The organism is Streptomyces sp. TLI_185 (assembly GCF_003814765.1).
Classification (GTDB): Bacteria; Actinomycetota; Actinomycetes; order Streptomycetales; family Streptomycetaceae; genus Streptomyces.
In genome coordinates this window covers 3,203,121-3,428,276 of sequence record NZ_RKRB01000001.1, presented here as the reverse complement: position 1 = coordinate 3,428,276, position 225,156 = coordinate 3,203,121, and the positions used below count along the sequence as shown (strand labels likewise).

Annotated in this window: 208 protein-coding genes, 1 tRNA gene, 1 other RNA gene, 7 pseudogenes and 2 riboswitches (1 of these 219 cut by a window edge); of the genes and pseudogenes, 108 read left to right on the top strand and 109 right to left on the bottom strand. The window is 70.2% G+C overall.

Annotated features, from left to right (window positions below; translation table 11 throughout):
* Positions 1–98, bottom strand: partial view of a helix-turn-helix transcriptional regulator gene (locus EDD92_RS15650; protein WP_260327304.1) — the beginning only. The gene continues 688 nt to the left of window position 1, outside the view; only the first 98 of its 786 coding nucleotides appear in the window; the start codon lies at positions 96–98; its stop codon lies beyond the left edge, outside the window.
* A gap of 169 nt (positions 99–267) precedes the next feature.
* Between EDD92_RS15650 and EDD92_RS15645 the strand changes: the two genes are divergently transcribed.
* Positions 268–747: an ATP-binding protein gene (locus EDD92_RS15645; RefSeq protein ID WP_123964886.1), complete on the top strand. Its 480-nt coding sequence runs from the start codon at positions 268–270 to the stop codon at positions 745–747.
* Between the two features lie 89 nt (positions 748–836).
* The gene (locus tag EDD92_RS15640; RefSeq protein WP_123964885.1) at positions 837–1,823 is read left to right on the top strand and encodes an arabinan endo-1,5-alpha-L-arabinosidase; all 987 of its coding nucleotides are present in this window, start codon (positions 837–839) and stop codon (positions 1,821–1,823) included.
* Between the two features lie 96 nt (positions 1,824–1,919).
* Here the strand turns inward: EDD92_RS15640 and EDD92_RS15635 are convergent, their stop codons facing one another.
* The 8 genes from EDD92_RS15635 to EDD92_RS15600 form a co-directional block, all read right to left on the bottom strand.
* Positions 1,920–3,518 (bottom strand): histidinol-phosphate transaminase, encoded by a 1,599-nt coding sequence (locus EDD92_RS15635; RefSeq protein WP_123964884.1) that lies wholly within the window; start codon positions 3,516–3,518, stop codon positions 1,920–1,922.
* A 281-nt stretch (positions 3,519–3,799) separates the two neighbouring features.
* On the bottom strand, positions 3,800–4,900 hold the full coding sequence (locus EDD92_RS15630) for an aldose epimerase family protein (protein ID WP_123970406.1): 1,101 nt from the start codon (positions 4,898–4,900) through the stop codon (positions 3,800–3,802).
* Between the two features lie 14 nt (positions 4,901–4,914).
* On the bottom strand, positions 4,915–6,162 hold the full coding sequence (gene mmsB / locus EDD92_RS15625; protein WP_123964883.1) for a multiple monosaccharide ABC transporter permease: 1,248 nt from the start codon (positions 6,160–6,162) through the stop codon (positions 4,915–4,917).
* Complete coding sequence (mmsA, locus tag EDD92_RS15620) at positions 6,159–7,709, bottom strand: multiple monosaccharide ABC transporter ATP-binding protein (protein WP_123964882.1); 1,551 nt, start codon at positions 7,707–7,709, stop codon at positions 6,159–6,161. Before mmsA ends, mmsB begins: the two co-directional genes overlap by 4 nt.
* An 85-nt stretch (positions 7,710–7,794) precedes the next feature.
* Complete coding sequence (gene chvE / locus EDD92_RS15615) at positions 7,795–8,901, bottom strand: multiple monosaccharide ABC transporter substrate-binding protein (RefSeq protein WP_123964881.1); 1,107 nt, start codon at positions 8,899–8,901, stop codon at positions 7,795–7,797.
* Between the two features lie 139 nt (positions 8,902–9,040).
* Positions 9,041–10,009 (bottom strand): hypothetical protein, encoded by a 969-nt coding sequence (locus tag EDD92_RS15610; protein WP_123964880.1) that lies wholly within the window; start codon positions 10,007–10,009, stop codon positions 9,041–9,043.
* 113 nt (positions 10,010–10,122) lie between these two features.
* Positions 10,123–11,130 (bottom strand): zinc-binding dehydrogenase, encoded by a 1,008-nt coding sequence (locus EDD92_RS15605; protein WP_123964879.1) that lies wholly within the window; start codon positions 11,128–11,130, stop codon positions 10,123–10,125.
* Entirely contained in the window at positions 11,127–12,290 is a 1,164-nt protein-coding gene (locus EDD92_RS15600; RefSeq protein ID WP_123964878.1) for a mandelate racemase/muconate lactonizing enzyme family protein, read from the bottom strand. The genes EDD92_RS15605 and EDD92_RS15600 overlap by 4 nt, the downstream gene beginning before the upstream one ends.
* Before the next feature lie 256 nt (positions 12,291–12,546).
* Between EDD92_RS15600 and EDD92_RS15590 the strand changes: the two genes are divergently transcribed.
* The 6 genes from EDD92_RS15590 (at position 12,547) to yjfF (ending at position 20,290) form a co-directional block, all read left to right on the top strand.
* Positions 12,547–13,344 carry a hypothetical protein gene (locus EDD92_RS15590; RefSeq protein WP_185124027.1) on the top strand — a complete coding sequence of 266 codons (798 nt, stop codon included), beginning with the start codon at positions 12,547–12,549 and terminating at the stop codon, positions 13,342–13,344.
* Positions 13,345–14,341: 997 nt separating this feature from the next.
* The gene (locus EDD92_RS15585) at positions 14,342–15,388 is read left to right on the top strand and encodes a LacI family DNA-binding transcriptional regulator (protein WP_123964875.1); all 1,047 of its coding nucleotides are present in this window, start codon (positions 14,342–14,344) and stop codon (positions 15,386–15,388) included.
* Between the two features lie 133 nt (positions 15,389–15,521).
* Complete coding sequence (locus EDD92_RS15580) at positions 15,522–16,526, top strand: ABC transporter substrate-binding protein (protein WP_123964874.1); 1,005 nt, start codon at positions 15,522–15,524, stop codon at positions 16,524–16,526.
* Between the two features lie 97 nt (positions 16,527–16,623).
* The gene (locus EDD92_RS15575; RefSeq protein WP_123964873.1) at positions 16,624–18,162 is read left to right on the top strand and encodes a sugar ABC transporter ATP-binding protein; all 1,539 of its coding nucleotides are present in this window, start codon (positions 16,624–16,626) and stop codon (positions 18,160–18,162) included.
* A complete protein-coding gene (locus EDD92_RS15570; protein ID WP_123964872.1) occupies positions 18,159–19,268 on the top strand; it encodes an ABC transporter permease in 1,110 nt (369 codons plus the stop codon). Before EDD92_RS15575 ends, EDD92_RS15570 begins: the two co-directional genes overlap by 4 nt.
* Entirely contained in the window at positions 19,268–20,290 is a 1,023-nt protein-coding gene (gene yjfF, locus EDD92_RS15565; protein WP_123964871.1) for a galactofuranose ABC transporter, permease protein YjfF, read from the top strand. The genes EDD92_RS15570 and yjfF overlap by 1 nt, the downstream gene beginning before the upstream one ends.
* A gap of 104 nt (positions 20,291–20,394) precedes the next feature.
* On the opposite strand, the gene EDD92_RS15560 is transcribed toward yjfF, so the two are convergent.
* Positions 20,395–20,841, bottom strand: coding sequence for a MarR family winged helix-turn-helix transcriptional regulator (locus EDD92_RS15560; RefSeq protein ID WP_030931760.1), 447 nt, complete (start codon positions 20,839–20,841; stop codon positions 20,395–20,397).
* A gap of 98 nt (positions 20,842–20,939) precedes the next feature.
* Between EDD92_RS15560 and EDD92_RS15555 the strand changes: the two genes are divergently transcribed.
* Together EDD92_RS15555 and EDD92_RS15550 are read left to right on the top strand one after the other, a co-directional pair.
* Positions 20,940–21,938 (top strand): NADP-dependent oxidoreductase, encoded by a 999-nt coding sequence (locus EDD92_RS15555; RefSeq protein WP_123964870.1) that lies wholly within the window; start codon positions 20,940–20,942, stop codon positions 21,936–21,938.
* Between the two features lie 96 nt (positions 21,939–22,034).
* On the top strand, positions 22,035–22,454 hold the full coding sequence (locus EDD92_RS15550; RefSeq protein ID WP_123964869.1) for an organic hydroperoxide resistance protein: 420 nt from the start codon (positions 22,035–22,037) through the stop codon (positions 22,452–22,454).
* A gap of 152 nt (positions 22,455–22,606) precedes the next feature.
* Here the strand turns inward: EDD92_RS15550 and EDD92_RS15545 are convergent, their stop codons facing one another.
* Positions 22,607–23,761 (bottom strand): serine hydrolase domain-containing protein, encoded by a 1,155-nt coding sequence (locus tag EDD92_RS15545; RefSeq protein ID WP_123964868.1) that lies wholly within the window; start codon positions 23,759–23,761, stop codon positions 22,607–22,609.
* Positions 23,762–24,035: 274 nt separating this feature from the next.
* Here EDD92_RS15545 and EDD92_RS15540 point away from each other — a divergent pair, with 274 nt between their 5' ends.
* Together EDD92_RS15540 and EDD92_RS15535 are read left to right on the top strand one after the other, a co-directional pair.
* Complete coding sequence (locus EDD92_RS15540; protein WP_123964867.1) at positions 24,036–24,899, top strand: hypothetical protein; 864 nt, start codon at positions 24,036–24,038, stop codon at positions 24,897–24,899.
* A gap of 140 nt (positions 24,900–25,039) precedes the next feature.
* A complete protein-coding gene (locus EDD92_RS15535) occupies positions 25,040–25,855 on the top strand; it encodes an EI24 domain-containing protein (protein WP_123964866.1) in 816 nt (271 codons plus the stop codon).
* Here EDD92_RS15535 and EDD92_RS15530 read toward each other — a convergent pair.
* Both EDD92_RS15530 and EDD92_RS52115 read right to left on the bottom strand, forming a co-directional pair.
* On the bottom strand, positions 25,833–27,107 hold the full coding sequence (locus tag EDD92_RS15530; RefSeq protein ID WP_123964865.1) for a pyroglutamyl peptidase: 1,275 nt from the start codon (positions 27,105–27,107) through the stop codon (positions 25,833–25,835). The genes EDD92_RS15535 and EDD92_RS15530 overlap by 23 nt on opposite strands.
* 95 nt (positions 27,108–27,202) lie before the next feature.
* Positions 27,203–28,160, bottom strand: a pseudogene (locus tag EDD92_RS52115) (LysR family transcriptional regulator).
* A gap of 49 nt (positions 28,161–28,209) precedes the next feature.
* Here EDD92_RS52115 and EDD92_RS15520 point away from each other — a divergent pair.
* The 3 genes from EDD92_RS15520 to EDD92_RS15510 are packed head-to-tail and all read left to right on the top strand — an operon-like array spanning position 28,210 to position 29,827.
* Positions 28,210–29,064 carry an NAD(P)-dependent oxidoreductase gene (locus tag EDD92_RS15520; RefSeq protein WP_123964864.1) on the top strand — a complete coding sequence of 285 codons (855 nt, stop codon included), beginning with the start codon at positions 28,210–28,212 and terminating at the stop codon, positions 29,062–29,064.
* Between the two features lie 9 nt (positions 29,065–29,073).
* Positions 29,074–29,463 carry a RidA family protein gene (locus tag EDD92_RS15515; protein ID WP_123964863.1) on the top strand — a complete coding sequence of 130 codons (390 nt, stop codon included), beginning with the start codon at positions 29,074–29,076 and terminating at the stop codon, positions 29,461–29,463.
* 25 nt (positions 29,464–29,488) lie between these two features.
* On the top strand, positions 29,489–29,827 hold the full coding sequence (locus EDD92_RS15510; protein ID WP_123964862.1) for a YrdB family protein: 339 nt from the start codon (positions 29,489–29,491) through the stop codon (positions 29,825–29,827).
* A 9-nt stretch (positions 29,828–29,836) separates the two neighbouring features.
* Here the strand turns inward: EDD92_RS15510 and EDD92_RS15505 are convergent, their stop codons facing one another.
* Complete coding sequence (locus EDD92_RS15505) at positions 29,837–30,415, bottom strand: TetR/AcrR family transcriptional regulator (protein ID WP_123964861.1); 579 nt, start codon at positions 30,413–30,415, stop codon at positions 29,837–29,839.
* Positions 30,416–30,518: 103 nt separating this feature from the next.
* Here EDD92_RS15505 and EDD92_RS15500 point away from each other — a divergent pair, with 103 nt between their 5' ends.
* Complete coding sequence (locus EDD92_RS15500) at positions 30,519–32,963, top strand: beta-glucosidase (RefSeq protein WP_123964860.1); 2,445 nt, start codon at positions 30,519–30,521, stop codon at positions 32,961–32,963.
* Positions 32,964–33,039: 76 nt separating this feature from the next.
* Here the strand turns inward: EDD92_RS15500 and EDD92_RS15495 are convergent, their stop codons facing one another.
* Entirely contained in the window at positions 33,040–34,014 is a 975-nt protein-coding gene (locus EDD92_RS15495; RefSeq protein ID WP_123964859.1) for an aldose epimerase family protein, read from the bottom strand.
* A gap of 46 nt (positions 34,015–34,060) precedes the next feature.
* Positions 34,061–34,948, bottom strand: coding sequence for an SGNH/GDSL hydrolase family protein (locus EDD92_RS15490; protein ID WP_123964858.1), 888 nt, complete (start codon positions 34,946–34,948; stop codon positions 34,061–34,063).
* A gap of 266 nt (positions 34,949–35,214) precedes the next feature.
* On the opposite strand from EDD92_RS15490, the gene EDD92_RS15485 reads away from it, so the two are divergent.
* Complete coding sequence (locus EDD92_RS15485; RefSeq protein WP_123964857.1) at positions 35,215–35,709, top strand: DUF3145 domain-containing protein; 495 nt, start codon at positions 35,215–35,217, stop codon at positions 35,707–35,709.
* A gap of 154 nt (positions 35,710–35,863) precedes the next feature.
* Here the strand turns inward: EDD92_RS15485 and fabF are convergent, their stop codons facing one another.
* The 5 genes from fabF to fasR form a co-directional block, all read right to left on the bottom strand.
* Entirely contained in the window at positions 35,864–37,135 is a 1,272-nt protein-coding gene (fabF, locus tag EDD92_RS15480; RefSeq protein WP_099928643.1) for a beta-ketoacyl-ACP synthase II, read from the bottom strand.
* Positions 37,136–37,214: 79 nt separating this feature from the next.
* On the bottom strand, positions 37,215–37,463 hold the full coding sequence (locus EDD92_RS15475) for an acyl carrier protein (RefSeq protein ID WP_030931809.1): 249 nt from the start codon (positions 37,461–37,463) through the stop codon (positions 37,215–37,217).
* A 108-nt stretch (positions 37,464–37,571) separates the two neighbouring features.
* On the bottom strand, positions 37,572–38,573 hold the full coding sequence (locus tag EDD92_RS15470) for a ketoacyl-ACP synthase III (protein WP_123964856.1): 1,002 nt from the start codon (positions 38,571–38,573) through the stop codon (positions 37,572–37,574).
* 21 nt (positions 38,574–38,594) lie between these two features.
* Positions 38,595–39,512, bottom strand: a complete 918-nt coding sequence (locus EDD92_RS15465) for an ACP S-malonyltransferase (protein WP_123964855.1) — start codon at positions 39,510–39,512, stop codon at positions 38,595–38,597.
* Between the two features lie 89 nt (positions 39,513–39,601).
* On the bottom strand, positions 39,602–40,807 hold the full coding sequence (fasR, locus tag EDD92_RS15460) for a fatty acid biosynthesis transcriptional regulator FasR (protein WP_123964854.1): 1,206 nt from the start codon (positions 40,805–40,807) through the stop codon (positions 39,602–39,604).
* A 74-nt stretch (positions 40,808–40,881) separates the two neighbouring features.
* Here fasR and EDD92_RS15455 point away from each other — a divergent pair, with 74 nt between their 5' ends.
* Positions 40,882–41,541 (top strand): pirin family protein, encoded by a 660-nt coding sequence (locus tag EDD92_RS15455; RefSeq protein WP_123964853.1) that lies wholly within the window; start codon positions 40,882–40,884, stop codon positions 41,539–41,541.
* A gap of 9 nt (positions 41,542–41,550) precedes the next feature.
* On the opposite strand, the gene EDD92_RS15450 is transcribed toward EDD92_RS15455, so the two are convergent.
* From EDD92_RS15450 to EDD92_RS15430, 5 genes are all read right to left on the bottom strand, one after another.
* The gene (locus EDD92_RS15450; protein ID WP_123964852.1) at positions 41,551–42,786 is read right to left on the bottom strand and encodes a hypothetical protein; all 1,236 of its coding nucleotides are present in this window, start codon (positions 42,784–42,786) and stop codon (positions 41,551–41,553) included.
* Complete coding sequence (locus EDD92_RS15445; RefSeq protein ID WP_123964851.1) at positions 42,783–45,770, bottom strand: DEAD/DEAH box helicase; 2,988 nt, start codon at positions 45,768–45,770, stop codon at positions 42,783–42,785. Before EDD92_RS15445 ends, EDD92_RS15450 begins: the two co-directional genes overlap by 4 nt.
* A complete protein-coding gene (locus EDD92_RS15440) occupies positions 45,767–47,446 on the bottom strand; it encodes a 5'-methylthioadenosine/S-adenosylhomocysteine nucleosidase (protein WP_185124026.1) in 1,680 nt (559 codons plus the stop codon). Before EDD92_RS15440 ends, EDD92_RS15445 begins: the two co-directional genes overlap by 4 nt.
* Positions 47,447–47,535: 89 nt before the next feature.
* Positions 47,536–48,351, bottom strand: coding sequence for a serine hydrolase (locus EDD92_RS15435; RefSeq protein WP_123964849.1), 816 nt, complete (start codon positions 48,349–48,351; stop codon positions 47,536–47,538).
* Positions 48,352–48,369: 18 nt separating this feature from the next.
* Positions 48,370–48,840, bottom strand: a complete 471-nt coding sequence (locus EDD92_RS15430; RefSeq protein ID WP_123964848.1) for a GNAT family N-acetyltransferase — start codon at positions 48,838–48,840, stop codon at positions 48,370–48,372.
* Between the two features lie 112 nt (positions 48,841–48,952).
* Here EDD92_RS15430 and EDD92_RS15425 point away from each other — a divergent pair, with 112 nt between their 5' ends.
* Entirely contained in the window at positions 48,953–49,420 is a 468-nt protein-coding gene (locus tag EDD92_RS15425) for a MerR family transcriptional regulator (protein WP_030931829.1), read from the top strand.
* Complete coding sequence (locus EDD92_RS15420) at positions 49,420–50,436, top strand: aldo/keto reductase (protein ID WP_123964847.1); 1,017 nt, start codon at positions 49,420–49,422, stop codon at positions 50,434–50,436. The genes EDD92_RS15425 and EDD92_RS15420 overlap by 1 nt, the downstream gene beginning before the upstream one ends.
* A 103-nt stretch (positions 50,437–50,539) precedes the next feature.
* Here EDD92_RS15420 and EDD92_RS15415 read toward each other — a convergent pair whose 3' ends face one another.
* From EDD92_RS15415 to EDD92_RS15405, 3 genes are all read right to left on the bottom strand, one after another.
* Positions 50,540–51,409, bottom strand: coding sequence for a DUF4429 domain-containing protein (locus tag EDD92_RS15415; RefSeq protein WP_123970405.1), 870 nt, complete (start codon positions 51,407–51,409; stop codon positions 50,540–50,542).
* 57 nt (positions 51,410–51,466) lie between these two features.
* Positions 51,467–52,684, bottom strand: coding sequence for an alpha/beta hydrolase (locus tag EDD92_RS15410; protein WP_123964846.1), 1,218 nt, complete (start codon positions 52,682–52,684; stop codon positions 51,467–51,469).
* A 113-nt stretch (positions 52,685–52,797) separates the two neighbouring features.
* On the bottom strand, positions 52,798–53,424 hold the full coding sequence (locus EDD92_RS15405) for a TetR family transcriptional regulator (RefSeq protein ID WP_123964845.1): 627 nt from the start codon (positions 53,422–53,424) through the stop codon (positions 52,798–52,800).
* Positions 53,425–53,490: 66 nt separating this feature from the next.
* Here EDD92_RS15405 and EDD92_RS15400 point away from each other — a divergent pair, with 66 nt between their 5' ends.
* Both EDD92_RS15400 and EDD92_RS15395 read left to right on the top strand, forming a co-directional pair.
* On the top strand, positions 53,491–55,110 hold the full coding sequence (locus EDD92_RS15400; protein ID WP_123964844.1) for an MFS transporter: 1,620 nt from the start codon (positions 53,491–53,493) through the stop codon (positions 55,108–55,110).
* A gap of 276 nt (positions 55,111–55,386) precedes the next feature.
* On the top strand, positions 55,387–55,695 hold the full coding sequence (locus EDD92_RS15395; RefSeq protein WP_123970404.1) for a small hydrophobic protein: 309 nt from the start codon (positions 55,387–55,389) through the stop codon (positions 55,693–55,695).
* A 115-nt stretch (positions 55,696–55,810) separates the two neighbouring features.
* Here EDD92_RS15395 and EDD92_RS15390 read toward each other — a convergent pair whose 3' ends face one another.
* Positions 55,811–56,548: a potassium channel family protein gene (locus EDD92_RS15390; RefSeq protein WP_123964843.1), complete on the bottom strand. Its 738-nt coding sequence runs from the start codon at positions 56,546–56,548 to the stop codon at positions 55,811–55,813.
* A gap of 72 nt (positions 56,549–56,620) precedes the next feature.
* A complete protein-coding gene (aceE, locus tag EDD92_RS15385) occupies positions 56,621–59,368 on the bottom strand; it encodes a pyruvate dehydrogenase (acetyl-transferring), homodimeric type (protein WP_123964842.1) in 2,748 nt (915 codons plus the stop codon).
* Between the two features lie 353 nt (positions 59,369–59,721).
* Between aceE and EDD92_RS15375 the strand changes: the two genes are divergently transcribed.
* The 6 genes from EDD92_RS15375 (at position 59,722) to EDD92_RS15350 (ending at position 64,213) form a co-directional block, all read left to right on the top strand.
* Complete coding sequence (locus EDD92_RS15375; RefSeq protein WP_030931848.1) at positions 59,722–60,153, top strand: DUF3052 domain-containing protein; 432 nt, start codon at positions 59,722–59,724, stop codon at positions 60,151–60,153.
* Positions 60,154–60,331: 178 nt separating this feature from the next.
* Positions 60,332–60,790 carry a peroxiredoxin gene (locus EDD92_RS15370; protein WP_123964840.1) on the top strand — a complete coding sequence of 153 codons (459 nt, stop codon included), beginning with the start codon at positions 60,332–60,334 and terminating at the stop codon, positions 60,788–60,790.
* Positions 60,791–60,903: 113 nt separating this feature from the next.
* Positions 60,904–61,479 carry a calcium homeostasis/redox stress adaptation protein gene (locus tag EDD92_RS15365; protein WP_030931856.1) on the top strand — a complete coding sequence of 192 codons (576 nt, stop codon included), beginning with the start codon at positions 60,904–60,906 and terminating at the stop codon, positions 61,477–61,479.
* Between the two features lie 103 nt (positions 61,480–61,582).
* Positions 61,583–62,161, top strand: a complete 579-nt coding sequence (locus tag EDD92_RS15360) for a TerD family protein (protein ID WP_030931861.1) — start codon at positions 61,583–61,585, stop codon at positions 62,159–62,161.
* A 52-nt stretch (positions 62,162–62,213) separates the two neighbouring features.
* Complete coding sequence (locus EDD92_RS15355) at positions 62,214–63,362, top strand: DUF475 domain-containing protein (protein ID WP_123964839.1); 1,149 nt, start codon at positions 62,214–62,216, stop codon at positions 63,360–63,362.
* Positions 63,363–63,475: 113 nt separating this feature from the next.
* Positions 63,476–64,213, top strand: coding sequence for a Tellurium resistance (locus EDD92_RS15350; RefSeq protein WP_123964838.1), 738 nt, complete (start codon positions 63,476–63,478; stop codon positions 64,211–64,213).
* 124 nt (positions 64,214–64,337) lie between these two features.
* Here the strand turns inward: EDD92_RS15350 and EDD92_RS15345 are convergent, their stop codons facing one another.
* Positions 64,338–65,123 carry a TerD family protein gene (locus EDD92_RS15345; protein ID WP_123964837.1) on the bottom strand — a complete coding sequence of 262 codons (786 nt, stop codon included), beginning with the start codon at positions 65,121–65,123 and terminating at the stop codon, positions 64,338–64,340.
* A gap of 208 nt (positions 65,124–65,331) precedes the next feature.
* On the opposite strand from EDD92_RS15345, the gene EDD92_RS15340 reads away from it, so the two are divergent.
* The 3 genes from EDD92_RS15340 to EDD92_RS15330 are packed head-to-tail and all read left to right on the top strand — an operon-like array spanning position 65,332 to position 69,945.
* Positions 65,332–66,498 (top strand): HpcH/HpaI aldolase/citrate lyase family protein, encoded by a 1,167-nt coding sequence (locus EDD92_RS15340; RefSeq protein ID WP_123964836.1) that lies wholly within the window; start codon positions 65,332–65,334, stop codon positions 66,496–66,498.
* A 28-nt stretch (positions 66,499–66,526) separates the two neighbouring features.
* A complete protein-coding gene (locus EDD92_RS15335) occupies positions 66,527–69,127 on the top strand; it encodes a phosphoribosyltransferase (protein ID WP_123964835.1) in 2,601 nt (866 codons plus the stop codon).
* Positions 69,127–69,945: an HAD family hydrolase gene (locus EDD92_RS15330; protein ID WP_123964834.1), complete on the top strand. Its 819-nt coding sequence runs from the start codon at positions 69,127–69,129 to the stop codon at positions 69,943–69,945. Before EDD92_RS15335 ends, EDD92_RS15330 begins: the two co-directional genes overlap by 1 nt.
* Positions 69,946–70,055: 110 nt before the next feature.
* On the opposite strand, the gene EDD92_RS15325 is transcribed toward EDD92_RS15330, so the two are convergent.
* Complete coding sequence (locus EDD92_RS15325; RefSeq protein WP_123964833.1) at positions 70,056–70,271, bottom strand: zinc ribbon domain-containing protein; 216 nt, start codon at positions 70,269–70,271, stop codon at positions 70,056–70,058.
* Between the two features lie 293 nt (positions 70,272–70,564).
* Here EDD92_RS15325 and EDD92_RS15320 point away from each other — a divergent pair, with 293 nt between their 5' ends.
* Both EDD92_RS15320 and EDD92_RS15315 read left to right on the top strand, forming a co-directional pair.
* Complete coding sequence (locus EDD92_RS15320) at positions 70,565–70,969, top strand: hypothetical protein (RefSeq protein WP_123964832.1); 405 nt, start codon at positions 70,565–70,567, stop codon at positions 70,967–70,969.
* A gap of 78 nt (positions 70,970–71,047) precedes the next feature.
* Positions 71,048–72,325 (top strand): hypothetical protein, encoded by a 1,278-nt coding sequence (locus EDD92_RS15315; protein ID WP_123970403.1) that lies wholly within the window; start codon positions 71,048–71,050, stop codon positions 72,323–72,325.
* A 269-nt stretch (positions 72,326–72,594) separates the two neighbouring features.
* Here the strand turns inward: EDD92_RS15315 and EDD92_RS15305 are convergent, their stop codons facing one another.
* On the bottom strand, positions 72,595–73,968 hold the full coding sequence (locus tag EDD92_RS15305) for a hypothetical protein (protein ID WP_123964830.1): 1,374 nt from the start codon (positions 73,966–73,968) through the stop codon (positions 72,595–72,597).
* Between the two features lie 81 nt (positions 73,969–74,049).
* Positions 74,050–74,832 carry a DUF4097 family beta strand repeat-containing protein gene (locus EDD92_RS15300; protein ID WP_123964829.1) on the bottom strand — a complete coding sequence of 261 codons (783 nt, stop codon included), beginning with the start codon at positions 74,830–74,832 and terminating at the stop codon, positions 74,050–74,052.
* A gap of 173 nt (positions 74,833–75,005) precedes the next feature.
* Between EDD92_RS15300 and EDD92_RS15295 the strand changes: the two genes are divergently transcribed.
* Positions 75,006–75,077, top strand: a tRNA-Val gene (locus EDD92_RS15295).
* Between the two features lie 54 nt (positions 75,078–75,131).
* On the opposite strand, the gene EDD92_RS15290 is transcribed toward EDD92_RS15295, so the two are convergent.
* On the bottom strand, positions 75,132–75,458 hold the full coding sequence (locus EDD92_RS15290) for a hypothetical protein (RefSeq protein WP_123964828.1): 327 nt from the start codon (positions 75,456–75,458) through the stop codon (positions 75,132–75,134).
* Between the two features lie 92 nt (positions 75,459–75,550).
* On the opposite strand from EDD92_RS15290, the pseudogene EDD92_RS51110 reads away from it, so the two are divergent.
* The 4 genes and pseudogenes from EDD92_RS51110 to EDD92_RS15275 all read left to right on the top strand — a co-directional run.
* A pseudogene (locus EDD92_RS51110) lies at positions 75,551–75,628 on the top strand (TetR family transcriptional regulator); the annotation flags it as partial.
* Positions 75,629–75,692: 64 nt separating this feature from the next.
* Entirely contained in the window at positions 75,693–75,929 is a 237-nt protein-coding gene (locus EDD92_RS51105) for a hypothetical protein (protein WP_260327399.1), read from the top strand.
* The gene (locus EDD92_RS51100; RefSeq protein WP_311736766.1) at positions 75,862–76,026 is read left to right on the top strand and encodes a hypothetical protein; all 165 of its coding nucleotides are present in this window, start codon (positions 75,862–75,864) and stop codon (positions 76,024–76,026) included. Before EDD92_RS51105 ends, EDD92_RS51100 begins: the two co-directional genes overlap by 68 nt.
* An 88-nt stretch (positions 76,027–76,114) precedes the next feature.
* Positions 76,115–76,639: a GNAT family N-acetyltransferase gene (locus tag EDD92_RS15275; RefSeq protein WP_123964827.1), complete on the top strand. Its 525-nt coding sequence runs from the start codon at positions 76,115–76,117 to the stop codon at positions 76,637–76,639.
* Positions 76,640–76,670: 31 nt separating this feature from the next.
* On the opposite strand, the gene EDD92_RS15270 is transcribed toward EDD92_RS15275, so the two are convergent.
* The gene (locus EDD92_RS15270) at positions 76,671–77,570 is read right to left on the bottom strand and encodes a ketopantoate reductase family protein (RefSeq protein ID WP_123964826.1); all 900 of its coding nucleotides are present in this window, start codon (positions 77,568–77,570) and stop codon (positions 76,671–76,673) included.
* 94 nt (positions 77,571–77,664) lie between these two features.
* Between EDD92_RS15270 and EDD92_RS15265 the strand changes: the two genes are divergently transcribed.
* Complete coding sequence (locus EDD92_RS15265) at positions 77,665–77,889, top strand: DUF2277 domain-containing protein (protein ID WP_030931896.1); 225 nt, start codon at positions 77,665–77,667, stop codon at positions 77,887–77,889.
* Between the two features lie 183 nt (positions 77,890–78,072).
* On the opposite strand, the gene EDD92_RS15255 is transcribed toward EDD92_RS15265, so the two are convergent.
* The 5 genes from EDD92_RS15255 to EDD92_RS15235 all read right to left on the bottom strand — a co-directional run bounded on the left by EDD92_RS15255 (position 78,073) and on the right by EDD92_RS15235 (position 83,986).
* Complete coding sequence (locus tag EDD92_RS15255) at positions 78,073–78,684, bottom strand: DedA family protein (protein WP_185124025.1); 612 nt, start codon at positions 78,682–78,684, stop codon at positions 78,073–78,075.
* A 256-nt stretch (positions 78,685–78,940) separates the two neighbouring features.
* Positions 78,941–79,396 carry a DoxX family protein gene (locus EDD92_RS15250; protein ID WP_123964824.1) on the bottom strand — a complete coding sequence of 152 codons (456 nt, stop codon included), beginning with the start codon at positions 79,394–79,396 and terminating at the stop codon, positions 78,941–78,943.
* 83 nt (positions 79,397–79,479) lie between these two features.
* Positions 79,480–81,369, bottom strand: coding sequence for an FAD/NAD(P)-binding domain-containing protein (locus EDD92_RS15245; protein WP_123964823.1), 1,890 nt, complete (start codon positions 81,367–81,369; stop codon positions 79,480–79,482).
* A 200-nt stretch (positions 81,370–81,569) separates the two neighbouring features.
* Entirely contained in the window at positions 81,570–83,213 is a 1,644-nt protein-coding gene (locus EDD92_RS15240) for an alkaline phosphatase D family protein (RefSeq protein WP_123964822.1), read from the bottom strand.
* A gap of 128 nt (positions 83,214–83,341) precedes the next feature.
* Entirely contained in the window at positions 83,342–83,986 is a 645-nt protein-coding gene (locus EDD92_RS15235; protein WP_123964821.1) for an HNH endonuclease family protein, read from the bottom strand.
* Between the two features lie 379 nt (positions 83,987–84,365).
* On the opposite strand from EDD92_RS15235, the gene EDD92_RS15230 reads away from it, so the two are divergent.
* Both EDD92_RS15230 and EDD92_RS15225 read left to right on the top strand, forming a co-directional pair.
* Positions 84,366–84,947, top strand: a complete 582-nt coding sequence (locus tag EDD92_RS15230; protein ID WP_123964820.1) for a TMEM165/GDT1 family protein — start codon at positions 84,366–84,368, stop codon at positions 84,945–84,947.
* A gap of 146 nt (positions 84,948–85,093) precedes the next feature.
* Entirely contained in the window at positions 85,094–85,762 is a 669-nt protein-coding gene (locus tag EDD92_RS15225) for an HAD family hydrolase (RefSeq protein WP_123964819.1), read from the top strand.
* Between the two features lie 128 nt (positions 85,763–85,890).
* On the opposite strand, the gene EDD92_RS15220 is transcribed toward EDD92_RS15225, so the two are convergent.
* A complete protein-coding gene (locus EDD92_RS15220) occupies positions 85,891–86,838 on the bottom strand; it encodes a peptidoglycan-binding domain-containing protein (protein WP_123964818.1) in 948 nt (315 codons plus the stop codon).
* 168 nt (positions 86,839–87,006) lie between these two features.
* On the opposite strand from EDD92_RS15220, the gene EDD92_RS15215 reads away from it, so the two are divergent.
* Positions 87,007–89,088 (top strand): MDR family MFS transporter, encoded by a 2,082-nt coding sequence (locus tag EDD92_RS15215; protein WP_123964817.1) that lies wholly within the window; start codon positions 87,007–87,009, stop codon positions 89,086–89,088.
* Here EDD92_RS15215 and EDD92_RS15210 read toward each other — a convergent pair.
* Positions 89,081–89,596 carry a GNAT family N-acetyltransferase gene (locus tag EDD92_RS15210; RefSeq protein ID WP_123964816.1) on the bottom strand — a complete coding sequence of 172 codons (516 nt, stop codon included), beginning with the start codon at positions 89,594–89,596 and terminating at the stop codon, positions 89,081–89,083. The two genes, EDD92_RS15215 and EDD92_RS15210, sit on opposite strands and share 8 nt — an antisense overlap.
* Positions 89,593–90,264: a dihydrofolate reductase family protein gene (locus EDD92_RS15205; protein WP_260326536.1), complete on the bottom strand. Its 672-nt coding sequence runs from the start codon at positions 90,262–90,264 to the stop codon at positions 89,593–89,595. Before EDD92_RS15205 ends, EDD92_RS15210 begins: the two co-directional genes overlap by 4 nt.
* An 800-nt stretch (positions 90,265–91,064) precedes the next feature.
* Between EDD92_RS15205 and EDD92_RS15195 the strand changes: the two genes are divergently transcribed.
* Together EDD92_RS15195 and EDD92_RS15190 are read left to right on the top strand one after the other, a co-directional pair.
* Complete coding sequence (locus EDD92_RS15195) at positions 91,065–91,736, top strand: hypothetical protein (RefSeq protein WP_123964814.1); 672 nt, start codon at positions 91,065–91,067, stop codon at positions 91,734–91,736.
* Between the two features lie 5 nt (positions 91,737–91,741).
* Complete coding sequence (locus tag EDD92_RS15190; RefSeq protein ID WP_123964813.1) at positions 91,742–92,200, top strand: hypothetical protein; 459 nt, start codon at positions 91,742–91,744, stop codon at positions 92,198–92,200.
* Here the strand turns inward: EDD92_RS15190 and EDD92_RS15185 are convergent.
* Positions 92,189–92,641: a DUF1992 domain-containing protein gene (locus EDD92_RS15185; RefSeq protein WP_123964812.1), complete on the bottom strand. Its 453-nt coding sequence runs from the start codon at positions 92,639–92,641 to the stop codon at positions 92,189–92,191. The genes EDD92_RS15190 and EDD92_RS15185 overlap by 12 nt on opposite strands.
* Positions 92,642–92,722: 81 nt before the next feature.
* Here EDD92_RS15185 and EDD92_RS15180 point away from each other — a divergent pair, with 81 nt between their 5' ends.
* Complete coding sequence (locus tag EDD92_RS15180; protein WP_123964811.1) at positions 92,723–93,115, top strand: FHA domain-containing protein; 393 nt, start codon at positions 92,723–92,725, stop codon at positions 93,113–93,115.
* 179 nt (positions 93,116–93,294) lie between these two features.
* On the opposite strand, the gene EDD92_RS15175 is transcribed toward EDD92_RS15180, so the two are convergent.
* The gene (locus tag EDD92_RS15175) at positions 93,295–93,963 is read right to left on the bottom strand and encodes an O-methyltransferase (RefSeq protein WP_123964810.1); all 669 of its coding nucleotides are present in this window, start codon (positions 93,961–93,963) and stop codon (positions 93,295–93,297) included.
* A gap of 101 nt (positions 93,964–94,064) precedes the next feature.
* The gene (locus EDD92_RS15170) at positions 94,065–95,198 is read right to left on the bottom strand and encodes a DUF2330 domain-containing protein (RefSeq protein WP_123964809.1); all 1,134 of its coding nucleotides are present in this window, start codon (positions 95,196–95,198) and stop codon (positions 94,065–94,067) included.
* A gap of 212 nt (positions 95,199–95,410) precedes the next feature.
* Here EDD92_RS15170 and EDD92_RS15165 point away from each other — a divergent pair, with 212 nt between their 5' ends.
* A complete protein-coding gene (locus EDD92_RS15165) occupies positions 95,411–97,462 on the top strand; it encodes a bifunctional glycosyltransferase 87/phosphatase PAP2 family protein (protein WP_123964808.1) in 2,052 nt (683 codons plus the stop codon).
* Positions 97,463–97,534: 72 nt separating this feature from the next.
* Here EDD92_RS15165 and EDD92_RS15160 read toward each other — a convergent pair whose 3' ends face one another.
* Complete coding sequence (locus tag EDD92_RS15160; protein WP_123964807.1) at positions 97,535–98,770, bottom strand: cytochrome P450; 1,236 nt, start codon at positions 98,768–98,770, stop codon at positions 97,535–97,537.
* Positions 98,771–99,019: 249 nt separating this feature from the next.
* Between EDD92_RS15160 and EDD92_RS15155 the strand changes: the two genes are divergently transcribed.
* The 5 genes from EDD92_RS15155 (at position 99,020) to EDD92_RS15130 (ending at position 103,535) form a co-directional block, all read left to right on the top strand.
* Entirely contained in the window at positions 99,020–100,189 is a 1,170-nt protein-coding gene (locus EDD92_RS15155) for a steroid 3-ketoacyl-CoA thiolase (RefSeq protein WP_123964806.1), read from the top strand.
* A gap of 100 nt (positions 100,190–100,289) precedes the next feature.
* The gene (locus EDD92_RS15150) at positions 100,290–100,862 is read left to right on the top strand and encodes a GNAT family N-acetyltransferase (RefSeq protein WP_123964805.1); all 573 of its coding nucleotides are present in this window, start codon (positions 100,290–100,292) and stop codon (positions 100,860–100,862) included.
* Positions 100,863–100,921: 59 nt separating this feature from the next.
* A complete protein-coding gene (locus EDD92_RS15145; RefSeq protein ID WP_123964804.1) occupies positions 100,922–101,380 on the top strand; it encodes a hypothetical protein in 459 nt (152 codons plus the stop codon).
* Complete coding sequence (locus EDD92_RS15140) at positions 101,377–101,841, top strand: pyridoxamine 5'-phosphate oxidase family protein (protein ID WP_123964803.1); 465 nt, start codon at positions 101,377–101,379, stop codon at positions 101,839–101,841. The genes EDD92_RS15145 and EDD92_RS15140 overlap by 4 nt, the downstream gene beginning before the upstream one ends.
* 437 nt (positions 101,842–102,278) lie before the next feature.
* Complete coding sequence (locus EDD92_RS15130; RefSeq protein WP_123964802.1) at positions 102,279–103,535, top strand: alpha/beta hydrolase; 1,257 nt, start codon at positions 102,279–102,281, stop codon at positions 103,533–103,535.
* Positions 103,536–103,550: 15 nt separating this feature from the next.
* Here EDD92_RS15130 and EDD92_RS15125 read toward each other — a convergent pair whose 3' ends face one another.
* From EDD92_RS15125 to EDD92_RS15100, 6 genes are all read right to left on the bottom strand, one after another.
* The gene (locus EDD92_RS15125) at positions 103,551–103,970 is read right to left on the bottom strand and encodes a transglycosylase SLT domain-containing protein (protein ID WP_123964801.1); all 420 of its coding nucleotides are present in this window, start codon (positions 103,968–103,970) and stop codon (positions 103,551–103,553) included.
* Between the two features lie 320 nt (positions 103,971–104,290).
* Positions 104,291–105,103 (bottom strand): ECF transporter S component, encoded by an 813-nt coding sequence (locus EDD92_RS15120; protein WP_123964800.1) that lies wholly within the window; start codon positions 105,101–105,103, stop codon positions 104,291–104,293.
* The gene (locus tag EDD92_RS15115) at positions 105,100–106,866 is read right to left on the bottom strand and encodes an ABC transporter ATP-binding protein (RefSeq protein ID WP_123964799.1); all 1,767 of its coding nucleotides are present in this window, start codon (positions 106,864–106,866) and stop codon (positions 105,100–105,102) included. The genes EDD92_RS15120 and EDD92_RS15115 overlap by 4 nt, the downstream gene beginning before the upstream one ends.
* Positions 106,863–107,933 carry an energy-coupling factor transporter transmembrane component T gene (locus EDD92_RS15110; RefSeq protein WP_260326535.1) on the bottom strand — a complete coding sequence of 357 codons (1,071 nt, stop codon included), beginning with the start codon at positions 107,931–107,933 and terminating at the stop codon, positions 106,863–106,865. The genes EDD92_RS15115 and EDD92_RS15110 overlap by 4 nt, the downstream gene beginning before the upstream one ends.
* 55 nt (positions 107,934–107,988) lie before the next feature.
* On the bottom strand, positions 107,989–108,624 hold the full coding sequence (locus tag EDD92_RS15105) for an SCO2322 family protein (protein WP_123964797.1): 636 nt from the start codon (positions 108,622–108,624) through the stop codon (positions 107,989–107,991).
* Positions 108,621–109,841 carry a prenyltransferase/squalene oxidase repeat-containing protein gene (locus EDD92_RS15100; protein ID WP_123964796.1) on the bottom strand — a complete coding sequence of 407 codons (1,221 nt, stop codon included), beginning with the start codon at positions 109,839–109,841 and terminating at the stop codon, positions 108,621–108,623. Before EDD92_RS15100 ends, EDD92_RS15105 begins: the two co-directional genes overlap by 4 nt.
* A gap of 128 nt (positions 109,842–109,969) precedes the next feature.
* Positions 109,970–110,043: riboswitch (cobalamin riboswitch) on the bottom strand.
* Positions 110,044–110,154: 111 nt separating this feature from the next.
* Here EDD92_RS15100 and EDD92_RS15095 point away from each other — a divergent pair.
* Positions 110,155–110,814 carry a phosphotransferase gene (locus EDD92_RS15095; protein WP_123964795.1) on the top strand — a complete coding sequence of 220 codons (660 nt, stop codon included), beginning with the start codon at positions 110,155–110,157 and terminating at the stop codon, positions 110,812–110,814.
* A 10-nt stretch (positions 110,815–110,824) separates the two neighbouring features.
* On the opposite strand, the gene EDD92_RS15090 is transcribed toward EDD92_RS15095, so the two are convergent.
* From EDD92_RS15090 to EDD92_RS15080, 4 genes and pseudogenes are all read right to left on the bottom strand, one after another.
* Entirely contained in the window at positions 110,825–111,160 is a 336-nt protein-coding gene (locus EDD92_RS15090; RefSeq protein WP_260327301.1) for a RidA family protein, read from the bottom strand.
* A gap of 72 nt (positions 111,161–111,232) precedes the next feature.
* Positions 111,233–111,679, bottom strand: a pseudogene (locus EDD92_RS51085) (nuclear transport factor 2 family protein); the annotation flags it as partial.
* Between the two features lie 42 nt (positions 111,680–111,721).
* A complete protein-coding gene (locus EDD92_RS15085) occupies positions 111,722–112,750 on the bottom strand; it encodes an MBL fold metallo-hydrolase (RefSeq protein WP_123964794.1) in 1,029 nt (342 codons plus the stop codon).
* 74 nt (positions 112,751–112,824) lie between these two features.
* A complete protein-coding gene (locus EDD92_RS15080) occupies positions 112,825–113,088 on the bottom strand; it encodes a hypothetical protein (RefSeq protein ID WP_123964793.1) in 264 nt (87 codons plus the stop codon).
* A 152-nt stretch (positions 113,089–113,240) separates the two neighbouring features.
* On the opposite strand from EDD92_RS15080, the gene EDD92_RS15075 reads away from it, so the two are divergent.
* From EDD92_RS15075 to EDD92_RS15065, 3 genes are all read left to right on the top strand, one after another.
* Positions 113,241–114,698, top strand: coding sequence for an aldehyde dehydrogenase (locus EDD92_RS15075; protein ID WP_123964792.1), 1,458 nt, complete (start codon positions 113,241–113,243; stop codon positions 114,696–114,698).
* Between the two features lie 4 nt (positions 114,699–114,702).
* Complete coding sequence (locus EDD92_RS15070; protein ID WP_123964791.1) at positions 114,703–114,975, top strand: ferredoxin; 273 nt, start codon at positions 114,703–114,705, stop codon at positions 114,973–114,975.
* A gap of 67 nt (positions 114,976–115,042) precedes the next feature.
* A riboswitch (TPP riboswitch) is annotated at positions 115,043–115,230 on the top strand.
* A 58-nt stretch (positions 115,231–115,288) separates the two neighbouring features.
* A complete protein-coding gene (locus EDD92_RS15065) occupies positions 115,289–116,152 on the top strand; it encodes a tetratricopeptide repeat protein (RefSeq protein WP_123964790.1) in 864 nt (287 codons plus the stop codon).
* A gap of 194 nt (positions 116,153–116,346) precedes the next feature.
* Here the strand turns inward: EDD92_RS15065 and EDD92_RS15060 are convergent, their stop codons facing one another.
* Complete coding sequence (locus EDD92_RS15060; RefSeq protein WP_123964789.1) at positions 116,347–116,997, bottom strand: TetR family transcriptional regulator; 651 nt, start codon at positions 116,995–116,997, stop codon at positions 116,347–116,349.
* Positions 116,998–117,216: 219 nt separating this feature from the next.
* Here EDD92_RS15060 and EDD92_RS15055 point away from each other — a divergent pair, with 219 nt between their 5' ends.
* Genes EDD92_RS15055 through EDD92_RS15045 form a run of 3 tightly spaced genes read left to right on the top strand, consistent with a single transcriptional unit; the run spans position 117,217 to position 120,418 of the window.
* Positions 117,217–118,623 carry a glycosyltransferase family 4 protein gene (locus EDD92_RS15055; protein WP_123964788.1) on the top strand — a complete coding sequence of 469 codons (1,407 nt, stop codon included), beginning with the start codon at positions 117,217–117,219 and terminating at the stop codon, positions 118,621–118,623.
* The gene (locus tag EDD92_RS15050) at positions 118,617–119,351 is read left to right on the top strand and encodes a class I SAM-dependent methyltransferase (protein WP_115908450.1); all 735 of its coding nucleotides are present in this window, start codon (positions 118,617–118,619) and stop codon (positions 119,349–119,351) included. The genes EDD92_RS15055 and EDD92_RS15050 overlap by 7 nt, the downstream gene beginning before the upstream one ends.
* Positions 119,348–120,418: a prenyltransferase/squalene oxidase repeat-containing protein gene (locus EDD92_RS15045; protein WP_123964787.1), complete on the top strand. Its 1,071-nt coding sequence runs from the start codon at positions 119,348–119,350 to the stop codon at positions 120,416–120,418. Before EDD92_RS15050 ends, EDD92_RS15045 begins: the two co-directional genes overlap by 4 nt.
* A 4-nt stretch (positions 120,419–120,422) precedes the next feature.
* Here the strand turns inward: EDD92_RS15045 and EDD92_RS15040 are convergent, their stop codons facing one another.
* The 4 genes from EDD92_RS15040 to EDD92_RS15025 form a co-directional block, all read right to left on the bottom strand.
* A complete protein-coding gene (locus EDD92_RS15040; protein ID WP_030932055.1) occupies positions 120,423–120,710 on the bottom strand; it encodes a hypothetical protein in 288 nt (95 codons plus the stop codon).
* 48 nt (positions 120,711–120,758) lie between these two features.
* A complete protein-coding gene (locus EDD92_RS15035) occupies positions 120,759–121,769 on the bottom strand; it encodes an LLM class F420-dependent oxidoreductase (RefSeq protein ID WP_123964786.1) in 1,011 nt (336 codons plus the stop codon).
* Positions 121,770–121,886: 117 nt separating this feature from the next.
* The gene (locus EDD92_RS15030) at positions 121,887–122,678 is read right to left on the bottom strand and encodes a DUF5336 domain-containing protein (protein ID WP_185124024.1); all 792 of its coding nucleotides are present in this window, start codon (positions 122,676–122,678) and stop codon (positions 121,887–121,889) included.
* A gap of 86 nt (positions 122,679–122,764) precedes the next feature.
* Positions 122,765–123,748, bottom strand: a complete 984-nt coding sequence (locus tag EDD92_RS15025) for an N-acetylmuramoyl-L-alanine amidase (protein ID WP_123964785.1) — start codon at positions 123,746–123,748, stop codon at positions 122,765–122,767.
* Between the two features lie 136 nt (positions 123,749–123,884).
* Here EDD92_RS15025 and EDD92_RS15020 point away from each other — a divergent pair, with 136 nt between their 5' ends.
* Together EDD92_RS15020 and EDD92_RS15015 are read left to right on the top strand one after the other, a co-directional pair.
* Positions 123,885–124,160: a type II toxin-antitoxin system Phd/YefM family antitoxin gene (locus EDD92_RS15020; RefSeq protein WP_123964784.1), complete on the top strand. Its 276-nt coding sequence runs from the start codon at positions 123,885–123,887 to the stop codon at positions 124,158–124,160.
* Positions 124,157–124,417 carry a Txe/YoeB family addiction module toxin gene (locus tag EDD92_RS15015; RefSeq protein ID WP_123964783.1) on the top strand — a complete coding sequence of 87 codons (261 nt, stop codon included), beginning with the start codon at positions 124,157–124,159 and terminating at the stop codon, positions 124,415–124,417. Before EDD92_RS15020 ends, EDD92_RS15015 begins: the two co-directional genes overlap by 4 nt.
* Here EDD92_RS15015 and EDD92_RS15010 read toward each other — a convergent pair.
* Together EDD92_RS15010 and EDD92_RS15005 are read right to left on the bottom strand one after the other, a co-directional pair.
* A complete protein-coding gene (locus EDD92_RS15010) occupies positions 124,392–125,081 on the bottom strand; it encodes a class I SAM-dependent methyltransferase (RefSeq protein WP_123964782.1) in 690 nt (229 codons plus the stop codon). The genes EDD92_RS15015 and EDD92_RS15010 overlap by 26 nt on opposite strands.
* A 174-nt stretch (positions 125,082–125,255) precedes the next feature.
* Entirely contained in the window at positions 125,256–126,992 is a 1,737-nt protein-coding gene (locus tag EDD92_RS15005) for an MFS transporter (protein WP_123964781.1), read from the bottom strand.
* Between the two features lie 183 nt (positions 126,993–127,175).
* Between EDD92_RS15005 and EDD92_RS15000 the strand changes: the two genes are divergently transcribed.
* The 4 genes from EDD92_RS15000 (at position 127,176) to EDD92_RS14985 (ending at position 131,333) form a co-directional block, all read left to right on the top strand.
* Positions 127,176–128,411, top strand: a complete 1,236-nt coding sequence (locus tag EDD92_RS15000) for a thiolase C-terminal domain-containing protein (RefSeq protein WP_123964780.1) — start codon at positions 127,176–127,178, stop codon at positions 128,409–128,411.
* 73 nt (positions 128,412–128,484) lie between these two features.
* The gene (locus EDD92_RS14995; protein ID WP_185124023.1) at positions 128,485–129,915 is read left to right on the top strand and encodes an MFS transporter; all 1,431 of its coding nucleotides are present in this window, start codon (positions 128,485–128,487) and stop codon (positions 129,913–129,915) included.
* A gap of 51 nt (positions 129,916–129,966) precedes the next feature.
* Positions 129,967–130,509 carry a SigE family RNA polymerase sigma factor gene (locus tag EDD92_RS14990; RefSeq protein WP_123964778.1) on the top strand — a complete coding sequence of 181 codons (543 nt, stop codon included), beginning with the start codon at positions 129,967–129,969 and terminating at the stop codon, positions 130,507–130,509.
* Entirely contained in the window at positions 130,509–131,333 is an 825-nt protein-coding gene (locus EDD92_RS14985) for a hypothetical protein (protein WP_185124022.1), read from the top strand. Before EDD92_RS14990 ends, EDD92_RS14985 begins: the two co-directional genes overlap by 1 nt.
* A 36-nt stretch (positions 131,334–131,369) precedes the next feature.
* Here the strand turns inward: EDD92_RS14985 and EDD92_RS14980 are convergent, their stop codons facing one another.
* Positions 131,370–132,002 carry a response regulator transcription factor gene (locus EDD92_RS14980; RefSeq protein ID WP_123970399.1) on the bottom strand — a complete coding sequence of 211 codons (633 nt, stop codon included), beginning with the start codon at positions 132,000–132,002 and terminating at the stop codon, positions 131,370–131,372.
* A 261-nt stretch (positions 132,003–132,263) separates the two neighbouring features.
* On the opposite strand from EDD92_RS14980, the gene EDD92_RS14975 reads away from it, so the two are divergent.
* Positions 132,264–133,811 carry an alpha-L-arabinofuranosidase B gene (locus EDD92_RS14975; protein WP_123964776.1) on the top strand — a complete coding sequence of 516 codons (1,548 nt, stop codon included), beginning with the start codon at positions 132,264–132,266 and terminating at the stop codon, positions 133,809–133,811.
* On the opposite strand, the gene EDD92_RS14970 is transcribed toward EDD92_RS14975, so the two are convergent.
* Genes EDD92_RS14970 through EDD92_RS14960 form a run of 3 tightly spaced genes read right to left on the bottom strand, consistent with a single transcriptional unit; the run spans position 133,789 to position 136,736 of the window.
* The gene (locus EDD92_RS14970; RefSeq protein WP_123964775.1) at positions 133,789–135,069 is read right to left on the bottom strand and encodes a sensor histidine kinase; all 1,281 of its coding nucleotides are present in this window, start codon (positions 135,067–135,069) and stop codon (positions 133,789–133,791) included. The genes EDD92_RS14975 and EDD92_RS14970 overlap by 23 nt on opposite strands.
* Positions 135,070–135,084: 15 nt before the next feature.
* Entirely contained in the window at positions 135,085–135,801 is a 717-nt protein-coding gene (locus EDD92_RS14965) for an ABC transporter permease (protein WP_123964774.1), read from the bottom strand.
* Entirely contained in the window at positions 135,801–136,736 is a 936-nt protein-coding gene (locus EDD92_RS14960; protein ID WP_123964773.1) for an ABC transporter ATP-binding protein, read from the bottom strand. Before EDD92_RS14960 ends, EDD92_RS14965 begins: the two co-directional genes overlap by 1 nt.
* Positions 136,737–136,991: 255 nt before the next feature.
* On the opposite strand from EDD92_RS14960, the gene EDD92_RS14955 reads away from it, so the two are divergent.
* From EDD92_RS14955 to EDD92_RS14945, 3 genes are read left to right on the top strand one after another with little or no spacing between them, the layout of a single operon-like run.
* Complete coding sequence (locus tag EDD92_RS14955) at positions 136,992–137,849, top strand: MaoC/PaaZ C-terminal domain-containing protein (RefSeq protein WP_123964772.1); 858 nt, start codon at positions 136,992–136,994, stop codon at positions 137,847–137,849.
* 43 nt (positions 137,850–137,892) lie between these two features.
* Entirely contained in the window at positions 137,893–138,969 is a 1,077-nt protein-coding gene (locus tag EDD92_RS14950; protein WP_123964771.1) for a Zn-dependent alcohol dehydrogenase, read from the top strand.
* A 35-nt stretch (positions 138,970–139,004) separates the two neighbouring features.
* Entirely contained in the window at positions 139,005–139,943 is a 939-nt protein-coding gene (locus EDD92_RS14945) for a 3-oxoacyl-ACP reductase (protein ID WP_123970398.1), read from the top strand.
* A 118-nt stretch (positions 139,944–140,061) separates the two neighbouring features.
* On the opposite strand, the gene EDD92_RS49830 is transcribed toward EDD92_RS14945, so the two are convergent.
* Together EDD92_RS49830 and EDD92_RS14940 are read right to left on the bottom strand one after the other, a co-directional pair.
* A complete protein-coding gene (locus EDD92_RS49830) occupies positions 140,062–140,217 on the bottom strand; it encodes a hypothetical protein (protein ID WP_185124021.1) in 156 nt (51 codons plus the stop codon).
* A 95-nt stretch (positions 140,218–140,312) separates the two neighbouring features.
* Positions 140,313–141,542: a hypothetical protein gene (locus EDD92_RS14940; protein ID WP_123964770.1), complete on the bottom strand. Its 1,230-nt coding sequence runs from the start codon at positions 141,540–141,542 to the stop codon at positions 140,313–140,315.
* Between the two features lie 220 nt (positions 141,543–141,762).
* Here EDD92_RS14940 and EDD92_RS14935 point away from each other — a divergent pair, with 220 nt between their 5' ends.
* The 3 genes from EDD92_RS14935 to EDD92_RS14925 are packed head-to-tail and all read left to right on the top strand — an operon-like array spanning position 141,763 to position 144,664.
* On the top strand, positions 141,763–142,614 hold the full coding sequence (locus EDD92_RS14935; protein ID WP_123964769.1) for a Nif3-like dinuclear metal center hexameric protein: 852 nt from the start codon (positions 141,763–141,765) through the stop codon (positions 142,612–142,614).
* Positions 142,611–143,354 (top strand): zinc ribbon domain-containing protein, encoded by a 744-nt coding sequence (locus tag EDD92_RS14930; RefSeq protein WP_078912440.1) that lies wholly within the window; start codon positions 142,611–142,613, stop codon positions 143,352–143,354. The genes EDD92_RS14935 and EDD92_RS14930 overlap by 4 nt, the downstream gene beginning before the upstream one ends.
* An 11-nt stretch (positions 143,355–143,365) precedes the next feature.
* Entirely contained in the window at positions 143,366–144,664 is a 1,299-nt protein-coding gene (locus EDD92_RS14925; RefSeq protein WP_123964768.1) for a bifunctional RNase H/acid phosphatase, read from the top strand.
* A gap of 45 nt (positions 144,665–144,709) precedes the next feature.
* Here EDD92_RS14925 and EDD92_RS14920 read toward each other — a convergent pair whose 3' ends face one another.
* Together EDD92_RS14920 and yaaA are read right to left on the bottom strand one after the other, a co-directional pair.
* Positions 144,710–145,336, bottom strand: coding sequence for a bifunctional 4-hydroxy-2-oxoglutarate aldolase/2-dehydro-3-deoxy-phosphogluconate aldolase (locus tag EDD92_RS14920; RefSeq protein WP_123964767.1), 627 nt, complete (start codon positions 145,334–145,336; stop codon positions 144,710–144,712).
* Between the two features lie 112 nt (positions 145,337–145,448).
* Positions 145,449–146,231 carry a peroxide stress protein YaaA gene (gene yaaA, locus EDD92_RS14915; protein WP_123964766.1) on the bottom strand — a complete coding sequence of 261 codons (783 nt, stop codon included), beginning with the start codon at positions 146,229–146,231 and terminating at the stop codon, positions 145,449–145,451.
* A gap of 65 nt (positions 146,232–146,296) precedes the next feature.
* Between yaaA and EDD92_RS14910 the strand changes: the two genes are divergently transcribed.
* Positions 146,297–147,733 (top strand): RNB domain-containing ribonuclease, encoded by a 1,437-nt coding sequence (locus EDD92_RS14910; RefSeq protein ID WP_123964765.1) that lies wholly within the window; start codon positions 146,297–146,299, stop codon positions 147,731–147,733.
* Here the strand turns inward: EDD92_RS14910 and EDD92_RS14905 are convergent.
* Both EDD92_RS14905 and EDD92_RS14900 read right to left on the bottom strand, forming a co-directional pair.
* Positions 147,684–148,241, bottom strand: a complete 558-nt coding sequence (locus tag EDD92_RS14905) for a hypothetical protein (RefSeq protein WP_399185409.1) — start codon at positions 148,239–148,241, stop codon at positions 147,684–147,686. The two genes, EDD92_RS14910 and EDD92_RS14905, sit on opposite strands and share 50 nt — an antisense overlap.
* Positions 148,242–148,297: 56 nt before the next feature.
* The gene (locus tag EDD92_RS14900) at positions 148,298–149,053 is read right to left on the bottom strand and encodes a MerR family transcriptional regulator (RefSeq protein ID WP_123964763.1); all 756 of its coding nucleotides are present in this window, start codon (positions 149,051–149,053) and stop codon (positions 148,298–148,300) included.
* A 162-nt stretch (positions 149,054–149,215) separates the two neighbouring features.
* Between EDD92_RS14900 and EDD92_RS14895 the strand changes: the two genes are divergently transcribed.
* The 4 genes and pseudogenes from EDD92_RS14895 to rnpB all read left to right on the top strand — a co-directional run bounded on the left by EDD92_RS14895 (position 149,216) and on the right by rnpB (position 151,985).
* Positions 149,216–149,794, top strand: a complete 579-nt coding sequence (locus EDD92_RS14895) for a Uma2 family endonuclease (RefSeq protein ID WP_185124020.1) — start codon at positions 149,216–149,218, stop codon at positions 149,792–149,794.
* A 46-nt stretch (positions 149,795–149,840) separates the two neighbouring features.
* Positions 149,841–150,659 carry an AraC family transcriptional regulator gene (locus tag EDD92_RS14890; RefSeq protein ID WP_123964761.1) on the top strand — a complete coding sequence of 273 codons (819 nt, stop codon included), beginning with the start codon at positions 149,841–149,843 and terminating at the stop codon, positions 150,657–150,659.
* 22 nt (positions 150,660–150,681) lie between these two features.
* Positions 150,682–151,464 (top strand): annotated as a pseudogene (locus EDD92_RS52415) (DMT family transporter); the annotation flags it as partial.
* A gap of 118 nt (positions 151,465–151,582) precedes the next feature.
* Positions 151,583–151,985: RNase P RNA component class A (gene rnpB / locus EDD92_RS14880), an RNA gene on the top strand.
* Between the two features lie 53 nt (positions 151,986–152,038).
* On the opposite strand, the gene EDD92_RS14875 is transcribed toward rnpB, so the two are convergent.
* The 3 genes from EDD92_RS14875 to EDD92_RS14865 are packed head-to-tail and all read right to left on the bottom strand — an operon-like array spanning position 152,039 to position 153,613.
* The gene (locus EDD92_RS14875) at positions 152,039–152,425 is read right to left on the bottom strand and encodes a toxin-antitoxin system, toxin component, PIN family protein (RefSeq protein WP_123964760.1); all 387 of its coding nucleotides are present in this window, start codon (positions 152,423–152,425) and stop codon (positions 152,039–152,041) included.
* Positions 152,415–153,071 (bottom strand): DUF433 domain-containing protein, encoded by a 657-nt coding sequence (locus EDD92_RS14870; protein ID WP_123964759.1) that lies wholly within the window; start codon positions 153,069–153,071, stop codon positions 152,415–152,417. The genes EDD92_RS14875 and EDD92_RS14870 overlap by 11 nt, the downstream gene beginning before the upstream one ends.
* 47 nt (positions 153,072–153,118) lie before the next feature.
* The gene (locus EDD92_RS14865; RefSeq protein WP_123964758.1) at positions 153,119–153,613 is read right to left on the bottom strand and encodes an ATP-binding protein; all 495 of its coding nucleotides are present in this window, start codon (positions 153,611–153,613) and stop codon (positions 153,119–153,121) included.
* 142 nt (positions 153,614–153,755) lie between these two features.
* Between EDD92_RS14865 and EDD92_RS14860 the strand changes: the two genes are divergently transcribed.
* Both EDD92_RS14860 and EDD92_RS14855 read left to right on the top strand, forming a co-directional pair.
* Positions 153,756–154,613: a helix-turn-helix transcriptional regulator gene (locus EDD92_RS14860; protein WP_123964757.1), complete on the top strand. Its 858-nt coding sequence runs from the start codon at positions 153,756–153,758 to the stop codon at positions 154,611–154,613.
* The gene (locus EDD92_RS14855) at positions 154,610–154,804 is read left to right on the top strand and encodes a DUF397 domain-containing protein (protein WP_123964756.1); all 195 of its coding nucleotides are present in this window, start codon (positions 154,610–154,612) and stop codon (positions 154,802–154,804) included. Before EDD92_RS14860 ends, EDD92_RS14855 begins: the two co-directional genes overlap by 4 nt.
* A 271-nt stretch (positions 154,805–155,075) precedes the next feature.
* Here EDD92_RS14855 and EDD92_RS14850 read toward each other — a convergent pair whose 3' ends face one another.
* Positions 155,076–157,016: a DUF2075 domain-containing protein gene (locus EDD92_RS14850; RefSeq protein WP_260326534.1), complete on the bottom strand. Its 1,941-nt coding sequence runs from the start codon at positions 157,014–157,016 to the stop codon at positions 155,076–155,078.
* Between the two features lie 560 nt (positions 157,017–157,576).
* Between EDD92_RS14850 and EDD92_RS14845 the strand changes: the two genes are divergently transcribed.
* A complete protein-coding gene (locus EDD92_RS14845; RefSeq protein ID WP_123964755.1) occupies positions 157,577–158,611 on the top strand; it encodes a sulfotransferase in 1,035 nt (344 codons plus the stop codon).
* A gap of 296 nt (positions 158,612–158,907) precedes the next feature.
* Here the strand turns inward: EDD92_RS14845 and EDD92_RS14840 are convergent, their stop codons facing one another.
* Entirely contained in the window at positions 158,908–160,365 is a 1,458-nt protein-coding gene (locus EDD92_RS14840; protein WP_260326533.1) for an arabinofuranosidase catalytic domain-containing protein, read from the bottom strand.
* Positions 160,366–161,098: 733 nt separating this feature from the next.
* Here EDD92_RS14840 and EDD92_RS14835 point away from each other — a divergent pair.
* From EDD92_RS14835 to fxsT, 4 genes are all read left to right on the top strand, one after another.
* On the top strand, positions 161,099–162,112 hold the full coding sequence (locus EDD92_RS14835; RefSeq protein ID WP_123970395.1) for a substrate-binding domain-containing protein: 1,014 nt from the start codon (positions 161,099–161,101) through the stop codon (positions 162,110–162,112).
* A gap of 432 nt (positions 162,113–162,544) precedes the next feature.
* Positions 162,545–162,853 carry a trypco2 family protein gene (locus EDD92_RS14830; RefSeq protein ID WP_123964754.1) on the top strand — a complete coding sequence of 103 codons (309 nt, stop codon included), beginning with the start codon at positions 162,545–162,547 and terminating at the stop codon, positions 162,851–162,853.
* Positions 162,854–162,931: 78 nt separating this feature from the next.
* A complete protein-coding gene (locus EDD92_RS14825; protein WP_123964753.1) occupies positions 162,932–164,443 on the top strand; it encodes an effector-associated domain 2-containing protein in 1,512 nt (503 codons plus the stop codon).
* A 257-nt stretch (positions 164,444–164,700) separates the two neighbouring features.
* On the top strand, positions 164,701–168,549 hold the full coding sequence (fxsT, locus tag EDD92_RS14820; protein WP_185124019.1) for an FxSxx-COOH system tetratricopeptide repeat protein: 3,849 nt from the start codon (positions 164,701–164,703) through the stop codon (positions 168,547–168,549).
* Between the two features lie 51 nt (positions 168,550–168,600).
* Here fxsT and EDD92_RS14815 read toward each other — a convergent pair whose 3' ends face one another.
* From EDD92_RS14815 to EDD92_RS14800, 4 genes are all read right to left on the bottom strand, one after another.
* Positions 168,601–170,472 (bottom strand): HEXXH motif domain-containing protein, encoded by a 1,872-nt coding sequence (locus tag EDD92_RS14815; protein ID WP_185124018.1) that lies wholly within the window; start codon positions 170,470–170,472, stop codon positions 168,601–168,603.
* A 338-nt stretch (positions 170,473–170,810) separates the two neighbouring features.
* Positions 170,811–171,866 carry an effector-associated domain 2-containing protein gene (locus EDD92_RS14810; RefSeq protein WP_185124017.1) on the bottom strand — a complete coding sequence of 352 codons (1,056 nt, stop codon included), beginning with the start codon at positions 171,864–171,866 and terminating at the stop codon, positions 170,811–170,813.
* Positions 171,867–172,092: 226 nt separating this feature from the next.
* Positions 172,093–173,538, bottom strand: a complete 1,446-nt coding sequence (locus tag EDD92_RS14805) for a DUF234 domain-containing protein (protein ID WP_123964748.1) — start codon at positions 173,536–173,538, stop codon at positions 172,093–172,095.
* 124 nt (positions 173,539–173,662) lie between these two features.
* Positions 173,663–174,253 carry a TetR/AcrR family transcriptional regulator gene (locus EDD92_RS14800; protein WP_123964746.1) on the bottom strand — a complete coding sequence of 197 codons (591 nt, stop codon included), beginning with the start codon at positions 174,251–174,253 and terminating at the stop codon, positions 173,663–173,665.
* 44 nt (positions 174,254–174,297) lie between these two features.
* Here EDD92_RS14800 and EDD92_RS14795 point away from each other — a divergent pair, with 44 nt between their 5' ends.
* On the top strand, positions 174,298–174,702 hold the full coding sequence (locus tag EDD92_RS14795; protein WP_123964745.1) for a DUF2867 domain-containing protein: 405 nt from the start codon (positions 174,298–174,300) through the stop codon (positions 174,700–174,702).
* A 16-nt stretch (positions 174,703–174,718) separates the two neighbouring features.
* Here EDD92_RS14795 and EDD92_RS14790 read toward each other — a convergent pair whose 3' ends face one another.
* The 3 genes from EDD92_RS14790 to EDD92_RS14780 form a co-directional block, all read right to left on the bottom strand.
* The gene (locus EDD92_RS14790) at positions 174,719–176,341 is read right to left on the bottom strand and encodes an AMP-binding protein (RefSeq protein ID WP_123964743.1); all 1,623 of its coding nucleotides are present in this window, start codon (positions 176,339–176,341) and stop codon (positions 174,719–174,721) included.
* Between the two features lie 124 nt (positions 176,342–176,465).
* Complete coding sequence (locus tag EDD92_RS14785) at positions 176,466–176,834, bottom strand: MazG-like family protein (protein ID WP_123964742.1); 369 nt, start codon at positions 176,832–176,834, stop codon at positions 176,466–176,468.
* Between the two features lie 24 nt (positions 176,835–176,858).
* Entirely contained in the window at positions 176,859–177,425 is a 567-nt protein-coding gene (locus tag EDD92_RS14780) for a DoxX family membrane protein (RefSeq protein WP_030932241.1), read from the bottom strand.
* 153 nt (positions 177,426–177,578) lie between these two features.
* Between EDD92_RS14780 and EDD92_RS14775 the strand changes: the two genes are divergently transcribed.
* Both EDD92_RS14775 and EDD92_RS14770 read left to right on the top strand, forming a co-directional pair.
* Positions 177,579–177,905 (top strand): nuclear transport factor 2 family protein, encoded by a 327-nt coding sequence (locus EDD92_RS14775; RefSeq protein WP_123964741.1) that lies wholly within the window; start codon positions 177,579–177,581, stop codon positions 177,903–177,905.
* Between the two features lie 211 nt (positions 177,906–178,116).
* Positions 178,117–179,097, top strand: a complete 981-nt coding sequence (locus EDD92_RS14770; RefSeq protein ID WP_123964740.1) for an aldo/keto reductase — start codon at positions 178,117–178,119, stop codon at positions 179,095–179,097.
* Between the two features lie 12 nt (positions 179,098–179,109).
* On the opposite strand, the pseudogene EDD92_RS14765 reads toward EDD92_RS14770, so the two are convergent.
* Positions 179,110–179,828, bottom strand: a pseudogene (locus tag EDD92_RS14765) (ABC transporter ATP-binding protein).
* A 163-nt stretch (positions 179,829–179,991) separates the two neighbouring features.
* A complete protein-coding gene (locus EDD92_RS14755; RefSeq protein WP_123964739.1) occupies positions 179,992–181,476 on the bottom strand; it encodes an ABC transporter permease in 1,485 nt (494 codons plus the stop codon).
* Positions 181,477–181,676: 200 nt separating this feature from the next.
* Between EDD92_RS14755 and EDD92_RS14750 the strand changes: the two genes are divergently transcribed.
* A complete protein-coding gene (locus tag EDD92_RS14750; protein WP_123964738.1) occupies positions 181,677–182,825 on the top strand; it encodes a D-alanyl-D-alanine carboxypeptidase family protein in 1,149 nt (382 codons plus the stop codon).
* A 248-nt stretch (positions 182,826–183,073) separates the two neighbouring features.
* On the opposite strand, the gene EDD92_RS14745 is transcribed toward EDD92_RS14750, so the two are convergent.
* Positions 183,074–183,850 carry an SDR family oxidoreductase gene (locus EDD92_RS14745; protein WP_399182907.1) on the bottom strand — a complete coding sequence of 259 codons (777 nt, stop codon included), beginning with the start codon at positions 183,848–183,850 and terminating at the stop codon, positions 183,074–183,076.
* Between the two features lie 152 nt (positions 183,851–184,002).
* Here EDD92_RS14745 and EDD92_RS14740 point away from each other — a divergent pair, with 152 nt between their 5' ends.
* The 5 genes from EDD92_RS14740 (at position 184,003) to EDD92_RS14720 (ending at position 189,055) form a co-directional block, all read left to right on the top strand.
* Positions 184,003–185,316 (top strand): multidrug effflux MFS transporter, encoded by a 1,314-nt coding sequence (locus EDD92_RS14740; protein WP_123964736.1) that lies wholly within the window; start codon positions 184,003–184,005, stop codon positions 185,314–185,316.
* Positions 185,268–186,455 carry a serine hydrolase gene (locus tag EDD92_RS14735; protein ID WP_123964735.1) on the top strand — a complete coding sequence of 396 codons (1,188 nt, stop codon included), beginning with the start codon at positions 185,268–185,270 and terminating at the stop codon, positions 186,453–186,455. Before EDD92_RS14740 ends, EDD92_RS14735 begins: the two co-directional genes overlap by 49 nt.
* A 125-nt stretch (positions 186,456–186,580) precedes the next feature.
* Entirely contained in the window at positions 186,581–187,579 is a 999-nt protein-coding gene (locus tag EDD92_RS14730) for a small ribosomal subunit Rsm22 family protein (protein ID WP_123964734.1), read from the top strand.
* Positions 187,580–187,619: 40 nt separating this feature from the next.
* Positions 187,620–188,282 (top strand): TetR/AcrR family transcriptional regulator, encoded by a 663-nt coding sequence (locus EDD92_RS14725; RefSeq protein WP_123964733.1) that lies wholly within the window; start codon positions 187,620–187,622, stop codon positions 188,280–188,282.
* Between the two features lie 38 nt (positions 188,283–188,320).
* Positions 188,321–189,055, top strand: coding sequence for a bifunctional DNA primase/polymerase (locus EDD92_RS14720; RefSeq protein WP_123964732.1), 735 nt, complete (start codon positions 188,321–188,323; stop codon positions 189,053–189,055).
* A gap of 13 nt (positions 189,056–189,068) precedes the next feature.
* On the opposite strand, the gene EDD92_RS14715 is transcribed toward EDD92_RS14720, so the two are convergent.
* From EDD92_RS14715 to efeO, 4 genes are read right to left on the bottom strand one after another with little or no spacing between them, the layout of a single operon-like run.
* On the bottom strand, positions 189,069–190,070 hold the full coding sequence (locus EDD92_RS14715; RefSeq protein ID WP_123964731.1) for a hypothetical protein: 1,002 nt from the start codon (positions 190,068–190,070) through the stop codon (positions 189,069–189,071).
* A complete protein-coding gene (gene efeU, locus EDD92_RS14710) occupies positions 190,030–190,902 on the bottom strand; it encodes an iron uptake transporter permease EfeU (RefSeq protein ID WP_123964730.1) in 873 nt (290 codons plus the stop codon). Before efeU ends, EDD92_RS14715 begins: the two co-directional genes overlap by 41 nt.
* Positions 190,903–190,905: 3 nt before the next feature.
* Positions 190,906–192,180, bottom strand: coding sequence for an iron uptake transporter deferrochelatase/peroxidase subunit (efeB, locus tag EDD92_RS14705; protein ID WP_123964729.1), 1,275 nt, complete (start codon positions 192,178–192,180; stop codon positions 190,906–190,908).
* A 15-nt stretch (positions 192,181–192,195) separates the two neighbouring features.
* On the bottom strand, positions 192,196–193,335 hold the full coding sequence (gene efeO, locus EDD92_RS14700; protein WP_123964728.1) for an iron uptake system protein EfeO: 1,140 nt from the start codon (positions 193,333–193,335) through the stop codon (positions 192,196–192,198).
* Positions 193,336–193,733: 398 nt separating this feature from the next.
* Between efeO and EDD92_RS14695 the strand changes: the two genes are divergently transcribed.
* From EDD92_RS14695 to EDD92_RS14680, 4 genes are all read left to right on the top strand, one after another.
* Positions 193,734–194,267, top strand: coding sequence for a DUF6973 domain-containing protein (locus EDD92_RS14695; RefSeq protein WP_123964727.1), 534 nt, complete (start codon positions 193,734–193,736; stop codon positions 194,265–194,267).
* Between the two features lie 104 nt (positions 194,268–194,371).
* Complete coding sequence (locus tag EDD92_RS14690) at positions 194,372–194,794, top strand: hypothetical protein (RefSeq protein WP_123964726.1); 423 nt, start codon at positions 194,372–194,374, stop codon at positions 194,792–194,794.
* Positions 194,795–194,838: 44 nt separating this feature from the next.
* Positions 194,839–195,825, top strand: a complete 987-nt coding sequence (locus tag EDD92_RS14685; protein ID WP_185124016.1) for an endonuclease/exonuclease/phosphatase family protein — start codon at positions 194,839–194,841, stop codon at positions 195,823–195,825.
* 17 nt (positions 195,826–195,842) lie between these two features.
* A complete protein-coding gene (locus EDD92_RS14680; RefSeq protein ID WP_123964724.1) occupies positions 195,843–196,499 on the top strand; it encodes a PhzF family phenazine biosynthesis protein in 657 nt (218 codons plus the stop codon).
* 110 nt (positions 196,500–196,609) lie between these two features.
* Here EDD92_RS14680 and EDD92_RS14675 read toward each other — a convergent pair whose 3' ends face one another.
* Both EDD92_RS14675 and map read right to left on the bottom strand, forming a co-directional pair.
* Entirely contained in the window at positions 196,610–197,257 is a 648-nt protein-coding gene (locus tag EDD92_RS14675) for a heme oxygenase (biliverdin-producing) (protein ID WP_123964723.1), read from the bottom strand.
* A gap of 160 nt (positions 197,258–197,417) precedes the next feature.
* The gene (map, locus tag EDD92_RS14670) at positions 197,418–198,275 is read right to left on the bottom strand and encodes a type I methionyl aminopeptidase (protein ID WP_123964722.1); all 858 of its coding nucleotides are present in this window, start codon (positions 198,273–198,275) and stop codon (positions 197,418–197,420) included.
* A gap of 58 nt (positions 198,276–198,333) precedes the next feature.
* Between map and EDD92_RS14665 the strand changes: the two genes are divergently transcribed.
* On the top strand, positions 198,334–198,564 hold the full coding sequence (locus tag EDD92_RS14665; protein WP_123964721.1) for a hypothetical protein: 231 nt from the start codon (positions 198,334–198,336) through the stop codon (positions 198,562–198,564).
* Here EDD92_RS14665 and EDD92_RS14660 read toward each other — a convergent pair whose 3' ends face one another.
* Together EDD92_RS14660 and EDD92_RS14655 are read right to left on the bottom strand one after the other, a co-directional pair.
* The gene (locus EDD92_RS14660; protein WP_123964720.1) at positions 198,565–199,875 is read right to left on the bottom strand and encodes an MFS transporter; all 1,311 of its coding nucleotides are present in this window, start codon (positions 199,873–199,875) and stop codon (positions 198,565–198,567) included.
* Positions 199,876–200,169: 294 nt separating this feature from the next.
* A complete protein-coding gene (locus EDD92_RS14655) occupies positions 200,170–200,772 on the bottom strand; it encodes a hypothetical protein (protein WP_123964719.1) in 603 nt (200 codons plus the stop codon).
* A gap of 279 nt (positions 200,773–201,051) precedes the next feature.
* Here EDD92_RS14655 and EDD92_RS14650 point away from each other — a divergent pair.
* The 3 genes and pseudogenes from EDD92_RS14650 to EDD92_RS14640 form a co-directional block, all read left to right on the top strand.
* Positions 201,052–201,453, top strand: a pseudogene (locus tag EDD92_RS14650) (exo-alpha-sialidase); the annotation flags it as partial.
* 37 nt (positions 201,454–201,490) lie between these two features.
* Positions 201,491–202,207, top strand: a complete 717-nt coding sequence (gene npdG, locus EDD92_RS14645; protein ID WP_099928399.1) for an NADPH-dependent F420 reductase — start codon at positions 201,491–201,493, stop codon at positions 202,205–202,207.
* A gap of 62 nt (positions 202,208–202,269) precedes the next feature.
* Complete coding sequence (locus EDD92_RS14640) at positions 202,270–202,455, top strand: hypothetical protein (RefSeq protein WP_123964718.1); 186 nt, start codon at positions 202,270–202,272, stop codon at positions 202,453–202,455.
* Here EDD92_RS14640 and EDD92_RS14635 read toward each other — a convergent pair.
* Positions 202,445–203,245 carry a site-2 protease family protein gene (locus EDD92_RS14635; RefSeq protein WP_123964717.1) on the bottom strand — a complete coding sequence of 267 codons (801 nt, stop codon included), beginning with the start codon at positions 203,243–203,245 and terminating at the stop codon, positions 202,445–202,447. The genes EDD92_RS14640 and EDD92_RS14635 overlap by 11 nt on opposite strands.
* A gap of 264 nt (positions 203,246–203,509) precedes the next feature.
* Here EDD92_RS14635 and EDD92_RS51080 point away from each other — a divergent pair.
* A pseudogene (locus EDD92_RS51080) lies at positions 203,510–204,244 on the top strand (BTAD domain-containing putative transcriptional regulator); the annotation flags it as partial.
* Between the two features lie 404 nt (positions 204,245–204,648).
* Positions 204,649–207,420 (top strand): AAA family ATPase, encoded by a 2,772-nt coding sequence (locus tag EDD92_RS14630; protein ID WP_260326532.1) that lies wholly within the window; start codon positions 204,649–204,651, stop codon positions 207,418–207,420.
* Between the two features lie 28 nt (positions 207,421–207,448).
* On the opposite strand, the gene EDD92_RS14625 is transcribed toward EDD92_RS14630, so the two are convergent.
* The 3 genes from EDD92_RS14625 to panB form a co-directional block, all read right to left on the bottom strand.
* A complete protein-coding gene (locus tag EDD92_RS14625) occupies positions 207,449–208,264 on the bottom strand; it encodes an ABC transporter permease (RefSeq protein ID WP_123964716.1) in 816 nt (271 codons plus the stop codon).
* Positions 208,261–209,286: an ATP-binding cassette domain-containing protein gene (locus EDD92_RS14620; RefSeq protein WP_123964715.1), complete on the bottom strand. Its 1,026-nt coding sequence runs from the start codon at positions 209,284–209,286 to the stop codon at positions 208,261–208,263. Before EDD92_RS14620 ends, EDD92_RS14625 begins: the two co-directional genes overlap by 4 nt.
* 272 nt (positions 209,287–209,558) lie before the next feature.
* Positions 209,559–210,434: a 3-methyl-2-oxobutanoate hydroxymethyltransferase gene (gene panB / locus EDD92_RS14610; RefSeq protein ID WP_030932321.1), complete on the bottom strand. Its 876-nt coding sequence runs from the start codon at positions 210,432–210,434 to the stop codon at positions 209,559–209,561.
* A gap of 191 nt (positions 210,435–210,625) precedes the next feature.
* On the opposite strand from panB, the gene EDD92_RS14605 reads away from it, so the two are divergent.
* The 4 genes from EDD92_RS14605 (at position 210,626) to EDD92_RS14590 (ending at position 215,473) form a co-directional block, all read left to right on the top strand.
* Positions 210,626–212,215 carry an MFS transporter gene (locus EDD92_RS14605; protein WP_123964714.1) on the top strand — a complete coding sequence of 530 codons (1,590 nt, stop codon included), beginning with the start codon at positions 210,626–210,628 and terminating at the stop codon, positions 212,213–212,215.
* Between the two features lie 63 nt (positions 212,216–212,278).
* Positions 212,279–212,920, top strand: coding sequence for a TetR/AcrR family transcriptional regulator (locus EDD92_RS14600; RefSeq protein WP_185124015.1), 642 nt, complete (start codon positions 212,279–212,281; stop codon positions 212,918–212,920).
* Positions 212,921–213,106: 186 nt separating this feature from the next.
* Positions 213,107–214,156, top strand: coding sequence for an endonuclease/exonuclease/phosphatase family protein (locus EDD92_RS14595; protein WP_123964713.1), 1,050 nt, complete (start codon positions 213,107–213,109; stop codon positions 214,154–214,156).
* A 96-nt stretch (positions 214,157–214,252) separates the two neighbouring features.
* Complete coding sequence (locus EDD92_RS14590; protein WP_123964712.1) at positions 214,253–215,473, top strand: MFS transporter; 1,221 nt, start codon at positions 214,253–214,255, stop codon at positions 215,471–215,473.
* A gap of 127 nt (positions 215,474–215,600) precedes the next feature.
* Here EDD92_RS14590 and EDD92_RS14585 read toward each other — a convergent pair whose 3' ends face one another.
* The 6 genes from EDD92_RS14585 to EDD92_RS14560 form a co-directional block, all read right to left on the bottom strand.
* On the bottom strand, positions 215,601–216,287 hold the full coding sequence (locus EDD92_RS14585) for a hypothetical protein (protein ID WP_123964711.1): 687 nt from the start codon (positions 216,285–216,287) through the stop codon (positions 215,601–215,603).
* A gap of 10 nt (positions 216,288–216,297) precedes the next feature.
* Entirely contained in the window at positions 216,298–216,525 is a 228-nt protein-coding gene (locus tag EDD92_RS14580) for a hypothetical protein (protein WP_123964710.1), read from the bottom strand.
* Positions 216,526–216,975: 450 nt separating this feature from the next.
* The gene (locus tag EDD92_RS14575; protein ID WP_260326531.1) at positions 216,976–219,012 is read right to left on the bottom strand and encodes an NAD(+) synthase; all 2,037 of its coding nucleotides are present in this window, start codon (positions 219,010–219,012) and stop codon (positions 216,976–216,978) included.
* 126 nt (positions 219,013–219,138) lie between these two features.
* The gene (locus tag EDD92_RS14570; RefSeq protein WP_123964709.1) at positions 219,139–221,079 is read right to left on the bottom strand and encodes a protease pro-enzyme activation domain-containing protein; all 1,941 of its coding nucleotides are present in this window, start codon (positions 221,077–221,079) and stop codon (positions 219,139–219,141) included.
* A gap of 213 nt (positions 221,080–221,292) precedes the next feature.
* A complete protein-coding gene (locus EDD92_RS14565) occupies positions 221,293–221,925 on the bottom strand; it encodes a DUF305 domain-containing protein (RefSeq protein WP_123964708.1) in 633 nt (210 codons plus the stop codon).
* A gap of 1 nt (position 221,926) precedes the next feature.
* Positions 221,927–222,601, bottom strand: coding sequence for a DUF3105 domain-containing protein (locus EDD92_RS14560; RefSeq protein WP_123964707.1), 675 nt, complete (start codon positions 222,599–222,601; stop codon positions 221,927–221,929).
* 354 nt (positions 222,602–222,955) lie between these two features.
* Here EDD92_RS14560 and EDD92_RS14555 point away from each other — a divergent pair, with 354 nt between their 5' ends.
* Together EDD92_RS14555 and EDD92_RS14550 are read left to right on the top strand one after the other, a co-directional pair.
* Entirely contained in the window at positions 222,956–224,317 is a 1,362-nt protein-coding gene (locus tag EDD92_RS14555) for a glutamine synthetase family protein (protein WP_099934097.1), read from the top strand.
* A 263-nt stretch (positions 224,318–224,580) separates the two neighbouring features.
* Positions 224,581–225,033 (top strand): hypothetical protein, encoded by a 453-nt coding sequence (locus tag EDD92_RS14550; protein WP_123964706.1) that lies wholly within the window; start codon positions 224,581–224,583, stop codon positions 225,031–225,033.
* Positions 225,034–225,156 lie beyond the last annotated feature (123 nt).

Here is a 225,156-nt window from a genome sequence, read left to right as displayed (position 1 = left end):
ACCGTGTGCTTGGAGAACCGCACCCGATCGGCGAACTCCTCCCGGGTCATCCCGGCATGCTCCCGCAGGGCTTGATGCACCGCCCCGAAAGTCCGCATGCTGTCCGACGACTCCGGCTCACCGCCACCATCGACCACAGTCGAGCACCTCCCGCGCCCATGGTCACGGGCTGTGATGTGTACTGTCCAGCCCGTAGCCGCGTACGCTGCCGCAGCGTACGCGCGCCCCACCTGGTGAAGTCCCGTGTCCGCCCGCCAAATTGGGCCCATGACAGCACGGCTCACCCCCCAAACCGCGGTCACCGTACGTGTGTTCGCTCAGCGGCTCAGCCCCACTCCCCGCGGTGCCCGCCTCGCCCGCCACCTCGCGCTGAACCAGATGCACGCCTGGGGCATCGCGCACGGCAGCGACACTTCCGACGCCGTGGCTCTGGTCGTCGCCGAGCTCGCCGCCAACGCCGTCACCCACGGCCGGGTGCCCGGGCGGGACTTCGAGCTGCGGCTGTCGCTCGTCACGGGCAGCGTAAGGATCGAGGTCACCGACACCCGTACCGGAGGGGCGTGTCCGCCCGCGCCCCGCGCCGTACGCATGCCCGGGCCCCTCGAAGACGACGGCCGCGGCCTCGCTCTTGTCGCCGCGCTCGCCGACCGGTGGGAGGTGGTGGACCGTGAGCCGCCACCCGGCAAGACCGTCCGCGTCGAGGTCGACCTGCCGCTGGGGCGCCACTGGGGCTGCGCAGACCATTGACGCGCAAGTTGTTCGATTCTACGGTCCCGTCCGAAGCTCTGATCGGCGATCGGTATCGCGAACGTCCCCCCACCTCAAGGAGCGTCAGCGTGAGCCGCACCTCTCGCACTCCTCGCCGCAGAACCGCCCTCCTCGCCATCCCCGCGGCCGTCCTGCTCGCCCTGATCCCGGGCACAGCCTCGGCGTACCCCAACCCCGGCACGGTCACCGGCTCCACGGTCGTCCACGACCCGACGATGATCCGCACCTCGTCCGGGCAGTACCTGCTCTACGCCACCGGCGGCGGGCTCGCCAACAAGAAGTCCACTGACCGCATCGCCTTCAGCGCGGGCGGCGACGCCTTTTCCAGCAAGCCGAGCTGGTGGAGCAACTACTCCTCGGTGCCGGAAGCCTGGGCCCCCGACATCTCGTACCACGGCGGCAAATACCTGCTGTACTACGCCGTCTCGAAGTTCGGCTCGAACACCTCGGCCATCGGCCTTGCCACCTCCACCACCGGACAGCCGGGCAGCTGGACCGACCAGGGCATCGTCTACACGTCCAGTTCCTCCAGCGACTACAACGCCATCGATCCGAACCTGTTCGTCGACAGCGACGGCAAGTGGTGGCTGTCCTTCGGTAGCTGGTGGACGGGCATCAAGATGATCCAGATCAACCCGTCCACCGGTAAGCAGCTCAGCTCCAGCACCACCCGGTACTCCATCGCCTCCCGCCCCACCGGGACCAAGGCCGTCGAGGCGCCGTACATCGTGAAGCGGAACGGCTACTACTACCTCTTCGCCTCGTACGACGTCTGCTGCCAGGGCACCAGCTCGACGTACAAGGTGAAGGTCGGGCGTGCCACCAGCGTCACCGGCCCGTACTACGACAAGAGCGGCGTCGCGATGACGAACAACGGCGGGACGCCCGTGCTGGAGTCCCACGGCAGCATCCTCGGCCCCGGCGGCCAGTCCATCATGAACGACACCGACGGCGACCTGATCGTCTACCACTACTACGACGGCAACGACAACGGCACGCCCAAGCTGGGCATCAACTTGCTGAGCTGGAGCACGGGTTGGCCGGTCGCATATTGACGCCGGGTCGGGCTACGCCCCTTTAGGGGCGCGGGGAACTGCGCGACAAGCCACGACGAACTCGCACTCGGCTGCCGCGCAGCACCTCTATGGCGATCAGCCGGCTTGGCCCATGCCTGCCGCGTTCGGCCAGCTCTGGGCGTTCGGCCAGCCGGTCGCCGGGGCCGGGGTGAGGCCGGGGCCGGTGGTGCCGCGTACCTGCGCGGCGGTGAGGCCACCACGGGCCGGAACGCCGGGCGGCGTGGGCCCAGGCATCGGCGCCGGCGCCGGAGGAGCAGGCGCGGGCATGGGCGCCGGGGCCGGCTGCATCGCCGCGGGCTGCATCGCTGCAGGCTGCATTGCTGCGGGCTGCATCGGTGCCGGTGCAGGGATCGGCTGCGGGGCCGGGTAGGGGGCCGCCTGAGCCGCCGCCGGCATGGGCATCGGCATCGGCATCCCGCCCCCCGCCACCGAACCGCCGGAGGCCATCGCGGCGAGTGGCATGCCAGCCCCGTTGGTCGCGCTGACCAGGCGGTCCACGGCCGCCGTACCCGAGCTGTAGCTGGTCCCGGTGCTCAGCTCGGGTACGGCGGCTCCCCTCCTGGTCCCGTAGAGCACCTGTTCCAGGCCGGACACCAGGCGACGCACATCCACCTGGGGGCGCACCACGAGTCGCAGGAAGCGGCTGGACGAACCGATCTTGTTGCCGCACTCGCGGACCAGGATCCGGTGCTCGGTGAGCATCCGGTCCCGGACCACGGTGCCTTCGGCGCCCACGGGGAGGCGTACGAAGAGGAAATTGCCCTGGGAGGGGTAGACCGTGAGGCCGGGGAGGGCCGAGAGCTGGCTGGCCATGTCCAGGCGGTCGCGACGCACCTGGTGGAGGCTCTGCGCGTACTCGGTGCCGTGCTCCTTGAGCATGAACACCACGTACTCGGCAAAGGAGTTGAGGTTCCACTTCGGGAGCATGGAGCGGACGCGGCCGGCCAGGGCCGGGTTGGCGACCAGGTAGCCGAAACGTATGCCGTGCAGGCCGAAGTTCTTGCCGAGGCTGCGCAGCACGACGACGTTCGGGCGGATCATCGCCTCCTGGACGACCGACGGTTCGGCCTCGGCGTCCGCGAACTCGAGGAACGACTCGTCGATGACGATCAGGTCCAGGTCGGCCATCGCGTCCATGAACTGCACGAGGGCCTGCTTGTGCAGGAAGCCGCCGTCGGGGTTGTTCGGGTTGCAGATGACGGCGACCCGGGTGCCGCGGGCCCGGATGAACTCGGCGTACTTGGCGAGGTCCAGGGCGAAGCCGCTGGACTCCTGGAGCGGGAACATGTCGACCCGCTTGCCGGTCTCCATCGGCTGGTCGGTCCAGCGGCCGAAGGTGGGGACGGGGATGGCGAGGGACTCGCGGACCATCAGGTGGTCGATCCAGGTGATCAGTTCGGTCGAGCCGTTGCCCATCGCCACGCACTGCGGCGGAAGCTGCAGCAGGTTGCACAGCTCGGCGGTGATCGTGTCGGCGCTGCTCGGGTAGTACGTGACGATGTCGCGCAGCCGGGCGGACATGTCGTCGAACATCGCCGGGGTGGGGAAGTACGGATTGCAGGGGATGCAGAAGTCCACGGGGCCGGTCCCGTCGCCGCCCTGCCGCGTCAACGCCGCCATCGACGGGCTGTGTGCCGCGTTGCTGCGGAACAGCGAGGTGACGTTGTCGGCCATGGAACCTCCGTATGGGGCGGGCCCGGCAGGGACGACCGGGCCCGTCGCGTTTGGGTGGCCCGCGCGGGGGAGCACGGGCCGCCCTTAGATACGGGGTCAGGGGTGGCGTTGTTCAACGCGTGTGAAAGAGGTGTGACTTCGGGAACCAGGCCCGCACTTTCCACGTCCCGGGCGCCGATAGGGCCCCTAAAGGGGCGCGGGGCTGCGGTCGATGTGCGGCTCCGCCGCGTGGGCGCGACCAGCCACAGCGGGCCGCAGTTCCCCACAACCTCATCGGAGCGCTACGCGCTGAACGTATGGACGGTCCGCGTCCGATACGTCTGCCCCGGCCGCAGCACCGTCGACGGGAAGTTCGCGTGGTTCGGCGAGTCCGGGAAGTGCTGGGTCTCCAGGCACAGGGCGTCACCCTGGCGGTAGGTGCGGCCGCCGGTGCCGGTGAGGGTGCCGTCGAGGAAGTTGCCGGAGTAGAACTGCAGGCCCGGCTGGTCGGTGGCGATTTTCAGGGTGCGGCCGGAGTGGGGGTCGCGCAGGGTGGCGACGTGCTCGGGCTTGGACGTGATGCCCTTGTCCAGGACCCAGTTGTGGTCGTAGCCCTTGGCCTGCAGCTGCTGGACGTGGCCGTCGCGGAGGTCGCGGCCGATCGCCTTGGCTCTGCGGAAGTCGAAGGGGGTGCCGGCGACCGTCGCCAGTTCGCCGGTGGGGATCAGGCCCGTGTCGGTGGGCGTGTAGCGGGAGGCCTCGATCGTGAGCTCGTGGTCCTCGATGGTGCCGCTGGCCTCGCCGGCCAGGTTCCAGTAGACGTGGCTGGTGAGGTTGACGACCGTGGCCTTGTCGGTGGTGGCCTCGTAGTCGATGATCCAGTCGCCGTGCCCGGTGAGCGTGTACGTCACCTTCGCCTTGAGGGTGCCGGGGTGGCCCATCTCGCCGTCGATGCTGGTGCGGTGCAGCACCAGGCCGACGTCGGAGCCCTCGGCGAACGGCTCGACGTCCCAGATGTGCTTGTCGAAGCCCTGCTCGCCGCCGTGCAGGCTGTTGACGCCGTCGTTCACGGACAGCTGGTGGGTCTCGCCGTCCAGGGTGAACCGGCCCTCGGCCATGCGGTTGCCGTAGCGGCCGATCAGGGCGCCGAAGTACGGGGTCTTGGCGACGTAGTCGTCGATGTTGTCGAAGCCGAGGCAGACGTTGGCGTAGTGGCCCTTGCGGTCCGGGATCTCCAGGCCCTGGACGACACCGCCCCAGTCGAGGACCTTCAGCCGGGTACCGCCGTTCTCCAGCGACCAGCGGTGGACCTTCGTGCCGTCGGCGAGCTTGCCGAAGAGCGATTTCACCGGTCCTGTCTCTCCCTCCCATGGGAAGGGCCCCGCCTCACGGCGGGGCCCGATCCGGTCACTCCGGTCTACGAGCCGGACTTGCGCTTGTTCCACACGTCGAAGCCGACCGCGGCCAGCAGGGCCAGGCCCTTGATGACCTGCTGCCAGTCGGTGCCGACGCTGAGGAGGTTCATGCCGTTGTTCAGCACACCGAGGACGAGACCACCGATGATCGCGCCGAGGACGGTACCCACACCGCCGCTCATGGACGCGCCACCGATGAACGACGAGGCGATCGCCTCGAGTTCGAAGTTCAGGCCCGCCTTCGGAGAAGCCGCGTTCAGACGGGCGGCGACCACCAGACCCGCCAGGGCCGCGAGCACGCCCATGTTCAGGAAGACAAGGAAGGTGACCTTCTTGTCCTTGACGCCGGACAGCTTCGCCGCCGGCAGGTTGCCGCCGATCGCGTAGATGTGACGGCCGAAGACCGCGTTGCGCATGACGTAGCCGTAGCCGACCACCAGCACACCGAGGACGATCAGGATGATCGGGGCGCCCTGGTAACTGGCGAGAATCATCGTGACCGCGAGGACCGCCGCGGCGATCGCGACCAGCTTCAGCAGGAAGGCGTTGCGCGGCAGCACGTCCAGCGAGAACTCCTGCTGGCGCTTGCGGTCGCGGACCTCCTGGTAGACCACGAAGGCCAGCAGGACGAAGCCCAGCAGCAGCGTGAGGTTGTGGTAGTTGGTGTTCGGGCCGACCGCCGGCAGGAAGCCGTTGCCGAGCTTCTGCAGACCGTTCGGGAACGGGCCGAGGGTCTGGCCCTGCAGGAAGATCTCCGTCAGACCGCGGAAGAGCAGCATGCCCGCGAGGGTCACGATGAACGACGGTATGCCGAGATAGGCGATCAGGAACCCTTGCACGGAGCCCGCGACCGCGCCCACCAGCAGACACAGCACCAGGGCCACCGGCCACGCCACACTGTGCTGCACCGTCAGCACGGCCGCGAACGCGCCCACGAATGCCGTGAGCGAGCCGACCGACAGGTCGATGTGACCCGCGATGATCACCAGCATCATGCCGATCGCGAGGATCAGGATGTAGCTGTTCTGCAGTACCAGGTTGGAGACGTTGCGCGGCAGCAGCAGGTCGCCGCCGGTCCACACCTGGAACAGCACCACGATCAGGCCGAGCGCGATCAGCATGCCGTACTGCCGCATGTTGCGGCGCAGACCGCCCAGCATCAGCTGCAGCAGGTTCTCGCCGGAGGCCGACCCCCCGCTCTTCCCGGGCGGCGCCGACGCCGGGACCTTGTCCGTCACATCCGTGCTCATCGGGTTACCTCTTTGTCCTTCGTCATCTGGCGCATCAGCACTTCCTGCGTGGCCTCGGCCCGCGGGACCTCACCCGTGAGCCGCCCGGCGGCCATGGTGTAGATGCGGTCGCACATACCGAGCAGCTCCGGCAGCTCGGAGGAGATGAAGACGACCGCCTTGCCCTCCGCGGCCAGCTGGTCGATGACCGTGTAGATCTCGTACTTGGCGCCCACGTCGATGCCGCGCGTGGGCTCGTCCAGGATCAGCACCTCGGGACCCGCGAAGATCCACTTGCTGAGGACGACCTTCTGCTGGTTGCCGCCGGAGAGCCGGCCCACCGTCTCGAAGACCGTCGGTGCCTTGATGTTCATGGACTTGCGGAAGCGCTCGGAGACCTTGCGCTCCTCGTGCTCGTCGACCACACCGCGCTTGGCGACCTTGCCCAGGGCGGTCAGCGAGATGTTCCGGTTGATGTTGTCGATGAGGTTGAGGCCGTAGTGCTTGCGGTCCTCGGTGACGTACGCGATGCCGTGCTCGACCGCCTCCGCGACGGTCTTCGTACGGATCTCCTTGCCGTCCTTGAGGACCGTGCCGCCCGCGTGCCGGCCGTAGCTGCGCCCGAAGACGCTCATGGCCAGCTCCGTGCGGCCCGCGCCCATCAGACCCGCGATGCCGACGATCTCCCCGCGCCGCACGTTGATCGACACGTCGTCGACCACCTTGCGCTGCTGGTCGATCGGGTGGTGCACCGTCCAGTTGCGGATCTCCAGCGCGGGTGCCGCGTCCAGCTCGCCCTCGTACGCGGTGCGTTCGGGGAAGCGGTGGTCGAGGTCGCGGCCCACCATGCCGGAGATGATGCGGTCCTCGGTGGTCTCCGCGGACTTCACATCAAGGGTCTCGATGGACCTGCCGTCGCGGATGATCGTCACCGAGTCCGCGACCCGCCGAATCTCGTTCAGCTTGTGGGAGATGATGATCGAGGTGATGCCCTGCTTTTTCAACTCCAGGATGAGATCCAGGAGTTTGCCGCTGTCCTCGTCGTTCAGAGCCGCGGTCGGCTCGTCGAGGATCAGCAGCTTCACCTTCTTGGACAGCGCCTTGGCGATCTCCACCAGCTGCTGCTTGCCCACGCCGATGTCGGCGATCCGGGTCTCCGGGTGGTCGGTCAGACCGACCCGGCGCAGCAGCTCCGTGGCGTGCTTGAGCGTCTCGTTCCAGTTGATGAACCCGCCCGAGGCGTGTTCGTTGCCGAGGAAGATGTTCTCCGCGATCGACAGGAACGGCACCAGGGCCAGCTCCTGATGGATGATCACGATGCCGTGCTGCTCGCTCGCCCGGATGTCCTTGAACTCGCAGGTCTCACCCTCGAAGAGGATGTCGCCCTCGTACGTGCCGTGCGGATGGACGCCGGAGAGCACCTTCATCAAGGTGGACTTCCCGGCGCCGTTCTCACCGCAGATGGCATGGACCTCGCCCTGACGGACGGTCAGCGTGACGTCCGACAGCGCTTTGACCCCGGGAAAGGTCTTGACGATCGAGCGCATTTCCAGGACGGGTCCCGCCATGGTGTGCCCTTTCAATACGTAGGAATGGCCGGTCTGAGTGTCGATATGCGGCTCCGCCGCGCGGCCGACTCCACCGACAGGGGGACTACTTCAGCTCGCCCGCCGTGTAGTAGCCGGTCTCGACCAGTTCCTTCGTGTAGTTGGTCTTGTCGACGCTCACCGGCTGCAGCAGCATGGCGGGGACGACCTTGGTGCCGTTGTCGTACGTCTTGGTGTCGTTGACCTGGGGCTTCTTGCCGTTGAGGACGTCGTCGACCATGCCCGCGGCGACATCGGCGAGCTTGCGCGTGTCCTTGTAGACGGTCTGCGTCTGCTGACCCGCGATGATCGACTTCACCGAGGCGAGCTCGGCGTCCTGGCCGGTGATGACCGGCAGCGGCTTGCTGCCCTTGCCGTAGCCGTCCGACTTCAGGGCGGCGAGGATGCCGATGGAGATGCCGTCGTACGGCGACAGGACCGCGTCCACCTTGGCGCTGCTGTAGGTGGAGGTCAGGATGTCCTCCATGCGCTTCTGGGCGGTGGCGCCGTCCCAGCGCAGCGTGGTGACCTGGGTGAGCTTGGTCTGGCCGGACTTGACGACGAGCTTCTTCTTGTCGATGTACGGCTGCAGCACGCTCATCGCACCGTTGAAGAAGTACTTGGTGTTGTTGTCGTCGTTGGAGCCGGCGAACAGCTCGATGTTGAACGGGCCCTTGCCCTTGTCCAGGCCCAGCTTCTGGACGATGTAGTTGGCCTGCAGCTGACCGACCTTCTCGTTGTCGAAGGACGCGTAGTAGTCGACGTTCTTCGTGCCCAGGATCAGACGGTCGTAGGCGATCACCGGGATCTTGGCGTCCGCGGCCTGCTGCAGCACGTTGTTCAGCGACTTGTTGTCGATGGCCGCCACGATCAGGCCCTTGACGCCCTGAGTGATCAGGTTCTCGATCTGCGAGACCTGCTGGTCGGGGTCGTCCTCGCCGTAGACCAGCTTGGTCTTGTAGCCCTTGGCCTGCAGGTCCTTGACGACGTTCTTGCCGTCGGCGATCCAGCGCTCGGAGGACTTGGTGGGCATCGCGATACCGATGGTGCCGCCCTTGGCGCTGCCCTTGTCCTCCTTGCTGCCGCCCTCGCTGTTCTGGCCGCAGGCGGAAAGGGTCAGGGCGAGGGAAGCGGCGCCGGCTATGGCGGCGAGTGCGGCTCTGCGAGTGCGCATGATCATCATCCTTGATGTGTGTGGGGCAGGCTCGGTCTGGCTGTGCAAGGACGCTTGGACGGCGGTGCGGATGAGACCGAGGGGTGTGTGGGATTCTGTTTGAGCCCGTCTTCTTTTGTGAAGGGGCGTTGTTCGAACGTTATGCGGACGTGTCGAACCGCTTGAGCGTGCCGGGCAGCCGTGATCCGAGGGGGGCCATGTCACCGTCGGCTCCGTGCCGTGCGAGCAGATCGAGGGCCAGCCGGCCGCGCCGGACGCGTTCCTTGGCGGTGGCCAGCGTCAGGTCCCGCATGTGGTTGCCGTACGGGTAGATGCCGGGGGCCTTGGAGAGCCCGAACTTCAGGTACAGCGGTGCGCCGCGCCGGATCAGCTCGGCAACCTCGTACATCCGGACATATCCCCCCAGGTCGTCGGGGGCCTCGATGTACATGTCCATGGGGGCGGCGGAGACCCGCCGGATCTCGGTGAGGTGATCCAGTGTCAGGTCGCTGGGCACGTTGATGGAGTCGCCGCCCAGGTTCTCGTACACCGCGTACGCGGCGGGGTTGACCGGACCGATCAGCGCCGAGACCTTCAGGGTGGTGTCGGCCGGGATGATCCCGGCGACGCGTGCCCGGTGCAGCGTCCAGAGCACGCCCTCGTCGGCGACCAGGAGGCACTTGACGCCCAGCTCCGTCGCGCGGACGGCGTCCTCGACGCACCCGGCGACGGAGTCGTGCCCGCGGGCGCGCAGACCGGCTCCCCGCGAGTCGGTGCGCGTGGAACCGCCGATGTCCCAGGTGCCGCGCGGGCCGGTGAACAGGCAGAGTTCGATGTCACGTTCGCCGGTCGCCTCGACCATCTCGGTGATCTCGGCATCGGTCAGCATCCATATGCCGCTGCCCTGGCTGATCCGGTGGATCGGCACATCGAGCCGCGAGGCTTCCTTCAGGACGACGGCGAGCGCTTCGGGACCCTCGCACGAGGGGATCTCGGTGCGCCAGCGGCCGCCGCCCGGGAAGGTGTGGGGCGAGGCGTCGGCGGGGGAGAGGTCGGGCGCGCCCAGACCGAGGGCGGCGAGCGCCTGCTCGCCGGGTCGACGGGCTGCCGGGGCGGAAGCGTCGGTCACAAGGTGTCCTTAGAGTGTTCGAGATTTCGGACGAAGTTCGCGGCTCAAGTCGTGCGGGGCTTGGGTGTACGCCGGTGCGGGAGTCGTCAGGTCACCCCGGCACCGGCGTACGGCTAGGGGCGAAGGAGGACCTTGCCGACCTTCGGATCACCGGACCCGACGAGCTCGATGGCCTGCGGGAACTCGGCGAGCGGCAGCTCGTGCGTGACCAGCGGCAGCGGATCGAGCAGCCCGGCCCCGAACACCCGCACGGTGTGCGCCCACGCGTCCGGCGGCGCCCCGAAGACGGAGTGCACCTCCAGCTGCCGTACGACGAGTTCCGTGGGGTCGAGCCCGTGCGCACCCGGCGCCGGGATCCCGGTGAGGACCAGGCGCCCGCCACGCCGCAGCAGAGCGGCGGAGGTCCGCGCGGCGTCGGCGGACCCGGCGGTCTCGATGACGACGTCGAAGTCGTCCGGGAGCGGCTCGTCCTTCGTGCGGAAGTCGGTCGCGCCGTACTGCCGCGACAGCGCCTCGCGGTCCCGGCGAGTGCCCACGACCAGCAGCTCCACAGGCGAGACGGCCTTGAGGAACTGCACCGCGAACATCCCGAGGGTGCCGGTGCCGACCACGGCGACCTTCTCGCCCGGCTGCGCGTTCGCCTTGAGAGCGGCGGCCGCGATGCAGGCGGCCGGCTCCAGCAGGGCCGCCGCCGTCAGGTCGGCGTCGTCGGGCAGCGCGTGCAGCAGCCTCGCCGGGAGGGTCAGCGTGGGTGCCATCGCGCCCGGCTGGGTGAACCCGGTCTCCTCGTACCCGGCGCTGCACAGCGTGGTCTCACCCGCGTGGCAGCGGTCGCACACCTGGCAGTTCCGGAAGCCTTCGCCGACGACCTTGCGGCCGACCAGCGCCTCGGTGACCCCGGCGCCGACCCGCTCCACCGTTCCGGACCACTCGTGGCCGGGCGTGAGCGGGTAGCGCACGTACCCCTCGGGCCGGTTGCCCTGGAACACCTCCCGGTCGCTGCCGCAGATCCCGCTCGCGTGCACCCGCACCAGCGCCTCGCCCGGACCGGGGTCGCGGGGTGTGTGCTCGGCGAGGTGGAACGTGCCCGGGGCGTCGACTACGACGGCGGCGGAGCTCACTGGCCGTCCTTCGGGTTCCGCTTCTCCCAGCCCTCGGCCCACAGGTCGAAGTGCGCCCGCTGCTGGGGGAACTCGGCAGCGGCGTCCACGTCCAGCTCCACGCCCAGGCCGGGCGCGTCGGAGAGGTGGAAGCAGCCGTCCTCCGGGTTCACCTGCGGCGCGCCCTTGATCACCTTCTTGATCTCGGCGTCCGCGAAGTCGTTGAAGTGCTCGAGGATCTTGAAGTTCGGGGCGGTGAAGCCGACCTGGAGCGAGGCGGCGGTGAGCACCGGCCCACCCACGTTGTGCGGGGCGACCAGCATGTAGTGGGTCTCGGCGGTCGCGGCGAGCTTGCGCGTCTCCCAGATGCCGCCGATGTGGCCGACGTCCGGCTGGATGATGTCGACGGCCTGGCTCTCGAAGAGCTCCCGGAACTCGATCCGGTCGTGGATGCGCTCACCCGTGGCCACCGGCATGTCCACCTTCGCGGCGACCTTCTCCAGCGCCTTGAGGTTCTCCGGCGGAACCGGCTCCTCCAGCCAGGCGGGCTTGAAGGGTGCGAGCTCCTTGGCCAGCCGGATGGCGGTGGCGGGGGAGAAGCGGCCGTGCATCTCCAGCATCAGCTCGGCGTCGGGGCCGATGGCGTCCCGGACGGCCTCGATCAGCGAGACCGCGTACACGGTCTGCGCATGGTCGAGCTCGAAGTGCCCCGTGCCGAAGGGGTCGATCTTCAGCGCCCTGTAACCGCGCTCCATGACGGCCTGAGCGGCCTTGTGGTACGCCTCGGGCGTCCGCTCGGTGGTGTACCACCCGTTGGCGTAGGCCTTGACCTTGTCGGTGACCTTGCCGCCGAGCAGCTGCCACACCGGTACGCCGAGGGCCTTGCCCTTGATGTCCCAGCAGGCCATCTCGACGACGGCGATGCCGGACATCACGATCTCGCCGGCGCGGCCGTAGTCGCCGTACTTCATGCGGCGGGTCAGGTCCTCGACGGCGAACGGGTCGGAGCCGAGAATGTGGTTCTGCTCGGCCTCTCTCAGGTATCCGATCAGCGCGTCGGTGTGTCCCAGCATGCGGGTCTCGCCGACACCCGTGATGCCTTCGTCGGTGTGCACCAGGACGTAGGTCAGGTTGCGCCACGGCGTACCGACCACGTGCGTGCTGATTCCGGTGATGCGCACGGAAGTTACCCTTCGGCTGTTCGAGATTTCGGCTCATGTTCGAAATGCTGGGCAGACAGTAAGGATGGTGTGAGCGGGGTGTCAATGGGTAGGACGGCTAACGATTTCGCCAGTTTCGACGCCTCTTGCCCAGGTGGCCCCTCCCCGGTGTGTGCCAGTTCACTCCGACGGTCGTGTTGATATGGCTGGTTTCCCACACAACCTTCACAGCCGCGCCTAGGAACGTGACCCTCCGGGAACTTAATCTTCCCGCGTCATGGACTACTGCCACCCGTGCCAACGGCACCTCAACGGCGCCCTCGCCTGTCCGGGGTGCGGGACACGCGTCGAGCAGTTGCGCGCGTACCGGGATGCCTACGAGCCGGAGCCGTACGACGACGCCCTCGCTCCCGTCGATCATGATGCCCCGGTGGCTCACGACGACCATGCCGCCCACCCTGAGGACGACGGTCACGACGGTGACGAAGGCGAGAGCGACGAGCCGCACGGTCGCGCCGCACGCCGCCGCGAGCGGGGCCGGGGTGGCCGACGGGGTCCCGGTGGCGCGGACGGTGCGACGGACGCGAGCCGTCGCGACCGCAAGGCCGCGCTCCACCGTCGGCGCCGCAAGCGCACGCTGCTCATCGCCGCGGGTTTCGTCCTGGCGGCGGGTGGTCTGAGTCTGGCCGAACTCGGCATGGACGCACCGGTGTTCTCCTCGTCCCCCGACCCGTCCGCGGCCGGGGGCGAGTCGTCCGAGGTCGACCGCTCGACGGCGGAGCCGAGCGGGTCCGCAGGGCCCCTGGGCGACGGGACGGACACCCCCGACGCCAAGTCCTCGGCCTCCCCGGACGCCTCCGCCTCGCCGTCGGCGTCCAAGTCCGCCGACGGCAAGGACGACGCGTCCCCGACCCCCGGCAAGCCGACCCGGTCGGCAGCCGTCCCCGGCTCCTCCGGCTCGACGCCCCCGCCCGCCTCGGGTTCGACCCCGACCGCGGATCCGACGAACTCCAATCCGTCCCCGCGGCCGTCGCCGTCGCAGACGTGCACGCGCTTCCTGTGGTGGTGCACGTGACACTGCCGACAGGCGTCAACCTCCCCTGATGCGACGGCGGTTGAGGCACTGTCCGAGTGGCCGCTCGGCCAAGCCTTGCCCGGCTTCATCGGCTCGACGCCTCGCCCGTCTCGTGCTCGACGCCGACCGCCGATCCGGCGACCTCGGATCCGTCCCCGCGGCCGTCTCCATCGACCGTCGGAGGCGTGCGCGGGGTTCCTCTGGTGGTGCGCGTGACGCTGCGGGTCGGCCTCGACTTCCCCTGATGTGACGGCGGTTGAGGCACTGCCTGAGAGAGCGCTCGGCCGGTCCCTCCCCGCCCGTCTCCGGCTCGACGCCGACCGCCGATCCGGCGACCTCGGATCCGTCCCCGCGGCCGTCTCCATCGACCGTCGGAGGCGTGCACGGGGTTCCTGTGGTGGTGCGTGCGGCGCTGGGGGTCGTGGTGGTGCGTGCGGCGCTGGGGGTCGGCGTCAACTTCGTCTGATGTGACGGCGGTTGAGGCACTGTACGAGCGGCCGCTCGGCCAAGCCTTGCCCGGCTTCATCGGCTCGACGCCTCGCTCGCCCCGGGTTCGACTTCGGCCTCCGGCCCGGCGACCTCGGATCCGTCCCTGCGGCCGTCTTCATCGCCGTAGGAGGCGTGCGCGGGCTCCCTGCGGTGGTGCACGTGACACTGCGGGTCGGCGCGACTTCGCCTGATGTGAGCGCTGTTGAGGCACTGTCCGAGTGGCCGCTCGGCCGGGTCGTCCTCGGGCGCGTTATTCAACCGTGACGGCCTTCTGCCTGCAGACCTCTTGACCGCCACGATTTGTTAGCGCTCACAATGACCTCCGCATTCACCGGTCAGCGTCCAACATCAGCGTGGGAGATATGAGCGTCGTGCCCGCAGTGTCCCGACCAGTTGATCCCGCCGGTGCTGTTGGGCCTTCCCGGAGACCTGTGTGAAGCCGCCGGGGCGGGACCGTCCGCCCACAACGCAGGCTTTGCCGGCAGACGAGCGCCAAGGAGGTGCGGCCGTGACCCACGCGCAGCTTCGGCCGCCCACCATGGCGGACGTGGCACGCCTGGCAGGCGTGTCCCATCAGACGGTGTCCCGCGTGCTGGGAAACCACCCCAACGTGCGGGACCAGACACGGGCCAGGGTGCTGCGTGTGATCGAGGAAACGGGCTACCGCCGCAACTCCTCCGCACGGGCCCTGGCGACCCGGCGCACCCGGACGCTGGGGGTGGTGGCCTCCGACACCACCCTCTACGGACCGGCCAGCACCTTGTTCGCGCTGGAGGAGGCCGCGCGGGCCGAGGGATATCTCGTCTCGACGGTCACTTTGCGCAAGCTGACCATGGAGACGCTGTCCGAGGCCCTGGACCACCTCAGTGAGGGCGGGGTGGAAGGAGTGGTCGCGATCGCCCCGCAGCGCTCGGCGGTGGCCGCACTGGCCGAACTGCGCTGTCCCTTCCCGGTGGTGGTCGTGGGCAGCGGGCCGGGCGTGGAGATTCCCAGCGTCAGCGTGGACCAGCACCTCGGAGCCCGGCTGGCCACCGGCCACCTGCTGGCCGCCGGTCACCGCAACGTCTGGCACCTCGCCGGGCCCGAGGACTGGCAGGAGGCGGCCGACCGGGCGGCCGGCTGGCGGGCGACCCTCGAAGCGGCGGGGGTCGAGCCACCCATGCTGCTGCGCGGGGACTGGAGTCCGCTGTCGGGTTACCGCGCCGGCCAGGAACTGGCAGGCTGGGTGGGCCGGGGGCTGACCGCCGTCTTCGTCGCCAACGACCAGATGGCGCTGGGGGCGTTGCGGGCGCTGAGGGAGGCCGGGGTCCGTACTCCCCAGGACGTCGCGGTGGTGGGCTTCGACGACATCCCGGAGTCGGAGTACTTCGCTCCTCCTCTCACCACCGTCCGGCAGGACTTCTCGACAGTGGGAAAGCGGGGCATCGCGATGCTCCTGGAGCTGATCGAGGGGCTGCCACCCGCCACCGCGCGCAGGATCGCCATCGAACCCCAACTCGTCGTCAGAGCCAGTACTTTCCCGCACGCCGTCCAACCGGAGGGTGTACCTCTCTGACGTACCGACCCGCCACACACGCGGTTCCGTGTGGCCGAAATGCCGAACAATGATCGACAGGCTGGACGTAGTACGGCCGGTCCCATCGAGTACCAGCGGTCCATCCCAGGGCCGGCTCTTCAAAGGAGAAGACATGCTCAACAGAAGGAACTTCCTCACCGCGGCGGTCGGCGTGGCAGCCGCGGGCGGACTGGCCGCCTGCGCCAAGAAGGACGACAGCGGCTCCGGCTCCGGCTCCGGCGGCGGCAGCAAGGCGATCTCGCTCGGCTTCTCCCAGGTCGGCGCGGAGAGCGGCTGGCGCGCCGCCAACACCACCTCGGTGAAGTCCGCGGCCAAGGAGGCGGGTGTCAACCTCAAGTTCTCCGACGCCCAGCAGAAGCAGGAGAACCAGATCTCCGCGATCCGCAGCTACATCGCACAGAAGGTGGACGTCATCGCCTTCTCTCCGGTGGTCGTCACCGGCTGGGACGCGGTGCTCAAGGAGGCCAAGGCCGCGAAGATCCCGGTGGTCCTCACCGACCGCTCGGTGGAGACCTCCGACGACTCCCTGTACGTCACGCTGGTCGGCTCCGACTTCACCGACGAGGGCCGGCGCGCGGCCAAGATGCTGGAGAAGGTCATAGCCAAGGCCGGCCTCAAGGGCCCGGTGAAGATCGCCCAGCTCGAGGGCACCACCGGCGCAGCCCCCGCGATCGAGCGCGGCAAGGGCTTCAAGGAGGTCATGGACGCCGAGCACAAGGACTGGAAGATCGTCGTCAGCCAGAGCGGTGACTTCACCCGTGCCGGCGGCAAGCAGGTCATGGCGGCCTTCCTGCAGTCCCACAAGGACATCAACGTGCTCTTCGCGCACAACGACGACATGGCCATCGGCGCCATCCAGTCCATCGAGGCGGCCGGCAAGAAGCCCGGCAAGGACATCCTGATCGTCTCGGTCGACGGCGTCCACGACGGCTTCGTCGCCATGTCCCAGGGCAAGATCAACGGCATCGTCGAGTGCAACCCGCTGCTCGGCCCCCAGCTGATGGAGGTCGTGAAGAAGGTCCACGACGGCCAGAAGGTCGAGCGCTGGATCAAGACCAAGGAGGGCGACTACACGCAGGACCAGGCCAAGGCCGCGCTCCCGACCCGGAAGTACTGACCCACCGCACCCATCGGCAGGGAGCCTCCGGCCGACCGAGCCATCGGTCCGACGGGGCTCCCTGCGGGTGTGAACCAATCCCACAAGGAGCGCTGCCATGGCAGAGCCGCGGCCCGTGCTGGAAATGACGGGCATAGTCAAAGAGTTCCCGGGGGTACGGGCTCTGTCGGACGTCGACTTCCGGCTCTTCCCCGGCGAGATCCACGCCCTCATGGGCGAGAACGGCGCGGGGAAGTCCACCCTGATCAAGGTGCTGACGGGGGTCTACTCCCTGGACGGCGGCACCATCACCCTCGACGGCAAGTCCGTGCGGTTCGGCAGCCCGCTGCAGGCGCAGCAGGCCGGCATCAGCACCGTCTACCAGGAGGTGAACCTCTGCCCCAACCTGTCGGTGGCGGAGAACATCTTCATCGGGCGTGAGCCCACCCGCATGGGGCGCATCCAGTGGAAGCGGATGCGCAAGGAGGCGGCGGAGCTGGTGGACCGGCTCGGCCTCGACATCGACGTCACCGCGCCCCTGTCCTCGTACCCGCTGGCCGTGCAGCAACTGGTCGCCATCGTGCGGTCGGTGGGCACCGGCGACAGCGACGGCCAGGGCTCGGGCACCAAGGTGCTGGTCCTGGACGAGCCGACGTCCAGCCTCGACCGTGACGAGGTCCAGGAGCTGTTCCGCCTGATGCGGCGGCTCAAGGACGAGGGCGTGGCGATCCTGTTCGTCTCGCACTTCCTCGACCAGATCTACGAGATCTGCGACCGGATGACCGTCCTGCGCAACGGCACGCTCGTCGGCGAGCACATGGTCGCCGACCTCGACCAGGTCGGGCTGATCCAGCTGATGATCGGCAAGGCCCTGGACCAGCTGGAGGAGCTGCACGACCAGCAGCTGCACTCCGACGTCGGCGAGACGCTGCTGAAGGCGGAGGGCCTCGGCAGGGCCGGCGGCATCGCCCCCTTCGACCTGGAGATCAAGAAGGGCGAGGTGCTCGGACTCGCCGGTCTGCTGGGATCGGGCCGGACCGAACTCGCCCGGCTGCTCTTCGGCGCCGACCAGCCGGACAGCGGCAAGGTGACCATCGGCGGCAAGCAGGTCTCGATGAGCGCCCCGAACGCCGCGATCGGCGCCGGCGTCGCCTTCTGCTCCGAGAACCGCAAGACCGAGGGCCTGGTGCCCGATCTGACGGTGCGGGAGAACATCATCCTGGCCCTGCAGGCCTCCCGCGGCTGGACGCGGCCCATCCCGGTCGCCCAGCGCGACGAACTCGTCGCCAAGTACATCAAGGCGCTGGACATCCGGCCCGCCAACCCCGAGGCCAGGGTCGGCCAGCTCAGCGGCGGCAACCAGCAGAAGGTGCTGCTGGCCCGCTGGCTGATCACCCAGCCGAAGCTGCTGATCCTGGACGAGCCGACCCGCGGCATCGACGTCGGCGCCAAGGCGGAGATCCAGAAACTCGTGGTCTCGCTCTCCGAGGAGGGCATGTCCGTGCTGTACATCGCGGCCGAGCTGGAGGAGGTACTCCGGCTCAGTCACACCATCGGAGTGCTGCGCGACCGCCGGCTGGTGGCGCAGCTCGCCAACGGGCCGGAGATCACCAGCAGCCGGATCATGGAGACCATCGCGAGCGGAGAACACCAGTGAGCACCAACTCCCGATGGCGAGCACTGACACACCACCACCTGTTCTGGCCGGTCGCGGTCCTTGTCTTCCTGCTGCTCGTCAACGTGCCCTTCACCCCTGACTTCTTCTCGGTCAAGATGACGGACGGCCACCTCTACGGCAGCCTCGTCTCGATCGTGCTGTTCGGATCGCCCCTCATCCTGGTGGCGGTCGGCATGACCGTGGTCATCGCCACCGGCGGCATCGACCTCTCCGTCGGTGCCGTGGTCGCCATCACCGGGGCACTCGCCTGCTCGTACATCAGCCACCAGGCCGACCAGAACGCCCTGTCCGGGGTGCTGCTCGCCATGGGTCTTGGCCTGCTGGCTGCGGTCGTGTGCGGCCTGTGGAACGGCTTCCTGGTCGCCAGGATGGGCATCCAGCCGATCATCGCCACGCTGATCATCATGGTCGCCGGACGCGGTGTCGCCCAGCTGATCACCGACGGCCAGATCATCACCATCGACAGCGACCCGTACAAGCTGATCGGCGGTGGCTACTGGCTGACGCTGCCGTTCTCCATCTTCGTGGTGGCCGTGGTCGTGGCCGCCACCGTGGCGCTGACCCGTCGCACGGCGCTCGGGCTGCTCATCGAGGCGGTCGGCGGCAACGCCGAGGCCAGCCGCCTCGTGGGCATCAGGTCCCGGCGCATCAAGATCATGGTGTACGTGTTCTGCGCGCTGTGCGCCGCCATCGCGGGCCTGATGATCAGTTCCAACACCTCGGCGGCGGACGGCAACAACGCCGGTCTGTGGATCGAACTCGACGCGATCCTCGCGGTGGTGATCGGCGGCACCTCGCTGCTGGGCGGCCGGTTCTCCATCGGCGGCACGGTGGTCGGCGCCCTCGTCATCCAGACCCTGACGACCACCATCTACACCATCGGTGTGCCGACCCAGACCAACCTGGTCTTCAAGGCCGCCGTCGTCATCGTCGTCTGCCTGCTCCAGTCCCCGAAGTTCCGCGCCAAGGTCTTCGGTGCCAAGTTCGGCGCCCGGTTCGGCGCGAAGGGCGGCGCCAAGCCGGCTGCGGCCGAGGCGGACACCGCCGCGGCGACCGACGCCGCTCCGAAGATGGAGGTGTCGTGATGAGCGCGACCACCCAGAGCCCCACGGCCGCGGACAGCCGTACCCCGTCCAAGGCCCAGCGTCTGCTGGGCGACCGGCGTCTGCCCGTCGCGGCGACGGCCGTGCTCTTCCTCGTGATGTACGGGGTGGGCCTGGGCCGGTACCAGTACTACGGGTTCGACGACCCGCAGGTCTTCCTGAACCTGTTCATCGACAACAGCTATCTGCTGGTGGCCGCGGTCGGTGTCACCTTCGTCATCCTGTCCGGCGGCATCGACCTGTCCGTCGGCTCGATGATCGGCTTCACGACCATGTTCACGGCCTGGCTGGTGGAGCGCCAGGGGGTGCCGCTCCTGCTCGTGATCCCCATGGCGCTGGCCGTGGGCGCCTTCGGCGGCTTCCTGATGGGCTATGTGATCCACAACTTCGAGATCCAGCCCTTCATCGTGACCCTCGCCGGCCTCTTCCTCTTCCGCGGCCTGTGCCTGGTCATCAGCAAGGAGTCGATCTCCATCAGTGACTCCACGGTCAGCAGCATGGCCCAGGCGCAGGTGTCGCTGGGGATGGGGTTCCTGTCGCTCGGCGCGATCGTCTCGCTGGTCGTGCTCGCCGTGGCGTTCTACGTCCTGCACTACACCCGTTTCGGGCGGCGCGTGTACGCCATCGGCGGCAACGAGCAGTCGGCCCTGCTGATGGGTCTCCCGCAGGGCGGTACCAAGATCGCCGTGTACACGGTGAGCGGCTTCTGCTCGGCGCTCGCCGGTCTGCTGTTCACCCTCTACATCCAGTCCGGTGACCCGCTGCACGCGACCGGCATGGAGCTGGACGCGATCGCCGCGGTCGTCATCGGCGGCACGCTGCTGACGGGCGGTTCCGGCTATGTGGTGGGCACCCTGTTCGGAGTGCTGGTGCTGGGCCTGATCAAGAGCATCATCCAGTTCGAGGGCACGCTCAGCTCCTGGTGGACGAAGATCGCCACCGGCGTGCTGCTGTGCGCGTTCATCCTGGTCCAGCGCGTCATGACGGCCCGCAAGAAGACATGACGAGCCGTAGCAGGAGCTGAGCCGCCCGGCACGCTCCCTGTTCGATGAGGTCCGGCGCACGCATCCCGTGCGCCGGACCTCTCGTATGTCGGGTGGTGCCGGCCTCAGTCCTCGGTCTGCCGCAGCATCTGCCGCAGCAAGCCCCTCAGCGCCAGCCGTTCCTCCCTGCCGAGCCCTGCCAGCGGTTCGCGCGCGAAGCGCAGGGACTCGCGCAGGTCCTTGGCCACCCGCCGGCCCTCCTGCGTCGCCGCCGCCAGCTTCACCCGCCGGTCGGCCGGGTCGGGGCGGCGTTCCACCAGGCCACGGGACTCCAGGCGGTCGACGATGCCGGTCACGTTGGACGGTTCGCACCTGAGTTTCTGGGCCAGCTTGCGCATGGGCAGCGGTTCCAGGGAGAGCAGACTCAGCAGACGGGCCTGGGCGCCGGTCAGCGAGTGCTCGGCGGCGGCGTCCTCGTAGTCCTCGTGATAGCGGGCCACGATGTCACCGATGAGCTCGACGACCTCCAGGGTCAGTTCATCGGGACGGCGGGTGTTCGGTGGAGTGGCCATGGGTTCAGCGTACCCCGTTACTTGACAACCTGAAATATTCAGGAGCATTGTTGTTTCAGGTACTGAAGTATTTCCCGCACGCTCGAAAGGCACTCGTCATGATCAACCGCGAATGGCACCTGCTCAGCCGCCCCGTCGGCTGGCCGAAGCCCGAGGACTTCGCCCTGGTCGAGACGGAGGTCGCGGCGCCGGGTGAGGGCCAGGTGCTGGTCCGCAACAAGTACCTCTCGGTCGACCCGTACATGCGTGGCCGCATGAGCGACGCGAAGTCGTACGTCGCGCCCTTCGAGCTGGGCAAGGTCATGCAGGGCGGCGCGGTCGGCGAGGTGATCGAGTCCAACGCCGAGGGCATCGCCGTCGGCGATCACCTGCTGCACTTCTTCGGCTGGCGCGAGTACGCCGTCGTGGACGCGAAGACCGCCGTCAAGGTCGACCCGGAGGCCGCGCCGCTGAGCACGTACCTCGGTGTGCTCGGTATGACGGGTCTGACGGCGTACGCGGGCCTGCTGCGGGTCGGTGCGTTCCAGGAAGGTGACGCGGTCTTCGTGTCCGGCGCCGCCGGTGCCGTCGGCAGCCAGGTCGGCCAGATCGCCAAGCTCAAGGGTGCCTCCCGGGTCATCGGCTCCGCCGGCTCCGACGAGAAGGTCAAGCTCCTCGTCGAGGAGTACGGCTTCGACGCCGCGTTCAACTACAAGAACGGCCCGGTCTGGGAGCAGCTCAAGGCCGCCGCCCCGGACGGCATCGACGTCTACTTCGACAACGTCGGCGGCGAGCACCTCGAGGCCGCGATCGGCGCGCTCAACCTCAAGGGCCGGGCCGTGATCTGCGGCATGATCTCGCAGTACAACTCGACCGAGCCGACGCCCGGCCCGCGCAACATGGTCAAGATCCTGCAGAACCGGCTCCGCGTCGAGGGCATCCTCGTCGGCGACCACTACGACCTGCAGCCCGAGTTCGTCCAGGAGGTCGGCCCCTGGGTCGCCTCGGGGCAGCTGAAGTACCGCGAGACGGTCGTCGAGGGCATCGAGAACAACCTGGAGGCGTTCCTCGGGGTCCTGCGCGGCGACAACACCGGAAAGATGATCGTCAAGCTGTAGGCCTTCCACGCTGTTTCCGGCATGCGGTAACTTCTTTCCGAAACCGTCGTCGATCGTGGGCGCGAGTCGCGGCGGACCGAGGAGGAAGACAACCGCATGTCCATCCAGCAGACCGACGTCCTCTACACCGCCGTCGCCACCGCCGAGAACGGTCGCGACGGCCGGGTCGCCACCGACGACGGCAAGCTCGACGTCGTCGTGAACCCGCCCAAGGAGATGGGCGGCAGCGGCGCCGGCACCAACCCGGAGCAGCTGTTCGCGGCCGGCTACAGCGCCTGCTTCCAGGGCGCGCTGGGCGTCGTGGCCCGCCAGGAGAAGGCCGACATCTCCGGCTCGACGGTCACCGCGAAGGTCGGCATCGGCAAGAACGACGACGGCTTCGGGATCATCGTCGAGATCTCGGCCCGGATCCCGGGCGTCGACGCGGAAACGGCCAGGGCCCTCCTGGAGAAGGCCCACCAGGTCTGCCCGTACTCGAAGGCGACCCGCGGCAACATCACCGTGACGCTGGTCTGACCTACTCGTTGCGTACGCGAGAGGCCGCATCCTTGGACGTGGGATGCGGCCTCCTTTTTTGGCTTCGTGCGCCCCCTACGGCTCTCTTCGCGGCCGGTGTCCGGCGGTGCAGTGGGCGTTGGAGGGCCCTTGCCGGTGGTGGTGCTTGGGGCTCAGCTCGTCGTCAGGGCGGCCGTGTGCACCGCTTTGACCAGCCGCTCGTTCTCCGGCGCCGCCCCGCCCGGGAAGGCCATGCGCCGCCGGGTGTAGCCGTAGGCCAGGCCGCTGCGCGGGTCCGCGAACGCCTGGGAGCCGCCCGCTCCGGCGTGCCCGAAGGCCCCGGCGCCCAGGAACAGGTACCAGGCCTCGCCCGTCGCCTGGAAGCCGAGGCCGAAGGCCCGGTGGGCGCGGGTCACCAGGTCGTACCCGACCGAGTGGACCTGCCCGACCTCGGCGACGGTGTCCGGCTTCAGCAGCGGCGGCCGCCCCGCCACCTCGCTGATCGCCGCCGCGTACATCCCGGCGAGCCCGCGCGCCGCGGCGACTCCGCCCGCCGACGCCGGGCCCTTGGCGCGCACGGTACGGGAGTTGGCGTGGCCGACCAGGTCCCCCGGCTCGGGCACATGCGTGTTGAACGCGATCGAGGCGAGCGTGTGCGGCCCGCTCGGCGTCGCGTCCAGGAAGGCCTGCTGCTTCGCCGTCGGGGCCATCGGCTGCACGGACCGGAAGCGGGACTCCAGCGCCTCGGGCAGCCCCAGGAAGAAGTCCAGCCCGTACGGGGCCCGCACCCGCTCCTCGTAGATCTCCTGGAGGGTGTGGCCCGTGGCCCGCCGCACCACCTCTCCGGTGAGCGCGCCGATGACGAACGCGTGGTAGCCGAACGCCGTGCCCGGGCGCCAGAACGGCCGCTGGTCGGCGAGCCGTTCGGCGATCGCGCGGTCGTCGGCCAGCTCGTCCTCGCTGAACCCGGCGTCGAGCCCGATCAGCCCGGCGCGATGGCTGACCAACTCCCGCAGCGTCAGCGCCGCCTTGCCCTCGGTCCCGAACTCCGGCCAGTAGTACGTCACTTTGCGGTCCAGCTCGAGCGTGCCGTCCTGCACGAGGAGTGCGACGACCAGATGGGCGGCACCCTTGGTCGACGAGAAGACGCCGTAGAGGGACTCGGCGTCGTTGCCGTCCCCGGCCCACAGGTCGACGACCTTCCGGCCGTGCACATACGCGCACAACTGGCCTTCGTAGTCGGACAGTTCCCCCGCCACGAACGCGGCGAACTCCTCACGCACGGCCTCGAAGCCGTCCGCGACGGTGCCGTGGATCTGCTGCGTCATCCGTTCTCCTCAAGCTCGGCCGCTGGGCGAGGGGGCGATCAGTGCAGGTCGCGCCAGGACGGTTCGCGTGGTGCCACGTGTACCTCCTCCTGGGCTTCCTGAGATCGATACGGCGAGATGTACCCGTTCGACTCAACCCCAACAAGAGGTAGTTCATGTCACGGATGCCCCGTATGGCGCATCATGGGTGGGCCGGAAGGGGCGACGCGGTCCGTCGGATGGGGGCATGCTGAGGGGCGACCGTCGGCACACAGGCTCCAGCCGAGGAGAGCCCATGGCAACGATCCCCTCGCTCCCCAGCAGGGACGACGTGCTGCGCATGGCACGCAACACCACCGACATCACCGGCCAGCTCCTGGACACGGCCGGGAACATCACCCGGATCGCGATGAACACCTTCGACCCGCGGGACGGCTCGGGCACCGAGGTGCTGCGCGTGCTCCGCGAGACCACCGCGGAACTGGCCGAGGCGAGCGCGTCGCCGCAGGCGCAGGAGGCGTTCTACCGGATCGTCGACACCCTGACCCGGCTGGGCACGAGCGGGGCGCCGCTCGCCGTGCACCCGGTGAGCGAACCGGCGCAGGCACTGCTGACGGCGATCGGCGACAGCCTCCTGCCCGTGCTGGACGCGGTCGAGCCGGCCGTGGAGGAGTTCGCGGACGCCCTCGGCGACCTGGTCGAGGCGACGTCCCCCCTGCTGCCCGCGGCGGCGGGCGTGGCCGCGGGAGCACTTCTCGCGGTGACGCCGGTACTCCGGGCAGCAGCAGACGTCCTGCGCGAATCCTCCCCCGAACTCCGCCGCGTCGCCGACGCGTTGACCGCAGCCCTCGCCCCCCTGATGCCCCTCCAGGTCGTCCTCGCAGAACGCGCCGCAGCCGCCGGAGCAGGCGTCGTCCGAGCAACCCTCCCCCCACTGGCCGACCTCGCGGAAGCAGCAGCGGCAACGACGAAGGCGGCCCGGCCGGTACTGGTGGCAGGAGAGGAGCTGCTGGTGTCGGGCCTGGAACAACTCCAGCCCCTGCTGCTGGCTGCGGCATCCCGGGCGGGCCGGGTGGCACGGGCGGCGGCGGTACGGGTCAGCGCGGCGGTGTCACCGGCGGCGGAGCGAGGAGTGGTGGTCGCAGTCACAACACCGTGAGCTGCAGCGCCGGGTTGGCTTCCAGGGGCGCGGGGCTGTGTCGATGTGCGGCTCCGCCGCGTGGGCGCGACAAGCCACAAACAACCCGCACCCCGCAATCCAGAAAAGCCCCCCACCCCCTTCCCGATAAAATTCCCCACATGCGAGATCTCGGGGCGGGCTTCACCTACCTACTCAAGGGCCAACGATGGGTGGCCGGCCACGGCAGGCAATACGGCTTCGGCCTGCTGCCAGGCATGATCACCCTCGTCCTCTACACGGCCGCGCTGGTCAGTCTGGCCCTTTGGGGCGAAGACTTCGTCACCTGGGCGACTCCCGTCGCAGACAACTGGTCCAGCCCCTGGCAAGGACTCTTCCGCGGCTTCCTCACGGCAGTGCTCTTCGCCCTGGCCCTCCTCCTGGCCGTCCTCACCTTCACGGCCGTAACGCTCCTCATAGGCCAGCCCTTCTACGAGAACCTCTCCGAAAAGGTCGACGCCGACGTCGACCCGGACGGCACCGCCCCCGAGTCCGGCCTCCCCCTCTGGCGCGAGCTGTGGATCTCGGCCCGCGACAGCCTCCGTATCCTCGTGCGCGCACTGCTCTGGGGCGTCCTGCTCTTCGCCCTCGGCTTCCTCCCGCTCGTCGGCCAGACCGTCGTCCCGGTGATCGGCTTCTTCGTCACGGGGTTCTTCCTCACGGAGGAACTCACCGCGGTGGCCCTCCAGCGCCGCGGCGTCGAACTGCGTGCCCGCCTCACCCTGCTCCGCTCCCGCAAGACCCTGGTGTGGGGCTTCGGCACCCCGCTGGGCCTGGCCTTCCTGGTGCCCTTCGTCGCGGTGTTCCTGATGCCGGGCGCGGTCGCGGGCGCGACGCTGCTGGCGCGGGAGCTGCTGGGCGAGGAGACCGACGACGGCGATGACGACACCGCCGCGGACCCCGAGCCGGAAGACGTCACCCAGCGCTCGTGGCGTTGACCGCCACGGTCAGGATCGCCCGTACCTGCGTGATGATGTCCTGCCGGTTCTGCAGGAACTGCGGGTCCGTGACCGTCCCGGTCGCCGGGTCGGTGTTGCCCGTGCCGAACTGCAGCACCGGCGTGTGCACATGGCCGCCCGGCAGGGTGTCGTGCAGCCCGAGACGGTCCCGCAGCAGGGTGGCCCGGTAGGCGATCTCGTTGGAGAGGTAGTTGCCCCCGCCGCCGGCCCGCGCGGTCGAGCCGGGAGTCGGCCCGTCCGGCCGTACCACCGCATCCGTGCCTCCCCCAGAGGGGGCACCCCCAGCCGGGATCTCGGTGACCTCCGTGTGGTCGTACACCGGGAAGCGTCCCGTGTTCGCGGCCACGATCTCCTTGTACGGCAAGGTGGTGGTCGTCCACTGCGGCTGTGAGGCGGGATCGGCGACCGGGACGGTCTCCGTCCGGCTGATGTTGTCGTTGTCGGGGAACCCGCCCCGCCAGGCCCCATTGGTCCGCTCCACGTCGAACCGCCCGACCCGCCCCTGGCTCACGGTCGTGAACAGATCCACCTTCTTCAGATACGGCCGCAGCGTCCGCTCCACGGTCCGGTCCGCGAAGTCCTGCCAGCGCACCGGGAACACGACGGTCTCGACCCGCGCCGGCCCGTCCGCCGTCTCGATCACCGTTCCGTCGAGCGCGAGCGCGGTGGCCCCGGAGGGATTGGAGATCCGGATGTCCCGGTCCAGCGTGAACGGATCGAAGCCGGTGACGAGCACGCGCCTCAGGCCCTTGTCGTGCGGCGGATAGCGCACGTCGGTCTGCCCGCGCGAGGTGCGCTCCAACACATCGATCAGCGCGGCCCGTTGCTGGTCGCACAGCCCGAACTCCGGCTCCCAGGTGCGCACTTCCCGGGTCATCCCGAGCCGCGCCCAGTACAGCGGCCGGTCGTCGTCCCGGGCCAGGTCCCCGCCCGCCGGACCACGCCCCTGCGCCCGGTCCACGGCCCGCCGCCACAGCGCCGACCCCTCGTGTACGAGGATGCGGCGGGCCTGCGCATAGGAACGGGCCCCCTCCAGTGCGCGGCTGAGCCCGGGCGCCACGTCGTCGAAGCCGGACCGTTCGAGGATCTCCTGCGGGACGGCCTTGTCGAGCCGCTGCTCCTCCACGGTGGGGGAGGGGACCGTCCCGGCGGCGGTCGCCGTGGTGGGGGCCGCGAACCCGGTCAGCAGCGCCAGTCCGAGTACACCGATCCGAACACGTATGGAATTCAAGGGAGTTCAGGTCCTTCCGTCGCCGTCGTGGGGGAGCGTGGTGCGGACGGCCGCAGTATCGCGTGACGGAAGTGGTCTACGCCATGGGGTGTGGCTCAAGTGGGCGGGATACGAGCCACCGCCTCCCGCAGCGCCCCGACGAACGCCTCCACGGCCGGCGTCGGTGCGCGCCCCCGCGCCGTCGCCGCGTACACCGCCCGGGCCGGAGCCCCCTCGTCGAGAACGGGCAGCAGCGCGATGTCCGGGCGTACGGACTCGGCGGCGAGGGCGGGGACCAGGGTGACTCCGAGTCCTGCGGCGACGTACCCCTGCTTGGCGGTCCACTCCCCGACGACGTGCGTCACGCGCGGGCGGAACCCCTGGCGCAGGGCCGCGTCCAGGAGGGTGCCCTCGGGGCGGGAGCTGCCGGAGATCCAGTCGGCGTCGGCGAGTCGGCCGAGCCGTACCGGGCCCTCGTGGGCGGCCAGCGGGTGGTCGGCCGGGACGGCGACGTACAGCGACTCGTCGAGGAGGTGGTGGAGTTCGTACGACTCCAAGGGCGCCCGCCCGGTCGTCGAGACGACCGCCAGGTCCAGATGGCCCGCGGCCAGCCGGTCCAGGAGGCCGGGCGTGAGGCCCTCCTCACGGGAGAGCCGGACCCGGGGGTGGCGGGCGCGGAACGCGGCCAGCGCGTGCGGCACCAGCGCCGCGTCGGCCGTCGCGAACGCCCCGAACCGCAGCCGCCCGCCCGCCCGCCACTTCACGCAGGGCCGCCAGCTCGCGCGCGGCGCCGTGCAGCGTCTCGGCGACCGTCTCCGCGTGCGGGACGAGCACCCGGCCGGCCTCCGTGAGCCGTACGCCGCGCGGCAGCCGGTCGAAGAGCGGGGCCCCGCCGAGCGCCGCCTCCAACGAGGAGATCTGCCGTGACACCGCCGACTGCGTCCACCCGAGCGCCCGCGCGGCCACGGTGAACGAACCATGCCGGGCGACCACCAGGAACACCCGCAGCCAGACGGTGGAGAGGTCCGGTACCGGTACACCTGCTGCGGGATGCTGTTTCGGCATGGCAGCCATGCTAGACATTCGCTTGTCGCATCGCGTGGGGCGGCCTAGCGTCGACGGCATGCCGCAGACCGATCAGACAGGGCACACCGATCAGACGGAGCACACCGATCAGATCGCATTCCTGGGCCTGGGACACATGGGTGCCCCCATGGCCCGCCGACTCCTCGCCGCAGGACACCCGTTGACCGTCTGGAACCGCACCGCCGCCAAGGCCGCACCGCTGGTCGCCGAGGGAGCCGTGCTCGCCGCGTCGCCGGCTGACGCCGTGCGGGAGGCCGACGTGGTGATCACGATGCTCGCCGACCCGGCCGCGCTCGACGCGATCGCCGACGAGGTCGTGCCCGCACTGCGCCCCGGCACCCGCTGGATCGAGATGTCGACCGTCGGCCCGGACGCCGTACGCGAACTCGCCGTCAGGGCGGGAGAGTCGGTCACCCTGGTCGACGCCCCCGTCATGGGAAGCACCGACCGGGCCGCAGCCGGTGAGCTCGGCATCCTCGCCGGCGGCGACACGACCGGCGTCGAGCACGTCCTGGCTCGCCTCGGCACCGTCACCCGCACCGGCGGCCCCGGCTCCGCCGCCGCCCTCAAGCTCGTCCTCAACTCGGCCGTCATCGGCGGCGTAGCCCTGGTCGCCGAGGCGCTGCGGCTGGCCGACGCCCTGGGCGTGGACGGCGACACCGCGCGCACCGCCCTCGCGAACAGTCCGCTGGGCGGAGCCGTCGCCCGCGCCTTTGCGGAAGGCGTGCACTTCGGTACCGCCCTCGCGGTCAAGGACCTGGCGCTGGCGACGAAGGCGGCCGAACTGCCCGTCATGGAAGCCGCGTTGGACCACTACCGCCGGGCCGCCGCCGACCCCGCCCTCGCGGACGCGGACCTCTCCCGTGCCGCCACCCGCATCCGAACCGTCTGAAGGAGCCCCGTGAAGGTCACCCTGGACAACCCGGCAGGCGCCCCTCAACCCGCCGGCCCCTACTACTCCCAGGTCGCCCGCGTCGAACACCCCGACGGCAGCGCCCTGTTGTTCGTCTCCGGCCAGATCGCGGAAGGAGCCACCCTCGCCGAGCAGACACGCGGCATCTTCGAGGGGCTCGACGCCCTGCTCCGCGCCCACGGTGCGACCCTGGCCGACGTCATCAACATCCGGTCGTACCTGACCGACATCGGCGAGCTGCAGGAATACGGCTCCGTACGGCGGGAGTTCCTCACCGGGACGCCGCCGACGAGCATGACCTTCGAGGCGTCGCGGCTGTTCCGGCCCGAGGCGCGGATCGAGATCGAGGTCGTCGCCGCCGTGCCCGCCCCGGAGTGATCCCTTCCGGGCGATACTGCCGCCCATGAAGGCAATCAAGGCAGCGAACCTCGGCGTTCTGTTCCTCATCGAACTCGGCGCCCTCGCGGCCGTCTCCTACTGGGGCTTCACCCGGGACGTGGCGACGGCGCTCGCCTGGCTGCTCGGCCTCGGCGCCCCGACCGTACTGATCGTGCTGTGGGCGCTGTTCGGCTCCCAGAAGGCGTCGTACAAGACGCGCGGAGCGGTCCGTGTCGGCTTCGAACTGCTCTGGTTCGGGGCCGGCATGGCCGCGCTGTTCGCCGCCGGAGCCATGGCCTGGGCGCTCGCCTTCGCCGCGGTGTGTGCGGTGAGCAAGACGCTCGCCGTCATCTGGCGCCAGTAGCAGGGGAATTCAGACTTCCTCCCCGAGCAGCGCCAGGAAATCCCGAAACGCCCCCGGCATGTCCACCGACTCCGGGTCCAGCAGCCACTGGTACTGCAGACCGTCCATCACGGCCACCAGCAGCGGAGCCGTCCGCTCCGGCGTCAGCCCGTTCGGCAACCGCTCCCCGTACTCCGCACGCAGCACCGCCGCCATGCTCTCCCGCACCTGCCGGTACCGGTCGGTGAAGTACGCCCGCGCCGGATGCCCCTCCGTCACGCTCTCGCCCAGCAGCGCCGAGAAGGTCTGGATGATGCCGGGCCGCATGGCGTTGTACTCGACCAGCGAGGCCAGCAGATCCACCCGCCACTGCGTGGCCGGTACGGCATCCCACTGGTCCCGGTCCTTCAGGACGGCGACCAGCAGCGCGTCCTTGGTCGGGAAGTAGTGCAGCAGCCCCTGCTGGGTGAGCCCGACGCGCTCCGCGACCGCGGCCAGGGACGCGCCCCGGTACCCGCGCTCGGCGATCACCTCCAGCGCCGCCCGCACGATCTCCGCGCGCCGTTCCTCGCTCCTGACCCTGGCGTTCATGGCGTCACGGTACGACATCCCCGTACAGTCAACATTACGGCACGATAACGAAACCTACCGCGTTACAGGTAGCGGGTGCACGATGGCCCCCGGGACGACATGACTCGACGAGGAGGCCCCGATGGCGGGAACCACTGACACCTCTCCGGCCGACCAGGCGCGCGAGGCCGCCGTCGAGGCGGCGCTGGGCAAGCTGGACCTGGACGCGAAGGCCCGGCTGCTGTCCGGGCAGGACGTGTGGTCGCTGCCCGCGCTGCCCGAGATCGGGCTTAAGTCTCTCGTCATGTCCGACGGCCCGATCGGGGTGCGGGGCGTGCGCTGGACCGCCGACGACCCCTCCATCGCCCTGCCCTCCCCGACCGCCCTCGCCGCCACTTGGGACCCGGGACTGGCCCGTCGCGCCGGCGCGCTGCTCGCCCAGGAGGCCCGGCGCAAGGGCGTGCACGTGCTGCTCGCGCCGACCGTCAATCTCCACCGGTCCCCGCTCGGCGGGCGGCACTTCGAGGCCTACAGCGAGGACCCGTATCTGACGGGACGCATCGGCGCCGGCTATGTGAGCGGCGTCCAGTCCGGCGGCGTCGGCACCACCGTCAAGCACTTCGTCGCCAACGACGCCGAGACCGACCGCTTCACCGTCAACAACCTGGTGAGCGAGCGGGCCCTGCGCGAGCTGTACCTCGCGCCCTTCGAGATCATCGTCGCCGAGGCCCGCCCCTGGGGCGTCATGACCGCCTACAACACGGTCAACGGGACGACGATGACCGAACACGCCCGTCTCGTGAACGGCGTGCTGCGCGGCGAGTGGGGCTTCGACGGCTACAACGTCTCCGACTGGATGGCCGCCCGCTCGACGGTCGCCGCCATCAAGGGCGGCCTGGACGTGGCCATGCCCGGCCCGCAGACCGTCTACGGTCCCGCGCTCGCCCAGGCAGTGCGGGACGGCGAGGTCGAGGAGGCCACGGTCGACGCGGCCGTCCGCAACGTCCTGCGGCTCGCCGCCCGGGTCGGCGCCCTGGAGTCCGCCGAGCCCGCCGTGACCGAACTGCCCGAGACCGTGGACGGCGAGACGCTGGCCCGCGAGATCGCCCGCCGCTCCTTCGTTCTGGTCCGCAACGAGAACGACGCCCTCCCGCTCAGGCCCGGAACCGTCGCACTCATCGGCGCCGCCGCCCGCGACGCCCGTGTCCTGGGCGGTGGTTCGGCCACCGTCTTCCCGGACCGGATCGTCTCCCCGCTCGACGGCCTCACCGCCGCCCTCCCCGAGGGCAGCCTCAGCTACGCCGTCGGCGCCGACCCGAACACCGAACTGGCCGTCGCCGACAAGGGCTTCGAGCTGCGCGCGGTGTGCCGGGACGCGGACGGCGAGGTCATCGGCACCCGCGGCGCCCCCAACGGCCAGATCCAGTGGATGGGCACCGACCTCCCCGAGGGCGTCACCCACGAGAACCTCCACACCGTCGAGCTGACCGGCACGTTCACCCCGCGCGAGACCGGCCTCCACACCTTCGGCGTCAAGGGCACCGGCCCCTTCACCCTCACCGTCGACGGCACCCCGTACTACGACGACGTCCAGCGCCCCGCCGACGACAGCGACCCCTTCGAGGCGTTCTTCGGCGCGCCCGTGCCCCGCGCCGAGGTCGAACTGACCGCGGGTGAACCTGTCGACGTCTCCCTCCACCACGTGATCGCACTCCCCGAGGGGACGCCCTTCAAGGTCGTCGCCTTCGCGCTCGCCCACCAGGAGCCGCAGCGCGACGCCGACGAGCTGATCGCCGAGGCCGTCGAGGCCGCCCGCGCCGCCGACACCGCCGTCGTCGTGGTCGCCACCACCGACCGCGTCGAGTCGGAGGGCTTCGACCGCAAGGACCTCGCCCTCCCCGGCCGCCAGGACGACCTGGTCCGCGCCGTCGCCGCCGCCAACCCGAACACCGTCGTGATCGTCAACTCCGGCTCCCCGGTCGAGCTCCCGTGGCGGGAGGAGGTCGCCGCGGTCCTGCTCAGCTGGTTCCCCGGCCAGGAGGGCGGCGCGGCCCTCGCCGACGTGCTGACCGGGGCGTACGAGCCGGGCGGCCGCCTGCCCACCACCTGGGGCTCCCTGTCCGACGCCCCGGTCACCCGGGTCGTGCCCGAGGGCGGCGAACTCGCGTACACCGAGGACGTCTTCATCGGCTACCGGGCCTGGGAGAAGCAGGGCCGCACCCCCACGTACCCCTTCGGCCACGGCCTCGGCTACACCGACTGGACCTATGAGTCCGTCGAGGTCGACGGCACCACCGCCACGATCCGCGTCCGCAACTCCGGCGAGCGCGCGGGCCGGGAGGTCGTACAGGTCTACCTGGCGCCGACCGAGCCCGGCCCCGACCGCCCGGCACGCCGGCTGGCGGGCTTCGCGGGCGTCGAGGCGGGCCCCGGCGAGACGGTGGAAGCAGTCATCGAGGTCCCCCGCCGCGCCTTCGAGGTCTGGGACGAGGCAACGAACTCATGGCCATTTGTGAAGGGTTCGTACGAGATCCAGGTGAGCCGCTCGATCACCGACCGCCGCCTCACCGCGACGATTAACGTCTGATCCGGGACAAGTCTCCCCACGAACAGCCCCGGCCCGGGACCTGACCCCTGGGCCGGGGTCGTACGTTCTGCCGCGGCTAGCGGGTGGCGAAGCCGTACACCGTCTCCGACCTGAACACCCCGCCCGGACGCAGCACCGTACTCGGGAACTCCGGGCGGTTCGGCGAGTCGGGGAAGTGCTGGGTCTCCAGCGCGATGCCGTCGCCGGGGGCGAAGGGGGCGGACAGGTGGTCCGCCGTGTACAGCTGGAGGCCCGGCTCGGTGGTGGCCACGGTCAGGACCCGGCCGGACGCGGGGTCGTGGAGCTCGGCGACCTCACGGGCGGTCTCGGTCACTCCGCCGTCGAGCACGAAGTTGTGGTCGTATCCGGCGCCGACCTTCCGCGCCTGACGGAAGTCGAAGCGCGTGCCCGTCACGTCGGCGAGCTCGCCGGTCGGGATCAGGTCGGCGTCGACCGGGGTGTAGCGGGAGGCGGCGAGCCGCAGTTCGTGGCCGCCCGCACTGCCCGAGCCGCCGAGGTCGAAGTAGCTGTGGTTCGTCAGGTTCACCACGGTCGGCGCGTCCGTCACCGCCTCGTACGCGATGTGCAGCGCGCCGGACTCGTCGAGCGTGTACGTCGCCGAGACCTCCAGCCGCCCCGGGAAGCCCTCCTCACCATGCGCACTGACCCGGCTCAGGCGTACCCCGTACTCCCCGGCCGGCGTCACGTCCCACACCCGCTTGTCGAAGCCGCGCTCGCCGCCGTGCAGGGAGTTGGGCGGCGTGTTCTGCTCGAGCGCGTACGTCACCCCGTCCAGCGGGAAGCGGCCGCCCGCGATCCGGTTGGCGTACCGGCCGATGAGCGCGCCGAAGTACGGCTCCGGGTGCGTGAGATAGCCGTCCAGGTCCGCGAACCCCAGCACCACGTTCCCGGCCCGCCCGTCCCGGTCCGGGATCTCCAGCGACTGCACGATCCCGCCGTACGACAGGATCCGGAACCGCACGCCGGCCCGCTCCAGGGTCCAGCGGTGAACCGGGGTGCCGTCGGAAAGTGTGCCGAAGAGTTCGTTCATGTGCGGAACTTTAGGTCACGGCCCTGTGGCCCCGGATCACAGCTCCTCACGCCTTCTTCCCCGTGACCTTCCGGTAGGCGATCTCCGCCAGCCGCGCCTGCCCGTTCACACTGGGATGGAACCAGTCCCACTGGCTCAACTGGGCCGTGCCGAACCGGTAGTCGTACACCGCGCCCCCGTCGAACCGGCACCGCCGGTCCTTCGCGCAGACCTCCCTGAGCACCGTGTTGTACGCCTCCACCCGCTTCTGCACGGTGTCCCGCCGCAGCGTCGCCGCCGAGTCCAGCGCGTCCGCGTCGCCCAGCATGGAAGGGCAGATGCCGAGCTTCCACACCTGCTTGCCCAGCGGGTTGGTGCGGCCCTCCGACCACAGCCGCTTCAGGTTCGGCACGCTCGCCACGTACACCTGCGTCTTCGGCAGCGACCTGCGCAAGGTGCCCAGCGCGTCCTCGAAGTCCGCGCGGAAGCTCTCCACCGAGGTCATGGCGGCGGTGCTGGCCCGGCAGGCGTCGTTCGCCCCCGCCATCACCGTCACCAACTGCGGCCTGCGGGTCACCGCCTGCGCCATCTGGCCCGGCAGGTCCGCCATGCGCGCCCCGGTCACCGCGTAGTTCCAGCTGCGCTCGGCGGCCTGCGCCTTCCCCAGCAGCCGTACGGCGAGGCTGTCGACCTTGGCGCTGCTGCCGGTCGCCCAGGACACCTCCGGGCAGTCCGACAGGACCGTGCAGGCGTCGAAGCCGCGCGTGATGGAGTCGCCGACCGCCGCGATCGAACGGGGGCTCACGTCCCACGCCGGCGCGGGCTTCGCGCTGTGCGCCTTGGCGCCCGTCGGCCCGGCGGAGTTGCCACCGACGGCGTCGCAGCCGGCGACACCCAGGACGGCCGCCGCCACGGCGGCGAGAACGGTCCGTGAACGGTGGCTTGGCTTCCGCATACGCCGGTTATCCCCTCGCTGAGTCCGTCTACGTACGGATGTGTCACCCCATAACAACGCGCGAGAGTTCCCGATCCACGCACCATGCAACGGTTCACACCCGTACAAGCGTCCTGCCGGGTGAATGGCGGACGTTTCAGCGCCTCGGGACCGACGGTACGTCACACTCCTTGCGCCGCCGCACGGTAGCCTCGCCATCAACGTGGCCGCCCGGCCACGGCCGTCCGCCAGTTCGCCAGATTGTCCTGCTCTGCCCGGAGGTCCCGGTGACGACACGTGGGGTTCTGTACGTGCACTCCGCGCCGCGCGCGCTGTGCCCGCACGTCGAGTGGGCCGTCGCCGGGGTGCTCGGCACACGCGTCAACCTCGACTGGATCCGGCAGCCCGCCGCACCCGGCACCTGGCGCTCGGAGTTCTCCTGGCAGGGCGAGGTCGGCACGGCGTCCAAGCTCGCCTCGGCGCTGCGCGGCTGGCACCTCCTGCGCTTCGAGGTCACCGCCGAGCCCTGCCCCACCGCGGAGGGCGAACGCTACAGCTGCACCCCCGACCTCGGCATCTTCCACGCCGTCACCGGCATCCACGGCGACATCCTCATCCCCGAGGACCGCCTCCGCGCCGCCCTGGCCCGCTCACAGCAGGGCGAGACGGAACTGGAGTCCGAGATCACCAAACTCCTCGGCAAGCCCTGGGACGACGAGTTGGAGCCGTTCCGGTATGCGGGAGAGGGAGCCCCGGTGCGCTGGCTGCATCAGGTCGTGTGAGCCGCGCTGCTTTTGGCTTTCAGGGGCGCGGGGCTGTATCGATATGCGGCTCCGCCGCGTGGGCGCGACCAGCCCCCACAAACCCGCAGACGACGAACGACGTGTGGCCCGCTCCCCACCCGGGGTGCGGGCCACACGTCGTTCACAGCAATTCTCAGACCGTGCGGAACGCAAGAACCACGTTGTGCCCACCGAACCCGAAGGAGTCGTTGAGGGCCGCAATACGGCCCTCAACGGGCAGCTTGCGGGCCTCCCCGCGGACGATGTCCGCCGCCGCCTCCGCCTCAGGGTCGAGGTTCTCGACATTGATGGTCGGCGGAGCAACGCGGTGGTACAGGGCAAGGATCGTCGCGACGGACTCGACACCGCCCGCACCACCCAGCAGATGACCGGTCATCGACTTGGTCGCGGAGACCGCCATGTGGTCCGCGTCGTCGCCGAACACCTTCCGCAGCGCCTTGAGCTCGGCCACGTCACCGGCCGGCGTCGAGGTGGCGTGCGCGTTGACGTGCACGATCTCCGCCGGGTCCAGGTCGGTGCGCTCCAGCAGGTTCTGCAGGGCGTGCGAGATGCCGCGGCCCTCGGGCTCCGGCTGCACGATGTCGTGGCTGTCGGCGGAGATGCCCTGGCCGACCGCCTCCGCGTACACGCGGGCACCGCGCTTGGCGGCGTGCTCGGCGGACTCCAGGACGAGGACGCCGGCGCCCTCGCCGAGGACGAAGCCGTCACGGGCGACGTCGTAGGGACGCGAGGCGCCCTGCGGGTCGTCGTTGTTCTTGGACATCGCCATCATGTTGCCGAACGCGGCGATGGGGAGCGGGTGGATGGCCGCCTCCGTGCCACCCGCGACGACGACGTCGGCGCGGCCTGTGCGGATCATCTCGATGGCGTAGCCGATGGCCTCGGCGCCCGACGCGCAGGCGGAGACCGGGGTGTGCACGCCCGCACGGGCGCCCACGAGGAGACCCACGTTGGCGGAGGGGCTGTTCGGCATCAGCATGGGGACGGTGTGCGGGGAGACGCGGCGTACGCCCTTCTCCTTGAGCACGTCGTACTGGTCGAGCAGGGTTGTCACCCCGCCGATGCCGGAGGCGATGACGGCGCCGAGACGGTCCGGGTCGATGCTCGCATCGTCACCGGCCTTCTCGGTGAAACCGGCGTCCGCCCAGGCCTCCTTGGCCGCGATCAGCGCGAACTGCGCCGAGCGGTCCAGGCGGCGGGCCTGCGGCCGTGGGATGACCTCGGTGGGCTCCACGGCGACCGGTGCGGCGATACGGACCGCCTGCTCGGCGGCCCACTCCTGCTCCAGGGGCTTCACGCCGGACTTGCCGGCGATCAGGCCCTCCCAGGTAGAGGCTGCGTCGCCACCCAGCGGTGTGGTTGCGCCGATACCGGTGACGACCACGGTGCGATTGGTCGGGCTCACGGGAATTCTTTCTCCAACGGATCGGGATTCAGCGGCGCCACCGCCGGGTGGCGGGGCAATGCAGCCGGGCCTAGAAGGCTCAGGCCTGGTGCTTGAGGATGTAGTTGGTCGCGTCGCCGACCGTCTTGAGGTTCTTGACATCCTCGTCCGGGATCTTGACGTCGAAGCGCTCTTCGGCGGCGACGACGACCTCGACCATGGACAGCGAGTCGACGTCCAGGTCGTCGGTGAAGGACTTGTCCAGCTGGACGTCCTCAACCGGGATGCCGGCGATCTCGTTCACGATGTCGGCGAGACCGGCGACGATCTCTTCCTGAGTGGCGGCCATGTCAGGCGCTCCTTCGTAGTAATCCAGAGGGTGTGGCGCCCGCCGCGTCAGCGGCAGGTGTTGCAGTGCTTTCCGCACCGGATCCGATGATGATCCGGCACGGAGTGCCTAGGGGAGGGTAACGACCGTCGCGGCGTACACGAGACCCGCCCCGAAGCCGATGACGAGCGCGGTGTCGCCGCTCTTCGCCTCACCGGTCGCCAGAAGCCGCTCCATGGCGAGCGGAATCGAGGCGGCCGAGGTGTTGCCGGTGGTGCGTACGTCACGCGCGACCGTGACGTGCTCCGGCAGTTTCAGCGTCTTCACCATCGAGTCGATGATCCGCTCGTTGGCCTGGTGGGGAATGAAGACGTCCAGGTCGTCCGGGGTGATCCCGGCCGCGTCCAGCGCCTGCTGGGCGACCTTCGCCATCTCGAACACGGCCCAGCGGAACACCGCCTGGCCCTCCTGCGTGATCGCAGGGAACTTGGCGACCGAGCCTTCGCGGTAGTCCGTCCACGGCACGGTCTGCTTGATCGTCTCGGACTTGTCGCCCTCGGAGCCCCACACGGTCGGGCCGATCGCCGGCTCCGGGGAGGGTCCGACCACGACCGCGCCCGCGCCGTCGCCGAACAGGAAGGCCGTCGCGCGGTCCTCCAGGTCGGTGAGGTCGGACAGCCGCTCCACGCCGATGACGAGGACGTACTCCGCGCTGCCCTCGACGATCATGCCCTTGGCGAGCGTGAGGCCGTAGCCGAAGCCCGCGCAGCCCGCGGAGATGTCGAACGCGGCGGCCTTGTTGGTGCCGAGTTTGTCGGCGATCTCCGTTGCGACGGCGGGAGTCTGCTTGAAGTGCGAGACGGTCGAGACGATCACGCCGCCGATCTGCTCGGCGGAGATCCCGGCGTCGGCGATCGCCTTGCCGGACGCCTCGATCGACATCGCGGCGACGGTCTCCTCGTCGGAGGCCCAGTGCCGGGTCTCGATGCCGGAGCGCGAACGGATCCACTCGTCGGACGAGTCGATCGTTTCGAGGATCACCTCGTTCGGCACGACCCGGGTCGGGCGGTAGCCGCCCACACCGAGGATGCGCGCGTACGGGGCGCCCTTGCTGGGCTTGATCTTCGACATGTTCGTACGGCTCCTTGGATGTCAGGCGTTGGCGTGCTCAGTGATGAGCTCGCGGGCCGCGTCGAGGTCGTCGGGGGTCTTCAGCGCGAGCGTCTTCACACCCGGCAGCGCGCGCTTGGCCAGGCCCACCAGTGTGCCGCCGGGGGAGACCTCGATGAGGGCGGTCGCGCCGAGCTCCTTGAAGGTCTCCATGCACAGGTCCCAGCGGACCGGGTTGGCGACCTGGCCGACCAGGCGCTGTAGCACCTCGGCGCCGGTCGCGACCGTCTGCCCGTCCTTGTTGGACACGTACGTGAACTTCGGGTCGGCGGGGGCCAGTTCGGCGGCGGCCTTCGCCAGCGCGTCGACGGCGGGCGCCATGTGGTGCGTGTGGAAGGCGCCGGCGACCTTCAGCGGGACGACCTTGCGGACGCCCTCGGGCTTGTCCTCGTTCAGCACGGCGAGCTGCTCCAGCGTGCCCGCGGCGACGATCTGGCCCGCGCCGTTCACGTTCGCCGGGGTCAGACCCAGCCTCTCCAGATGCGCGACCGACACCTCGGGGTCGCCGCCGAGCAGCGCCGACATCCCCGTCTCGGTGATCGCGGCGGCATCGGCCATGGCCAGACCCCGCTTGCGTACGAGGGTGAGCGCGGAGGTGTCGTCGAGGATGCCCGCGAAGGCGGCGGCGGTGATCTCGCCGACGCTGTGGCCCGCGACGGCGCCCGGTGTGACGGCACCGAGTGCCGCGGCGGACAGGAGGCCGGCGGCGACGAGCAGCGGCTGGGCCACGGCGGTGTCGCGGATCTCCTCCGCGTCGGCCTTCGTGCCGTAGTGGGCGAGGTCCAGTCCGATGGCGTCCGACCAGGCGGCGACGCGGTCGGCGGAGCCGGGCAGTTCGAGCCAGGGAGTCAGGAAGCCGGGCGTCTGGGCGCCCTGGCCGGGAGCGACGAGTACGAGCACTCTCACACTCTCTCTTGTGGACGGCCAAGGCCGCCCGTGGGGACAGGGACGAAGAACACGAGGGGGTTTTGTGGACCCCCGACAAAAGGCTAGGCCGGAAGATCTCCATCGGCCAGACGCCCCAGGATCAGCGCGATCCGCAGCGTGAAGGCGGAGCGTACATCGGAAGGCGACCAGCCGGTGACGTCAGTCACACGTCGGAGCCGGTAGCGCACGGTGTTCGGGTGAACGAAGAGCATCCGGGCCGCTCCCTCCAGGCTGCTCGCCTGCTCGAGATAGACGGAGAGCGTCTCCAGAAGCGCCGAGCCGGCCTCCTCCAGCGGTCTGTAGATCTCCTCCACCAGCTGCTCGCGCGCACTGGGGTCACCGGCGATCGCGCGCTCCGGCAGCAGATCGTCCGCCAGCACCGGCCGCGGGGCGTCCTGCCAGGCAGAACACGCCTTCAGCCCGGCTGCCGCGGCCTGCGCGGACCGGGTCGCGGCCAGCAGATCGGCCACCACGGGCCCGGCCACCACGGGCCCGGCCGCATACGGCCCGATCAGCGACTTGGCCACGCCGATCGGGTTGTCGCTGCCACCGGCGATGACGACGAGCCGGTCCCCGAGCACCCCAGTGAGCACCTGCAGCTTGGCGTGCCGGGCGGCCCGCCGGATCGCCTCCACCGTCAGCTCGGAGTCCCCGTCGGGGGCGGTCCCGAGGACGACACACACATGCTCGGGTGCGTTCCACCCCAGGGCGGCGGCCCTGCTGACGGCGCCTTCGTCGGCCTCCCCGCTCAGCACGGCATTGACGACAAGAGACTCCAGCCGCGCGTCCCAGGCACCCCGTGCCTCGGCGGCCTGGGCGTACACCTGGGCGGTGGCGAAGGCGATCTCCCGGGCGTACACGAGCAGCGCCTCGCGCAGCACGTTCTCGTCGCCGGGTGCCGCCACCTCGTCGATGGCGGACTCCATGACCTCGATGGTGGTGCGCACCATCTCCACGGTCTGCCGCAGCGTGATCGCCCTGGTCAGCTCGCGGGGCGCGGTCCCGAACACATCCGTGGAGATGGCCTGCGGGGCGTCAGGATGCCGGAACCACTCGGTGAAGGCGGCGATACCGGCCTGGGCGACCAACCCGATCCAGGAACGGTTCTCCGGGGGCATCGCCCGGTACCACGGCAGCGTCTCGTCCATGCGTGCGATGGCCTGCGCGGCGAGAGAACCGGAGGACTTCTCCAGTCGCTTCAGGGTCGCGGCATGCTGGTGGACGCCGGGCGCGGCGGCTTCGGGCTTGCTCGTTTCGGGTTCGGGCACGGGGACAAGACTGCCTTATCCGGACGGGAGTGTGCGTCGCCGGGTGCAGGCTGAGGGCTACCGTGGAGTTCGTGATGGACGTACGGCGCGCTGCGGAGCGCTATCCAGGCGGCGACCCGGCAGCCGGCATCGAGTCGTGGCACGCCTTCTCCTTCGGCCCGCACTACGACCCGGAAAACCTCCGCTTCGGTGCGGTGATCGCCTGCAACGAGGAGCGTCTCGCTCCCGGCGCCGGCTTCGACGAACACCCGCACAGCCACACCGAGATCGTGACGTGGGTGGTCGAGGGTGAGCTGACCCACCGCGACTCCGCCGGCCACGAGACGACGGTCCGCCCCGGCGACGTCCAGCGGCTGAGCTCGGCGGCGGGCGTACGGCACGTGGAGCGCAACGACGGCGACCGGCCCCTGACCTTCGTCCAGATGTGGCTGGCCCCCCGCGAGCCCGGCGGCGCCCCCGCATACGAGATCGTCCACGGCATCGCCGACTCGACGCCGTACGCGGTCCCGGAGGCGGGCGCGATGCTCCACGTACGGCGCCTGGGCGCGGGGGAGCGCACGGCGGTCCCGGACGGCCGCCATGTCTACGTCCACGTCGTACGCGGTGAACTACGCCTGGAGGGCGAGGAGTTGGGGCCGGGCGACGCGGCGCGTGTCACCGACGCCAAGGACCTGGAGACAACGGCCCTGACCGATGCGGAGCTGCTGGTCTGGGAGATGACGGACAGGGCCTAGGCCGCCCTCTCAGGCCTCGGGGCGGGTCAGGCGCTCCAGTTGGGCGGCCAGAGCCTCGCGGCCCGTGTTCTCCGCGCCCTTGCGCAGCTGCCACAGGTCGGGCACGTCCAGCTCCAGCTGCCGGGCCAGCCGGTCCGCGAGGGCCTCGGCCGCCGCGCGGTCGATGCGTCGCACGGCGCCGAGACGCAGGTCCAGCCGCTCCAGGAGCGCAAGCTTGCGCAGGTTCTCGCTCGAGCACCACACGTGGAAGAAACTGGAGCCGCGCACGGTGTAGGAACCGACCCGGGTGAGCGGGACGCCGTCGTCGCCGAACGCCGACGGCGGGAGCTCCACCGAGTACGTGCCGTCGGAGCGGCGCTGCGCACTGTGGGTGCCCAGTCCGTTGTCCTCCAGCCACTTCTCCGCGGCTCTGCGGCCCGCCTCGCCGCGCTCCGCCTCCCGCTCCTCGGTCTCGATCGCGGTGAACACATGCTCGGCCCGCTCGCAGACGGCCGTGAGGTCCTGGTCGGGTTCGGCGCCCGCCTGGCCGTAGACGAGGAGCCCCGGGCGGCCGTTCGCCCGCAGCCCGCGCACCACCTGGACCGGCAGGAACACCAGCTCCTCGCCGCCCAGGTTCTGTACGTCATCGAGCGCGGCAGGCAGATTGAGCCGGTCGCGCTCCTTGCCGCCGGTGTTCCGGGTGAGCCGGTCCAGCGCCCGGTCGTCGAAGCCGGACGTGGGGTACACCGGCGTGAAGCGCGGGTACTGCCTGCCGTTCACGGCCTGATGCAGAGCGTCGCCCGACAGCATGGTGACCGTGCGTTCGTCGTAGTGGGTCCGGGCCAGCGGGGCGCAGGTGAGGGCCTCGAAGTAGAGCTTGCGACGGTCCTCGCGGGTGACGACGTAGCGCCGGTCGTCCTGGACGGAGCGCAGGCCGAGCGGCGTCAGGGCAAGTCTGCCGGCGCGCTCCTCGATGTGGCCGGTGTTGCTCAGGAAGCGGACGGCCTGGGCGACCAGCGGCTCCTCAAGGGCGAAGAACCCGGCCAGCTCGGCGACGGTGTCCAGACCGCCGTGGGCCAGACCGCGCTCCAGGAAGCGGTCGATGAGATGGAAGTCCTCGCCCTCGGTGACCGTGGCCCGGATCTCGACGCGCCACACCGGCAGCAGCAGGGCGTGCAACCTCGTCGGTTTGAGCCCCCGCTCGACGGCGGCATCCTCCAGGACGCGTTCCGGCGGGAACGGCATCAGCCGCCGTCCGTCGTTCATGCTCCGTCTCCTTCCGGCGCCGGCCGTCCCAGCCGTGCCAGCACGTCGCGGTGGGACCGGATGTCGCCGCAGCTCCTGATGTGCTCGTGCAGGCTCTGGGCGAGCGTGCGGAAGTCCGGGTCGTCGGCGCGCAGCAGGGTGCCGAGGTCGCCGACGAGGACGAGCTGGCGCTGGGCCCGGGTGAAGGCGACGTTGGCGCGGCGCAGTTCCTTCAGGAAGCCTATGCGGCCCTCGGCGTTGCTGCGGGTGAAGCCGTAGAGGATCACCTCGCGCTCGCCGCCCTGGAAGGAATCGACCGTGCCGACCGAGGCCGCGGCGCGCTGGGCGTCCCCGATGAGCCGGGTCACCTCGGCCACCACCGCGGTGACCTGAGCGCGGTAGGGCACGATGACCGTCCAGTCGCCGCCGTGCCGGTGGTAGAAGGCCGCGAGCCGCGCGAGCAGCCGCGCCTCGCAGCGATTGAGGACCCCGGTGCGGCCGAAGGACTCCTGGGCCCGCCGGCCCGAGGACTCCTGCCGTTCACGGGCCGGCAGCTCCCCGGTGTCCACGAAGGCGATCGGGCTGTCGAACAGCGGATCGTGGTGGGTGTGGTCCTTCTCGGTGTGCAGCTGGTTGCCGTAGAAGGCCGACGAGACGAAGCCGGCGATCTCGACGGGCATGCGGCGCTGCACGCTCAGCTGGACGACGTGCGAGGACGGCAGCCCGTCGACCAGCCGTTCCAACGCGCTCTTGGCCATCAGTTCGCGCAGCTCGGCCGAGGCGATGCCCTGGCCCCAGTCGGCCACTTCGGTGTCGAGGAACGGCGGAAGCTGCTTGTGGTCGCCGACGAGCACTCCGCGTCGCGCCCGTACGAGAGGTACGAGGGCGTCGGCGATGCCGATCTGGCCCGCCTCGTCGACGATGGCCAGGTCGAAGTCGATGCCGGACAGTTCGGGCCGCGAGGCCGTGCCGATGCAGGTGGCGCCGACGACATGGGCGTAGCGGATGAACTCGGGGACGAGCTGCTCCGGTTCGGCCGCGATGGCGGCCCGCCATTCGGAGGCGAGCTGCTTCCGGGCGGCGAGAACCGGGAGCCGCCGGCCCAACCAGCTGTTCAGCGCCCGCAGTTCGTCGCGCTCCGGGGCCCCGCCCAGTGGGGGCGGGGTGTCCAGGTGGGCGGCGGCGGAGACCGCCTGCCGGGCAGCGTGGCCCGCGCGTCGGAGGCAGTCCGTACGGTCGTCGGCGGTCTGTCTCCTGACCTGTTCGGCACGGCGCACGGCGGGGTCCTCGCGCGTGAGTCGCTCCAGTTCCCGGCGGGCCTCGGCGATGGCGGTGTCGGCGGCGGCGAGCGCGGCACGCAGATCCGCCTCCCGGGTCCGCAGCGCGTCGAGTCGCTCCTGCCGGCGGCGGGCCAGGCCGCGGAACAGCCCGCCGAGCATCCGGCCCCCCGAACGCTCCTGCGCGCGGCGGTACTTGGCGGCCTCCTGCGTGACGGCGTGTGCCACCTGCTCCCGTTCGCCCCGCTCGGTGTCGCGGCGGGAGGCCAGGGCGTCCAGCCGTTCCTGTGCCGGGCCGCCGGCGGCGCGCCGGGCCGCGTCGAGTTCCGCGGCCGCGGCAGCCTCCGCGGCCGACAGTGCGTCGAGCCGATCCAGTTCCTTCGCCAGTTCGTCGGCCCAGGCACGGGCGATGTCGACCTGGGCGAACCGCTCCTCGCGCAGGGCCATGGCGTTTCCGACGACCCCGGCCAGATCGTTGACCTGGCGGTCCAGCAGATAGGCGCGGCCGTCTTCGTGGACCTTGCCCTCGTTGCCCACGCGGACCACCACCAGGTCGTCGGGCAGCTTTGCCAGGACGTTGTCCACCGCGCGGTTGGTGTGCGAGGTGACCAGGACCCGGCCGCTCGCGTCGTCGTCCGTGCCGCCGGCCCGGCCGGTCGCGCAGGCGTGTGCGATCTGGGTGATGGTGCGGGTCTTGCCGGTGCCGGGCGGGCCGAGGACCACCAGCACGTCGTCTGTGGCGAGGGCCTTGCGGAACGCGGTCAGCTGATCGGCGTCCAGCGTCTCGGCCGGCGCGACGGACGCGGGCCGGATCTCGCGCACCCGGTGCTCCACCAGCGCGGGCAGCAGCCGCGGGTTGCGGCTCTCCCCGTGCCTGAGCAGGGTCACCGCCTCCCGCTGCTTGTCGAAGACGACCGAACTCGGCGTCACGGCGAGCTCACCCTGCTGCGGTATGTCCTTCCAGGACACCGGCTGGTCGAAGCGGACGGTGACAAGACCGCCGTCCGCGCGCGTGACCTGGCCGCGCATCTCGGCCTGCCCGCGCACCTCCACGAAGGCACCCTCGTGTGGCGCGTCGGGAACGGCGAGCCGGAACCCGTACACGGCGCGGCGGCTGTGGCGCTGCCCGCCGGTCGCGGCGACCGAGGCGTACGGGTAGGGGCCGTCGCGCCGTTCCTCCCGGGTGGTGATCCGCTGGGTGGCGTCGACGAGTTGTCCGACGGTGTCGAGGAAGGCGGACTGCGCCGGACTCGGCGCCGCCGTCTCCCGGTGCGCGGCGGGCACGGTGCCCAGCCGCTGCCAGGCCCGGCACAACTCGTCCCAGCCGCCATCGGAGCCGTGCGGTATCTCGCGCAGCTCCAGCACGAGCTGCCACTGCGGCGGCCGCACCAGCAGGCAGGACCTGGTGAGTTCGTTGTGGTCACGCAGCCGCACCGGGTCGATGCCGGCCAGGCGGTAGCCGTCCCTGCGGTTTGTCGGATACAGCCGCAGCCGGTAAGCGGCCGTGTGCACCAGCAGGCTGGCGTCGCGTCCGCCGCCGCCCTCCTGGATCCGGGCGGGCACGCCGTTTTTGAGGGCGCTCAGGTCCTGGGCGATCCGCCCCACGGCGGACGGCAGCCCCGGATGCAGGCGCGCCTTGTCGCGCAGTTGTCTCTCCAGGGAGCTGCCGGGCACCAGCACCACGGGGCGCGCCAGGTCGAGGGTGGCGAAGGGCAAGGGATCTCTCACTGCTCCTCTCGGGCCAGGCCGGCGAGACCGTCGCTCAGGATGCGCAGCGCGGCCGTCAGCCCGCGCAGATCGGGACGGACCCGCGGGTCGGGGGAGAGCGCGGCTTCGACGGTCTCGACGGCGGGCACGGGCAGGGGCTCCCCGGCCCTGCGGAGGGCCGACGGCATCCCTGGCACCGGAGGGGCTCCGCTGAGGAGACGGTGGACGAGCGCGCCGATTCGGTAGACGTCCGTGGCCGCGCCCGCCCCGCCCGCCCGGCCGCGGCGGCCGAGCCCCTGCTCCGGGGCCTGGTACGGGCCGGGTGCCTCGCCCGGCACGGGTGCGGTCGCCGCCAGGCCGAGATCGCGCAGCAGCAGCCGACCGTCGTCGTCCAGCACCAGCGCGGTGGGCTGCAGTGCGCGGTGGGTGAGCCCCTTCTCGTGCAGCCGGCTCAGGATCCCGCAGGCGGAGACCAGGCCCCGCAACGCGTGGTGCGAGCGCCAGGCGTCGAGGGGCTCGGAGCCGTCCCCCATCAGCGCGGCGAGGGTCTCGCAGGGTGTGCCGGAGCGCCGGGACAGCGGCCACTCGAGGGCGAGGGTCGCGGTGCCGCCGCGCCGCCCGTAGTGCACCACGTCCCGCCCGCGGCCCAGCCGCCGCAGCAGGCCGTGCTCGTCCGACAGCGCCCGCAGTGCCGCCTCGGCCTGCGGGCCGTCGTACAACGCCAGGACCTGCCGCAGCCATACGAAGCGGGAGGCGCGGCCGGGTGCGGGCAGCACATGGGCGAGCGCCTGCCGCCGTACGACGGAGTGGTCGGACGAGGCGGTCTCGGCCAGCAGGTCGTCGGGGCCGTCGTGCAGCAAGCACTTCTCCCCGTCCACGGCGACGACGGCCCCGCCGCGCCACTCCGCCGTGTCGTGGGGGCCCTCGGCCGGCGGGGAGGCCACCACGACCGCCGGTGTGTGCGGGGGGTCGGCAGGTTCGGGCCGGGTACGGGGCAGCGGCAGCGTGCGCAGGAGGCGGAGGGCCACGGAGGCCGCGTTCCGGGCGGCCACCGGCTGCGAGCCCTTTGCGTCCGTGACCGCTTTGCCGCCGTCCGCGAAGTCGCTGATGCCGCGCACGGCCAGCACCGGTATGTCGTTGAGGTGCGCGGCCTGTGCCATGCCCGCGCTCTCCATGTCGATGGCGACGGCGTCGTTGTAGCTGCGCTCGATCAGCTCGGCGAGAGGGGACGTCCGGGAGTTCAGTACGACGTCCCCCGCGACGAGGGGCTTGAAGTGCACCCGGGGATCCTCGCGCACGGCCCGGCGCACCCGCTGCTCCACGTCGTGCCGTGGCTCCCAGGCGCGCGGGCGGGCGCGGAAGCCGTCGTCGCCCTCCTTGCCGCCGTGGTGCAGATAGACCTTGCTGGCCACCACCACGTCGCCCAGTGCGATGTCCTCGCGCAGGGAGCCGGCGACTCCGACGAAGAACACCGCGGCGGGCTCGAAGAACGCGATCGCCCGCTCGGTGAGCGCCGCCGCGCCCGTGTTGCCGTCGCCGATCTCGACGAGCGCCACCTGCCAGGCCAGCCCCGGCACCCGGCCCACGTCGAAGAGGGTGCCCTGCGGATGCTCGACCTCGCGGACGTGCGACAGATGGCGGCGTACGGCCTGGAACTCGAGCGACAGTGCCGTCAGCACGACGACCGTGGGCGGCACGTGATCCGTTCCCTCCCTCGACAGGCAAATGGCCTTGCACACAAGGGAGTTAACTTTAGCGAGGGAATCGAGTCAGGGGCGAGGGGTACTCAGATCTCCGCCAGCACCGCGTCCGTGAACACCGGCCACACCTCGACCGCCCACGGCCCGAACGCCCGATCGGTGAGGGCGACGCCCGCCACCCCCGCATCCGGGTCGATCCACAGGAACGTACCCGCCTGCCCGAAGTGCCCGAAGGTCCGCGGAGAGGACGAAGAGCCCGTCCAGTGCGGCGACTTGGAGTCGCGGATCTCGAAGCCGAGACCCCAGTCGTTCGGGTTCTGGTGGCCGTACCCGGGCAGCACGCCCTTCGTGCCCGGGTACTGCACCGTCATTGCCTGCGCCACCGTCCGTGGATCGAGCAGCCGCGGCCCCTGCACCTCGGCCGCGAACCGCAGCAGGTCCTCGACCGTCGAAACGCCGTCCTTGGCGGGGGAACCCTCCAGGGACGTGCCGGTCATCCCCAGCGGCTCCAGCACCGCCTGCCGCAGATACTCCCCGAACGGAATGTCCGTCGCCTTGGCGATGTGGTCGCCGAGCTGCTCGAACCCGGCGTTGGAGTACAGCCGCCGCTCCCCGGGCGGCGCGGTCACCCGGTGCTCGTCGAACGCGAGCCCCGAGGTGTGCGCCAGCAGATGGCGGACCGTCGAGCCGGGCGGACCGGCCGGTTCGTCGAGCTCGATCGCGCCCTCCTCGTACGCGACGAGGGCGGCGTACGCGGTGAGCGGCTTGGTGACCGAGGCGAGCGGGAAGCGGTGGCCTGCCGGGCCGTGGGTGCCGAGGACCGTGCCGTCGCCCCGCACCACACCCGCCGCGGCGGTGGGAACCGGCCAGTTTTCGATCAGCGCAAGGCTCTTCAGCGACATGCCGTCGAGCCTAAGCGCTCACAGCCTGAGCTCCAGCAACGGGTCGGGCTTGGGCTTGAAGCCGAGGGAGACATAGAGCGGCTCGGCATCCGGGGAGGCGGTGAGGTGCACGCGTGCGGCGCCGCGCTCCCGGAACCAGTCCAGCAGCGTGTCCATGCACGCGCGCGCGTACCCGCGACGGCGCGCGTCCGGGTCGGTCGCCACGCTGAAGACGTAGCCGACCCTCCCGTGTGGATCTCCCGCCTTCCCGATCCGGTAGTCGACCGTCCCGGCCACCAGCGCCGCCAGCGCGCCCGGTCGCTCCGGATGGTCGACCACGAACGCGGCGAAGTTCCCCTCCGCCTCGCCCAGCCTCTCCCGCAGCCCCGGCAGTGACTGCTCGTGCCAGTCCGTGGCAGGATCCGACCCCGGCAGCGCGTCGATCATCACCTGGCGGAGCCGCAGCACTTCCCGCGCGTCCTCGGGCACGGCCCGGCGTACAAGACTCATGCCCCGCACGCTAGTCAGCGCCACTGCCCCATGTCCCGCCGATTTCTGCTGTGCTTATTTCTTATGGGTTCCGCTTGCTTGGAGTGCACTCGAAGGTCATAGCGTTGAGGTCATGACGGTGATGGAGACCACGCCCACCAGGACCGACAGCTGCGGTGCCCCGCCCCACCCCCATCGGCGCCCCGAAGGCCAGGACAGTTACACGATCAGCGAGGTCGTCGCGTTCACCGGCCTGACCGCGCACACCCTGCGCTGGTACGAGCGCATCGGCCTGATGCCGCACGTGGACCGCTCGCACACGGGCCAGCGCCGCTACAGCAACCGCGACCTCGACTGGCTGGACCTCGTCGGCAAGCTCCGGCTGACCGGGATGCCGGTCGCCGACATGGTGCGGTACGCGGAGCTGGTGCGCGAGGGCGACCACACGTTCGGCGAGCGCTTCGAGCTGCTCGAGCAGACCCGCCGGGACGTGCTGGCCCGGATCGCCGAGCTGCAGGACACCCTCGCGGTGCTCGACCGGAAGATCAGTTTTTACGCGGACGCCGACCGCGCCCGTGCCTACGAGGCGGAGAAGGTGTGATGACGGACAGCAGGATCCCGACCGTACGACTCGGCGCCGACGGCCCCGAGGTCGGCGTACAGGGCCTCGGCTGCATGGGCATGAGCTGGGCGTACGGCCCCTCCGACGCGGAGGAGTCGCGGGCCACCCTGGAGCGGGCACTGGAGCTGGGCGTCACGCTGTACGACACGGCGGAGGGCTACGGCGACGGCGACAACGAGCGCTTCCTGTCGCCGTTCTTCAAGGCGCACCGGGACGAGGTCGTCATCGCGACCAAGTTCGGCGTTCGCGTCCCGGCGGGCGACCGCACCAAGCGGGTCATCCGCGGCGACGCCCCGTACGTCCGCCAGGCCGTCGAGGGCAGCCTGCGCCGCCTCGACGTCGACGTCATCGACCTCTATTACATGCACCGGCGCGATGTGAACGTCCCGATCGAGGAGACCGTCGGCGCCATGGCCGAGCTGGTCCGCGAGGGCAAGGTCAAGCACCTCGGGCTCAGCGAGGTCACCGCCGACGAACTGCGCGCCGCGCAGGCCGTGCACCCGATCGCCGCCGTGCAGTCGGAGTGGTCCCTGTTCAGCCGGGACATCGAGGCCAACGTGGTGCCGGCCGCCCGCGAACTGGGGGTGGCCCTGGTCCCCTACTCCCCACTGGGCCGCGGCTTCCTCGCCGGCTCCTTCTCCAACGCACAGAAGGACCTGACCGACGGCGACGTCCGCCGCACGATGCCCCGCTTCCAGGGCAACAACGCGGCCACCAACGCGACCCTCCTCGACCCCATCCGCACAGTGGCCGAGGCCCACGACGCCTCCCCGGCCCAGATCGCCCTGGCCTGGGTCCAGCAGCGGGCGGATGTGCATGGTCTGGCGGTCGCCCAGATCCCGGGCACAACCAAGGTCAGGAGGGTGGAGGAGAACGCAGCGGCAACAGCCATTGTCCTGACGGAGGAGCAACTGGCTGCACTGGAGCCGATCGCGTCAAAGGTGGCGGGAACGCGTTACCCGGACATGTCCTTCGCCTCCGCAGGCAGGGAGTAACCCTTTCAACGGGGGACGCGAGAAGCGCCCCAAAGGGGCGCGGGGAACTGCGCGACAAGCCACAACGATCCCGCACCAGCCAACGGACCGAACCCGGCAGACGCTAAAGCTCCGCCAACAACTCAGCCTTCTTGACGGAGAACTCCTCATCCGTCACCAGGCCTGCCTGATGCAGCTCTCCCAGATGACGAATGCGCTCGGCAATGTCGGCCGGATCGCGCCTCGGCGCACCGGCCGACACAGAGGCCGCCGGCCCGGCATCCCGCACCGCAGCCAACACCGCCGCAGCAAACGGCAGTGACTCATGCACGGGCCCATACCCCAGCCCGAACACCACAGCCGCCGGATCCTGATCCACCTGCACGGCCTGCGCAGCCTCCTGCGCGGCATCCCGCCGCAACAGCCGCAGATGCCCCTCGAACACCTCCGGCGACCGCCACTCCACGCCGCTCAGCTCACCGACCGGAAAACTCTGGTCCCCGGCCTTCCACTTCGCCGACGACGCCCCGGTCCAGAACCACCGGAAGTGCACGGTCTTCCCGTCGAAGGACGCCTTCGCGTCATACGCCTTGAACTGCCGGGGCGCCTCGGGCGCGGCCACCAGATACCGCTCGGCGGGCTCCCCGCCCGCGGTCAGCAGCGCCCGCAGCTCGTCGGCGTAGTACTCGGCGAGAGCGTCCCGCTCGGCAGGCAGCACCAGCCGGTACGGATCGCACCCTTCCTTGAGCTGCCCCGCCGCCGCCTCCAGCAGAGGATCGGCCCCGGGGCGCACCTCGGCCCGCAGGACGACGGTGCCGCGCTTCCCGGGGGACAGCGTCACCCCGGAGATCGCCTCCAGCGGCACACGACGTTCCCCCAGCGCCTGGAAGAGCTTGGGTGTTCGAATCCCTCGTTCGTAACGGATGAGCACGGAGTCGGACTCGAACTCCCAGGCAGCATGAAATCCGGCCAGTACGTCACCCATGCGGCTCATCGTATGCATGACCCGGTCCTTCGTCTCCACCCCGCGCAGACCGCAGTTTCTGCGCCTCTACGCGCGTCCGGCCGTGGACGCGCCGGACAAACCCTCCCGGCACACGTTCTCCTCACGTGCGCAGTGCACCGACCGGTACGCGCCAACGCCGATCTCCGCAAAGTTCCGCACGCTCTCCGTGCCCGGCTCGAAATAGCCCGCATGCCCCTTCGCGCCCCGCGCCGACAGCACCCGTGCCCCGAACGCGGCCGACACCGGGTCCGCCCCGTGGCCCAGCCCGCCGAGCTCCAGATACGGCACGTCCTGGACCCAGTCCGTGGCGTCCCGCATCGCCCACACCTGGGCGGTGGTGCGCAGGTGGGAGGCGTTCTCCACGCGCATGCCGGGGCTGGCGGCCACCGCTATGTCGGCCACCCGGCGCGGCAGTTCGTGCGCGGCGATGCCGCACACCACGGAGCCGTAGCTGTGGCAGAACAGCGAGACCGGCGCCTTGCCGGGCAGCCCGCGCAGCATCGCGTTCAGCCGCAGCGAGCCCTCCGCCGCGCGCATCGCCGTCGCCGAGTCGATGCCGAGCCCGGCGGGCGCCGTGTAGTCGGCCCAGGCGATCACGGCGGTACGCGTCGTCGGGCTCGCCGCCTGCTCCGCCGCGTACAGCGACTGGGCCATGCCGAGGGCCGCGGAGTACGGGCGATTGGTCTTCTGGAAGGTGAGCAGGTCGGTGTCGACGCCGGGGACGACGACCGACACCCGCTCGGCCCGCTGCAGGTTCCCGATCACCTCGGCGACCCGCCCAGAGCCCTCGGGGTCGAAGGCGAGGATCTGCCGGCCCTCGTGCAGCAGCGACTCGTAGCGGTGCATACGGCGACCGGCGTCGCGCTGTCCGACGGGGGAGAGTCGGCTGTCGTGCATACGCCCGAGCTCGACCTTGCGCTGCTCGGTGAGCGCCACACGGTTGGCGCGGTAGCGCAGCGCGACGGGAGCACCGTTCATGTTGCCGACCGCGAGGGGATAGCGGTGGGCGAGGTGGGTGCGCTCCTGAGCGGTGAGCGAGGCGAAGAAGCGGGCGAGGCGCGCGGGGGACGCGTCGGGGTCCGGCAGATGGTGCCCGTGGATGCGGCCGTGCTCCCAGGAGGAGAGCGAGGCCTGCAGCGGAGTCACTGCGCGATGGCTGCGCAGGGCCGTCCAACCGGTGGTCGCCAGCATCACGAACACGACGGCCAGTGCGAGCAGCGCGCGCCAGACGTTCAGTTGCGGGGAGGTGTCGAAGGAAGTCACTGGGAGGACACACTAGGAGAACGAGAGGGTCTCGCGTGAGCTGAGTGACGGGTATCACGTTTCGATAAACGTGGCGATGACCTCAGTGTCTGTCAATGTCCTCGCGATGTGCCTCAGCGTGTTCGCCAGCTCTCCGTGAGTGCGGGGCCCACCTGTTCGAGGTACGAAATCGTCAAGGCGCGCATCGCCTCGACGCTGAAGTCCTCGCCGGTGGACCACTGGCGTTCCGTCACCCGCATCACCCCGCCGAAGACCGCCACGGCAAGGCGCGGCCGCGGGTCCGCGTCCACGTCCAGGCCCTCCCGCCCGGCGAGCACCCGCGCGATCGTGTCCTCCGTCTCCTCGTTGCGCCGCAGATGTGCGGCGAGCAGGACGGGCGTCGACTCGATCACCCGGTACATACGCAGATACAGCTCGACCGGTACGACGGCCTCGATGACCTCGTGCAGCGTGTCCCAGCCCTCCAGGACCGCCTGGCGCAGGGCCTGCATCGGCGCCTCGTCCGCCGGCCGTTCGCGTACGGCCTCGACGAACCGCGCCACCGCCAGCTCCTGCAGGGCGAGCGCGGCCTCCTCCTTGCCGGCGAAGTAGCGGAAGAAGGTGCGCTGCGAGACGTCGACGGCCTCGGCGATGTCATCGACGGTCGTCGCCTCGTACCCGCGCGTGGTGAACAGTTCGACGGCGGTCCGCAGCAGCGCGTCCCGGGTGCGCTGTTTCTTGCGTTCGCGGAGTGTTTCCATATGCGTCAGTTACTGACTTGTGAATTGGTTTGTCAATTGTCAGCGGCTGTCACTAGCCTCGAACACATGACTAGTCAGACCACCATCGACACGACGGGGCCGGGGGACAGGGCAGCGGCAGCCCCGTCGGACGTGCCGCAGGCCTCCGGGCTGCGCGGCCACCCGTGGTTCACCCTCATCACCGTCGCCGTCGGGGTCATGATGGTGGCCCTCGACGGCACCATCGTGGCCATCGCCAACCCGGCCATCCAGAAGGACCTCAAGGCGAGCTTCGCCGACGTCCAGTGGATCACCAACGGGTACTTCCTCGCCCTCGCGGTCTCGCTGATCACCGCGGGCAAGCTCGGCGACCGCTTCGGGCACCGCCAGACCTTCCTGATAGGCGTCGTCGGCTTCGCCGCGGCCTCGGGCGCCATCGGTCTGTCCGGCTCCATCGCCTCGGTCGTCACCTTCCGCGTCTTCCAGGGCCTGTTCGGCGCGCTGCTGATGCCGGCCGCGCTCGGCCTCCTGCGCGCGACCTTCCCGGCCGAGAAGCTGAACATGGCCATCGGTATATGGGGCATGGTCATCGGCGCCTCCACCGCGGGCGGCCCGATCCTCGGCGGCGTCCTGGTCGAGCACGTCAACTGGCAGTCGGTGTTCTTCATCAACGTGCCGGTCGGCGCGATCGCCCTGCTCCTGGGCCTGCTGATCCTGCGCGACCACCGCGCAGAGAACGCCCCTCGCTCTTTCGACCTCCTCGGCATCGCCCTGCTCTCCGGCGCGATGTTCTGCCTGGTCTGGGCCCTGATCAAGGCCCCGAGCTGGGGCTGGGGCGACGGCAAGACATGGACGTTCATAGCCGTCTCGGTCGTCGGCTTCGCCCTCTTCTCCTTCTGGGAGACGAAGGTCAAGGAGCCGCTGATCCCGCTCGGCCTGTTCCGCTCGGTCCCGCTGTCCGCGGGTGTCGTGCTGATGGTCCTGATGGCCATCGCGTTCATGGGCGGCCTGTTCTTCGTGACGTTCTACCTGCAGAACGTGCATGGGATGAAGCCGATCGAGGCCGGCGAGCATCTGCTCCCGCTCACCGGCATGATGATCGTCGGCTCCCCGCTCGCGGGTGCGCTGATCACCAAGCTGGGCCCGCGTATCCCGCTGGCCGGCGGCATGGCTGCCACCGCGATCGCCATGTACGGCATGTCGACGCTGGAGGCGGACACCGGCAGCGCCGTCATGTCCCTCTGGTTCGCCCTGCTCGGTCTCGGCCTCGCGCCGGTCATGGTCGGCGCCACGGAGGTCATCGTCGGCAACGCGCCCATGGAGCTCTCCGGCGTTGCCGGCGGCCTCCAGCAGGCGGCGATGCAGATCGGCGGCAGCCTCGGTACGGCCGTCCTCGGCGCCGTGATGGCGTCCAAGGTCGACAGCGACCTCGCCGGCAACTGGAAGGACGCCGGCCTCCCTCCGCTCAACCCGACCCAGCTGGGCCAGGCCTCCGAGGCCGTCCAGGTCGGTGTGGCCCCGGTCGCCAAGGGCACCCCGGAGGCGATCGCTGCGAAGATCGCGGACGTCGCGCACGACACGTTCATCTCCGGCATGAGCCTGGCGTCCCTGGTCGCCTGCGGGGTCGCGGTCGTGGCGGTCTTCGTCGCCCTGCTCACCAAGCGCGGCGAGAACGCGGAGGCGGGTGCGGGCGCGGCCCACATCTGACGCGGGAAGCCCGGCGAACCTGACGAGTTTTCAACGGACTTCGCCTATCAGGGTGAAGAAGCTAAAGATTCCTCGCATCCGGTGCGCGCCGCAGGCCACAGTGGTCACGCCCTCCACACGGCATGTTCCTCGGGCAAGTTCGTACGGCGTGGAGGGCGACCGGTGCTGCGGCGCGCTGCCGGAGGGGGTCAGCGCGCCGACAGCCCGAGGATTAGGAAGCGCACCGTGGGTACCCGCTCGTTGAACCCCGAACAGACCCCGGGGTTCAGGGAGTTGATGATGGCGGGCTTCGGACACGGAACGCGCAGGTACCCCCGCTCACGTGGCCGTACGTGGTCACGGACCGGGCCGGATCGCGCAACGCTCGGAATCATCGGAGTCATCTGCGCTGTCGCGGGATTCTTCGTGCTGGGGATCATCCTCGGCCCCGTGGCGATCGTCTGCGGCTGGCTCGCAATGGGCCGCACCTGGGCACGCTCAGGTCCCATACCGGCCCTGGTCGCCCTCGTTCTGGGCGCCATCGACACGCTCCTGGCGATCGTGTGGCTCGCCGGAGCGGCAACCCCGGGCAACGGTCTCTTCTGACCCGGGGCGTGTGAGGGAAGCCGCTGCGCCCAAGCCGGCACAGCCGTGGCACGTGTGGGCGCAGCGGCACCCCCGCAAGCGCGGGCAGGCGAAGCATCCCCGCGCCGCAACCCCGTCACGGCGTACCCGACGGCTCCCGCAACGCCGCGACCTCGGCCCGAAGCGCCCGCACCTCCTGCGTCAACGCCTCGATCGCCTCCGTCTGCCGCCGCTCCTCCACATCGTCCTTCTCGAACCGCGCGATGAACCACGCGGCGATGTTCGCGGTGACCACACCCAGCAGGGCTATCCCGGCCAGCATCAGACCGACGGCGATCATCCGCCCCAGCCCGGTCGTCGGTGCATGATCCCCGTACCCCACGGTCGTCATCGTGGTGAACGACCACCACACCGCATCACCCAGCGTCCGGATGTTCCCGTTCGGCGACTCCCGCTCCACCGACAGCACGGCCAGCGACCCGAACATCAGCAATCCGATGACGGCTCCCACGACATACGTCGTCAACTGGATCTGCGAGGCCATCCGGGCCCGCCGTCCGACGAGTATCAGCGTCGACACCATCCGCAGCAGCCGCAACGGCTGAAGCATCGGCAGCACGACCGCACACAGGTCGAGCCAGTGCGTCCGTACGAACTCCTTGGGCTGGGGGGCAAGCCCCGCCCGTACCAGGTAGTCCGTGGCGAACGCCCCCCAGACCACCCACTCCACCACCGTGCACGCGGACGTCAGCGAGTGCCCCGCCGAGTGGTCCACGATCGGCACGGCATACGCGACGGCAAAAGCCACCGCGAGCGCCAGCAGGGGCCGTTGGGTGTACTGCTCCCACCGCCCCTGAGCCGTTTGTTGCTTCATGCCCGCATCGTAAAGAACGAGTAAGGGCGGCGAGACCGATCCGGTCCCGCCGCCCTCGAACCGACCTCGGGATTACGCGTCCCCGCCCGCAGCCCCAGGATCCGCCGCCGAAACATCCAGCAACTGATACCGGTCAATGGCCTGCTTGAGCACAGACCGATCGACCTTCCCCTCCTTGGCCAGCTCCGTCAGCACCGCCACCACGATCGACTGCGCGTCGATGTGGAAGAACCGCCGAGCCGCCCCGCGGGTGTCGGCGAAGCCGAACCCATCGGCGCCCAGGGACTGGTAGGACCCCGGCACCCACCGCGCGATCTGGTCCGGCACCGCCCGCATCCAGTCGGAAACGGCCACGAAGGGCCCCTGCGCGGCCGACAGCTTCTGCGTCACGTACGGGACCCGCTGCTCCTCCTCGGGGTGCAGCAGGTTGTGCCGCTCGACGTCCACCGCCTCGCGCCGCAGTTCGTTCCAGGAGGTCGCCGACCAGACGTCGGCCTTGACGTTCCACTCCTCGGCGAGGATCTTCTGCGCCTCGACGGCCCACGGCACCGCGACGCCGGACGCCATGATCTGCGCCGGGATCGACCCCGAAGTGCCCTCGGAGAGCCGGTGGATGCCCTTGAGGATGCCCTCGACGTCCACGTTCTCCGGCTCGGCCGGGTGCTGGATGGGCTCGTTGTAGACGGTGAGGTAGTAGAAGACGTCCTCGCCGTGCGGGTGTTCCGCGTCCCCGCCGTACATCCGCCGCAGACCGTCCTTGACGATGTGCGCGATCTCGTACGAGTACGCCGGGTCGTACGCGACACAGCCCGGGTTGGTCGAGGCGAGCAGCTGCGAGTGGCCGTCGGCGTGCTGCAGACCCTCACCGGTCAGCGTCGTACGGCCGGCGGTCGCGCCCAGGACGAAACCGCGCGCCAGCTGGTCGGACATCTGCCAGAACTGGTCACCGGTGCGCTGGAAACCGAACATCGAGTAGAAGACGTAGACCGGGATCAGCGGCTCGCCGTGCGTGGCGTACGCCGAACCCGCAGCGATCAGCGAGGCCGTGCAGCCCGCCTCCGAGATGCCGTCGTGCAGCATCTGGCCGGTCGGCGACTCCTTGTACGCGAGCAGCAGATCGCGGTCGACCGCCTCGTACTGCTGGCCGAGCGGGTTGTAGATCTTCGCGCTCGGGAAGAAGGAGTCCATGCCGAACGTGCGGTACTCGTCCGGCGCGATCAGCACGAACCGCTTGCCGAGCTCCTTGTCCCGCATGAGGTCCTTGAGGAGACGTACAAAGGCCATCGTGGTCGCGATCGACTGCTGACCCGAGCCTTTCTTCACAGTCGCGTACGTCTTGTCGTCCGGCAGCGCGAGCGGCTTGGAGCGCACGACGCGCGTCGGGACGTACCCGCCGCACTGCTTGCGGTGGTCGTGCATGTACTGGATCTCTTCCGAGTTCCGCCCCGGGTGGTAGTACGGCGGGAGCCCGCCCTCCAGGTCCTTGTCGGAGATCGGCAGGTGCAGCCGGTCGCGGAAGCGCTTGAGGTCGTCGACCGTCAGCTTCTTCATCTGGTGCGTGGCGTTGCGGCCCTCGAAGTTCGGGCCCAGCGTCCAGCCCTTGATCGTCTTGGCCAGGATCACCGTCGGCTGGCCCTTGTGCGCCTTGGCCGCCGAGAACGCCGCGAAGATCTTCTTGTGGTCGTGACCGCCACGGCCCAGGTGCAGGATCTGGTCGTCGGTCATGCCCTCGACCATCGCGCGCAGCCGCTGGTCGTCGCCGAAGAAGTTCTCGCGGATGTAGGCGCCGGACTCGGTGGCGTACGTCTGGAACTGGCCGTCCGGCGTCGTGTTCATCTTGTTGACGAGGATGCCGTCGCGGTCCTGGGCGAGCAGCGGGTCCCAGGAGCGGTCCCAGATCAGCTTGATCACGTTCCAGCCGGCGCCGCGGAAGACCGACTCCAGCTCCTGGATGACCTTGCCGTTGCCGCGCACCGGGCCGTCCAGGCGCTGCAGGTTGCAGTTGACGACGAAGGTCAGGTTGTCCAGGCCCTCACGGGCGGCGATGGTCAGCTGGCCGAGCGACTCCGGCTCGTCCATCTCGCCGTCTCCGAGGAACGCCCACACATGGGACTTGCTCGTGTCGGCGATCCCGCGCGCGTGCATGTAGCGGTTCATCCGGGCCTGGAAGATCGCACCGATCGGGCCGAGGCCCATCGACACGGTCGGGAACTCCCAGAAGTCCGGCATCGAGCGGGGGTGCGGGTACGAGGACAGCCCGTGCGGGGCCTTCGACTTCTCCTGCCTGAAGCCGTCGAGGTTCTCCTCGCTGAGGCGGTCGAGCAGGAAGGCGCGGGCGTAGATGCCCGGAGAGGCGTGGCCCTGGAAGAAGACCTGGTCGCCGCCGTCTCCCTCGTCCTTGCCGCGGAAGAAGTGGTTGAAGCCGACGTCGTAGAGGGACGCGGAGGAGGCGAAGGTGGCGATGTGGCCGCCGACGCCGATGCCGGGGCGCTGGGCGCGTGAGACCATGACCGCTGCGTTCCAGCGGGTGGCGTTCAGGACCTTGCGCTCGATCTCCTCGTTGCCGGGGAAGAACGGCTCGTCCTTGGTCGCGATCGTGTTGACGTAGTCCGTGCTGCGCATCTCGGGCACGGCCACGCGCTTCTCGCGGGCCCGCTCGATCAGCCGCAGCATCAGGTAGCGGGCCCGCTCACGGCCGCGCTCGTCGACGGCGGCGTCCAGGGAGTCGAGCCACTCCTGGGTCTCCTCGGGATCGAAGTCAGGAACCTGACTCGGAAGGCCGCCAATGATGATCGGGTTGCGATCGGATCCGGAAGCCACGCTGTTCCTTACCTGTCAGAGGGCTGCAATGAGCTGCTTTTCGGTACGCCTGCACCGTTCCCCATCGTGTACCTCGGGGAAGCAAACGTCATCTCTACTGAGAGGTAACCGAGACCTACGTCAGCTCGGACTGGTTCCCAATGCCACAAAGGGGGCAGAAAGGTGTGGTGTAGGTCACTTGTGGCGCCGGTCGCATGCCTGGAGTTGGGGTGACACGGCCAGGATCGTCACCGTTTCGGCGGTCTGAACGGCCGGGTACTTGCGCGATCCGCCCCGCCCGTGTGGACTACGGCCAATGCTTCGCGCACGCGCGTGGCTGAGATACTCACCAAGACATGATCAGGAGGCAACCCGTGAGCGCGACCGCGGACCACGCGGAGACGAGCCCTGCCGTCAGGCTGGGGTTCCAGCCCGAGCAGGTGGTCCAGGAGATCGGCTACGACGACGACGTAGACCAGGAACTCCGCGAGGCCATTGAGCAGGTCATCGGCAGCGACCTTGTGGACGAGGACTACGACGACGTCGCCGATGCCGTGGTGCTCTGGTTCCGCGACGAGGACGGCGACCTGACCGATGTGCTGGTGGACGCCACCACGTACATCGAGGAGGGCGGCTCGATCCTGCTGCTGACGCCGAAGACCGGCCGCGACGGCTACGTGGAGCCGAGCGACATCTCCGAAGCCGCGACGACGGCGGGGCTGTCCGCCTCCAAGAGCGTCAGCGTGGGCAAGGACTGGAGCGGCAGCCGGCTGGTGACGCCGAAGGCCGCGAAGTCCAAGAGGTGACGCTCCGCTGGACCCGCCGGATTCTGGGGGCTGCGCCCCCGGACCCCCCTTCGGCCTGAACGGCCTCGTCCTCAAACGCCGGACGGGCTGAGAATGCTCAGCCCGTCCGTCGGCTTTCTGTGATCGCTGCGTAGGGTGGGTGCCACCCGAACAGCCCCACCGAAAGGGACGTATCCCGATGGCGATCCAGGTCGGCGACAAGGCCCCCGACTTCGAGCTCAAGGACAACCACGGCGCCACCGTGAAGCTCTCCGAGTTCCGTGGCAGCAAGAACGTGGTCCTGCTCTTCTACCCCTTCGCCTTCACCGGTGTGTGCACCGGCGAGCTGTGCGAGGTGCGGGACAACCTGCCGCAGTTCTCCGACCGCGACACCCAGGTGCTCGCCGTCTCCAACGACTCCATCCACACCCTGCGCGTCTTCGCCGAGCAGGAGGGCCTGGAGTACCCGCTGCTGAGCGACTTCTGGCCGCACGGCGAGGTCTCCCGCGCCTACGGCGTCTTCGCCGAGGACAAGGGCTGCGCGGTGCGCGGGACCTTCGTCATCGACAAGGAGGGCGTGGTGCGCTGGACCGTCGTCAACGCGTTGCCGGACGCCCGCGACCTGAACGAGTACGTGAAGGCGCTCGACACCCTGTGATTCTTCGGCTCCAAGCCATGCGTGGGGCGGGAACCCGTCACTAGGATCGAGTCGTTGATCCGGTATCAAACGCACGGCGGGGCTCCCCGCCCCTGGACACCAATGGAGGACTCGTGGGAGTCAGCCTCAGCAAGGGCGGCAACGTATCGCTGACCAAGGAGGCCCCGGGCCTGACCGCGGTCATCGTCGGTCTGGGGTGGGACGTCCGCACCACGACCGGTACCGACTTCGACCTGGACGCCAGCGCACTGCTGCTGAACGCCTCGGGCAAGGTCGGCAGCGACGCCAACTTCGTCTTCTTCAACAACCTCAAGAGCCCGGACGGCTCGGTCGAGCACACCGGCGACAACATCACCGGTGAGGGCGAGGGCGACGACGAGCAGATCAAGATCAACCTCGCGGCCGTCCCGGCCGACGTCGAGAAGATCGTGTTCCCGGTCTCCATCTACGACGCCGAGAACCGCCAGCAGTCGTTCGGCCAGGTGCGCAACGCGTTCATCCGCGTGGTGAACCAGGCGGGCGAGGCGGAGATCGCACGCTACGACCTCTCCGAGGACGCCTCGACGGAGACCGCCATGGTCTTCGGCGAGCTGTACCGGCACGGTGCGGAGTGGAAGTTCCGCGCCATCGGCCAGGGCTACGCCTCGGGCCTGCGCGGCATCGCGCAGGACTTCGGCGTGAACGTCTGAGGTCCGTCAACGGGTCTCGAATCGTCCGGCGCTGCACCGTTTGCGTGCGGCGCCGGACGTGCAGGACAACCAAAGAAGCACCATCTCGGGGAGGACCAGCATCATGGGCGTCACGCTCGCCAAGGGGGGCAATGTCTCCCTGTCCAAGGCCGCACCCAACCTGACCCAGGTGATGATCGGGCTCGGCTGGGACGCGCGCTCCACCACCGGAGCCCCGTTCGACCTCGACGCCAGCGCCCTGCTGTGCGGCGCCGGCAACCGGGTCCTGGGGGACGAGTACTTCGTCTTCTACAACCAGCTCAAGAGCCCGGAGGGCTCGGTGGAGCACACGGGCGACAACCTCACCGGTGAGGGCGAGGGCGACGACGAGTCGATCCTGGTCGACCTGGGCCAGGTGCCCGCCCACTGCGAAAAGATCGTCTTTCCCGTCTCGATCCACATGGCCGACGAGCGCGCCCAGACCTTCGGACAGGTGAGCAACGCCTTCATCCGCGTGGTCAACCAGGCCGACGGCCAGGAGCTCGCGCGCTACGACCTCAGCGAGGACGCCTCCACCGAAACCGCGATGATCTTCGGTGAGCTCTACCGCTACCAGGGCGAATGGAAGTTCCGGGCGGTGGGACAGGGGTACGCGTCTGGGCTGCGTGGCATCGCTCTAGACTTCGGAGTCAACGTTTCGTAAAGGCGAGTACGGCGCGGGGGAGAGACCCGTACCGATACGGATTGGGTAGCCAGTGCTTCTGAAAACCTTCGGCTGGTCGTTCGCGATTACCGCGGTCGGCCTGGCCGTCGCCGTCCTCTACGGGGGGTGGGAGGCCTTCGGCATCGTGGCGATCCTCTCCATCCTCGAGATCTCGCTGTCGTTCGACAACGCGGTGGTCAACGCCGGAATCCTGAAGAAGATGAACGCCTTCTGGCAGAAGATCTTCCTCACGGTCGGCGTCCTCATCGCGGTCTTCGGCATGCGGCTGGTCTTCCCGGTCGTCATCGTCGCGGTCACCGCCAAGAAGAGCCCCATCGACGCCGTCAACCTGGCCCTGACCGACAAGGACCAGTACCAGCAGCTCGTCACCGACGCCCACCCGGCGATCGCCGCCTTCGGTGGCATGTTCCTGCTGATGATCTTCCTCGACTTCATCTTCGAGGACCGGGACATCCAGTGGCTGCGCTGGATCGAGCGCCCGCTGGCCAAGCTCGGCAAGGTCGACATGCTGGCAGTGTGCATCGCCCTCATCGTCCTGCTGGTCACCTCGTTCACCTTCGCGGTCCACGCCCACCAGCACGGCGGCGCGCACGTCGACAAGGCGCAGACGGTGCTGATCTCCGGCATCGCGGGCCTGATCACGTACATGGTCGTCGGCGGACTCTCCGGCTACTTCGAGGACAAGCTCGAGGAAGAGGAGGAGCGGGAGCACGAGGAGCAGGAAGAGGCCGCGCGCACCGGCAAGAAGCGCTCGGCTGTCGTCCTCGCCGGCCAGGCCGCGTTCTTCATGTTCCTCTACCTCGAGGTCCTGGACGCGTCCTTCTCCTTCGACGGTGTGATCGGTGCGTTCGCCATCACCAACGACATCGTGCTGATGGCGCTGGGTCTCGGCATCGGCGCCATGTACGTCCGGTCGCTGACCGTGTACCTGGTCCGCCAGGGCACCCTCGACGACTACGTCTACCTGGAGCACGGCGCGCACTACGCGATCGGTGCGCTGGCCGTGATCCTCATGGTCACCATCCAGTACGAGATCAACGAGGTCATCACCGGCCTCGTCGGTGTCGTCCTGATCGCCTGGTCCTTCTGGTCCTCGGTGCGCCGCAACAAGGCGCTCGCGGAAGCCGAGGGAAAAGCGACGGGCTCGGACGAGAAGACTGAGATCTCGTCCGGGGTGTGACGCACCTGCGGGTGAGGGAACGCTCTGGTGCGGGGCGGCCGGTCTCCGGCCGCCCCGCCGGTTTTTCAAGTGAAGCCGGGTCCAGCGGGACCCGGGCGAATCTGGGGGCGGGAATGGGCTTCTTGGACGGACTCTGGCGCGGACGCGAGGGCGACTTCGACTCGGGCAGCGCGGCCACCAACTCCATCGAGCTGACCAAACGGCACCACCAGGTCTCCCTCACCAAGCAGGGCGCGGCCACCGGGCATCTGCGCGTCAATCTGAGCTGGCGGATGCGGACGTCCGACATCGGCGGCTCGCAGCGGGAGTCCCTGTTCCGCCACCCCTTCAAGGTGCTCAAGCCCGCGGAGGTCATGGGGCACGGCCAGAGCATGGTCAACGTCGACCTCGACCTGGCGTGCCTGTACGAGCTCCAGGACGGCACGAAGGGGGTGGTGCAGCCGCTCGGCAACTACCTCGGGGACGTCAATGCGCCACCGTACGTCAAGCTCAGCGGCGACGACCGTTTCGGGTCGGCGTCCGGCGAGACGATGTACGTCAACCTCGACCACCGGGACGAGATCAAGCGGCTGCTGGTGTTCGTGTACATCTACGACCAGACGCCGGCGTTCGACCGTACGCACGCGATAGTCACGCTGTATCCGAGCAATGGGCCCCGGATCGAGATCCATCTTGATGAGCGGCATCCCCAGGCTCGGTCATGTGCGGTGGTGATGATCGAGAACGTGAAGGGGGAGCTGGTGGTGCGGCGTGAGGTGAAGTTCGTGTACGGGTTCCAGGCGGAGCTGGATCGGTTGTACGGGTGGGGGTTGCAGTGGGGGCGTGGGTACAAGTCCACGGTGGAGAAGTAGGCGCCGGTCGCCCAGGAGCTCGGGACGCGTTGTTTGTGGGCGGCCAAGGGTTGTTCGTGGCTGATCGCACCCACGCGGCGGAGCCGCATGTCAATACGGCCCCGCGCCCCTGAAGGCCGCTCCCCTAACGCCCGATGAACTGTGGCCCCTGCGGCGGGAGACGGAAATCCGGGTTCGGGGCCGGGACCGTCACCGCGGGCGGATAGCCGTAGCCGGTGGCTGCTGCCGCGGGCTGGGGGTAGCCGTAGGCGGGTTGAGTCGCGGGGGGCTGCTGGGGGTAGCCGTAGGCCGGCTGCGTGGGGACCGCTGTGGGCTGTTCCGGGGGGAGGGGCTGGGAGACCTCGGGGGCCGGGTCCTCCGCGGCCTCCGACTCGTCCACCGAGATGCCGAACTCCGTGGCCAGGCCCTTCAGACCGTCCGAGTAGCCCTCGCCCAGGGCGCGGAACTTCCAGAGCTCGTCACGGCGGTACAACTCGCCGCAGATCAGGGCGGTCTCCTGGCCCGTCTGGGGCTTGATGTCGAAGAGGATCAGCGGCTCGTCGGCCGCGCTCGTCGCGTCGTACAGCAGGATGCGCAGCCCCTGTACGCGGTCGAAGGTGACGTCGTCCGCCGAAGCGACCAGGAGAATCCGGCTGACGTCGGCCTCGACTCCGGCCAGATCTGTCTGGATCGTGTCCGTGAGGCCGTCGGCGACACGTTTCTTGCCGAGCCACCTCGCCTTCCCGGAGGGGTGCCGGGGCTGGTTGTAGAAGACGAAGTCCTCGTCGGAGCGCACACGACCGTCGGGGCCGAGGAGCAGCGCCGAGGCGTCGACGTCCGGGACCCCCTGCCCGGGCGTCCAGCGCAGCACGGCGCGCACCGTGGTGGCCTCGAGCGGGACGTTCGACCCCTTCAGCATCGCGTGCGTCATGCGGTCATCCTGCCCTCTCGGTCCTGATCACGACAACGCGGGGGTGGGGGACCCGCGGCCGTGCCGACGGCGCGTCGAATCGCCGTCGACATGGCCGAGTTACCAGAAATTCATGCCCTGCGGGAACCTTTGACACGACTCTCTACGTACTATTACCGGCCACCTATTACCGAATCCATAGCCTTACCGGGCGTCACGGGGGAGTTCTATGCGTCATTTCGGGCACCTCGCCCCGGAGGTGCGGCAGCGCCTCTTCCACCAGGAGCCGTGCGAGTTCGACACGGGCTCCCCGGCCCGGGTGCTCTCCGCGGCCCTGGGCGCCACGCTCTACAGTCCGGCCACGCGGCCGCGGCTCGCCGACGACATCGTCAAGCAGGCCGGACTCGGCGTGGTCTCGATGGTGCTGTGCCTGGAGGACTCGATCGACGACGCGGACGTGGTGGCGGGGGAGGAGAACCTCGTCCGCCAGTTCGCCGACCTGGCCGGGCGGGAAGGAACCGAACTGCCGCTGCTGTTCGTCCGGGTCCGCACGCCCGAGCAGATCCCCGACCTCGTTCAGCGACTGGGGGCGAGCGTCCGGCTGCTGTCCGGATTCGTGCTCCCCAAGTTCACCGAGGAGCGCGGGATCCCCTTCCTGGAGGCCCTGGCGAGCGCCGAGGCCGCGAGTGGCCACCGGCTGTTCGCCATGCCGGTGCTGGAGTCGCCCGAGCTGCTCTACCGCGAGTCGCGGGTGGAGAGCCTGGAGGGCATCGCCCGCGCCGTCGACAAGTACCGCGACCGCGTGCTCGCACTGCGCCTGGGCGTCACCGACTTCTGCTCCTCGTACGGCCTGCGCCGGGCCCCCGACATGACGGCGTACGACGTCCATGTCGTCGCCTCCGTGATCTCCGACGTGGTGAACCTGCTGGGGCGGGCCGACGGCACCGGGTTCACGGTGACCGGTCCGGTGTGGGAGTACTTCCGGGTCCCGGAGCGCATGTTCAAGCCGATGCTGCGGACCAGTCCCTTCCTCGAAGGGCAGGCCGTCGAGCTGCGCGAGAAACTGATTGAGCACGCCATGGACGGGCTGCTGCGGGAGATCTCCCTGGACCAGGCCAACGGCCTGCTGGGCAAGACCTGCATCCACCCCTCCCACGTACTGCCCGTACACGCGCTGTCCGTGGTCAGTCACGAAGAGTTCGGCGACGCCGCGGACATCCTGCGGCCCGAGCGGGGCGGTGGGGGTGTACTGAGGTCGGCGTACACCAACAAGATGAACGAGGTGAAGCCGCACCGCGCATGGGCCGAGCGGACCATGCTGCGGGCCGAGGTGTTCGGCGTCGCCCGCGAGGACGTCAGCTTTGTGGATCTGCTCGCCGCGGGCATTCCCGGCTGAGCCGCACTGTCTAGATATCTAGGGACAAGTGATCAACGCAGTGAACAACCCGGTCTGGTCCGGCACGTGGGTCGCCGAGCGGCTCGGTGTCGAACTCGTGGGCGACGACAAGCTGACCGACCTGCTGGGGCTGGCCCTGCGGCGCAATCCCAAGCGGGCGCATCTGCTGGTCTCCAACGTGCTCGGCAAGCATGTGCCGCAGTCGCCGTCCGTGGTGTACGGGTACGGGTTCGCACTCGGCCGCCGGGTGCGGGAGCTCTTGGGCGCGGAGGAGGCCGCCCGGGCGGTCGTCCTCGGGTACGCGGAGACCGCGACGGGGCTTGGCCACTCGGTCGCCGACGGTGTGGGACTCGCCCCGTATCTGCACTCCACGCGGCGCCCGGTCGCCTCGGTCGCCCCGGCGGGCGGCTTCGAGGAGTCGCACTCGCATGCCACGTCTCACTTGTTGCTGCCGGAGGATCCGGGGCTGCTGGTGGGGGACGGGCCGCTGGTCCTGGTCGACGACGAGTTCTCCACCGGGAACACGGTGCTGAACACGATCCGGGATCTTCACGGGCGGTATCCGCGGCGGCGGTACGTGGTGGTGGCTCTGGTCGACATGCGGTCGTCGGCGGATCTGGGGCGACTGGAGGAGTTCGCGCGGGAGATCGGCGCGAGGGTCGACCTGGTGGCGGCCGCTTCCGGGACGGTGCGGTTGCCTCACGGCGTGTTGGAGCGGGGGCAGGAGCTGGTGGCGCGGTACGAGGCAGAGAGTGCCGCGGTGGGTAGTTCGTCGTCTGCGGGTGCGTCGGGGCTGGTCGCGCAGTTCCCCGCGCCCCTCAAGAAGGGCGGTGCCACTGAAGCCGACCTGAGCAGCACCCCCCCAGGGGCGCGGGGAACTGCGCGACAAGCCCCCACTTACCTGCACTCCGAAGACAACCGCAAGCACCCCATAGCCACCCGGGTAGAGCTGTTCTGGCCCCAGGGCCTCCCCGACGGTGGGCGTCACGGCTTCACGCCCCAGCACCGCACCCGCTTGGAAAGCGCGTTGCCCGCCATGGCCGCCCGCCTCGCAGAGGCGCTCCCCGCCGACGCGCGCCGCGTCCTCGTCCTCGGCTTCGAGGAGCTGATGTACGCCCCCCTCCGCCTCGCCCGCGAGCTGGAGCAGGTCGCCGACGCCGAGGTGCGGTACTCCACGACCACCCGCTCACCCGTCCTCGCGGTCGACGACCCCGGTTACGCGATACGCAGCCGCATAGTCTTCCCCGCCCACGACGACCCGGCCGACGGCCCCGGCGAGCGCTACGCCTACAACGTGGCCGGTGCCGGCTTCGACGCGGTGGTCGCCGTGGTCGACTCCGCCGCCGACACCCCCGAACTGCACGGGCCGGACGGCCTGTTGGCCCAGCTGGCCGCCCACGCCCCGCACGTCCTGCTGGCAGTCGTGCCCTCCTACGTGCCAGAGCCCCTGTACGTTCCCGAAAGGCCCTCCATGCTGCCCGAGCCCCTCCGCGGCCCCGCCTTCTCCTCGTACCCGCCCGAGGAGGTCGGCTGGCTGCTGCAGGACCTCTCGGACGTGACGCTGGAGGCGCCGACCGAGGAGCGGGAGGAGGCCATCCAGAGCGGCGGAGCGCACTACGCGGAGTCGCTGCCGGTGGAGTACCAGCCGAGCGAGCAGTACCAGGAGCTGTTCCACGCGGCGCTCGAGGAGTCCGCGGCGCGTCTCGCCCTGGCGGTCGGCGCGGTCACGGAGATCGTGCTCGCCGAGCGGTCCCCGCGGCCGGTGCTCGTCTCGCTCGCCCGCGCCGGTACGCCCGTCGGCGTGCTGATGCGGCGCTGGGCCCAGTTCCGGCACGGCCTCGACCTGCCGCACTACGCCGTCTCGATCGTGCGCGGCCGCGGTATCGACGCCAACGCGCTGCGCTGGCTGGCCGCCCACCACGACCCGTCCGACGTCGTCTTCGTCGACGGCTGGACCGGCAAGGGCGCCATCACCCGCGAACTCGCCGACGCCATCGAGGAGTTCGAGGCGTCCGACGGCATCACCGGCTTCGACCCGGAGATCGCGGTGCTGGCCGACCCGGGCTCGTGCGTGCGGACCTACGGCACCCGGGAGGACTTCCTCATACCCTCCGCCTGCCTCAACTCGACCGTCTCGGGCCTGATTTCGCGGACGGTGCTGCGCGCGGACCTGGTCGGCCCGCACGACTTCCACGGCGCCAAGTTCTACCGCGAACTCGCCGGCACCGATGTCTCGGTGGCCTTCCTGGACGCCGTCGCCGCCCGCTTCCCGGAGGTCGCGGACGCCGTCAGCACGCAGGTCAAGGAACTGCTGTCCGGCGACCGCGAGCCCACCTGGGAGGGCTGGGCGGCCGTCGAGCGGATCAGTGAGGAGTACGGCATCCACGACGTGAACCTCGTCAAGCCCGGCGTCGGCGAGACGACACGTGTGCTGCTGCGCCGGGTGCCCTGGAAGATCCTCGCGAAGGCCGGGGCGGGCGCCGACCTGGACCACGTCCGGCTGCTGGCCGAGCAGAGAGGAGTGCCGGTGGAAGAGGTGGCCGAACTGCCGTACACCTGCGTGGGGTTGATCCACCCCAAGTACACGCGGGGCGCCACGGGCGCCGACGGCAAGGCGGTGGCGGTCTGATGCCGGTGCTGGTGGCGAGCGACCTCGACCGTACGCTCATCTACTCCTCCGCGGCCCTCGCGCTGACCATGCCGGACGCGCGGGCGCCCCGGCTGCTCTGCGTCGAGGTGCACGAGGCCAAGCCGCTGTCGTTCATGACGGAGACCGCAGCCGGCCTGCTGACCGATCTCGGCGACGCGGCGGTCTTCGTACCGACGACGACCCGGACCCGCAAGCAGTACCAGCGCATCAACCTGCCGGGCCCGGCGCCGAAGTACGCGATCTGCGCCAACGGCGGCCATCTGATGGTGGACGGCGTCTCCGACCTCGACTGGCATGCGCAGGTGACGGCACGGCTGGCCGAGCAGTGCGCTCCGCTGGACGAGGTGCGGGAACATCTGCTGGAGACGGCGGACCCGGAGTGGGTGCGCAAGCACCGGGTCGCCGAGGACCTCTTCGCCTATCTCGTCGTCGAGCGGGAACTGCTGCCCGAGGAGTGGGTCAAGGAACTCGCGGTGTGGGCGGAGAACCGCGGCTGGACGGTGTCACTGCAGGGCCGCAAGATCTACGCCGTCCCGAAGCCGCTGACCAAGAGCGCGGCGATGCACGAGGTCGCCCGGCGCACGGGGGCGGACCTGACGCTGGCCGCGGGCGACTCGCTGCTCGACGCCGACCTGCTGCTCGCCGCCGACCGCGGCTGGCGCCCGGGCCACGGGGAGTTGGCCGACGCCGCCTGGACAGCGCCGGCGATCACGGCACTCCCGGAGGGGGGAGTGCTGGCGGGGGAGCGCATCCTCCGGGAGTTCCTGAAGGCGACCCGCACGACAGCGCCCCAATAGGGGCGCGGGGCTGTGTCTGACGTGCGGCTACCGCCGCGTGGGCGCGACCAGCCACGAAGCACCCGCAGCAGACAACGCACGGGCCTGCGCAGCCAAACGCACCGGCCTACCTAGCCGCAGCACCCTCCACCACAACACCCGCCGCCCGCTGCCTTCGGCGCGGCGGCGGGTGCACTCGCCGTACCGCCCACAGCCACGGTCGACAACAACTTCACCGTGTCCCCATGCCCGGCAGGGCACGTCGCCGGGTCGGAGGACTGGGCCATCGGCCGGCTCAGTTCAAACGTGTCGCCGCAACTCCGGCAGCGGTACTCATAGCGAGGCATGCGACCAGGTTAGCGGTGGTGCGCAGCAGCGAGTGTGATCCAAGTCACGCGTCCATCATGTTATCTACGGCTCGGTATGGGATCGTTCCTGTCGGATTCTCATGTGGAGAACTCGCGAAGATCGTTGGTAGTTTCCGGGCGTGATCGGGACAGCACAACGACGTGGCCGGTCGGCTGACCGCCGCCGCCCACGCCGCCGACGCGCGGCACCGAAGCGGTTTCCCCGGGCGGCGTTACGCCGCTTACGCCCCGCCTGCCCACGCCCCGGCCGCACCGGACCCAGCGCCATCCGGATGGCCGGCGGCTACGCCACCTTCGCCACCGCCGGGAAGCACACCGAGCCGCACTCGGTGCGCCGTATCACCCACAACGGCGCTCCGGTCCCGCTGACCACCCCCACCGCGCGCCGCCCGATCGGCGCCGAGGTGGCCGAGCAGGTCTCCCAGGCGCTCACGGACTCCCTGAACGCCGCCCACACCGCCGTCTCCACCGCGACCGCGACCGGCACGTCCGGCACCACCGCGGACGACACCGCCGCCCGGTACGCGGGCACCGCCCAGTCCGTGCCGACCGCCGTCGTCGTCCACCGCATGGACCCGGCCACCTCCCTGGAGCCCCTGCCGCTGAAGGGAATCGCAGGAACGCCCGCCGACAGCGTCCCGTACGCCGTCTGGTCGGGCGCCATGGACCTCGGCTGACCCCCGAGGCCCGCACCACACCCCCCACCCCCCTCGCAGAATGAGCACCGCATGCCCAAGGAACACCGCATGCCCGGCATGAAACCGCCCACCGGCCGACGCCGCCAAGGCCCCGACCGCCGCACCACCCGGCTGGGGTTCACGACCCTCGCCCCCTTCCTCATGGTGGCCTCGCTGGTCGCCGCCTCCCTGATACTGACCCGCCAGGACCAGCCCCAGCCCGCCGCGGACACCGACAAGAGCCCCAAGGCCGCCGCCCACAGCCCCACTCCGTCACCCACCTGGGACGGAAAGACCAAGATCCTCGGCGACGGCTCCACCTCCAACACCGGACCGCAGCAAGGTCAGTTGAAGGCAGAGCCCCTCAAGCCCGGCCAGAGACCACCCCAGTTCGTCGTCTTCTCCTGGGACGGCGCACTGGAGGGCAGCGACCACCTCTTCTCCCACTACCGGGAGCTGGCGAAGAAGTACGACGCCCACATGACGTTCTTCCTCACCGGCATCCACCTGCTGCCCAAGAACAAGGCGAAGCTCTACCACCCGCCCCAGCACCCGGCAGGCTCCGCCGCCATCGGCTACGCCACCGACGGCCACATCCGCACCACGCTGGAACAACTGCGCCTCGCCTACCAGGACGGCAACGAGATCGGCACCCACTTCAACGGCCACTTCTGCGGCAAGAAGGGCGGCGGCGACTGGAGCGCAGACGAGTGGAAGAGCGAGATCGACCAGTTCTACGCGTTCGCCGAGAAGTGGAAGACCAACACCGGCTTCGATGACGTCCCCGCCCTGCCCTTCGACTTCAAGACGGAGGTCACCGGCGGCCGCGCCCCCTGTCTGGAGGGCCAGAAGAACCTGCTCAAGGCCATCAAGAGCTACGGCTGGCGCTACGACGCCTCCTCCACCGGCGACTTCCAGATCTGGCCCACCAAGAAGAACGGCGTCTGGGACTTCCCGCTGCAACTGCTCCCGTACTCGGGCACCGCCTACCAAGGCCTGTCGATGGACTTCAACTTCCTCTCCAACCAGTCCGACGGCGAGACCCACGGCAACCCCGCCGACTACCCCCAGTGGGAACAGCAGACGGTCACCTCCTACATGGACGGCTTCAACCGCGTCTACCACGGCAGCCGCGCCCCGCTGTTCATCGGCAACCACTTCGAGGACTGGAACGGCGGCATCTACATGAGGGCCGTCGACCGGATCGTCAGGAACGTCTGCACGAAGAAGGGCGTCAAGTGCGTGTCCTTCAAGGAACTGGCCGACTGGCTGGACGTGCAGAAGCCGGAGACCTTGGCACGACTGCGCGGCCTGGAGCCCGCACAGTCGCCCGCCTGGTCGACGGTCGTGAAGTGAACCGCCCCCCACCGCAAGGAGAAAGCCCCACGAGACCCGGCAAGTCCGCCGCAGCCGGGGGCCGTTGCACGACCGTGGCCGCGATCACCCTCACCGCGGCCACCACCTACCGCGGCGATGGCGACGTACACCGAGAAGCGGCGTCCCGTACCTGACCTACCACGACACCGACACCTACCGCCGGTCGCCGGCAGGCCCGGTCGCCTCGTACCCGAACTCGGCGTACTCCGCCTGTCGCAGCCAGCAGGCAGGCATAAGGGGGCAGCGGCTCAATGGCCGCCCCCGCGCTCCTCCCGGATCTGCGAGACCACGTGGGCCACCGACTCGCGCACCGCCTCCGTCTCCGTGAGGAAGTGCCAGTAGTCGGGGTGGCGGCCCTCCAGGGAGGCGATCGCCCGCTCCAGCCGGGCCACCGAGTCGTCCAGCGGGCGCGCGTGCCGCGGATCCGGCGTCGTCCGGCCCGTCATCGCCAGCCGCTGGGCGTCCCGGATCGCGAACCGCGTCCGGTCGATCTCCTGCTGCGGGTCCTTCTGCACGGCGTTCAGCCGCTGCAGCCGGTCACGGGCCGCCGACACGGACTCGTCGGTCGTGTTCAGCAGCGCCCGCACCGTCGACAAGAGCGAGGTCGCGTCCGGCCAGCGCTGGGCGTCCCGCGCCGCCTGCGCCTCCTTCAGCTTCAGCTCCGCCTGGCGCACGTTCTCCGCGGCCTGCTGCGGCACGTGCTGCAGGTCCTGCCAGCACGCCGCCACGAACCGCCGCCGCAACTCGCTCAGCACCGGATCGACCTGCCCGGCACGCGTGGTGAGCGCCTGCGCGCGCGTGCGCAGCGAGACGAGCCGGTGGTCGATCTCGGCCGCCTTCTGCGGCAGCCGCTCGGCCTCCACCCGGATCGCCTCGGCCTCCCGCGCCACCCGCTCGGCCCGCTCCAGCGTCTGCGGCACCCCGTGCTGCCCGGCGCCCTGGTTGAGCTTCGTCAGCTCGGGTCCCAGGGCGGCAAGACGGGCCGCGAGATCGTCCGCCCTGAGCTTCGTCTCCCGTACGGCATCCAGCGCGTTCGAAGCGGCGAGCAGCCCCTGCCTCGCCCGCTCCACCGCCGGAGCCAGCCGGGCCAGCTGGGTCTCCGCCTTGCCGAGCAGCGGCCCGAGACTGTCACCGAAACGATCCAGCTCCCGCTTGACGTTCGCCAGATCGTCCTTGGCCTTGGTGAGCTCGGTACGCGCGTGTGCCGCGACCGACGCCTCCAGGTCGTCCCGGTCGAGGTCGTGCGCGTCGACGGCCTCGATATAGCGATGGCTGGCCTCGTCGATCCGCCGCCCCAGCGCCTCGAAGTCGGAGACCGCGCGCCGCGCCGCAGGAGTGTTGTCGACGGCCGTGATCGTCTCGATCGAGATCCGTAGATCGCGCTGGGCCGTGTCCAGCTCGTAGAACGCGGCCGCCGCGGCGTCCTTGGCGGCCTGCGCCTCGGCCCGCTGACTCTCGGCCCGCCCGCCGAACCAGCGCCGGGTGCCCCCGCCGGCGAACGCGGCGGGCAGCGCCAGCGCGGCGACCAGAGGAAGGGCGAGAAGCGTGACGGCATCCCTGAGCGCCTGACGGTGTGCACGCGGCACCAACGGCGAGTACGGCTGCGAAGGTGTCGCCGTCACATCCCTCTCCCGTACTGTCATCCGTCCTGGCCGGTGCCTCGTTTCATTCTCCCACCGGTTAAGGACGAACACACGGGCCGGTTAGTTCGCGGTCCTGAGGGTGACTTTGCCGTCACCGGTACGCGCGGACACCACGTGCGAGCTGGAGTCGGACCGCGGCACGGACACATCCACCGAGCCGTCGCCCGTCTCGGTCGTCACCCGGTACGTGGCCTTGGGCAGCGCGACGGTGACGGAGCCGTCGTGACTGCGGGAGTCCACCAGGTCCGGTACGGCACCGAGTTCGAGCTCCACGGAACCGTCGCCCGTCTCGGCACGCACCCGCCGCGAGGACACGGCGGCATGCACGGACCCGTCCCCGGTGTGCATCTCCAGCGGCCCGGTGGAGTCGGTGACATGCACGGACCCGTCCCCCGTACGAATACTCAGCGCATCCTGGAAGCCCCGCGCCCGCACGCTCCCGTCCCCGTCCTCGACCTTCACGGTGACCCCGCGCGGCACCTCGATCCGATGTCTGGCCGAGCAGTCGGCGACGACACCGGAGCACTTCATCCGCAGCGTCAGCCGGTCGTCCTCCATCTTCCAGCTCACCTTCGGGTCCTTCCCGATGGCGACGGTGCCCTGGAACCACCGGGTGACCTCGACCTTCCCCGCCGGATTCCCGTCCGCGGCGACGATTTCCAGCGCCGAGTCGTCGGAGTCGACGGTGAGGGTGTGCCCGGTCAGCGCGAACGACCGGTGATCGGGATCCTTGTCGTCCCCCGCGGAAGCCCCACAGGCGGCGACACCCCCGACGAGCACCACGACGACTCCGGCGGCGAGACCGGTGCGGACGACGACGGGACGGGTACGGACGCGAGCCATGACGATCTCCCCCTGGAGGATGCTGAAGGTGCTTCGACCGTACGGAGCGGGGAGCCGCGGGGGGATCCGGGCGGCTCCCGGATCTGGGGTGGGGCTAGCCCCCGTACGAGCCCGCCTCCCGATACGGGTTTGCAGGGCACTGCCTCGGGCAAGGTAGGCTGTCGACTCGTCTCGGGTGCGTAGCTCAGGGGTAGAGCGCCTGCCTTACAAGCAGGATGTCGGCGGTTCGAAACCGTCCGCGCCCACACGGGAAGAAGACCCCGGCCGATCATGGCCGGGGTCTTCTTGCGTCATGTCGATCATGCCTCGCGTGCGTGCTTCAGCCTGGTGCGGGCGTCCACTCGTTCTCCGGTCGCGACCTCCGCCCAGAAGCGGTGGGTACTGACGAACACGGCGAGTTCGTGTTCGCGTTGGCGGAGCTTCTCCACCTCGGCCTGTTCGTCGGCCGTCCAGCCGGGGGAGGCGGGGCGCTCCACCTTGCGCCAGCCGCCTGTGTCGCTGAAGCCGTCCAGGGGCTCGACCGACCAGGGCAGCCGCTTGAGCAGGGCCGACAGCTCCGAACGGACCTGATGCAGCTCCTCCTGACCGGCGAGGAGGTCACTCGGAAAGTCATAGGTCGTAGCCACGGCCCAATGCTACGCCTGTTCGAATTTGGGATGCGAGTTCCTTCCCGGGGTTCATGCGGACGGGTGGCCCCGGGCAGACAACCATCGTGGGGACCTTCGCCGACCGCAGCGTCTCGCCCGAGGTGGACCAGGTCTCCCGCCAGACCACCGTCCGCGTGCGCCGGGCTGTCGTACGCCGTCCACTCGCTGATCGGCGGCAGGCTCATCAGGCGTGGGCACCCCTCCGATGCCGTGATGGGTGTGTTGTTCGGCGCGGCCGGGCTCCTCGTCCTGCCGCTTCTCCTCGCCGTCGACATGTACTGGCTCGCCACCACCCGCGCTGCGGCGGTGGCGGTGTATCTCGCCCTGTTCACCGTCTTCCTGGCCTACCGGCTCTTCGGGCACGGGGCGCACGCCGGCGTCGGTGGCCACGTCGTTGACGCCGGCGGAGCCGGCCGTGGCGGCGGTCCTGGGCGTCACCGTGCTCGGTGAACGCCTGCCGGGCGCCTCCTGGTGCGGTCTTGCCGTCCTCGGTGTGGGGCTGGTTCTCCTGGCCGTCCCGGTCGGCGCGGGCAGCCGGGGACGGTAGTCGCCAGACACGGTTCTGCTCGCGGTCCGATGCGCAGAACACCGGTGAAGCCGGGGCGTTGTCAGACCCGGCTCCTATGGTGGGCGGCATGGACTTCGCGGACGTGGAGAAGGTGCGGCTGGAACCCTGGGGCGAGGGCGACTTCTGGCTGCTGCGGCGGGCCAACAGCCCTGAGATGACAGTGCACTTGGGCGGGCCCGAGAGCGAGGAGAAGCTTGCCGACCGGCATCGGCGGTACCTGGAGGCGGGGCCCGGCCAGATGTACCGGGTCGTGCTGGCGGCCAGTGGGGAGAGCGTGGGCTCGGCCGGGTTCTGGGCCCGGGAGTGGCGGGGCGGCACGGTGTGGGAGGCGGGGTGGGGGGTGCTGCCCGAGTTCCAGGGGCGGGGGCTGGCCGTGCGGGCGGCGCGGGCCGTTGCGGAGGAAGCGCGGGATGCCGGTGAGCACCGGTATCTGCACGCCTTTCCGAAGAAGGACAACGGCCCGTCGAACTCCGTCTGCCGACGGGCCGGGTTCACCCTGCTCGGGCCGGTCGACATCGAGTACCCGAAGGGGCACTGGATCACGTCCAACGACTGGCGGGTGGACCTGCAGTCCATACACCGGCCCGGATGACGGGACCGCTCCGCCCCTGCCGCACCGGCGGCTAGCGGCTGCCGTCCCTCAACTCCCGTACCACCCGCGCCGTCACCGGCACACTCACCCCGTGCCGCTCGGCCGCGCGCAGCAACGCCCCGCCGATCGCGTCCAGTTCGAGCGGGCGCCCCGCCTCGGCGTCGCGCTGCATGGAGGACTTGGTCTGAGGCGGGAAGGCGTCGTAGCGGGCGAGTGCCTGGGCCGGATTTGCCGGGCCGCCGCTTGCGCGGCTGACCGCGGCCGTCTCCTCCACCAGGGCCGTCAGCTCGTCGCGGTGCCGGGTGCGTACGTCACCGAGCGGGAGACCGTACCTGGTGGTGAGGAGGGCGAACGGCGCCAGGAACGACATCTTCGCCCACAGCGCGGCCGTCTCGTCGTCGAGCACGCGGGTGGCCGGACCGGCGGTGCTGAGAGCTTCGGCGAGGGAGTCGAGCCGGCCGCGGTCCACTCCCTCGCCGGTCAGGTCGATCTCGGCGAAGGGACTGCCGTGCTCGATCACTCCCGCCGCGACCCTGGTCGACTCGACGCGGATGACGGCCGGGGCGATCAGGTCGGGGCGGTAGCGGGCGCGCAGGGTGGCCGGATGTTCGACGCCGTTCAGGAACGGTACGAGGAGGGCGTCGCCGAGGGCCGTCGGCGGGACGCGGTCGAGGGCGGCGTCCAGGGAGGTGTGCTTGACCGCGACCAGGCACGCGTCGACCGGTTCCCGCAGGGTGGTGTCCGCGTCCACACGGGCCGTGAAGTCGCCGTACAGGCCGCTGCGGATGTGGATCCCGTCCGTGCGCAGCGTCGCGGCGGTGGCCTCGCCGGCCAGGCAGATCGCACGGTGGCCGGCGCGGGACAGCAGCCCGGCGAGCAGGCCGCCGATGCCGCCGGGGCCGAGGACGGCAACAGTGAGTTCGTTCGCCATGATTCTGTTGTTCCCTTCGTCGGTCGGCCCCGGAACGGTGGCCGCCTCGCAACGGATCATTCCAGGCGCTGCGGAAGTGCGTGAGACTGGTCCCATGTGCCGGAGCATCAAGACACTTCGCCCGCCCGCGTTGCCCGAAGAGGCGACGGAGGAAGAGATCAGGGCTGCGGCCCTGCAGTTCGTGCGGAAGGTGTCCGGCTTTCGGGCGCCGGCCGCGCACAACCGGGAGGTTTTCGACCGCGCCGTCGAGGCGGTTGCCGAGGCCACGGCCGAGTTGCTGGCCGGGCTCGAGGTGCGGGGGCAGAAGGCTTCCGCCTAGCTTTGGCGGCTGCCTGCGGCTCCGCCGTGGGGGTGCGGCGCCCTCGGCGTCTGCGGGTTCGTCGTGGCTGGTCGCTCCCCCACTCTCGACTTCACTTGAGCGGGGGGACCCCCATCGCGGCGGAGCCGCCAATTGATACAGCCCCGCGCCCCTTGAGGGCGCTCCCGAACTCGGCAGCAGGACCTACGACGCCTTCGCCGGGCGGCGCATCACGTAAGCCGCCCCTGCCCCTGCCCCGAACAGTGCCAGCACCGATACCGCCGTGGCCACCCAGGTCGTGCCCAGCCACTGGCCGCCGTAGTAGCCGAGCGCCACGCTGTACGTCGCCCAGGTCAGGCCCGCGAGGGCGGACCAGGGGAGGAAGTCGCGGGCGCGGCGGTGGGCGGCGCCGGCGCCGAGGGAGACGACCGAGCGGCCGGCCGGGGCGAACCGGGCGAGGATGACCAGGGCGCCGCCGCCGCGGGCCAGGGCGGCGCCGAGACGTTCCTGCGCGGTGGTCAGCCGGCGTGAGCGGGCGATGGCGCGGTCCAGGCGTTCGCCGCCGCGCCAGGCCAGCCGGTACGCCACCAGGTCGCCGAGGACGGAGGCGGTGGCGGCGCAGAGCGTCAGGGCCAGGATGTCGGGGACCGCGTGCGGTACCCGGCCGCTCGCCGAGCCCGCGGCTGCCGCCGTGGCGGCCGTGATCACCAGCACACCGCTCGGCAGGACCGGCACGAACACGTCGAGCAAGACCGACAGCGCCACCATGGCGTAGATCCATGGGCTGCCGGTCAGCAGCCCCACACTTTCCAGCACCGCGAACTCCCCGTGACTCCCCCGTGGACCGGACCGTGCCGCGAACGTCGCGAGGGAGCGGCAAGGGCGGCCATGACAGCCATACAGCGTACGCCGGGGCTGTGACGGGAGTTTCATGGGGGGCGCATGTGATCGGCACAGGACGTTCACCCGGCCGCCGTCCTTGGGCGCGCAGGGCCTTTGAACGTGCAGGGCCTTTGAACGTGCAGGGCCTTCCCCCGCCGGCGGGGGAAGGCCCTGGGATCAGCGCACGGGATCAGGCAGCGACCGGCGTCTGCTCCGCCGCGGCCTTGTCCTGCGCCGTGGCGCGCTTCGCGAACAGCCGGTCCAGGCCGAAGGCGCCGGAGCCGGTGAAGACCAGCAGCAGAAGGGTCCAGCTGAACATCGCCGCGGCCTCGCCGCCGTTCTGCATCGGCCACAGGGCGTTCGGCTGGTGCACCTTGAAGTAGGCGTACGCCATCGAGCCCGAGGCTATGAACGCGGCGGCACGCGTGCCGAGGCCGAGCAGTACGAGGACGCCGCCGACCAGCTGGATGACGGCCGCGTACCAGAACGGCCAGGCGCCGGTCTCGACGGTGCCGCCGTTGGTGCCGGCCACGCCGCCGAGGACGCCGAAGAGCGCGGCGGCGCCGTGGCAGGCGAAGAGCAGGCCGACGACGATGCGGAACAGTCCGAGGGCGTACGGCTGTGCGCTGTTGAGGCGGGCGGTCATGTGGGGGGTACTCCTTCGGTCGGGCCGGTCCGGGGCGAACCGGTCGGGGAACGAGCCGAGCGAGTAATTCACGGTAGGTCTACCTAATCGATGCTTGCAAGTTCAACATTCGGCCATCGATTCGCTTCCGCTTCCGGCTCCGTTTCGCCCGCAGCCGCACGTAGCAGGGCTCTGGCGACCGCATCCGCGTCCGAAAGCGTGACCGAATCCACCCCGGGGCGGGCCCCCGCCGCCGTCACCCAGTGCACGCCCTCCGTGGGCACCCCGAACGCGAACCGCCTTGAATGCGGGCGACCTTGACGGTCCATCAGACGGTACGGCCGTTCCGTCACGTCCAGCCCCCCGGTTTCGTAACCGTCGACGGCATGCGGCCGGCACTGTCCCGTCTTCAGCAGCCGGGCGAGGAGTTCGTCGGCGGTGCGCCGCAGATCCGGTTCCGGTAGGCGGGCCTCCACGAGGGTTGTCACACGCACTGCCGACCCCGGCACCTCGGGGGACCGGGCCACCCACGCCCCCTGTTCGGGCCGCACCTCGAGGCGTGGCCCGAGCACCTCCACCACCCCCGCCTCCACCAGCGCGGCCAGCTCCTCGATGCGCCGCCGGGGCGGGCCGATGGAGAGGAAGGCGTTCAGCGGGGTGTACCAGCGGTCCAGGTGTTCGCGGCGGGAGGCCCCGGTGAGCCCGCCGTGGTCGACGATCAGCCGCAGCTCGTTGCGCAGATCGCGCAGCACGTCCAGGGCCGCCTTGAGCGGGCCGTCCACATTGCCGAGGGCGGCCTGGGTCGCGTCCTCGCGCAGATACGCCAGCAGCCACGCCCGCCACTCCCGCCGATGCGCGAACTGCCCTTCCGTATACGGCCGGGAGATCCGGTCCCAGCTCCAGCGGTCGCCCGCAGGGATGCCGAACTCGTCGAGTACGTACGCCTCTTGGGGAGCGCGATGGGGCACCATGAGGAAGCGGTCCGCGAAGTCCTCCCGGCCGGTGAGCGCCGCGTAGTAGACCGTCTCCACCTCCTTCGCCACCAACGGCCATATCTCGGTCAGGAAGTCGGGCGCCTCACCGGAGTCAGCGCGCTTGCGGAAGCCTGCGATCACCTCCGGGGTGAGGACCAGCGGGGTGTGTCTGCCGTACGGCCCCTTTGCGTTGTCGCCGCGCGCCTGGTACGGGATGCCGCGCCGGGAGCCGGCGTACAGGCGCGGTTCGCGGCCGGAGGGGACGTAGCGCAGACCGCGGCGACCGGAGACGAACCGGCCGCCGCGGCCCGTGGTCAACAGGGCCGTGTGGTCGAAGAAGTTGAGGCCCAGGCCGCGCAGCAGCACCGGTTCACCGGGGGCTATGGGGGAGAGGTCGACGTCGGCCGGGTTGGCGGGCGGGAAGTGGAGCAGGCCGTGACGGTCGGCGTAGTCCGCAAGGCGGCGCTGCTCCGCGTCCGCGGCGACCGGGAGGTGGCCCTGGGCGAGCACGACCGCGGACAGGCCGGTCAGGGTGCGGCCGTCGTCGAGGGTGAGGCTCTGGCGGCCGTCGGGGGCGTCGTCCAGCCGTACGGCCCGCGCCCGGTGCGTCTGGACGCGTACCGCGGGCGGCGCCTCGCTCACCACCTTCGCGAACACCCACTCCAGGTAGTGGCCGTAGCGGGCGCGGGTGGGGTACTCGTCCGCGCCCAGCTCGCCGTCCGCCCACTCGTACAGGCTGGGGCCCGGCCGGACCGGTCCCGAGCAGTCCACGCTGTCGTCGGTGAACAGGGTCACCTGGCAGGCCACGGTGTTCATCAGCAGCTCGGGGGACTGGGCGGTGCGCCACACGCTGCCGGGCCCGGGCGGTGCGGGATCGACGACGTGGACGGTCAGTCGTACGCCCCGCGGGAGGAGTTCCGGCACGGAGGCGCAGAGGCGTTCCAGGACGCTGGTGCCGCGCGGTCCTGCGCCGACCAGAGCAAGGGAGACGGTCGGGTGTTCTGCGATCGGTGCAGACAAAGGGGTGACTCCGGGCGTGGGGGGAGGGCTTGGCGGCAGACCGCTGGAACGGAATTGGCGGCAGACCGCCCGAACGGAATTCGCAGCAGACCGCCAGAATGGAAGCGGACGGTCCGCCTCATCATGCCCTCGCGTGCCACGGAAGCCAACGCGCGTCTCAGACACCCCGTTTGTCACTCATGTGTCCCTCATGTGCTGCTTCAGGTGGGGGTGAGGGTGGACTCCTCCACGGTCTTCAGCACCCGGTTCGGCTGCGCCTGCTCCAGACGCAGTCGCGCCGAACGGCCCTTCAGTGTCAGCGTCATCAGCTGGTTGCCGAACCAGGGCCCGCCCTTCCTGCGCCAGTCGACCGGCGGCCGCTCGCACCGCCCGTGCCGGGCGAACCGCCGGCCGAGGGCCCGGGCCGCCGCACTCCAGCCGAAGCGGAAGCCGATCCGGATGGACAGGGGGATGGAGTTGTGGACCGGGGAGCAGGTCAGCTGCAGGACGCGGGCGTCCGGGGCGGCGGAGGGCCAGCTCGGCTCGGCCACATACGCGTGGTGCACGTCTCCCGACAGGACGAGCACCGTCGCCGGCGCCTGAGCCCCCGAACCCACCTGGGCGATCATCTCGGTCAGGGCGGCGAAGGAGGCCGGAAAGGCCGCCCAGTGCTCCAGGTCGGCCCGCCGCCGCAGATCCTCCCCGAACCGCGCCCAGCGCGCCCCGCGCTCGCCCCGGCACAGCGCCGCGTTCCACGCCTCGGCGTCGTGCACCAGGTGCGGCAGCAGCCAGGGCAGGGAGGTGCCGATGAGGAGGTGGTCGTACGACCCCCGCTCCGTCAGGGCCTGCTCGCGCAGCCACGCGGCCTCCCCCGGATCGAGCATCGCGCGGTTGTCCTCGTCCAGGACGCGGGCCGCCCGGGTGTCGACCATCAGCAGGCGTACGCGGCCGAAGTCGCGGCGGTAGCTCCAGCGCACGGCGGCCGGGTCGGCGTCGGCCTTGCAGGCGAAGGCGCGCAACTCGTCCGTGCCGTCGGGGAGTTCGCGTACGGCCGCGTACAACGGGTCGGCGGCCAGCTCGGCCGGCGACAGGTTCCCCAGGTGCTGGTGCACCCAGTACGACATCAGGCCGCTCAGCAGCCGCTCCCGCCACCAGGGGGTGGCCCGCATGTCCTCCAGCCAGGCGGCGGAGGTGTTCCAGTCGTCGATGACGTCGTGGTCGTCGAAGATCATGCAGCTGGGCACGGTGGACAGCAGCCAGCGCACCTCGGGATCGAGCCACGACTCGTAGTAGAGGCGCGTGTACTCCTCGTAGTCCGCGACCTCGTTGCCCGGCGGGTCGCTCAGGTCGCGGCGGGCGGCCAGCCAGCGGCGCGTCGCCTCGGAGGTCTCGTCGGCGTACACCTGGTCGCCCAACAGCAGCAGTACGTCCGGCCGTTCGCCGTCCGGATCGGTCGCGATGCGGGCGGCGAGGGTGTCCAGCGCGTCGGGTCCTGCGGGGTCGTGCTCGTCGGCGGGCGGGGCGGCCCAGCGGCAGGAGCCGAAGGCGACGCGGACACCGTCGCCCTCGTGCGAGGTGCGGATGACGGAGGGCGGGAACCTCCTCGGGGAGCCGGGCGCGTCGGGCAGCGGCCATACGCGCGTGCCGTCGAGGAGGACGTCGTACGGCGTCGTCGTGCCCGGCGTGAGCCCGGTGACCGGCACGAGGGCGTAGTGATGGCCCGCGACCTGGAAGGTGCGGGCCTCGCCGCGGGCGCCGTCCGCGCAGCGCACCTCGGCGGTGCACGGACGGCTCGCCTCGACCCAGACGGTCGCGGACGAGCCGTCGGCATACCTCAGCAGTGGACCCAGGCGCAGTTCGGCCACGTCAGCCCGCCCTTTCCATGGTCGGGCTCGCCTCCGGGGCTCGCCCTCCTCCGTCGCCCCGTACGGTACGGAACGACGGGGGTCGGCGGGGAGGTTCCTTTACACAATCCGCCGCAACATCCGCGGGATCAGCAGCCGGCGAGGTAGCTGGTCAGCGCGGACTTCTCGGCGGAGTCGACCGAGAGGTCGTAGTAGTACTTCACCTGGACCCAGGCGCGGACGTAGGTGCAGACGTACGCGGAGCGGGTGGGCACCCACTCGGCCGGGTCCTGGTCGCTCTTGGAGCGGTTGGAACTGGCGGAGACGGCGATCAGCTGAGGGCGGGTGACGTCGTTGGCGAACGCCTGGCGCCGGGCGGTGGTCCAGCCACTGGCGCCGGAGTCCCAGGCCTCGGCGAGCGGGACCAGGTGGTCGATGTCGAAGGTGCTCGGGTCGGTGGTGGTGACCGCGTCGTACTGCGAGTACCAGGAGCCGCTGGTGGCGGTGCAGGCGGAGTTGGTGACGACGTTGCTGCCGTCCCGCTTGATGACGTACTCGCGGGTGTTGCAGGTCCCGGAGATCGTGATCCAGGTCGGGAAGAGGTCGCGGTCGTAGCCGGTTCGGTCCTCGGTCGCCACGGTGAGCGAGGCGAGGTAGGTGCGGGCGGTGGCGGCGCTGACCGGCGTGGGAAGGGCGGCGGAGGCGGTCGGACTGTTGAGAAGTCCGGCGGAGGCTATGAGTCCGGTAAGAGCCGCGAGTATGCTGAGCCGTCGACGCGCGTAGAACTTCGGCATGCGAACTCCCTTGGGGTGTGGGGCCGTTGGGCTGCGAGCAGGGGAATGCTCGCGGCGCCGTGTTGCGGAGAGGTGAGCGTTCGGTAAGAAGTTAATGTCGCGTACATGACACGACAAGGTTTACGGCCGAACTTTCGGCCGCGTGGCGGTCGCGTACGATGGACGGCGCAGAAGGGGAGTAGCTCTTCGCCGGACCGTCGACATACTGCTCAGCTCGTCTGAGCCGGCGCCCGGAGGCAGGCCTCGGACACGGGGCCGGCCAGCGAGACCTTCGGCAAAGCAGTGCACATCTGTGTCTTCCGCTGTGTGCTGCCGCGCCGAGGTGTCGTATCGCAGTCACAGCACTCTCGGTGGGGCGGCCCCGACCGATTGAGGAACCTTGATCAGCTTCACTGTGACGGCGCTGGTGTTCGGCGTCGTCTTCCTTGCCGAACTGCCGGACAAGACCGCGCTCGCCGGGCTGGTGCTCGGTACCCGCTACCGCGCCTCGTACGTCTTCGCGGGCGTGGCCGCGGCGTTCGCGCTGCATGTCGCGCTGGCTGTGGCGGCCGGGAGCGTGCTCACCCTGCTTCCCCTGCAGATCGTCCACGCGCTCACGGGAGTCCTCTTCCTGGGCGGCGCCGCCGTGCTGCTGATGAGGAAGGGTGAGGACGAGGAGGAGATCCGCAAGCCCGGGAACCAGTCCTTCTGGAAGGTCGCGGGCGCCGGGTTCATGCTCATCCTGGTCGCCGAGTTCGGGGACCTGACCCAGATCATGACCGCGAACCTCGCAGCCCGTTACGACGACCCGCTCTCCGTCGGCCTGGGGGCGGTGCTGGCGCTGTGGGCCGTGGCCGGGCTCGGGATCGTCGGCGGGAAGGCCCTGATGAAGCGGGTGCCGCTGGTCCTCATCACCAAGATCGCGGCGCTGCTGATGCTGGCGCTCGGCGTGTGGAGCCTGTGGGAGGCCGTCGCCGGGTGAGCTGAACACCGGGTGAACTGTTTCCGGGGGCACTGGCGGATGCCGGGCAGGTTTTGTACCGTGGAGAAACAAAGTGGCTCCCGCCCGTTTTCCCTGACCGGCGGGCGGGGCCGCCTTGTTTCCTCCCTCGCGCCCTGGAGCTGCCGATGACGGTCACCACCGTGCCCACCGTCCTCACCGCCCGCGCCCTCCTGCTGGACATGGACGGCACCCTCGTGAACTCCGACGCCGTCGTCGAGCGCATCTGGCGTCGCTGGTCCGAACGGCACGGGCTGGACGCCGACGAGGTCATGAAGGTGGTGCACGGACGCCAGGGCCATGCCTCCATGGCACTGCTGCTGCCCGACCGCCCGATGGAGCAGAACCTCGCCGACAATGCACGCATGCTCGCCGAGGAGACCGCGGACGTGGACGGCGTCGTGGCGATCCCCGGGGCGCCCGAGTTCCTCGCCTCCCTGCGTGGGCTGCCGCATGCTCTGGTGACCTCGGCCGACCTTGCTCTCGCTACGGCGCGGATGGGGGCTGCGGGGTTGCCGCTTCCCGAGGTGCGGGTGACCGCTGAGTCGGTGGGTGCGAGCAAGCCGGATCCGGAGGGGTTTTTGAAGGGGGCGGCCGAGCTGGGGGTCGAGCCGGGCGAGTGCGTTGTTTTCGAGGATTCCGCTGCGGGGATCGAGGCGGGGCGGGCTGCGGGGATGCGGGTTGTCGGCGTCGGGGCGCGCGCCGATCTGTATGAGCCGGATGTGGTGGTGCGGGATCTGACGCGGGTGCGGGTTGAGGGTGTGGCCGGTGGGGGGATTCGGCTGTACGTCGGGTGAGCTGTGCACGATTGCCTCCGCAGGCTGCGCAGGGCGGGGTTTTCAGCCCGTCCGGCGTTTGAGGACGAGGCCGTTCAGGCCGAAGCGGGGGTCTGGGGGCGGCAGCCCCCAGCCGGGGACGCGCGGCCTCACGGCTGCGACGTCTCCGACTCCAGCCGCGCACGCGTCTCCGCCCCGTACACCCCCAGCTCGTCCCCCTGGATCCCCCGTGCCCACTGGTATCTGCCGACCGCGTCCTCGACGCCCTCGTTGTAGTGGCCGCTCGGCTGTCTCGTGTAGAGGCCGAGCTGGGTCAGGCGCAGTTCGAGTTCGGTGACCTCGGGGCCTTCGGAGCCGCGCCGCAGCACGGGGGGCGCGGTCTGGCGGCTGTCGGTCGCTCCGATGCTGCCGCTCGCGGTGGCCGTCGGCGGGGTCCGGGTCGGCCCGGGCGAGCGGGACGGGCTCGGCGAGGCGCTCGTCGCCGACGGGGACGGCGAGAGTGACGGGCTCGCGCTGACCACCGGTACCGGCGGTGCGGGCCGTACGGACGTGGCGCTCTCCGACGGCGACGCGGACTCCGGGCTCGGCGACACGTCCGGCACACTCGCCCGTACGTCGTCGGGCAGCGCGGTGTCCCGCGTCGGTGCCTCGTAGGAGAACAGCCCGCTCGCCATCCCGGCTGCTGTCATCACCGCGACGACCGCCCCGCCGACGCCGAGCAGCACGGTGCGGCGTCTGCGGCGCGCCCTGCCCGCCGCGTCGTCCTCGTCGTACGGGTCCGCGGTGTCTCCTGTGCCCGCGCCCTCGAACAGGTGCAGGTCGTCGGTGCTCGGCACCTCGGCATCCACTGCCCGCAACGGCATCGTCGCCTCGACCGCCGGCACCGCAGGAGGCGCGGCGGGCTCGCTTCCCGCGCCCTGCAGTTCCACATACGGCCGTATCCGCAGCGGGTCGAAGTCCTCCGCCGCGGCCTGCTCGGCCGTACGGGCGTCGCGCAGGGCGTCGGACGCCCGTTGAGTGCAGCCGCAGGACGGGGTGTTGTCCGCCCCTCTGGGCGCCCCACACTCCGGGCACTGGTGACCTTTCGGGTCTGTCACGCGTTCGTCCCTCCCTTCACGCTCCCCTCGCGAACTTCAGAGGTTATCCAGATCATCTTCACGCCGTGGCCGTAGCCCCCGGAATATCGGGTTCCACCAGGACTCAACAGGCCATAACCGGTCACACCGATCACCATGGACGTGTAACGAGAGCGGCAGGAGGTCTTCATGGCCGGGGATGCGCACGGTATGACGGGGAATGTGCGAGACGCACAGGCATCCGCGAAGCCCCCGCAGCGGGGCGGCGCCACCCAGGAGCACGTGTCCGGGAACGTACTCGTGTCGATCGGCGCCCTGCTCCTCGGGATGCTGCTCGCCGCCCTCGACCAGACCATCGTGTCGACCGCGCTGCCCACCATCGTCAGCGACCTCGGCGGTCTGGATCACCTGTCCTGGGTGGTCACGGCGTATCTGCTGGCCTCGACCGCCGCGACCCCGCTGTGGGGCAAGCTCGGTGACCAGTACGGGCGGAAGCGGCTGTTCCAGACCGCGATCGTGATTTTCCTCATCGGTTCCGCGCTCTGCGGAATGGCGCAGAACATGCCCCAGTTGATCGCGTTCCGGGCGGTGCAGGGCCTGGGCGGCGGCGGGTTGATGGTGCTGTCGATGGCGATCGTCGGGGATGTCGTCGCGCCCCGTGAACGCGGCCGCTACCAAGGCCTGTTCGGGGCCGTCTTCGGTGCGACGAGCGTGCTGGGGCCCCTGCTCGGCGGGCTGTTCACCGAACACCTCAGCTGGCGCTGGGTGTTCTACGTCAACCTTCCCGTCGGTGTCGTCGCTCTCGCCGTGATCGCGACCGCCCTGCGCATCCCCCGCAAGACCGCGCAGCACGTCATCGACTACCTCGGCACCTTCCTCATCGCCGCGGTCGCCACCTGTCTGATCCTGGTCGCTTCTCTCGGCGGCACGACCTGGGGCTGGGGTTCGACACAGATCGCCGGGATGATCCTTCTGGGCGTCGGACTGGCCGTCGCGTTCGTGGCCGTGGAGCGGAGAGCGGCCGAACCCGTCCTGCCGCTCAAGCTGTTCCGCATCCGCACCTTCGCCCTCTCCGCGGTCATCAGCTTCGTCGTCGGCTTCGCCATGTTCGGCGCGATGACCTATCTGCCGACCTTCCTCCAGGTCGTCCAGGGCGTGACGCCGACCATGTCCGGCGTACACATGCTGCCCATGGTGTTCGGCCTGCTGCTGTCGTCCACGGCCTCCGGCCAGATCGTCAGCCGCACCGGCCGCTGGAAGATCTTCCCGATCGCGGGCACGGGCGTCACCACCCTCGGCCTGCTGCTCCTGCACCAGCTCGACGAGAACAGCTCCACGGCCGAGATGAGCGTCGACTTCTTCGTCTTCGGCCTCGGGCTCGGCCTGGTCATGCAGGTGTTGGTCCTCATCGTGCAGAACGCCGTCTCCTACGAGGACCTCGGCGTCGCCACCTCCGGTGCGACCTTCTTCCGCTCGATCGGGGCCTCCTTCGGCGTGGCGATCTTCGGCACGGTCTTCGCGAGCCGCCTCGGCGACAAACTGACGGACGCCTTCCGGGGCACCCGCCTCCCCGCGGGCATCTCCGCGGACGCCCTCAAGTCCGACCCGCGCGGCATCGGCTCACTGCCGCCCGCCCTGCGCGGGCCCGCCCTGCACGCGTACGCCTCGTCCATCACCGACGTCTTCCTGTACGCCGCCCCCGTCGCCCTCCTCGGCTTCGTCCTGGCCTGGTTCCTCAAGGAGGACAAGCTGCGCGGCTCCGTCACCGCGCCCGACGTCACGGAGACCCTGGCCAGCAATCCGGTCGAGCGGTCCTCGTACGACGAGGTGTGCCGCGCGCTGTCCCTGCTTGGCACGCGGGAGGGCCGGCGCGAGGTCTACCAGGAGATCACCGAACGGGCGGGCTACGACCTGCTGCCCGCGGCGAGCTGGTTGCTGCTGCGGATCAAGAAGCACGGCTGGGCCGAGCCGGGCGTGCTCGCGGAGCGCAGCACGGTGCCGCTCCGGGTCGTCATCGCCGCCGCCCGCCAGCTCGAGGAGCGGCGCCTTGCCACCCGGGAGGGCCTCGATCTGGTCCTCACCGACCAGGGCCGCGAGGTGGCCGAACGGCTCGCGCAGGCCCGTGAGGAGTCGCTCGCGGAACTGCTCGGCGACTGGTGGGGCCCGGACCGGCCGACCGACCTGAACCGTCTGGTCAAGGAACTGAACGACGAGATGTGCGGCTCGGACGAGGAGAGGCCGTACAAGGAGGCGGTGGCAAAGGTCAGTTGACGTTCGTACGCGGATCCCCGTCGAGGCCCTTGCGGAACCAGTGCTCGGCGTACGGGGCGTCGTTGTGCGGCTCGGTCTCCGTGTAGCCGAGGCGTGTGTACAGGGCGCGGGCCTCCGTGAGGTCGCTCCGGGTGTCGAGGACCAACTGATCGGCGCCGAGGTCCCGGGCGGCCTCCTCGGCGGCGCCCACGAGCAGCGCGGCCCCGCCCTTGCCGCGCATCCCCTCGTACAGGAACACCCGGGTCAGCTCGGCGGTCGTGGCATCCAGCAGCCGTACACCCGCCGACCCGGCGGGCTCGCCGCCGTACCGCGCGACCAGCAAACGGCCCGTCGGCGGGGCCAGTTCGGCGCCGGTGTCGGCCGCGATCTCCCGCTCCAGCTCGGCCGGGTCGGTCCGACGCTCCTCGTGCAGGAGGTAGTAGCGGTCGCTGACCTCCGTGTAGTAGGCCCGCCAAAGGGCCGCGGCCACGGGGGAGTCGACGGGTTCGGGGGCGATCGTCCAGGTCACCCGGTCATTGTGCGGACACGGTGTGCGGGGCACGCAACCGAATATGGGTCGCCCCCGGTGAGTCCAGGACCTGCGTCTTCTGCCGCTCGATGTGCTGGTCGCCCAGGTCGTCGAAGAGCCGGCGGCCCCGCAGGCGAGGACCGGCACGACGTGCAGGAGAAGCTCGTCCAGCCACCCTGCCCGGATGAACTGCTGCACTGCTCCGCGCCTCCCCCAGCCCTTGAGGGGCCGGGGGGGGGGACCCCAGCCGGCGACACGTCCTTGTCGCCGGCCGCCTCCCTGGCCGGCTCCGGCGCCCGCTCCGGGCCCTCGGTGACGAAGTGGAAGGTGGTGCCGCCCTGCTTCACCAGCGACTCGCGGGCGTGGTGGGTGACGACGTACACGGGCGCGTGGAAGGGCGGCTCGTCGCCCCACGGGATCTCCCCGGTGATGTACATGCCGTGGCCCATCACGACCGCGCCGGGCCGGGCGACATGCTCGGCGATCAGGTCGTCGTCCGGTCCGGTGCCCCCGCCCTTCATCCCCTGCATCTGCCGGAACGTCCGCAGCCCGTACACCCCCGAGTGCAGCCGTTCCCCGCCGATCCCGAGCGGGTGCTCGCGCCCCGACTCGGGCCCCGCGATGCATCCGTCGAGCGACATGGCCAGCCGTGCGATGACCTCACCCATGAGCGGCGCTGGGCTGTACGCCCTGGGGGAGGAAGCCCGCGCGGCTTCGGCGGGCTTGGCCTGCTGCTCGGGTAGGCCGACGCCGAGGTGATCCGCGGGACAGGGCCTGGGGGGGCCGCGTGGTTTCCGGTTGGGCGGTCACAGGCTCGGTTCGTGGGTCGGGGCCGCGTGGTCGGCTTCGGCGCATGTCTCCGTGAGGTGACCGCGGGGCCCTGGGCCGCCGTTTGAGGGGGCTTCCGGACCTCGCTTGCATGAATTCGCAGGGGCGTTGCCATGAACCGCAGCGCTCTGCTCTGCGCCCTGCCCGGTGGCCGGGTCGGCGGTAGGAAACCGTGCCTTCGGCCGCCCCGAGCGGGGCGATGGGCGGTGCGCGCCAGGGCCCGCGACGCCGAGTCGATCCGATCCGCCGGGCAGGCTCTGGGCGCCGCGTGGTTTCCGGTTGGGCCGCCCAAGGATCCGTGCGCTGTCGTACTCCGTGTCGATCGCGAGCCCGACGCCGCCAGGGAGGTCCACGCGGACTACGTCGGCGCCCAGGCCTGCGAGGAGCATGGCGGCGAACGGGCCGGGCCCGATACCCGGCCGGCTCCAGCACGCGCACGCCGGAAAGCGTTGCCGTGTCCCGGCGTCCCTTGCCTCTGCCGTGCAGTCCCCACGGGTTGTGACCGGCGCGGGGCCGCATCGTCGACTTCGTCGCCCGCCTCCGAGGCGACCCGGGAGGCCCCGTTCGCCGTTTGAGGGGTGGCTTCCGGGCAACCCGGACGAGGAACCGGCCCACGGGGCCGACACACCGGAAGGCACCCATGTCCACAGGCATGATCATTGCTCTGATCGTGATCGTGGCGGCCGTGGTCGTTGTCGCGGCCGCCCTCACTCTGCGTGCCCGGGGCGGGTACGGCGGCCGGGACCTGAAGCGGCGCTTCGGGCCCGAATACGACCGGACGCTGGCCCGGCACGACGGGGACGCCAAGGCCGCCGAGCGTGAGCTCACGGAGCGCGTGCAGCGGCACGGATCGCTGCGCGAGCAGCCGCTGGAGCCGGGCAGGCGCGAGGAGCTCACGGCCCGCTGGACGGCCGCGCAGGAGCGCTTCGTCGACGCGCCGCGGGAAGCGGTCACCGAGGCGGACCGGCTGCTCGCGGAGCTCGCCGCCCTCCGTGGCTTCCCCGACGACAGCCACTACGAGGAACAGCTCGCCGCCCTCTCCGTCCACCACGCCGACCACGTCCACGGCTACCGGCACGTCCACCGTGTCGCACGCGTGGGCGTGAGCGGGCAGGACGGCGACCGGGCCGACACGGAGGAGATGCGCGAGGCCATGGTGGAGGCCCGGGCCCTCTTCGAGGACCTGACCGCCCCGCCCCGCCGCACCGAGAAGACTCCGGCGTCCGCCGCCACCCGCACCAAGGCCCACAAGCACGAGAGCCGCGGCCACCTGCCCTGGGCCTTCAACCGACGCCAAGCCAAGGGGAGTTGAGCGACATGACGGATGCGACGACCGGCCCCGCCGCCGAAGGTGCCGAGGCCGAGGACAGGACGAACCGCACCACGGTGACGCCCACCCCGCGGGAGGTGACGGAGGAGGCGGACCACGGGGCGGGCCACGAGGGCACGGCCCCCGGCCGGCCCACCGGCACTCCCGGCACCGCCGCCGCGACGCCGACCACGACCCCGACCAGCGGTCGTCTCCTCCCGCACGACGAGTGCGACAAGCTGGAGCTCCGCCTTCGCCAGGCTGTCTCCGGGTTCGTGGACGGGCCGCGGAACTCCGTCGAGGAGGCCGATCACGTGGTCGAGGAGATCGCCGGACAGTTCACCGAGGCCCTGACCCGGCGGCGCCGCACCCTGCGCATGTCCTGGCAGGACGGCGAGGACACCGAACAACTCCGGCTGGCCCTGCGGGACTACCGGAATCTGGCGGAACGACTCCTACACGGGTGACCCGTTCGAAGTACCCGTATCCCCCTCAGTGTCCCTCGCCGTCGTCCGGCGCTCCCGCCACTCCCGTGCGACCTCCTCGACGTCGTACGGCTTCATCCCGAGCGGGGGGCCGGGCGGCGGCTTGAACATCATGTCGCGGATCTTGACGTTGACGTCGGTGACGATCTTCCGCGCGATCCGCTCCGAGGGCGCCGCATACGCCGCCGCCAGCGCGTCCTCGGCCTCCTTGCGCAGGGCGAGCGTGGGCGGCAGCACGGACAGACCCTCGCGGGCCATCTTCTGCTTGATCCACCACAGTTCGTCGTACGAGGTGTCGGTACCTGCGGGCAACGGCTTGCCCGCACCGGGCAGTTGGGTGAACTCGCCGCGTCTCTCGGCGTCACGGATCTGTTTGTCGACCCAGGACTCGAACGGCACACCCGGTGGCTTTCGCTCGGTCATGACTCCATTGTGCCGGACGCGGCATGCCCGGGCGATTTATCATGCGGCCGCTGTGTAAGGACACTTCAAGAGGAGCAGCGCGTGCTCGAACTGACCATGGCCACCGTCTCCGGGGCGGAAGAGGGGGCCACGGCCGGCATGCTCATGGCCGACGCACCCAGTGAGCCCGGCGCCGTGCTGCGGGTGGGGCGGGACACGTCCGTGTGCCGTCTCGCGACGCCCGACGACTGGCTGTTCATCTCCCGGGTCCACCTGGAGTTCCTGTGCGGCCCCGAGGGGACCTGGCAGCTGACCTGGCTGCGCGGCTCACAGGCCGACCCGTCCTCCGAGGTCCGGCTGATCGTCGGGGAGTACGCGCAGCCGCTCGCCTACGGCGGGACCGTGGCGCTGCCCAGAGGCGGCAGCGGCGAGATCGTCGTCCAGGACCGCACCGCCCCACGCAGCGTCAACGTCGGCTTCTACCACGAGTACTGAAGCAGGCCGGCTGACGTCCGCTGCCCCGCGGCGGAGCCGCATATCGATACTGCGGCCGCGCCCCTTCAGGGGCGCGGGGCCGTGACATCAGCGGCTCCGCCGCGGGGCGCGACCAGCCACGACGGCGCTGCAGGCATCGACGGCGCTCCCCTGGAGGGGGACCCCCCACCCGCGGAGCGCTAAAGCACACGCGCCAGCGCGAAGCCGTCGTAGCCCTTGCTGCCCACCGTCTGGATCGCCGTGCCGCTCAACCGCGGGTGCGAGCCGATCAGTTCGACGGCGGCGCGGCTGCCCAGCACGTCGGGCGCCTTGCTGTCCGCGTCGGCGACCCGGCCGCCGCGTACGACGTTGTCCACGACGATCAGGCTGCCGGCGCTGGTGAGCCTGAGGGCCCACTCCACGTAGTTCGGGTTGTTGACCTTGTCGGCATCGATGAAGACCAGGTCGAAGGGGGGCGGGTTCTCGTCTGCCAGCTTGGGCAGCGACTCCAGGGCCGGGCCGATCCGCACCTCGACGATCCGGTCGAGGCCCGCGCGCGTGATGTTGCGGCAGGCGACCTCGGCGTGCTTGGCGCTGTACTCGAGCGAGATCAGGCGGCCGTCCTCGGGCAGCGCGCGGGCCAGCCAGATGGTGCTGTAGCCGCCGAGGGTGCCGATCTCCAGGATGGTACGGGCGCCCTGGATCTGGGCGAGGAGCTGCAGGAACTTGCCCTGGAGCGGGGTCACCGCGATCTGCGGGAGCTCGGCCGCCTCGCTGTCGCGGAGGGCCGCTTCGAGGGCGTCGTCGTTCCGCGAGAGGTGGGTGGTGAAGTACTCGTCCACGTCGTCCCAGAGCTGCGACTCGCTCATTCGCTGTGCCTTCCGTGTGACTGCTTAGCGCTTCTAACTAGCTGCCCTAATGAATATAGCTGCGGGCCGGTGCCCCGTCAGGGAGATCATGACGGCCGGGTTCAGCTGATCGGTGGAGGCGCGTGCACCGGCGGCGGAGGCGGCACCGGGCGCCGGGAACGCCGTACCGCGAACACCATCACGGCCGCGACGGCGAGGGCGAAGGCGCCGGCGACCGTCAGCAGCCACGCCGGGATCCCGGCCACCTTGCGCAGCCGGTCCTCGTAGATCACCTGCTGGAACGGGGTGTCCGCGGACGCCCGGCGCAGTACGTGGTCGCCGGAGATCGACGACGGGTACGGGAACTCCTGGCCGATCGCGGTCAGGAACGGTGTGCCCGCGGCCAGCCCGGCCAGCGGGCCCGACTTCGCCGTGACACGTCCGGCGTAGGTGACGCGGGGCTGCTCGCCGCCGATCGCGGAGCGGGTCTCCATGCGGTGCGCGGCGAGGACGTACAGGCCCAGGGACTGCGGGGTGCGGGCGAGGCGGGACAGGCGCATCGGGTAGACGGGCTGCCCGGACGCGAAGGTGAGGTGGAGCGGGTCGAGCGTGCCGGTCAGCGCGGTGTTCGCGGTGTCGGGGGAGAGGCGGACGGCGACGTACTCCCAGCGGCGGCTCACATACGGCTGGAGGGCGTCCTGCAGTCGGGGCGGCATGGCGAAGCCGTTGGTGTCGAGCCAGGCGTTCAGGGCGGCCGGGTCGGTGGCGGTCAGGCGGGCCACGTCGAAGGGGCCGAGCTTCTGGCGGCCGACCACGCCCACGCCGGGGGCGGCGGCACCGGCCCCGGGCGGGCCGCCCGCGCTGCTGCCGTCGCCGGTGACCAGCGGCCAGTCGCCGTCCTGCGGCCAGAAGTGGTAGCGGTCGTGGTGGACGGGGGCGGTGGTGGCGGCGAGCTGGGTGAACAGCGCCGGGTCGCCGAGCTCGACCGTCGCGCGGTGCGGGACCGGCATGATCCAGGCGGCCCGGTCGGCGTCCCCGCCGACCGTCAGGGACATCACGATCTGTTCCCGGCGGCCGTCCCAGCGCACGACGGACTCCTCACGGCCGACGCTCACCCGCCGCTTCCCGTCGGGGATCATCGCGCCGCAGCCGCACGCGTACGCCGGTGCGATCAATGATCCCAGCTGAGTCGCCAGCAGGGTCACAACGACCGCCAGTAACCGTGCGCGGGTGCATTTCCGCAGGAAACAGACCATTCCCCGAAGCCTCCGTGCTGCCGTGGACAGAGCTTCACACGGTACGGGGGCCGCGGCCGTTCCGGAGGCGGCCCCTTATCGGGCGCACTATGGTCATCCCGACAAATGGAGCGCATACGTCAGGTGAATCCGGGACGGCCTGCGTCTGTCTACGGGGACGGTCCGAACGACAGGGTGCGAAAAGGAGCGAAGGGGCGGGAGGCCGACCAGTCGTGGCGAACGTGGAGCACAGCGGGCGACCGGCGGAAACCTTCGGCGCGACAGCCGTCGGAGGAGCTCCCAGACGCCTGCATGTGGTCCGCCTCGGCCTGTGGCTGGTCGCGGCCGTGCTCGCCGTACGCCAGGTGGCCGTCGTCCTCAGTACACCCAGGGGTGAACGGCTGACGGATCTGGAGACCTGGGTCGGTCCGCACGGCGTCCTGCATGTGAAGGGTTCGCTGTACGACTCGACGCGGTTCACCGGCACACCGTTCGGCGGACTGGTCCTCAAGCCCCTCACCCGGGCGGCCGAGCAGGCCCTCGGCTGGGGCTGGACCTTCGGCACGCTGCTGCTGGTGGTCGCGCTCGGCCTGATCGTGGCGCGTGCGCTGCCGCAGCCGGTGAGCCGGCGGACCTCCCTGTTCGCCGCGCCGCTCGCGATCAGCCTGCTGATGCTGTCGCTGCCGGTGCGCAACACGCTGTGGCTCGGGCAGACCAGCATCATCCCGGTCCTGCTGGTGCTCGTCGGCTGCTTCGTCGTCCGCGGCGAACGCAGCAGCGGCCTGCTGATCGGTCTTGCCGCCGCCCTCCAGCCGACCGTGCTGCTCTTCGCCCCGCTGCTGTGGTTCACCGGGCGCCGCCGTGCCGCGGTCTCCACCGGCATCACGTTCGCCGCCTGCACGGTGCTCGCGTGGGCCGCGATGCCGCACGACTCGTCCACCTACTGGCTGCACCACATCGCGGGCGCCGGCCTCGGCGGCAAGGCCGACGACCTCGCCAACCAGTCCCTGCACGGCGCGCTGCTCCGGCTCGGATTCTCCGGCCCTGTGGAGATCGTCCTCTTCCTCGCGCTGGGCACGGCGGTCGCCGTGCTCGGTGTGCGCCGCGCCGTGCGCTACGCGCGCGACGGGCAGCTGCTCCTCGCGGTCGCCGTCACCGGCTGCGCGGCGATCGCCGTGTCGCCGACCGCCTGGCAGCACCAGCTGCTGTGGGTGCTGCTCGCGGTCGTCGGACGGGTCGGCAGGCGGGCCTCCGACCGGTATGTGTGGCCGGTCGCCGTGGTCCTGGTGATGACACTGCCCGCGAAAATGATGCTGCCGAACATGGAGCGGCTGTACACGCTGCGGGACAACCTGGTGCTGGTCGCCGCGCTCGCCGCAGCCACCGTCGTGCCGTTCCTGTCCCGCACCTCGCCGTACTACCGGTCCCCGGTCCCGGCCGAGTACGCCGCCCCGGTCCGGGCCCGTTTCCGGCATGTCCCCGTCGTTTCGTTCCTGCGCCGGGTCCTCACCCGCCCGAACCTGCTCCTCGAACTCCTCCTGATGCGCGTCACCTACGCCGCCTACCAGCGGATCCGGCTCAGGGTGACCGCCGACCGGGCCACCGCGGAACACCACGGACACCAGATCCACGGGATCGAGCAGTGGCTTTCCGTCGACTTCGAGCACTGGGTCAACCACGCCGTGGTGAAGGTCGACTGGCTGCGCGGTTTCCTCGACTACTACTACCTGTCGTTCCACTTCGGCGTCCCGCTCACCATCCTGGCCGTGCTCTATGTGCGGCGCCCCGTGGACTACCGCTGGGCGCGCTCGGCCCTGGGCCTGGCCACCGTGTTCGGCCTGATGGGCTTCTGGCTGTACCCGCTGGCGCCGCCGCGCCTGATGCCGGGGCTCGGCTTCATCGACACGGTGCACGGCGTCCAGGACTTCTCCAAGCCGAACTACGGCACGCTGACCGAGTTCACCAACCAGTACGCGGCCATGCCGTCCCTGCACTTCGCCTGGGCGCTGTGGTGCGGCATCGTGATCGTGACCCTCGCGCCCAGGTGGTGGCTGAAGCCCTTCGGTCTGCTGCACCCGCTGTTCACGCTGTCCTCGATCATCGCGACCGGCAATCACTGGTTCCTGGACGCGGTCGGCGGTGCCACCGTGGTCGGGGCGGGCTTCGGGCTGCAGTACCTGGTGTCGGGCCGGCGGGCGGCCACCGCGGCCGCCGCCGCCGTGAAGGAGGAGTCGCCGTCGGACGCGGGGACCGCGCACACCCGTCGGGCGCCCTCGGGGTACTGACGGGCCGGCGGCGCCGGGATGCCGCCGGCCCGAGACCGTGGCCGGCCCGAGACCGTGGCCGGCCCGAGACCGTCAACCGACCTGGACCTGAAGGTGCTTCACGCCGTTGATCCACGCCGAACGCAGCCGGGACGGGTCGCCGACCAGGGTGAGGCCCGGCAGGGCGTCGGCGATCGCGTTGAAGATCAGGTCGATCTCCAGGACGGCCAGGGACTTGCCGAGGCAGTAGTGCGGTCCTCCACCGCCGAAGCCGAGGTGGGGGTTGGGGTCGCGGAGGATGTCGAAGGCGTCGGGGTCGGTGAAGACCTCCGGGTCGTGGTTGGCGGAGGCGTAGAAGATCCCGACCCGGTCCCCCTTCCTTATCGACTTCCCGCCCAGTTCGGTGTCCTGAGTGGCCGTCCGCTGGAAGGAGTTGACCGGGGTGGCCCACCGCACGATCTCCTCGGCCGCGGTCTGAGGGCGCTCCCGCTTGTACAGCTCCCACTGCTCGGGATGGGTCAGGAACGCGTGCATCCCGTGGGTGATGGCGTTACGGGTCGTCTCGTTGCCCGCGACGGCCAGCATCAGCACGAAGAAGCCGAACTCGTCGGAGTTGAGGTTGCCCTCGTCCTCGGCGGCCACCAGCGTCGTGACGATGTCCTTCGCCGGGCACTGCTTCCGGTCGGCGGCCATGTTCATGGCGTAGGCGATCAGCTCGGTGGCCGACTCGGCGCCGACCTCCTCGGTGATCGCGTACTCCGGGTCGTCGTACGAGATCATCTTGTTGGACCAGTCGAAGATCTTCGCCCGGTCGTCCTGCGGGATGCCGATGAGCTCGGCGATCGCCTGCAGGGGCAGTTCGCAGGCGACGTCGGTCACGAAGTCGAAGGCGCCGGTCTGCGCACGGGCGCTCTGCGCGATGTTGTGGGCGCGCTCGCGCAGCCGGTCCTCCAGTGCCCGTATGGCACGCGGGGTGAAGACACGCTGCACGATCTGGCGGACCCGGGTGTGCTCCGGCGGATCCATGTTGAGCAGGATCAGCCGCTGCGCGTCGATGGCGTCGCGCTCGATGTGCTCGTTGAAGCGGATGATCGCCGTGTTGAGGTACGAAGAGAACAGCTCGGGGTGGGTGGAGACGTACTTGACGTCCGCGTGCCGGGTGACGGCCCAGTACCCCTCGTCCTGGAAGCCGGCGATGTTGCCCGACTGCGGGATCCAGCGGACCGGTTCGGCCCGCCGCAGCTCGGCGAACTCCGGCAGGGGCACACGGTGGTGCAGCAGGTCGGGGTCGGTGAAGTCGAACCCGTCGGGGAGAGCAGGACAGGACATGGGCGACTCCGGCTCGAATTCTGACGGACCATCAGGTTTCAGGTTTGCCGTGAAGGTAGTAACGGGTTCTACAAGAGGCAAGAGGTGCGGCAAGGCGAATTGGAGCCGTATTGCATGCACGACTCTTGCGGTTGTGGACGCGCTGTCAGCAGACTGCTGCCAGAACTAGAACACGTACTAGTTCAGCGTGGCGGGGCCGGCCGGGACGCCCCCGCGCCGCGCGGGTACCGGAGGAGAGGATCCCCCACCATGGCCGCGGAACCCGTGATCGTAGAAGCCGTACGCACCCCCATCGGCAAGCGCGGCGGCGCGCTCGCCAACCTCCACCCCGCCTACCTCCTGGGCGAGACCTACCGTGAACTCCTCGGCCGCACCGGCATGCCCGCCGACGCAGTCGAACAGATCGTCGGCGGCACGGTGACGCACGCCGGCGAGCAGTCCATGAACCCCGCGCGCACGGCCTGGCTGACCATGGGCCTGCCGTACGAGACGGCGGCGACGACGGTCGACTGCCAGTGCGGCTCCTCGCAACAGGCCTCGCACATGGTGGCCAACATGGTCGCTGCGGGCGTGATCGACGTCGGCATCTCGTGCGGCGTGGAGGCGATGTCGCGGGTGCCGCTGGGGTCGGGTTCGAAGCACGGCCCCGGAAAGCCGTTCCCCGACGAGTGGAACGTGGACCTGCCGAACCAGTTCGAGGCGGCGGAGCGGATCGCCCGTCATCGCGGCCTGACGCGCGAGAACGTCGACTCACTGGGACTGATCTCGCAGGAACGGGCCGCCGCGGCCTGGGCCGAGGAGCGCTTCAAGCGGGAGACGTTCGCGGTCCAGGTCCCGACCACGGAGCAGGAACAGCGCGCCGGACAGGGCATGTGGCGGCTCGTCGACCGCGACGAGGGGCTGCGCGACACGACCATGGAGGCCCTTGCGGGCCTCAAGCCGGTCATGCCGACGGCCATCCACACGGCGGGCAACTCCTCCCAGATCAGCGACGGCGCGGCGGCGATCATGTGGGCGTCCAAGCGGATGGCCCGCGCGCTGAAGCTGAAGCCGCGGGCGCGGATCGTCGCCCAGGCACTGGTGGGCGCCGACCCGCACTTCCACCTCGACGGACCGATCGACGCGACGCGCGCGGTGCTGGGCAAGGCCGGGATGACGCTGAAGGACATCGACGTCGTCGAGATCAACGAGGCGTTCGCGTCCGTGGTGTTGAGCTGGGCGCAGGTCTTCGAGCAGGACCTGGAGAAGGTCAACGTCAACGGCGGCGCGATCGCGCTCGGGCATCCGGTGGGGGCCACCGGGGCCCGGCTCATCACGACGGCACTTCATGAACTGGAGCGGGCGGACAAGGAGTTCGCGCTCATCACCATGTGCGCCGGGGGCGGGCTCGCGACCGGGACGATCATTCAGCGGCTGTAGAGAACGGCTTGCGCGAAGGCGGGGGGTGTCACTTCGCAGGCGCACGGTCGGGGGTGGTAGGACGGTGTGGTTCGACTGTGCGAGGTGAGGCGGTCAAACCATGGACGAGACCGAGACCGAGACCGAGACCGAGACCGAGGGCGTGGGCGGCGGCCCCGTGACGGTGCGTGAGATGACGCCGGAAGACGAGCCGGGGGTCGCCGCCCTCTTCGCGGCCTGCGAGGACTACTTCGCCGCCGCGACCGGAAACCCGGCCCTCCCGGCGGACGTACAGAGCCTGTACTACGCGCTGCCCGAGGGAGCGGATCCCGACCAGAAGCGGCTGCTGGTGATGTGCCGGGGCGAGAGCGTCGTCGGGCTGGTCGACGTCGTGGACCGGCATCCCGATGTCGCCGGCTGCTCGGTGGGCGTGTTCCTCGTCGCCCCCGAGGCGCGGCGCGAGGGAATCGGTACGTACGTCGCCCGCCGTCTGCTGGAGGAGGCGGCCGGGCGCGGGATGCGGAACGTGACCGCCACCTGTCCGTCCCAGTGGGAGCCGGGGCTCGGCTTCCTGCGGAGCCTGGGCTTCGAGATCGGCCCCCCGCGCGAGGCGCCCGGCGGGACCGTGGGCAACCGGCTGCGGCGGCCCGAGGAGACCGGGCTGTGCACGGCGCTGTTGCAGCAGGCTCGCTGAGCGATGAGTTTCACCCGCCGCTGCCGTCTGCACTGACTGACGAGAGGGAGGTGCTCGTGATGGGCGCAGCGGCACAGCAGGAAGCCTTGAAACGGCTGGAGGTCCTGGTCGGGGAGTGGGTGGTGGAGGCCGAGTTTCCGGGCCTTGAGGTGCCTCCGGGGCGGAGTGTGTTCGAGTGGACCCTGGACGGGCAGTTCCTGGTCCAGCGGACCCAGGCGCCGAACCCCGCACCGGACAGCATGGCGGTCATCGCCGTCGACCCGCAGACGGGCGGCTACACGCAGCACTACTACGACTCGCGGGGCGTCGTACGGCTGTATGCGATGACCTTCGCCGAGGGGACCTGGCAGTTGCTGCGGGAGACCCCGGACTTCTCACCCCTGGACTTCCGGCAGCGGTACACCGCGCAGGTCGGCGAGGACGGAAACACCATCCGCGGCGTCTGGGAGATGCGGCGGGACGACTCGGACGGCTGGCAGCAGGACTTCCCCCTGTCGTACCGGAGGATCCGCCGGTGAACCCTGGTGACATCGTGCGCGGCATCGTCGACGCGAACCTGTACCTGGTGCTCGCCACCGCCGACGCGGACGGGCGGCCCTGGAGTTCGCCGGTGTACTTCGCCCACGAGGAATACCGCGAGTTCTTCTGGATCTCCTCGCCGGATGCCCGGCACTCCCGCAACATCGCCGTGCGGTCAGAGGTGGGGATCTCGGTCTTCGACTCCTCGGTGGCGATCTCCACCGGCCAGGGTGTGTACATGTCCGCCACTGCCGCACGCGCGGACGGGCCGGACGTCGAGCGCGGGCTCGACGTCTTCTCCCGGCGTTCCGTGCGGCACGGCGGGCGCGTGTGGACCGCCGGGGACGTCGGGGGCGACTCCGGTATGCGGCTGTACCGCGCGGTCGCCGACGACCACTCGATCCTGGCCAAGGACGGCAGGCCCGACCACCGGATCCCCGTCGACCTCGGCCCCGCCTGACGGCTCCCGGCCGCCCTCGGCCCTCGCCCCCGTCTGACGGCTCGGGTCGTCGGGAGCGGCATGCTGCGCGGTCTGTCCGTCGGGTGGGTCCGGTCGGCGAAGGCAGGCGGGCCGGCCGGAGTTCCGGCTCGTGGCCGACCCCGGTCCCGATGCTGCCCCCGACCCAGGTCATGTTGGCCGTGCTGTGCTTATCTGGGGGACCCCCCAGACCCCCGGCGTGCCCGAGCCCCAGATAACTCACCGCGTTGATCGGCCCGCTGACCACCGTCAGTCCCAACAGCACGAACACCAGGCGCAGTCCGCGCGCCTCCTGTTCGCTCTCACTCACGCTCATCAACTCTCCGGGCAGCCGGACGGGCAGGGTGCACTCAAGTCCACCACGGACGCGGGGGCCACTCGGATGCCGACATGAGGCGCGCGTGCCTAGCGTCGAGAGCATGACCGATCAGACGCGCAAATCCTGTGAAACGCCGACCAGTTGGCGGACACGGAAGGCTCTCGCGGGAGCGGCCGCCCTGTTGCTCGCGGGGCTCGCGGCAGCGCCCGTGGCCACCGCTGCCGAGCAGACGCACCACCGGACGCGACGCGGAGACCTGGTCTCCGTCACTCCGGTCGCCGACCGCGACGCAGGGCAGGTCAGGAGGTTCGTGGCCGACCGGGGCGTTGCCGTGGACCCCGTGCGGTACGGCGTACGGGCGTACCGGCTGACGTACCGGACCGTCGACCCGTACGGGAACCCCACGACCGCGACCGGCCTCCTCACCCTTCCCAAGGGCGGCGCCCACCGGCTCGACCTGGTGTCCGACACCCACGGCACGATGGTCAAGCGCAGCTACGCGCCCTCCGCGGGCGAGGACTTCGGCCGGATCCCGTCGTATCTGAACGCGAGCGCCGGGCGTGCGGTGGCCGCCCCCGACTACCTGGGTCTGGGGGAGGGCCCGGGCCCGCATCCGTACATGGACACCCGCTCCTCCGTCACCGCCTCCGTCGACATGCTGCGCGCGGCCCGCACGGCGGCGGACCGGCTCGGCCGTCCGCTCACCGGCGACGTGTACGCGACCGGTTTCTCGCAGGGCGGCCAGGTCGCGATGGCGCTGGGCAAGGCGCTGGAGCAGGGCGTCGACGGCCGCTTCCGGCTGAAGGCCCTCGCGCCGATCAGCGGCCCGTACGACCTGGAGGGCCAGGAGATACCCGCGCTGTTCGACGGCCGGGTCAACGACACCAGCGGGGTGCTCTACACCTCGTACTGGCTGGTCGCGCAGAACCGGCTCCACCCGATCTACAAGGACCCGGCGGAGGCCTTCCGCGCCCCGTACGCCGGCCGGGTCGAGGGCCTCTACGACGGAAGCCACGAGGAGGACGACGTCATCAAGGGGCTCGCCCCCTCGGTGAAGGACCTGCTGACGCCCGCCTTCCAGGAGCGGCTGCGGCACCCGTCGGGCGGGCTGCTGGACGCGATGCGCGCCGCCGACCACACCTGCGACTGGAAGCCGGACGTGCCGGTGCGCCTGTACGCCGGTGACAACGACACCGACGTACCCGTCGGCAACGCCCGGACATGCGCCCGCACCCTCGCCGGTCAGGGAACGAGGGTGCGGGTGGTCGATCAGGGAGCCGTGGACCACTTCGGCTCCTTCGCCGTGTCGGCTCCGCAGGTGGTGCGGTTCTTCGACGGCGTACGGGCTCGGGGCTGAGCCGGATGCGGCGGCTCAGTACCAGCCGTTGGCCTGCCAGAACGCCCAGGCGGCGGTCGGGCTGCCGTAGCGGGAGTTCATGTAGTCCAGGCCCCACTTGATCTGGGTCTTGGCGTTGGTCTTCCAGTCCGAGCCGGCGCTGGCCATCTTCGAGCCCGGCAGGGCCTGGACCAGGCCGTAGGCGCCGGAGGAGGAGTTGGTGGCGGTGACGTTCCAGCCGCTCTCGTGCTCGACGATCTTGCTGAAGGCGTTGTACTGCGCCGCGCTCGGGATCATCTTGTGCGCGATCGCCTGGGCGCTGGCGGCCGAGTCGGCGGTCGCGGCGTGGGCGGGAGCCGCGGTCAGCACCATGCCGGTGGTGGCGGCAGCCACGGCGGCGGAGGCGAGGGCCTTCTTCGGGGACGCGATGCGGCGGGCGATGCGGGAGACGAACACGAGGAACCTTTTTCTTCGGGGACAGGGGGTCGCACGCAGTCCCGGGAGACTCGGGAGTCCCGGGAGACCCGGGGGGCATGCGTCGGCGCCGTGGCCCTGAGGGCACATCGGCGCCGTGCGACGTCATCCAGAGAAGCAGGCTCGGAAGGGGTCCGCAATGACCCTATTTGCTAGTTGTGGTCGTATGTGGGAGGGGTGAGCTTCGTGTGACCTGACTCTCAAAGTGCAGGTCAGAGGCGGTTATGGCGTGGACATGGCGTCCGAAATGCACTACTAGGGAAGGTAGTGGGTGATGTGGGTCATGTGGGGTGGTTCACCGGTCAACGAGGCTCGAACGTGACCGCGGTCTCGAACGCCGCCCGCCGGGTGGCTCTGCGTAGTGCCCTGAGCACCGCCGGGCCGAGCATGAGCGTCAGTACGACGGTGACGACGGCCCGGCCCAGGTCCCAGCCCAGCGAGGTGGCCGCGCAGTACGCGAGGAAACGGGCCAGGTTGGCGGGGGCGGCGGCCTGCGGGTCGAAGGCGATTCCCGAGGCCAGCGCGCCCATGAAGGGCCAGCCGGCCAGGTTCATGATCGTGCCGTAGGCGAAGGCGGCGAGGAAACCGTAGACGGCGAGCAGGGCGAGCTCGCCGCGGCCGCGCAGGCGGTCGGGCCCCGGGAGCAGCCCGGCCCCCATCGTGAACCAGCCCATCGCCAGCATCTGGAACGGCATCCACGGGCCCACCCCGCCCGTGAGCAGCGCGGACGCGAACATCGTGAGCGAGCCGAGGGTGAAGCCGAAGCCCGGGCCGAGCACGCGTCCGCTCAGCACCATCAGGAAGAACATCGGCTCGATGCCTGCGGTTCCGGCGCCGAGCGGGCGCAGAGCCGCGCCGGTTGCCGCGAGCACCCCGAGCATGGCGACCGCCTTGGGGCCGAGCCCGGACTCCGCGATGGTCGCGGCGACGACGGCGACCAGCAGCACCAGCAGACCCGCGAAGAGCCAGGGGGCGTCCTGGGCGTGGGCGCTGAGCTGGGAGGCGGGCGGGGCGAGGAAGGGCCAGCCGAAGGCGGCCACGCCCACGGCGCTGACGAGGGCGAGGGCGATGAGGGAACGGGGGCCCAGGCGGATGGGGCGCGCCTGCGGCGTCATGCCAGGGCCTCCCGTACCTGCGCGACCGTGAGCCACTGCTGCGGGGCGAGGATCTTGGTGACCTGCGGGGCGAAGGACGGGGACGAGACGACGACCTCGGCCGTCGGCCCGTCCGCGATCACCTCGCCGTCGGCGAGCAGAACCACGCGGTGGGCGAGTTCGGCGGCCAGTTCGACGTCGTGCGTGGCCAGGACGATCGCGTGTCCTTCGGCTGCCAGGTCGCGGAGCAGGGTCACGAGCCGGGCCTTTGCCGCGTAGTCCAGGCCGCGGGTCGGTTCGTCGAGGAGGAGCAGGGGTGGGCGGGAGGTGAGGACGACGGCGAGGGCGAGGGTGAGGCGTTGGCCCTCGGAGAGGTCGCGGGGGTGGGTGTCGTCGGTGATGCCGGTGCTGTCGGGGAGGAGGTTCGAGAAAAGCGTGCGGCAGGTGCCGGGGGTGACGTGGGCGTCGCGGTCGGCTGCCGTGCACTCGGCTGCGACCGTGTCGGCGTAGAGGAGGTCGCGGGGTTCCTGGGGGACGAGGCCCACGTGGCGCATGAGGGTGGGGGATGGTGTGCGGTGGGGGGTGAGGCCGCCGACGGTCACCGAACCCGCGGTGGGTTCTGTCAGGCCTACGAGGGTGTTGAGGAGGGTGGATTTGCCGGCGCCGTTGCGGCCCATCAGGGCGAGGGTTTCGCCGGGGCTGATGGTGAGGGTGATGTGGCGGAGGGCTTGGATGCGGGCTCGGCGGACGGACAGGGCGTGGACTTCCGCGGTGGGTTGGACTGCGGCTGGTTGTGTGGTGGGGGTGGGCTTGTGGTTGCGGAGGAAGGGGAGCCATCGGCGGGTGGGGGCTGAGGTAGGGGCGGTGTCGCTTGGCCGCGCTTGCCGGGTGCCGCCTCTCTTTGGGGCGGGAGCCGCCCCAGCGGCACGACTGCCCGCAGGCTGACCGGAGTTGCGGCTGCCCGCAGGCTGGGCCAGCTGTTCCCGCAGCCCACCCGCCCGGCGCCGGGCGTCCCTCACTGTCAGCGGCAGTGGTGACCACCCGGCCAGCCGCCCCAGTTCCACCACCGGTGGACACACCGGCGATACGGCCATCATCTCGGCCGGGGTGCCGACCAGCAGTGGGGCTCCGGGGGCCGACAGGACGGCGACCTGATCCGCGTACTGAATGACCCGTTCCAGGCGGTGTTCCGCCAGCAGGACTGTGGTGCCGAGGTCGTGGACCAGGCGTTGGAGGACCGCCAGGACCTCTTCTGCCGCTGCCGGGTCGAGGGCCGAGGTCGGTTCGTCCAGGACCAGGACCTGGGGGTGCGGGGTGAGGACCGAGCCGATCGCGACGCGTTGCTGCTGGCCGCCGGAGAGGGTGGCGATGGGGCGGTCGCGGAGGTCGGCCAGACCGAGGAGGTCGAGGGTCTCCTCGACGCGGCGGCGCATCACGTCGGGCGCGAGGCCCAACGACTCCATTCCGTAGGCGAGTTCGTCCTCCACGGTGTCCGTCACGAAGTGGGAGAGCGGGTCCTGGCCCACCGTGCCCACCACGTCCGCGAGTTCGCGCGGCTTGTGCGTACGGGTGTCGCGGCCCGCCACCGTCACACGGCCGCGCAGGGTGCCGCCCGTGAAGTGCGGGACGAGACCGCCGACCGCGCCGAGGATCGTCGATTTCCCGACTCCCGACGGGCCGACCAGGAGTACGAGTTCACCCTCCGGGACCTCGAAGTCCACCCCCTGCACAGTGGGTTCGGCCGCCCCCTCGTACGTCACGGAGACATCTTCGAAGCGGATCACGACGGCTCCTTGGGGGCGATGAGGGCGGGCAGCAGGGCCAGCAGTACGGCCGCCGCCGGCCACAGGGGGAGCGTGGGAGCGACCAGCGGGACGACACCGGGGTGCAGGGCTGCCGGGTCGGCGTCGGCGGCGAGGGTGAGCAGCGCGGCGACCGCGGCGCCGGATCCCGCGACCAGCCAGGCGCGGGCGTCCCACCGGTCCGGGCGGTAACGCGTGCGCAGGCTACGGCGGCCGCCCAGCCGCAGACCGGCCAGGGCCGCGGCGACCCCTGCGAGCAGCAGGGGCAGGCCGTACGTGCCGCCTTCGGCGGTGAGCAGTCCGTACGTCCCGGCGCAGACGCCGAGCAGGCCGCCGAGGGTGAGCGCGGCGGTGGTGCGGCGGACGGCGGCCGGGACCTCGGCGCTGCGGCCGTAGCCGCGGGCGTCCATCGCGGCGGCCAGCGCGACCGAACGCTCCAACGCGCCCTCCAGGACGGGGAGTCCGACCTGCAGCAGGCCGCGGATGCCGCTGTCCGGGCGGCCGCGCAGGCGGCGGGCGGCGCGCAGGCGCTGGACGTCGGCGATGAGGTTCGGGGCGAAGGTGAGGGCCACGACCACCGCGACGCCCGTCTCGTAGAGCGCGCCCGGCAGGGACTTGAGGAGACGGGACGGGTTGGCGAGGGCGTTCGCGGCGCCCACGCAGATGAGGAGCGTGGCCAGCTTCAGGCCGTCGTAGAAGGCGAAGAGGAGCGACTCGGCGGTGATCCTGCCACCCAGGCGGATGCCCTGGGCCCAGTGGGGGAGCGGGAGTTCGGGGAGTGTGGCGATCACGTGGGTGCCGGGGATGGGGGAGCCCAGCGCCACCGCGAAGACGAGACGGATGAGAAGGACGGCGAGGGCGAGTTTGAGGAAGGCGGAGTAGGAGTGGGACCAGGGGGTTCGGGCGCGGCAGGTGGCGACTACGTAGGCGGACACCGCGATGAGGAGGGAGAGGAGAAGGGGGTTGGTGGTGCGGGTGGCCGCGGTGCCCAGGCCCAGGGACCAGAGCCACCAGGCCCCCGGGTGCAGCGGCGCGGCGGTGTGTGACATGGCACTGGCCGTATTCCGCACGGCACCGGCGGTGTGTGACATGGCACTCGGCCGATCAGCCATGCCTGCGTCGCCGTGCCTGCCACACGGCCGCCGCGCCCAGCAGCGCGACCGCCCCCGCCCCCGCGAACAGCCCCACCGACGGGCCGCTGTCCTTCGTGCCGCCCTTCGCGGCACCCGTGGGCTTCTTCCCGGCGGCGACCTGCTCACCGCACCCCTTGCGCGGATACCCGTCGATCGCGCACAACAGGGCGTTCGTGTCGTACCGCAGCGGCTTCGCCACCGACGCCAGGGCATCCGCCGTCGTCCCGTCGGGAGACACCCGCGCGCAGACCGTACGGCGGGACGGCGGCGTCTCGCCGGACGGGGCGTCCGCCGCCGTACCGAAGTCGATGACGAGAGCCACCCGCTTGCGGCCTTCCTGGGCCGGAGTCCGCGCGCAGATCACCGCGAACGACGCCTGGCCGCGCGGCTTCGCCGAGTCGCCCGAGTCCTGGCTCACCGAGAAGCGGAAGCCCTGGACGGCGCCGTCGGAGGGGCGGGTGGTGGCGGGGCCCTGGGTGGCGTACGTCCAGTGACCGGCGTCGTAGTCCCAGAAGGACCAGTAGCGGTAACCGGCGGCCTGGGCCTGGCCGCTGCCGGTCAGGGCCAGCAGCAGCGCGGCAAGGAGCGGGAGCAAGCGGCGTATCACTGCTGCGCCTTCTTCTTGCGTCCGCTGATCAGGAAGCCGACACCGATACCGCCGACGAGGCCGACGCCGACCATCCACCAGACGCTGACGCCGGAGTCGTCCTTGTGCTCCGCCTTGTCCGAGTGCGCCGTGGGGGAAGCGGGGGTCGGGGCGGAGGCGGGCGCCGGGCCGGTCGCGTTGAGGAGCTTCACGAGGTCCTGTCCGCCGAAGTCGTGGACGTCGGCGGTCTCCGCGTGAGCCGCAAGGATCAGCTGCGCGTAGGCGGCCGGACCGGCCTGCCGGGCCCACGCCCGGGAGTTGGTCTCCAGCCAGCGCATGGCGTCGGCCGCCTTGTCGCCGTGGCCCGCGGTCGCGAGGGCGAGGACCGCGTCGGCCGTGTTGCCGTAGTCGGGCTGGGGCTTGGCGCCGGGGAGCGTCGACGTCAGGTGCTTGTCCTTGGCCAGGGCCTCGACGAGGTACGCGGCACCGTTCTGCGCCGCCTGCTCGGCGCCGGCGGCCTTCCTGCACGCCGGCGCGGTGCCGGCGGGCTTCGGCGCGTCCCCGGTCAGCCCCTTGCCGAGCGTGCCCACCACGGCCGCCGCGGTCGCGTCCGCGTTGGCGGACAGCTTGCCCTTCTTGTCCGGCTGGAAGGCGAAGGCGCCCGAGCCGTCCCCGTCGCAGGGGAGGGCGAGCTTCAGCAGGGCGTCGTAAGGAGACTTGCCGCCCTTCACGACCTGGTCCGGCTTCTCGCCCACGGCGGTCATGGCGCCGATGACGACGGACGTCGAGTTCGCGTCGCTCGCCCCGCCCGGCGCGTAGCCCCAGCCGCCGTCCTTGTTCTGCACGGACTTCAGCCAGGAGACCGCCTTGCCGGTGGCGGAGTCGTGCCCGCCTAGTGCGGCGAGGGCCTGGACGGCGGCGCCCGTGCTGTTCGTGTCGACCATGAGCTTCGCGTCACAGGCCTTCGCCGTGTCCGCGCGGAACGGCGCGAACGCCCCGTTCGCACACTGCTGTCCCACCAGCCAGTCCACCGCCTTCGCCGCCGGCTTCACACCCACGGTGTCCTGCGCGAGCAGTGCCAGCGACTGGCGCCAGACGCCGTCGTACTTCGGGTCGGACGTGCCGTACAGCCCGTCGGGCAGGGACGGGGCGGGGGACGCGGCGAAGGCGGGGACGGCTGCACCCAGTACGACGGTGGTGGCAGCCAGTACAGCGACGCTGCGGCGGACGACGTTCATGATCGGCGGGTGCCTCTCCCTGCGGGAGCGGGCAGCACGGGACACCCCGGGCGGCTCGGCTCCGTATGCCTCGACGGTGCCGCACGCCGACGGGCCGCCGACGCACGTGAGCCGGTCACAAGCGTGCGGGGCAGTCCGGCTGACCGCCTCGAACGGGCGGCTTACGGTTGCGGGTCAGCGCCGGAATTGCACCGGCTTCCCCCCGTACGGCGTGATGACGACCCGGCCACTGTACCGGCCCGTAGGAACACGCTGAGAGCTGCCTGTGAGGGCGTGCGGGTGATCGTCGCGATGTCATGACAAGGTTCGGGTCATGGCTACGGGGAAGCTGCTCGGCTCGGGGCGTGTCAACGACGTGTACGAGATCGACGAGGCCTGGGTACTGCGACGCAACCGCGAGGGGTGGGGTGACGCGACCGCGGAGGGTGCCGTGATCGAACACGTCCGCACACACGGCTATCCCGTGCCCCGGGTACTGCTCGCCGACTCCACGCGTACCGACCTGGTGATGGAACGGCTGTCCGGGCCGACGATGCTTCAGGCGTGCCTGGGCGGCTCGCTGGATGCCGAGGAGGCGGGTGCCGTAGTCGCCGACCTGCTACGACGGCTGCACACCATCCCCGCTAGGAACTCCGCCGACGGCAGAGTCCTCCACCTCGACCTGCACCCCGACAACGTGATGCTCACGCCCGACGGCCCGTACGTGATCGACTGGTCCAACGCGGAGGAGGGCCACCCGGGCCTCGACTGGGGTATCTCCGCCGTGATCCTCGCCCAGGTGGCAGTCGACGACCACCCGGTGGCCGACGGTGCCCGCGCCATGCTGACCGCCCTGCTCGCCGACCCCTCCCACCTCACCGAGGCCGGCCTGACGGAGGCCCGACGCCGACGCGCCGCCAACCCGACGATGAGCCGGCGCGAGATCGAACTCCTCGGGGAGGCCGAGGAGTTGATCCGTACGCTGCTGCGTTAGGGCCCGGCGCTCAGCCGACGACGGCCACCGCGTCGACCTCGACCAGCACCCCCTCCCGGACCAGCCGCGCGACCACCGTCGTACGAGCGGGCAGGGGCGAGCAGTCCGTGAAGAACTCCCGGTAGACGCGGTTGAACTCGGCGAAGTGGGCGCGGTCGGTCAGATAGCAGGTGCAGCGTGTGATCGACCGCCTGTCGCCGCCTGCCGCCGTAACGACGGCCTCGACGTTGGCGAGCACCTGCCGTGCCTGCGCACCGAAGTCCGCGGGCATCTCCCCGGTGACGGGATCCAGCGGCCCCTGGCCCGAGGTGAAGAGCAACGGACCGCCCCGGACCCCCTGAGACAGCGGCGGCGCGCTGCCGTCGGCAAACCGGACGAAGGGCGCACGGTCGGTGCGGACGGATTCGAGAGGGCCGCGGCCGACCTGCGGGGTCGGGCCGCCGAAGGGGAGGTGAAGGATCCGGGAGGCGAGCCGCCACTGCCCGTCGAGGCGGCGGAAGGTGTCCTCGTAGTGGCCGACCTGGACGGGAGGGGCGGCCCGCACCATGTCTCCCGTCCAGCCTTCGATCCGGTACGTCGTGAAGTACGAGGTGGCCTCGGCCGTGTCCGCCGATGTCACCGTGACGCGGATGTTGGACATGATCCGCCGCGAGAGCTTGTCGGCCGGCCGCGCGCCGAAGTACTTCCGCAGCGCCTCCCGCCCCTCGGACCGCCGCCCGTCACCCGGAGACGGCCACTCCCACACGCCGTCCTCGGTGAACAGCTCGGCCACGGAGGCCGGTTCGCCGAGGTCCAGGCGGTGGACGAAGTCGAGGATCAGACGCTCGCAGGCGCGTTCGGCGAGGAGTTGCTGCAACGGGTCCATGGGAGAGTTGGTAGCAGTGGCGGATCACCGGGCGCGACCGCTTTACACCGCCACGTACGTCACCGGATCGCTCCCCGCCACCGCCTCCGCCCGCCCCAGCTTCACCAGCCGCCGCAGATGGGCCTCGGCCTCCGAGACCGCGATGTTCCGTGATCCGTACGGGATCTGGGCCCAGGGCCGGTTCCACTCCATGCGCTCGGCGACCTGCCAGGGGGTGAGCGGTTCCACCAGGAGGGATCCGAGGCCGCTGAGCCGCTCCTCGTGATGGTTCAGCAACTCCCGTACGCGTGCGGGCGCGTCGGCGAACACGTGCTGGTGGGCGGGGAGCACCTCGGCGGGCGCGAGACGGCCGACGCGTTCGAGGGAGTCGAGGTAGTCGCCGAGGGGGTCGGTGACCGTGGTGTCGTCGGGGTCCTCGTACAGGCCGATGTGCGGGGTGATCTCGGGGAGCAGATGATCGCCGGAGAACAGCCGCCCGTGGCCCGGGAGTCGGGCCGGATGCTGCTCCTCCAGGTGCAGGCAGACGTGGCCGGGGGTGTGCCCCGGCGTCCAGATCGCACGCAGCCTTCGGCCCGGGAGGCCGAGGAGCTCGCCGGGGACGATCTCCCGGTCGGGCAGGGCGGGGGAGAAGCCCGGCAGGGTGGTGCGGGGGGCTGCGTCGCGCAACGGTGCCACGTGCTTCTCGGGGGCGCCGGCGGCGACCAGCTTGGCGGTCATGTACGCGAACCAGCGCCCCGGCCGGGTGTCGCGGGTGCGCCGCACGATCGCGGTGTCCGCGGCATGCATGGCGATCCAGGCGCCGGACGCCTCGCGCACCTTGCCGGAGAGGCCGTGGTGGTCGGGATGGTGGTGGGTGATGACGACGCCGTGCACCTCGCCCGCTGCCGTACCGCAGGCCGCCAGTCCCTCGGCGAGCGTGTCCCAGGAGGCGGGGTCGTCCCATCCCGTGTCGATCAGTACCGGCCCGCGGTCGGTGTCGACGACGTAGACCAGCGTATGGCCGAGGGGGTTGTCCGGGATGGGGACCTGGATCGACCGGACGCCTCCGCCGTGGTCGTACACCTGCGTCATGGGCTCCCCAATCACCGCGAACCGGCCACGCTCCGGCCACTATAACTAGAACGCGTTTCGATGGGAGCCTGAGGTCACCAACAGCTCGGGTGCAGTGCGGACTTGAGGCCGTCGCAGGGGTGGACGACCGGCATCTCGGCCGGCTCGGCCTGTCGGATGCGCTCCGGGGTCCAGTACTTCCTGATTTCTTCCGGGCTCTTCTCTTCCCGGTGGACGGAGACCCCGGGGCGGTGCGTGTCCGCCCATGCCGAGGCCATCCATGCGGCGCCGCAGAAGGCCAGGGCCACGGACGTGGAGAAGATCGCCCAGGCGCGTCCGCGCTTGTGGCCACCAGTCATCTCCCATGCCTCCTCCGGGCGCTCTCCCGGGCTTGATCATCGCAGGGCGGGGCGAAGTGATGTGCGGTCCGTGGACTACTCCGGAGGGAACTGGTATCAGTGCCGTATCTGATGAACCGTCAGAGACAGGCGCTCCGGGGAGGCAGTCGGCCATGACCGAGCTCGTGGAACACGGACAGCTGTTCATCGGCGGGGAGTTGACCGACCCCCTCGGCAAGGACGTCATCGAGGTGATCTCGCCGCACACCGAGGAGGTCATCGGGCGGGTGCCGCACGCCTCGCGGGAGGACGTCGACCGGGCCGTCGCCGTCGCGCGCCGCGCCTTCGACGAGGGCCCCTGGCCGCGGATGAGCCTCGACGAACGGATCGAGGTCGTCACCCGCATCAAGGACGCGATCGCCGTACGGCACGAGGAGATCGCCCGCGTGATCTCCTCCGAGAACGGGTCGCCGTACTCCTGGAGCGTCCTCGCGCAGGCGCTCGGCGCGATGATGGTGTGGGACGCGGCGATCACGGTCGCCCGGAACTTCACGTACGAGGAGAAGCGCGACGGCGTGCTCGGGAAGATCCTGGTGCGGCGGGAGCCGGTCGGGGTCGTGGCGGCCGTGGTCCCCTGGAACGTCCCGCAGTTCGTGGCCGCCGCCAAGCTCGCGCCCGCGCTGCTCACCGGCTGCACGGTGGTGCTCAAGCCGTCGCCCGAGTCGCCGCTGGACGCGTACATCCTGGCCGACATCACCCGCGAGGCCGGCCTGCCGGAGGGCGTGCTGTCGATCCTCCCCGCCGACCGCGAGGTCAGCGAGTACCTGGTCGGACACCCGGGGATCGACAAGGTCTCCTTCACGGGCTCGGTGGCGGCGGGCAGGCGCGTGATGGAGGTGGCGTCGCACAATCTCACCCGCGTGACACTGGAGTTGGGCGGCAAGTCGGCGGCGGTCGTCCTGCCGGACGCGGACGTGGCGACGACCGTCGCGGGTGTCGTCCCTGCGGCCTGGATGAACAACGGCCAGGCGTGCGTGGCCCAGACCCGCATCCTCCTGCCGCGCTCGCGCTACGACGAGTTCGCCGAGGCCTTCGCGGCGGCGGCGAGCGCCCTGGTCGTCGGCGACCCGCTGGATGCGGCGACCCAGGTCGGCCCACTCGTCGCCAAGCGCCAGCAGCAGCGCAACCTCGACTACATCCGCATCGGCCAGGAGGAGGGCGCCAAGATCCTCACCGGCGGCGGCCGCCCGCCGGGCCTGGACCGCGGCTGGTACGTCGAGCCGACCCTCTTCGGCGACGTCGACAACTCGATGCGGATAGCGCGGGAGGAGATCTTCGGCCCGGTGATCTGCCTGCTCCCGTACGGCGACGAGTCCGAAGCCCTGAAGATCGCGAACGACTCCGACTACGGGCTGAGCGGCAGCGTGTGGACGGCGGACGTCGGGCACGGCATCGAGGTGGCGCGGCAGGTCCGTACCGGCACGTACTCGGTGAACACCTTCAGCCTCGACATGCTCGGCCCCTTCGGCGGCTACAAGAACTCCGGCCTGGGGCGGGAGTTCGGCCCCGAGGGCTACGGCGAGTACCTCGAACACAAGATGATCCATCTCCCGGCGGGCTGGGAGGGCTGAGCGAATGGGGGTACCTCCCGCGCGAGCGCATTCGAGCGTGGGGGCGGGTGACCGCTGGCACGTCGAGGTCGACCGCTCCGTGTGCATCGGCTCGGCCCAGTGCGTCCACCGGGCGACCGGGGCCTTCCGTCTCGACTCCGCCATGCAGTCCCACCCCGTCGGGCCGGAGACCGACGCCAACGAACGCATCCTGGACGCGGCGGAGAACTGCCCGGTGGAGGCGATCGTGATCACGCTGTTGGGGAGCGGGGAGCCGGTGTTCCCGCCGGAGGAGTAGAGCCCGAAAAAGTACCCTTTCAGGGGTTTCATTCCCGGTCGGATGTTCTATTCTGGGAATTGGCCTACGGGACGAGTGAGGGAGTCCGAACCGGAGTAGCCGATTCTGGCGTGAAGCAGTCAGTCCGCTGGGACCGACGTCGACGGTCCGGGCTGAGAGGCCGGAAGACCGTGGATCGCAAGGTCTGCGACCGGAAGGCGACCTCCACTACCTGACCCGGGTAATGCCGGCGAAGGGAACCCGTCTCGTAGGTCCTTTGTGTGCCGGGGCTACGCTCCTGCGAATGCCGTAGGAACGATCAGGGCGGGGAAGAGTGCGCAAGGCCGAGGCCGGACAGCTGATCAAGCAGGCTCGTGAGGCGTGGGAGGCCGAGGAGTGGCTGCGCGCCGCCGGCCTCTACGAGCAGGTGCTCGCCCACTTCCCGGACGAGAAACCGAGCGCCGACTGGTGGTACGACGCCGCGCTCGCCCACAAGTTCCTGCGGAACTGGGCGAAGGCGTACGAGCTCGGACGCGAGGCGGCCGCCCGGGCCCCGCGCGGCGAGGGTGACCCCGCGCACTGGAACCTGGGCATCGCGGCGACCATCCAGCGCGACTGGGCGACGGCGCGCGACGCCTGGGCCGGCTTCGGCATCGACCTCCCGGCGGGTGAGGGCGAGATCGTGGGCCGCTTCGGCAACGCCTGCGTGCGGCTCGACACCGGCGGTGAGCGCGAGGTCGTGTGGATCGAGCGGCTGTGCCCGACGCGCGGGCGAGTGGTCAACGTACCCGTGACCGGAGGGCGGCGGTACGGCGAGATCGTCGTGCACGACGGCGAGCCGAAGGGGGAGCGGAGCTACGAGGGCGTCACTTACCCCGTCTTCGACGAACTGCTCCTCTTCGAGGCCTCCGAGCTGCCCACCCTGGAGGTGACCGTGGCGGCCGGCGAGGTGGACGACCTGAGGGCCCTGCTCGAGCTGTTCGGCGAGCACGGCTACGGCGCCGAACCCGCCAGCAGCGTCCGCGTGCTCTGCGCCTGCTGCAGCGAGGGCACCCATCAGCAGGAGCGGAGCCTGCCGGCGGGCACCCAGACGGTGTCCCTCGCGGCCCCGGAGGAGGAGGCGCGGCGGCTGCTGGCGCAGTGGGCGGACGGCGCGGTGATCGGGCGGAGCTGGAGCGGGCTGACGGCGATCGGCTGAGCCGGGCCCGTCGGGCGCGGCCAGGCGCTCCGCTGAGACCGGGCCCATGGGCGCGGCTGGGCGCTCCGCCGGCTGTGCCGATGTGCGGCTCCGCGGCGGGGTTGCACATCGGCTGTGACATCGGCCGCGGCAGCGGCGGGGCCCCGCGCCCCTTCAGGGCGCTGCCGAACCGCGGCCGACTTCCTCCGGCCTCCTCAGGACGGTTTTCCGGACGCCGCCGGATCCGTCAGGTCGATCAGCCGGCACACCGTCTCGATGTCGATCTTGACCTGGGCGATGGAGGCGCGGCCCGAGAGCCAGGTGATCAGGGCCGAGTGCCAGGTGTGCTCGATGACGCGGACCGCGGAGAGCTGCTCGGGGGTCGGGTTCTCCAGGCCCATCGCGTCCAGGATGATCACGGTGGTCTGGCGGGAGACCTGGTCCACCTCGGGCGAGACGCTCCGGTCGGCGAACGTCAGCGCACGCACCATCGCGTCGGCCAGATGTGGCTCGCGCTGCAGCGCCCGGAAGGCCCGCATCAGCGTCTCGGCGACCCGCTCGGCCGCCGTCTCACCCTGCGGCGGCTTCTTCCGCAGCGTGCCGTGCATGTGCTCCAACTGGTCCTGCATGGTGGCGACCAGCAGATGGATCTTGGACGGGAAGTAGCGGTAGAGGGTGCCCAGCGCCACCTGCGAGGACTCGGCGACCTCACGCATCTGCACCGCGTCGAAACCACCCCGGCTGGCCAGCTGCGCACTCGCGTGCAGGATGCGCCGACGACGCGCCTCCTGCCGCTCCGTGAGGGGCGGGGAGGCCGGCTGCGAGGTACGTGCTTCCACCTTGGCCACCTTCGCTTGCGCAGGCATGGATCCCGTTCCGTACGTTCCGTGACTATCGGTGAGGGCTGGTGATCGCACCGAGTTTGGCAGGGCCTCCGCCGTGGCGCGAATCACCTGATCCACTGCTCACTGCGCCCCTACCTGCCGGTAGATTCAGAGCCTCCTGGACGATCAAGTCTGAAACTTGTTCTAGATTAGCGTCCCGGCGTAATCTCGCGGGACAGTGCACGCAGAAGGGGGCCCAGAGTGACCGCTGAGGCCAGTCAGGCGGGTCCCCAGGAGGACCTCGCCGCCGACGGCGAGCGACCGCTCCACATCGCGCTCCTCACCTATAAAGGGAACCCGTTCTGCGGCGGACAGGGCGTCTACGTCCGCCATCTCTCGCGCGAGCTGGCCCGCCTCGGCCACCGTGTCGAGGTCATCGGCTCCCAGCCGTACCCCGTCCTCGACGAGGGCGCCGACTACGCCGGCCGCCTGAGCCTGACCGAGCTGCCGAGCCTCGACCTCTACCGCTCGCCGGACCCCTTCCGCACCCCGGGGCGCGACGAGTACCGCGACTGGATCGACGCGCTGGAAGTCGCGACCATGTGGACCGGCGGCTTCCCGGAACCCCTGACGTTCTCCCTCCGCGCCCGCCGCCATCTCCGCGCCCGCCGCGGCGAGTTCGACGTCGTGCACGACAACCAGACGCTCGGATACGGGCTGTTGGGCGATGTGGGCGCCCCCCTGGTGACCACCATCCACCACCCCATCACCGTCGACCGGCAGTTGGAGCTGGACGCCGCCGAGAACTGGCAGCAGCGGTGGGGCAAACGGCGCTGGTACGCCTTCACGCGCATGCAGAAGCGCGTCGCCCGACGTCTGCCCTCGGTCCTCACCGTGTCGGGCACGTCCCGCGCCGAGATCGTGGACCACCTGGGCGTCCGTGAGGACCGTATCCACGTCGTCCACATCGGCGCGGACACGAACCTGTTCTCGCCCAACCCGTCGGTCCCCGTCGTGCCCGGCCGGATCGTGACGACGTCCAGCGCGGACGTCCCGCTCAAGGGCCTGGTGTTCCTCGTCGAGGCACTCGCCAAGGTCCGCACCGAGCACCCCGACGCCCACCTCGTGGTCGTCGGCAAGCGGCCCACCGAGGGCCCCGTCGCCCAGGCCATGGAGCGCTACGGCCTCGAAGGCGCCGTCGAGTTCGTGAAGGGCATCTCGGACGCCGAACTGGTCGACCTCGTCCGCTCGGCGGAGGTCGCCTGCGTGCCGTCCCTGTACGAGGGCTTCTCGCTCCCGGCGGCCGAGGCGATGGCCACGGGGACGCCGCTGGTCGCGACGACCGGCGGCGCGATCCCCGAGGTCGCCGGACGGGACGGGGAGACCTGTCTCGCGGTGCCGCCGGGTGACCCGGGTGCCCTGGCCGCGGGCCTGAGCCGCCTGCTGGGCGACCCGGAGCTGCGGGTACGGCTCGGCCGCGCCGGACGCGAGCGGGTGCTGCGGCACTTCACCTGGGCCCGTGCCGCCGAGGGAACGGTCGCCAGATACCGCGAGGCCATCAGCGGCTCCCCGGCCCCGGCACACAGCGCGGCCGCACCGCCGAAGGCCGTCCTAGACGCCGTAGAAGAACTAGCCGCTTCCCACCCCGAAAGCAGGGCCACGTGCTGACCGTCGACTTCTCCCGGTTCCCGCTCGCCCCGGGCGACCGCGTCCTGGACCTCGGCTGCGGGGCCGGCCGGCACGCGTTCGAGTGCTACCGGCGCGGCGCCCAGGTCGTGGCGCTCGACCAGAACGGCGAGGAGATCCGCGAGGTCGCGAAGTGGTTCGCCGCGATGAAGGAGGCGGGCGAGGCCCCGGCGGGCGCCACCGCCACGGCGATGGAGGGCGACGCACTTGCCCTCCCCTTCCCGGACGAGTCCTTCGACGTCGTGATCATCTCCGAGGTCATGGAGCACATCCCCGACGACAAGGGCGTGCTCGCCGAGATGGTCCGGGTGCTCAAGCCCGGCGGCCGCATCGCCATCACCGTCCCGCGCTACGGCCCCGAGAAGGTCTGCTGGGCGCTGTCCGACGCCTACCACGAGGTCGAGGGCGGCCACATCCGCATCTACAAGGCCGACGAGCTCCTCGCCAAGATCCGCGAGGCGGGCCTGAAGCCCTACGGCACCCACCACGCGCACGCACTCCACTCCCCCTACTGGTGGCTGAAGTGCGCGTTCGGCGTCGACAACGACAAGGCGCTGCCGGTGAAGGCGTACCACAAGCTCCTGGTCTGGGACATCATGAAGAAGCCGCTGGCCACCAGGGTCGCCGAACAGGCCCTCAACCCCCTGATCGGCAAGAGCTTCGTGGCCTACGCGACCAAGCCCCACCTGCCGTCGGTGGACGCCCGGTGACCACTCCCCGGACAGAACACCTCGTCCTGCCCGGGGTCCTCACCGCCGAGCAGGCTGCCGCGACCGTCCGCGGCATCCTCGCCGTACAGCGGGAGGACGGCGCGATCCCGTGGTTCCGGGGACACCACCTGGACCCCTGGGACCACACCGAGGCCGCCATGGCCCTGGACGCGGCGGGCGAGCACGAGGCCGCCGAGCGGGCGTACGAGTGGCTCGCGCGGCACCAGAACAAGGACGGCTCCTGGTACGCGGCCTACGCCGACGGGGACGCCGAAGACATCACCGACCGCGGACGCGAGACGAACTTCGTCGCATACATCGCCGTGGGCGTCTGGCACCACTACCTGTCCACGGGCGACGACACCTTCCTGGACCGCATGTGGCCGTCTGTCTACGCGGCCATCGAGTACGTGCTGCGGCTGCAGCAGCCCGGCGGCCAGATCGGCTGGAAGGGCGAGGACGACGGGACGTTCACCACGGACGCGCTGCTGACGGGCTCCTCCTCCGTCCACCACGCCCTGCGCTGCGCACTCGCCGTCGCCGAACAGCGCGAAGAGCCGCAGCCGGACTGGGAGTTGGCGGTCGGAGCGCTCCGCCACGCGATCCGTCGCCACCCGGAGCGGTTCCTCGACAAGGACCGCTACTCGATGGACTGGTACTACCCGGTGCTGGGCGGTGCGCTGACGGGTACCGAGGCCAAGTCCCGTATGGAGGAGGGCTGGGAGCGCTTCGTCGTCCCCGGCCTCGGCGTGCGCTGCGTCGTCCCCAACCCGTGGGTCACGGGCGGAGAATCGGCCGAACTCGCCCTCACCCTCTGGGCGATGGGCGAGTCCGACCGCGCGCTGGACATCCTCCAGTCGATCCAGCACCTGCGGGACCCGGAGACCGGCCTGTACTGGACGGGCTACGTCTTCGAGGACGAGGCGATCTGGCCGCGCGAGCTGACCACCTGGACGGCGGGATCCCTGCTGCTGGCGGTCGCCGCCCTCGGCGGCCACGAGGCGACCTGCACGGTGTTCGGCGGTGAGCAGCTGCCGAGGGGACTGGATCCGGACTGCTGCGCCTGAGGTCTCAGTTGCGGGACATCCGTCCGGCGATCGCGTGGCCGATGAACAGGTAGACCACGGCTGCCAGGCCGTACCCTGCGATCACGCGGGCCCAGGCCTTGTCGAAGGTGAACAGGTCACGCGACCAGCCGGCCAGCCAGTTGGCCGCGTTGTGGACGAACTGCACCAGGTCGTTGGCACGGTTGGCGTCCAACAGGTACATCAGGATCCACAGGCCCAGTATGAGGGCCATGATGTCGGCGACGATCGCTACGACCGCCCCGGCTCGATTACCGCTGCTGTATCGAGACATACTCTCCGGATTGCCGCCGGATGCTATATGAAACCCGAACGGGTTCCCTCAGGAGTTCAGCTCGGCCAGCACCTGCAACGATTCCCGGTCCGGGGAGAGGGCCAGCAGATCCGTCACCGGCCCCTTGCGCCACAACTCCAGCCTCTCGGCGATCCGTTCACGCGGCCCGACCAACGAGATCTCGTCGGCGAAGGCGTCGGGAACGGCCAGCACGGCCTCCTCGCGCCGCCCGGACAGGAACAGCTCCTGGATGCGCCGGGCCTCCTCCTCGTACCCCATCCTCGCCATCAGATCGGCATGGAAGTTGCGAGCCGCGTGCCCCATTCCGCCGATGTAGAACCCGAGCATGGTCTTCACGGGCAGCAGGCCCTCGCGTACGTCGTCGCAGACCCGGACCTGGGCCATGGGGGCGACGAGGAAGCCGTCGGGGGCATCGGTGAGCGAGGCCTCGTACACCTCGGGGCGGGTCGGCGACCAGTACAGGGGGAGCCAGCCGTCGGCGATACGCGTCGTCTGCGCGATGTTCTTCGGCCCTTCGGCACCGAGGAGGATGGGGAGGTCGCGGCGCAAGGGGTGCGTGATGGACTTGAGTGCCTTGCCCAGGCCGGTGCCGTCCCCGCCGCTGTAGGGGTGGGAGTGGAACCGCCCGTCGAGCACGACCGGCCCTTCGCGCCTGAGCACCTGCCGTACGACGTCCACGTACTCCCGGGTCGCGGTCAGCGGCGACTTCGGGAACGGCCGCCCGTACCACCCCTCCACCACCTGCGGCCCCGACAGCCCCAGCCCGAGCATCATGCGCCCGCCGGAGAGGTGGTCGAGGGTGAGGGCGTGCATGGCGGTGGTGGTCGGGGAGCGGGCGGCCATCTGTGCAACTGCCGTACCCAGCTTGATGGTTGACGTCTGAGCCGCAATCCAGGTCAGGGGAGTGAAGACGTCGGATCCCCACGACTCGGCGGTCCACACGGAGTCGTATCCGAGCCGCTCGGCCTCCTGCGCGAGCGGCACGTGGTCGGGGGAGGGGCCGCGGCCCCAGTAGCCGAGGGCGAGACCGAGTCGCATGACGCCTCCATCAGATAACTGACGGCCAGTCAGATACAGGGCTGGGAGCTGCGACTGTACGACAACGGCCCCCCGCCCGGAAGGGCGAGGGGCCGGTGGTTGCTCGTTCGGCGGGCGTCAGCCGCGCTGGATCCCGGAGGTGTCCTGCAGCACGCCGCGGCGGCCGTCCTGCGTCTGGGCGACCAGGGCCGGGCCGCGCTGCTCGACGGCCAGGTACCAGGTGCCCGGCGCGAGTTCGGCGATCGGCGTGGGCGAACCGTCCTCCGCGAACAGCGGCCGCGGCACCGGCACGGCGAACCAGAACGGCGAGAAGTCCCCGGCCGGCGGCTGCGGGGCCTGCGGCTGCTGTGCCTGCTGCGGCTGGGCGCCATAGGGCTGACCCGGCTGCGGCTGCCCGCCGTAGGGCTGCTGCTGTCCGGCGCCGGGGTAGCCGTAGCCACCGGGGGGCTGGGCGCCGTAGGGCTGGGGGGCGGCGGGCTTGGGGGCGGGGATGAGGGCGGCTTGGAGGGCGGGGACGAGCTGCGAGGCGATCGCGCCGCCGGCGAGGATCAGCGCAGCGATCAAGCCAAGGATGAGGCCGGAGCCTGTGTTATCCGCGTCGATCGTCCACCACAGCAGCGACCACGCGGTCGCGAGCGTCAGGGCGACGCCGATCGGTCCCAATTCCAGGCCCGCGATCTTGCGGGGCTGAGGGAGCAGGCGGGCGACCACGATGAGCGCAGCGCCGACCACGCCGGCCATGTAGGTGCCGAGACCGAGCCCGAGGCTTACGTCCCAGGCGTTCGGGATGTCGGCCTGGCCGCAGAAACTGCCGCTGCAGCTGGCTACGTCGAGAAACGACGCGATGAACAGCAACACCGCTGCCCCGATCACCACGCCGTCGCCTCGTGTGAGGGAGCGGATATTCACTTCAGTCGGTCCTTCGTAAGTCGTCTCGTCGTCGGTAGACCCTATCGTCCGCCCGCTCGACGTGTCCGCCGGGATCAGCCCGCTGATCACGAACCGTGCAGGAAACTCACGATTCCATCAGAAATTCCTTGCGCGGCCTTCTGCCGCCAGGCACCGCTGGTGAGCAGTGCCGCGTCCTTGCTATCGCGCATGTTCCCGCATTCGATGAACACCTTGGGAACCGTTGACAGATTGAGACCGCCCAGGTCCTTACGCGTGACGAGGCCGGTGCCGTCGCCGATGTAGTTGGAGGGCGGTTCTCCCGTGACGCGGACGAAGTTGCCCGCGATGCGCTCGCCGAGGTTGGCGGAGGAGGCGACGATGGGGCGGGTGTCGGCGGCGCCCGCGTGGACGGAGCCGGGAAGGATGACGTGGAAGCCGCGGTTGCCGGCCGCGGAGCCGTCCGCGTGGATGGAGATCGCTGCGTCGGCGTGGGCCTTGTTGCCGATCTGCGCCCGCTGGTCCACGCACGGGCCCCAGGCAGGGGAGTTGCCGTCGTGGGTCAGCTTCACCGTGGCGCCCTGCTTCTCCAACAGGGCCTTCAGGCGGTGGGACACGTCCAGGGTGAACTGGGCTTCCGTGTAGCCCGAGTTGGTGGACGTACCCGTCGTGTCGCACTCCTTCTTGTTCGTGCCGATGTCCACCTTGCGTGCGATCTCGGTGGCGTGCTGGAAGTTGCCGGGGTTGTGGCCCGGGTCGATGACGACGACCTTGCCCTTGAGGGGGCCGGAGGCGGCGGGCGCCGACGAGGTCGGGGAGGCGAGGGTGGGCGCCGGACTGCTCGGGTTCTTGTCGTCGCCGGCCGAGGAGGAGGCGGGAGAGGAGGCGGGCGCGCCGGACGTCGCCGTCGTGGACGTCCGTACGGTCGCCTGGCCTGCCCCGCCGCCGTCGTCCCCGCTGCTGCCCATGGCCTCGTACACCAGCCACCCGAGCAGGGCGCCCGGCACGAGCGCGGCGACCGCCACGGTCACGGGGCTGCGACGGGGACGGCGGGGCTGGGGAGGATCGAAGTCCGGGCCTACGTACGACACGGCTGCCACCCTACGGGGCGTCAGGCCGATCCGCAGGGTGCCTGAGGTCTTGTGCCCACCCTATGCGGTACGGGAATGCTGTACGGGTCCGGTACCTTTCTTCTGTACGGTGTCCTACCGGAGGAGAGTGCGGCACATGTCGATAAGCGCTACCGAAGCCAGGCGGACCCTGTTTCCGCTCATCGAGCGCGTCAACACGGATCACACCCCCGTGAGGATCAGCTCGAAGAGCGGCGATGTCGTGTTGATGTCCGCCGATGACTACGACGCGTGGCAGGAGACCGTCTATCTCCTGCGCTCCCCTGCCAACGCCCGACGCCTCATGGAGGCCGTCGCACGTGACAAGGCGGGTGAGGCGGGCATCGCGAAGTCGATGGATGAGCTCCGCGACTTGGCCGGAGGCGAGGCGTGAGGGGTGTTTCCTTCGACCCGGACGGGTGGGAGGACTTCCTGTACTGGCTTGCCGCCGACCGTAAAACGGCCCGGAGGATCACGCGGCTGATCGGCGAGATCCAGCGCACGCCGTTCGAAGGGATCGGCAAGCCGGAGCCGCTGAAAGGTGAGCTGTCCGGCTACTGGTCTCGGCGGATCGACGACGAACGCCGTCTCGTTTACCGAGCAGACGACAAAGAAGTCAAGATCCTCAAAGCCCGCTATCACTACAGCTGAGGGCGGCGGCCTGGCACGTACGCTCACCGGTTCGCCGCAACACACGCAGCGAACCGGTCACCGAGACCTCCGTGAAGGCGCCGGACTCCAGTGCCCGCAGGTAGACGCGGTACGGCGCCTGGCCGGTGAACTCGTCTTTCGGGTCCGGGAAGACGTCGTGTATGAGGAGCAGTCCGCCTTCGGCCACATGGGGGGCCCAGCCCTCGTAGTCGGCGGTGGCGTGCTCGTCGGTGTGGCCGCCGTCGATGAAGACCAGGCCGAGGGGCGAGTTCCAGAACTTGGCGATCTGCGGCGAGCGGCCCACCAGCGCCACCACGTGCTCCTCCAGACCGGCCCGGTACAGCGTCCGCCGGAACGTCGGCAGCGTGTCCATCAGCCCGATCTCCGGGTCGACCGTCTCCGGATCGTGGTAGTCCCACCCCGGCTGCTGCTCCTCGCTGCCGCGGTGGTGGTCGAGGGTCAGCGCGGTGACACCGCTCTCGCGGGCGGCGTCGGCGAGCAGAATCGCGGAGCGCCCACAGTACGTACCGACCTCCAGCAGGGGCAGCCCCAGCGCGCCCGCCTCGACGGCGGCGGCGTACAGCGCCAGCCCCTCGTCGACGGGCATGAACCCCTTCGCCGCCTCGAACGCGGCCAGGATCTCCGGCTTGGGTGCCGCGGCCATGGGGTTCCTCCCGGTCGTACGTACGTCTGCGGCCCCCATGCTGCCGCACCCCCGGTCACTGATTCGACCGGGGGTGCGGCACGGCTTTTGGCTTTCAGGGGCGCGGGGAACTGCGCGACAAGCCACAACGAACCCGCAGACGCCCGGCGGCCCACCGTGGCATCCCACTAGGCGCTAAGCGGTCACTGCCTCGCCGGGCAACGAAAGATCCACGTCCACTGCCCCGTCCTCACCGGAGTGCGTCGCAGAAGAAGCAAGCGGCCCGTGCCCCGAAGCCCGTGCGGCCAGCACATACGCCCCCTGCGCCGGCACGGCCAGTGCGTAGCTGCCGTCCTCCTCGGACAACGTCGCCCCCGCCTGCCGGCCACGCCGGTCGATCAGCGTGACCTTCGCCCGGGCCACCGGAACGCCGTCGGCACCGAGCACCCGGCCACGGAAACCGCGCAAGACTTCCTCCGCCCGCTCCACGACGGCGTCGTCCTCCTCGCTGCTCGCGCGCAGCTGCGGCGCCCGGTTCGGCTTGGGCAGGAACAGGGCCATCAGCAGACCGACGGCGACCGCGCCGGTCGCGATCAGGAAGGAGACGCGGAAGCCGTGCATGGTCGGGATCGCCACGCCGCCGACGTTGTTCGCGGTGTTGGCCAGCACCATGCCGATGACGGCGCTCGACACGGACGTACCGATCGAGCGCATCAGCGTGTTGAGGCCGTTCGCCGCACCCGTCTCCGACGCCGGGACGGCGCCGACGATCAGCGCGGGCAGGGACGAGTACGCGAGGCCGATGCCCGCGCCGAGCACCACCGCGATGACCAGGCTCTGCCACGCCGCGCTCATCAGGCCGAGCCCGGCGCCGTAGCCGATCGCGATGATCAGCATGCCGAGGATCAGGGTGACCTTGGGGCCGTACTTCGCGGACAGGCGGGCGTAGACCGGCGCCGTGAACATCATCGTCAGGCCGAGCGGCGCCACCAGCAGGCCCGCGACGACCATCGACTGGCCGAGGCCGTAGCCGGTCGCCTTCGGGAGCTGGAGCAGCTGGGGAAGGACGAGGGAGACGACGTAGAAGGAGACACCGACCATGATCGAGGCGAGGTTGGTGAAGAGGACCGCCGGGCGGGCCGTCGTCCGCAGGTCCACCAGCGGCGCGGCCACGCGCAGCTCCATCACGCCCCACAGGACCAGTACGACGGCCGACGCGCCGAACAGGCCGAGCGTGGTGCCGGAGGTCCAGCCCCAGTCGCTGCCCTTGGTGATCGGCAGGAGGAAGAGGACCAGACCGGCCGAGAGGCCGAGTGCGCCGAGCACGTCGAAGGAGCCCTCGGCGCGCATCGGGGACTCCGGTACGACGAGGAGGGTGAGGAGGATCGAGAGGGCGCCGAGGCCCGCGGCGCCGTAGAAGAGGGCGTGCCAGTCCGCGTGCTGGGCGATCAGGGCCGCGAGGGGGAGGGCGAGGCCGCCGCCGACGCCGATGGAGGAGCTCATCAGGGCCATCGCCGAGCCGAGCTTTTCGCGGGGCAGCATGTCGCGCATCAGGCCGATGCCGAGCGGGATGGCGCCCATGGCGAAGCCCTGGAGCGTACGGCCGGCGATCATTGTGAGCAGTTCGCTGGTGAGGGCGCTGATCAGAGCGCCGACCACCATCACGGCGAGGCTGAGGATCAGCATGCGCCGCTTGCCGTAGAGGTCGCCGAGGCGGCCCATGATCGGGGTGGCGACGGCTCCCGAGAGAAGCGTCGAGGTCAGGACCCAGGTGGCGTTGCTGGGTGCGGTGTCCAGCAGCTGCGGCAGGTCCTTGATGACCGGGACGAGCAGGGTCTGCATCACCGCGACAACGATGCCCGCGAAGGCGAGTACCGGGACCACGGCCCCGCTCGCCCGCCGGGCGGGCTGTTCGGTCGTCGTGTGCGTCATTGAGTGAGGCCTCCAGGCCGTACGAGATGAAGAGCTGTGCGAGATAAGTGCTGGGTAAACCTCGTATGCACAGGCAACTATTCCGTTGCTTCGGGTCTCTAATGAATTCTTGACCCGGTCATGGGAATCTGATCAGCCGTCAGGCCTGGCGGGTTGGTGGAACGTGTTCTAGTCTCGCGCGCCATGAAGGCATACCGCACCGCCACGAAGGCTTACGTCGTCGGGGTCGGGATGACCCGGTTCGAGAAGCCCGAGACCCGTGACTGGCAGTACTGGGACATGGTGCGGGAGGCCGGTGGTGCCGCCCTGGCCGATGCGGGGATCTCGTACGGCGATGTGGAACAGGTTCCCGTCGGGTACTGCTTCCAGCCCTCGACCGCCGGGCAGCGCGCCGCGTATGAGCTGGGTCTCACCGGCGTCCCCGTCTACAACGTCAACAACAACTGCGCGACCGGCTCGACCGCCCTGATGCTGGCCCGGCAGCTCGTCGAGGGCGGGGCCGCCGACTGCGTACTGGCGCTGGGCTTCGAGAAGATGAAGAAGGGGGCGCTGGGCGGGGGTGCCGACGGGGGGGCCCGCGGCGGAGCCGCTAATGACTGGAGCGCGACATCCCCGGTGGCGAAGCACTACGGCATCATGGCCGCCCGCCATGGCTTCGAGATGACCCCGCCCACCGCCCAGATCTTCGGCGACGCGGCCCGTGAGCACATGGAGCAGTACGGCACGACCGAGGCGCAGCTCGCCGCCGTGGCCGCCAAGAACCACCGGCACTCGGCGCACAATCCGTACGCGCAGTTCCGGGACGTGTACGAGGTGGACGACATCCTTGCCGCGCGCACGGTCCACCGGCCGCTGACCAAGCTGCAGTGCTCACCGACGTCGGACGGCGCGGCGGCCGCGGTCGTGGTGTCGGAACGGTTCGTGGAGCGGCGGGAGCTGGGCGGGAGAGCGGTCGAGATCGTGGCGCAGGCGATGACGACCGACACGGAGGAGTCCTTCGCGTCCGGCTCGTGCATCGACGTCGTGGGGCAGCCGATGTCCAGGGAGGCGGCACGGCAGGTCTACGAGCGGGCCGGGCTCGGGATCGGCGACGTGGACGTCGTAGAGCTGCACGACTGTTTCTCCGTCAACGAGCTGCTGACGTACGAGGCGCTCGGGATGTGCGGGGAGGGGGAGTCCGGGAAGCTCGTCGAGTCGGGGGCGACGACCTATGGGGGGCGGTGGGTGGTGAACCCGTCCGGCGGGCTGATCTCCAAGGGGCATCCGCTGGGGGCGACCGGGATTGCCCAAGTGGCCGAGCTGGTGTGGCAGTTGAGGGGTGAGGCGGGGGAGCGGCAGGTGCCGGGCGCGCAGGTCGGGCTCGCGCACAACATCGGGCTGGGCGGGGCGGCGGTGGTGACGCTCGTGCGGGCGGTGTAGGTCCTGCGAACTACGTCCGGGTCCGGCGAAATCCCGATGCAAGGAGCGTAACCCGGTTGAGAGCATGACAGGCATGCTGGAAGCCGCTGATGCCACCCGGGCCTCGTCCCGCCGGACCACTCCTCCCACCTGGCTGGTCGTGGCGCTTGCCTGCGCCGGGCAGTTCCTGGTGGTGCTCGATATATCGGTCGTCAATGTGGCGCTCCCGTCGATGCGGGCCGACCTGGGGCTGAGCCCGCAGGGGCTGCAGTGGGTGGTGAACGCGTACACGATCGCCTTCGCCGGGTTCATGCTGCTCGGCGGGCGGGCCGGGGACCTGTACGGGCGCAAGCGGATGTTCCTGGTCGGGCTTGCCCTGTTCACTGCTGCCTCGCTCGGTGGCGGGCTGGCGCAGGAGGGCGGTCAACTGCTGGTCGCGCGTGCCGTGCAGGGGCTGGGGGCGGCGGTGCTCGCGCCCTCGACGCTGACCATTCTCACGTCGGCCGTTCCGGAGGGGGCCGCGCGGGCGCGGGCGATCGCGACCTGGACCGCGGTGGGGGCCGGTGGTGGAGCGGCCGGCGGGCTGGTCGGCGGGGCTCTGGTGGACGAGCTGTCGTGGCGGTGGGTGCTGCTGATCAACGTGCCGGTCGGGGCGCTGGTGCTTGCCGGCTCGATGCGGTGGCTGGTGGAGAGCCGGAACGGGGACGGGCGGCGGCTCGACCTGCCGGGTGCGCTGCTGGTGACGGCGGGGCTCGGAACGCTGGCGTACGGGATCTCGCAGACGGAGGCGGAGGGGTGGACGGCGGTGGCCACGGTCGTGCCGCTGGCCGCCGGGCCGGCTCTGATCGCGCTGTTCCTGGTCGTGGAGGCGCGTACGGCGGCGCCGTTGATGCCGCTGGGGTTGTTCCGGGTGCGGGCCGTGTCGTCGGCGAACGCGGCGATGTTCGTGAACGGGTCCGCGATGTTCTGCATGTGGTTCTTCATGACGCTGTACGCGCAGAACGTACTCGGCTATACGCCGCTGGAGGCCGGGCTGGCGCTGGTGCCGAGTTCCCTGGCGGTGCTGCTCGGGTCCAAGTCGGCGCCCCGTTTCCTGCCGGTGTTCGGCGCGCGGAACGTGGCCGTGTTCGGGACTCTCCTGGCTGCGGTGGGCTTCGCCTGGCAGTCGATGATGACGCCGCAGGGCGACTATCTGACCGAGATCATGTTCCCGGGGATCCTGATGATGCTGGGGGCGGGCCTCACGGCGACCCCGCTCGCCGCGCTCGCCACGTCCGGGGCGGCTCCCGGGGAGGCCGGGCTGGTGTCGGGGGTGGTCAACACCTCGCGCACGATGGGCGGTTCGCTGGGGCTCGCGGTGATGTCGACGATCGCGGCGACGCGCACGGCGGGCAGCGGTACGCCGGGGGCGCTCACGGAGGGGTACGCGCTGGTGTTCAGGACGGGCACTGGGGTGCTGCTCGCGGGGGCGGTGCTGATGCTGGTGTGGCTGCCGCGGACAATTTCGAAGAGTTCTGCAGGGTGAGGCAACGGTCCGGGCTGCTCATGGACTCCTTTGTACATCTAGGAGGTGCCCATGGGGGATCGCAAGGAAGCTCGGGACAAGGAGTTCCAGAGCTTTGTCACCGGCCGCTGGCCGCGGCTGCTGCGCACGGCATTTCTCCTCACGGGGGAACAGCACGCCGCGGAGGACCTGGTCCAGTCGACGCTCGAGCAGGTCTACGTGGCCTGGCGCCGGGTCGGCTCGGCGGACGACCCGGAGGCGTATGTACGGCGCGTGATGATCAACGCCCATGCGCGCAAACACCGCAGAAAACTGCGGGAGTTCCTGGCGCCGAAGGACGACTCGGGGCTGGTGCGCGAGGTCGCCGACACGGGTGACCACATCGCCCAGGCCGACGACCGGGGCGTCCTGCTGAAGGCGCTCGCCCAGCTGCCGTTGCGGCAGCGGGAGGCGGTGGTCCTGCGGTACTGGGAGGACCTCACCGAGACACAGACGGCGGAGGCGATGGGCTGTTCCGTCGGCGCGGTGAAGAGCAACGCGGCCAAGGGGATCGCGAAACTCCGCGCCATACCGGGACTGGCGGACATGGTGACAAGTGGGGGAGGGCGTAAGTGATGAGCGCGGACCGGGAGACGAACCACGACATGACGAACACCGACATCGCCCTGCTGCTCGCCGACGCGGCGGACGGGGTCGAGATCGGTATAGCCCCCACCCAGGCGGTGATCCGCGGTGGACGGCGGCGCAGGGCCCGGCGCTGGGCGGTGGCCACGGCGGCGGCACTGGCGATCGTCGGCTCCACTGGGACGCTGGCGCTTGCGGGGCTGCCGGGTGACGGGGACGGGCATCGGGGGGCGCAGGTGGCGACGCATCCGCCGACGACGACCGCGACGCCGAAGCTCGACGAGCCGCAGGGGACGATGCTGGCGAGCGGTAGCGAGGACGGACAGGACTGGGAGGTCTCCGTCGACGTGTGGGCCGCGCCGCGCAATGCGGAAGAAGCGCAGACCCAGTTGACCGCCATGACTGAGTACGGGGAATTCCCCGGCGAAGTCCGCAAGGCCTCCGACCTGATCGGCAAGAGCACCTACTTCGTGGAGAGGCGCTATGGGGACCAGCGGTCGCTGGTGACCTGGGGCACGCGTGCCAAGGGGGACGGGCAGTCGGGCACGGATCTGATGTCCGGCTCGGTCCGGTTGCAGCCCGCTTCCCAGGATCCCGTGCGCCTAGTGGTCGGGCGGGTTGCCAAGAGCGCCCAGGAGGTCACTTGCAACTGGAAGGACGGTACGAGCACCAAGGTCCACAAGGTTGCGGCGAACGTCTACGTCAACAACGGCCTCCCGCAGGGCATCCGACCCGCCGACGGCTCCCCGGACAACTGGTTCGTGTGCCTGGCGCCGAAGGGCACGGGCTTCAAGTCGGTGTTCGTGACGAAGTAGTCGAGGTGGTCAAAGTAGTGGGGGCCGGGGTGAAGGTCACAGCCACCCCTGCTGACGAGCCTCCCGCATCGCCTCCATGCGGTTGCGGGTGCCCGTCTTGCCGATGGCGGACGAGAGGTAGTTGCGGACCGTCGACTCGGACAGGTGCAGCTTGGCGGCGATGTCGGCGACCGTCGCACCGTCCACGGACGCCTTGAGGACGTCGCACTCGCGGGCGGTGAGGGGGCTCGGCCCGGCGCTGAGCGCGGCGGCGGCGAGCGCGGGGTCGATCACGGTCTCGCCGGTCAGCACCCGGCGGATCGAGGCCGCCAACTCCTCGACGGGGCCGTCCTTCACGAGGAAGCCGGCCGCTCCGGCCTCCATCGCGCGGCGAAGATAGCCGGGCCGCCCGAAGGTGGTGAGGATCAGCACCCGGCAGTCCGGGACCTGCTTGCGCAGCTCGGCCGCCGCGTCCAGGCCGCTCATGCCCGGCAGCTCGATGTCCAGCAGGGCCACGTCGGGCCGGTGGGTGAGCGCGGCGTCCACGATCGCGTCGCCCGCCGCGACCTGGGCGACGACCTCCAGGTCCTCCTCCAGGCCGAGCAGCAGGGCGAGCGCGCCCCGCATCATTCCCTGGTCCTCGGCGAGCAGGACCCGCACGTTCTTCGACGGCCGGTGATCCCGGGGCATCTCGTTCACGGTCCAAGAGTAGGGCGCGGACGCCACCGCGGCCCGATTAAAGGCTCGTCTAAAGACTTGTCATTGTTCCGTTCCGCGAGTCTTGACGGCCTCCAACTTCGGCCCAACAATCGCGTCTGCATTGGGAGTTCGCCTTTGCAATTCCTGTGCGTGCGTCCCCACCCGCAATTGTTCGGCATTTCGATCGTTGAAATAGGTTCGGTATTTCGGTCGAACAGTGTTCGGCATGTCGGACATGAAGGAGGCTCCACCTTGTTCTCCAGGTTCTCCAGACTCAGAACCGCGGCCCTGGCCGCGCTCTCCGCGCTTGTCACGGTCCTGGCGCTCGCGGCCGGCGTGCCGCAGGCGCAGGCGGCGGGCTCGCTGCCCTGCGACATCTACGCCGCCGCGGGCACCCCCTGCGTCGCCGCGCACAGCCTCGTCAGGGCGCTCTACTCGTCGTACAACGGCTCGCTCTACCAGGTGCAGCGGGCCTCGGACGGCGCCACCGCGAACATCGGGCTGCTGGCCGCCGGAGGGTATGCCAACGCGGCCGCCCAGGACTCCTTCTGTTCGGGCACCACCTGCATCATCACCAAGATCTACGACCAGTCCTCGCGCCACAACGACCTGACGGTCGAGGGGGCCGGCGGGGCCGGCGCGGCCGATGTCGGCGCACCTGCCGACGCCCTGCCGGTGACCGTCGGCGGGCACCAGGTCTACGGCCTCGAGATCTCGGCCGGCATGGGCTACCGGGACAACTCCACCTCCGGTGTCGCCGTCAACGGGCAGGCCGAGGGGATGTACATGGTGACCTCCGGCACCCACGTCAACGGCAGGTGCTGCTTCGACTACGGCAACGCCGAGACGAACAACAAGGACACCGGCAACGGCCACATGGACGCCATCAACTTCGGCACCGAGTGCTGGTTCTCCCCGTGCTACGGCGGCGGCCCCTGGGTGCAGGCAGACCTGGAGAACGGCCTCTTCCAGTCGGACTCCGGCTACAGCAAGAACACCTCGAACACCGGCACCGGGCCTATGCCCTTCGTGACGGCTTTGCTGAAGAACAACGGGCAGGACCATTTCGCGCTGAAGTACGGCAATGCCCAATCGGGCGGCCTCACCACCACCTATTCCCGCGGTGAACCCACCACCAGCGGCTACTCGCCCATGCACCAGGAGGGCGCGATCGTCCTCGGCACCGGCGGCGACAACAGCAACGGCTCCATCGGGTCCTTCTTCGAGGGCGTCATGACCTCCGGCATCCCCACCGACGCCGCCGACAACTCGGTGCAGGCGAACATCGTCTCCGTCGGCTACGGCGGTGCGACCGGCTCCTCCGGTTCGCTGACCCCCGGTTCGGAGATCTCCCTGCGCGCGACGACCTCGTGCTGCACGGGCGACTACATCCGCCACCAGAACAACGCGGCGGTCATCTCCCCGATCACCTCGAGCAGTTCGACGCTCGACAAGAACGACGCCACCTGGATCGTCCGCCGGGGCCTGGCCGGCAGCTCCTGCGTCTCCTTCGAGTCGCGCAACTACCCCGGTGACTTCCTGCGCCACTACAACTACCAGCTGCTGCGGCAACCCATGGACGGCACAGCGCAGTTCAGATCCGACGCGACCTTCTGCCCGACGACCGGCAAGAGCGGCACCGGGACCTCGTTCGCCTCGTACAACTATCCGACCAAGTTCCTCCGCCACTACAACTTCAACGTCTACATAGCGAGCAACGGCGGCTCCAACACCTGGGACAGCTCCACGTCCTGGACCAACGACGTGAGCTGGGTCGTCAGCACGCCCTGGGCGCCGTAGCCGCCACGGGTTCGGACGCGTCGCCGGCCTCCACGGGGAGTTCGGCGGTGACGGTGAAACCGCCTCGCGGCGACGGGCCGGCCCGCAAGGAGCCTCCGGCCGCCGCGAGGCGTTCCGTCAGTCCCTTGAGGCCGGTGCCGCCGATGCCGGGCAAGGACGGGGAGGGGGCCGTGGAAGGGGCGCCCTCCCCGTTGTCCGCGACCGTGAGGCTGACGCGTTCGGGGCCGCTGTGCACGGTGATCTCGCAGCGCGTGGCGCCGGCGTGCCGCAGGACGTTCGTGACCGCCTCCCGCACCACCCAGCCCAGCAGTGCCTCGGTCTGCGGGGCGAGGGGCGCGCCCGAGCGGAGGACCACCGGTTCGACGGCCGCCGCGGACAGGGCCGAGCGGGCCCGGTCCAGTTCGGTGGCGAGGCTGCCCTCGCGGTAGCCGGTCACGGCCTCGCGGATCTCCGTCAGCGCCTGGCGGCCGACGGACTCGATGTCGCCGATCTGGGTGAGCGCGGCGTCCAGGTTCCGCGGGGCCAGCCGCCGGGCCGCCTCCGACTTCACCACGATCACCGACAGGGTGTGCCCGAGCAGGTCGTGCAGGTCGCGGGAGAAGCGCAGGCGCTCCTTCTCGACGGCCTGATGCGCCAACTGCTCGCGGGCGGCGCGCAGTTCCCGTACGGCCTCGGAGAGGGACAGGATCGCCGCCGTCACCATGGTCGAGATCCAGGTGGCGTAAGCGATGTTGAGGCCGTTCCAGCCGTCGCGGGCGGCGCAGACCGCCCCGGCGAGCAGGGCGACGCCGGTGCCGGCCCAGCGCAGGTGTTCGCCCCGCAGCGCCGCGCCCGTCGCCAGGCCCAGCAGGGGGAAGAACAGCAGCCAGCTGTCGCCGTAGCCGCCGGCGAGACCGCATGTGATCGCGGCCATCAGGGCCAGCGCCACCCGCGTGGCGACCGCCTGCCGCTTCTCCTTCACGAAGGCTCGGGTCGCCACGTAGATGTAGAGGGAGTTGAAGGCGAGCAGCCCCAGGCCGCCGATCCACGGGTTGGGGGTCTTGCCCTGGAAGAGGTTGGAGAAGGCCCCCATCCCCATCAGCAGCCAGGGCAAGAGGGAGAAGGCGGTCGGCGGCGGACCTGGGTGCTCGGGTACCTCGGCGCCGGTGCGGCGCGCCTCCTTCTGTGCGTCCCTGAAGGCCCGCATGTCCGCGCGCCACCGCTCCCGCGCCACCCGCCATTCGCGCATCTGGCAGCGGACCCCACGCATCCAGAACATCTCTCGCTCCCCCGTTCAGGCGGTCCGTCCGGACCGCCGGTACGACAGCACAGCGTACGAACCGAAGGCCAGCAGCCAGAGGGTCAGCACCGCGATTGCGCCGAGAGCCGGTGAACGGCCCTCCGCCGCCGAGGTGCCGAGCTGGGCGAAGCGATAGGTGGGCGTGTACGCCGACAGTGTGCGCAGCCAGTCCGGGAACAGGGTGACGGGGAACCACAGGCCGCCGAGGACCGCGAGGCCCAGGTTGCACGCCATGTTCGTCACGCCGGTGGTCTGCCCGGTCAGCCGGTAGCCGTTGCCCAGGCCCAGCAGGGTGAAGGGCAGCGAGCCCAGCCACAGCAGCGCCGCGACCGCCGCCCACTGCCAGGCCTCCAGCCGTACGCCGTTGACCAGGCCGCCCGCTGCGAGCACCGCGAGGATGGCGGGCAGCACCGTCACCGAGCCGGTCAGCGTCCGGCCGACGACGACCTGGCGCGGGGTCATCGGAGTCACCCGAAGCTGCCGCAGCCAGCCGATCGCCCGGTCCTCGGCGACCCCGCCGCCGGTGTTGAGGGCGCAGCCGACGGCGCCGTAGCCCGCCATGCCGACCATCGCCCCCGTCTTCCAACTCCCGTCGTCTGCACCGAGGTTGGTGAACAGTAGATACATCAGCACCGGCATCGCGATCCCGCCGATCACAAAACCCGCGTCGCGCAGGGTCCGGCGCACTTCGAGCCGCAGATAGTCCAGCATCACGCCGCCTCCGTCACACGTGCGGTGAGGGCCAGGAACGCGTCGTCGAGCGAGGCGGGCGCGACCTCCAGGCGGCGTATCGCACCCAGTTCGGCCAGCGCGACCACCGTCGCGTCCGGGTCGTCGGTGCGCAACCGTGCCCGTTCGCCGCGCACCTCCACCGACCGCACGCCCGGCAGCAGCTCCAGGCCCTCCGTGCCCTGCCCCGCGAGGTCGAAGGCGACCAGGCTGCCGCCCACCGACCGCTTGAGCTGCTCGCCGGTGCCGTCCGCGACGATCCGGCCCTCGTCGATGACGAGGATGCGGTCGGCATGCGCGTCCGCCTCCTCCAGATGGTGGGTGGAGAACAGCACGGTGTGGCCGAGACGGGCGTACGAGCGCATCGACGCCCAGAAGGCGTGCCGCGCCTCCACGTCCAGCGCGGCGGTCGGCTCGTCCAGGACGATCAACGAGGGATTCCCGGCGAGGGCCACGGCGAACCGCACGCGCTGCGTCTGACCGCCGGACAGCCGGTCCACCCGGCGCCCCGCCAGCTCGGTGATCCCGGCCAGCTGCAGGGCACGCGCGACGGGCATCGGGTCCGGGTAGCGGCCGGCCACGAAGGACACGAGTTCCCGCACGGTGACCCGGGGCACCGCGCGCCCCTCCTGCAACATGGCGCCGATCCGCCCGGCGCGCACCGACTGCTCCGGGGGAGCGCCGAAGACCCGCACGGTGCCCTCGTCGGGCTCGTTCAGGCCGAGCAGCAGGGAGATCGTCGTCGACTTGCCGGCGCCGTTGCGGCCGAGCAGGGCCACGGTTTCGCCCTGCGACATCTCCAGGTCCACGCCCTGCAGGGCGCGCACGCCGCCGAAGGTCTTGACCGCCCCCGTGAAGGACACGGCGGGCGGCGCCCCGGCCGTCCTCCCGCTCGTCGTCCCTGTCGTCTTCGTCATGCCTACGACGCTACGGAGACCAGGCTCCCGCCCGGCAGATGCTCTTGTACGGACTCCGGCAGGACAAATGTCACGGCCGGCCGCGCACACAGCTGACACAGTGTCAGGAGCCTTCACAAGTGCGGAGCGCTGGGCTATACAGAGGGCGCCGGACTGGAACGCGTTCTAGATCGGTACTCGTGACGACCTCGGTCGCGGCCGACGGTGCGGACGGCCGCGCCGAGGTCTTGAACCATCCGAGCCACCAGGAGCCGTATGCCCATCGACGCAGCGAAGGCCCTCGCCGCCGAACCCCGGTCCGGCGAGATCACCTGGGACCGCAAGGACGTCCAGCTCTACCACCTGGGCATCGGGGCAGGCATCCCGGCGACCGATCCCGACGAGCTGCGCTACACCCTGGAGTCCCGGCTGCACGTCCTGCCGAGCTTCGCCACCGTCGCGGGCAACGGCTCGCCCGGGGTGATCAGCGGCCTGTCCATGCCCGGCGTCGACGTGGACCTGGCCCGCGTCCTGCACGGCGGCCAGTTGCTCACCCTGCACCGCCCGATCCCCGTCGAGGGCACCGCGACCGCAACCGGCCGTATCGCCGCCGTGTACGACAAGGGCAAGGCGGCCGTCCTCGTCATGCGCACCGAGGTGGCCGACGCCGACGGCCCCCTGTGGACCAACGACGCCCAGATCTTCGTACGCGGAGAGGGCGGCTGGGGCGGCGACCGCGGCCCCTCCACCCGACTGGACCCGCCCACCGGCGACCCCGACCGCACCGTCGAGCGCCCCATCCGCGAGGACCAGGCCCTGCTCTACCGCCTCTCCGGCGACTGGAACCCGCTGCACGCCGACCCCGACTTCGCCAAGACCGCCGGGTTCGAACGGCCCATCCTGCACGGGCTGTGCACCTACGGCATGACGCTCAAGGCGGTCGTCGACACGCTGCTCGGCGGGGACGTGACCCGGGTGCGGTCGTACGCCACCCGGTTCGCGGGCGTCGTGTTCCCGGGGGAGACGCTGCGCATCCGGATGTGGCAGTCGCCGGAGTCCGTCAGGGTCGCCGTGAGCGCCGTCGAGCGGGACGACGCGCCCGTTCTCGCCGACACGATCGTCGAACACTCTTGATCCAGCAGGCAGTTGAAGCAGGCAGTTGAGGGGAGCCCGCACCATGCGCGCAGCCGTACTGCACGAGATCGGCCAGGACAAACTAGAGGTCTTCGAGGATGTCGAGGCGACGGGCTTCGGGCCCGGCAAGGTGAGGATCCGGGTGCGGGCCACCGGGCTGTGCCACTCGGACCTGTCGGCGATGAGCGGGGTGCTGCCGCAGCCGGCGCCGTTCGTGCCCGGGCACGAGGGCGCGGGCGAGATAGTGGAAGTCGGCGAAGGCGTCAGCCATGTGAAGGCGGGCGACCGGGTCGTGGTCTGCTGGCTGCCCGCCTGTGGCGCCTGTCCGGCGTGCAAGCGCGGGCAGACCGAGCTGTGCCTGGCCGGGTTCATGAACGCGGGCACCCCCAACTTCCGCCGCCCCGGCGGCGACGTCTTCGGCTTCGCGGGCACCGGCACCTTCGCCGAGGAGGTCGTCGTGGACGCGGGCTGTGCGGTGCCGATCCCGGACGACGTGCCCTTCGACATCGCCGCGCTGATCGGCTGCGGGGTCACGACCGGTCTGGGCGCCGCGCTCAACACCGCCGACGTGGAGGCCGGTTCGTCGGTCGCGGTCATCGGCTGCGGCGGCGTCGGCATCTCCGCGATCCAGGGGGCGCGGCTCAAGGGGGCCGCCGAGATCGTCGCCGTCGACCCGGTCGCCTCGCGCCGCGAGTCCGCCCTCAAGTTCGGCGCCACGAAGGCGGTCTCGCCGGACGAGCTGGCCGACGCCAAGCAGAACGTCACCGGCGGCGAGGGCTTCGACTACGTCTTCGAGGTCGTCGGCAAGTCGGCCACCGCCCGCACGGCGTACGAGAACACGCGGCGCGGCGGCACGCTCGTCGTCGTCGGCGCGGGCGCCCTGGACGACTTCCTGCAGCTCAACATGTTCGAGCTGTTCTTCGACGAGAAGCGGATCCTGCCGTCGATGTACGGCGGCGGCGACGTCCTGCGCTCCTACGAGCGGACCATCGCCCTGTGGCGGGCGGGCCGCGTCGACCTGGAGGGCCTGATCACGCACCGGGTGCCGCTGAGCGAGATCAACGAGGCGCTGGACCAGATGCGGACGGGCACGGCGCTGCGCACGTGCATCGAGATCTGACGGGGGTGCCTGTGTCGCTGTCACAGGAAGGGCCACTGGAAGGGCCACTGGAGGGGCTGTCCGCCGTCGTCACCGGTGCCGGTCGCGGCCTGGGCCGGGCCGAGGCGCTGGAACTCGCCCGGCTCGGCGCCGCCGTCGTCGTCAACGACTTCGGGCAGCCGGGCCGGGACGGCTCGGGGGAGGCCTCGGCGGGCCCCGCCGAAGAGGTCGCCGCCGAGATCCGCGCGGCGGGCGGCAGGGCGCTGGCCCACACCGGGGACGTCGCCGACTTCCAACAGGCCCGAGAGCTGGTGCAGTTGGCGATCGACGAGTTCGGCAAGCTGGACATCCTCGTCAACAACGCGGGCATCCTGCGCGACCGCATGGTCTTCTCCATGACCGAGGGCGAGTGGGACGCGGTGATCCGCGTCCATCTCAAGGGCCACTTCAACACCACCCACTTCGCGGCCGCGCACTGGCGCGAGCGCTCCAAAGCGGTGGGCGGTCCGGTCTACGGGCGGATCGTGAACACCTCCTCCGAGGCCTTCCTGGCGGGCTCGGCCGGGCAGCCCAACTACGCGGCCGCGAAAGGCGGAATCGTCGGCCTGACCACCTCCACCGCCCTCGCTCTCGCCAAGTACGGCGTCACGGCCAACGCGATCTGCCCGCGCGCCCGCACCCGGATGACCGAGGACGTCTTCGCCGGCTTCGAGCAGCCGGCCGACGGCCTCGACCCGCTCGCCCCCGAGCATGTCGCCCCGCTCGTCGGCTACCTGTCCTCGCCCGCCGCGGCCCGCGTCAACGGCCAGCTGCTCGTCGTGCACGGCGGCATGGTGGCCGTCGTCGAACGGCCGCGGGTGCAGGCAAAGTTCGACAGCAAGCAGGACACCTTCACCTACGACGAACTGGACGCCGTACTCACCCCGCACTACGCGGACCGGCCGCCGGGGGAGACGTTCGCGGCGGCGGAAGTCCTGGGACTCAAGCGGGCGTAGAGAAGAGATACGCCGGTACTCAAGTGGGCGTAGAGATACGGCCGGGACCCAAGCGGGCGTAGACATACGGAAGGGGCCCGCACGTCAGTCGACGTGCGGGCCCCTTCCTCGCTTACCCTCAGGCAGCCGCTTCGCTGTCCTCGGCCGGCTTGCGGTGCCGGCCGCGAGGGGCCGTGTCACCGTCCTGGGCCGAACCCGGACCCCGGTGCCGGCCGTGACCGGCGTCTTCCTGGTCCTCGGCGGACAGCGGCTGCATGGTGCTTGTGTTGCTCATCGAAGGATTCACCCCGTCAACATGATCTTTCAAACAGCCGGGCGAGTTTAACCGGCCACCCTCCGTGCGAATCCAGACGGGCACGCCCTTCGGCACTACTTCGTTACAAGACGTCCCAAGGGCGCTTGCTGCAAGGGCACGGGACGCGGTGCGACGGGCTCCGGAGGATCCGGCTGCGACGGCTCGCCCGGCGGCGTCGGGGACGAACTCCCGTCCGCCGCTCGGCCGGCCGCGCCGCCCCGCACCGGATCCTCCGGGCCCGCGCCCCCCGATCCCCCTTCATCCCCCGTCTCCCCCGTCTCCCCCGAGGGCGCCGCCACCTGCGCCACGCCGCACGGCACCTCGGCCGTGGCGTACGGCAGTTGGAGCACCCCGTCCCTGGTCCAGATCCCCGCGCCCGCCAACCACCCGTACGGCGCGGCGAGTTGGTGCAGTTGCCGCCGGTCCGGCCGCCACAGGCCCACCCAGCTGCCGACGGGCCCGTCGATGCGCAGCGCCACCCCGCAGCTCTCCGGCATCAGCACCTGCCCCGGCTGGATGGCGAAGGGCGTGACGACACAGTCGGGAAGTCGCAGGCACTCCGGGAAGCGCACCGGCAGTGTGCTGCCCAGCACGCCCCAGCCCAGTCGCTCCTCGCCCGGCGAGGGCGCGTCCGAGCGGATCAGCAGCAGACCGCTGTCCGGGTCGGCGAGCAGCAGGCGGTCGTCGCTGCCGTCGGCGATCTGCAGCAGCGGCGAGACCTCCCCGGCCCGCTCCAGGTCGACCACGATCGTCTTGGTGCGGCCGCCGGTCTCACGGTCCAGCGCCAGCAGCCGCCCCGCGCGGTCCAGCCACACCCCGCCCGAGCAGCGGCCCGGGATCTCCGCCACGTGCTCCGGCCCGAACGCGCCGCCCGCCACCAGCCACACCGTGCTGGAGCGCCGGCCCACGGCGAGGGCGTACGCCTTCTCGCCGCCCGGCGCGGGCGGCAGCAACCGCAGCCCGGCGCCCTCGTCCGGGCACTCCACCGCGCCGATCAGCAGTTCGCCCGTGCCCGGTCCGGTCGGATACAGCAGAGAGAACATGTGCCGTCCCTCCGCCCGCCGGCGGATGAGGACCCGCCCGTCGCCCATCGGCTGCACCTCGGTGCCGGGCTCCTCGGGCTGGTTGCCGGGCAGCGGCACGGCGTACGGCTCGGGGCCGTCCAGCGTCCAGCGCTCGGGGAACCAGGAGTCGCCGTCCAGCGCGAGGCGGGCGGCGTAGGCACCGTCCACGGTGATGGTGCAGCCGGATTGCGGGGCGCCGTCCTCGGGGGCAGCCTCGGGTTCGATCGCACACGCCGTCATGGTCTGGTCACCTCCGGCGACGAAGCTAGTTTTCGCACGCACACACGTGGGACCACGAGGCTCCTGCTTCACACATAAGGGTGGCGGGGGAACGATTCGCCTGAGGAAACGGGGGCGGGTGTGCTGAAGGGGTCGGAGGTGAGCGCCGGGGCACTGCTCCCACTCCACCCGACCACGGACATCGGTTCAGCGGCACAGATCAGCCAGGTAGCCTTCTAGCGTGCCCCGTCTGTCTGAAGTCATCGCCGCGCTGGAGAACCTGTGGCCCGCCGAGCGGGCCGAGTCCTGGGACGCGGTCGGCACCGTCGTGGGCGATCCCGACCAGGAGGTCACCCGCGTCCTGTTCGCGGTCGACCCCGTGCAGGAGATCGTCGACGAGGCGGTGAAGCTGGGCGCCGACCTGCTGGTCACCCACCACCCCCTCTACCTTCGCGGTACGACGACGGTCGCGGCGACGCACTTCAAGGGCCGCGTCGTGCACACGCTGATCAAGAACGACATCGCGCTGCACGTCGCCCACACCAACGCGGACACGGCCGACCCCGGAGTCTCGGACGCCCTCGCCGGTGCGCTGGACCTCCGCGTCGTACGCCCCCTGGTGCCGGACCCGACCGATCCGTCCGGCCGCCGCGGCCTCGGCCGCATCTGCGAGCTGGACCACCCGCTGCCGCTGCGCGAGTTCGCCGAGAAGGCCGCCGCCCGGCTGCCCGCCACCGCGCAGGGCATCCGCGTCGCCGGCGACCCCGAGGCCGTCGTCCGCACGGTCGCCGTCAGCGGCGGCTCCGGCGACAGCCTCTTCGACCAGGTACGCGCGGCCGGTGTCGACGCCTTCCTCACCGCGGACCTGCGCCACCACCCGGCCTCCGAGGCCGTCGCCCAAAGCCCCCTCGCGCTGCTCGACGCGGCGCACTGGGCCACCGAATGGCCCTGGTGCGAGCTGGCCGCCACCCAGCTCGACGAGATCTCCGACCGCCACGGATGGGACCTGCGCGTCCACGTCTCGAAGACGGTCACCGACCCCTGGACCGCCCACGCGGCCTCACCTCTCAACCCTGCAGGAGCCCCCAACTGAACGCCGCGCCCGCCGACCAGATCCGACTCCTCGACGTCCAGGCCCTCGACGTCCGTCTGCAGCAGCTCGCGCACAGGCGGAGGTCGCTGCCCGAGCACGCCGAGATCGAGTCGCTCACCAAGGACCTCACCCAGCTGCGCGACCTGCTGGTGGCCGCACAGACCGAGGAGAGCGACACCGCCCGCGAGCAGACCAAGGCCGAGCAGGACGTGGACCAGGTGCGCCAGCGCGCCGCCCGCGACCAGAAGCGCCTGGACTCCGGCGCCGTCACCTCCCCCAAGGACCTGGAGAACCTCCAGCGCGAGATCGTCTCCCTCGCCAAGCGGCAGAGCGACCTCGAGGACGTCGTCCTGGAGGTCATGGAGCGCATCGAGTCCGTGCAGGAGCGGCTCGCCGAGCTCACCGAGCGGGTCTCCTCCGTCCAGTCGAAGATCGACGACGCGACCGCGCGCCGTGACGCCGCCTTCGAGGAGATCGACGGCGAGGTGGCGACGGTGACGAAGGAGCGCGAGGTCATCGCGGGCGCCATCCCCGCCGACCTGCTCAAGCTCTACGACAAGCTGCGCGAGCAGCAGGGCGGCATCGGTGCGGCCAAGCTGTACCAGCGCACCTGCCAGGGCTGCCGTCAGGAGCTGGCGATCACCGACATCAACGAGATCCGCGCGGCCGCCCCCGACACGGTGGTGCGCTGCGAGAACTGCCGTCGCATCCTGGTGCGTACGGCCGAGTCCGGCCTCTAGGAGCCTTGACCGTGCGGGAGTTCATCGTCGAGGCCGACGGCGGTTCGCGGGGCAACCCGGGACCCGCGGGCTACGGATCCGTCGTGCTCGACGCGGCGACGGGGGAGACCCTGGTGGAGGCCGCGGAGTACATCGGCGTCGCGACCAACAACGTCGCCGAGTACCGGGGCCTGCTGGCGGGCCTGCGCGCCGCCCATGAACTGGACCCCTCCGCCAAGGTCCACGTCCGCATGGACTCCAAACTGGTCGTCGAGCAGATGTCGGGCCGCTGGAAGATCAAGCACCCCGACATGAAGCCCCTGGCGGCGGTGGCGGCCCGCGTCTTCCCGCCCGGCCAGGTGACGTACGAGTGGATCCCGCGGGAGCAGAACAAGCACGCGGACCGGCTGGCGAACGAGGCAATGGACGCGGGCAAGCGGGGCGAGCAGTGGTCGCCGACGACGTCCACGGCCGAGCTCGACGCACGCGCCGCGCGGGCCGCGGCTCCTGAGCCGTCGGGCCCGCCCGGTGACGCGGCGGCGGGGGCGCGGGCAGCCCTTGCAGGCGGGCGAGCCCCGGCGGCCGCGGCTCCCTCGACGTCCGCCGACGCCACTGCCACAGCTCGGCCGTCGGGCGCAGCAAAGGCCGACGCCGATGTACGGGCCGCCACGGCCGTCGCCACCCCCGGCTGGGCCCCTGCCGACCTGGGCGCGCCCGCGACCTTCGTGCTGCTGCGGCACGGTGAGACCCCGCTGACTCCGCAGAAGCGTTTCTCGGGCAGCGGCGGCACCAACCCCTCCCTGTCCGACGTCGGCCGGGACCAGGCCGAGCGCGCCGGGGCCGCGCTGGCCCGCCGCGGCACGATCCAGGCGATCGTCGCCTCACCCCTCGCCCGCACCCGGGAGACCGCCGGCATCGTGGCCCGGCACCTCGGCCTGGAGGTGACCGTCGAGGACGAGATCCGGGAGACGGACTTCGGCGCCTGGGAGGGCCTGACGTTCGCCGAGGTCCGCGAGCGTTACGCGGACGACCTGAACCGGTGGCTGGCCGACCCCACGGCCGAACCCTCCGGCGGCGGCGAGAGCTTCGCGGCGACGGCGACCCGTATCGCGGCGGCCCGCGACAAGCTGGTCGCGGCCTACGCGGGCCGCACGGTGCTGCTCGTCTCGCATGTCACGCCGATCAAGACCTTCGTCCAACTCGCCCTGGGCGCCCCGCCGGAGGCCCTGTTCCGCATGGAACTGTCGGCGGCCGCCCTGTCCGCGGTGGCCTACTACGCCGACGGCAACGCGAGCGTACGGCTCTTCAACGACACGTCCCACCTGCGCTGAGAGCCCGGCCGGGTTCAGACACCTGCGCTGAGAGCCCGGCCGGGTTCAAACGCCTGCGCTGAGCCCCGCCGCCTCGCGGGCCAGCGACTCGATCCGCCCCCAGTCGCGGGCCGCGAGGGCGTCCGCCGGGAGCATCCAAGTACCGCCCACACAGCCGACGTTGGGGAGCGCCAGGTAGTCGGGGGCGTTGCCCGGACCGATGCCCCCGGTCGGACAGAACCGCGCCTGCGGCAGCGGCCCCGCCAGCGACTTCAGATACGCCGTGCCGCCCGCCGCCTGCGCAGGGAAGAACTTCATCTCCCGTACCCCGCGCTCCAGCAGCGCCACCACCTCCGACGTCGTGGACACCCCCGGCAGGAACGGCACCCCGGACGCCCTCATCGCCTCCAGGAGTACGTCCGTCCAGCCCGGGCTGACCAGAAAGCGCGCCCCGGCGGCCACGGACGCCGTCACCTGCTCCGGCGTGATCACGGTCCCCGCCCCGACCACCGCGTCAGGCACCGCTTCGGCGATCGCACGGATGGCGTCCAGCGCGGCCGGCGTCCGCAGCGTCACCTCGATGGCGGGCAGTCCCCCCGTCACCAGCGCCCGCGCCAGCGGAACGGCGTCGGCGGCGTCCTCAATGACGACGACGGGCACGACGGGGGCAAGGTCGAGGAGCGATGAGGCCATGCGGTCATCGTGCCCGCCCTATGCAACATACGCAAAGATCATTGCGCATGCTGCAACGCGGGGTGAGGCGGGTCAGTGGATGCTGGGGTGGGTCAGTGGATGTTGGGGTGGGTCAGTGGATCTCGTCCACCAACACGTCCAGCATCCATGCCTTCCCGGCCCCTGTCGGAGGCTCCACCTCCACCACGTAACCGAGCTCACGCAGCGCATCCACCAGCTCCGCCGGACCCTTGGGTGCCGCGCCGGCCGTCAGCAGACTCCGTACGATCCGCCCCTTCGTCGCCTTGTTGAAGTGGCTGACCACCTTGCGGGTGGGCGCGTGCAGCACCCGCACGCTCGCCGTCCGGCCGGCGTCCTCGCCCTTCGGCTTCCACGCGGCCGCGTACGCGGAGGACCGCAGGTCCAGCACCAGCCCGTCCCCGGCGGCCTCGGGCAGGACTTCCGCCATCGGCGTCCGCCAGTACGCGCCCAGCGCCCCGATCCCAGGGAGCTTCACCCCCATCGAGCACCGATAGGAGGGAATGCGGTCGTTGATGCGCACCGCACCCCACAACCCGGAGAAGACGAGCAGCGACCGTGCCGCCCGCCTCTTCGCAACGGCGTCCAGGGAGGCCAGGTCGAGGGCGTCGTACAGCACACCCGTGTAGATCTCCCCGGCGGGCCGCGCCCCGGCCGTCAGCAACCCGGCGTTCTTCGCGACCTCGCCCCGCAGCCCCTCGCTCAGCCCGAGCACGTCCCGCGCCTTCTCTTCATCCCCGGCACACAGCTCGACCAGTTCGCCGAGTACGGCCTCACGGGCGGGCGTGAGACCCGGCAGCGACAGCGACTCCGTCTTCAGCGGGGCGCCACGGCCGGAGGACGCCTTGCCTTCGGAGGGAGGCAGCAGGACAAGCACGGAAGATCTCCTTCTCTTTGAGCTCCCGGACAGCGTACGGGCCCCGCTGTGCTTACCCTCGCTGTATGCCCCGCCGCCACATCCGCGTGACCGGCGCCCCCGAAGCCCCCCTCCGGGCCGCCCTCACCGCGCTGCGCACCGATCTCGGCATCTCCGAGAGCTACCCGCCCGAGGCACTGGCAGAGGCCGAGCGGACAGCGACAACCCCGACGCTCCCTTCCTACGACGCCACGGACATCCCTCTCTTCACCATCGACCCGCCCGCCTCCACCGACCTCGACCAGGCGATGCACCTGTCCCGGCAGGGCACCGGCTACCGGGTGCGGTACGCCATCGCAGACGTCGCGGCTTTCGTCGCCCCCGGGGCGGCGCTCGACGCGGAGACCCACCGGCGGGTGACCACCCTGTACTTCCCGGACGAGCGGATCCCGCTGCACCCGGCGCTGCTCAGCGAGGGCGCCGCGAGTCTGCTGCCCGGCCAGGTCCGCCCGGCCGCCCTCTGGACGATCGACCTCGACGAGGACGCCCGTACGCTCGCCGTCGACGTCCGCCGCGCCCTCGTCCGCAGCACGGCCAAGCTCGACTACGCCGCCGTACAGAAGCAGATCGACGACAAGACGGCCGAGGAGCCGCTCGCGCTGCTCAGGGAGATCGGGGAGGCGCGGGAACGGCTGGAGGTGGAACGGGGCGGGATCTCGCTCAACGTGCCGGAGCAGGAGATCGTCGAGCGGGATCACACGTACGAGCTGAGCTACCGCGCCCCACTCCCCGCCGACGGCTGGAACGCCCAGATCTCCCTGCTGACAGGGATGGCGGCGGCAGATCTCATGCTCTCGGCCGGCACCGGCGTCCTGCGCACGCTGCCCGCCGCCCCGGACGGCGCCGTCGGCCGCCTCCGCCGCACCGCGCACGCCCTGCACATCGACTGGCCGCACCACGTCTCGTACGCCCAGCTCATCCGTTCCCTCGACCCGCACCGCCCGCACCACGCGGCCTTCCTCCAGGAGTGCACGACCCTGCTGCGCGGCGCCGGCTACACCGTCTTCCGGGACGGCGCCCTTCCGCCGATCACCACGCACGCCGCCGTGGCCGCCCCGTACGCCCACTGCACGGCGCCGTTGCGTCGCCTGGCCGACCGGTACGCGTCCGAGCTCTGCCTGGCGGCCGCGGCGGGCGAGCCCCCGCCCGACTGGGTACTGGCCGCTCTGGAGACGCTGCCGCACGAGATGGCCGACGGCAGTCGGCGCGCGGGCACGGTCGAGCGCGAGTGCGTCGACATCGTGGAGGCGGCGCTGCTGGCGGGGCGGGTGGGGGAGGTGTTCGACGGGTGCGTGGTGGACGTCGAGGAGCACCAACCCACCCTCGGAACCGTCCAGTTGGAGTCCCCGGCGATCATCGGCCGGATCGAGGGCAGTGGGCAGCTGCCCCTGGGGGAGCGGCTCCGGGTGCGCCTCACACAGGCCGACCCGGCAGCGGCGAAGGTGCGCTTCGCGCCTGCGTGAGGGCCGCCCGTATCTCGCGTACGAGGGTGTCGGTGTCGTCGGCGTGGAAGCGGACGAGGTGGATGTCACGCCGTCGGCCGAGAAAGGTGAAGTGGGCGACGGGCTCGGCGAGTTCGAGGGTGACGGTGGTCTGTGCGCCCACGGGGATGTCGAGCGCGCCGTCGGCGCGTTCGTGGGTGGTACGCAGCTCGCGGCGCACGGTCGAGATGCGGTCGACCGGTATACGCAGATCGACATGCACGGCGCGGCGGATGCGCAGCACGTCGGGGCCGAGCACGTGCGGCCGTACGACGGACGCCGCGTGCACCCCGGCCACGAACACGATGGTGTACACGTCGAGCACGAGCACACACCGATGCACGGCCGGGTAGTCACGCAGCAGCACGGACATGGTCAGCGTCTCGACCAGGCACACGAACGCGAACCCGAACATCACCGCGCCCTGCCCCCGCGCATACCCGAACACCCGCCCGCCGTCGGCACCGTGCGTGCGCCGGGCCACCCACATCGCCAGGCTGGCGAGCAGCTGGAGCTCATGCCGGACGAGGGTGTACGCCGCCGTCCTCACGGCTGCTCCTCGGCGAGAATCCGCAGCGCGAGGCGGAGGGCTTCTGCCTGGGCGGGGGCGAAGTCCGCGTAGAAGGCGCGCATGAAGCTGTTGTCGCCGTCAATGCTCGCCTGGGGAAGAAGCTCGCGGGGCATGCAGTCGGCGAGGGTACGGGCCGCCTCCGCCACGCGCGGGTCGACCGGGTCGGCGTCGGCGAGGTCGTCGAGCAGGGCGTACGCCTTGAGTGCCCGCGCGATCCCCTCGGGGGAGCCGAGGGCGCCGCGCAGCAGTTCCATCAGCCGCTCCCGGTCCTCCGCCGCCGCCATGGTGTCGATCAGCGCGAGCATTTCGCGGTCCTTGGCGGCCATGGGGGAGTCGGCCGCCACATGCGCCAAGTCACCTAACAATGAGGCCAGTTGAGGTGACACCGGCCCCTCCGCGGTCAGCCCGCCCTCCTCCTCCAGCAGTGCACCCAGCCGCGCCCGCCGCTCCCGGATCGCCGCCTCCTGCCGGGCCAGGTCCTCGTCGAGTTCGGTGAGCACCTCGACGAGGTCCTTCCCGGCGTCCTCCACCAGCACATCCCGCACTTCCGCGAGCCCCATCCCCAGCTCGGTCAGCCGCCGAATCCGCGCGAGCACGACGGCATGCCGCAGCGTGTAGTCCCGATACCCGTTGGCCAGCCGCTCGGGCTCCGGCAGCAGGCCTTCATGGTGGTAGTGCCGCACGGTCCGCGTGGTGACGCCGACGGCCGCGGCGAGTTCTCCGATCCGCATGGGACCAGTACAGAGGCTGACGTCGCGGCAGGGTCAAGCGGGCGGGCCGTGCCTGTCGAGGGTCGCGCTCGTGTGCCACGATCGAGGGAACGGATCCCGATCTCTCGGACAGGTGATCTTCCGATGTCCCAGTCTGGCGAGCGACCGAAGGAGGGGCGTGACATGACTGCCATGGCCCACGAGCCGCTCACGCAGGAAGAGGTCCTGCTGGAGGGTTTTCTCGCCCTGGACACGCCGGAGGGTTTCCGGGCCGAGTTGATCGAGGGGGAGATCGTCGTGATGCCGCCGCCGGACGGGGAGCACGAGAAGTACATCAGCCGGATCGTGCGGCAAGTGATCAAGCGGTCTTCGACCGAGATGGACTTCTCCGGGAACAAAGGCCTGAGGCTGAGGAGCGGCGAGGCCTGCCCGAAGAACCACGTGGTCCCGGACGTCACCCTCGCGCCCCTTGAGCGAGACCTTTTCGGGGGCGCCGACTCCTGGATGCCCTGCGATGGCGTCGCCATGGTGCTGGAGGTGACATCCACCAAGCCCAAGGCCGACCGCGAGGCCAAACGCCGCTGCTACGCCCGCGGCGGCATCCCCCTCTACCTCCTTATCGACCGCGACGCCGCCTCCGTCACGCTGTTCAGCGACCCGGAGAAGGACGACTACCGAGAGCTCTGCACCCGCCCGTTCGGCAAACCGCTCACTCTTCCCGCCCCCTTCGCCTTCGATCTGGAGACCGCGGACTTTCTCTGACCCTCCCGGCGTTGCACCCTGTGGACGACGGAAATGGGGGCGGCGCATGGAGCAGGCATTGTGGACGCGGGCGCGGCTCGGCCGCTGCGGACCGCCCCTCGACCTGCTGACCGCCCGCTTCCAGCAGCACGTCTACGCCCCTCACGCGCACGCCGAGTACACCATCGGCGTCTGCGTCGGCGGCTCCGAGGTCATCGACTACCGCGGCGGCCACATCCGCACCGGCCCCGGCTCGATCATCGTCCTCGACCCCGGCGAGATGCACACCGGGGGCCCCGACACCGCCACCGACGGCTACGCCTACCGCGCCCTGTACGCCGACCCCGCCCTCCTCGCCGACGGCACCCTCGGCGGCCTCCCGCACTTCCGCGAACCCGTGATCGACGACCCCGAGCTGGTCACCGCCCTCCGTCTCGCTCACACCGAACTCAGCGCCTGCCCGGACCCGTTGGAGACGGAATCCCGCCTCCCGTGGCTGCTGACGGCCCTGGCCCGCCGCCACTCCACGGCCCGCTCGGCGCCGGACGAGGTGCCGGGCGCCGACCACATAGCCTTTGTGGTCCGCGACCGCCTGGCAGACGAACTACTGAACCCCCCGTCCCTGGCCGACCTCGCCACCGACCTGGACCTGTCCCGCTACCAACTCCTCCGAGCCTTCCGTACGACGATGGGCATACCGCCGTACGCCTGGCTCGCCCAGCACCGGGTCACCCGCGCCCGCGGACTGCTGGAGACGGGCCTGCGCCCCGCCGAGGTGGCCCCGCTCGTCGGTTTCGCCGACCAGGCGCACCTCACCCGCTGGTTCCGCCGGGTGCTGGGGGTGACCCCGGCGGCGTACCGCAACAGCGTTCAAGACACCAGGTAGTGCCCCGGCCGATTCTGTCTGCATGACTGCACGCGGCTGGTTCCTGTTCTCCCTGATGGGAGTCATCTGGGGCATCCCCTACCTGATGATCAAGGTGGCGGTGGACGCCCCGCTCTCCCCGTCCATGGTGGTGTTCACGCGCTGCGCACTGGGCGCGGCCCTCCTGTTCCCGTTCGCGATACGACAGGGCGACCTGCTGACGACCATCCGCTCCCACTGGCGTCCCATGCTGGCCTTCGCGTGCATAGAGATCATCGGCCCGTGGTTCACGCTCACGGACGCGGAACGGCACCTGTCGAGCTCCACGGCGGGCCTGCTGATCGCGGGCGTGCCGATCGTGGGTGTGGTGCTGGCCCGCTTCTTCGGCGACACGGAGCAGCTGGGACTACGGCGGATGGCAGGACTGGCGCTGGGCCTGGCCGGCGTCGGCGTCCTCACGGTCCCGCACCTGACCGGCGGCGACGCACGCTCCCTCGGCGAGGTGCTGCTGACGGTGCTGGGCTATGCGACAGCCCCCTTGATCGCGGCACGGTGGCTGAAGGACGTCCCGACACTGCAGCTGACGGCCCCTTGCCTGGCACTGGCGGCGCTGGTCTACGCAACGCCGGCGGCGGCGACCTGGCCATCGTCCATCCCATCCGCCTCTGTCCTGACAGCCTTGATCGGCCTAGGAGTGATCTGCACAGCACTCGCATTCGTGGCCTTCCTGGAACTGATCAAGGAGGTCGGCCCGACCCGCGCAACGGTGTTCACCTACGTCAACCCGGCGGTAGCAGTGGCAGCGGGAGCCGTCTTCCTGAACGAGCCCTTCACCTTGGGCATCGCGATCGCTTTCACCCTGATCCTGGCGGGCTCGGTCCTGGCGACGGCGGCCTCCGGTCCGGCGAAGGGCGGACGCCCGGTAGCATGGTCGACACGGCAGACGAGCCGGGCGGACGGCCGCGTGGAGTCCCCTTGAGGGGCTTCCCGAGGAACGTCCGGGCTCCACAGGGCAGGGTGGTGGCTAACGGCCACCCGGGGTGACCCGCGGGACAGTGCCACAGAAAACAAACCGCCCAGCGCTCAGGTGCTGGGTAAGGGTGAAACGGTGGTGTAAGAGACCACCAGTGCCCAGGGTGACCTGGGCAGCTAGGTAAACCCCACCCGGAGCAAGGTCAAAAGGGAGCGCCTTGGCGCTCCTGCGGAGGCGTTCGAGGGCTGCCCGCCCGAGCCCCCGGGTAGACCGCACGAGGCCGGTGGCAACGCCGGCCCTAGATGGATGGCCGTCTCCCCGGCCGCCGCGAGGCGACCGGGTGACAGAACCCGGCGTACAGCCCGACTCGTCTGCCAGCAGGTCTCTGACCTGGTCTTGGCCTCCTCCTTCGAGCTGGCCCCGACCGTCAAGTCCAGGTCTGCTCAATCCGATCGGCCCGGACGGCGTAAGCAGCAGGGCCGCCCCGAGCGATTGCACGGTGGATGGCGTCACTTCGCTTGTCCAGCCGCTCCACCATCTCCAAGGTGCGCAATTGCTGGTTGTCCAAATAGAAGAGCACCGCAGCCCGGTCCAGCACCGGCTGGATCTCCAGGTCCCTGGTCTTGATCCGCCCATCCTCGGAGAGGGGAACCCACCCCTGCTCAAGACCGTAGGAGATCCATTCCTCATCGGGGATGTCCTGCGCGTCCGACGGAAAGACCTCGCTGATCCGATGGACGGTCCACCCCCGAGCCCTCAGCTCCTCGGCAACTCGCCGACCAAGGTTTCTGTCGAGGAAGAACTCATGCGGCAAGGCGCACCACTGCCCGGCACAACGCGTCCACCTGCTCCGGCTCCATGCCGTACTCGTACGCGATGTCCTCGACCGATTCGCCGGCCTCCCAGAGATCGGTCACCGCTTTCACCGGCACCCGGTTCGCCGCCACAACAGGCAGCCCGTGCCCGAACCGCGGATCGATCACGACAGGAACCTCCGGTCCGTACTGCCGGAGCCGAAGGCTGGACGGGAAGTCGTCCCCTGCGTCCCAGGAGAGGTAGCGCAGGTAGTCGGCCACGACTTCATGGATGGGCGCCTGCCCGTCCCGCGCACGGCGGAGATCGCCGAGTCCATGCTCGATAAAGATGTCCACGCCGTCGGTGGCGATCCGCTTCGAAACCAGACCGTACGGCGTATCGAACGAATCACGCACGGCTGCGGCAGCCTCTCGGATCTCGCTCATGCGGAGGCCGAGCGTACGTAGTGACCGGAGGACGTACGCCTCAGCCACTGCAACGAACGGCACAGAGGGCTGGCCCCTTCTCACGGGTTCCACCTGGTGCACCAGCGGCGCGCCAGCTGCCTTGTTCTTGAGCCAACTGGTGAGCGTAGGAAGGGGAATCTCCAGATAGGAAGAGGTCTCCGTCGGCGTCAGAAGCCCATCGTTGAACCTGTCGATCATGATTGCCTCCCTCCACTCCGGGCTGAGGCGGCCACATCCTTCCACAATCAGCGTGCCACCTCCGGTGCCGGAACAGTCCTGGTTGAGGGCTGAGCGGTGGATGCCGGAGCGGCGATTCCAGGGTCGAGAAGAGCGATCTCCGCCCACACGACCTTGCCGGACGGAGGCCAGGGCTCGCTGCCCCATCGAGCGGCCAGCGCATCGACGAGAAGCAGCCCGCGACCCGTCTCCTCGGTGGAACTCGCGGTACGACACGCCATCGGCCGACGATCGCCGCGCGGATCGGCCACTTCGATACGGAGCGTGTCCGCCGCCTCGACGCTGACACTAAGCCGGAAGCAGCGCCCTCGCACACGCCCATGCACGACCGCGTTCGCCGCCAACTCGGCGACTACCAACGCCACGGACTCACTCACCTCGCAGCTAGGTGGCCAGCCCCACTCATGGAGTTGTTGCACGGTCAGCAGTCGACCGAGGCGTGCACCGCGAGGCGTTGCACTGAGGAGCTGAGTGAACTGCCGGGTGGAGATTTCTGACTTCATGTCACTCAGCGTGGCCGCCGCACTCTACGCTGACCAGGGAATCCTGCGGTACGCAGGGTGTGTGTACCGGTACGGACGGTGCCTTGTACGGGCTGTCGGCCGTGACCTGCTGGGGCACACGGGGACTGCAAGGTGGTGGCGGATGACGGTGACTGAGCCGCAGGAGTCGTACGAAGAGGGCGAGCAGGCCAGTGACCTGAACCGGGCAATTGGCAAGCAGGTCAAGGTACTTCGAGAGCGTGCAGGTCTGACGCAAAAGGAGCTGGGGGACCGGCTCGGATACAGCGAGGACCTGGTGTCGTCGCTGGAGCGGGGGAGACGGACGCCGCAGCGGGAGTTCTTGGAGGCGGCGGATGAACTACTTGATGCCGGCGGACTGTTGAAGGCCACGATCGAGGACGTGGAGAAGGCCAAGGCGAAGGCGAGGGTTCGGCATCCGGCCTGGTTCAAAGACTACGCACGGTTGGAGCGCCAGGCTGTTGAGATCAACGACTACAACTGTCATGACATCCCTGGGTTGTTCCAGACCGAACGGCGGATCAGGGCCCTGTACGAGATGCGCAAGCCACTACTGGACGAAGAGACCATTGAGCAACGAGTGACATCTCGGCTGGCGCGGCAGGAAATCCTCACACACTGGCCTCCTCCGATGATCACTGCAGTCATCGAGGAGTCGGTCCTGCGGCGCCCACTAGGAGGAGGAGAGGTCCACAACGAACAGTTGGAGCATCTGCTTCAGCTAGGCAGGCTGCGCAACGTGGAACTGCAGGTCATGCCGATCGACCGTACCGAGCATGCAGGGATGGGTGGTTCCTTCATCCTGCTCACACCCAAGGGGAAACCCCAGCTGGGATACACAGAGGCACAGAACTCCAGCCGCCTGGCTACGGATCCCGAGGACGTCCGTATCCTGGCCGCACAGTACGGCAGCCTCAGGGCGCAGGCCCTAACCATGCAGGAGTCCCTCGCCTTGATCAAAAAGATGCTGGGAGAGCTATGAGCACTGCGGAACCCGCGCGCGTGGCCTGGTTCAAGAGCAGCTACAGCGGCAACGAAGGCGGTGCATGCCTCGAAGTCGCCGTCACACCCGCCACGGTCCACGTCCGCGACTCCAAGGCTCCCGCACTCGCCCAACTCGCCTTCCGGCGCGCGGAGTGGGCCGCGTTCGTCAACTTCGCGATCGAGCTCTGAACGCAATGGGGCCACGAGCGAGCAGTCCGTGGCGATTCCGTATGCCACGCGTCAGCTGGGCGCACCAGAGTTGGACCACCGCGCCTGTTCGCCGCCCGGCACGGGACGCGGTCACGGCACCGGAGCCGTGTGTGCAGGCTGAATCTGCCGGGATCATCCTTGTGAGGCACTGCAAGCCCCTGGCCTCAACGGGAATCCTCAGGCAGGGGGCTTTCTCCTGTGCGCACGGGTGTGCTTCCGGAAACGCTTCGCCTTCTGCTGTCCAGCGGACCTATGCGAGCGCCAGTGCCTCGACCCCAGACGTCGGATGGACCAGGGACCGCAGCTTCTCGCGCGTCTCCGGATCCGTCGAATAGACGATCGTGCCGACCATGCCACGCGTCAACAGAACCTTGTACGTGTTGCGGATGAGCCGGTCGATGTCCTCGGCGGAGGTCGCCTTGGTGAAGGACGGGTCCTTCGAAGCCGATCGGTTCACCACCCAGCGGTTCGTCCGCCACACCAGGTCAGGCCCGATGATCACTCCAGACCAGTCGTACTCGAATCCCTGGGCGGTGTAGACGCAGCCGACCTGGGTGAAGCCGGCCGGGTCGGTGGCCCAGAGAGGGGCGGGTGGGGCGCCGAGTACGGATCTGTCGCCGTAGACGTTCCAGGGGCGGGCCCAGTTGCCGATGATGACGTCGGTAGGGAGTGTCGTCATGGCGGGGGTGATCTTTGTGGTCCACTTCCAGCAGTAGCCGGCCGACATGCGGGCGCCGTAGCCTTCTTCGCGGCGGGCCGTGAGGAAGTCCTCCAGTTCTTGGGGTGTTTCGGCGGTCAGGAGCTTGAACTTGCCGTCCGGCTCCCAGTGGTGCGGTATGCCGCCGTCGAGGCCCAGCAGGTCGATGACCCACTTCTCGTATGCCTCGCTGCCGCCGCAACGGAATTGGCCGTCCAGGTCCACTACCGTCGTGCCCAAGCCCTGTGCTGCGGCGGCCCGTTGGATTTCCTCCTTGGTTCCCATCTCGCCAGGCCGTACGACCTGGTGCTGGTCCAGGAGGAACACCGGTACCCGGGCCGCGTCGATCAGTTCCGCCACCTGGGGGCGGCCGGTGCGCAGTTCCGCCTTCGTGTAGCGGTTGGCAGAGGTCTTGCGCAGTCGGTGGGCCTCGTCGCAGATCAGTACGTCGAGGTCGTTCGGCTCGGCGTCCATGAAGCTGTTGAAGTACTTGAACAGCTGCTGGACTTCGCGCTTTCGGTTGCCCGCGACCTTTCGCATCGTCTTGGTGAACGACTGCGATCCGGTCGCGTGAAGAGTGGGCACCCCGCGTCGGTACAGCTCGCCCAGCAGCGACATCGCGATCACACTCTTGCCGGAGCCGGGGCCGCCGGTCACCACGATGACCTGCTTGTGGTTGGAGCGCTTCGCCTTGCGTACTGCGGACATCACTTGCTCGTAGGCGACCCGCTGTTCGGCGACGAGCACGAACTGTTCGCGGTCGCGGATCTCGGCCGCCGCGACGGCCATCAGCTGCTTCGACGGTCGTACCTTGGCGTCGAGCAATGCGTCCGCCGCATGCGCGCCGGGCTTGGCGGCGAGCCGCGAGCGCAAGAAGTCGAGGAAGGCACCGCGCTGTTCACCCGTGTACATCCGGCCGCGCTGGTCCTCCTTGACGGCGCGCAGTCCCGCGATCCCGAACTCGGTCGCGTTGTGGAGGAACGCCACACCGGCGAGGGACTTGGGCATCCGCTCCAACGTCCCGTTGAAGGCCAGGAGGTATTCGCAGTAGCCCCGTACCTGCTCGATCGGGTTCAGCACTGGCTGCGCGTAGGAGTCGATACGGCACAGCAGCGGCTCGTCCTCCTCCGGGTAGGCCGCGCTCCACTGCTTGAGTTCCACGACGACGTACGACGGTTCGCCGGTGGTCGGGTGCACGCCGGCCAGCACGGCGTCGGCACGCTTGCTGGTCAGGGGCAGGCTGTATTCGACGAGGACTTCGACGTCGTCGAGCCCGGCTTCGATGAGGGCGTTGGTGAGCGCGGGCAGGCTGCGTTCCCAGGACCGTATCTCCGCCGGCGCGGGCCTGCGGCCGTGCTGGCGGCGGAAGTTCTCGGTCAGATGCAGCGCCAGCGACCCTTCGAGGATGCGGGCGGCCACGGACGCCGCGGACTCACGGAACAGCAAGAAAACGCCCCCAGGCAGCACGAAGAAGACTCGTGCGGGTGGGGGCATGTCCTCCGGTGTCCGCCAGAAGGCGGATCAGGAAGCCCGTCGGGCCGCTGAGATGGTGATCGCCATCCTAGGTCAGCGTGTGGATCACGAGGAGGGGATGGGCAGGGATTGGCTCGGCCAGGTGCGACTGCATGGTGAGGGGGAGGGTGTCCCGTCAGCCGGGTGGACACTGCCCGCGCGCTTGGCATGCGTGCGGGAGCGGGTGCCGCAGAACCGCAATCTCAGCGACGAACAGGAAGAACAGACCGAACCCGCTCAGGCTCTGACGGGAGGCGGCCGGGGCTTGAGCTGTGCGTGTGCACGAGGAAGGTGTGACAAGCAGCCGGAGGCATCGGCCCCGACTCTTCAGGTATTACGGCGTGCTCGACCGGCCGGGTGTTGTGGGCCGGCGCCATGGAGGGACAAGGGCTTGCTCAGGCTCTTGTTGTGGGCCAACACGTGGAAAGGGTGGCGGTGGCCGGCCTGCTCGGGGGTACAAAGCCCGTTCGTTCGGGCAGAGTTGGACCGCACGTACAGTGAACGGCCTCACAGACGATCGGTGGACAATGCAGAAGGCGGCCATGCGTTCCTTGACCTTCGTCATCGGCACCGGACGCAGCGGTTCGACCGCGCTGTCACGCATCCTCAACGCCCACCCTGACGTGCTGAGCCTCAACGAGTTCATGGCCTCGGTGGGCGACGCCGCCTTCCCGGAAGGCAAGCTGACCGGCCGGGAGTTCTGGCAGACGCTCTTCCAGCCCGCCCCGCACTTCGAGCGGATGATCCGCAGTGGGCTGCCGTTGCCGGAGTTCCTCTACACCCGGCGCCCGGGGAGGTACACGGCCGAGACCACGGGTATCCCCGCGCTCTCCCTCATGGTGCTGCCTCATCTCACGGACGACCCGGACGGGCTTCTCGACGAACTCGGCGCGGCCGTGGTCCAGTGGCCCGAACGCGCCGCGGCCGAGCACCATCGGGCACTGTTCGACCTGCTGTGCGCGCGGTTCGGGCGGACCGCCGTCGTGGAGCGGTCCGGCTACTCGACCGGGTGGGCGCCAGGGCTGCGGGCCGCGTTCCCGTACGCCAGGTTCGTGCACATGTTCCGGGACGGCCCTGACTGTGCCCTGTCCATGAGCCGCCATCCCGGATACCGCACGATCTCGTTGCTGCGCGAGATCAAGGCGCGGGCTCGCGTCGACAGTTTCGCCGACCTGACTCCCGAGCACGTGCGCGCCTTGCCCGCGGATCTGGCTCCGCTGCTCGACGAGCGTTTCGATCCCGCGCTCGTACGCGACCGGGACATCCCTCTGAGGACGTTCGGCACCCTGTGGTCGGAACTCGTCACCGAAGGCACACGGTTCCTCGGCGGGTTGCCCGCCGACCAGCGCAGCACGCTCTCCTACGAGAACCTCCTCGACCATACGGACGAAGAGCTGACCCGCCTGGCCGACTTCATCGGCGTCGCGCCCCTGCCCGAGTGGCTGCTCACCGCATCCGAACTGCTCGACCACAGTCGCCGCGGTTCTGCCCGAAGGCTGCCGACGGCCGATTTCCACGAGCTGAGCGACAGCTGCGCACCAGGCACCCGTGTCCTGAAGGGGGAGCCGGGGCGCTGACCGGGCATGGCTCGCAAGCCCTACGGCGCCTGCCCGAGCTCTACGGTGCCCTGCCCGCCCGCGACGAGCGGACGGGCAGGGCGCGTTGCGCGGCGCGTTTCCCGATCGCGGATCAGTGAGCTCCGGGCTGGCTGTGGAGGGAGCAGCTCAGGCAGTTGGGAGGCCCGTCCGTCGATCGCGCTCCGGGACAGGCCGATCGGTCGCGGTCCGGGACAGGCCAATCGGTCGCGCTCCAGTACAGGCCGATGGCCCGCCGTCGGTGAGGTTGGCGGACCATCGGCGAATGGGTCGTCGGGTCAGGGGGCGATGTCCCACTGCTGGCAGGCGTTGTCCAGCTGGGCCCACTGGCGGACGAGCGTGCCGTTCGCGGTGCCGCAGTTGGTCACGTCCAGCGTCATGCCGCTGTTGACGTTGCTGATCGTGTAGTGGCTGCCGGCCGGGGTGACGTCCCACTGCTGGCAGGTGTTGCCCAGCGACGACCAGAGCTGCGTCGCGGTGCCGTTGTTGATTCCGCAGTTCTTGTCGTCCAGGACCTTGCCGCTGTTGACGTTGGTGATGGTGTAGTGGCCGTTGCCCGCACTGGCGAACTTCCACTGCTGGCAGGTGTTGCCCAGGGAGGACCACAGCTGCACCGCCGTGCCGTTCGCCGTCCCGCAGTTCTGGGCGTCCAGCACCTTGCCGCTGTTGGTGTTGGTCAGCCGGTAGGCGGTGCCGGTGACCGGGAAGGTCTGGGCGGCCTGGGTGTAGCCGACCGAGACGATGTTGGACTGCACGGCGTTGTCGGCCGCGTCGGTCGGGTAGCCCGCGGTCATGACGCCCTCGAAGAACGAGCCGTCGGACCAGTTGCTGTCGTCACCACCGGTGCCCAGGACGATGGCGCCCTCCTTGGACATCGGGATGTAGCCGCCGGTGGTCGGCAGGCTGCCGTTGTAGTCGGTTTTGAGGGAGCCCGACTGGGCGTTGCCGTCCTTGATGGCGTAGGTGCTCGTGCCGTTGTTCTTCAGCAGTGCCGTGACGAAAGCGTTGGAGTTGCCGGTGTTGTTGCTGTTGGTGCCGTTGCCGCCGGCGAACAGGCCGTTCTCCAGGTCGGCCATGACCCAGGGGCCTGAGCCGGAGCAGGGCGAGAACCAGCACTCGGTGCCGAAATTGACGGCGTCCATGTGACCGTTGCCGGTGTCGTTGCCGCTCGTTTCGGCGTTGCCGTAGTCGAAGCAGCAGTTGCCGTCGACGTGGTGGCCGCTGGTGACCATGTAGGTGCCCTCCGGCTGGCTACCGGTGGCGACGCCGTTGGTGCTGTTGTCGCGGTAGCCGACGCCGGCCTGGACGGAGACGCCGTAGACCTTGTGCCCGCCGGCCGTGACGGGCAGGGCGTTGGCGATGGCACCGACGTCCTGCCCACCGTTGCCGCCCGGGCCCTCGATCGTGAGGTGGTTGCCCTTGCCGCTCTGGTCGAAGATCTCGGTGATGATGCACTCGGTGCCGGAGCAGAAGGAGTCCTGGGCCGAGGCGTTGGCGTAGCCGCCGGCGGTGAGCGTCCCGATGTTCGTCGTGGCGTTGTCGGAGAGGCGCTTGACCTGGTAGAGCGCTCCGCTGTACGAGGCGAGCAGCGCCCGGGTGGTGCTGTGCGCGGCGACACAGGGCGTGCCCGCGGCGGCGTAGACGTCACACGGGAGGGACGAGGCGGCCTGGGCCGTGCCCGCGGTGCCGATGGTCGCGGCCAGGATGCCGGCGACGAGTGCGAGAACCGCACCCACCACCCTCAGCCTGAGACCTGTCAGATGCCTGACTATCACTGTGAACCTCTTCCGTCTCGCGTTCTTCGCCGGCCCGGCGCCACGTGTGCAGGGAGCAGGTGCGCAGGGAGCAGGGGGGAGTAGGTGGGGCCGCCGGGGGCCGCGGCGTCGGCGCTGAACGCGACTTCGCCACTCACTCGGCAGGGATTTGTGTGCGCTAACAATCGAGGCTGTCGGATGCCGTCACTCATCCGAGCTCTATGGAGATGAGGGGGGAGGGGAGGGCGGTAGGAGTGCGTGCTGCTTTGCTCAAGCGTGTCGCCAGGCGTGATAGCGCAGGTCAGAAAGGTGGTTCGGTCTCCACCGGGGCGTTGCGCACGTGGCGTTCTCGGGCGGCGGGGGTGATCGCCCGGTCTCGCGACTCCGTCTTTTTACGCCGGGATGAACACCCGGTCAACTCTCTTGAACAGTCAAGAAATGGGAAACTGCAAGTGTGGACTCCATCCGCTCGGTCCTGCCTTCTTGGCCCGGTGGTGATCTTCCAGAGGCTGAATCCGCTGGTCGCGGGGCTCTTGAGTCTCTGGTGGGTCCGTTGGTGTGCCCAGAGCGGACCCTTCGAAAGCCTTGACCCTGCCAGATTGTGTGCGTTAACAATTCCTCCGCAGCAAGTCGACCCACACTCGGAGGAGCACCCGATCGGAAACAATGGCGGCGACGAAGGAGGTGGATCGTGGACACGGAACGCGCACCGGTGATGGCGGACGTGGCCCGGCTCGCGGGCGTCTCGCACCAGACCGTCTCGCGGGTCCTTCACGACCACCCGAACGTGCGGCCCACCACCCGGGACCGGGTGCTCGCCGCGGTCCGCGAACTCGGCTACCGCCCCAACGCCGCCGCCCGCACCCTGGCAACCCGCCGCACCCGCACCCTGGGTGTGATCAGCTTCAACACCACGCTGTACGGCCCGGCTTGCATGCTCTACGGCATCGAACAGGCGGCCAGACAGTACGAGTACTTCGTCACCGTGGCCGCTGTCGGCGCTCTCGACCGGCGTTCGGTACTGGACGCCGTCGACCGGCTTCGGGGCCAGGGCGTGGAGGGCATCATCGTGATCGCGCCGCAGACCACCGCGGTCGGGGCACTGGCGAACGTACCGCCGGACGTGCCCCTGGTCGCGGTCGGCTGCGGCACCCACACCGAACTGGCATCGGTCGCCGTGGACAACGAAGCGGGTGCCGAACTCGCCACCAACTACCTGCTCGACCTCGGCCATCGCACGGTGCACCACCTGGTCGGGCCGCGTTCCTGGCTCGACGCGCAGGAGCGCGAGGCCGGATGGCGCAGGGCCCTGGGGAAACGGGGCGTTCCGGTGACGGAACCGCTGGCCGGCGCGGACTGGACGGCTCGCACCGGGTACGAGCTCGGTCAGCGGATCGCCGCCGACCCCGAGGTCACGGCGGTGTTCTGCGCCAACGACCACATGGCCCTCGGCCTGCTGCGGGCCCTGCAGCAGGCGGGGCACAGAGTGCCCGAGGACATCAGCGTCGTCGGATTCGACAACATGCCGGAGACCGAGTACTTCGGCCCCTCGCTGACCAGCGTCCACCAGGATTTCGACGAACTCGGCCGACGTGCCGTGGGCGCGCTGATCGAGATCGTCGGCGCCCCCGAGGCAGGGCTCCCGGCGGCCGACAAGACCCCTCACATCGTCATCCCGCCCACGCTCGTGGTGCGAACCTCGGCGACGCGCCCCCGTGCCCGCCTCTGAAAGAGAGAGTCTGAAATGGGCCGCTACCGGTCAGCGTGACCGCCCGCAATTCCGGCAGTGATCACACGCCGCGGCGTCCACGCACCGCGTCGTCCACACCCCGATCGCCATGCGTCCGTCGCAGGGGACGTAGCGGAGCCAAGCCACCATCCACGAAGTCCGTCGGCCACGACCAGATTCAACTCGGCTACCGGTCCGGGGAGTTGGGCATCTTTTCTGGCTCACCGTCAGTTATTCACGCATCGCCGTCTGCCTGCGCGACGGTGGCCGGCCACGGGCGCAAGGTGATCATGGTGGCCTACCCCATGCGCATCCCGCAGGATCGCCCTTCGCCCCTCACGGCAACCAGATACCTCGCGCGATGAAGAGTGGTCCATGGCATCCGGGTTCATCGGTAGCATCACAGCTCAGTGATTCGTTCGGGGAGGTGGCGTGATCCAACTGGCCGATATGGTCCGCGAGTTACGGGAACAGCTCAACCATGTGCTGGCCGAGGCAGGATCCGGCCCTCTCCGCTTCCAGCTTGGTCCGGTGGAGATCGAAGCGGCCGTGACGGTCGACCGGACCGGCGGTGCCGGCGGCAAGGTGAACTTCTGGGTGGTCGAGGGGCGCGGTGACGTATCTGCCCATTCCTCCCGGATCCATCGCATCACGGTCACGCTTCAGCCCACACTGGTGGCACCCGACGGCACCCATCGGCGCGTTCTGGTCTCGGACAGCGAAGTCGACGGCGAGCGTTGACAATTCCGCCTTGTTCGCGCCGCTGACGCAGCGGGAAAGCTAGCCGTACGCTGTCCGGACCGGACGCGGACGAACTCGATGATGGTCGAGGGGGGTCACGAGGTGGAGGGGCGCAGCGCCGCACGCGTTCGCAACGAACTTTTGGCTGAAATGTCCGGATTGCTGGCGGCGACGGAGACAGTACGGCGGCAGACCGGTGCGGAGATGCTGGTGCAGGACTTGTCCGCGGAACTGCGACTGTCGGTGGACCCGCGCCAGGATCAGCCCCTCAATTTGTGGGCGCGGCGCCTGGTGAAAGCCTGCGCCGAGGTCGACGAGGGGCTTCAGACGCTCGCCCGCTGTCTTGGCTATGCGGAGCAGGGGTCGGTGAGCGTGCTGGCGCTCTGGCGGCTCGTCGACGAGTGGGAGGCGACCGCCTTCTTCAAGGACCAGGACCTGCATCTGCTGCGGCATGTGCTCCGTGAGATCCGATCCACGGCGCTTTTGGCCACGCTTGCCCGTCGGGCCAGCCACTCGCGCACGCAGGAGCTGGAGGAGTGGTGCGATACGGGTTGGGAGGTCTTCCTGCGCCTGGCCGGCAATAACACGGCGGCCGAGGAACTGCCTCCGTCCATGGCGTTCCTCTCCCTCATCTCCGAGTACCTGGTGAAGGAAGGGCGTGCCGAGGAGGCGGAGCATCTGCGCCGCTGGAATCGCAAGCAGGCTCAACTCCGAGGGCTCAGCGAGGAGATGGCGGTCTGGCAGCAGGGTGAGTTCGCCTCGCCCGGCGAAGTCTCGGTGCATCCGGCCTATCTGCTGATCCAGTTCGAACCGGACGGCGTAGAACCGGACAGTTTCTGGGTGGCTCACTGGCGACAGTCCGATTCCGACGGTTGGCACCCCATACCTGGCGAGACGCTCAAGTTGCGCCGGGACGAACTCCAGGTCGCGGTGGACCGTCTCATAGAACAGGCCGAGGAACGCTGGTGGGACCTGCGTCAGCCCGTCGTGATCGAGTTCATCCTTCCTTGGTCACTGTTGGGAGAGCCCGTGGAGTGGTGGCACAAGGAGTCCGACGCCGCCGTACCCACGCCGCTGGTCATGGATTACACCATCGTTGTCCGAAGTTTCGAGCGCCTGCGCAAAGCGGCCTGGCACCGGCGCTGGAACAACCGCTGGCGGCACCTCAAGGACAGGCCCGCGGAGAGCCGCTCGCACTGGAGTCTGCCGAATCAGTCCGCCTTCCAACTCGAACGGGAACTCAAGAGCGACCAGCAGATCGTCTGCCTCGTGCTGAGCGCACCGCCGGGCGGTGATTCCCCCGACGCCCGCCAGGAGTTCGTGGCGGCCCTGCGGGCGGGTATCCCGGCCATCCTCTGGGACCGCAACGGATCCGGCACTGCCTTTCGTGAGGCGGCTGCCGACATCGTTCAGGAACGCGGGCTGGCCGGCGTTCTGGAGCGCACTCGACGATGGCGGCACGAGGCGCTGGCCATGGGACCGGAGGAGTGGCACACACATGTGGGCCGCCATCTGGCCCTTCTCCTGGACGATCCGGAACGCATGCCCGGCCCCTCGCCTTCGGGGGGCGATTCTGACAGTGCTGGATAAGACCTTGACCGCGGACGGGGGACAGAAGGGAGCGCAATCTGCCATGTCAGGTGGGTCGACCGGCACATGCAGCCACCCGCAGGGACTGTGGGTAGGCTGGCCCCCGCACGGGGTTGTTGTCGCAACTGGTACCAGAGCTGGAACTGGAGGCCACCTGTCCCCGTCTCCGCCGCGACAGCAACGATGCCGTGAGAGTGACCATGGCCAGTGACCACGCCCGGCTCCGCCCCTTACGGTCCGGAGCCGACCCAACGCGTATGTGGAGCGACTGGGGCTTCGAGAGTGACGCGGCACCCAGGGAAGCCGTCCTCGTCGTCGACTCCCACGTGAGCATGCGCGTGTGGGCCGAGGTGACGGACAGTCTCGCCCAAACCCTGGCCCGGAGTTTCACCGCCGTTCGCAAGACGGATCTGCTGGGCACGGACGAGACGATGCCGACCCGGGTGCGCGTGGAGCGTTCCTTGGAACCGCCGACGGACGGAACACGCCGGGTGGTCCTCGTGGTCACGGACGGCCTGGCAGCCGGCTGGCATCTCGGTGCGGTGCAGCCACTTCTGCGGTTCTGGGGGCAGTCCTGGCCGGTCGCTGTGCTCAACCTTCTGCCGCCTCACATCTGGTTCCGAACGGGACTCGATGTGTTGCCCGTGCGGATCCGCACCCGCCGCGCCTGGGCTGCCAACGCCGAGTGGGACTGCCACGAGCAGGAGGTCTCCGCGGCGTTACGCGGGGTGAGCGTGGACTTGACAGGTCAGGACGATCTCGCGGAGGCCGACAGTAACCCGATCGCGGTCCCTGTCCTGTCCCTCACACACCACGGCGCGCACGTGCTGTCCGACATACTGACCGGAGCAGACGGGAACCCGCTGGACCTGCCGGCGACGCCGGCCAATGAATGGAAGGGCCGGGCGGACGCGGCGCGGGCCTTTCCCTGGGCGGCCGAGTATTCCGGAACTCAGGGACCACCGTCCGCCGCCGACCGTGTCTTCGAGTTTCGCGCGGCGGCTTCCCCTACCGCCTTCCATCTCGGTACTCGCCTGGCTGCAGCACCGCTGAGCCTGCCGATCGTCCGCAGGCTGATCCGGTCGACTCCCGGCGCGGAGCCGGTCCACGCCTCCGAGTTCTTCATGAGTGGACTGGTCCGTCCGACCGGTGTGCATGCCGATACCCCCGATGCGGTGGCGTACGACTTTCTTCCCGATGTTCGTGCGCAACTCCTCGCGCAGGGCCGCAGGAGTGCCACCATCCGTACGTTGCGCGAAGTCCGCGAGGTGCTGGCCTCGGCTCCGCTGACCGCGTCCCTTCTGCCGCCCCCCGCGGAACCGTTGACCGCGGCGTCGAAGCCGCGGGTGACTCGAAAGAGCGCGCCGTTCCTCCGCGTGGAGCTGATGGCGCTGAACGCCTTGTCCGGGTCACACCTTCAGCGTGCCCGATTGTTGCGGAATGCCCTGAAATGGCACGATCAGCGGTATGCGGTACCACTTGCGAAGGTCCCGCCCACCGGGGCCGCCTTAGCACCGTCCACTACCTCCGGCGTCACCGAAGGAGCCCCGCCGATGTCCACCACGCCCCAACGCGCCTTGGAGGGAGAGCGCACCGTACAACCGCGCGTCTGGGGGAACCTGCCGCCGCGCAATCAGAACTTCACAGGCCGCACGGAGCTGCTCGACCTGCTCGGGCAGCGGCTGCAGGAGGGCACGACCACGGTTCTGCCCGAGGCCATCCATGGGATGGGTGGCGTGGGGAAGACGCAGCTGGCGATCGAGTACGCCTACCGGCATCAGTCGGAGTACGACATCGTGTGGTGGATCCCCTCGGAGCGACCGGGGCAGATCGGTCAGTCTCTGGTGGAGCTGGCCAGGAGGCTGGGGCTGGTCACCACGACCGAGGCCAACGTGGCGGGTCCGGCGGTCCGGGAGGCACTGCGCGAGGGGCGTCCGTACGCCAGGTGGCTGCTGATTTTCGATAATGCGGACAGCCCTGAACAAGTGCGACCCTATTTTCCGACCGGTGGCACGGGCACGATTCTGGTCACCTCGCGAAACCGTCGCTGGGGTCTGGTGGGCGGCTCCCTCGAGGTGGACGTGTTCACTCGCGAGGAGAGCAAGGAACTGCTTCGCGGATCAGGGCCCGGTCTTGCGGATGCCGAGGCGGAGGCGCTGGCCGAGGCACTGGGTGACCTCCCGCTGGCCTTGGTGCAGGCAGCCGCCTGGCGGGCGGAGACCGGCATGCCGGCGTCCGAATACCTCCGGCTCTTCGAGAGCAAACAGAACGAGCTCCTGGAGACGGCACCGCCGCCGGACTACCAACTGCCGGTGGCCGCCGCCTGGAACGTCTCCCTCGACCACCTGGAGACCCGCAGCCCCGCCGCGCTGCGGCTGCTGCAGCTCTGCTCGTACTTCGCCCCCGACCCCATCTCAAGGCAAATCCTCTCCGGCCCGGGAAACAACGCGATCTTCCCGGAGCTGGATGCGGCTCTGAACGACCCGATGAAGCTCGCGCGCGCGATACGGGAGATCAACCGCTACTCTCTCGCCCGAATCGATCACCGCACGAATTCCATCGAGATGCACCGGTTGGTCCAGCATGTGCTGATCAACCGCATGAGCCCAGAGGAGCAGAGCCGCATGCGCGAAGGCGCCCACGCCCTGATGGCGTCCGCCGACCCGAGGACGCCCACGGATCCTGAGAGCTGGCCTCGCTATGCGGAGCTCTACACCCATGTCATCGCGTCCAACGCCGTCACCTCCGACCAGCCCTGGGTGCGCCAACTGGTGATGAATATCGCCAAATACCTCTACTACTGGGGTGATCACGAAGTCTCCCTGGACTTCACTGAGAACGCCTGGGACGCCTGGGTGGACACCTTCGGCGAGGAGGACGTACAGACGCTCCTCATGGGCCGGTGGCTGGTCTTCATCTATTTGATGGTCGGCCGGTACAGCGACGCTTCCAGCCTGGTCGAGCGCATCAGGGGTGTACACGAGCGCATCTCTTTGCCGGACAGCGAGGAGGCACTGGACGCGACCCAGATGGAAGCCGCGGTACGACGTGTACAAGGCCGCTTCCCGGACGGTGCCGAACTGGACCGCCTGGTCTACGAACGGGCTCACCGGGCCTTCGGCGATGACGACCCGGCAAGCCTCAACATGGCCCACAACCTGGGCGTCAGTCTCCGCCTCACCGGCGCCTTCCGGGAGGCCCTCGAACTCGACCGGAAGACCTGGCATCTGAAGCTGCGTCTGTTCGGACGCGACGACCAGCGCAGTCTCATCACAGAGAATTCGATCGCCATCGACGTGCGCGAGTCCGGGGACTACGTCGGTGCGCTCCGGTTGCAGGAAGCCGCGTTGGAGGCCTTCCGAGACGTCTTCGGGAACGACAACCCCGCCACCATCGGTACCGAACGCGAACTGGGAATCGCGTGCCGGAAGGCAGGCCTGCACCACCGCGCGATGGAACTGGCGATCCAGTCGCACGAAGCCTTCACTCGACGTTACGGAGACACCCACCCGCAGTCCTTGGCCAGCGCTCTGCCCCTCGCCATCGCGCTTCGCCAGAACGGCGACCTCGAGGCGGCGAGGGCGCGCGGAGCCCAGGCCTGCAGGGGTTACCGCAAGGTCTTCCACCCGCAGCACCCTTACGCGTTGTCCGCGGACGTCGGTCTCGCGGTGTCCGAACGGCTGCTGGGAAATCCGGGGGAGGCCCGGCGGCTGGACGACGGGGCCCTCACCGGACTGACCGACAGTCTTGGCGTCGATCACCCCTTCACCCTGGTGGCCGCGGTGAACCTGGCCAGTGACCTGGCAGCGCTCGGCGAGCATGAGGCGGCAGTCGCCCAGGGGCGTGACACGCTGCGCCGGTGCCAGGAGACGTTCGGCCCCGACCACCCGACCACCCTGGCCTGCGCCGGAAACCTCGCGATGGATCTGGCGTCCATGGGGCTCGATGACGAGGGTACGGCGCTTCGGAACGACACCCGGGAACGCATGCGCCGGGTACTCGACACGCAGCGCGACGAGCCGGGCGCAACGACACCGCACCCTGCGACGGTGGCTTTCGAGGACGGCGAGCGTGCGAACTGCGACATCGACCCCATGCCGTTGTAGGAAGCTGCGTCCGGGGCCGAAGGGGCTGCGCGATGACGTGCGTGCAGCCCCTCAGTCGTGTAGTCCCGGCGGCCTGCCCGCGTCTGCCAGCCACGTGGCCAGGACCACCGGATCGGGGCACTCTCCGTACTCGGCCAGCAGCGTGTCCCGGACCGCGCGGGCCCACTCAGGTGAGCGAAGCAGGAATCGGCTGGCGGCCTGCTGTTCGGGGCTGTCCGCCAGAGCCCGGCCCAGCGCGGCCCATGAGCCCACCGGAGGATCTCCGCACAGGAACTGATCCGCCAATTCTCGCCTGGCGGCAGCCCGGTCCCCGTGGGCCAGGAGGATGTCGACAGGCCCGGCTCCCCGCACCCCTGCCGCTGTGCCGCCCGGGTCCGGCCAGGAGCCGTCCGGGGCGACGAGACGATGCCTTGCCAGGACCGCCGCGGTGTCGAGGAAGTGGGCTGCGCCGTCCGGTGCCACCGACGCCGCCCCGGTCCGAGGGAGCGGGGGGCACCCCTCGCGCCGTCGCCACGCGCGCACTGCACGGACCACCGCCTCGGGTGACGGCCTCAGATGATGCTCCTGCCACCGTGCACGGTGACTGGCCGCCGCTTCACGGGCCAGCCGCAGTTCGACGGCGGGGACCTCGTCACCGAGCCACCCGGCGCAGCTCTGCGCCAGGGACTCCAGGAGCCTGCGCCCCAAGGACGTCAGCCGTTCATGGCGTCGAACGCCGTTGAGCGCCGACCACACCTCGTCCCGCCACAGGGCGAACTCGAAGTGGGCCAACGGCGCATGCGCTCCTTCGGCGGTCCGCCGGTGGACTTGCCAGAAGCGGGTCACTCCCCAGAAGGCATAGATGCCGTGGAGCAGTCCCTCCAGCGGTCTAGGGTCGTCGCGCCACGGCGCACGGAACAGCTCTGGCCGGTCCTCTGATTCCTCGGGGTGTCGTACCAGCGGTGCCAAGTGAGTCAGGGCACCGAGCTTGACGTGCTGGAATTCGTGCACCAGGGTCGCGGCCAGCTCGGGACCCTGGTCGGACAGGGAAATATTGATTCCGCCAACTGCTTCCGCGGAAGAGCTGCTGTACGGCCGAAACCTTTCTCCTGCGGGTAGGGGAGTGATGGAGATCAGCCCTCGGCTCAGCGCATCCACAAACGCCGGGTCGTCGCGCCGCAGTATGTTCCACGCCTCGGTGAGTGAGGAGCGCCAGGCCTGCGCCTCGGACTCCGAGAGGGCTCGCGGGGCGCTGGGGCCGGAGAAGCTGCGGTAGGGGTCGTGTTCCTCAAGGGCGACGGGCCGGGCGGCGGCGCCCTGCCCCAGCATCACGCGACGCGTGGGCTGCCACCCCGGCATTGGCCGCGCCCGGTCGGAGCAGACAACGACCTCGCCGCCGCTTCCCGTGATCCGGATGCTCTGCTGGTCTCCGGTGACACGCGCGGTGGTCCAGTCCTCGTCCGTCGGAAGAACCGCGTACCCCAGGCTGGGCAGAGAGACCGTTCCTTGATTCACCGGAACCGTCAACGTGAACTCGATACGGGCTGCGGCGGCCGAAGCGGCGGCGAGAGAAGCCAAGTGCCCCAGCGTCGCCCAGGCCGGGACTTCGCTGTCCAGAGTCTTCTGCAGGATTCGTAGTGAACATGACAGCCAGGTGCCCGTGCCGGGTGCCATCAGGACAGCCTCGACGACCTCTGGCGACTGGGCCTGCACGCGCTCAAGCAACTCCCAGGCATCGCTGAGAGACAGAGGTGAGTCGTCGGAACCGGAAGAGAGGCCGACACTCCGATCGTAGAGGGCCCGCAGCAGCAATAATCGGCGACTGTGTTCCGCGCCGAGCAGCTCGTCGATCACTGCACCGTCGCCTCTGCCCTGGAGGAGTCCGTCCAGGCCCTTCGCCGAGATGGTGTGCCAAGCGGAGCGGTCGTCCGGCGTGCTGCTCATCGAGCGCACTGGCATTCTCCCCACACGTTTGTCGCCCTACTACCCGGTGACTCCGTGGGTCTGATTGACGCCCGCCACTGTGATCGCGTGAGGATCATCGACTTCGCTCAGCAGCCGTTCGAGTGTCTCGGCCAGGGCTGGGCCGTCCAGAGAACGCAACGCCTCGAGTGATACTCCTGAGAGGTCCATGAGTGCGGACTCAAGGGCCGGCGTCGCCCGTTCCATGGCTGCCAAGTCCCCTCCCCCTGTACGCTCGTCCGACTGTTCCGTCCCCCTCATGATGACCCAGGCGGACGTGGCCCGAAACCCTGCGCGGCGGGCCTAGTCGCCATATCAAGTCATGTGTGGCGCCTGACCAGTTCGGCCGCAACGCGGTCGACGGCTCGTAGCTCCTCCGAGTCCTCCTCCCAGATGCGCAGTACTTCCATGAACCTTTCGAGGGCGCCGGGATAGCGCAGGCAGGTGCGCAGCACGCCGTACACGTCGAATCGCAGCCGGTCGTCGCGGGGGCGATGGGCGGCCACCCGGAGGTCGACGCTTTCCAGGATCGTGTCGAGGCCGTTCGGTCTGCGCAGCGAGGGCAGGGCCGTCAAGGCGTCCACCAGGTCTTTCAGTTCGCTCATCGTCAGAGTGGACGGTAGCGAAGCGAAGCGTGGGGAGGGTGGTGGCGACATTTCCGCGATAGGGCGGGAGCCGATCGGTACGGGCCGGGCCGGGAGGCCGGCGTGGGTCTGGAGCAGTTCGAGTTCGGGAGGGTCCAGTACCTCGTACCAATACTGCACCCGAACCGCCGCGAGCCGGCCGAGGCCGTCGGAACGGTGGTGTGCGGTGATCAGGCCGATGATGGCGCCGTCGGACCAGAGAGCGGCGCCGGACATGCCTTCCCAGGGCGAGCGTTGCGGCCCGACTGCATCGGCCGGAGGCGGAACGGCCACCTCGAAGGTTCCCTCCCGCCGGTTGGAGAGGACGGACACCGTGCCTTCCACGTGGCAGGAGTCCCGGAACCGGACGGGTGAGCCCACCTCGACGAGGCCGGATCCCGCTTGCTCGCGCAGCTTGAAGCGGGGAAAGCCGACAGCGGTTACTGGCAGGCTGCCTTCCATCTCCGGGACCACTGCGTAACGGGGCAGATGGGGGATGGGCGGGGCAACGGGCGGGAGATCGGCCAATTCCAGCAGGGAGAGGTCGGCGCGAAGGGAGCGCAGGACCACGCGGGCGGCGGTGCTCCACTCGCCGGGGCGATCCGCATCGAAACGGACCCCGATTGTGGACAAGGGCGGCTCGAGCAGGTGACCGGCGGTCAGGACGTGCCGGTCACCGACGCGGTAGCCGGAGCCCCGGCGTCCCGGCGCGCCAGGTGGGCCACCTACCAGCACCTCCGCGACTCGGGCCATCTCCAATCCTGGAACCCCCCGCTGCCCTTCGCTCATCCCGGGCATCTACCCCAGGGCGTGGCTGTGTAATGGCGACGGGCTTCAGGGGGCACAGTGCTCTTCTCGCGCATGTGTGCAAAGGCCCCGTTCCTACAGTCCACGCACCTGTCCCCGGCGTGCAGCCCGACTCGCCTGCCGCTGCAGAAGTGCGAACGCAGATGCAGCCCGCCACCCCCGGCGGTGAAGCTCACGCCGCCGGATCCCAGGCCTCGATCAGGCGCTCGGGTCCGTATGTCGCCGCCAGGCCATCGACCGCGAATCCGGAGCGGGACACCGCGACCAGCGGCGTGTCCTCGTCGGCGCCCGGGACGGCCAGGGCGTCTCGGGCCAGGGCTGTCAGGGCGCGGTGGTCGAAGGGGGCGCGCTCGTGCCATTTGATGGAGCCGACGAAGTCGATCTGGCGTGCGGGGGAGCGGTCCGCGCCCACCAGGTCCACCTCGGGATTGTTCGTGCGGGGCCACCAGCCGCCGACCTCCCGCACCTGCGGCCACATGTCGTCGGGCAGCAGTCGGGCCAGCGACTCCCGCACGACGGGTTCGATCGCCCGCCCGCGCCACGAGGTCCATCCGCGTTCGACCGCGTCGACCACGATCCGGCTGCGGCCGCGCTCGATCTCCGGGATGCCCTGTTCCAGGAAGGCGAGCCAGAAACGGAGATAGGGATCGGCGATGCGGTAGCGGCGGTCCCGGTCGCCCGGTCGGGCCGACAGCGGGGTGTCGACGGCGACGAGTCGCTTGTCAGCAAGGGTGCGCAGGGCCGGGTTGAGCGAACCGGGCGGGAGCGGCCGGTCGGCGGCCCCGGCGTTCGCGGCGATCGCCCCGAAGGTCCGCTCGCCGCTTCCGATCACGGACAGCACATGTCTTGCCTGTAGCGCGGTGGGGAACTCGGCGGCCAGGATGCGCTCGCCGGAGACGAGGAGGGGGGAGGTGGGGTCGGCGAGCGTCCGGGAGAGGAAATCGGCGCGGTTTTCGCCGTCCTGCCATTCCTGGCAGATGAGCGGAAGGCCGCCGGTGATCAGGTGTGCGTCGAAGGCATCCGCGGCCGGGAGCCCGGTCATCGCCTTGACCTCGGCAGGGGAGAGGGGCGGCAGAACCATCTCGACCCCGCGCTGATGGAAGGGGCGGCCGTAGGCGGAGAGCTGCTCCATCATCGCCAGGTCACTGCCGATGAGGACCAGCAGTACGGGTTTGCGGCTCAGCACCCGGTCCCACACGGTCTGCAGGGTGCCCTCCAGCACCGGGTCGCCTTCGAGCATCCACGGCAGCTCGTCCAGGACGACGATGCTGGGGGCGCCGTCCGGGAGCACCGCGGCGAGCTGGCGCAGGGCGGTGTCCCAGTCGGCGACCGTGGTGACGCCGGCGAGGAGGGCGGTGTCCTGCAATGAGGAGTGCCGGACCTCAGTGAGGAAGCGGGCCCGTTCCCGGTGCGCGTCCTCGCCTCGGGTGGCCTGGTGGACGACGTATGGCACCTGTGCGCGTTCGCAGAAGAGGTCCACGAGACGCGACTTCCCCACCCGGCGCCGACCGCGGAGCAGCAGGGCCCTGCCGCGCTGGTCGCCCCGGCCGTCACGCACCCACGACAGGTGGCGCTCCAGGGTGGCCAGTTCGGATGTGCGGCCAATGAAGCCGGGCATGGCTCAACTCCTGATGCCGAGGTTGCTCGCATTGAACATACTCAAGTGAACCATAGTATGGAGAATTTGAGTAATGCTCCTGCGACTTTGCGTGACGGGCGATACGCGGGCCAGTCGCGCAGCCCTAGACGCGCCGCAGCAGCGTCCCCACCGCCGCCCCCAGATACCCCGGAAACTCCTCCGCCGACGGCAGCACGGCCGGCACCGCATGCCCCAGCTGGCTGTGCCCCAGATAGAAGCTGTACGCCATCAAGCCCCGCTCTCGCGCCTCCTCCGCCCCAAAACCCAGCTCGGTGAAGAGCCCCGTCAGGTAGTCGATCCGGCGCTCCGTGACCTGCCGCAGTGCGGCCGCGACCTGTGGGTGGTCCGTGCTGGCCAGGAGTGAGAGCTCAAGCGGATCGGCCGCGCCCGGCTTGGTGACCCGCTGGAACAGGGCGCGCAGGCGTTGCTCCGGATCCGGCTCCGTCTCCACCGCCGCGATGATCTCGTCCGTGTTCGACTCGACCCAGCGGGCGAGTGCCGCCCCGATCAGGGCCTCGCGGTTGGTGAAGTGCCAGTAGAAGCTGCCCTTTGTGGTGCCGAGGCGGGTGGCGAGCGGTTCGACCGCGACGGCTGCGAGGCCGCCGCCCTCCCGGACGGCGGTGAGGGCGGCGTCCGCCCAGTCGCGGGCGGTGAGCCTGGGTTTCCTGGGCTGCTGCCGTTGTGCCATCCCCATACGCTACCGTATGGTTTCCATACGCCAGCGTATGGAGGTGCGCGATGCGCAAGGACAGGCCCGTGGCGGTGGGGTTTCCCGAAGGTGCTCGGCTGATCAGGGCAGCCTTGGAACGGCCCGATTATCAGGACGCGTACGCCATGCAGTTGCGGCCCGGGATGCCGCGTGACCCGGCTGCCTGGACGGGCATCCTGCGCGACGCCTTTCCGGTCGTCGCGCGGGAGGACGGTGAGGTGCTCATGGACGTCAGCGCGGGCGGACTGGATGCCTGGGCGTCCATCGTCGTCGATGCCGAGTGCGTCGTCCTGTGCAGTTCTGTGAAGACCAACGCTTGGCGGTCCAGGCTGTATTGGGGTGTGGTGAAGAGGGTGCATCCCTTCATGGCGCGCCTCATGATGGTCCGCACCCATCGCCGGCTTTCCCTCGCAGCCGGGAACGGCGTTACCTAGGCAGCAGCGCAGAACATCACTTCGGCAGTCGGCCCGCCACGTACTCCTCCCGGAGCGTGTTCTTGCGGATCTTGCCTGAGCCGGTCAGTGGGAAGCCGTCGACGAACACCCAGGTGCGAGGCGTCTTGTGCGGGGCCAGGTGGGCGCGGACGTGGTCGAAGAGTTCCTTCTCGATCGCAGTCTCACCCACCGTCTCGCCCACCTTGTGGTCCGGGTTGAGTCGGATGAAGGCCGCGACCCGTTCGCCCCAGACCGGGTCGGGGACGCCCACGACCGCGGCCTCGGCGACTGCGGGATGTTCGGCCAGGACCTGTTCGATCTCGCGCGGGTAGATGTTCTCGCCACCGCGGATGATCATGTCCTTCAGGCGGCCGTCGATACGGCAGTAGCCGCGCTCGTCCATCGAGGCGAGGTCACCGGTGTGGAGCCAGCCGTCGATGTCGACGGCGGCGGCGGTCGCGTCCGGGGCGTCGAGGTAGCCGGTCATGACGTGGTAGCCGCGGGTGCAGAGTTCGCCGGTGACCCCGGTCGGCACGATGGCGCCCGCCGCGTCCACGATCTTCACCTCGGTCAGGGCGAGGGGCCTGCCGACCGTGTGGGCCCGGTCGTCCGGGGTGTCGTCGAGGCGGGTGATGGTGATGCCCGGGGATGCCTCCGTCTGGGCGTAGATGATGGCCATCGGCACGCCGAAGGTCTGCTCGACGCGGCGGACCAGTTCGGGCGGGACCGAGGCGCCGCCGGACAGCATGTACCGGAGGGATGACAGGTCGGTGCCGGGGAGCGCCGGGTGTTCGAGCATGGCGATGAGCATCGTCGGTACGCCTCCGAGCGCCACGCAGCTTTCGGACTCGGTGAGTTCGAGCATCAGGCCCGGGTCGAAGTGCGGGGGCAGGACATGGGTGCCGAGGCTGATGATCGAGGCCAGCGTGGCCAGTACACAGCCCGCCGTGTGGAACAGCGGCATCGGGTTGAGCGCCGCCTCGCCGGGCCGCAGCCCGAAGGTGCGGACGTAGGCCAGCCGGGCGTTGTTGGTGATGCCGCGATGGTGCAGGACCACGCCCTTCGGGATGCCGGTCGTGCCCGAGGTGTACTGGATCTGGGCCGGTGCCGACGCGTCGACCTCGGGCAGCTCCCGGTCGGGGGAGCCCTCGGCGCAGAACTCCGCCCAGTCCTCGAACAGCACGCTGGTGTGGAGATGGGGCAGGTCGGCGCGGATGTCGGCCAGCGTGCGGGCCATCGGGTTGCCGCGGTACTCGCGGAGGTGGAAGACGCCGGCCGCTCGGGAGTGGCCGAGCACGTGGCGCAACTCCGCCTCCCGCAGGGCCGGGTTGACCGTGACGAGGGTGATGTCCGAGAGGGCCGCGGCGAGTTCGAGGATCACCCACTCCGGGATGTTGTTCGCCCACACCGCCACGCGCTCGCCCGGCGAGAAGCGGCCGAGCAGGGCCCGCGCCGCGCGCTCGGACTCGTCGAGCAGCTCGGCGTACGTCCACCGGCGGCGCTCGGCGGGGTCCGGCACACCCTCGACCAGGGCGACCGTCTCCGGTGCCAGTCGGGCGGCGCGGCGCAGCAGTGATCCGACGGTCTCGTCCAGGAGTTCCTCGCCGGACTCGCCCGCCCAGTACGACGTTGCCACCATGTCAGCCCCCGGAATGCTGTCTGCCGTGCGCGTCGGATACGGCGTCAGTATCCGGACCGGGAGCCGCGGTACGCCAGCCCGCGCGCCCAATCCCCTTGCCAGGCGGCCGAGTTGCGCCCTTGCGCTACGCGGACGGCCCGAGGGAGCGTTCGGTGACCTTCGCCAGATGCCGGGTGAACACCTCCCGGGTGTCCGGCGTCAGCGTGCGCAGAGCCACCAGAGCGGTGATGACGACATCGCAGAGCTCGCCCTGGACGTCCTCCCAGGTGTGGGTGATCCCCTTGCGCGGGTTCTGGCCGGTCGCGCCGATCACCGCCTGCGCCACCTCGCCGACCTCCTCCGACAGCTTGAGCATGCGCAGAAGCAGGCCCTCCTGGCCGCCGTGCGGACGGTTCGCGTCGAGCCAGGTCCACAGGTCTTCGACGGCCGCCCAGAGGTCGGAGGAGGGGGCGGGTGAGGCCGGGGGCTCGGGGAGGAGGGGCTGATCAGTCATGCATGCCAGTCTGCCCATCCCCGCTCACTCCCTGAACAGCGCCTCCTCCTCCGCGAACAGGGCCTCCTGCTCGTCCGGCTTCTTGTCCTGCAGCCTCTTGTTCCGCGCCCCCACGACCAGCGCGGTGGCCGCCGCCGTCACGCCGAGTGCCGTCGGGACCATCCAGCCGCGGTCGAAGACATGGCCGAGCGCGTGGTCGAGGGAGAGACGGCCGGGTCCGGCGACCGCGAGGCCGGTGGCAGCCAGGGCGAGGGTCGCCGCGTACTCGTAGCCGCCCTCCGCGTTGAAGAAGCCGTTCGGGGCGTGCACCGCGGATGCCCCGGCCATCGCGCCGGCCGCCGCCGCACCCGCCGCCGGGGTCGCCAGGCCCAGCGCCAGCAGCGTGCCGCCGCCGGCCTCCGCGAGACCCGCCGCCGTCGCGCTCGCCTTGCCGGGCGCGTAGCCGACCGACTCCATGAACTGGCCGGTCCCCTCGATGCCGTGTCCGCCGAACCAGCCGAACAGCTTCTGCGCGCCGTGCGCCGCCAGTACACCGCCGGCACCCAGCCGGAGCAGCAGCAGGCCCAGATCACGCCGGTCGTAAGAGCTCATGATTTCTCCCGGGACAGAGAACCCCCAGCAATGGGGCCGGACAACAGGAACACTCCCCTCCGCGTGTCCACCGTCCCACTCCTCACACCTCCCGGACCCGTCCGCGCAGCCGTTCGGGTGGCGGGTCCCGGCGGGCGGTGTGACTCTGCTGCCATGACGATTCAGCCAGCCAAACTCAGCGACCCGGCCGTCCGTGCGTTCGTCACCGCCGTCAACGCCCACGACCGGGACGCCTTCCTGGCCCTCCTCACGGAGGACGCGACCATGGCGGACGACGGCTCCGACCGGGACCTCAACGAGTGGATCGACCGGGAGATCTTCTCCTCCAACGGTCACCTGGACGTCGACAACGAGTCCCAGGGCGGCCGCGCCCTCCTCGCCCACTACCGCAACGACGCCTGGGGCGAGATGCGCACCCGCTGGAACTTCACCATCGAGGACGACGGCAGGATCTCCCGCTTCGAGACCGGCCAGGCTTGAGTCGCTCCGAGACCGGCCAGGCTTGAGTCGCTCCGAGACCGGCCAGGCGTAAGTCGCTCCGAGACCGGCCAGGCGTAAGTCGCACCGAGACCGGCCAGGCGTATGTCGCACCGAGACCAGCCCGGCGTATGTCGCACCGAGACCAGCCCGGCGAAAGCACGCGTACAACCCCTTGCCTTCGTGCGCGCTCCAACTCCTACCGTTCTCGGTCATGGAGACGAACAGGACCCTCGGTCGCAGCGGCATCCGAGTAAGCGCTCTCGGTTTCGGCTGCTGGGCCATCGGAGGCGAGTGGCAGAACACGGAGGGGCAGCCGCTCGGCTGGGGCAAGGTCGACGACGACGAGTCCGTACGGGCGATCCGGCGCGCCCTGGAGCTCGGCGTGACCTTCTTCGACACCGCGGACACCTACGGCGCCGGGCACAGCGAGCGGATCCTCGGACGCGCACTCGGCAGGCGCCGTGCCGATGTCGTCGTCGCCACCAAGTGGGGCAACGTCTTCGACGAGGAGACCCGCACACTCACCGGTCGCGACGACTCCCCGGCGCACGCCCGCCGCGCGCTGACCGCGTCGCTGAAGCGGCTGGAGACCGACTACGTCGACCTCTACCAGCTGCACATATCCGATGCCGACCCCGAGCGGGCCGCTGAACTCCGGGACCTGTGCGAGGAGTTCGTACGGGAGGGGCTGATCCGCGCCTACGCCTGGAGCACCGACGACCCGGCCCGCGCCGCCGTGTTCGCCGAGGGGGAGCACTGCGCGGCCGTGCAGCATGCGGCCAACGTGCTGCAGGACGCGCCCGAAATGTTCGCGCTGTGCGAGAAGTCGGGGCTCGCGAGCATCAACCGCAGCCCGCTGGCCATGGGATTGCTGGCAGGGAGGCGTCAAGGTGCCCTGGAGGCGGGCGACATCCGCAGCAAGCCGCCGGCCTGGCTCGAGGGCTTCAGCGAGGGCTCCGGAGCCGACTCCGACTGGGTCGCCCGTATCGACGCGCTCCGGGAGATCCTCACCAGCGGCGGCCGTACCCTGGCCCAGGGCGCCCTCGCCTGGCTGTGGGCGCGCAGTCCGCGCACCGTCCCGATCCCCGGCTTCCGTTCGGTCGTGCAGGCCGAGCAGAACGCCGGCGCGATCGAGAAGGGGCCGCTCACCGACCGGCAGCTGGCCGAGGTCGACCGGATTCTCGGACGGTGAGCGGCAGCCTCGTCAGGAGCGCACGCCCTGTTCCGTCAGCGTCAGCTGCCCCGCCTTGATGGTCGCCACGCGTGGGGCGCGGCGGGCGATGGACGAGTCGTGGGTGACCATGACGAAGGTCAGGCCGTGCTCGCGCCACAGGCCCTCCAGCAGGGCCATGATGTCGTCGCGGGTGCCCTCGTCGAGGTTGCCGGTGGGTTCGTCGGCGAGCAGCACCTTCGGCCTCTTGACCAGCGCGCGGGCGATGGCGACGCTCCCCCAGTGCCTTAAGGGCCTGGGGGGACCCCCAGCTGCTGGCCGCCGGACAGCTCGGAGGGGGCGTGGGTGAGGCGCTCGCCCAGGCCCACCGAGTTCAGGGCCTCGGACGCGCGCCGGCGCCGCTCGGCGGGCTTGACGCCGAGCGGGACCAGGGCCGTCTCGACGTTCTCCTGGGCGGTCAGCGTCGGGATGAGGTTGAACGACTGGAAGATGATGCCGATCTTTTCGGCGCGCACCCGGGTCAGCTTCGCCTCGCTGATCCGCGCGAGGTCGACGCCGTCCAGCTCGACACTGCCCTCGGTTGGGCGGTCCAGGCCGCCGATCATCTGCAGCAGCGTGGACTTGCCGCCGCCGGTGGGGCCCTGGATGACTAGCTGGTCGCCGTCCTCGATGGCGAGGTCGATGCCGCGCAGCGCCTCCACCGTCTCCTTGCCCCGCGTGTAGCGCTTGGTGACGCCTGTGAGTCTGTACATGGGATCTCCGTAGAAGAAGCAGAAGAAGCAGAAGAAGCAGAAGAAGCAGATGAAGCAGAAGAAGCAGACGAAGCAGATGAAGCAGGGGGGTGGGGCGCCGTCTCCCGGGGGGATGTACGGAGGCGACGCCGCAGCTCAGGGGTGTTCCGACACCGAACGGTGTCTACGACCCGCTGCGCAGCGCGTCCGCCGGCCGCATCCGCGAGGCGCGCCAGCCGCCCATCGCGCCGGCGATCAGACCGCCTGTGACCGCCAGGCCCACTGCGAGCGCGATGGTGGTCAGGGAGACGGGGGCGGAGAGCGCGATCTCCATCGTGTTGGACGCCGACTGCTGTCCCGGACCGCCGCCCCCCGGGCCACCGCCGGGACCCCCGCCCATACCGCCGCCGCTGCTGCCCAGCTGCGCGGTGAGCTTCGGGGCGACCGCGGTCACCGCGTAGGCCGCCGCGAGGCCCAGGCCGATGCCGAGGGCGCCGCCTAGCAGACCGTTGACCATGGACTCGCCGACGACCTGCCGGGTCACGTTGCGGCTCGGCCAGCCGAGCGCTTTCAGGGTGCCGAACTCGCGCACCCGGCGGGAGACGGCCGAGGAGGTCAGCAGCGCCGCCACCAGGAAGGCCGCGGCCAGCACCGCGATCGACAGCCACTTGCCGACGCTGGTCGCCAGGTTGGAGGCAGTGGAGAGGGACCCGGAGACGGTGGAGGCGAGGTCGGCGGAGGTGGTGACCGTCGTACCGGAGATGTTGGCCTGGATCTCCTTCTTCACGGTGGCGATCTGCTGGGAGTCGGTCGCCTTGACGTAGATCGTGGTGACCTTGTTCTTGGCGTCGCCGAGCGTCTGTGCCTGCTTCAGCGGCAGGTAGACGTCGATGGTGGACTCGCCGCTGTCGGGTGTCGCGATGCCGATGACCGTGTACTTGGTGCCGTTGATCTTGAAGGTCGAACCGACCTTGTACTTCTTCGACTTGGCGTACGACTTGCTGATCACGGCGACCTTGGCGTTGCTCTGCGCGGCCGTGAACGTCCTGCCGGAGGTGATCTTCGACGTGGCCAGCGGGCCGAGGTCCTGGTCGGTGACGTCGATGCCGGCCACCGAGTAGGAGTTGACGTTGAAGGACGCGCCGCCGCCCTGGACCTGCGGCTGGCCGCCACCGGTGCTGCTGCTGTTGCCGCCGCCGGGGCCGCCCTGCTGGGAACCCGAGGACCCGGAGGGCGACGTCGAGGACTTCGCCTTGCCCTGGGTGAAGGAGCCGTCCACCTTGGTGACGTTCAGGGTGATCGCGCCGACCGCGGCGGACACGCCCTGCTGGGCTGCGACCTTGGTGACCAGCGAGGACGACAGGGCCTGACCACCCTGTGTCATCACCCGGTCCGAGCTCTGCTTGGTGCTGCTGCTCTGCTTGGCGTCGAACTTGAAGTTCGGGCCCTGCGAGCTGCCCGCCTTGGGAGCCGACTGCGCCTTGGTCACCGTCATGTCGGTGCCGAGGCCGTAGAGCGACTTGAGGACCTTGTCCTGAGCCTGTGTCATACCGGCCGACACCGAGTTGACGGTGATGACCAGCGCGATTCCGAGCGCCAGACCCAGTGCGACGACCAGGGCCGCCTTCTTTCTGCGGCCCAGTTCGCGCTTGAGATAGATGCCAAACATCCCGTTCCTCGAAGGTTCTTGGCGCCCGCTGTGGGCGCTGCCACAAGCTAGGGAGAAACCTTTGAGCCGGACTGAGTAAAGGATGTGTCAGAGCTGAGAAAGTCGGATGCCAGGTCAGAATTCCGTAAGACAGGCAATTCCTATGCCGTAGAGGGCGTACTGCCAGGAAACTGCTGTTGGGTGGGTGTTACGGTCCCGGGATGCACGGTTCTTCTCCGCTGTCCCGGCGTTACGCTCTCGGTCTTGCCGCAGCCGCCATTCCGCTTGCCGCGGCTACTCCCGCTTCCGCAACCGGCACCGTCGTCGGCGGTGAGCGACTCGCCCGTAAGGGAATTCAAGTGAGCGGCGCCACAGGGTTGCCCGGGAAACTCACCGCGAGTGCCTGGATCGTCGCCGACTGCGGGAGCGGCGAGGTGCTCGCCTCGTTCGCCGCGCACCGGCGCCTGCCGCCCGCGTCCACGCTGAAGATGCTGTTCGCCGACACGGTCCTGAAGAAGTTCCAGCGGAGTCAGCGGTACAAGGTGACCGACGCCGACCTGGCCGACATCCCGGCCGGCTCCAGCCTGGTCGGGGTCAAGCCGGGGATCACGTACACCGTCGAGCAGCTGTGGCAGGGCGTCTTCCTGCGCTCCGGCAACGACGCCGTGCATGTGCTCGCCCATATGAACGGGGGAGTGGCGAAGACGGTCGCCGAGATGCAGGCCAAGGCCGAGGACCTGCAGGCCCTGGACACCCATGTGGTCAGCCCCGACGGCTTCGACCACAAGGGTCAGCTGTCCTCCGCGTACGACCTCACCCTCTTCGCCCGGCACGGACTGAAGAACGCCGACTTCCGCGAGTACTGCCACACCCGGATCGCGAACTTCCCGGCCGGCGGCAGGAAGACCTTCCAGATCCAGAACACCGACCGCCTGCTCACGGGCGCGTGGGGCCTGAAGACGTACGACGGGCTGATCGGCGTCAAGAACGGTTTCACCAGCAACGCCGGCAACACCTTCACGGGTGCCGCCACCCGCGGCGGCCGGACCCTGCTGGCCACCGTGATGCACCCCAAGAGCGGCTACAACGCCGTCTACGAGGAGACGGCCGCGCTGCTCGACTGGGGCTTCACGCACGGCGGTTCGGCCGAGCCGGTGGGCACGCTGGTCGAGCCGCTCAGCGAGGGAGGGGCGAGGGCGACGCCCACCCGCAAGACGGCCCAGGCGGCGGCCGGCGCCCCGGGCACGGAGTCAGGAGACCCCTCGGCCTGGCGGCTGCTGGAGGGCGCGGGCGGCACGGTCGCCCTGCTGGCGGGCGGTGTCTGGGCGCTGCGCAGGCGCGGGAAGAGCGGCGGCAGGCACGCCGGCTGACGCATGTGGCAGCCGTTCCATCCACCGGTGCGTACCTCGCGGTCCCACGCGAGATCCACCCCCACCCGGTGCGGTGGAACGGCTGCCATCCCCCCTCGGCATGAACTGCCGGGCCTACGGAACTTCACTCCCCCATGTGTGAAGCTCTTGTGTAGGAGATTTGAGCATAGGTCCACAACCGGCCGCAATGGTGCGGACGCTCAAATTCCGGTTGTGCAAGTTGATGAGTTGAGGACCTGCCGGGGCGGTCAACCGCGGCCCACGTACGGCATCGCGGTCGCCAGAACCGTCGCGAACTGCACGTTCGCCTCCAGCGGCAGCTCGGCCATGTGCCGCACCGTGCGCGCCACATCGGCGACGTCCATCACGGGCTCGGGAGCGATCTCACCGTTGGCCTGCAGCGCTCCGGTCTGCATCCGCGCGGTCATGTCGGTGGCCGCGTTGCCGATGTCGATCTGCCCGACCGCGATGTTGTACGGCCGCCCGTCCAGCGAGAGCGACTTGGTGAGGCCGGTCAGCGCGTGCTTGGTCGCCGTGTAGGCGATGGAGTGCGGCCGCGGAGTATGGGCGGAAATGGAACCGTTGTTGATGATGCGTCCGCCCTGCGGGTCCTGCTCCTTCATCTGCCGGTAGGCCGCCTGCGCGCACAGGAACGCCCCGTTGAGGTTGGTGTCCACCACATGCCGCCAGGCCTCGTACTCCAGCTCCTCGACCGGCACCCCGCCGGGACCGAACGTCCCCGCGTTGTTGAACAGCAGGTCAACCCGCCCGAACCGCTCGACGGCGGCGGCGAACAGTGTGGCCACGTCGTCCGGCCGTGAGACGTCGGTCCGTACGGCGAGACAGGCACCGCCCGGCACCAGCGCCGCCGTCTCCTCCAGCGTCCCGGGGCGCCGCCCCGCCAGCGCCACCGACCAGCCCGTACGCAGCAGCTCCACGGCAACCGCCCGCCCGATGCCGGAGCCGGCGCCGGTCACCACCGCGATCCTCGACTGCCCGCCGGTCCCCTGCTTCTCAGTCTCCATGGCATTCATGGGCCCGCAGCGTAGGCGAGGGTCCGGCATGCGGGACGAGACCGTCCGCCATCCGGGTTCGAGCGGCCCGACGCGCAAGTGACATTCGGCACTGTGTGCGAGCTGAGACCATAGGGGCGTATCACTCGGAGAGGGAGGGGCACATGCCCGAGCAGGGCGCGTCGACACCGAACATGTCGACACCGCACATGGAGCAGGCGGCCGGACCGGAAGCTGAACCGGCCGTCGCCCGTACCGTTCCCCGTACCGGCCTGCTCGTCACCCTGATCCTCGGCGGACTCACCGCGACGCCCCCGCTGGCGATGGACATGTACCTCCCCTCGCTCCCGGAGGTCACGAACTCCCTGCACGCGCCCGCGGCCACGGTCCAGCTCACGCTCACCGCCTGCCTGCTCGGCATGGCGCTCGGACAGCTGGTGGCCGGCCCGATGAGCGACCGGTGGGGCCGCCGGCGCCCCCTGCTGATCGGCCTGGTCGCCTACGTCGTCTCGACCGTCCTGTGCGCGTTCGCGCCGACCGTCGAGTTGCTGGTCACGTTCCGGCTCGCGCAGGGGCTCGCCGGCGCGGCGGGGATCGTCATCGCGCGCGCCGTGGTCCGGGACCTGTACGACGGCGTGGCGATGGCCCGCTTCTTCTCCACCCTCATGCTGATCGGCGGGGTCGCCCCGATCGTCGCGCCGCTGATCGGCGGGCAGATCCTGCGGGTGACGGACTGGCGGGGGGTGTTCGTGGTGCTCACGGTCGTGGGCACGGTGCTGACCGCAGCCGTATGGGCGAAGCTCCCCGAGACCCTCCCCGCAGGCGAGCGGCACGGCGGGGGAGTCGGCGAGGCCCTGCACTCGATGCGCCGCCTCCTCGCCGACCTGCCCTTCACCGGGTTCATGCTCGCGGGCGGGTTCGCGTTCGCGGCGCTCTTCGCCTACATATCGGCCTCGCCCTACGTGATCCAGGAGATCTACGGCGCCTCCCCGCAGACCTTCAGCCTGCTGTTCGGCCTGAACTCGGTGGGGCTGGTGGCCGTGGGCCAGATCAACGGAAAGCTGCTGGTCGGAAGGGTCCGCCTGGACCGGGCGCTGGGCGCGGGGCTGCTCGTCGTCATCGCCGCCGCGACCGCCCTCCTGCTCATGTCCACCGGAGCCTTCGGCAAGGTCGGCCTGGCGCCCGTCGCCGCGGCCCTCTTCGTCCTGATGTCCGCGATGGGGGTGACCCTGCCCAACGCCCAGGCCCTCGCCCTGATGCGCACCAAGCACTCAGCCGGATCGGCGTCCGCGCTGCTCGGCACGTCCTCGTTCCTCATCGGGGCCGTCGCCTCCCCGCTCGTCGGGATCGCCGGAGAGCACACCGCCGTCCCGATGGCCGTCGTCCAACTGGCCGCGGCGCTGGTGGCACTGGGCTGTTTCGTGGGAATGTGCCGAGCCCGCAGCGGGCGTACGAGCGTGGAAGGAGCGGGGAGCTGAGCGCACCGAGACTGCGCAGGGACAGTCCCGAACGGGCTGGACTCGACCCCGGCGAACTCCGCCACCTCGCCCAGGAGGTCCACGACCTCACCACCGGGGACCGGCCCTGGGCCGCGGGCGCCGTCGTCGTCGCCGGGCGCGGCCCGGTGATCGCCGTCGAGGAGGCGGCGGGCTGGGCCGTCAGATACTCGGCCTACGACCCCGACGCGGACCGCGGCATCGAACTTCCGCCCGCGGCCCGGGTCCCGATGACCGTCGACACACCCGTCGACCTGGCCTCCCTCACCAAGTTGTTCACCGCGGTCGCCGCCGTGCAGCAGATCGAGCGCGGCACGCTCGGCATCGACGCGCGGATCGGTGCGTACCTGCCTGACTTCCGTGCGGCCGTGCGGCACGGGATCACCGTGCGGGAGCTGCTCACTCACACCTCCGGGCTGCGGCCCGAACTCCCGCTGTACGACTGCGCCGACGACACGGAGCGGCTGGAGAGGCTGCGGGCGGAGGTGCCGATCGGGGTGCCCGGCACGTACACGTACTCCGACCTCAACTTCCTGCTGCTGCAGTTCGTTCTGGAACGGATCACCGGCCGCACCCTGGACGTCCTGATCCACGAGGGGATCACCCGTCCGCTGGGCATGCTGTCGACCGACTTCGGGCCCTGTCCCGGGGCGGCGGCGACGGAGGATCAGCGGCGGCCTTGGGGCAAGGCGGAGCGGGGGATGCTGCGGGGGGTGGTCCACGACGAGAACGCGTGGGCGCTCGGTGGCATCGCCGGCCATGCCGGGCTCTTCTCGACGGCCCGTGACCTGGCGGTGTTCTGCCGCACGCTCCTCGCGGGCGGTTCCTACGGGCCCGCCCGCATCCTGGGCACGGACTTCGTCGAGCTGCTGCTGGCCCCGCCGGGGCTGGGGTTCGCCGTGGACCAGCCGTGGTTCATGGGGGAGCTGGCGGGGCGGGGGGCGGCTGGGCATACGGGGTTCACGGGGACGTCGCTGGTGCTGGATCCGGCGACGGACACGTTTCTGGTGCTGCTGGCGAACACGGTGCATCCGCGGCGGCGGGGACCCGACAGCCGCCCCAGAGCCGCGGCGGCGACCCGCCTGGCGAGGGCGGTGTACCGCAGCCCGTTCCGGCCTTGATCGCCGGACGGGCAGCCCGTCCGGCGTTTGAGGACGAGGCCGTTCAGGCCGACAGGGGGTCCAGGGGGGCGGAGCCCCTGGGGACGGGACGGGTAGGGGCGGCGGGGGCGAAATAGAATCGGCGGGTGAATGACCCCGCAACCCCGGCCGAAGCCCTGCGCCGCAGTCTCGCCGGCCTCCTCGACGGGCTCCCGCCCAAGCAGGCCGCCCAGGCCGTCGACCGCCTCATCGCCAACTACCGCGGGGCCACCCCGACCGACGCCCCCATCCTCCGCGACCGCGCAGACGTGGCCGCCTACGCCGCCTACCGCATGCCGGCCACCTTCGAGGCGGTGCACTCCGCGTTGGAGGCGTTCGCCGACGCCGTGCCCGGCTGGACGCCCGGCAGTCACACCGACCTCGGCGGCGGCACCGGCGCCGCCACCTGGGCCGTCACCGCCACCTGGGACGGCACCCGCCCCGTCACCGTCCTGGACTGGGCCGAACCCGCCCTGGCCCTCGGCAAGGAACTCGCCACCGCCAACCCGGCCCTGCAGCAGGCCAGTTGGCGACGCGCCCGCATCGGCGCCGCCCTCACCCTCGACGACACGGACCTCCTCACCGTCTCCTACGTCCTCAACGAGCTCACCGCACCCGACCGCACCGCCCTCGTCGACGCTGCCGCGGCCGCCGCACAGGCCGTCGTGATCGTCGAGGCCGGCACCCCTGCCGGGTACACCCGGGTCATCGAGGCCCGCGACCGCCTGATCGCCGCCGGGTTCCACGTCGCCGCGCCCTGCCCGCACAGCGCCGGCTGCCCGATCGTCCCCGGTGAGGACTGGTGCCACTTCTCGGCCCGGGTCAGCCGTTCCTCCCTGCACCGCCAGGTCAAGGGCGGCTCCCTGCCGTACGAGGACGAGAAGTTCAGCTACGTCGCCGCCACCCGCTTCCCGGTCGCGCCGGCGCCCAACCGTGTCGTACGCAAGCCCCAGATCCGCAAGGGCCAGGTGCTCCTGGACCTGTGCGAGACCGAACCGTCCCTCAGTCGCACCACGGTCACCAAACGCCACGGCGACCTCTACAAGGCGGCCAGGGACGCGGACTGGGGCGACCCCTGGCCGCCGCCGCACACCTCTCAGCCGTAGAACCACAAGCCGTAGAACCACAAGCCGGTACCGTCGGTCCATGGTCAAGAAGCCCGCCCCCGACTCCACCCGCCGCAGCGAGAGGTCCCGTCGCGCGATCTACGACGCCGCCCTCGCCCTGGTCGGTGAGGTCGGCTACCCGAGGACGACCATCGAGGGCATCGCCGCCCGGGCCGGCGTCGGCAAGCAGACGATCTACCGGTGGTGGGGGTCGAAGGCGGACGTCCTGCTGGAGGCGTTCCTCGACCTCAGTGCGCAGGCGGCGCGGGAGGCGGGCCGGGAGCCGTACGTCATCCCGGACACCGGCGACCTCGCCGCCGACCTCAAGGCCGTGCTGCGGGTCACCGTCGACCAGCTGAAGGACCCCCGGTTCGAGGTGCCCTCCCGGGCGTTGGCCGCCGAGGGGCTGGTCAACGAGCAGCTCGGCCGGGAGTCCGTGGCCAAGCTCCTCGAACCCTCGCTCCAGTTGTACGTCGACCGGCTGCGCTCCGCGCAGGAAGCCGGTCAGGTCCGCCCCGAGATCGACCCGCGCATCGCCCTGGAGCTCTTCGTCTCACCCCTCGCCCAGCGCTGGCTGCAGCACACGGGCCCGATCTCGTACGACTACACGGACACCCTCGTCGAGTACGCACTGCACGGTCTTGCCCCTCGTACCCCGGATGTCCCTTCTGGTACCCCGGAGCATGGGACGGTGGGACCATAGGGCATGCTGTTGCGCACGACAGCGAGCGAGGGTGATGGATGAGCGCGGAGTTGGGCGGCCGGAACGGCCGGCAGGGCAAACTCTCCCAGTGGCTGCGTGGCCGCCGCCCGAAGGAGACCGGCGCCGACGAAGGCGGCCGTGAGGCCCTGCTGCTCGCCGCCGCCGGAGCGGGTCTGCCGCTCGCCCCCGCCGCGCATCCCGCCCCCGGCTACCGCTGTTCCTGCGACCGCGTGGGCTGTCCCACCCCGGCCCGGCACCCGGTGTCGTTCGCCTGGCAGACGCAGTCCACCACCGACCGCGCCCAGATCGAGCGCTGGGCCCGCCACCAGCCGCAGGCCAACTTCATCACCGCGACCGGCATGGTGCACGACGTCCTCGACCTGCCCCTGGAGGCGGGCCGGGAAGCGCTGGAGCGGCTGCTCGTCGCAGGCATCGAGGTCGGCCCGGTCGCCGAGAGCGACGACGGCCGCCTGCTGTTCTTCACCCTCACCCGCGGCACCCCCGAGGACGAGGACGAGTGGTGGCCGTGCGAGCTGGACTGCCACCCCGAGACGGCGGACGAGCACCCCGGACTGCGCTGGCACTGCCGCGGCTCCTACGTCCTCGTACCACCCGCCCGGCTGCCCGGCGACCAGAGCGTGCACTGGGTACGCGGCCCGGAGCACCCCCTGCCGGACCCGCTCAGCCTTCTGGAGATCCTCACGGACGCCTGCGCCCGCTACGCCGGCGAGGAGCCCGACCACGCGAACGCGGCCTGGCCCCACCGCAACTAGCCACCAGGCACGTCTAGGACCCCTGCGCGGACGTCAGTCCCTCCAGTCGGGACAGGACCGACACCTGACCGCTGCTCGAGCCCCGCTTCGGGTCCAGGGCCACCCCGTTGGACATGTACTCCAGCGTCAGCGACTGCTTGATCTCGCCGGTGGTCAGCGCCTTCACGCTCGCGGTCTGTGCGGGGATCGAGGTGCCCTCGAAGGCGGTCTGCTTCTCGTAGCGGCGGTTGGTGAAGAACACCAGCGCACCGCCGTCCGCCGTGCGCAGCGCCAGCGGGGCGTAGCTGCCGCTGATCAGCGGCTCGTCGATGAACTGCGTGACCAGGCCCGGCTTCTTGGCCTGCTTCTTGCGCTTCGCACGCCACTGGTCGGTGTGCACACCCGGGGCGAAGACCTTCCCGCCGTTCTTCAGGTAGGTCGCATAGTCCTTGCTCAAGTCGCCCGGCGGGACGGCGAATTCGGTGGAGTTCACCGGTACGGCCTCGGCCCAGCCGGCCGCGTCCTTCTTCACCTTCGGCAGTGTGCCCGGGCGGATGAGCGTCAGATACGCCACCTTCCACGGCCGTCCCAGACCGTCGCGGTGGAACACCAGCAGCCAGTGCAGGTTGCCGCCCTTGTTGCCCTGGGCCTCCGCGACGAACCAGCGGGGCCAGCCCGCCTTCTTGGGGATCGTGTACGTCACGTCGGTCAGCTTCAGCGGCGTGTGCGCCGGATTGCCGGAGGCGCTGAGCGTGTGACCGGCCTTGAGGCGGGCCGCGTCGATGTCGCCCAGGGCGCCGGTGACATGGCCGGCGTCGAGCGAACTGTCGTACGCCTTGTCCGCCTTGTTGTACGCGGACGTGAACTGCTCGAGCGCCTTGGCCGCCTCGGCGCGGGTGGACGAGGGGAGCACCTCGCGCTCCCCGTGCACCACCACACAACCACTCGCCGTCAACGACAAAGCGGTCACCGAGGCCGCAATCAGTGCGCTTCGCTCAAGCCTGCGGAGCCTTCGAGGGCCGCGATCCCTGCTCATCAGGTGTCTTCACCTTCCCCTTCCCGGAGGCGAACCCTACCGGGGCGAAGAACAGCGCGAGTGTCGGGATCAGGTACAGCAGCCACACCGTGACCTGGAGGACGGTCGGATCCGGCTGGAAGTTGAAGACGCCCTTGAGGAGGGTGCCGTACCAGCTGTCCGGCGGGATGGTGTCACTGATGTCGAAGGCCAGATGCGTCAGGCCGGGGATCCAGTCGGCCTCCTGCAGATCGTGGAAGCCGTACGCCAGCACGCCCGCGGCCACGACGACCAGCATGGCGCCGGTCCAGGTGAAGAACTTCGCCAGGTTGATCTTCAGGGCGCCGCGGTAGAACAGCCAGCCCAGGAGGACCGCCGTCGCCAGACCCAGCGCCACGCCGATCAGCGGGCGCGGGGTGCCGTCGCTGGCCGCGTGCACCGAGGCCCACACGAACAGGGCGGTCTCCAGGCCCTCACGGCCGACGGCGAGGAACGCGGTGGCGACCAGGGCGCCCGTGCCCATGGCGAGGGCCGCGTCCAGCTTGCCGTGCAGCTCCGACTTCAGGTGCCGGGCGGTGCGCCGCATCCAGAAGACCATCCATGTCACCAGGCCGACGGCGACGACGGAGAGCGAGCCGCCGAGGGCCTCCTGCGCCTCGAACGTCAGCTCCTGGGAGCCGAATTCGAGGGTGCAGCCGAACCCCATCGCGATGAGCACGGCGATGGCGATGCCGATCCAGATGGGCCGGATGGCGTCCCGGCGGCCCGTCTTGACCAGGTAGGCGATCAGGATGCAGACGACCAGACTGGCTTCCAGGCCCTCGCGCAGACCGATCAGATAGTTGGAGAACACGGGCTACGCCTCCTTGGAGAACAGCGTGCTGCCCCACCAGTCGTCCTTGTCACGGACGCCGGGCGGAACGGCGAACACCGCCGAACCCACGTGCTGGATGTACTCGTTGAGGGCGTCCGTGGCGAGGTTGCGCTGGATCCGGATGAACCCCTCGCGTACGTCGCGCTGGTAGGCCAGGAAGAACAGGCCCGCCTCCAGCCGGCCGAGGCCGTCCGTGCCGTCGGTGAAGGAGTAGCCGCGGCGCAGGATCGTCGACCCGTGGTTGGACTCGGGGTGCGCGAGCCGCACGTGGGCGTCGGGCTTCATCGCCTTCAGGAACGGCTTGTCGTGCTCCTTGGCCTTGCCGACCGGCGCGCCCTCGCCCTTGTCGCGGCCGAAGATGTCCTCCTGCTCCTGCAGGGGGGTCCGATCCCAGGTCTCGATGTGCATACGGATGCGGCGCGCGACGAGGTACGAGCCGCCCGTCATCCAGTCCGGACCGTCCTTCTCGCCGACCCAGACGAACTTCTTCAGCCGGTCCGTCTCCGTGCCCGCGATGTTGCGGGTGCCGTCCTTGAAGCCCATGAGGTTGCGCGGGGTCTGCGCGTCCGGGGTCGTGGACGAGGTCTTGCCGAAGCCGAGCTGGGACCAGCGGATGGTGACCTTGCCGAAGCCGATGCGGGCCAGGTTGCGGATCGCGTGCACGGCGACCTGCGGGTCGTCCGCGCAGGCCTGGATGCACAGGTCGCCGTTGCTGCGGTTCTTGTCGAGGTTCTCGTTCGGGAACTGCGGCAGGTCGACGAGGGCCTCGGGCCGCCGGTCCTTCAGCCCGAACTTCTCGAACAGGGACGGACCGAAGCCGATCGTCAGCGTCAGCCGCGAGGGCTTCAGCCCCAGCGCCTCACCGGTGTCGTCCGGCGGCGCCTCGGCGAGACCGCCGTACGCGCCTTCGCCGACCGCCTTCCCGGCGGTCATCCGGCGCGCGGCCTCCGTCCAGTCCTTCAGCATCTGCACGAACTCGGCGCGGTCGTCCGTCTGCACGTCGAACGCGGCGAAGTGCAGCCTGTCCTGCACGGGCGTGGCGATGCCGGACTGGTTGGCGCCGTGGAAGGCGACCGCGGCTCCGGTCTCGGCGGCGGCCGGGTCCACGTCGTTGCCGACGCGGGTCATCGCGACCGCACCGCCGGCCGCGGCGGCACCGAGCGCGAGCCCTGCACCACCCCAGCCGATCAGCGAACGCCGGGAGGGGGCCTGCGAATTGCCGGCCTCGGCGGCTGTGGCTTCCTGAGTGTCCGTCATGGTGTTGTCCGTCCCCTACTTCACGACGGCGGCGGCGAGCTTGGACAGCGGCTCGGCGAGCGCGTTGACCGCGTCCGACAGCTCCTTGCGGTCGGCGTCGCCGACCTTGTCGTACGAGGTGAAGTCGTACGAGTTCTTGTCCGTGCGGTACTTGTCGAGCAGCGTGTTCAGCGCGGCGAACTGCTTGTCCAGCTCGGTGGTGAGCGCCTTGTCGTTCTCCTGGGCGACCGGCTTGAGCAGCTCGTACGACTTCTGCGCACCCTCGACGTTGGCCTTGAAGTCGACCAGGTCGGTGTGCGAGTAGCGCTCCTCCTCGCCCGTGACCTTGCCGGTGGCGACCTCGTCGAGGAGCTCCTTGGCGCCGTTGGCCATGGAAGTCGGGCTGATCTCGGCCTCGCCGACCCGCTCCCGCCACTCCTTCAGTTCCGTGATGAGCTGGTCGGCGAGGGTCTTGTCCTCGGCGGTGATCTTCTTGGCCTGCCAGAGGGACTTCTCCAGCCGGTGCCAGCCGGTCCACTTCTGGCCGGGCTCCACACCGTCCTCGCGGAAGTCGACCTTCGGGTCGATGTCGCCGAAGGACTCGGCGACCGGCTCGGTGCGCTCCCAGCCGAGACGGGAGGGGGCGTAGGCCTTCTCCGCGGCCTCGATGTCGCCGTCCTTGACGGCCTTGGCGAAGGTCTCGGCGAGCGGCAGCGTCGCGTCGGCCTGCTCCTGGGCGAACTCGCGGTAGGCGGCGACCGCCTTGTCCAGGCGAGGGTCACGCTTGGCGACGCCTGCACCCCCGGTGGCCTTGACGGTCTGTCGGATGCCCTTGCCCTTCATACCGGGCTTGCAGGCGATCGTGTACTCGCCGGCCTTCACCTCGGCGGTGACCGTCTGCTTGGTGCCGGTGCCGATGTTCTCGCGCTCGGTGACGATGCGGTCATCCGGGAAGAGGAGGTAGACCTCGGTGACCTTGGAACCCTTGTTCTCGACGGCGAGCTCGATGTGCCCGGCCGGGAACTCCTTCTTCGACACCTCGCACTTGCTGTCCGTCGCGGTCACCTTGATGGTGCCCTTGGCGTCCTCGCTGCCTTTCTCGGTGCAGCCGGTGACGGCGGTCAGGGCCGCCGCGGTGGCGACGGCGGTGACGACGGAGAGTCTGGCGGCTCGCATGAGGGCTCCAGTGAATGGCCGGAAAGTACGCGTGACGGGCCTCACAAGGTAGGTGAGGCTCGCCTAACGTACCTAAGGTTTCCCTAAGTAGCACCCGTCGAGACGGTGATCCGTCTCTCATGGACGGTGTATGGGCACGGGCTGGTAACGGTGGCTCAAATCAGTCCCCATGGGGGAGTCAAGGGAAGGTCAAAGGGTGGGATCCCTCCCTGAAGGAGGGCACATCTCCGGAAAGGAGTGAACTGTCCCATCGGTCTGCATTGCGAGAATGGCGGGAAAATCTCCCCGGCTTATTTTCTTGCCCTCCGGCCGATCTCCTCGTTAAGATCATTAAGTGCCGAGCGGAACGGGGGCGAGAATTATTCTTGCCGCTGCTCGGCAGATGAAACGGGGAGATTGTGCACAACATTTCCATAAAGTCACTCGCGGTCGCTTTTTCCGCCATTTTCATTTCGGTGGGCGCCCTGACCAGCGAAGCATCCGCTGTGACCACCGCTCCCGCCGCCCAGACCGAGGCGGCGAGCGATTACCCGGGCGGAATGAACGAGGCGGAGTGGCAGTATTGCCGCGTTCCCAGCCACGTCAGCCTCTGCAACAAGGCGAGTGACCACGCCGATGCCGCGCTCGCCGAGGCGCAGAGGCGGTGGGAAGGCCTCCACAATGGTCGCGGGGATGCCTTCCGGCATTGTTACTGGAATGCGCGGATGACCCGCGACTTCGGGGTGGGAACGGCGAAGGGGTTCGCTGACCGCCACGAGCAGAACCCGGACCAGCCGGCCATCGAGAAGAAGATGGACCTGTTCAACAACAATGTCGGCCGTGAGGTCGGTGAGGCGTCGAGCTCCTACAGCGACGCCGCTGAACGGTGCTCCTACAAGGTGCGCCACCACCGCCTGCGTGTCATCAAGGACGGCGAGCTGGTCCGTTCCTGATCGGTAACCTTTTCTCATGCCTGGGTGGGGCCGCGTACCGGATTCCCGGTGCGAGGCCCCACTTCTGGTGTCCACGCGCATCCCGTATCCGTGACCGGAGCACCATGATCACAACCACGGCCGTACCGGCGAAGTTCTGGCGGATCCTCGCCGCGGGGACGGGCGGCATCCTGCTGCTGGAGGCCGCCTTGGCGGCCGTCATGCTCACCGTCCTCGCCTCCTTCACCACCTCCTCCTACGCGTTCGACGGGCAGGAAGGCATGGCGGCGGAGTTCGGCGTCCTCTTCGCCGTCCTCGGCGGCGCCGGGCTGCTGCTGCTCCTGGCGACCGCGGTCGCGGTGCTGGTGGCCGCGCTGCGCAACCGACGCGCGCTGGCGGGAGCGGGCCGTGTACTGGCGGTCGTCTGCTGTCTGCTCCACGCGCTGGCCGCGGTGTCCGCCCTGGTCCGGGAGGATGCCTACATGGCGTCGGCCGTACTGCCCGCCCTCCTGCTGGCGGCCGTGCTCCTCACCCGTCGCACCGTATGAGTGCCGGCGGCACAAAAAGAGGCACAGGCGCCCGGCTTCGGCCCGTGCGGCTGCCGCTGGTGTGGCTGATCCGTTCCGTTCTGGCCTGCGTCGCCGTGACGGTGCTCGCTCGTCTGCTGGGCGGTGGCACCGTCACCCCGCTCCCGCAGCTGGCCGTGTTCCTTCCGTACGCGGCCTTGGCCGCCGTGGTCGCGGTGCTCGGCGCCCTCATCCTGCGGACCTGGCCCGGCGCTCTGGCCGGCGCGGTGCTGCTCGCAGTGTCGGTCCTGCTGCTCGTGCCACGGTTCGTACCGGACCCGGAGCTGGTCGCCGAGGGCGGCCGCCCGGCGGGGGACAGGCTCCGGGTGATGACGGCCAATGTCCTGGAGGGCGGCGCCGACCCCAAGAAATTCGTCGCCACGGTACGCCAGGAGGCGCCCGACCTGCTCGCCGTCGAGGAACTGACCCCCGAGGCGGTCAGGCGGCTCGACGCCGCCGGCCTGGCCAGGGCATTCCCCCACCGGGTCCTGCGGCCCGAGTCCGGCGTGCGGGGCATGGGGCTCTACTCCAGGCTGCCGTTGCGCGATGCGGGGCTGCTGGCGGAGCCGAGCACCTTCCCCATGCCCTGGGCTGTGGTGAAGCTGCCCGCCGGCCCCGTACGCGTACAGGCTGTGCACACCTACCCGCCGCTGCCGCTGGCGGAGGGCAGGTGGAGCGACGACCTCGCGGCGCTCGCCCGCCAGAGTCGTGCGACCTCGGGCAGGCAGGTGATGCTCGGCGACTTCAACGCCACGCTCGACCACGGCCCGTTCCGGGAAGTCCTGGGAGCCGGGCTGGCCGATGTCCACGACGTCCTCGGCTCCGGCATCGTCCGCACCTGGCCCTCCGGTCTTCCGCTCGCTCACCTGGACCATGTCCTGATCGGCGCGAACCTCGGCGGCAGCGGCAAGGAGGACGCCAAGCGGGGCGGCATCACGGCGGCGGCTGTGCACCAGCGGTCGATCCCCGGCAGCGACCACCTCGCGGTCGTGGCCGATCTGCGCGTCCACTGAGATGCTTCAATTCCCCCGTGACTGACTACGACGTCCTCCGCGTCTTCTGCGGCCCCAACGGCGGATACGGCAACGAACTCGGCGTCGTCCGTGAGGGATCGGTGATGCCCGAGCGGAGCGACCGGCAGGCGTTCGCGGCCAAGGTGGGGTTCAGTGAGACCGTGTTCGTCGATGATCCGGAGCGCGGGGTCATCGACATCTACACCCCGACCCTGCGCTTGCCCTTCGCCGGTCACCCCTGTGTCGGTACGGCCTGGCTGCTCGACGTGCCCGAACTGGTCACGCCGGCCGGCGTGGTCGGAGCCCGCCAGGACGGCGAGTTCTGCTGGATCGAGGCCCGGGCGGAGTGGGCCCCGCCGCGCACGTTCCGCCAGTACGCCACGGCCGCCGAGGTCGACGACCTGCCCCTCCCGCCGAAGGGGGAGTGGATCTACGCCTGGGCCTGGGAGGACGAGCCGGCCGGCCGCGTCCGCGCCCGCGCCTTCCCCGGCCGCGACGACGGCATCGACGAGGACGAGGCTACGGGTGCGGCGGCCCTGGCGCTGACCGACCGGCTCGGCCGCGCGCTCAACATCACGCAGGGTGCGGGGTCGCAGATCCTTACGGCTCCTCAGCCGTATGGGTGGGTCGAGATCGGGGGGCGGGTGTGTCTGGAACGGCAGCCGGAGCGCTGAGGAGCGCTGCGCGGTGGGCCGTTGGTTGTCTGCGGGTTCGTTGTGGCTGGTCGCGCTCGCGCGGCGGTAGCCGCAAATCGAATACAGCCCCTCGCCCCTTCGGGGGCGCTTTACGCGCTCAGCGGGAATTCCCTGCCCAGCGCCTGGAAAACCGCAGTGTTCAAGGCGAAGGCGCGCTTGCACTCCGCAACGATCCGCTGCTTCTCGAGGTCGTCCGCACGCACCGCGTCCAACAGTTCTCGGTAATCCCTCTTGAACGCGGCCGGGTTGGAGATCCCCTCGAACACATAGAAGCGGACGCCGTCGCCCTTCCTCGCGAAACCCCACGTCTTCTCCGCCTTGCCGCGGATGATCTGGCCGCCGGAGAGATCGCCGAGGTAGCGGGTGTAGTGGTGGGCGACGTAGCCCGCCGGCCACTGCTCCGCGCACTCCCGTACCCGCGCCGCGTACTCCCCCGTTGCCGGAAGTGCGGACAGTCCCGCCCGCCATCCGGCGCCCCGCAGATGTGCCAGGTCCCGCTCCAGCGCCGTCAGCCGGAAGAGCTCCGGCCGGATGAAGGGTCCGGCCACCGGGTCGGACGCCAGCCGCTCGGCTCCGGCCTCCAACGCCTCGTACACGAACCACAGTTGCTCGGTGTAGCGCGCGTAGGCGTCCACGCCCAGCCGTCCGCCCAGCAGGTCGCTCATGAACGTCGAGGTCTCCGCCTCCATGTGCTGCTCGTGGGACGCGGTGCGGATGACGGTCGAGAAGGAGTCCATGAGCCCCATCTTCTAAGGTAAGGCTTACCTAAGTCAACGGTCTTCCCGACGGTTTGTCGGTAAAGTTGCCGACAGGTTGTCGGTAAAAGTGTACAAGAAAAGACCCGCCCCGGCAGAGGGGCGGGTCTTCGAAGATCGCCTGATGGCCGATGGCCGATGGCTACGGCAGTGTGAGGATCTCCGCCCCCGACTCCGTCACCACCAGCGTGTGCTCGAACTGAGCCGTCCGCTTCCGGTCCTTCGTGACGACCGTCCAGCCGTCGTCCCACATGTCGTACTCGTGCGTCCCGAGCGTCAGCATCGGCTCGATCGTGAACGTCATCCCGGGCTGGATGACCGTCGTGGCGTGCGGGCTGTCGTAGTGCGGGATGATCAGGCCCGAGTGGAAGGACGAGTTGATGCCGTGCCCGGTGAAGTCGCGGACCACCCCGTAGCCGAACCTCTTCGCGTACGACTCGATGACCCGGCCGATGATGTTGATCTGGCGACCCGGCCTGACCGCCTTGATCGCGCGGTTGAGGGACTCCCGGGTCCGCTCGACCAGCAGCCGGCTCTCCTCGTCGACGTCCCCGACCAGGTACGTCGCGTTGTTGTCGCCGTGCACCCCGCCGATGTACGCCGTCACGTCGAGGTTGACGATGTCGCCGTCGCGCAGCACCGTCGAGTCCGGAATGCCGTGGCAGATCACCTCGTTGACCGAGGTGCACAGGGACTTGGGGAAGCCGCGATAGCCGAGCGTCGACGGATAGGCGCCGTGGTCGCACATGTAGTCGTGCGCCACCTTGTCCAGTTCGTCGGTGGTGACCCCCGGGGCGATCAGCTTCGCCGCCTCCGCCATCGCCTGCGCGGCGATCCGGCCGGCGACCCGCATCGCCTCGATCGTCTCGGGCGTCTGCACCTCCGGCCCGGTGTACGGCGTCGGAGCGGGCTTGCCGACGTACTCGGGACGGCGGATGTTTCCGGGTACGGAACGGGTGGGGGACAGCTCCCCTGGTACGAGCAGCGACTGGCCAGACATGCCAGCGAGTCTAACCAGCGGCCATGGGGGAACATGTCGGTGGCGAGAGGAGCAGGTCATGCCCTTGTTCAAGAAGCGCACGGTCGGCAAGCCGGGCGAGTGGTACTACTGCCTGGAGCACAAGAAGGTCGAGGAGGGGCCGGAGTGCCCCGCGAAGGACCGTTTCGGGCCGTACGCCTCCCGGCAGGAGGCCGAGCACGCGATGGCGACGGCGCGCGAGCGCAACCTCGAATGGGAGAACGACCCCAAGTGGCACGACGCCCCGGCCACCACGCCTGACGACGACTGATCAGGTCTGCGCCGGTACGGCTGCCGAGGCGCGCCGGTCGCGCAGCCGTACCGCGTGCTCGTTCGTGCGCACGTCGTACGTCATCAGCTTCGGCAGGCACAGCGCCAGCAGTCCCACCGCGCCCGCGCACAGCAGCCCGCCCGACCAGACGGACGCGCGCACGCCCCACCAGGCGGCGAAACCGCCGGAGCGGACCTGGCCGACGGTCGGGCCGACCGAGTACGACAGCAGCTCGATCCCGGCGAGCCGGCCGCGCAGCTCGTCCGGGATCGTCTGGTTCCACATGGCCCCGCGGAAGATCCCGCTGACCATGTCGCAGCCGCCGGCCACGGTCAGGAACAGCAGGACGAGCCATACGTTGCCGACGACGCCGGCGGCCGCGATCGCCAGGCCCCACAGCGCGGCCGACAGGACCACCATCCGCCCGTGCCGGTGCACGCGTGAGGTCCAGCCGCCGGTCAGCCCCACCAGCATCGACCCGAACGGGACCGACGCGTACATCAGGCCCAGCGCCCAGTTCGCGTCCAACTCGTCTGCGAGGAAGGGCAGTACGGCGAGCGGCATCGCCAGGAACATCGCGGCGAGGTCCACGGCGTAGGTGCCGAGGAGTTCCTTGCGGCTCCAGGCGTACCGGGCGCCCTCCGCGATGGCCCTCAGCGACGGCTTCGCGGCCTCGTGCGCGGCGGGGGAGGCGGCGATGCGGACGATGAGGAGCACGGAGACGACGAAGGTCGCGAGGTCCGCGCCGTACGCCCAGCCGAGCCCCGCGTACGCCACGACCACGCCCGCCAGGGCCGGGCCGGCGACTCCGCCGACCGTCCAGCGCAGGGAGTTCAGGGCGGCCGCGGCGGGCATGTGCTCGTGGGCCACGATCCGCGGCCAGAGCGAGTCGATCGCCGGTCGCTGCACCGAGAAGAACGCGGAGGACAGGGCGGCGACGACGTACAGCGGCCAGACGGCCGGGTGCGGGAGCAGGGCGTTGGCCAGCAGCGCCGCGCTGAGCAGGCCCTGTCCGGCCTCCGTCCACACGATCAGCTTCCGCTTGTCGAGGGCGTCGGCGAGGGCGCCTCCGTACAGCCCGAACACGAGCAGTGGCAGCAGCTCCACGGCGCCGATCGCGCCGACTGCCGCGGTCGATCCGGTGAGTTCCTTCAACTGCACCGGCAGTGCGACGAACGTCAGAAAGCTCCCGAAGTTCGAGATCGTCCCCGACACCCACAGCCGCCGGAAGTCGACGGAGTCCCGCCAGGGGGCGAGGTCGGGGAGGAGTGCGCGCAGGCGGGAGGGGGGTTCGCGGTCGTCTTCGGTCACGAAGGGTCATGGTCGGCGGGGCCGCCCTCCGCGGGCAACCGCTTTTCGCCCCCGCCGCCCCTTCCCGTCCCGTCCCTGGGGGCTGCCGCCCCCAGACCCCCGCTTCGGCCTGAACGGCCTCGTCCTCAAAGGCCGGACGGGCTGAAAGATCAAGCCCCGGCCGGCGAAAATTCAGCCCCTCCGGCGTTTGAGGAGCGGGGGTCCGGGGGCTGGCCCCCGGTTCGGGACGGGTAGGGGCGGCGGGGGCGGCTGCATCGATCAGCGGCTCCGCCGCGGGCCCAGCCGGACGGGACGTCACCAGCGCGCCGGCGGCGGAGCCGTCAGTTGTTCCGCCAGCCGGTACAGGCGATCCCGCAGGCGCCGGTTCCCCCGAGGCGCCGGCAGCGCGTTCTCCCCGGCCGCCGCACTCACCAGATGCTGCACAGTATCCAGATCCAGCTCGGACCCCTCCGGCACAGCCAGCGACTCATGGGCCATCGAGGCGAGCTCACCCTCCCCCGCCCCGAGCGCCAACACCGTCGCCCCGGCCCGCCGCACGTCGTACACCCGCTCCAGCAGCGGACACCCCGGCCCGGCAGGCGCCACCACCAGCAGCGTCTCCCCCCGCCGCGCCGCCGCCAACCGCCCAAGACCCACCGCCAGATGCGCCGGATCCGACGGACGCGCCCCGTGCCGTACGAGCGTCGGCGTCAGCTCCGGTGTCCCCGACCACGCGGCCTCGTCCACCAGATGGGCCGCCAGATGCCACGGCTCGTACTCCTCCGTGCCCACCAGCAGCAGCCCCCCGCCGTGCGACACCACCGACCCGCGCAGCGCCCCCGCGAACCGCCGCGTGGCCCCCAACCACTCGGTCCCGGCGAGCACTTCACGCAGCAACGCGACACGTACGGCGTCCATGCCTGCGCATCCTGCCCCAGTCGGTCACCCGTGACCGGGCGTTCACCCTGAATTCGCCCGACCTGGCGACAGTGCGCGGATGACAGAAGCCACCGTCCCCTTCCGCGCCGGCCATGAGGGATACGCGAGTTACTCAGGTTCGCCTCGCGATGTGCGCGTCGGTCGCCTCTGCTGACCTGCTTTTCTGCTGGGGGCCCGGGGGTTGTCCCCCGGAATAATGCAGTACCGGATCCCGGCGGCGGTCGTCACCGCCAAGGGCACCCTCCTCGCCTTCTGCGAGGGCCGGGTCACTTCAACACCCGCAACGACTCCCCGTCGCCCGGCAACCGCGCCGACGCCCACTCCCAGGACGGCGGCAGGACCCTGCGCATCCCCTTCCGGCCGCAGGCCGGCCTCGAGGGCCCGGTGTGCGAGGGCAGCCTCCTCCAGCTCCGCGACCCGGACGTGCTGCTCTTCTCCGGCCCGGCCCACCCCGACGCCCGCGCCCTGATGACCGTCCGCGCCTCGACCGACAACGGCATGACCTGGCGCCCGGTGTACACGATGGACGGTCTGCCCGCCGCCTACTCCGACCTCGTCCGCATCGACGCCTCGACCGTCGGAATCCTCTACGAGACCGGGGACTTCGGCGCCTACGAGCGGATCGTCCTGCGACGGCTGCCCGTGACGCGGCTCACCTGACCCGCAGGGGTGGTCGGGGCGGACGTAAAGTCGGCCCATGACCTCTACCGACAGTGCTGCACAGACCCCCGCGAAGGCCCCCGCCAAGGACCCCTGGGACCTGCCCGACGTCTCCGGGCTCGTCGTCGGCGTCCTCGGTGGGACCGGGCCGCAGGGCAAGGGCCTCGCCTACCGGCTGGCCAGGGCCGGCCAGAAGGTGATCATCGGCTCGCGTGCCGCCGAGCGCGCCCAGGCCGCCGCGGACGAACTCGGGCACGGCATCGAGGGCGCCGACAACGCCGAGGCCGCGCGCCGCAGCGACGTCGTCATCGTCGCCGTACCGTGGGACGGCCACGGCAAGACGCTGGAGTCGCTGCGTGAGGAACTGGCCGGCAAGCTCGTCGTCGACTGCGTCAACCCGCTCGGCTTCGACAAGAAGGGCGCCTACGCGATCAAGCCGGAGGAGGGCAGCGCGGCCGAACAGGCCGCCGCCCTGCTGCCGGACTCCCGGGTCGCCGCCGCCTTCCACCACCTGTCGGCGGTCCTGCTCCAGGACCCGGAGATCGCCGAGATCGACACCGACGTGATGGTGCTGGGGGAGGAGCGGGCCGACGTCGAGATCGTGCAGGCGCTGGCCGGGCGCATCCCGGGCATGCGCGGCATCTTTGCCGGGCGGCTGCGCAACGCCCACCAGGTCGAGTCGCTGGTCGCCAACCTGATCTCCGTGAACCGCCGGTACAAGGCGCACGCCGGGCTCCGCGTCACGGACGTATGAGGGCGTGGGGGACACTGGAGCCGTAGCAGTGTCCCCGAGTCCGCCGACAGGAGCCGACCGCAATGCCCCGCCTTGGCATCTATGCCTTGATCGTCTTCATCCTCGCCGTGGCCGCGGCCGTGGTCTCCTTCGCGCAGGGCAGCTGGCTGGGGATCGTGTGGATCCTGCTCGCGGGGCTGTCCAGCAACATGTGCTGGTACTACTGGAAGCGGGGCCGGGCCGAGCGCCGGTCCTCCGTCACGGGCTGACCGAGCAGAACTCGTTCGTGCCCTGCCAGAAGCGGTAGAGCTCCTGACCGCAGTACGTGCCGAAGTCGCTGATTCCGAGGCTGCGCAGGATCGAGTCGATCACGTCGAAGAACGCGGTGTTGATCGACGGCACCCACAGCAGTGCGAACACGAACAGCAGGCCGAACGGCGCGAAGGGCTCCACCTGCCGCTTGATCCTGTACGACAGCCAGGGCTCGATGACGCCGTAGCCGTCCAGGCCGGGCACCGGCAGGAAGTTCAGGATGGCGGCCGTGACCTGGAGCAGGGCGAGGAAGGCCAGCGCGAACTGGAAGTCGCGCGGCACGCCGTCCAGCGCGTGCAGCCAGAACGGGGCGGTGCACACGGCCGCGAACAGGACGTTCGTCAGCGGCCCGGCCGCCGAGATGAGACTGTGCCGCCAGCGGCCCTTGATCCGCCCGCGCTCGATGAAGACGGCGCCGCCGGGCAGACCGATGCCGCCCATGATCACGAAGAGCACCGGCAGCATGATGCTCAGCAGCGCGTGCGTGTACTTCATGGGGTTCAGCGTGAGATAGCCCTTCGCACCGACCGAGATGTCGCCGCTGTGCAGGGCGGTACGCGCGTGTGCGTACTCGTGCAGACACAGGGAGACGATCCAGGCCGCCGTCACGAACAGGAACACGGCCACGCCCGGCTGCTCGGCGAACCCGGTCCAGGTGGCCCATCCCGTGACCGCCGTGACGGCCAGGATCCCGAGAAAGACGGGGCTGATCCTCCGGTCGCTACGGCTGGTGGTGGCGGTGGTCATGGGACTCCCTGGACTGTGCGTGCACGCGGTGGGACTGCCCGACGGTACCGGGCGTACGTGGAAAACGTCTCGCAGTGGGCCGGGGGTTCCGTGGAAGGGTGGGGACATGGGGGATCGGCATATGTTCTGCGCGGGACGGCTGCGGGGAATCGCCGGCGACGGGCCGGCGGGGACGAGCAGGGTTGCGTCGCCCCCGTGACCGCCCCGCCCAGCTCCACGCCGCTCACCCGAACCCCATGACCGCCCCCGACGTCAACGGAGACAATGGACCCCGTGCGCTATCGCATCCTCGGCACCACTCAGGCGCTCCGCCCCGACGGCACCCCTGTCCCGGTCGGCGGGGCGCGGCTGCGTGCTCTGTTGACCGTGCTGGCCCTGCGCGCCGGGCGCACCGTGTCTGCCGCCGTCCTGGTCGACGAGGTGTGGGGCGGTGACCCGCCCGCCGATGCGCCTGGTGCGCTGCAGGCGCTGGTCGGCCGGCTGCGGCGGGCGCTCGGCGCGGACGCCGTCGCCTCCGCCGAGGGCGGCTACCGGCTCGCGGCCCGGCCCGACGACGTCGACCTGCACCGTTTCGAGCGGCTGACCGGCGAGGGTACGCGCGCGCTCGCCGACGGCGACCCCGCCAAGGCGGCCGTCGTCCTCGACGACGCCCTCGGCCTGTGGCACGGGCCCGCCCTGGCCGACCTCCCCGACCGCACCGCGGAGGCGGCCCGCTGGGACACCCGCCGCCTCGACGCCCTGCGCACCCGCCACACCGCCGCCCTCGCCCTGGGCCATGCCGAGCAGTCTCTGCCCGAACTGACCGCCCTGTGCGACACCCACCCCCTCGACGAACCCCTCCAGGCCCTGCGCCTGCGCGCCCTGCGCGACGCGGGCCGCACGGCGGAGGCCCTGGCCGCGTTCGAGGACGTACGACGCCTCCTGGCGGACCGCCTGGGAGCGGACCCGGGGAGCGAACTGAGGGCGCTGTACGGGGAGTTGCTGCGACCGGATGAGCCGGGACACGGGCTTGGTGCCGACGTTCCGCTGGGTGGTTCCGGCCGGGGTGTCGGTGAGGGGTCGGGGGAGTTGCTGCGGTCGGAGGAGGGGGACGCGCGGGGACGAGGGTTTGGCGCCGGGGTCCCTGGAGGTGGTTCCGGCCGGGGTGTAGGTGAGGGGCGGGGGAGTGGTCGTCGGCGGAGGAGCGGGAGGTGCGGGGGCGCGGCCGCGGGGCCGGTGCTCCGTCGGGTGGTCGCGGGCGGGGTGTCGGTGAGGGGTCGGGGGAGTTGCTGCGGTCGGAGGAGGGGGACGCGCGGGGACGAGGGTTTGGCGCCGGGGTCCCTGGGGGTTCTGGCCGGGGTGTCGGTGAAGGGCCGGGGGAGTTGCTGCGGCCGGAGGATGGGGACTTGCGGGCGCGCGGCCGTGTGTCCGGCGATCCGGCGGGTGCTTCCGGGCGAGGTGTCGGTGAGCGGTCGGGAGGGCGGGACGGGCGGGGGCGTGGGAGTGGCGCCGGCGTCCCGTCGGACGGCTACGGGCGGAACAGTGGTGAGGGGGCGGTCGGTTGGTCGGGTGCCGTTGGTGGAGGGCCGGACGGTGCGGGCGCAGGGGCCGTGGTCGGCGGCCTGCCGGGTCGGGGGGCCGGCGCCCAAGGTACGGCGGCTGCCGCCCCCGCAGTCGATGCCCCTCGGCCCCCCGGCAACCTCCGCGCCCGCCTCACCTCCTTCGTCGGACGGGAGGGCGACATCGAGGCCATCCGCGGGGATCTCGCGGCGGCCCGGCTGGTCACGTTGCTCGGGCCCGGCGGGGCGGGGAAGACCCGGCTGTCGCAGGAGGCCGCCGAGACCGTGCGGTATGCGGCCCCGGACGGGGTGTGGCTGGCCGAGCTCGCGCCCGTCGACGACCCGGACGCCGTACCGGAGGCCGTGCTGACCGCCGTCGGGGCCCGCGAGACCGTGCTGTACGGCGCCGGTGCCGAGGCGATGCGGGCGGCAGGGGCCGAGCGGCACGACGACCCCGTCGAGCGGCTCGCCGAGCACTGCGGCCGGCGGCGCATGCTGATCGTCCTCGACAACTGCGAGCATGTCGTCGAGGCCGCCGCCCGGCTGGTGGAGGAGCTGCTCGAGCGCTGCCCTGAACTGACGGTGCTCGCCACCAGCCGTGAACCCCTGGGCGTACCGGGCGAGTTGCTGCGGCCCGTGGAGCCGTTGCCCGAGCCGGTCGCGCTGCGGCTGCTCGCCGACCGGGGCGCGGCCGCCAGGCCCGGGTTCCGGGTCGGCGAGGACCCCGAGGCGTGCGCCGAGATCTGCCGGCGGCTCGACGGGCTGCCGCTCGCGGTCGAGCTCGCCGCCGCCCGGCTCCGTATGTTGACGCCTCGTCAGATCGCCGACCGGCTCGACGACCGCTTCCGCCTCCTCACCTCCGGCAGCCGCACCGTCCTGCCCCGCCAGCAGACCCTGCGCGCGGTCGTCGACTGGTCCTGGGATCTGCTCGACGAGGAGGAGCGGGAGGTGCTGCGGAGGCTTTCCGTCTTCGCGGGCGGCTGTGATCTTGCCGCTGCCGAGGCCGTCTGCGGACCCGCAGCGCTGGAGGCCCTCGGTTCACTCGTCGACAAGTCCCTTGTGGTGGCCGCTCCTTCGGGCGACGGAGGCATGCGCTACCGGTTGCTCGAGACCGTCGCCGAGTACGCCGGCGAGCGCCTGGACGAGACGGGGCGGCGCCCGGAGACCGAGCGCGCGCATCTGACGTACTACCGCGAACTCGCCCGCACCACCGACCCGTTGCTGCGCGGCCCCGGCCAGCTCGCCGCCATCGAGCTGCTGGAGCGCGAGTACGAGAACCTGCGCACCGCCCTGCGCCACGCCGTCGCCGAGCGCGACGAACAGGAAGGCCTCTGCCTGATCCTGTCGCTGGCCTGGTACTGGCAGATGCGTGACGCCCGCATCGAGGCCCGCAACTGGTGCGTCGAGGTCATGGCCCTCGGCCCCGACCCCTTCACCGCCCCCGCCCGGCGCGCCGAACCGGTCTGGCAGCGCTGCACCGACGTCCCGCCCCCGCTGTCCGGCGAACTCCTCGCCGAGGCCCGCCGCGGGGTCCATCTCGCCCATCTGGCCTGCATGGACACCGAGTTGGAGGCCTGGGAGTCCCCCCAGGCGAAGGAGAAGCTGCGCACCATAACCGAGGTCTACCGGCCCGGCCTCCCGCAGAACTGCCGTACGCCCGGCATTCTCTGGTTCTACGCCGTGATGCTGACCGGCAGCGTGGACCGGCTGCCCGGGATCCTCGACGCCAGCGTCGACACCTGCCGGGCCACCCCGGGCATGGAGTGGGAACTCGCCGCCACCCTGCAGATGCGCGCCAACCTCCTCGCCAACCGCAGCGACTGGGCGGGTGACGCGCAGCGCGACGCGGGCGAGTCGCTGGAGATCTACCGGCGGATCGGCGACCTGTGGGGCACCGCCGAGGCGCTGTCCGCCCGCGGCGAGGCCCATGAACGGATCGGCGAGTACGCGGCGGCCGCCGCCGACTACGAGGCGGCGATGGAACGCGCCGAACGGCTCGGCGCCCGCGCCCAGATGGCCGTGCTCGGCGCCCGGCTCGGCAGCGCGCTCCTGGAGGCGGGCGAGACGGAGCGGGGCGAGCAGCTGCTGCGCGAGGTGATCGAGCGGAAGGACGGCTCGGGCAACGAGGCCATGCCCGCCGCCCGGATGTTCCTCGCCGGCAGGCTCGCCATGACCGGCCGGATACAGGAGGCGCGCGAGCAACTGCGGCTGCTGCGCGAGGAGTTCAGGATCGCCCACTTCATCGTCTTCGATGCGTTCATCCTCGGCTCGGAGGCCTTCGTGGAGGCGGCCGACGGCCACTACGAGCAATCCCTGGACAAGGCCCGGCAGGCGCTCCAACGGGCCGGCGACCCGCTGTCCGAGGCCATCGCCCCGCACATGCGCCCGCTGTATCTGGCCCTCGCCGCGATCGGCCTCGCCGGTGCAAACGGCGGCAGCCGGGCCCGGGACGCCGCCCGCTGCATCGGGACCGCCCAGACCCTGCTGCCCGCCGGCCATGTTGCGACGTCCCTGGAGTGCGAGGTGTACGCCCTGGCCGAACGGCTCGCGCGCGCGTCCCTCGGCGACGAGGCGTACGAGTCCGCCCACGCGGAGGGCGGCGGCCTCTCCGCGGAGGAGGCCGCCGCCCTGGTCTGACGCGGACCGAAGCACACCTGGGGCTGCGTCAGCTCTTGGTACGGAACTTGTGGATCGCGTACGGCGCCGCGACCGCCGTGATCGCCACGGACCAGCCGAGCGTCATCCACAGGTCGTGCGCGACCGGGCCGCCCACCATCAGTCCGCGCGCCGCGTCGGCGAGCGTGGACAGCGGGTTGTAGTCGGTGAAGGTCTGCAGCCAGCCCGGCATGTTCTTCGGCGGCGCGAAGATCGACGAGCCGAACTGCAGGGGGAACAGCACCAGGAAGCCCATCGCCTGCACGGACTGTGCGTTCTTCAGGACCACGCCCAGGGTGAGGAACACCCACATGATCGACGAGGCGAACACCGCGGAGAGGCCCACCGTCGCGAACAGACCGCCCCAGTGGTGGATGTCGAAGCCGACCAGCACGGCGACGATCATCAGCACGGTCGTGGCGAACAGCATGCGCGCCAGCTCGACCGCGATCTTCGCGAACAGCACCGAGCCGCGCCCGATCGGCAGGGACCGGAAGCGGTCCATGACACCGGAGTTGAAGTCCTGGCTGAAGCCGGTGCCCACGCCCTGCGACATCGACATGCTCATCATCGCGAGCATGCCGGGGATGACGTACTGGACGTAGCCGTGCTGGCCGCCGCCCAGTGCCTGCCCGATCGAGCCGCCGAAGACGTACACGAACAGCAGGGTGAAGATGATCGGCATCAGCAGCGCGTCGAACATCGACTCGGGGTCCTGCTTGATCCACAGCAGGTTGCGGCGTATCAGGGCGCCGGTGTGGCGCAGGTGGCCGCGCAGCGGGATGTGCGCATCGGCGGCCGGAGCGGTGGCGGTTGCCGCGCTCATACGGCGACCTCCTCGAGGGTGTCGGTGGGTACGGCGTCCTGTGGGGCACTGGCGCGGTGGCCGGTGAGGGACAGGAACACCTCGTCCAGGCTGGGCAGTTCGGTGGTGATGGAGCTGATCGTGATGCCCTGAGCGATGACCACGCCGGCCACCGCGGTCAGCTGTTCGTCGCTGAGGATCGGCACGAGCACGGAACCGCTCTCGGTGTCGACGGTCGTCGTGGCGAGCCCGGTGATGCCGAGGTCGTCGAGGGTGGCGGCGAGCGGTCGCAGCTGCTGCGGATCGGCGGGCCGCACCCGCAGCGTCCGTCCGCCCACCTTGGCCTTCAGCTCGTCGATCGCACCGCCGGCGATGACCTTGCCGCGGTCCACGACGGTCAGCTCGGTGGCGAGCTGCTCGGCCTCCTCCATGTACTGGGTGGTGAGCAGCACGGTCACGCCCTCGCCGACCATGGTCTTGACCTCGGCCCACACCTCGTTGCGGGTGCGCGGGTCGAGTCCGGTGGTCGGCTCGTCGAGGAACAGCACCGCGGGCCGCCCGATCATCGAGGCGGCCAGGTCCAGCCGCCGCCGCATACCGCCGGAGTAGGTGCTCGCTGGCCGCTTGGCGGCGTCGGTGAGCGAGAACCGCTCCAGCAGCTCGTCGGCACGCGCGCGTGCGTCCTTGCGGGGCAGGTCGAGCAGCCGCCCGATCATGTACAGGTTCTCCCAGCCGGGGAGCTTCTCGTCGACGGAGGCGTACTGCCCGGTGAGACCTATCACCCGGCGCAGCTGCCGGGGCTGCCGCAGGACGTCGTATCCGGCGACGGTCGCCTGCCCCGAGGTCGGGGCGAGCAGGGTGGACAGGATCCGCACGAGGGTGGTCTTGCCGGCGCCGTTCGGCCCGAGCACACCCATCACGGTGCCCTCGCGCACATCCAGGTCGACACCGTCCAGCGCCTTGGTCTCGCCGTAGTGCTTGACCAGCCCCCGCACGGTGACGGCGCTACCGCCGTCGCTGGGGTTCTTGTCGATTCGCGTCATGACAACGAAGGTGACAGCGCCGACCGACAAACGACCGACAGCTCACCGACACCGCCCTGTCGGCACCTACAGACCGCCGACAGCAATTTCAGCCCGTCCGGCGTTTGAGGACGAGGCCGTTCAGGCCGAAGCGGGGGTCTGGGGGCGCAGCCCCCAGGGACGGGACGGGAAGGGGCGGCGGGGGCGAGAAAACAAACCGGCAGCCCGCCGACGGGGGAAATCGGCGGGCTGCCTCTGTGCCACTGTGGCTCTGCTGGACGGATTTCTAGTGGCTAGTGGACGGAGTTCTCCTCCGACGGGAACGCCCCGCCGACCACGTCCTCCGCAAACTCCTTCACCGCGTTCCCCATGACCTCACGCAGGTTCGCGTACTTCTTGACGAACTTCGGCACCCGGCCGGAGGTCAGCCCCAGCATGTCCGTCCACACCAGCACCTGCGCATCCGTCTCGGGACCGGCCCCGATCCCCACCGTCGGAATGTGCAGCACCCGCGTCACCTCGGCCGCCAGCTCCGCCGGCACCAGCTCCAGCACGACCGCGAACGCACCCGCGTCCTGCACGGCCTTCGCGTCCCGCAGCAGCTGCTGGGCCGCCTCCTCGCCGCGCCCCTGCACCCGGTAGCCCATCGCGTTCACGGACTGCGGGGTCAGCCCGATGTGGGCCATGACCGGGATGCCGGACTCGACGAGCAGCCGGATCTGCTCGTGCGACCGCTCGCCGCCCTCCAGCTTCACGGCACCCACCCCGGCGTCCTTCACCAGCCGGGTCGCCGAGCGCAGCGCCTGCACCGGACCCTCCTGGTAGGAGCCGAAGGGAAGGTCGCCGACGATCAGGGCGCGCTGCGTACCGCGTACGACGGCCGCGGACAGCATGGTCATCTCGTCCATGGTGACGGGCACGGTGGTCTCGTACCCGAGGTGGCAGTTGCCCGCCGAGTCGCCGACGAGGATCACCGGGATGCCGGCCTCGTCGAAGACGGACGCGGTCATCGCGTCGTAGGCGGTGAGCATGGGCCACTTCTCGCCGCGTTCCTTGGCGAGGGCGATGTCGCGAACGGTGATACGGCGTGTGCCCTTGCCTCCATACAGCGCCTTGCTGCCGTCGGAGGGCCTGTTCTGGACAGTCTGGGCAGCCGAAAGCTGCGTCATTGCAACGGCTCCTTCAGTCATCTCGAGGCGCCCTGACGGCGTCCCCGGATCACCCCCATGGTGGCACTTCGTGCCAGCCAGGGCCAGAGGGAACTCCGTCACGTACGGCACGCAGGGCCGGACGTAAGGTCCAGGTAAAACATTTACGATACGGCACCGTCTCGTATCGGAATTCGCCTAGCCTGGACGGCATGACGACTCCCCCCGTTCCCGCACCCCGGATACCGGAGGCGGTGCACCGGCGCCGCTGGGCCATCCTCGGCGTCCTGATGCTCAGCCTGCTGATCGTGGTGCTCGACAACTCGATCCTGAACGTCGCCATCAAGACGATCTCCACCCCGGCCCCGACCGGGCTGGGCGCCACGCAGAGCGAGCTGGAGTGGGCGATCAACGCCTACACGCTCGTCTTCGCGGGTCTACTGTTCACCGCGGGCCTGCTCGGCGACCGGCTCGGACGCAAGAAGGTCCTGCTCGGCGGGCTCGCCGTGTTCGGCATCGGGTCCGCGCTGGCCGCGGAGTCCGGCTCACCCACCCAGCTCATCGCCTTCCGCGCGCTGATGGGCCTCGGCGCCGCCTTCGTCATGCCGGCCACCCTCGCGGTCCTCATGAACGTCTTCGAGCGGGAGGAGCAGCCGAAGGCCATCGGCATCTGGGCGGGCGGCGTCGGTCTGGCCATCGCCATCGGGCCGATCACCGGCGGTGTGCTCCTCGACCACTTCTGGTGGGGCTCCGTCTTCCTCATCAACGTGCCGATCGTGCTGCTCGCCCTCGCGCTGATGCTGTGGCTGGTCCCCGACTCCCGCGACCCGAGGCCGGGCCGCGTGGACCCCGTCGGTGTCGTCCTGTCCGTGGTCGGCCTCGTCCTGCTCGTCTACGGCATCATCAAGGGCGGCGAACTCGCCGACTTCGCGGACGCCAAGGTGCTGTCGACGATCGCCGCCGGCCTTGTCGTGCTCGCCGGCTTCATCGTGTTCGAGAAGCGCAGCGACCACCCGTCGCTCGACGTCACCTACTTCCGGAACAAGGTCTTCTCGGCCGCCATGGCCGCCATCGCGCTGGTCTTCTTCGCGCTCATGGGCGTGACCTTCTTCTCCGTCTTCTACACCCAGAGCGTGCGCGGCTACTCGCCGCTGCAGACCGGTCTGCTGATGCTGCCGCTGGCCGCCGCCCAGCTGATCTTCGCGCCGCGCGCCCGGCTGGTCGTGGACCGCTTCGGCAACAAGGCCACCACCACGGGCGGCATGGTGATCATCGCTGCGATGCTGGCCGCGTTCGCCACGCTGGACGCGGACACCCCGATCTGGCTCCTCGAGGTCATCTTCTTCCTCATGGGCACCGGGATGGCACACATCATGACGCCGACCAGCGTCGTCATCATGCAGGCCCTGCCCCGCGAGAAGGCCGGCTCCGCGTCCGCGCTCAGCAACACCTTCCGCCAGGTCGGCGGCGCCCTCGGTATCGCGGTCCTCGGCTCCGTCCTGTCCACGGCCTACCGCAACGGCATCGAGGGCAAGCTCGGCCCGCTGCCCGCCGGCCTGCGTGACACCGCTGGCGAGTCCATCGAGGCCACCCTCGGCGTCGCCGCCAAACTCGGTCCGCAGGGCAGGGCCCTGGTCACCCCGGCCAACGACGCGTTCCTGCACGCGATGCACATCACCGCGCTGTGGGGAGCGGGCGTGGCGGTCGTCGGCGCGGCCGTCGTGGCCCTGTTCCTGCCCGGGAAGCCGCCGGCCCGTCAGGAGGGCGAGGAGGAGCAGGAGTTGGTGGCCGCGGCGGAATAGCGTCTTCCGCAGTACTGGGGGGCAACGGGGAGAATCGCTCCAGCACGACGAAGGGACGCAGAAGTGAGCCTCGCCGACAGCCCGGCCCCTCCCGGGGTGCCCGCACGGGGACGCCCCCGCAGTGAGGCGGTCGAACGCGCCGTCATAGAGGGCGTGATGAAGCTCCTGGAGGACGGCGTCCCGCTCGCCGAACTCTCCATCGAGCGCATCGCCCGCACGGCGGGCGTCGGCAAGGCCACCATCTACCGCCGCTGGAACGGTAAGGAGGAGCTCTTCGTCGACGTCGTACGCGCCGCCGAGCCCCCGGACCCCGAACTCCCCGGCACGTCCATGCGCGACGACCTCGTGGCTCTCCTGGAGCAGCTGCGGCAGCGCGGCGTCATGACCCGCACCTCCGTGCTCCTGCACAACGTGTTCGCCCAGATGAAGAGCAGCCCGAAGGTCTGGGCCGCCTACCACGCCTCCGTCGTCCGGCCGCGGCGCAGACTGCAGATCGAGATCCTGCGCCGCGGCCAGCAGAACGGCGAACTCCGCGAGGACCTCGACCTCGAGCTGGTCAACGACCTGATCGTCGGCCCCATGCTGCTGCGCACCGTCATGCGCCCGGCGGTGGAGGAGGAGACCGACCTCTCCGAGGGCCTGTCGGAGCGGATCGTGGACACGCTCCTCGAAGGGCTACGACCCGTCAAATCCTCAACCACCTAACCCGAATGTGCGCGTTGCGTCACAGAGGGCGCTTTCCGGGGCCGCATTCGGAACTCCCCGCGCCGGGTTCGTCGTCCTCGTGCCCGTACGGCCGTCATGCGACGGCAGGGACAGGCTCGATCATCCCCTAGGGTTTCGGACAGGGGGGATGGACGAGTTGCACGGCAGGCAGTGAGGCGACGCGGTATGGCGCAGCAGGCGTATGTGACGGAGACGGACAACGGCGGCTCGGGGCCCGAGCACCGGGGAGACCGGCTCCGGCGCCTGCTCGACCGCCTGGTCTCCGGATGGCGCGGCGACCCGAGAATCTGGCGCCGCGGCCTCGTCGTCGCCGCGCTCGCGGTGGTCCTCGCCCTGGTCATGCTGCTGCACGCCCGGATCCCCAACCGCATCGGCAACCTGGGCAGCCTCACCGAGACCTTCCTGCCCTGGCTGGGCCTCCTGGTCCCGGTGCTGCTCCTGCTCGCCCTGGTGCGCAGGTCGGCGACCGCGCTGATCGCGGTGGTGCTGCCGGCGGCCGTTTGGCTGAACCTTTTCGGCGGGCTGCTCACCGACAAGACCGTCGGCGGCGGCGACCTGACCGTCGCCACGCACAACGTCAACGCCGACAACCCCGACCCCTCGGGCACGGCCCGTGACGTGGCCGCGTCCGGCGCGGACGTGCTGGCCCTGGAGGAGCTGACCGCGTCGGCGGTGCCGGTGTACGAGAAGGCGCTGGCCTCGACGTACAAGTACCACTCGGTGCAGGGCACCGTCGGACTGTGGAGCAAGTACCCCATGACCGGGGTCGGGGCCGTCGACATCAAGCTGGGCTGGACCCGGGCCATGCGCGCCACGGTGACCACGCCCGAGGGGCAGGTCGCCTTCTACGTCGCCCACCTCCCGTCCGTGCGGGTGAAGCTGGAAGCCGGGTTCACGGCCCGGCAGCGCGACACGAGCGCCAACGCGCTGGGCGAGGCCATCTCGCACGAGCCGCTGAAGCGGAAGGTGCTGCTCGGCGATCTGAACGGCACGATGAACGACCGCGCCCTCAATGGCGTCACCTCCCAGATGCGTTCCACGCAGGGCGCGGCGGGCAGCGGGTTCGGGTTCAGCTGGCCGGCCTCGTTCCCGATGGCGCGGATCGACCAGATCATGGTCCAGGGCATCGAGCCGGTGACCTCGTGGACGCTGCCCAGGACCGGGAGCGACCACCTGCCGATCGCGGCCCGTGTGAGCCTCGACACCAGCTCTTGACCTCCTGGAATACAGGGCCCGAGAGACTTTGTTCCGCAGTTGAACTTAAACTGTGGACTCCGCTCTCCCTTTGATCTGAAAGGAACAGGCCCCTTCATGCCCCTGGCCCTGCTCGCTCTGGCCGTCGGCGCTTTTGGAATAGGCACCACCGAGTTCGTGATGATGGGACTGCTGCCCGACGTCGCGGACGACCTGCACGTCTCCGTCCCCACGGCCGGGCACCTGGTCTCGGCGTACGCGCTGGGCGTCGTCATCGGCGCCCCGCTGCTGGCCGCGGTCACCGCGCGGATGGCCCGCCGCACGGTGCTGATCGGCCTGATGTCCCTGTTCGTGGCGGGCAACGCGCTGTCGGCGTTCGCCCCCGGCTACGACTCCCTGCTGGCCGCCCGCTTCCTGAGCGGTCTGCCGCACGGGGCCTTCTTCGGCGTCGGTGCGGTCGTGGCGACGAACCTGGTCGCCCCCGAGCGCAAGGCCCGCTCGGTCTCCCTCATGTTCCTCGGCCTCACCATCGCCAATATCGCCGGCGTCCCGGCCGCCACACTCATCGGGCAGCACCTCGGCTGGCGGGCCGCCTTCCTCGGCGTCAGCGTCATCGGACTGGCCGCGATCGCCTCCCTGGCGGCGCTGATCCCGCACGACCACACCCACGCCGCCCCGGCGACGGGCCTGCGCGGCGAACTGGCCGCCCTGCGGTCCGTGCCGGTCTGGCTGGCGCTCGGCACCACGGTCGCCGGCTTCGGCGCGCTGTTCGCCGCGTACAGCTACGTCACGCCGATGCTCACGGACGCCGCCGGGTACGCCGAGACCAGCGTGACGCTGCTGCTGGCGCTGTTCGGCGTCGGCGCGACGGTGGGCAACCTGGCGGGCGGCCGCCTGGCGGACCACTCCCTGCGGGGGACGCTGTTCGGCGGCCTGGTCTCCCTGGCGGGCGTGCTGGCCCTGTTCCCGCTGCTGATGTCGACACAGTGGACCGCGGCCCTGGCGGTGGTCCTGCTGGGCGCGGCGGCCTTCATCACCGGCTCCCCGCTCCAGCTGATGGTCATGGAGAAGGCGTCGGCGGCCCCGTCCCTGGCGTCGTCCGCGAACCAGGCGGCGTTCAACCTGGCGAACGCCGGGGGAGCGTGGATCGGGGGCCTGGCGCTGGCGGCGGGCTTCGGTGTGACATCCCCGGCGCTCGCCGGCGCGGGGCTGGCGGTACTGGGCCTTGCGGTGGCCGGCGCGGCCTACGCGGCGGACCGCCAGCGCGTCCCTGCCAGGGGACGGGAGCGCGTGATCGCCTCCCACGTCCCGCAGGAGGCGGAGGCGCTGCAGCGCTGAGGGTGGCGGGGCGACTGGTTCTCTTCCCTGGTGCCCTTGCCTTCTTCCGCGCCCAGAGGCTCCACCCTGCGAAGGAAAACCCGCCAGGGATTGCCTGGCGGGGTTCGACCTCAGTGATCTGCCGAGATCACTCTTCGGCCAAGGCAGCTCGCAGGTAGGCGATCAGTTCACCGGTCGGAACCTCGACCCAGGCGGCCCCGGGCATCCCTGGGCGAATGACCTCGTAACGGTCCCCTTCCGGCTCGTGCACCAAGACCTGACGGTTCGTTCCGTCCAACGGAAACGGACTCACCCGCAGGCGGACTGCACCGTGCGTGATCGATGGGAACATGTTCCTCAGCACCTCATCCGTACGGAGGCGACGCAGAAGGTTCCACTGTCTCCGGTGGAAGTCGGACGACAGGAGGCCGGACCACTGCAAAGAGACAGGCTCTCCGCTTTCGAGTGCTCTGGCGAATTCATCGAGCTCCAGGAACCCGAATCTCGCCTTCAACTCGTCGAGTGGCATGCCTTCCCGCCATGCAGCGACCGCCTCGACGAGCAATCCGAGGTCGTCCGTCGAGCCGATCTCCCAGGCGAACCCGGGAACCCCTTCGGCAAACCCGATAATTTCGACCCGCACCCGGAACAGACGCTCCTCGGTCGCAGTATGAACCGACAGGAAGCCCCTTGCCGTCTCAATACTGATGACGTCGGATTCCCAAGGCGGTAGCCCGATGTCGCATCCGCGCAGCTTCGCCGCCGCTTTCATGGCCGGTCCAAGACCACCCGAAGCGGTCACGTCCGGGTACAGGTCCTCCCGGTAGGTACCCATATCCGACTTCTCAGCAGTGGCAGTAGCCGATGATCGAACCTTTCACGGGGGGAAGTTCTCCGATCATGGACATCTCGTAGTCCGTGGCAGCTGCTCCGGACAGACCGCCCGTCAGGCCGCGCTGGGCAGCCGCCATGAAGCCTCCGCGTTGGACCAGTCCTGTCATGTTGATGTGCAGCACTACGTCCGGATCGGCGATGGCCATCTCCGCGATCCGGGCGAAGTCATTTGGGGACACGTTGGAGAAGGTGGTGAACTTGTTCCCGGGCAGCCCGGCCCACTCGCCTCGCTGGATGCCTGGCAGCGGCGGCCGTGCGGGGATGTGGGACGCCGTTTTTTCGTGGCGCGGAAGCCTCGCTGCTGCGACGCGGTCGCCCGTAAGGTGCGGGGACGGGTGACAGGCCGACAAGTATCGAAGTCCCTGACGTGGTCGGGATGACAGGGCGAGAAGCGCACGCTGTTTGCCGTGGTCCAGGGCTGTTCCTTGGCTACCACGATATGGATCAACAACTGCCACAGAGCATGGTGATCGCTTAGCAAGAACCCCCACCCGGAACCGTGGCAGCACCTGCCACGGCAGTCAGGATCTGGACGACATTGGATTCGCTGCCCGGGGATCGGGGATCACAGTAGCCAGGAGGGCAGCGGGCCACACGTCGCCGCAGGGTGAACGTTGTCTGATGCGGCACTAGTCGAAGCGGGAAAGATCCCGCAACCAAGCCGTAGCCGAGCTGTCCGAAGGCGCCCGCCAGTCCCCCCGCGGCGACAGCGAACCCCCCGCCGAAACCTTCGGCCCGTTCGGCATCGCCGACCGTTTGAACTGCGCGAACGCGAAGAAGCGGCGGCAGAAGACCTCCAGCCACTGCCGGATCTCCGGCAGGTCGTACGCGACCCGCTTGGCGTCGGGGAAGCCGGGCGGCCAGCCGCCCGCGTCCGAGTCGTGCCAGGCGTGCCAGGCCAGGAAGGCGATCTTCGACGGCCGGAACCCGTACCGCAGCACGTGGAACAGCGTGAAGTCGTGCAGCGCGTACGGCCCGATCTTCGACTCGGTCGACTGCATCTCCTCACCCGGCACCAGCTCCGGGCTGATCTCGGTGTCGAGGATCGCGGCCAGGATCTTCGCCGTCTCCTCGTCGAACTGCCCGCTGCTGATGACCCACCGGATCAGATGCTGCATCAGCGTCTTCGGCACGCCCGAGTTGACGTTGTAGTGGCTCATCTGGTCGCCCACGCCGTACGTGGACCAGCCGAGCGCCAGCTCCGACAGATCACCGGTGCCGAGCACGATGCCGCCGCGCTGGTTGGCGAGCCGGAACAGGTAGTCGGTGCGCAGGCCCGCCTGCACGTTCTCGAAGGTGACGTCGTACACCGGCTCACCGGAGGCGAACGGATGCCCCATCTCCTGCAGCATCAGCCGCGCCGTCGGCGTGATGTCCAGCTCGGCCGCCGTGACCCCCAGAGAGCGCATCAGCGCGTGCGCGTTGGCCTTGGTGTGGTCGCTGGTCGCGAAGCCGGGCAGCGTCCACGCCAGGATGTCGCTGCGCGGACGCCCCGCACGGTCCATCGCCCGCGCGGCGACGATCAGCGCATGCGTGGAGTCCAGGCCGCCGGACACCCCGATGACCACCTTCGGGCCGCCGATCGAGGCGAGGCGCTGCTGGAGGCCCTCGACCTGGATGTTGTACGCCTCGTAGCAGTCCAGGGCGAGCCGCTCGGCGTCGGCCGGCACGAACGGGAAGCGCTCCAGGCGGCGGCGCAGCCCCAAGTCGCCGAGCGGCGGGGCGAGTTCGAAGCCGACCGTCCGGAAGTCACCGGTCCGCGCCCGGTGCGTACGGCGGTTGTCGTCGAACGTGCCCATCCGCTGCCGCTCCTGCCGCAGCAGGTCGAGGTCGACGTCGGCGATCGCGTACTCGTCGCCGAGCGGGAACCGCTCGGTCTCGGCCAGCAGCGCACCGTTCTCGTAGACCATGGCCTGGCCGTCCCAGGACAGGTCGGTGGTCGACTCGCCGAGCCCGGCGGCCGCGTAGACGTACGCGGCGAGGCAGCGCGAGGACGCCGAGCGGCACAGCAGCTTGCGGTCCTCGGCCCGTCCGACCGTGATCGGACTGCCGGAGAGGTTGACCAGGACGGTCGCACCGGCGAGTGCCGCCTCCGCGCTGGGCGGTACCGGCACCCACATGTCCTCGCAGATCTCCGCGTGCAGCACCAGACCGGGGACGTCGTCCGCCGCGAACAGCAGATCCACGCCGAACGGCACGGACTCGCCGCCGACCCGGATCGACCCGCCGCGCTCGTCGGCGCCGTCGGCGATCTGCCGGCGCTCGTAGAACTCCCGGTAGTACGGCGGGTACGACTTGGGCACCACACCGAGGACACGGCCGCGGTGCACGATCACCGCGCAGTTGTAGACCCGGTTGCGGTGGCGCAGCGGGGCACCGACGACCAGCATCGGCAGCAGCTCCGCCGAGCCGGCCACCACCTCCCCGAGCGCCTGCTCGACCTGGTCGAGCAGTGCGTCCTGCAGCAGGAGGTCCTCGATGGAGTAGCCGCACAGCACCATCTCCGGGAAGACGGCGACGGCGACCCCCTCCTCGGCGCACCGGCGGGCATGGCGCAGGACCGCTTCGGCGTTGGCATGCGGGTCGGCGATGACGGTGTGACCCGTACACGCTGCGACGCGTGCGAAGCCGTGCTGATAGATCGACCAGAAGTTCAATTCAGGCACAGGCGCCAGTGTAATCGTCAGAGCGACGCGATGTGGTGGCGGGGCTGTGCGCCGGCCTGCGCATGGCGAAGGGGTGCGGGACGTGATCGTCCCGCACCCCCTCAGGGTGCCGTTACCGGCAGTGCCTCAGTGCTTGCGGTACGAGTCGACGTAGCCGTTCGCGGGCGAGCCCACGCCGGTGACGTCGTCGTAGCCCTTGACCGCGGACAGCGAGCTGTCCTTGCCGAGGCTGCGGACCGAGGTGGTCAGACCACCGGTGGCGTCATACCCGTTGACGAAGTCCACGCGCGCCTCCGCCAGGCCGGAGCCCGTCGGGTGGTCGGTCACGTCGTGGAACACGCTCTTGCCGTACCGGGCGTAGATCTCCGGGTTGGCGAAACCGAGCGCCTTGCCGCCGTGCGCCTCCTGGGCCAGTGCCTGGACGGCCGCGATGACCGGAGCGGCGAGCGAGGTGCCGCCGATGCGGTACTCGTCGTACGCCTGGGTCTTCCCGTCCGGCAGGGTCTGGGTCTGGCCTACCAGGAAGCCGGTGTTCGGGTCGGCGATCGCCGCGATGTCCGGGACGACACGGTTGCCGTCGGCGCTGTTGGCCTTGGCGAGCGCGTCCGGGACGACGCCCTTCTGGTAGAAGGGCTCGGCGACCGTCTTGCTGGTGCCGCCACCCGCACCCGAGGTGAACGCGCCGGGGAAGTTGGTCCAGCTCTTGCCGTCCGCGGACAGCACGGCCTTCTCGGTGCCCCAGCCGGTTTCCCACTGGTAGTTGTTGCTCTTGCCGACCGCCAGCGAGGTACCGCCGACCGCCGTCACCCAGGCCGAGTTGGCCGGGGTGTCGACCTGCTTCGTACCGGTGTTGGCGACCTCGTCGCCGTTGTCACCGGAGGAGAAGTAGAAGCCGATGCCCTCGACCGCGCCGAACTGGAACACCTGGTCGTAGGCGGCCGCGAGGTCCGGCGTCTGGTTGGCCTCGATGTCGCCCCACGAGTTGGAGACGATGTCGGCGAGGTGGTTGTCCACCACCTTGCTCAGCGAGTCCAGCAGGTCGTTGTCCATGCACGACGCGGCGCCCACATAGGTGACGTCCGCGGCCGGCGCGACCGCGTGCACGGCCTCGACGTCCAGGGTCTCCTCGCCGTACCAGCCGGCGGCGGAGCAGTCCTTGGTGTTCGTGTACTTCTTCGGCAGGACCTGGTGCAGCTGCCCGGTCGTCCACTTGGCGTCGCCGTGCTTGCCGGCGTACGTCTGCGCGTCGAACGCGATGGACGGCGAGGCGTACGCGTCCGTGATGGCGATCCGGACACCCTTGCCGGTGTAGCTGCCCGCACCGTAGGCGGCGCGCAGCTGCTTGCCGGTGTAGCCCTTGATCGCGTACGGGATCTTCGAACCGTAGGCGTCGGGCAGCGTGCTCGCGATGTTCGAGCCGTAGTACGAGGAGAACGGCCCGGAGTTGCGGAACACGGTCTCCGGCGGCGGCAGCTGGTCGTGGTGGGTCGACTTGTGCGGCGCGTTGTCCAGGCCGGTGACGGTCAGGACGGCGCCCTTCAGGCTCTCCGGGACGGAGGCGGCCTTCGCCGGGGCACGGTAGGTCTTCGAACCCTTGGTGTAGTTGTGCAGCTGGGTGCCGAACGCCTTCTCGGCGGCGGCCACGTCACCGGTGACGGAGACGTAGTGCTGCGTGACGCCCGTGACCTTCAGGCCCGCGGACCTCAGCCACGACTTGACCGCGGCCACCTGGGCCTTGGTCGCGCCGTAGCGGGCCTGTGCCTGCTTGGCGCTCAGGTACTTGCCGTACGACGCCGAGCTCGGGTCGGACACGGACTTCGCGTAGGCGGCGAGGCCCGCGGCGTCCTTGCCCGCGAAATAGACCCGGGCGGAGACCCGGGAGCTGTCGGACGTGGCTCCCTTGTCCGCCCTGGCCGTCGCCCACGCGGGCTTGGTGCCCGCGAGTGCGTCCCGGCCGGGGTTGTCCGCGGCGTGCGCCGCGGGTATGCCGAGCGCCAGCGCACCGGCGATCATGGGCAGTGTTGCTGCCATGCTCACGGTGCGCAGTTTGGCGCGGTTGGATCTCATGGAACCCCCTGCGATGCGGTTCTTCGCATGTGTGGTCGGTCGTCGCTGTGATCCGCGTAGACAACCCGCTCCGCGGCGGAGGCGCGGGCATTGGATCAAGCGATGGGGGTCACTCTTTCGATGAACCGTTCATGCCAGGGGAATGTGAAAGCCAAGAGAAACCCAAGGAACCGTCATCTGGGGCGATTTGAGGCTTTCGTTCCCCCTGGAGGGTTATGAACGCGCTTTCGCCCCGCGCTCCTTGAGCATGTCCGACATCAGCTTGATCTCCGACTGCTGAGCGTCGACCATGCCCTGCGCGAGACTCTTCTCCACGCCGACCCTGCACTTGGCGACACAGCCCTCGGCCATGTGGATGCCGCCCTTGTGATGGTCCGTCATCAACTGCAGATAGAAGACCTCGGCCTGCTTGCCGCTGAGCGTGCCGAGCTTCTTCAGCTCCGTGTTGGTCGCCATGCCCGGCATCAGCGCGCCGTCCTTGCCGGAGGCCATGTCGCCCATGCCCATCCAGGTCATCGGCGGATCCGCCGACACCTTCGGCAGCCCCCACAGATCCAGCCAGCCCAGCAGCATGCCGCGCTGGTTGGCCTGCGTCTGCGCGATGTCGTAGGCGAGCTGCCGCACCTCCGCGTTCTTCGTGCGGTCGCGCACGATGTACGACATCTCGACGGCCTGCTGGTGATGCACCGCCATGTCCCGAGCGAACCCGGCGTCCGCGGAGCCGGCGGACGGCGTGCTCGCGCCCGTGGCCGTGCCGCCGTCCTCTGCGACCGCGTAGGTGATCGCGCCCGCGGCGACGAGCGCGGCCGCCGCTGCCCCCGCGATCCAGCCGATGTGCTTCTTCACGTCACATCGTCCCGCCGGTGCACGAAGCACCCGGCTCCGGTGTCTGCTTGCCCTGCACATACGTCTCGAAGAACTTGGCGACCTTCGGGTCGTCCGCGCTCGTCACGCTCAGCTGGTGCCCCCACGCCGACAGCTCGATCGGGGAGCTCTGGTCCTGGTACGGGCTCATCAGCGAGTACGGCGTCTGCTTCACCTTCGCCGCCAGCTTGTCCACGTCGGACTTCTTCGCCTTGTCGGTGTACGTCACCCAGACGGCGCCGTGCTCCAGGGCGTGCACGGCGTTCTCGTCGTGCACGGCCTTGGTGTAGACGTCGCCGTTGCAGTTGAGCCACGCCAGGTTGTGGTTGCCGCCGACCGGCGGGTGCATCGGGTAGCTGACGGTCCCGGTGACATGGGTGCGGGCCAGCTTGCCCGTCCAGGTCCGTACCCCGTCCTTGCCGGTGACGAAGTGCCCCTTGCCGTCGCCCGAGGACTTCGTGTCGCTCGCCGTGTCGCTCTTCTTGCTGTCCTGCGACTTCACGATGAAGACACCGCCGACCACCAGAGCGGCGACGACCAGCACGCTCGCGCCGATCGTGAGGATCCGGTTGCGCCGCTCGCGGGCCTGCTCGGCACGCCGCATCTCCTCTATTCGAGCCTTGCGTGCCGCGCTGCTGCTCTTCTTGGCGGTGGCCATCGCAGTGTCCTTCTGGGGGAATCGGGTGGGGAGTGGGAAAAAACGTCGGTCGGGTCGCCTGATCGTAGTGGGAGACCGGTGACGTTTTGCAGACGGGGCAAGGGAAAGCCGGGTCCTGCGGAGGCGCTCATTACCTTCTGCCGGGCCTCCCATTACGGATGTCGGTCCGAGCAGGCAAGATGGGCGGTGAGCAGTACACCCGCCGTTGGTGAGGCGTTCAGACCGGGGTCGCCCGGCCGATCATGGTCGGCAACGCGGACGAAATGCTGTTGTGGTGTGATGCTCAGGTGCCCGACCGCCTCCTGCGGGACACGGAGACAGGCGGCCTGACCAGCAAGGATGGGGAAGCGGAAGATGGACAAGCAGCAGGAGTTCGTGCTCCGGACGTTGGAGGAGCGCGACATCCGTTTCGTACGGCTGTGGTTCACGGACGTGCTGGGCTTCCTCAAGTCCGTCGCCGTGGCCCCCGCCGAGCTGGAACAGGCCTTCGACGAGGGCATCGGCTTCGACGGCTCGGCGATCGAGGGCTTCGCTCGCGTATACGAGTCCGACATGATCGCCAAGCCGGACCCGTCGACCTTCCAGATCCTGCCCTGGCGCGCCGAGGCCCCCGGCACCGCCCGCATGTTCTGCGACATCCTCATGCCGGACGGCTCCCCGTCCTTCGCCGACCCGCGCTACGTCCTCAAGCGCGCCCTGACCCGCGGCTCCGACCTGGGCTTCACCTTCTACACCCACCCGGAGATCGAGTTCTTCCTGCTGAAGGACCGCCCGCTGGACGGCACGCGCCCGACGCCCGCCGACAACTCCGGCTACTTCGACCACACCCCGCAGAACATCGGCATGGACTTCCGCCGCCAGGCGATCACCATGCTGGAGTCGATGGGCATCTCGGTCGAGTTCTCCCACCACGAGGGCGCCCCGGGCCAGCAGGAGATCGACCTCCGCTACGCCGACGCGCTCTCCACGGCGGACAACATCATGACGTTCCGCCTGGTCATGAAGCAGGTGGCGCTGGAGCAGGGCGTCCAGGCGACCTTCATGCCGAAGCCGTTCTCGGAGCACCCGGGCAGCGGCATGCACACGCACCTCTCCCTCTTCGAGGGCGACAGGAACGCGTTCTACGAGTCCGGCTCGGAGTACCAGCTCTCCAAGGTCGGCCGCTCCTTCATCGCTGGCCTGCTCAAGCACGCGGCGGAGATCTCCGCGGTCACCAACCAGTGGGTGAACTCCTACAAGCGCATCTGGGGCGGCTCGGAGCGCACGGCCGGCGCCGGCGGCGAGGCCCCCTCCTACATCTGCTGGGGCCACAACAACCGCTCGGCCCTGGTCCGCGTCCCGATGTACAAGCCCGGCAAGACGGGCTCCGCCCGGGTCGAGGTCCGTTCCCTGGACTCCGGGGCCAACCCGTACCTGGCGTACGCGGTGCTGCTGGCCGCCGGCCTGAAGGGCATCGAGGAGGGCTACGAGCTCCCGCCGGGCGCCGAGGACGACGTCTGGGCCCTCTCGGACGCCGAGCGCCGCGCGATGGGCATCGAGCCCCTCCCGCAGAACCTGGGCGAGGCGCTCACCCTGATGGAGCGCAGCGACCTGGTCGCCGAGACCCTGGGCGAGCACGTCTTCGACTTCTTCCTGCGCAACAAGCGCCAGGAGTGGGAGGAGTACCGCAGCGAGGTCACGGCGTTCGAGCTGCGGAAGAACCTGCCGGTGCTGTAGGCGCAGGTCAGAGCGGGTTTACCGCCGATTCGGCGGAGGGGGCCGACGGTCATGGACCGTCGGCCCCATGGCGTCTTTCCGGCTCTGGGCCGTCGGTGCCTCCGGCGCCCGGCGCACATGGCCTCCTCGGCGGAGCGGTGTGCACCCGTGCGCGGCCCCCGCGCGCCTTCTCGCGCTGTCGTGTCGCGCGGGATACCTGAACGTGTCGGGGCTCTTGGGTGTCGGGTACCGTCCCGGGGCCGTAGCCGCCCCAGGAGGCTGTCATGAACGCCGTCACGATCCGCCGCCGCAGAGGTGCGGCGGTACTCGGCGCCCTGACGCTGGCGGTGGCCGGCGTACTGGTCTGCGCACCACCCGCCGCCGCCCAATCGGTCGGCACGCTCAACACACCGACCGGCCCCGTCACGCAGGGAGCGAGCATCAAAGTGACCTGGAGCCTCGTCCCCGGGGCCCAGGACACCTTCGTTGCGAACGCCGTCGCCGGCGGCGTGGAGGTGGACGCGGGCACTCTGTCGTTCACCGCCACCAGCGGCGGGGAGCAGACGGTCGTGATCCCCCTGACCAAGCTGGGCGAGGTCGCCGATGGTGAACAGACCCAGGTGACAGTGAGCGACACCCAGTCCGAGGGCGGCGCCGTCGTCGACGAGGATGCCGTCACCGCCACGCTGACCTGCCACCCCGACCCCGACCGCCCGGGATGGATGCTCTGCCGGTGACTGCCGAAACCTGCCGGTGCTGTGGGCGCAGGTCGCGCGGGTCGGGCCGGTCCGTCGGCGGGTGGGCAGGATGATGGCCCTGGGATCGGATCCCGGGGCCCTTGGGGGTAGTGCTGGGCGTCG

Excerpts from the sequence above, each read along its gene's own strand:
- EDD92_RS14955 (WP_123964772.1), top strand. The coding sequence starts at position 136,992 with ATGCCCATCGACGCAGCGAAGGCCCTCGCCGCCGAACCCCGGTCCGGC.
- EDD92_RS14605 (WP_123964714.1), top strand. The coding sequence starts at position 210,626 with ATGACGACTCCCCCCGTTCCCGCACCCCGGATACCGGAGGCGGTGCAC.
- mmsA (WP_123964882.1), bottom strand. The coding sequence starts at position 7,709 with ATGGCGGGACCCGTCCTGGAAATGCGCTCGATCGTCAAGACCTTTCCC.
- EDD92_RS15455 (WP_123964853.1), top strand. The coding sequence starts at position 40,882 with ATGGACGTACGGCGCGCTGCGGAGCGCTATCCAGGCGGCGACCCGGCA.
- EDD92_RS14755 (WP_123964739.1), bottom strand. The coding sequence starts at position 181,476 with ATGTTTGGCATCTATCTCAAGCGCGAACTGGGCCGCAGAAAGAAGGCG.
- EDD92_RS14960 (WP_123964773.1), bottom strand. The coding sequence starts at position 136,736 with ATGACGAAGACGACAGGGACGACGAGCGGGAGGACGGCCGGGGCGCCG.
- EDD92_RS15060 (WP_123964789.1), bottom strand. The coding sequence starts at position 116,997 with ATGCCTGCGCAAGCGAAGGTGGCCAAGGTGGAAGCACGTACCTCGCAG.
- EDD92_RS15175 (WP_123964810.1), bottom strand. The coding sequence starts at position 93,963 with ATGAGCGAGTCGCAGCTCTGGGACGACGTGGACGAGTACTTCACCACC.
- EDD92_RS14990 (WP_123964778.1), top strand. The coding sequence starts at position 129,967 with ATGGGGGATCGCAAGGAAGCTCGGGACAAGGAGTTCCAGAGCTTTGTC.
- EDD92_RS14785 (WP_123964742.1), bottom strand. The coding sequence starts at position 176,834 with ATGACTGATCAGCCCCTCCTCCCCGAGCCCCCGGCCTCACCCGCCCCC.
- EDD92_RS15580 (WP_123964874.1), top strand. The coding sequence starts at position 15,522 with ATGCTCAACAGAAGGAACTTCCTCACCGCGGCGGTCGGCGTGGCAGCC.
- EDD92_RS15545 (WP_123964868.1), bottom strand. The coding sequence starts at position 23,761 with ATGACGCAGCAGATCCACGGCACCGTCGCGGACGGCTTCGAGGCCGTG.
- EDD92_RS15300 (WP_123964829.1), bottom strand. The coding sequence starts at position 74,832 with ATGGCTCGCGTCCGTACCCGTCCCGTCGTCGTCCGCACCGGTCTCGCC.
- EDD92_RS15330 (WP_123964834.1), top strand. The coding sequence starts at position 69,127 with ATGCCGGTGCTGGTGGCGAGCGACCTCGACCGTACGCTCATCTACTCC.
- EDD92_RS14995 (WP_185124023.1), top strand. The coding sequence starts at position 128,485 with ATGCTGGAAGCCGCTGATGCCACCCGGGCCTCGTCCCGCCGGACCACT.
- EDD92_RS14665 (WP_123964721.1), top strand. The coding sequence starts at position 198,334 with ATGCCCTTGTTCAAGAAGCGCACGGTCGGCAAGCCGGGCGAGTGGTAC.
- EDD92_RS14985 (WP_185124022.1), top strand. The coding sequence starts at position 130,509 with ATGAGCGCGGACCGGGAGACGAACCACGACATGACGAACACCGACATC.
- EDD92_RS14725 (WP_123964733.1), top strand. The coding sequence starts at position 187,620 with ATGGTCAAGAAGCCCGCCCCCGACTCCACCCGCCGCAGCGAGAGGTCC.
- EDD92_RS14655 (WP_123964719.1), bottom strand. The coding sequence starts at position 200,772 with ATGGACGCCGTACGTGTCGCGTTGCTGCGTGAAGTGCTCGCCGGGACC.
- EDD92_RS14585 (WP_123964711.1), bottom strand. The coding sequence starts at position 216,287 with ATGGGTACCTACCGGGAGGACCTGTACCCGGACGTGACCGCTTCGGGT.
- EDD92_RS14810 (WP_185124017.1), bottom strand. The coding sequence starts at position 171,866 with ATGGCCCGAGTCGCGGAGGTGCTGGTAGGTGGCCCACCTGGCGCGCCG.
- EDD92_RS14560 (WP_123964707.1), bottom strand. The coding sequence starts at position 222,601 with ATGGCCACCGCCAAGAAGAGCAGCAGCGCGGCACGCAAGGCTCGAATA.
- EDD92_RS15040 (WP_030932055.1), bottom strand. The coding sequence starts at position 120,710 with ATGTCTCGATACAGCAGCGGTAATCGAGCCGGGGCGGTCGTAGCGATC.
- EDD92_RS14620 (WP_123964715.1), bottom strand. The coding sequence starts at position 209,286 with ATGACGCGAATCGACAAGAACCCCAGCGACGGCGGTAGCGCCGTCACC.
- EDD92_RS51105 (WP_260327399.1), top strand. The coding sequence starts at position 75,693 with ATGGGTGTGTTGTTCGGCGCGGCCGGGCTCCTCGTCCTGCCGCTTCTC.
- EDD92_RS15425 (WP_030931829.1), top strand. The coding sequence starts at position 48,953 with ATGACGGTGATGGAGACCACGCCCACCAGGACCGACAGCTGCGGTGCC.
- EDD92_RS15505 (WP_123964861.1), bottom strand. The coding sequence starts at position 30,415 with ATGTCGTACCGTGACGCCATGAACGCCAGGGTCAGGAGCGAGGAACGG.
- EDD92_RS15400 (WP_123964844.1), top strand. The coding sequence starts at position 53,491 with ATGACTAGTCAGACCACCATCGACACGACGGGGCCGGGGGACAGGGCA.
- EDD92_RS15085 (WP_123964794.1), bottom strand. The coding sequence starts at position 112,750 with ATGACGCAGGTGTACGACCACGGCGGAGGCGTCCGGTCGATCCAGGTC.
- EDD92_RS14890 (WP_123964761.1), top strand. The coding sequence starts at position 149,841 with ATGGAGCAGGCATTGTGGACGCGGGCGCGGCTCGGCCGCTGCGGACCG.
- yjfF (WP_123964871.1), top strand. The coding sequence starts at position 19,268 with ATGAGCGCGACCACCCAGAGCCCCACGGCCGCGGACAGCCGTACCCCG.
- EDD92_RS15430 (WP_123964848.1), bottom strand. The coding sequence starts at position 48,840 with ATGAGTCTTGTACGCCGGGCCGTGCCCGAGGACGCGCGGGAAGTGCTG.
- EDD92_RS14865 (WP_123964758.1), bottom strand. The coding sequence starts at position 153,613 with ATGAAGTCAGAAATCTCCACCCGGCAGTTCACTCAGCTCCTCAGTGCA.
- EDD92_RS15540 (WP_123964867.1), top strand. The coding sequence starts at position 24,036 with ATGGCAACGATCCCCTCGCTCCCCAGCAGGGACGACGTGCTGCGCATG.
- efeB (WP_123964729.1), bottom strand. The coding sequence starts at position 192,180 with ATGACGGACACTCAGGAAGCCACAGCCGCCGAGGCCGGCAATTCGCAG.
- EDD92_RS14965 (WP_123964774.1), bottom strand. The coding sequence starts at position 135,801 with ATGCTGGACTATCTGCGGCTCGAAGTGCGCCGGACCCTGCGCGACGCG.
- EDD92_RS14940 (WP_123964770.1), bottom strand. The coding sequence starts at position 141,542 with ATGACGGCGTGTGCGATCGAACCCGAGGCTGCCCCCGAGGACGGCGCC.
- EDD92_RS15070 (WP_123964791.1), top strand. The coding sequence starts at position 114,703 with ATGGGGGTACCTCCCGCGCGAGCGCATTCGAGCGTGGGGGCGGGTGAC.
- EDD92_RS14835 (WP_123970395.1), top strand. The coding sequence starts at position 161,099 with ATGGCGGACGTGGCCCGGCTCGCGGGCGTCTCGCACCAGACCGTCTCG.
- fxsT (WP_185124019.1), top strand. The coding sequence starts at position 164,701 with ATGTGGAGCGACTGGGGCTTCGAGAGTGACGCGGCACCCAGGGAAGCC.
- EDD92_RS14910 (WP_123964765.1), top strand. The coding sequence starts at position 146,297 with ATGCCCCGCCGCCACATCCGCGTGACCGGCGCCCCCGAAGCCCCCCTC.
- EDD92_RS14640 (WP_123964718.1), top strand. The coding sequence starts at position 202,270 with ATGCCCCGCCTTGGCATCTATGCCTTGATCGTCTTCATCCTCGCCGTG.
- EDD92_RS15270 (WP_123964826.1), bottom strand. The coding sequence starts at position 77,570 with ATGGCGAACGAACTCACTGTTGCCGTCCTCGGCCCCGGCGGCATCGGC.
- EDD92_RS15265 (WP_030931896.1), top strand. The coding sequence starts at position 77,665 with ATGTGCCGGAGCATCAAGACACTTCGCCCGCCCGCGTTGCCCGAAGAG.
- EDD92_RS15150 (WP_123964805.1), top strand. The coding sequence starts at position 100,290 with ATGGACGAGACCGAGACCGAGACCGAGACCGAGACCGAGGGCGTGGGC.
- EDD92_RS14675 (WP_123964723.1), bottom strand. The coding sequence starts at position 197,257 with ATGGACTCCTTCTCGACCGTCATCCGCACCGCGTCCCACGAGCAGCAC.
- EDD92_RS15320 (WP_123964832.1), top strand. The coding sequence starts at position 70,565 with ATGGCCGGCGGCTACGCCACCTTCGCCACCGCCGGGAAGCACACCGAG.
- EDD92_RS15350 (WP_123964838.1), top strand. The coding sequence starts at position 63,476 with ATGGGCTTCTTGGACGGACTCTGGCGCGGACGCGAGGGCGACTTCGAC.
- EDD92_RS14550 (WP_123964706.1), top strand. The coding sequence starts at position 224,581 with ATGAACGCCGTCACGATCCGCCGCCGCAGAGGTGCGGCGGTACTCGGC.
- EDD92_RS15635 (WP_123964884.1), bottom strand. The coding sequence starts at position 3,518 with ATGGCCGACAACGTCACCTCGCTGTTCCGCAGCAACGCGGCACACAGC.
- EDD92_RS15645 (WP_123964886.1), top strand. The coding sequence starts at position 268 with ATGACAGCACGGCTCACCCCCCAAACCGCGGTCACCGTACGTGTGTTC.
- EDD92_RS15195 (WP_123964814.1), top strand. The coding sequence starts at position 91,065 with ATGTCCACAGGCATGATCATTGCTCTGATCGTGATCGTGGCGGCCGTG.
- EDD92_RS15145 (WP_123964804.1), top strand. The coding sequence starts at position 100,922 with ATGGGCGCAGCGGCACAGCAGGAAGCCTTGAAACGGCTGGAGGTCCTG.
- EDD92_RS15170 (WP_123964809.1), bottom strand. The coding sequence starts at position 95,198 with ATGGTCTGTTTCCTGCGGAAATGCACCCGCGCACGGTTACTGGCGGTC.
- EDD92_RS15080 (WP_123964793.1), bottom strand. The coding sequence starts at position 113,088 with ATGACTGGTGGCCACAAGCGCGGACGCGCCTGGGCGATCTTCTCCACG.
- EDD92_RS15470 (WP_123964856.1), bottom strand. The coding sequence starts at position 38,573 with ATGTCGAAGATCAAGCCCAGCAAGGGCGCCCCGTACGCGCGCATCCTC.
- EDD92_RS15235 (WP_123964821.1), bottom strand. The coding sequence starts at position 83,986 with ATGCCGAAGTTCTACGCGCGTCGACGGCTCAGCATACTCGCGGCTCTT.
- EDD92_RS14690 (WP_123964726.1), top strand. The coding sequence starts at position 194,372 with ATGATCACAACCACGGCCGTACCGGCGAAGTTCTGGCGGATCCTCGCC.
- EDD92_RS14740 (WP_123964736.1), top strand. The coding sequence starts at position 184,003 with ATGCCCGAGCAGGGCGCGTCGACACCGAACATGTCGACACCGCACATG.
- EDD92_RS14625 (WP_123964716.1), bottom strand. The coding sequence starts at position 208,264 with ATGAGCGCGGCAACCGCCACCGCTCCGGCCGCCGATGCGCACATCCCG.
- EDD92_RS15495 (WP_123964859.1), bottom strand. The coding sequence starts at position 34,014 with ATGAACGAACTCTTCGGCACACTTTCCGACGGCACCCCGGTTCACCGC.
- EDD92_RS14905 (WP_399185409.1), bottom strand. The coding sequence starts at position 148,241 with ATGTGGGTGGCCCGGCGCACGCACGGTGCCGACGGCGGGCGGGTGTTC.
- EDD92_RS15075 (WP_123964792.1), top strand. The coding sequence starts at position 113,241 with ATGACCGAGCTCGTGGAACACGGACAGCTGTTCATCGGCGGGGAGTTG.
- EDD92_RS14570 (WP_123964709.1), bottom strand. The coding sequence starts at position 221,079 with ATGAGATCCAACCGCGCCAAACTGCGCACCGTGAGCATGGCAGCAACA.
- EDD92_RS49830 (WP_185124021.1), bottom strand. The coding sequence starts at position 140,217 with ATGAGCAACACAAGCACCATGCAGCCGCTGTCCGCCGAGGACCAGGAA.
- EDD92_RS15500 (WP_123964860.1), top strand. The coding sequence starts at position 30,519 with ATGGCGGGAACCACTGACACCTCTCCGGCCGACCAGGCGCGCGAGGCC.
- EDD92_RS15160 (WP_123964807.1), bottom strand. The coding sequence starts at position 98,770 with ATGTCCTGTCCTGCTCTCCCCGACGGGTTCGACTTCACCGACCCCGAC.
- EDD92_RS14795 (WP_123964745.1), top strand. The coding sequence starts at position 174,298 with ATGCGCAAGGACAGGCCCGTGGCGGTGGGGTTTCCCGAAGGTGCTCGG.
- EDD92_RS15510 (WP_123964862.1), top strand. The coding sequence starts at position 29,489 with ATGAAGGCAATCAAGGCAGCGAACCTCGGCGTTCTGTTCCTCATCGAA.
- EDD92_RS15360 (WP_030931861.1), top strand. The coding sequence starts at position 61,583 with ATGGGCGTCACGCTCGCCAAGGGGGGCAATGTCTCCCTGTCCAAGGCC.
- EDD92_RS15405 (WP_123964845.1), bottom strand. The coding sequence starts at position 53,424 with ATGGAAACACTCCGCGAACGCAAGAAACAGCGCACCCGGGACGCGCTG.
- EDD92_RS14715 (WP_123964731.1), bottom strand. The coding sequence starts at position 190,070 with ATGAGCAGGGATCGCGGCCCTCGAAGGCTCCGCAGGCTTGAGCGAAGC.
- EDD92_RS15120 (WP_123964800.1), bottom strand. The coding sequence starts at position 105,103 with ATGACGCCGCAGGCGCGCCCCATCCGCCTGGGCCCCCGTTCCCTCATC.
- EDD92_RS15185 (WP_123964812.1), bottom strand. The coding sequence starts at position 92,641 with ATGACCGAGCGAAAGCCACCGGGTGTGCCGTTCGAGTCCTGGGTCGAC.
- EDD92_RS14770 (WP_123964740.1), top strand. The coding sequence starts at position 178,117 with ATGGAGACGAACAGGACCCTCGGTCGCAGCGGCATCCGAGTAAGCGCT.
- EDD92_RS14800 (WP_123964746.1), bottom strand. The coding sequence starts at position 174,253 with ATGGGGATGGCACAACGGCAGCAGCCCAGGAAACCCAGGCTCACCGCC.
- EDD92_RS15020 (WP_123964784.1), top strand. The coding sequence starts at position 123,885 with ATGTCGATAAGCGCTACCGAAGCCAGGCGGACCCTGTTTCCGCTCATC.
- EDD92_RS15575 (WP_123964873.1), top strand. The coding sequence starts at position 16,624 with ATGGCAGAGCCGCGGCCCGTGCTGGAAATGACGGGCATAGTCAAAGAG.
- EDD92_RS14750 (WP_123964738.1), top strand. The coding sequence starts at position 181,677 with ATGCACGGTTCTTCTCCGCTGTCCCGGCGTTACGCTCTCGGTCTTGCC.
- EDD92_RS15005 (WP_123964781.1), bottom strand. The coding sequence starts at position 126,992 with ATGACGCACACGACGACCGAACAGCCCGCCCGGCGGGCGAGCGGGGCC.
- map (WP_123964722.1), bottom strand. The coding sequence starts at position 198,275 with ATGTCTGGCCAGTCGCTGCTCGTACCAGGGGAGCTGTCCCCCACCCGT.
- EDD92_RS14775 (WP_123964741.1), top strand. The coding sequence starts at position 177,579 with ATGACGATTCAGCCAGCCAAACTCAGCGACCCGGCCGTCCGTGCGTTC.
- EDD92_RS14805 (WP_123964748.1), bottom strand. The coding sequence starts at position 173,538 with ATGCCCGGCTTCATTGGCCGCACATCCGAACTGGCCACCCTGGAGCGC.
- EDD92_RS15275 (WP_123964827.1), top strand. The coding sequence starts at position 76,115 with ATGGACTTCGCGGACGTGGAGAAGGTGCGGCTGGAACCCTGGGGCGAG.
- EDD92_RS15325 (WP_123964833.1), bottom strand. The coding sequence starts at position 70,271 with ATGCCTCGCTATGAGTACCGCTGCCGGAGTTGCGGCGACACGTTTGAA.
- EDD92_RS15490 (WP_123964858.1), bottom strand. The coding sequence starts at position 34,948 with ATGCGGAAGCCAAGCCACCGTTCACGGACCGTTCTCGCCGCCGTGGCG.
- EDD92_RS14895 (WP_185124020.1), top strand. The coding sequence starts at position 149,216 with ATGACTGCCATGGCCCACGAGCCGCTCACGCAGGAAGAGGTCCTGCTG.
- chvE (WP_123964881.1), bottom strand. The coding sequence starts at position 8,901 with ATGCGCACTCGCAGAGCCGCACTCGCCGCCATAGCCGGCGCCGCTTCC.
- EDD92_RS14860 (WP_123964757.1), top strand. The coding sequence starts at position 153,756 with ATGACGGTGACTGAGCCGCAGGAGTCGTACGAAGAGGGCGAGCAGGCC.
- EDD92_RS15000 (WP_123964780.1), top strand. The coding sequence starts at position 127,176 with ATGAAGGCATACCGCACCGCCACGAAGGCTTACGTCGTCGGGGTCGGG.
- EDD92_RS14855 (WP_123964756.1), top strand. The coding sequence starts at position 154,610 with ATGAGCACTGCGGAACCCGCGCGCGTGGCCTGGTTCAAGAGCAGCTAC.
- EDD92_RS14590 (WP_123964712.1), top strand. The coding sequence starts at position 214,253 with ATGCCCCTGGCCCTGCTCGCTCTGGCCGTCGGCGCTTTTGGAATAGGC.
- EDD92_RS14850 (WP_260326534.1), bottom strand. The coding sequence starts at position 157,016 with ATGCCCCCACCCGCACGAGTCTTCTTCGTGCTGCCTGGGGGCGTTTTC.
- EDD92_RS15110 (WP_260326535.1), bottom strand. The coding sequence starts at position 107,933 with ATGTCACACACCGCCGCGCCGCTGCACCCGGGGGCCTGGTGGCTCTGG.
- EDD92_RS15340 (WP_123964836.1), top strand. The coding sequence starts at position 65,332 with ATGCGTCATTTCGGGCACCTCGCCCCGGAGGTGCGGCAGCGCCTCTTC.
- EDD92_RS14980 (WP_123970399.1), bottom strand. The coding sequence starts at position 132,002 with ATGCCCCGGGATCACCGGCCGTCGAAGAACGTGCGGGTCCTGCTCGCC.
- EDD92_RS15130 (WP_123964802.1), top strand. The coding sequence starts at position 102,279 with ATGACCGATCAGACGCGCAAATCCTGTGAAACGCCGACCAGTTGGCGG.
- EDD92_RS14870 (WP_123964759.1), bottom strand. The coding sequence starts at position 153,071 with ATGATCGACAGGTTCAACGATGGGCTTCTGACGCCGACGGAGACCTCT.
- EDD92_RS15225 (WP_123964819.1), top strand. The coding sequence starts at position 85,094 with ATGACGGTCACCACCGTGCCCACCGTCCTCACCGCCCGCGCCCTCCTG.
- EDD92_RS15315 (WP_123970403.1), top strand. The coding sequence starts at position 71,048 with ATGAAACCGCCCACCGGCCGACGCCGCCAAGGCCCCGACCGCCGCACC.
- EDD92_RS15450 (WP_123964852.1), bottom strand. The coding sequence starts at position 42,786 with ATGAACGACGGACGGCGGCTGATGCCGTTCCCGCCGGAACGCGTCCTG.
- EDD92_RS15190 (WP_123964813.1), top strand. The coding sequence starts at position 91,742 with ATGACGGATGCGACGACCGGCCCCGCCGCCGAAGGTGCCGAGGCCGAG.
- EDD92_RS15010 (WP_123964782.1), bottom strand. The coding sequence starts at position 125,081 with ATGGCCGCGGCACCCAAGCCGGAGATCCTGGCCGCGTTCGAGGCGGCG.
- EDD92_RS14635 (WP_123964717.1), bottom strand. The coding sequence starts at position 203,245 with ATGACCACCGCCACCACCAGCCGTAGCGACCGGAGGATCAGCCCCGTC.
- EDD92_RS15345 (WP_123964837.1), bottom strand. The coding sequence starts at position 65,123 with ATGACGCACGCGATGCTGAAGGGGTCGAACGTCCCGCTCGAGGCCACC.
- EDD92_RS15535 (WP_123964866.1), top strand. The coding sequence starts at position 25,040 with ATGCGAGATCTCGGGGCGGGCTTCACCTACCTACTCAAGGGCCAACGA.
- EDD92_RS15250 (WP_123964824.1), bottom strand. The coding sequence starts at position 79,396 with ATGACCGCCCGCCTCAACAGCGCACAGCCGTACGCCCTCGGACTGTTC.
- EDD92_RS14815 (WP_185124018.1), bottom strand. The coding sequence starts at position 170,472 with ATGAGCAGCACGCCGGACGACCGCTCCGCTTGGCACACCATCTCGGCG.
- EDD92_RS14780 (WP_030932241.1), bottom strand. The coding sequence starts at position 177,425 with ATGAGCTCTTACGACCGGCGTGATCTGGGCCTGCTGCTGCTCCGGCTG.
- efeO (WP_123964728.1), bottom strand. The coding sequence starts at position 193,335 with ATGCGAGCCGCCAGACTCTCCGTCGTCACCGCCGTCGCCACCGCGGCG.
- EDD92_RS15100 (WP_123964796.1), bottom strand. The coding sequence starts at position 109,841 with ATGAACGTCGTCCGCCGCAGCGTCGCTGTACTGGCTGCCACCACCGTC.
- EDD92_RS14555 (WP_099934097.1), top strand. The coding sequence starts at position 222,956 with ATGGACAAGCAGCAGGAGTTCGTGCTCCGGACGTTGGAGGAGCGCGAC.
- EDD92_RS15205 (WP_260326536.1), bottom strand. The coding sequence starts at position 90,264 with ATGGGTGAGGTCATCGCACGGCTGGCCATGTCGCTCGACGGATGCATC.
- EDD92_RS14595 (WP_123964713.1), top strand. The coding sequence starts at position 213,107 with ATGGCGCAGCAGGCGTATGTGACGGAGACGGACAACGGCGGCTCGGGG.
- mmsB (WP_123964883.1), bottom strand. The coding sequence starts at position 6,162 with ATGAGCACGGATGTGACGGACAAGGTCCCGGCGTCGGCGCCGCCCGGG.
- EDD92_RS15555 (WP_123964870.1), top strand. The coding sequence starts at position 20,940 with ATGATCAACCGCGAATGGCACCTGCTCAGCCGCCCCGTCGGCTGGCCG.
- EDD92_RS15590 (WP_185124027.1), top strand. The coding sequence starts at position 12,547 with ATGGACTACTGCCACCCGTGCCAACGGCACCTCAACGGCGCCCTCGCC.
- EDD92_RS14790 (WP_123964743.1), bottom strand. The coding sequence starts at position 176,341 with ATGGTGGCAACGTCGTACTGGGCGGGCGAGTCCGGCGAGGAACTCCTG.
- EDD92_RS15370 (WP_123964840.1), top strand. The coding sequence starts at position 60,332 with ATGGCGATCCAGGTCGGCGACAAGGCCCCCGACTTCGAGCTCAAGGAC.
- EDD92_RS15560 (WP_030931760.1), bottom strand. The coding sequence starts at position 20,841 with ATGGCCACTCCACCGAACACCCGCCGTCCCGATGAACTGACCCTGGAG.
- EDD92_RS15155 (WP_123964806.1), top strand. The coding sequence starts at position 99,020 with ATGGCCGCGGAACCCGTGATCGTAGAAGCCGTACGCACCCCCATCGGC.
- EDD92_RS14920 (WP_123964767.1), bottom strand. The coding sequence starts at position 145,336 with ATGGCCTCATCGCTCCTCGACCTTGCCCCCGTCGTGCCCGTCGTCGTC.
- EDD92_RS15215 (WP_123964817.1), top strand. The coding sequence starts at position 87,007 with ATGGCCGGGGATGCGCACGGTATGACGGGGAATGTGCGAGACGCACAG.
- EDD92_RS14970 (WP_123964775.1), bottom strand. The coding sequence starts at position 135,069 with ATGTTCTGGATGCGTGGGGTCCGCTGCCAGATGCGCGAATGGCGGGTG.
- EDD92_RS14950 (WP_123964771.1), top strand. The coding sequence starts at position 137,893 with ATGCGCGCAGCCGTACTGCACGAGATCGGCCAGGACAAACTAGAGGTC.
- EDD92_RS15390 (WP_123964843.1), bottom strand. The coding sequence starts at position 56,548 with ATGAAGCAACAAACGGCTCAGGGGCGGTGGGAGCAGTACACCCAACGG.
- EDD92_RS15520 (WP_123964864.1), top strand. The coding sequence starts at position 28,210 with ATGCCGCAGACCGATCAGACAGGGCACACCGATCAGACGGAGCACACC.
- EDD92_RS15435 (WP_123964849.1), bottom strand. The coding sequence starts at position 48,351 with ATGTCGCTGAAGAGCCTTGCGCTGATCGAAAACTGGCCGGTTCCCACC.
- EDD92_RS15420 (WP_123964847.1), top strand. The coding sequence starts at position 49,420 with ATGACGGACAGCAGGATCCCGACCGTACGACTCGGCGCCGACGGCCCC.
- EDD92_RS15095 (WP_123964795.1), top strand. The coding sequence starts at position 110,155 with ATGGCTACGGGGAAGCTGCTCGGCTCGGGGCGTGTCAACGACGTGTAC.
- EDD92_RS14745 (WP_399182907.1), bottom strand. The coding sequence starts at position 183,850 with ATGGAGACTGAGAAGCAGGGGACCGGCGGGCAGTCGAGGATCGCGGTG.
- EDD92_RS15395 (WP_123970404.1), top strand. The coding sequence starts at position 55,387 with ATGATGGCGGGCTTCGGACACGGAACGCGCAGGTACCCCCGCTCACGT.
- npdG (WP_099928399.1), top strand. The coding sequence starts at position 201,491 with ATGACCTCTACCGACAGTGCTGCACAGACCCCCGCGAAGGCCCCCGCC.
- EDD92_RS15475 (WP_030931809.1), bottom strand. The coding sequence starts at position 37,463 with ATGGCCGCCACTCAGGAAGAGATCGTCGCCGGTCTCGCCGACATCGTG.
- EDD92_RS15550 (WP_123964869.1), top strand. The coding sequence starts at position 22,035 with ATGTCCATCCAGCAGACCGACGTCCTCTACACCGCCGTCGCCACCGCC.
- EDD92_RS14720 (WP_123964732.1), top strand. The coding sequence starts at position 188,321 with ATGAGCGCGGAGTTGGGCGGCCGGAACGGCCGGCAGGGCAAACTCTCC.
- EDD92_RS14900 (WP_123964763.1), bottom strand. The coding sequence starts at position 149,053 with ATGCGGATCGGAGAACTCGCCGCGGCCGTCGGCGTCACCACGCGGACC.
- EDD92_RS14825 (WP_123964753.1), top strand. The coding sequence starts at position 162,932 with ATGATGGTCGAGGGGGGTCACGAGGTGGAGGGGCGCAGCGCCGCACGC.
- EDD92_RS14845 (WP_123964755.1), top strand. The coding sequence starts at position 157,577 with ATGCGTTCCTTGACCTTCGTCATCGGCACCGGACGCAGCGGTTCGACC.
- EDD92_RS15415 (WP_123970405.1), bottom strand. The coding sequence starts at position 51,409 with ATGAGCCGCATGGGTGACGTACTGGCCGGATTTCATGCTGCCTGGGAG.
- EDD92_RS15035 (WP_123964786.1), bottom strand. The coding sequence starts at position 121,769 with ATGCGACTCGGTCTCGCCCTCGGCTACTGGGGCCGCGGCCCCTCCCCC.
- panB (WP_030932321.1), bottom strand. The coding sequence starts at position 210,434 with ATGACGCAGCTTTCGGCTGCCCAGACTGTCCAGAACAGGCCCTCCGAC.